This window comes from Novipirellula artificiosorum (assembly GCF_007860135.1).
GTDB lineage: Bacteria > Planctomycetota > Planctomycetia > Pirellulales > Pirellulaceae > Novipirellula_A > Novipirellula_A artificiosorum.
On record NZ_SJPV01000002.1, the window covers coordinates 382,069 to 584,166 of the forward strand.

The window sequence follows — 202,098 nt, forward strand, 5'->3', positions numbered from 1 at the left end:
TTACTTGAATCCTCCCGCCACCGCTGACCCACCGAGTCGAGCACCTCGCGAACGACGCGACGCGTGATCGACAACATCGGCCGGGTTAAAACCAGATCTTGCCCAAGCGAGCGATGAGGGGCGATACCCGCCAAACCGGCCGGCCCCGTACCGCGGAACAGATGGTGCAGTACGGTCTCGATGTTGTCGTCGGCCGTGTGCCCCAGAGCGACATAGCGAGCGCCAATTCGCTCGGCTTGCTGACGGAGGAACGACATTCGAAACCGCCTCAATGAATCCTCATCGGTCGAAGGATCTCCCACGACATTGTCCGTCAAAAAATCGACCCCCAATTCGTCGGCCAACTCACGAACGAAGGCCTGATCCCCATCCGATTCGTCCCCACGAATGCCATGATTCAGATGGGCTGCGACAATAAACCCCTGGCAAGCATCCGGGAGCCGATGTGAGCGGAGTTCGCACAACGCCCGCAGCAGGGCAACGCTGTCGGCACCGCCACTGCAACCCACCACCACCCCGACGCTTCCCCAACGAGAAACGGCCCATGCGCGTGAAATGGCGACGCAGAACGCGGCCCAGGAGTCATCTTCTGAGAGGGGGGGTGTCATCAAGTCGATCGGCAGGGCATGAGTAAAAACACGAGCAGTCGAGTGCACAAGATTACACATTGTGTCGCAAATTCAGACGCAACAGACAAGATTTCTCGATTCGTTGTTTCGCCACATTACGCCAGGTGTTAACCTGGGTTGTTCCACGCAAAAAAGGTTGAAAAACCGCGAATTTGTAGTGGATAACATCACAAACTGAGATTTCCAACCAATAATTCCTCTGAACAACAGAATCGTCTTCCCCGGCGGATTCTTTGACCAACAAATCGATCATGTGGACCTTTTTCATTCTGCTCGTCGCTCGGCTTGCCGCGCTTTGCTCGTTCGACCTGAACGCTCCCAAAGCCACTCGCGCCGAATCGCTGGCAAAACAAAAGATTGCTCGTGAAGGTAGATTCTGGTGTTCTCGTTTCCGAGGACATGACCATGATAGCCACTACCGAGACGACAATCCTGTATTGCGCGTTCTCTTTTCTCGTTGGAGCTGGGATCGTGCTGGGCATTGCCCAGCGATTGCAGGTCAATCGCCGCAAACAGCTTCAGCAGGAGGCCGACCGGCTTCTTGAAGCCGCCAAGGTTCAAGCCGAAACCTTACGCCAAAAGGCGATTGTAGACGGCAAGGAATCGGTCTTGGCGATCAAATCCGAAGCCGAAAAAGAGATTGCCGCTGAGCGAAAGGTGCTGCTCCAACGCGACGGGAAACTGGATCGTCGCGAAGAATCCCTCTCTCAACAGGAGGAGGGTTTGCGCAAACAGCAACGTGGGCTCGAGAACGCCCAAACGCGACTCGACACCCAATTGCGGGCGCTGACGGGGCAGCGAGCCGAGCTAGAACAAACGATCAAGCAGCAGCAGGTTGTGTTGGAGAAAGCCAGCGGCATGACGCGTGAGGAAGCGAGTGAAAAATTGCTTTCTTCGCTCCAGCAAGATCTGCAGCAAGAGATCGGTTCGGTCCTGCTGAAGCACCAAAAGCATCTCGGTGAAACGGTGAAAGCCCAAGGCCGTGAAATGCTACTGACGGCGATCCAGCGCTACGCATCGGCTCATACCGCCGAATCGACGACCAGCACGGTGGACGTTCCCAGCGATGACATGAAAGGCCGAATCATCGGCCGCGAAGGTCGTAACATTCGTGCCTTCGAGAAGGCAACCGGCGTCGACGTGATCATCGATGATACGCCCGGTGTGGTGATCGTTAGCGGGTTTGATCCGGTCCGTCGTGAGATCGCTCGACAATCGCTTCAGCGGTTGATCAGTGACGGACGCATCCATCCCTCACGAATCGAAGAAGTGGTCAAGGAAGCGACCGCGGAAATGGACGATCTGATCCTTCAAAAGGGGCGTGAGGCGGCCGATGAGGTGAATGTCAACGGTGTTCATGAACGGGTCTTGCAGATGCTCGGTCGTTTGCACTTCCGTACGTCGTATAGTCAGAACGTGCTGCGGCACAGTGTCGAAGTCGCCTTCCTGTCGGGATTGCTTGCCGAGATGCTCGGGATGGATGCCGATTTGGCACGTCGCTGCGGACTTTTGCATGACATTGGTAAAGCGGCCGACCATGAACTCGAAGGAGGCCATCCGAAGATTGGTGCGGACCTGCTTCGTCGCCATCACGAAGGTCCCGAAGTGGTCCACGCTGCCTTGGGTCATCACGACGAGATCGTCACCGAGCATCCTTACACCATGTTAGTGGCGACCGGTGACGCGTGTAGTGCGAGTCGTCCCGGTGCACGACGCGAATCGCTCGAGCGCTACATTAAGCGTATGGAAGAACTGGAGTCGATTGCAGAACGTTTCAGCGGAGTACGGCAGGCGTACGCCATCAGTGCTGGCCGCGAACTTCGAGTGATCGTCAACAGCGACAAAACAACGGACGAGCAAGCAGCGACGATTTGTCGTAACATCGCCAAGGCATTTGAACAAGAGCTAACCTACCCAGGCGAAATCAAGGTGACCGTCTTGAGAGAATCACGTTTTATCGAGACGGCCAAGTAGCGGCGGCAATCCCATGAGTATCGGTCAAGCGATTCCGATTGCCAGCTTGGAGGATCCTCGGATCTCGGTCTACGCGAATCTGCGGCATCGCGATGTGTCCGCCGACGGTGGCCGTTTTGTTGCCGAAGGACATTGGGTGGTCAAGCGATTGATCGCCAGTTCGTACACGATCGAATCGCTATTGGTGCAACAGGGCCTGGAATCGAAATACGCTGACGGTGTGCCTGAATCCGTCCCCATTTTCACGCTCTCTCGCGACCGTCTTGGCGCACTGGTTGGATTTGACTTCCATCGCGGCGTGCTGGCGTGTGGCTTGCGACCCCGCGTCCAATCGGCCCAGGACTTTCTCAACGCTCGCCCCAGGCCTCGACTTGCCGTGATGTTGCTGGGGGTCACCGAACTTGAAAATGTAGGCAGCATCTTGCGTTCCGCCGCAGCGTTTGGAATCGACCATATCCTGTTCGACGACGCGGCGGCGGACCCGCTCAGCCGCCGTGTCGTCCGGGTCAGCATGGCGACCGTCTTCAAACATCAGCTATTCTCCCTCGATCGCAGTGCCCCCGATTGGCTAACGCGGTTCCACGAAGCAGGCTTTCGCACCCTTGCAGCCACACTGGATCCCTCCGCGACTGCGGTCACCGATTTTGCATCGAGTCCTGTACCCCGTGTGTTGATGGTGGGCAACGAAGCGAAAGGGATCGATCCAAGTATTCAGGCCTTGGCAACCGATCGCATCACGATCCCGATGCAGCTCGGCACCGACAGCCTGAACGTCGCCGTCGCCTCCGCGATTTTGATGCACGCGCTCCGTGAGTGATGTCCAAGACAAACGACGCCGTTACCAGGAATTTCGTGCGATAGCTTGACGCGGATTGCGACGGTGAGAGGATCGTGCGGAAGTGACAACAGCCCGAGTTACTTCTTGCCTACCAGAGATAGATTCCGATCGCCAACAGCACGAGGATCGTTGCAAACGCATCACGCCGCGTGAATCGCCCACTGGCTCCGTTGAGCCGCAGAAAACCGAGCATCGCACCGGTGGGACATCCATAGTGGCAATAGGCCTTGGGGACAAAGAGCGATGCAACCAGCCCGATGACGGCGACGCTGATCGTTGCCCAACCTGCGATCCGAATCACGAAAGCATCGAACGGTTCGATGCCGACGAGCGGCACCGACCCGTGCAACATCGCCACCAAGATTACCAGCAGCAATAGCGCCGCGGGTAGGAACCGCAGTCCTTGATCGAGCCACCGCGGGACGCGAGTCTTCAACGGCACGCGCCGTGTCCAATCTTGCATGGCACCGAAAGGACACAGATGCGTGCAGTAGACCTGGCGTCCGGTAAAGAGGGGACACACCAATGCAGCAAGCGTCAACATCACCAACCCCGGTGCCGCTTTCCATGCGACGCCGTTTTGTGACCATCCAACCAGTTGAGCTTGGGAAAGCATGTCGGCGTTGATAAAGCCGAGATAAACCACCAAGACGATTTGCATGGCGACTCGTAAACGCCGGTTACCTCGCAGATGCGTTAGCGCCACGACGAGTGCCAGGGCGACCACGGTTGCCGTGCCATAGTCGCGAGCCGCGAAGGACCACAAGGACTTCGCCTTGAGCTTGGGCAACGGTTGCTCCCGCTCAATCTGCTGTGCCGTGTAGATCAACGCTTCGGCAACCGTCGTGCTCGTCTTCGTCGCGCCCGAGACACCTTCGATTCCCGCATCGACCATGTCAAGGGCCGCAACATCCGACAGCGTAAATCCTTTGAACAGGTTAAAGAAATAGCGGTCTTCCGTGACATAGCGGACATACGGTTGGTTATCAAAACTGCCGCGGATCGCCGCACCGACAACGCGGCCCTCCAAATCGAGAGCCACCAAGGTGTCGGTCGGCCCCTGGTAACCGATCATTTGATCGGCATGGGGCGAGGTACGAAAAACCCTTCCAAGTTCAACGTTTTCGGCATCCATCGCCACAAGCAAACTGGGTTTCCTCGCGTCGGGGACGAGGCCAACGACGTCCGAGAAGAACGCCGTGACTTCATCCAGTTTGATCGGATCCGCAAAGCGCGATGAAGGGTTGGAACCGCCCAACCGCAAACGAACCCCATCAATGATCGACATGCTCGTCAGTGTCGCTCCCGAAACCGCATCCACCTCGGCCACCGCCGCTTCTTGCCAATTCAATCCGTTGAGCGAAGTCATGAATCGTTGATTGTGAATGACGTCTTCGGTGTGTTCACGCGTATCGCCACTGCGTAGCAACGAAAGACCTCCAATACGATGGTCCGTATCAAAAGCAACCAGCATGTTCATGGGGCCTGAAAACCCAACCACGCTATCCGATTCCGGTGAGGTTTGAACGACGAATCCAAGCGATTCACCCTCTGCATCCAGCACCGTTTGCCCCCCATGATCGGGATCGTAGTCCCCCAATTTCGAAGCATTGGGGATCAAGGGCAACACTTGATCGATCACCAGCGACGGATTTTCCTCACCTCGCTGCTGCGCAACGAACCAGCGATGTTCCGCATGGATGACCGTGATGATCATCACAAACAGGCTGATTCGGTAGACATGCAATCGATAGCGGTGAAACCGACGGTCACGAGTGGAGCGTGACGGATTGGCAATAGGGAGTGAGGTCATGCAACGCAAGAATAGCGGAAAGGCACGATTGTACAACAAACTGCATAGCCAAGTCCAAGTTGAATTGATAAAGTGCCGCGCATCCCTTGTTGCCTGGTCACCGGGCATCGAACACAGAGCACGCAAGGAGCATCATGCCAAGCATTCAAGAACTCCTGACCCAAGGCTGGAACCTTCATCAAGGCGGCCGAATCGATGAAGCCATGCAGCTTTACCGTCATGTGCTTGCTCATGCTCCTCAAAACGCAAACGCGTTGGTGTATCTGGGGATCGCCTTGTTCGATCAGCGACGCTTTGACGATTCGGTCGCGGCATACCGCGAAGCGTTAGCCCTCCAGCCGCAATTCCCAATCGCATGGAACAATCTGGGCAATTCGCTGCGCATGTTGGGAAAAATCGATCAGGCAGAACAGGCGCTCGCAACCGCACTCGACCAGCAACCCGGCTATTTGTCCGCATTAAAGAACCGAGGGACGTTGTGGATTTGGAGCGGTGAAGTGGAGCGAGGACTGAAATGGTACGAAGAAGGGTTGAAGGTCGATCCGAATAACGCGGAACTTCACCGAAACCTCGGAGTCATTCATTTGCTACTGGGCCATTACGAGCTCGGATGGAACGAGTACCGATGGCGATGGGCCATGCCAGGCACGTATCGACCACAAGTCACCGCAGCGGTGTGGCAAGGTGAAGATCTCGCGGGGAAATCCATCTTGCTGTATCCCGAACAAGGCCGTGGCGACGCCATCCAGTTCATTCGAGTCGCAGCCGTGCTCAAGAAAGCGGGCGCCACGGTCTACGTGCAGTGTGACAGCAACATGCTGCCGCTGTTCTCAAGCGTTGCGGGAATCGACCTGCTGTTGCCCACCGGTTCCGTCGTTCCTCCCGTTGACTATCACGCTTCCTTGATCGATGTGGTCGACCGCTGGTTCGGGAAAACGGGGAACTTAGCGTACGCGACAGAGCTCTTTTCAGAGGGCCAGGGGTATCTACGGGTGTCCGATGTAGCGATCGATCATTGGAAACAATGGCTTGCCAGGCAAGTGCCCCACGGGCGTCGCATCGGAATCAACTGGCAAGGCAACCCCGAGCATCATGCCGACGTCTATCGGAGTATTCCGCTGCAAACGCTTGCGCCGCTGGAGTCGATCCCAAATGCTTCGCTGATCAGCTTGCAATTCGGGGATGGGATCGAGCAAATGGAATCGTGTTCCTTTGCCGATTCGATTCTCAGTTTGCCAAGCGACTTTGACACGGCCGGTGGCGCCTTTATGGACACGGCAGCCGTCCTTAGAAATCTGGACGTGGTCGTCACCAGCGACACCGCGATCGCACATCTGGCCGGTGCGATGGGTGTAAACGTCCTCTTGATGCTAGGCAAAGTTCCTGATTGGCGTTGGCTCACCGACGTCAATCAAACGCCTTGGTATCCGTCCATGACGCTGATTCGACAACAACAACTGGGGAATTGGTCCGATGTTGTGGCAGCGGCCTGCGAGCTCGTCTAGCTTAGGGAACTTTTCCATCGATCGATCTGCTTTTGCACCTGATCGGGTGCGGTAGATCCATAACTGACGAACGCCGCGACCGCGTTCTTGCTGCCCAGAATCTCGAACACCGATTCGTCAATTTCTGGTGCGTGCGACTGCAACACCTCCAGCGGCAGTTCGTTTAACGCGACCTCTTGGTTCATGGCTTCACCCACAATCGCACCGACCAAGTGATGGGCTCGCCGTTGCGGCATCCCCTTGCGGATCATCCACTCCATCAAGGTCGTTGCGTCGAGGTAGCCACGTTCCAATCCATTGGCAATCGATTCGCGACGTAGCGTGGATCCTTCGACGATGGGCGCAGCCAATTCAAGGGATGCGATGACGGTATCAAACGAATCAAAGAGCGGTGGTTTGTCTTCCTGCAAGTCACGGTTGTAGGCAAGCGGCAAATTCTTAACCAACAACATCAACGTTTGCAGATTGCCCATGACGCGTGCCGACTTGCCACGAGTCAGTTCCAAGGTGTCGGGATTGACCTTCTGCGGCATGATGCTGCTGCCCGTACAGAACGCTTGGGGCAACTTGATGAAGTCAAACTCCACCGTGCTCCAAAGAATCCATTCTTCGGCCCAACCACTTAAGTGCGAGGCGATCAGTGACAGGACGAACGCACTTTCGAGCATAAAGTCACGATCGCTGCTGGTGTCCAAACTGTTCGCCGTTGGCCGATCAAAACCAAGCGTCTCGGAAGTCTGGTCACGATCGATCGGCAACGTCGTACCGGCTACGGCGGCAACCCCCAGTGGGCATTCGTTCAAGCGGCGCCGACAATCACCAACACGGCCTCGATCACGCTGCAGCTTTTCGATGTATGCCAGCCAGTAGTGGGGTGCGAGGACCGGCTGGGCGCGTTGCAGATGGGTGTAGGCTGGCAAGATCACATCAAAATCTTGATCACAACGCGTCAAAAAGGCTCGTTGCAGCGTCAGCAGTCGCGAGTCCACCTGATCGAGTGCCTCGCGAACCCACATCCGCACGTCGGTGCTCACCTGATCATTTCGGCTTCGAGCGGTATGCAGCTTGCGTCCCACGTCGCCAACACGGTCAATCAGCGCTTGCTCGACATGCATATGGATATCTTCAAGCTCGAACGAAATCGGAAACGTGCCCGCATCGAGTTCTTGCTCGATTTCCTTTAAAGTGTCCCGAATCGTCTCGCATTCTTGATTTGTGAGCATTCCACGCTGGGTGAGCATGTCGGCGTGGGCGATGGAGCCGCGGATATCTTGGCGATACAGCCGGCGGTCGAAGCTGATGCTCTCGGCAAACGCTTCGAGTCGCTTATCGGTTTGGGCTTGAAAAACACCGCTACGTGACGGACTATCCACGGTATGACTATCCTTGTTGGAAGGCGAACAAAATGGGGCGATCAGGATCGGGCGCAAAACGACAAGCCGGGTCTCTCCTTGGAAGTCGCCAGCAATCCGGTTTGCGAGGGACCGTTGGCCCGCTCCGCTCCGTTTTTTGTTTCACGCGTGATACCAGGACCGCTATTATCGCGGAACGCCCGTTGATAGCGACCCCCGGCACGTTCCAATCCTCTCTCTCGATCTTTCACTCGCATCCCATGAACAACACGCTCTCTTTCTCGCCAAACACGCTGCTACTTACCGTCTGTTTTGGCCTGCTTACGACGTTGGCAGAGGCGGCCGAGGTGATGGTTTCGGCCGTATCGGGCAACCCGCTTGGCGTGGCGACGATCGAAATCCCTCTCGCCTCGCCGGTCCCTGTGGGCTCGCTGCCGCGGTTGAGAGCCACCGGCTCGGCGGGCCAGGTGCTGTACCCTGCCTCGAGCGAGGTCCGTATGCGTGTGACTCCCCCCTCTGAACGTCCGGTCCCGCAGCCGGGGCGCGGAAGGCTGCTGGGCCGCGTGGGAAGTCTGATTCGCGAACTCACCGGCGCCGACCAAGACAAGGAAGCGACAGTGGCCCGACGGGTTTCGTTCTTGTTTCCCTCGGACGAACCCTTCCTCGTGACGCTCGGTGATTCCGATGGACCGATTGGGCAATACAAACTGGTTCCCGAAAAGGAGCCGTTGCTGCATGACGAACGGCTTCGACAATGGTGGGCCGACTACACCACGGGAGTCAAAACGCAAATCGATTTGAGCGACTATCCACCTTGGGTTGAAACCTACCTGGTTGCGATGTTGTCAGGCCGATTGCGTTTACCGCTACCCGATTGGTACGAAACGCATCCTTCCAATGAAGACGCACTGGTTTCAACCTTGAAGCTGATCGCAGGTGCCGAGGACGAAAAAGAAGTCGTGTTTCGCCAGGCGGCTGCCGGCCGCATGTCAGCCGACCCCCTGGCCAGCACGAAAGTCACCCTGCCCGCAGCGCCCTCGTGGGCACCTTCCTTTCCACAGGGGAACCGGCCACCACAATCCCCCTCGATACCGGTCGAGCCGCTTGCCGGCAGTGTGCCACCGGAGTGCTTCTATCTTCGTTACGGCTCGTTTGAAAACTATCTCTGGTTCACCGATTTGTCAAACGAATACGGTGGAGATCTTTCACGAATGGCAACGCTCCGAGGCTTCCGCACTCAAGCGACCGAATCGCTCGAATCGCAGCTGAATCTCAAGATGACGCAGATGTCCCGCATGCTTGGCCCCACCATGATTGAAGACCAAGCGATCATCGGTCGTGATTTGTTCCTCAACGACGGTGCATCGATCGGCGTCCTTTTCCAGGTCAGCAATGTATTTCTGTTTCGCTCGTCGCTCCAAAACGATCGCAGCACACGAGCAGGTAGCGACGAAACGATCAAGCTAAGTGACACGCGGATTGGCGGCAAGTCGGTTTCGTTTTTGCGAAGTGCGGATAACCGAGTGCGATCGTTTCTGGTCGAAAACGGCAACATGATCTTGGTCACCAACAGCAAAACGCTCGTGCAACGATTCTTGGAAGTTGCTGCCGGGGCGCCGTCATTGGCTCAGTCACCCGAGTTTCAATTGACACGTCAATTGATGCCATTGGAGCGTGAGGATACGGTGTTCGCCTACCTGTCGCCTCGGATGATGCAAGGATTGGTATCGCCCGAATACTTGATCGAACTGCGCCGTCGACTTGCTTCGCAAGCCGAGATCACACTGGTGCACCTGGCACGCATGGCGTCGGCAGCCGAGGGGAACCCGATCCAATCGATCGATCAACTGGTTGCCGCAGGGTACCTGCCGGCGGATTTCAGCCAGCGCAGCGATGGCAGCGGTGTGGTCTCGCTTGGCGCTGGCTTGATCGACACACGCCGTGGAGCGCGAGGACGATTCCTGCCAATCGCCGACGTGAAGATGAAGTCGGTCACGGCGGAGGAAGCCGCCTGGTACGAGACGATCGCCGCGGCCTATTCGAACCGTTTTTCCCATATGGATCCGATCATGATCGGCGTACGTCGCGAGGGGGTGTCGGACGGCAAGGACGATACCCCGAAGCTGGAAAGGCTATCGATTCACGCCGAAGTGGCTCCGCTGACGCCGGCCCAGTACGGCAAATGGGCACAACAACTTGGCCCGCCCACTCGAGTGGCGATTCAATTCGCAGCGGACGACCTTGTCGCTGCTCAAGCACACGTTGCATCGGAGCTGCTAGGGCCCCCGACGCACTTGTTTGCCGCCATCAAGGATTCGTCGCCACCCGATCTCGAAGACTTTGATGGCTTGCTAAAATCGTATCGATCGCTGCGTCAGTTGCCGGGTTACCTCGGAGCGTGGCCCCTGCCAGGTGCACTCGATCGTTTGCCACTGGGTATCGGTCGAGGCACACCGGTCGGGCCCGGTATGACCCGGTTGATTGGCGGATTGTATCGCTACACGGGCGGCGGCTTTAGCGTGCTGTCGTTCTTCCCAGACATCTTGACGGCAAGCTTGCCCTATTGGGCATCGGTTGAAGTCGAAGACGCAGCTCAAGTTCGAGCTCGGATCGGAGACTTAGTGGGAAGCCAATTGGAAGGCTGGGTGACGGACCAATTGTACCATCGCAGCTCCCAGACCAGTGCCGCGGGAGCACAATTCTTGGGCATGCTTTCGCGACAATTGAAGGTCAACCCAGATCAGGCCATGGGATCGATCGCTGATATTTTTGGCACGGATTTGCAATGCACGCTCGGCGGCCGCTATCTGTATGACGCGGACGCATTCCATTGGAAGAGCACGGCATGGGCTGCCAATCGGCCGCCAATCGATCCGCCGCTTGGCTACACACCACCCCTGTTGCAGTGGTTTCGAGGTGGCCAAGCGACGTTAACGCAGTACGATGATCGAGTGGTGGTCGATGCCGTCGTGGATGCCCAGCGACAATAGCTCGACGTGAGTGGTTGCGAGCGACTACAATAAGCGGGGCTGTTCCTCCCTTCCAACCTGTTCGTATCCGGGCGACCGATTGTGGATAAACCTGGCTCAACCACTCAGCTCGTCGTCGCGTCGAAGGCGGGGGACAACGAGGCGTTTGGTGTTTTGCTTGAGCAGTATCGTGGTTTTCTGCTGATGCTCGCCCATCGCTACTTGTCTGAACGATTGCGACGGCGGATCGATCCATCCGACATCGTTCAGTTGACCTTTTTGGAAGCAAAGCGTGACTTGAGTTCGTTTCGCGGCGAGAGCCCTGCGGAATTTGCGGGCTGGCTACGCGGGATTTTGAAGAACAACGTCGCAACGGCGGTAACACGCCATGTGACAACACAAAAACGGTCACTCAAACGCGAGATCGAGGGCGACAAGCCGATCAAGGGCGATTCCGCCGGTGGCGGTTGGATCGCTCAATTGCCGGGAAGCACGACAAGCCCGAGCGGCGTCGCGATCCGGGGCGAAGCGACCTTTGCGCTGCTCGAAGCGCTGCATCAGTTACCTGAAACTCAAGCCGAGGCGATCCGGCTGCGTTACATGGAAGGCCTGTCGCTGGCAGAAATCGTCGAAAGGATGGGAAAAAGTGACACCGCAGTGGCCGGACTGCTGAAACGCGGACTGCAAAAAATGCGGACCATTTTGGATGCCGATATGAGCCCATGGCTGTGAAAGTTCCAATTTTTTTCGCCCCTCACCGCAGCTGAGTTGTGCCTGAGGTAAAACAAGGCCGTTCCGTAACGCCCCTCTCTTTCGAAGCCCGACACGTTCTGCATGGTTGAAAACGAAGCTCCCGACGAAGCGGATCCGCTTGACGCTGCCTTTGCCGCGTACTTGCGATCGTGTGATGACGGCGAAATGACAAGCCGTGACGATTTCTTGAAACAGTTTCCTGAGGTCGCCGATCAGTTGCGACAATTGATGGAAGCTGCCGATCTCGTTGGCAGGGTCGGCGCCGCAGCATCCTCTGCGAGTCATGCTTCCGAGGAATCGCTGCTTGCCGGCGGGGCGGAAACGATTGCCACTTCGGCTGCCGTCGGGGAACAATCCAACGTGGATCCCGCAGCGACACTGCCCATGGCACACCGCAAAAAGGGTGACCATGGACCAACGTTGCCGTTCAACCTAGGCGACTATGAACTGCTGGAAATCCTCGGCAAAGGTGGCATGGGCGTCGTCTACCTTGCCCGGCAAACGGAACTCGACCGCATGGTCGCTGTCAAAATGATCCGAGGCGGAATGCTTGCCGACGAATCCGATGTGCGCCGGTTCTATACCGAAGCTCAAGCGGCCGCCAAGTTGAGCCATCCGGGCATCGTACCGGTCTATCATTTTGGTCAACGCGCAGGACACCATTTTTTCTCGATGGCATTCATCCGTGGCACTGATTTACAGCGGCGGATTCAAGAGAGCCCGCTGGCCCCCAGGGATGCGGTCCGTTACGTCCGTGACGTTGCTCGTGCCATCCATCACGCCCATCAAAACGGAGTGTTGCATCGCGATTTGAAACCGGCCAACGTGATGATCGACGAGCACGACAGAATCCACGTGACCGATTTCGGCCTAGCCAAGCGGATGGATTCGGACAGCAGCGTGACGGGAACAGGCGCCGCCGTAGGAACACCGCACTACATGGCTCCTGAGCAAGCCGGTGGATTCAGCGACCAAGCGACCCGACACAGTGACGTGTATGCACTCGGAGCCATCCTGTTTGCATGCATCACCGGCCGCCCCCCCATCATGGCCGACACGGTGGTTCAAACGTTGCTGCAAGTGGTACACAACCCAGCACCGTCGCTTCGCTCGCTACGGGCCGATGTTTCGATGGACTTGGAAACGATTGTCGCGAAGTGCTTAGAGAAAGACCCAAAAAAACGCTACGATTCCGCATCCAAGTTGGCCGAGGATCTGGAGGCGCATTTAGAAGGTCGTCCCATTGCCGCGCGGCCACGATCGATGCCCGTTAAGCTCTGGCAGTGGCTCGAAGGCGTGCCATTGGTTGCGGCCCTTTCCGGACGACGGATGGTCCACACGTCGGTTTCGCACCGGCGATTTCAAGCCGCGATGCTGTTGCTGCTGTTACTGACTCCGTTCGCAGCAGCCGGAATCTCCGTGTTGTGGAACCGTAATCGCGATTCGATTCCAGCAACCGTCGCCATCGCCGGAGGGCTGGAAGACGGCGTTTACAATGAGGTTTCCGCCAAGATCGCAGAACGCTTGATTTCTCGCTATCACGTCACGACCGCGGTGACGGCCAGCAACGGATCGATCGACAATCGTGACCGTTTGTTGCATCACGAAGTTTCGTTGGCGCCGATGCAAGCGTCGGCTGTCAATGGTGATGAGCTGTGCGTCGTAGCTCCGCTGTTTTATGAAGCCGTCCATGTTCTTGCGAGACACGATTCAGAAATCACTTCGCTCACCGATTTACCCGGGCATCGCGTTGCGGTCGGCCCCGTGGGCAGCGGATCGCGTGCCACCGCAGAAATGCTGTTTGACTCGCTTGATTTGACTCCCGAGGTGTTGCCCCGAGAGGTGATCCCATGGCGCGAGCTTGCTTCAGACGACGCACCGGACGCTGCGGTGCTTTGCATCGGTCGCGGTAGCCCGCTGTTGGTGGGATTGCTGGAAAGCAACCGTTGGCAGTTGGTTCCGATTCCCTCCGCCATTTCGATTTCGCTCCAGCATCCTACGCTGCGACCGATGACGATTGAATCAGCCGATTACCCCCATTCCAACCTGCCAGCCGCAGGGATCGCGACCGTGGGAACGACCGCATTCTTGGCAGCGCGTCACGACACGCCCGCCGACCTAGTCACCGCAGCCCTTGAAATCCTTTACCAACCACCCGAATTATGCGTCGGTTTGATCTCACGCAAGCAGGCAGCCGAATGGCAAGGATTGGCATTGCACCGCGCGGCAAGAAAGTTCTACGCCGGCGATACAGAATAGCTTCTACCGATTCTGCTTCAGTCTCCTGATTGAGGAACACGACGGTACCGCTGCGAAACCACGATAAAAGCATAACCGTTAGCAGTCGGCACACTTTCAAAAACGGTCTTGGTGATTTCGTGCGCTGACTTGCGCCCGTGCGTGATCGCATAATCAAGCTCCGTCTTGGCAAGCGTTTCCTCAAGCGTGGCGGGAATGAACTTCAACACGTGCCGATCTTCCGAGTCGATACCAGCACGCAACAGCAACGCTTGATCGTATTGCATCAGTGGACTGGGCGTCGTCCAGCGAAAGTAGAGCCGTTTTTCACTTGCGCTGTCGAGAATTCGTTCCTTGACCGGGTCCCCGGAAAGTTGGCGTGCAACATCCACACCTTGAATCGACCCGCCAACGACACCGACTTCGATCCCAAAATGATCCAGCTGTTTCGCGTAGTCTTCGAGACGGTTTGCCGTGAACTGAAGATGCCAACGATCCGATCTTGAAACCGTTTCCTGTGCGAGAGTGGGACCCACACGAAGTGAAACGCCGGCTCTCAATCGCTCCGGAAATCCACCCTGGTGATCAACCGACACCGCGACCTTTCGGACCGCTCGGGTCACCGCACGAATCGATTCCTGGAGCGACGGAGCGATCAGTTCAGCAACCTCGACATCCGACGGCACCTCGAAGCCTGCATCGACACTCCGATCGTGTGGTAACGCGACCGATGAGACGGCAGCCGGGCTTGGCGGCACGGGAACGGGCGACGCCGCGCGACCCAGGACCCAGATCAGGAGCAAAACGCAAACCAAGGTGCCGGCAAACCAAACCAAGGCAAGCAAGAAGCTGGAAACCAAATCGAACCGACTCGTCGACAGCTTTGCGCGGACTGCAGTTCGCGACCACGGGGTTGCCGGAGACATCGTGCACCTCACTTGAATTAGGATAGACTCGCTCTGTTACACTTTACCAGGTCCCAGAGCGATTCGCTTTCACAACTTTCTTTCCTTTGGTTCTCGAGCAATTTCAACATGCCTTCCACCGCAAAGTACCTTTTGTTCTCGTTTCTTTCCACCGTCATTTGCCTGTCGAGCGGAAAAGCTGATGACGCCGCGGCCGAACCCGCGGCCGGCAAGCAGGTCGAACAGACCTTTTCCTGGAAGGACTCCGTTGGTGTCCCCTACTTGATCTACCTTCCCCGTGGCTATGCCGAGTCGACGGAGCCGTACCCGTTGATGCTGTTTCTGCACGGACGAGGCGAGAGCAACGGGCCACTCAGTCTGGTTGCAAAATGGGGGCCGCCGATGATGGCCGAACGAGGCGACGAGCTACCGTACATCTTGGTTTCGCCTCAGTGTCCCAAAGACGATTTTTGGAGCTCGCCGGTACAACAATCGCTGCTGGGAGAACTGCTCGATTCGATCACTTCGACGTATCGTATCGACCAGGATCGCGTCTATTTGACGGGATTGAGCATGGGCGGTTACGGGTCGTGGCGAATGGCAGCGGACCATCCGGATCGTTTTGCGGCCGTGGCTCCGATTTGCGGAGCCGGCAATCCCGAGGATGGAAGCAAGTTAGTGGACGTGCCGATTTGGGCGTTTCATGGCACCGACGATTCGGTCGTGCCATTCGAGAAGTCTCAAGAAATGGTCGATGCGATCAAAGCAGCGGGTGGAAAGAAGATTCGATTCACAACTCTGGAGCACATCAATCACAACAGCTGGTCGTCCGCCTACGCAACGCCTGAGCTTTACCAGTGGATGTTCAGCCACCAACGTGGCAAGTAAAAACTGGACAATTCACTAGACAGTGGGTGATAATGAAGGAAGCGACGATTCGTCTTGCCAACCACTCGACAGGAACTTATTCGATGAAGCTCACTCCTCTGCTCGTGCTGCTGCCCGCGTTAACGCTACTGCTTTCGGCAATCGGCCTCAGCGACCGCGACGTGGCGTTGGGAGACGAATCGGCATTGGAAACGGAGGCGGAGGAGAAGGCGGATACGGAGCCCTACAAGCCCAAAACGAAGGCGGAGCTACTTCGCTCGCTCAGTCGGATCCAGTTCAACGTCACGCAGAACGAGGCAACCGAAACGGCGTTTCGCAATCGATACTGGGACAACAAGAAAGAGGGGATGTACCACTGCGTCGTTTGCGACTTGCCGCTTTTCAGCAGCAAGACCAAGTTCAAGTCGGGTACGGGATGGCCGAGTTTCTATGCGCCGCTCAATGAGAAAAAGGTCGGTTTTCGGAACGATTGGCGGCTCGTCTACACTCGGGTCGAGGTACATTGTTCGCGGTGTGGAGCCCATCTGGGACACGTTTTTGATGACGGTCCGGCGCCCACGGGCAAACGATATTGCATGAACAGCGCCTCCCTCAACTTTATCGATCAGGCAAAGTTGGACGAAAAAAAGGATTCGGAGAAGACGCCAAGTGACAGCGACCCAAAAAACATCGTGAAATAGATCGCGGTTATTTTGAATTGCTGGTTCGGCTCATCCTTGTTGTATCGGTTGTGCGGCGACCCCGTAGCGCCACTCGTTTTTTTGTGTCCAAAGGTCGAATCCATACAACTGGAACGAGTGTGGCTTGGTTCGCACGCCGCTCCGAGATTCACCAAGCAGCAGCCAGATCGGTCGTAAATCGACACCGCTGCAATGACCCGGGAGAAACGTGGCATGGATGCGACGCAACAAGTAAACGAGATTGTCCTCCGATCGTACTCAAGACGCATGCGCTGGTTGGGCTGCGTCGCCGCAGTGGCAAGCTGTCTTTCTTGGGGCGGAAACGTCTTGGCAGACGAGTCGGATTTTGCACAGATGTTGAAGCAGACCGAACCGCGCAGCAGCTCGGTCGATTCGCTAAAACTGCTACGAGGCGATGACGCTCGAATCCTTGTCGTGCCGGTCGCCAACGACACCGCGATCCAGCTTCCGCCCTCTGCATTTCGTCAAACTAGCTTGGCTTCGATGATTGCGGAAGAGGATACTTTGGATTTGATCGGGACCGACGGAGATGAAACCGACGACCAAACGGAGGCAGACAAACCGCCCCTTGAGGACGAAAAGGATGAGAAACTGCCGCAACCGAAACGCAACCTGATGGACCAACGGGAATCGCAGGGACGCAAACCCGAGGTGGTCAACGGTCGGTTTGAGTTGCCAACGATTGCGGCCGCAACGACGGCAACAGCCGACATCGGGAACGGCCGCACGCCCGCTGGGTTTCGTGCCGACACAGCCGAGCCGCTGGCCCCGTTGGCCGAATCAGGAATCGAACGCGAAGGCAATTGGACTTGGGCGATGCGGACCTGGGCGGCTCCCAATACGTTTTCCTACCCTCGATACTTTGAAGATCGGATGCTAGAGCGACATGGTCACGAACGATGCCCTCACTGGACACCGATCCTTGCGGGCGTGCGATTCTTCGGCACCGTTCCGCTGCTGCCTTATTTGGCAACGGTCCAGCATCCGTGCGACTGCGAGTACACGCTGGGGTATTACCGAACCGGATCCTGTGTTCCGGCTTACTTGCAGCGTCCGCCCTACGAACGGAAAGCCGTCGTCGCCGAAGCCGTCGCGATCACTGCGGGTACGCTCATCATCCCGTAGTGCGACACAGCCGTCAGAGGGATCCAAGCAGGAACGTAGAACCGATGAATGGATCCGCTGCCTTACAGCGGTCGGTCGACATCGAGCAATCGCCGTGTTGACGAGAGCAGGATTTGTTAAAGTAGATAGACGATCGACTTGAACTTCCCTCGACTCTGCGAGTGTACCGGTGCGGCCATCGTTGCCAGATTATGGATGCTTTCCCCGTTGGCCCGAGAATGGTCAAGGTTTCATTCATCCCCAAGACGTTCAGATCGTGACGCGGCGTATCCCCAGCGAGCGGGTGTTTCGCCGCGAATCCTTTGACGGAACGTATTACCATTACCGATACGGGCAAGTTCGGTTCCGCTTGAAACCCTGTCTGTGGTTGCAGGTCGAATCGGATGGTCTTGATATCGGTGACCCCGTTGAGACGGTTGGAGTGGGGATGGAACGCGAGTTGTTCATCGGCGAAGTCTTTGGCATGTATTTTGTGCGCCGCAAAGGGTGCATTTTGTACCGACTTCGCCGCGGTGACGTCGTGGTGCCCAATCTTTTCACTGCGGACAGCATGCGATTGTTGCTCGACAAATCGCGAATTCGCCCTGGCGAGATCGCCCATCCCACCCCCAATGTCTATGATCGCAGCGAGCGAATGAAAGGGCTATTGTAGAGGGTGGGAAATTGCCGCTCTCAACGAGGGGGCTCTCAGCGAGCGGTAGCGTGCTACCGCCCGAAGAAAACTTACACCACCGTACCACGTTCGCATTGATTTCATCGTTCGCACTGATTTCATCGTTCGCACTGATTTCATCCAGGTTGGTACTCACAAGGGATTCATAGCGTCAATGTTGCTTCAAGAACCAGCGGAATCGCCCTACGATCTACGCTTCGAACTGTTCGGGTTCCCCATCCGCATCGCATGGACTTTTTGGCTTGGAGCAGCGATTTTTGGCTACAGTTTGGTCGATTTGGTTGACTATGCGTTTCAAGACGCTAGCCCAGGTCGAGCACCACTGCTATTGCTTTGGGCGCTCTGTTTGCTTGTCTCCATTCTGATCCATGAACTCGGCCATGCATTGGCATTTCGTCAATGCGGGGTCCATTCTGCGATCGTACTGTATCACTTCGGTGGCCTCGCGGTGCCGATCGGATCCACGGGCACCACGCGACCGTTTTCTCGCCTAACCGAGAAAGAAAACTTGTGGATCGCATTGGCGGGTCCCCTCGCGCAATTGGCGTCTGCGTTTGTCTTGGTAGGAATCGTCAAAGGATCGGGCTACCGCGTTGCGGCCTTCGAATTGATGCCCGTCGGTCTCGATCGATTCCCAGGGGTTCTCGACGGAAAACCGATCGAAAGTGCAGGACTATTTTCGCTGGTAACGTTTTATGTTTGGCCAAGTGTCGTGTGGGCGCTGCTAAATTTAGTTCCCGTTTGGCCACTCGATGGCGGACGCATCTCGAACTCGCTCGTGTTGATCTTCGGTGGTCGCCGTGAGCAAGCACTTTGGGTGAGTGTACTCGCAGCAGGACTGCTTGCCGTTTACGGTTTCAAGAACGGGCAGATGTTTATGGCGATCTTGTTTTTTTCGTTGGCTTACTCGAATTTTCAAATGCTACAGCAAAATGGAACGTGGCGTTACTGATGTAGCCAACGAACGTAATGGGATGGACAGAATCAACAAAGTTCGTTGCTCGTCTCTACGAAAATCAAACGAATTGAACACGAGATATTTGCGATGCATGGCAGTTTCAAAATGCAAGTTCGCATCACGCGTACTAAAAAAACTTTTGCTTTGCAAGCGTTTTTTTTACAAAAAGATGTTGCGAAATTCTGAGAAGCACGTACAGTTACGCGCAGTTTCTAAACGGTTGAAAGCAAAAGCAACGTTGAAGGACTTCAACAAAGCTTTGAGATTCAACTTCCATTGTGACGATTGGTGAGCCGTGGCCGGTGGCTTTTAAAAGGCGTCAAGCTTTGAAAAAGTCACAAGGACTCGCCAGCGTTTCCTTTCCTAGCGGAGGAAAACATGGCCAAGAAGAAAGCAACGAAGAAAAAAGTTACGAAGAAGGCAACCAAGAAGAAGGCTGCAAAAAAAGTAACGAAGAAGAAGGCTGCTAAGAAGAAGGCAACCAAGAAGAAGGCTGCTAAGAAAGCAACCAAGAAGAAGGCTGCTAAGAAAGCAACCAAGAAGAAGGCTACGAAGAAAAAAGCAACCAAGAAGAAGGCCGCTAAGAAGCGTCGTTAGTCTTCAGGTTTGTTCTTCTCTTCGGAGTCGATGCAAAGTTTTGAAAAAAGCCGCGTCAGAGTTCACTCTGATGCGGCTTTTTTGTTAGATCACCGTGATTCCGGGACAATCCGGCAACACAGAGTGCCATTTTGGCAGCAAGCCGTGCCGCTCGTGAGCCTCTTGGTCAAGCAAATGGGCACTACAACGTGGGAAGCGATGGTTTCGGTGGGTTATGGGCCGCGCGTGCTGCGATCGTTCGGACCAGTGCTTTTGCGATCGCTTCAATGGGCGCCCGCGCGGCGCTGTTGCCCGCAATCATTTCTGCCAGACGTCCTTCATCGCCGGCGGTACGGATCCCGATATCGATCGGTAAGCCGCCGAGATAGGGCACCTTGAGCTCTTCAGCTTTGTCTCGCGCTCCGCCACGTCCAAAGATGTCGTAGCTCTTGCCGCAATCGGGGCATTGAAAGCCACTCATGTTTTCCACCATGCCCAAGATTGGAATGTTCACTTTGCGAAACATACTAATCGCCTTGATCGCGTCCAGTAGCGCGACCTCTTGAGGAGTGCAAACCACAACCGATCCGGCCAACGGTAGTGCTTGAGAGAGCGTCAAGACAACGTCACCGGTCCCTGGAGGCAAATCGATCACCAAGTAATCGAGTTCACCCCATTGGGTGTCACTTAGAAACTGGTTGATCGATCCATGCAGCATGGGACCACGCCAAATCACAGCCTGATCGGGTTCAACCAAGAACCCCATCGACATGACGGGCATGGGAGGTAGCGAAGCCGGCTCTTTGAGCATGATCGGTTCGATCTTTTTCTCGGCGTTCACCGACGGCCGTCCAGAGAGACCAAGCAGATGCGGAATGCTTGGGCCGTACACATCCGCGTCCATCAACCCAACCGATGCGCCAAGTTGTCGCAGCGTCAGCGCAAGGGACGCCGCCACGGTGCTCTTACCAACACCTCCTTTGCCACTGCCCACCGCGATCACACTTTTGACCCGCAAACCCACTTGCCCCAAACGCGCGGGTGGGCGCGGGTGATCGACAAACGACACGTTCACGCGAGTCCCTGGGATGGATGCGGTCACCTTGGACTCGATCGCATCGGCCACTTCGTCCGCAATCGGACGCGAATGAGAGGTGATTGCGAGCGTGATCTTCGCAGTATCCCCCTCGATGCTGATTTCTTTGATTTGGCCCATCGAACCCATCGGGCGTCCCGTTTCCGGATCGGGATAGGATTCAATGGCAGCGTGGACGAGGTCTTTATTGAGATCTGGCATAGTACTTTTTGCGAAAGGAAAATGAGAATGCGTTAAGCCCCCACTCTAGCAGCGTTGGTCGCTCCACAGCGAAAGCAGTTCAATCAAATGCTCGGTCGCCTCAACCATCTCGTCAAGGCAGGCGAATTCTGTGACGCTATGGATGTTGTGCTGGCCACTGGAAAGATTAGGGGTGGGTAAACCCTTTTCCGTCAACTGGCTGCCATCGGTACCACCGCGAATGATCTCTTGGGTGCATGATCGCCCCAGGTTTTCAAACGCTTTTTCCGCTAAGCCAACCGACTGAGGCAGCGTTTCGAGTCCTTCGCGCAGGTTTCGGTATTGGCGTCGTACCGCAACATCAACTTGGACGCCTGGGGTCCCCTCGGCTGCCGCGTCGGCGGTTTGGCGAACGATCTCTGCAAGCGTGACCAGTTCGTCGGTATCAAAAGAACGCAGGATCAATTCCACGGTCGCTTCCCCGACGCCACCGCGAAGGGTGTGAGGATGAATGAAACCATCTCGCTCCGATGTGGTTTCCGGTGTCTGTTTTGTCCGAGGCAACTTGGCCACAAAGTCCGCAGCCGCTCGCATTGCATTGACCATCACCCCTTTGGCGATCGCCGGATGGATGTTGTGACCGGTAAAACGAACCGTCGCGGCATCCGCTGAGAAGGTTTCGACATCGATCACTCCTGCGCCGCCGCCGTCGAGGGTGTAGGCAACCATGGCATCAACTTTTTCGAGATCGATCTTGTCGGTTCCTCGGCCGATTTCTTCATCACATGTAAACAACAAACGGACATCGCCATGTTGTAACTGCGGATTTTCGATCAGCGTATGTGCCAACTCCATGATGATGGCAACGCCCGCTTTGTCATCACCGCCAAGCAAAGTCGTTCCGTCGCTGGTGACAAGCGTTTTGCCGATCAGTTTTTGGAGTGCGGGACAGCCGGCAACCGTAATGTCGTTACCGGAGGGTAAGCTGATGTCTCCACCGGCGTAGGCGTGAATCACTTGCGGGGAAACCTGATGCGAAGGAGCCTCGGGCGACGTATCGAGATGCGCCACGAAAGCGACCGTGGGAGTGTTTCCACCGTTGGTTGCCGGAACGGTTCCCCACACCAAAGCGTTATCATCGACATGGGCATCGGTAAGGGGCATCGCGGTTAGTTCCTCGGCCAACACCAGAGCCAAGTCACGTTGTTTTTCCGTGCTGGGATATCGATCGCTGTTGGGGTCCGCGGCGGTATCGATGCGGACGTAGCGGAGAAAGCGATCGAGTAGTCGTGAACGATTGATCGTGATTCGATTCATAGCGAGTTACAGCGTAGGCAAGGGGGGTAAGGATCGAACGAACAGGCTACAAGGGTGCGTGAGCGATCCGAATTTGATATCCTATCGGTCATCAGCTCGACAGCCTACCTCGGAAGCGAAAACGAGGTGGACTTCGAATCCCAATCGATCGCTAAGGTTTCCGATGGCCGAGAAAGTGTCTCATTTGATCTTCGACGTTGAGAGCATCGCGGACGGGGACCTCATTTCGGCGGTGCGCTATGGTGGCCAGGGTCTTACGGCCGAGCAAGCGATTGCCACCTATCAGGACGAGCTTGTCGAGCTCAACGGGACGACGTTCATCCCGCACACGTATCAGATTCCCATTTCCGTGGTGATTGCCAAGATCGCGTCCGATTTTCGCTTGATCGATATCGTCTCGCTCGATGAACCGGAATTTCGACCGCATGTGATCACCGAACATTTTTGGCGAGGTTGGGAATTGTATGGTAAGCCACAATGGGTAACCTTCAACGGGCGATCGTTTGACTTGCCGGTCATGGAATTGGCCGCCTTTCGGTTCGGCATTTCGATCGGGCCGTGGTTCAAGTCCGATGGTTATCGGTCGCCACGAAACCGGTTCAGCACCGATGCTCACTTGGATCTGCAGGAGTTGTTGACCAATTTTGGTGCGGCTCGCTGCAATGGTGGGCTCAACTTGGTTTCCAAATTGATCAACAAGCCGGGCAAGATGGACGTGACCGGCGACCAGGTGCAAAAACAAGCCGACGAGGGGCAATACAAGGCAATCAGCGATTATTGCCGCTGTGACGTCCTCGACACCTATTTTGTCTTTTTGCGAGCAATGGTGATGATGGGGAAAACGACGCTGGAAAAGGAGATCCAGCTGGTCGAACAGACGCGGCTTTGGATCGAGGAACGTGCCGAGTCCTGCGACGCCTACGCCGCCTATTTGAATGCCTGGACCGAGTGGAACAGCCCTTGGCCGCAAAAACAGGACCCGCCCGCGGAGGAGTCAAAGGATTCGGCTTAGGGCAGCGGGCCGAAATCTGTCTTTACCCTCGCGTCCCTTTCTCGGTAGGGTGCGTCTAACAAATCATCGTTTCGAGGAACGAACCGATTCTTGCTTCGGCAATTTTCGCCTCGATGTGGCATTCTCATGGATTGGTAAGCCTGTTGGCGGTCAATGGCTAGACACGAACGTCTTTGCCGGCCTTTTTCGCCCAATGTCCTGGTTTTCAGGACGGTGTTGTTCTGCTGCGCTCTCTTTTTCGGAATTGCCGGAGCCACGTGGGTCACGTGTGATGCGGCCGAGACGGCCGTGCAGCCCGGTTTGGACTTAACGCTCGAACTCCATTGGCTTGCTGCCTCGCCCCAGCGGTGGCGCGTGCACGTTGAAGCGGTCGATCCCCAACAACCCGCTATCCTCTCATCGCTCGAAAACCGTTGCGAGGATCCAAGAAGCTGCGGAAGTTTTCGGACCCCTACTGCGGCCAACGAGTGGTTCTTTGAGCCTCGCGAACCCTCGAATTCGGGCGCAGCACGGTTTCGAGTCCAGGCGTCTGACAACGCAGAGCTTGTGGTTCAGGTGAACGCGCTCGACGAGACGCCGTCGCCGGGATCCGTCGCCGTTTCGCAACCGCAAGGCACGCGAATCTCACTCAGACAACTGGCACTTCAGGAACATCACAACAGCGACGGACCGGCATGGACACTGCAGCGAGTGGCATCCGATGCGTTTCGCATTGAGGCGAGTACGAGTTCGCCAATCGTCGAAGCGGATTCTCCCATCACGATGTCGGTTCGCGCCCACCGGTTGGACTTACCGGCCTTAGGCTTGTCCCCCGATGCGCCGCCAAACTTGGTGTCCTCGCTGGTCCGGCTAAGCGATCGCCACGTGATGGCGTCCCACACCGTTCCCTTTCCAATCGACTCGTCTGGCAACAGTCCCTCCGTCGCGGTGTCCCATCGAACGCCGATCGAACCGGGGGTCTATGAAATCCGTTGCGAAATCGTACACGCGGATCGACTGTGGACGCGACTTCGGCGACGTGAAGACGCCATCTTACGAACCGGGAAGGCGATCGTTGTGTTGCCGGCGAAGATTTCGACGGGAGGTCGAGTTGATTTTTCCGTTTGGCCCACCCTTCAAACGATTCACCTATCCGATGCTTCACAGTGGTCCGTGCCGCAATTCTTCTCTTATCGATCGAACCCTCTGATTCCAACGCCTCGGATGCCTTCGCGAGTTGCGAGCGAGGCTCCACGGTTTCGCGAAATCACCCTCGGCGACAAGCAGATAAGCCTAATTTCGCCCAATGGCACCTTTGAAACCCCGTTGCCGAAACTGCGTGTCGGCTCGCCTCACCACATCACCGTTCGCTACCCAGCGAACCGACCGATCAACATTGGATTGCGATTGGGAAGATCGCAACCCGCCAACGCCGACACAGCGCGCCCGTTGCACTCGCTTGCGGACTTTGTGATTCAAGATCAGCGTCGCGCCGAAGATCGACATTCGGTCGACCCAGAAGGCTGGCGTCAGCAATCGGTACTGTACTACCCACAAGGGCAAGATCAGCTACAGATCATCAACCTTGACCCCGCGCGCGACGCAGCGATTGAATCGATTGAAATCAAAGGCGGTCCTACGGATTTGGTAGCGCCCGTTGAAGCCGTTGACCCAAGTGATTCGCGGTGTTCAGCGATCGCGATGGATGATTTTCGTTGGGTCGATAAGCTTTCGATGGACCAAGTGGACCGATATGCGAATTCCGAGTTCACCGAGGAGTCGATCACACTGCATCGACTCTATGTGGCCACCATGCGATTGAATGAATACGCCGCTGTACTTGGCGCCAACGCGGTGTTGATCCCTGCGAACCAAGCAGGACGCAGCTGGTTTCACTCGTCGCTGTTCTTGCCTGCCAAACGTTCTTGCGATATCGAACCGGAATGCCTTGACGTCTTGATGAGCTTGATGGACCGCTGTGACCGTAACGTCATGATCGCCATTGACCCCGTCATGACAATGTCCGATCTCGAACGAACGGATCTCGGTGATCCGCGCCCAGAGGGTTACCATTTTGTCGATCGTCGTGTCCGCGTGTCACTCGCCAAGTTGATCTCGGAGGTTGTTGCTGAAGCAAAGTTGCATCCTTGTTTTGGTGGCATTGCGCTGTCCTGCGGCGCGTCCGGTTACGCTCGACCGATCGATACCACGACGTTCCCCTGCGAGGCCGTTGGACGACAATTTGCCGCTGAGACCGGATCACCAATCGCCGTACCGGTCGACCTTGCAAACTGGATGAATCAACCGGTCTATGCCAAATTCCAACAATGGGCAAATCAATCTTCGCGGTTGTTCTACGAGACCCTAGCGAGCCAATGCGAAGGTCACGCGTTGTTGTTGGTCGATCTGCCACAATCCGCATTCGCTAACGATGCCGCCAGCGGTCTGGTCGGCCCCTCTTGGCCAGCCGCTTCAAGGGACCCTCCAATCATTCCGGTGGTGAGCCAACAATACGGGCCTAACCGATCGTTGTCCTTGCAAGTCGATGCACAATCGCGAGCGGGACAAGACCGGATCTCGCTTGAACCCCATGCCGGACGGATCGGCTTGGCGATTCTTCCCGATCCATCCGATGCACCCACAGCCGTGTCGGTCATCGGTCGTTCTCAGGTCGCAGCGCTTCAACAATCGATTGATCGATTGGATCCTGCTGTCATCCTATTGAATGGCCATTTGCTCGCTGGAAGTCTTCCTCTGGGACTGCGCCAGACACTCGCTGGATTTCGAGCACTGCCACGAACTCCGCTGCAAGAACTAGTGTCCGCGGATCCTTGCTCCGAAACCGTCCATGTCAAATGGGGCGTCGACAAGCAAAAATTGTCGCTATTGATCGCAAATGTGGCGCCGTGGCCGAATGATGTCGAATTGGCCTGCCGCACGCCAATCCATTGGATCATGGAAGGCAAAGAACCGGCATCGTTGATCCAAAATCCTGATCGAACGAGGACGAAGATCGAACTCGGTGCGGGGGAGATGGTCGTGTTGTACAGCGATTCGATTCAATCGCCCGATGCGTTATTCGCTTGGTCATCACACGTGCGTGGTGGGGATGCGGCGATCGACCGGATCAAGATGGATGTCACCACGGTCGTCGAAAAACTGGGGACGTTGTCGGACAGCGATCCCTACCCAGCGTTGTCCAACGGTAGCTTCGAGGTCAGCAGCGACGTGGGCATCACCGGATGGTTGCACGCGCAGTATCCGGAAGGCTGCGTCACAATCGACACGGCCGAATCCATCGAAGGCAAAAAGTCTGTCTGTCTGATCACCGATGGGCATGCCACGATGCAAACGTGGTTGGTCAGCGAGACCATTACTCCACCGGCGTCCGGACGACTTGCCGTATCGTTGGCATGTCGCGCAAAGTCCGCGGAAGTCAGCTCGCCTCACAGGGTTCGTGTTTCGGTTGAGGGAACGCAAGCGGGAACTCCGTTTCGATACAGTCAAGAAGTCGAGGTGCCACGCAATGGCCAATGGCAACCGCGAAAAATTCTCGCCGAAGCGGATCAGATTCAGCCCACGAGTACCGAGTCACTTCGAATCACCATCGATAGTTTGTCCCCCGGTCAACTCTGGATCGATGACGTTCGTTTGCACGATCGTTTCCCGACCGGGAAGGAAAGAACCGAGTTACAAAATCAGGCCTTCTTAGCCGTCCAGGGATTACAGCGAGGCAACTTAGAGCCATGCTCACGGTTGCTGAAAAATCGCTGGTCTCAGGTGCTACTTGATGCATCGAGCACACATACCAAGAGCACGAACGAGCAGTCGAAAAGCAAGGAATCGGAAGCACCCGGCGTTGCGGAACGCATTCGATCTTGGCTTCCCAGCCCGATGCGATTCTAGTCGGCCCGCTTCCGGTCGTTCGCCACATCTGCGTGTGGTTGCCTTCCACCTGCGGGAAGGGACACGAATTTTGTGCTAAGTGAATTTTGTGTCAAGAAACGGTCGATTCTCATGGTCGGACTCTGACAAATTCCGACCAAGAAGGTATTTTAGAGTTGGTTGCTTCCGATCCCGGTCTCCTTCCCCCCTCAGCCCACCCACCGACCATGTCCTTCCGCGTTCCCCTGCTCGTTTTCTGCCTCACCGTTTGTCTGCCCAGCCTCAGCGCATCCGCCCAGGATGCAAGCCCGATCCGAGCGCTGTTGGAAGAACAAAAAACAAGGGACACGTCGATCGACTCGGTCGATCGAATGCGTGACTCTCAGTCCGATGCCATCAAGAACCAAAAGGCTGCATGGGGACATTGGGGACATCTTCCAAATCGCTACAGCACATGGGTCAACCACAGCAATCGATTGATTCCAATGTATACGTTTGGCATCACATTGGATTCGCTGCGCGAAGAAGACAGCATTTATGCCGACGCGAAGAGACTCGAAACGTTGTACGGATCCATTCCTAGCCACACGCTCGACCCGTCGGCGACGCACTTTGACCAAACCGATGTCTATCGCTTACAGAAAATGGCAGCGGATGCAGGAAAGCAACAGATCATTGTGATGGTATTTGACGGAATGGATTGGCCTACCACCCGGGCTGCGGCGGTCTACCAATCCGGTAGGGTTGGCTACGACAGTGGACGTGGAACCGGGCTGCTGTTTCAAGACTACCTTGGTGCCACGACCGACTTCGGCGAATTTGTAACAAGTCCACGGCTTGATGGCTCCAAGTTCGATGTCAATTCGCAAGTCCTACTGAGTGGCCCCAAGAACGCGACTGGCGGCTACGATGTCAACCGTGGTGGCCGGTACCCTTGGCGTGAGCAAAGCCAACGCGATTACTTGATCGGCCTCGATCGAGAGCGGCCGCATACGGTTACGGATTCTGCCGCATCGGCCACCAGCTTGTTTTCCGGAATCAAAACCTACAATGGAGCCATCAATGTCGCAGCGGATGGAACGCAAGTCCTACCGATTGCTCGAACCTTGCAACAGAAAGGCTACCGTATCGGCGTCGTTTCCAGTGTGCCCGTAAGCCATGCGACCCCCGCTGCGACCTACGCCAACAACGTCACACGCGCTGACTACCAAGACCTGGCACGAGATCTGCTCGGTCTCGCTTCGGTCTCACATCGTGACGAATCGCTACGGGGAGTGGATGTGTTGATCGGCAGTGGATGGGGAGAAGGAACGGGCAAAGACAACGCTCAAGGCGATAACTTTGCTCAGGGCAACAAGTACCTGCACGAGCAAGACCTGCGCCGAGTCGACATCAAGAACGGTGGCAGCTACGTGGTCGCTCAACGTCGCGAGGGTGAGTGCGGTAAGGATTCGATTCTCCGTGCCGCAAAGCGAGCCGTCGACCAAGACGCACGCTTTGTTGGCTTTTATGGCACCAAGGGGGGGCACTTACCGTTCCAAACCGCGGATGGGCAATTCAACCCAACCTTTGACATCAAAGGGACCGAGACGTACAGCGAAGCGGACATCCATGAAAATCCAACGCTCGCAGACATGACCGAAGCCGCACTGACCGTACTCGAAAAATCACCGCAAGGTTTTTGGTTGATGATTGAAGCTGGAGACGTGGATTGGGCAAACCACGCCAACAACCTGGACAGCAGCATCGGCGCTGTTTTGAGTGGTGATGCGGCATTCAAACGCGTCGTCGAGTGGACCGAACGAAACAATGCCTGGGACGAAACCGCAATCATCGTCACGGCCGATCACGGTCACTTCCTCGTCATCGACGACGCCGAAGTCATCGCATCGGCTGGACGAGCCGAATGATGGGACACGAAGTCGCCATGTTACGAGTGGACCGTCAAGGTTAAAACTGCGAGTTGGGACGTAGTGGACTTCGCCAGAAGTCTTTAAGAACATTTGAGTTACGGATTTCTGGCGAAATCCACTACCCTAAAATTCAATGCTGACGGTCCACGAGGTTCAGCTTCGCATGTTGGGTTGAATCCAATTACTGGCGATTGACCCATGGGTTTTGTTCGCCATCGGCGGAAACGTTTTCGGTCACAAAGGACACGACCGTAGGAATCAGCTTTTCAGCTTCGTTCACCAATGCGGGACCGCTCAAGCTTGTCTTGAGCATTTCCTGTTTGAAACCAATCGCTTTTCCTTGCCCCATACGTTTTTTGTAACCTTCGATGCGTTTCGAAACACGATTGGCTTCCGCTGCATCGGGGCTGGTATCGCCCGCAACGACCAAGATCGGCAAACGAATCAAGTTGGGATCGGTCAGCGTTGAATCAATGGATAGCCCCTTCATCTGTTTCTCAGGCGAGATCAACACGAGGGCCTTAACATCTTGGCCCTGTTTTTTTCGTCCTACCGACGGCCACCGCCAATCACGGACGGTAAACAGCGACGCAAAAATACCGCCCTCACGGATTCCGACCAAGACCAAAGCGTTTAAATTGAGTTCGCCCTTGTTGTTCTTTTCTTTCAGGAACTGCTTCGCTTCTTCCAGATCGAAGGCAATAATCCTTTCGACATCACGCTTGCCCATTGTCGCAGGATTGAATTGCTGAATATTGCCGCGGATGTCGACGTAGTCTTTGCTGCCACCGTGGCCACGGTATTCCGGAACCAACACCGCACAGCCCGCTTCTTGCAACGCAAGTACCAATTTCAAGTACGGACTGCCTTGCCCTTGCCACTCGTGGATCAACAGCACCGGAATGGCATCCTTTTGCTTTTTCGAGGGAAAGTAGGCCGCGCGTAGAGAAATGCCATCTCGCGTCTTCAGCGTCATCGGCTCAACCGGCAAGGGCCCCTCTTTTTTCTTCGCGCCACGGTCTTGCCCGACCGCAAGGGAAGCCATGGCGATCGATATCAAACAGACATAGAAAACGACGACGAGAGGCCGCGGGTTGACAAAGCCGAAGGAGACAGGCGACCACTCGTTAACAAAATCGCGGGACGTCATCAAGAATCGACCTGACAACAGTCGCATGGACGGACTCGTTTGAACATCAGCGGCTGCCTTGATACGCATTGAAATCTCCTACTTGCTATTCTCACACAATTCCGTGAAACCTACCTCTAGATTAAACTCCCGTGATTGCGTGGTCAAACAGCGGGGCTATTCGGACCGCTTCATCAGGTTCGATAACGTATCGATCAAGCCGTCAAGCATGGCGTCCGTGTGGAGGGCCGAAAGGGAGATCCGCAGCCGTGAAGTGCCGGGGGGGACCGTCGGTGGTCGGATCGCGGGGACGAAATAGCCCGCCCTTGCGAGTCGAGCCGATACCTCCATCGTGTGGCGATCATCCCCAAGCACGATAGGAACGATCGGCACGGAGGCCTCGAGATCGCACGATGCTCGAAGCGACAGCCGGCGGCGTAGTTCGCGAGCGAGCCGCTGGACACGAACGCGACGATGCGACTCCCGCTCGAATGACTCGATCGCCGTCATCGAAGCCATCACCGCGGCGGGGGCAAGTGCCGTGCTGAAGATCAAGGAACGGCAACGGTTGATCAAATAGTCCACCACCAACTTGGGCCCTGCTACGAAACCGCCTTGGCAACCCACTGCCTTGCTGAGCGTGCCAATTCGAATCGCCACCCGATGCTTCACGCCCAACGCCTCGCAGACTCCACTGCCGGACCGCCCGAGCACGCCGGTGCCATGGGCTTCGTCGACAACCATGTGCGTTTCGAATCGATCGGCGACATCACACAGTTCGACAAGCGGCGCAATGTGGCCGTCCATGCTGAACACGCCATCGGTCACGATCCAAACACGATGGAACCGCTCACGCTGCTTTGCCAAAACGTCCGCGACGAAGTGAAAATCGCGGTGGGGGTACACGACGCACTCCGCGGCGGACAACCGGCATCCGTCAATTAACGAGGCATGATTGAGTTGGTCGCTAAGAATCAAGTCACCTGGCTCGGCCAAGGTCGCGATCGTTCCACTACAAGCCGCGTAGCCGCTTGGGAACAACACCGCAGCTTCGGTCGATTCGAGAACTGCCAGTCGTTGGGCGAGTTGTTCGTGCAATACCGTCCATCCGCACACCAAAGCACTGGAGGTGCTTCCGGTAGCGATTTCCGCAGTGGTAAGATTCGCCGCAAGTCCAAGGTAGTCGTTGCCGCCAAAGTTGATCAGTGAGTCGCAGCTAGCATCGAGCAAACTCGCCCCCATGACATTACGCGGTACCAATCGCCGCAGCCGATGCTGCTCAGCCAGTGCATCGAGGCGATCGGCAAGGTAGTCAAATGATTTCATGTCAGATGGATTGGAATCGTGTTGTTCAGAATCGAGCGGCTTACCGTGCAGGCTCGAGCGGTGGCTACGCCAGACTAGGGTACGCGGAACGGGGGAACAAGTCACGCAGATCCTCCCCACGGTTCCATTCAAAGTTTGCAGTACCCAGGCGGGTTTGGACGGGGCAACTCAGCGGTTAGACTCTGAGATTCAAGAACGAGGACCAGGACAAATTCATCACCACAAAAAGATCGTCATCATCGGTGCGGGGGCGGCAGGCTTGATCGCGGCGGCGGCAGCCGCCAAACGATCCGCCGAAGTCGTCTTGCTCGAAAAAAACAGCAAGACGGGCGCCAAGATCCTGATGTCCGGCGGCACGCGTTGCAACGTGACCCAAGACACCGACGCACGCGGTATCTTGACCGGATTTGGCCATGCAGCACGATTCTTGCAACGCAGTGTTGGGGCATTTCCACCACACGAAGTGGTGCGAATGTTCGCAGAACTCGGAGTGGCGACGAAGGTCGAATCAACGGGCAAGGTCTTTCCACAAAGCGACCGAGCGATCGAGGTCCGCGATGCCCTCGAGCGCCAAGCAGTCGACGCGGGCGTGAAGATCCTCCGCAAGCAATCGGTCCATCGACTCCTTCGCGAACCGTCGAATTGGTGGGTCGAAACCGAGCAGGACCGTTTTTCCGCCGATCGCGTGATCGTGACCTCAGGTGGCCGCAGTTGGCCCGCGTGTGGTACCACTGGCGATGCCTACGGCTGGCTGCAACAACTCGGTCACACCCTGATCGCGACGCGACCCGCCCTCGTTCCGCTGACCGGCGGCGATCGATGGACACACGAATTGTCGGGGATCACGTTAGACGACTGCATCGTAACGGCAAAGAACCATTCGGTCGATCAAAAGAAGCATCAGATGGCTCGCCGGGCCTCGTGGCTGTTCACTCATTTTGGCTTCTCGGGGCCTGCCGCAATGGATATCAGCCGCATTGTCACTCTGAACGAAGATCGCAAACGATTGCAAGTCACGCTCGACGTGCTGCCCGATCGTTCTGCCGAGTCGATCGAAACCACCCTGGTTGAGGCTGCCGCTGTGTCAGGAGCCCGCAAAATCTCCTCGCTGCTCAGCGATTGGCTGCCAAGTCGTTTTGCAACCGCCCTCGCCTTGGAAACCTGTGCGGACCCCGCGATCGCCGAACTGTCTCGATTGGGGCGGCGAACCGTTGTGTCCAGCCTGAAAGCGTTACCGCTACCTATCACCGGCACGCGTGGTTTTGCGAAAGCCGAAGTGACCGCTGGCGGCGTCTCGTTGAATGAAGTCAATCCACGAACGATGGAAAGCAAAATCGTTCCGGGGCTGTACATCGCCGGCGAAGTTCTCGACGTCGACGGCTGGATTGGTGGTTACAACTTCCAAGCGGCCTTTAGCACCGGCCGCGCGGCGGGAATCGCTGCGGCCAGTCCCTAATACAGCGACAGCTCAAGCATGCAGGTGAATGTCACCGCATCGTCCGTGCTCAGCGAGACGCTCTCGCCGGCAAGGTGTTCGATCACGGGCATGTCAGCGAAGTAGGTGACTCCGAAAATCAACCCCACGTCAATGTCACGAACGCGCCGGCGAGTTGTGAACGTCGTTTCAATGGTGTAAGTCGTTTGTTGAAGCTCATCGGAGAAGACCGCGGGAACGCTTCCCGGCAACGCATCGTAGTCCGTCTGCATGTCATAAACACCGACGTTGAAGTCCAACTTGGATGCATTCCCACGGACAAAGCCTTCCCAGCCACTAACGATCTTCACGCCCTGGAAATCGGTATCGAGTTCTTCTTTGAATAGCCGGCCCGGACCGTTCATCACATCAAAATCCTGGTCAAACGCCATCAAACTGTAGGCCAGCCCCGCGGACAAGCCACCGAATCGAGTCCGCCAAGTGTCACGAATCACGAGATCGCCGCCATAGTGATGAACGCTGCTGTCCAACCGTGGACTGATGCCCGTCAAAGCCACATTGGCTCCGTCGGCTGGATTTTCTATCCCGATGTCGCCTGGCTGCGTGTTGCTCGATGAATCGGCATAGGCATAAAACAGATTGGCTCCAAAACTGGTCCGGGTTCCCAGGGCGCGACGAACCGCGTCAATTCGGACAATGCCGCCGAATTCATCAAGATCATCAGCGAATGCAGAGCCGCCGCCGGCATTCGTGCCGAGCTTGTATTCAGGCAAATCAGCGACCCAGATCCCGCTGCTGGCAGTCAAGTCGAACGGCGATTGGCTGATGGTGCTTTGAGCGAAAGAATGACTCGAAGAAAGCACCACCAGCAAGGTTATCATCAGGGGGAGGGTGTAACGCATAGCTTAGTGTCGTCCAGTAAACAGAACTGCAGAGCAAACCGTGATGCGTTTCCTATCGAACCGCTCGCTAACTCATGTGAACCTTGTTGAGCCAAGAAATGCCAAGGCATGCTTCTGCAGCGGGGGTGATGCGAATTGTGTGGGAGCTATGCGGTAGGCGCATCCTCCGACCTGAGCCGATTGGGTAAACTGTGCCAGTCGGCTGAGCTTTCATGCCCTCCTTTCGTCTCGGAGATAGAAAATAGTGCCCTCTAGCGAACACGAGCCGTCGCGATTTGCGTTCGGCGAGAATTGGAAAGCGTTTCTCGGCTCCTTGGACGAACCCCGAATCGAACAAGCTCAGCGTTCGCTCAAAGAGCGACTGGGGTGCGCGTCGCTTTCCGGCCAACGATTTCTCGATCTTGGCAGCGGCAGCGGGCTGTTTTCCCTGGCAGCCCACCGATTGGGGGCAGAGGTCGTTTCGATCGACTACGACGAGGGATGTGTCGCTTGTACTCGAGAACTGAAAAAACGTTTCGGGAAAAGCGAATCGCAGTGGGTGTGCCATCAAGGATCGGCACTGGATCGAGAATGGATCGAATCGTTCGGCACTTTCGATGCCGTCTATTCCTGGGGCGTCTTGCATCACACGGGAAACATGAGCGAAGCGATCGCAATTGCGGCGGATCGAACGAAGCACCATGGCCAATACTTCATCGCGATCTACAACGATCAGGGAGGCGCCAGTCGCCGCTGGCTGGGAATCAAGCGAACCTACCATCGCTTGCCCTCGTGGGGGCGTCCCGCTTTTGTCGCAGGTGTCGCAGGGATGTATGAGTCCAAGTTTGCTCTGGCGAGGCTACTGCAAGGTCAAAACCCACTGCCTTTTCAAGATTGGAAAGCCAAACGCCGTGACCGCGGTATGTCGGTGTGGCACGACTGGGTCGATTGGGTCGGCGGTTTGCCCTTCGAAGTCGCGACGCCGGAACGAATCATCGTGCCGCTCAAACAGCGTGGTTTCGTTCTCGAGAATCTAAAAACCGTCGGCAACGGATGGGGCTGTAACGAGTATGTGTTCCGGCGAGTCGATTAGTTTCTCATTTGTCAATCGCTCTGCAGCCCACTTCTTCAAAAACACCGAGTCACTGAGGACACAGAGAACCTGCCCCGGATCACTCTGTGTCCTCGGTGCCTCTGTGTTTCTACCTTTGCGGAAGGATTCACCGAACTGCCGAAGATCGAAGGTCTTGGATCCGGCGCATGGCCTCGCGAGGCACGACCACGCTGACCACACAACCGAAGATCACTGCCGTGGCTGTGCTGAGCCATGCCATCGAACTGCCAGTGTGGGAACCAGCGACCATCAACAGAATCCAGGGACGGTTGCTCGACATCGTGGGAAATTTCACCATGGTGCAAACAGATCAACAGGGGCAACATCGTTTCGGATACACTCGTCAAACATGGATCAATTTAACGCTTTTGCAGAAACTCGCTGCGGGTATCCCTGGGCCTGGTGCAATCTGTTTCGCAACCCGTTTGGTGAGTTGACTCCCGCGGAACGAGCTTCCCTTGCGGTGGTGGAGATTGAACCCATCGTCCGCGCGGTCAACCGCCAAAGAGTAGCCGTTCAGCTGCTCGGTGATTGTGGGCGTGGCAAGACAACCCGATTGCTGGCGATTTTGAAGTTTCTTCCGAATTCGAGTTACGTCTATCTCGATGAAGATCTGCCGTGCGGCGCAATTCCCGAAGGCAACCCACTGTTGATCGACGAGGCGCAGCGGTTACCGCGATCTGTCGCCCGAATCGTCTTTGCAACGGGGCTGCCCTTGGTCTTGGCGACTCATCGTGATCTGTCGCGACGCCTGCGCACGTTTGGCTATCAGGTCATGACCTATCGCTTGGGAGATGACAATGATGCACAATTGGTCTACGAAGTGATGAACCGGCGAATCGAGGCATCGCGATTGGGTCCTGGCACGGTCCCAACGTTTACACTACAGGACGCCGCGAAATTGGTTGCGATTTTTGGCAGCAACCTGCGGTCCATCGAGGCCTTCTTGTACGACCAAGTTCAGAAGCAGGTACACAGCAATGGCGAAATGCGATTTATCGATTGAATTGGAACAAGACCCCGGTTTCCTACATCAGGGTGGCGAGACGCTTCGCGGCAAAGTCGTCGTCCGTGTCGACAGTGATGTCAAATGCAATGGGTTGGTTGTCGAGTCCGCTTGGCGAACCCATGGCCGAGGCAATGTGGCAAAAGGAACCTCGGAAAGCAAAACACTCTACGAAGGCGAGTGGACAGCCGGACAAGTGCAGGAATATCCGTTCGAGTTGCGGATCGCCGATTGGCCACCGAGTTATCACGGTCATTTTCTGAACGTCGACCACTACGTGGACGCGCGAGCCAAGATCCCATGGAGCATTGATCCAAAGGCGTCCGTTCCCTTTTTGATGCGTCCGACGTGCGGAACGGAAACGGCCACAGCCACCACGAAAACGACGCAAGTCAATGGGATCATCGGTGGATGCGTCGTGTTGGTGGCCATGTCGATTTTCGCATCGGTCTTCATGGTTGCAGCGGCAAGCATCATTCCACTGTTCTTTTTTGGTTTCATCGCGATGCTTGGGTTTGGTTTTTATGCGATCCGAGTTTGGTTGCCGAAGTACTTGCTCGGTGACGTCCTTTGCGATTTCGCCTCAACCACCGTGACGCCTGGCGATCAAGCGTCCGGCGAATTGATCGTCCGTCCGCGGAAAAACGTTGCGATCAATGGCATCACGATGAAGTTTTCCGCTCGTGAGGAATGCGTCAGCGGCAGCGGCAGCAATCGCAAGACGCATCGACACCCCTTCTATGAAACGACCGAGCATCTGCAAGCCTCGACAACGTTAGCGGCTGGCAAGGAGCATCGTTTCCCCCTATCGGTTTCCTTGCCGGGTGATGCACCGTATTCGATCGATGTGTCGGACAACAAGCTGATCTGGTCAACCGAGATCCGAATTGACATTCCACGTTGGCCCGATTGGCGTCAAGAAACCGCATTGCAAGTGCTGCCCTCCGGGGATCCAGCGGCACGACATTCCGGACCGCAACCCACCGCCCCCTCGCGATCCGAGACCGACTCGATCACGTTTGCCGAAACGGCGGCACATCTCTGGGCGGTGCGTGACGAGCCCACGCAACGGGGGATGCTGGTCGATGCAGTCACGGGGTTGTCCTTCCAGCTCGCCGCTCGAATCGAACGCCGACTCCTGTACACCGGCCACGAGGACCCTCATGTCTTCGCAGATGGCTATGCCGTCTGGGCTCACTGCGACGATCCGCCCTTGCCGTTGGTGTTGTATGTTCCTCATGCCCTGGCGGACGAATTCGAACAAATTGGCCGCGAATTGTGGCAAGGCCGTGGAACCCTCCTCGGCTGGGACGACCGGCACAATCGCTTGCAGATTCGCGTCGAAGTCTAGGTTCTCAATTCCCCGAGGGCAGTTTACACTGCCGCCTCGGTTATTCCTCTCCCGTTGTTCCTTCTCGAATGATCTCAACCATGGCTGCACCTCGTGTTCTGGTCCTCCGTGCTCCCGGCACCAACTGTGATGAAGAAACCGCTTTTGCCTTCGAGCAGGCCGGTGGTGTCGCTGAACGAGTCCATGTGAATCGTTTGATCGAGAACTCGGCGTTGCAAGACCGCTACCAAATCCTCTGTCTTCCGGGTGGTTTCAGCTATGGCGACGATATCGCCGCTGGCCGCATTCTGGCAACCAAATTGAGGCAACATCTATCGGACTTGGTCGATGCATTTGTCCATGGAAAGGGCGATCGATTGGTGCTCGGGATCTGCAATGGGATGCAGGTGCTGATGCGTTTGGGTGCGTTGACCGAAGGAATCGAGTCGGACAACCATGCCCCAGCAACGCTCGATTGGAACGACCATGGACGTTTCGAAGATCGTTGGGTCCATCTGGTCACGGACCAATCGCCTTGTGTCTTCTTGAAGGGGATCGAGCGGATGTACTTGCCCATGGCCCATGCTCAGGGCAAGTTCGTCGCCTCAAACCCAAGCGTGCTCGAGACGCTGCGAGCCCAAGGACGCTTGGCGCTTCGCTACGCCGACGGGGAATCCGGTCAGGTGGAAAACGAGACGTTACCCTTCCCCTTGAACCCAAACGGCGCCGACGCCAATACGGCGGGGGTATGCGATGCGTCCGGGCGAGTGTTCGGGTTGATGCCTCATCCCGAACGGCATATCGATCCGACGCAGCATCCATTCTGGACACGTCGTCAAAACCCGAACGAACAGGGCGATGGTATGGCGATGTTTGCCAACGCGATCAATTGGTTCAGCTGAACGCAGTCGTGCGGAGCACGCGGAACACAGTCGTGCGGGGCACGTGGAACACCGGCGTGCGGGGCACGTGGAACACCGGCGTGCGGGGCACGTGGAACGCGGATTACAGCTTCACCGCCCTACGGTGACAGCCGGCGTCGTTGCCAGGCGCCGTTCTCTTCAAGCCGGTATTCGATGCGGTCATGCAATCGGTATTCGCCACCTTGCCAGAATTCCATACGATGAGGCGTGACCCGGTAGCCGCCCCAAAAATCCGGCAAGGGAATTTCCCCACCCGCAAACTTGGCCTTCAATTCCTGCAACTTCGATTCCAGGATCTTTCGATTCGAAATCACCGAACTTTGCTGCGAAATCCAAGCGCCCAACTGGCTCCCCCGCGGCCGCACCATAAAGTACTTCATCGATTCTGCGGTCGAAACTCTGGCCGCGGTACCGTTGATTTCGACTTGACGTTGTAAGGGCAACCACTGAAACAGCAGCGTCACGTTGGGATTGGCAGTGATGTGCTGCGATTTGCGGCTGTTGTAGTTGGTGTAGAACACCATGCCACGCTCATCAAACATCTTCAGCAGCACGGTGCGCGCAGCAGGCCGGCTTTCGGCATCCACCGTGGCCAACGTCATTGCGTTCGGCTCAAGCAGCTCCGCCTGGATCGCTTGTTCAAACCAGTGTTCGAACTGTTTGAGCGGGTCGGGCTGGGTCGAATCGATATCGAGGACTTCGCTTGAGTACTCTTTCCTTAACGATGCAAGGTCCATGTGGGGTGAGTCTACCGTCCTTTTAAATCTGCAAACGAGGCTTCGAGCAACTCGGCTTGCTCCATCTTGTGAGCCGCCATGCTGCCGGTGCTCGGACTGGCCGACTCATCACGCGACACCAGCGACAGCTTGTAATTGGCGGCGAGCTGATCCCCATACTTCAATTTGATGTACGACCATGCCCCCATATTCGTCGGTTCGTCTTGCACCCAAAAGATCTCGGCTCCCTTGGGAAGACCATCAATCTCGCGAGCGATTTCCTCATAGCGAAGGGGGTAAAGTTGTTCGATCCGAATGATTCCGACATCATCAATTTCGCGATCTCGACGCCTCTCGAACAAATCGTAGTAGATCTTGCCGGAACACATCAAAAGGCGCTGGCAATCCTTTAAGTCAACCTGATCATCTGCGAGGATCTTTTGAAATTGCCCCTCGGCCAACTCCTCCAAAGAGCTAACCACCAACGGATGACGCAGCAAGCTTTTGGGCGTCAACATCACCAACGGTTTGCGCCATTTGCGGATCACTTGACGACGTAAACAGTGAAAATACTGTGCCGGAGTGGTGGGTTGCACGACCTGGATATTGTCCTCGGCACTCATCGCCAAGAACCGCTCCATCCGGGCACTGCAGTGCTCGGGACCTTGTCCTTCGAAGCCGTGGGGCAACAACATGACCAACCCGCTCAGACGACTCCATTTGTCTTCGGCGCTGGCGATGAATTGGTCGACGATCACTTGAGCACAATTCCAAAAGTCACCGAACTGGGCTTCCCAAGCGACCAAGCCGTTGGGACGGTCGAGTGAATAGCCATACTCGAACCCCAGCACACCTGCTTCGCTGAGCGGGCTGTTGTACAACTCGATGGAAGCCTGGTCCTCTCGCAAATGTGCCAGTGGCGTGTAGGTCTCGCCCGTCTTCGTATTGTGAAGCACCGCGTGACGTTGGCTGAACGTACCACGCTGGCAATCTTGACCGGTCATTCGGATCGAATGCCCCTGAACTAACAGGGTTGCAAACGCCGCTGCCTCGGCACTGGCCCAATCGAGCGGCCGAGTCCCTTCGGCCATTTCACGACGCAATGCCAGCGGACGCTTTAGTTTTTTGTTGGCGGCGAAACCATCCGGCAATCGTGTCACTGAATCGAGCAACTGAGAAAGCTGCTTGATGTCGTACGTTGTGTCGGTCACTTCGTGAGGTTCGGGGCCACCAAAATAGTCGGCCCAGTTCGCAGCAAGGGATTGCGTATCGGGAAAAAACGGTTCGTTCTTGCTCGCTTCGAATTCGTTCTCGAGCTTTTCCGTTCGTTCCTTTTGAATCTCCTCGGCTTCTTCTGCGGTGATTTTACCGAGCTCCAACAACCGATGAAGGTACTGTTCACGGACGCTCGCTCGGCGATCGATTTTGGCATACATCAAAGGCTGCGTGAACCGCGGCTCATCCCCTTCGTTGTGCCCCCAGCGCCGGTAGGCATAGAGATCGATGACCGCATCGCGATGAAATTCTTTGCGGAAATCCATGGCGACCGAGACGACCTGAGCGACCGCTTCGGGGTCTTCCCCGTTGACGTGAAAAATCGGAATTTGCAGCATCTTGGCGACGTCCGTCGCATACGTGCTGCTGCGACCTTGTTTCGGTTCGGTGGTAAAGCCGACTTGGTTGTTGATAACGATGTGCAGCGTGCCGCCGGTGCGATAACCTTCAAGCTCGCTCAGATTGAGCGTCTCCTGCACAACCCCTTCCCCCGCGAACGCCGCATCGCCATGGATCAAGAACGTCATCGCTTCTTGGCGTGTTTCATCGTGGCGATGATCTTGTTTGCACCGGCATCGTCCCATCGCGACGGTGTTGACAAACTCCAAATGGCTGGGATTGAAGCAAAGCGAGATATGAATGGTAGCGCCAGCAGCCGTGATCCAATCGCTGCTGTATCCCAAGTGGTAGCGCACGTCGCCGCCACCACGGCTCAATTCGGGACTGGGGTCATCAAAAGACCAGAAAATGTTCATCGCCCGTTTTTTGAGAATGTTCGCCATCACGTTCAAACGCCCGCGATGCGCCATCCCCATCACGACCTCTTTGACTTGATGTTGCCCCGCTTTTTCCAGAGCCAAATCCAACAGCGGGATCAGCGTTTCGGCACCTTCGAGCGAAAAGGTCTTGGCACCAACAAATTTCCGCCTGACGAATTCTTCAAAGATCGATGCGTCGGCCAAGCGAGCATAGATGCGTCGTTGAACTTGATGGGAAAGTTCGAGCCGATTTTGGCTCGTTTCCATCCTTCGCTGCAGCCAATCGCGTATGTTGCGATTGTCAATGTGCATGAATTGGGCACCGATACTACGGCAGTAGGTGTTTTGCAGCTTCGTGAGAATCACATTCAGCGTGCTGCCGGTCACGTTCTCCAACGCGCTGCTGTCCAGCGGGCGTGTCAAGTCTTGGTCCGACAACCCATACAGCTGCGGGCTCAATTCGGGCGTGTCCGGGTGAAACATGTCAAGCGGGTCCAGCTGTGCGACCAGGTGCCCTCGGACGCGGTATTCGCGGACGAGCTGATTGACGCGGTCTTGAACCCGCGACATCCACAAAGCCTGATCGGTCGACTCGTCACCGCTGGAACCGTGCCGATGATTTCCACTCGGCGAAAGAGACCCACTGATTGGATCGGCAGAGCCTCCGCCCCCGACCGGCTGGCGGATGCGAGTCGTAGTGCGAGGGGGCGCGACAAGAAACTGTTCAAAATATTGACGCCAAGATTCCGACACGTTGGACGGATCCCGAAGGTACTGGACATACAGGTCATCAATGTAGTCCAAGCTGTAGCTGTTCATAGCTGTCAATCAGCCGTTGGGTTGCAGAGGGCGTGGAAGTAGTGCTCAGCAGCCGTAACAGTGCTGCCGAGGGCCGAATCCGAACGAGTTTGGTTCCCACCATCCTAATTCAAGCGATCCTCGTCGCGGACCAGAGAGGAATCTAAAACATCGGTGGCCCGCTTCCTAGTGCGGAAAACGTTGTCGGTGTGTGGAAAGCCCCAATTTGTGGCTCTTGCCCGTCGTGGCTATGGTAACTTCCTCTGGGCTGATAGATTCGTCGCTCAAATTTCACCCTTTCCCCGGCGCGAGCTCACCCGCGACCGTCCCTAGAGAATCTGTTCATTAGCATGGCTGTACTGCTACAACTTCGCGAAGCTTACAAACGATTCGGGGACCAAATCGTCCTTGATAACGCGGACCTCTCGCTGGTCGACGATGTGAAAGTCGGTTTCATTGGGCGAAACGGAGCCGGCAAATCGACTCTCTTGCGCGTGCTGCTTGGCGAAGACGAACTGGAACAGGGCGAAATCATCCAACATCCGAGCTTACGGATCGGATACTTGCGACAACACGACCCGTTCGTTCCCGGCGAATCGGCGCTCGACTTCTTGATGCGCGACTCCGAACAGCCCGAGTGGCGATGTGGCGAAGTGGCGGGACAATTTGAACTCAAGGGCGAATACCTCGAAGGCCCGGTCAAGTCGCTTTCGGGTGGCTGGCAAACGCGAGTCAAACTGGCGGCCCTGCTGCTACACGATCCCAATCTGTTGATGCTCGACGAGCCGACGAACTTCCTCGACTTGCGAACCCAGATTCTGCTCGAGCACTTCCTGCGTGAGTTCCGGCAAGCCGCCTTGATCGTCAGCCACGACCGAGCGTTCTTGAAAGCGACGTGTTCGCAAACCCTCGAACTGTCACGTGGCAAACTGACCATGTTCCCAGGAAAAATCGGCCCCTTTCTCGAATACCGCGAAGAACGCCGCGAACACGATCGCCGCGTCAACGCAACGGTTGCCGCCAAACAAAAACAATTGCAACGGTTTATCGAAAAGAACCGCGCCAATGCCTCAACGGCAAGCCAAGCTCGAAGTAAAGCTAAGCAGCTTGAACGGCTACAGACGACAGAAATTCAAACCGATGAACCGACCGTCTACATGCGGGCGCCACGAGTCGAACCGCGGCAAGGCACCGTGTTCCGCTGCAACGAACTTGCGATCGGCTACCCCAAAAACCGAGTCGCCGACGACATCACACTCGAGCTTGAACATGGTCAACGGGCGGCGATCGTCGGTGACAATGGACAAGGTAAAACAACGCTCTTGAGAACCATTGTCGATTCGCTGGAACCACTCGATGGCGAGATGAAATGGGGCTACGGCGTCGAGATCGGGACGTACGCACAACACGTGTACACAAGCCTCGATGAACGGCATACCGTGATCGAGCACCTGGAATATCATAGCAATACCGATACGACGCGCCAGGAACTCCTGGCGATGGCCGGTTCCCTGCTATTTCGCGACGATCAAATCAACAAAAAGGTGAAGGTACTCAGCGGTGGCGAACGAGCCCGCTTGTGCATGGCCGGGCTACTGCTCGGCAATGCCAACGTGCTCGTGCTCGACGAACCGGGCAACCACTTGGATGTTGAAACCGTCGAAGCCCTCGCCGAAGCCCTGCAAAGCTACAAGGGAACCGTGATCTTCACCAGCCATGACCGTTATTTCATGCGCCGCATCGCCACCTGCGTGATCGAAGTCCGTGACGGGAGCGTCAAAAACTACTTTGGTGATTATGACACCTATCTTGAATCGGTCGAAAAGGAAGTCGATGATGGAGAACGAGACCGAGCGGCTCAATCGGGTGGCAAACCGGGATCCTCCAAGTCGTCCTCATCCAAGACCTCGGCCGAAGACTACCGCAAGAACGTTCGCGATCAACGCAAGACCGAGAAAGAAATCAAGAACCTCGAAAAAAAAATCGCCCGCCTCGATGATGATAAACGGGGCCTAAACAATCAAATGCTCACCGAAACCGATCCTGACGCAGCCATGAAACTGCACGAGCAAATCAAGTCGCTCGAAGAAGAATTGGCAACGGCCGAAGAACGATGGTTGGAACTCAGTAGCGACGAATGAAGGCCGCGTGTGTCGCGGTTCATGCTCGAGACAGGGTTGGCAATTCGAAAAAACGCGGCGATCTTGGCGAGAACTTATGCGGATTGTAGCGGTGGTCGTAGCCGTTATGACGAAATGGCCGGTCGCAGGACTCCTATTTACTGTGACGGTTGACCCTGATTTGCCGAAGTTGACGAATAGCGTCACAGGTTCACGTTCCCGCTAGCAAGGCTGCCATCCGATGCCCACGATCCCGCCAACGAGACGATGGACCGCAATGGGATGGGCTAGCTTCAAGATGCTCGTGGTGGGATCCTTCCTGCTCGCCAGCTCGTGGTTGTCCGCTGCGGACATCACGGTCACAACGACCGCAGATTCCGGTCCTGGATCCTTCCGGCAAGCGATTGCCGATTCCGTGCGAGGCGATCGCATCGTGTTCGATTCGGGGCTGACGGCTCAGACGATCTCGCTGCTGTCGCCCATTTCACCCTTTATCGAAAACTTGACAATCGACAGTACCGCCGCCCCTGCATTGACCATTGCCGGAGCGACACTCTCCCCGGTTGGAAGCGGGCGGTTGACGCTGCTTGGCGATACGACCTACACCGCGACGACGATCACGGTGGCAACGGTGATCGGTCCCGCAGCCGATGTGACGATCGTGGGGAATGTCACAGGAAACATGACAGTCAATGGCGAAGTGCAACTCGGTGCAGGATCCACACTCAGCGGCGACCTCGACGTCAGCAGCAGCGGAATTGCCGTTATCGATGGGACCATCACCGGCGACGTCGATGTCGACGGCAATCTTCAGCTCGATGCCGCGGGAGTGATCACAGGCACGACCACCATCGGTTCCAATGCCCAGGCTACGATCGCTGGAACCCTGAACGGCAACGCCAATGTGGATAGCGCAGCGAACGCCACGATCGACGGAATCGTCAATGGAAACCTCAGCGTCGATGGCAATCTGGTGCTCAATACAACAGGGACCGTTAGCGGCAACGCCCTGATCGAGACGGGCGCCGCAGTCCAGATCGATGGCACGATCAGCGGAACAACCAACGTCGATAGCGGCGCCACCTTGGTGGGGAGCGGCAACCTGACCGGCAACACCAGCAATCGAGGCATGCTGGACGCCGGGGAGCAGGGGGTTGTCGGCACTTTGAATTTTGGGAACGACTTGACCAACAATAGTGGGACGGTTGTCGTGGACATCGATGACGTGACCAACGACCAGTACCTCGTTGCCGGCGATGTGACGCTCAATGGCGGCACAGTGGACGTCAACGTGATCAGTACGTTCACCCCCGGAACTCCGTATACGTTCCTGACCGCGGGTGGCACGATCACGGGATCCTTTACCGAGGCCGTTGATGATTACCCGTTCTTTGACAGCGTCCTCAACCAAACAGCGACATCGGTAAGTGTTACCTTGACCGATGCGGCTGCTTCGTTCGCCGCGATTGGCGAAAGCTGTAATCAGACGACGATTGGCGGCTACCTCGACGCGCAACGCCCGGGTGCCTCGGGGGACTTAGCGGATGTGATCGATGCATTGAGATTCTCGACCACGGGATCCATCCAAGCAGGCCTCGATCAACTTGGCGGACAAATTTACCCGACACTGGTTTCCGCTCAGCTTCAACACACCAGCTTCAGCATGGCGATGCTGCGTGACCAATTGCTGCTCGATAGCCTTCGCCACTCACCGAATCAGACCCGTGGATGGATCCGAGGATACGGCATCGGCGGCGATGCCGACACGGATGACTGCGGTACCCGTGGCTTCAACTATCGCCTCGGAGGAACCGAGATCGCCGTGCAGCGAGCGTTTTCAAGCGGGCTCGACCTCGGTGTGTTTACGAACCTCGCCTGGTCGGACGTCGCCACCGATGGGATTTCCCAAGACGCCGACGTCGACAGCTATCAATTTGGCGGCTCGGCGCAGTATTCCGGAACGGCCGGCTACCTGCTCGGGATCGCGGGTGCTGGCTATCAACGCTACGACGTTCGCCGCACGCTCTCCCTTTCCGGCAGCGACATCCATCGTGTAGCCGCGAGCCAATTCGACGGCTCGCAAGTCTTCGGCATGTTGGAATACGGCAAGATCTTCCAATCGGGAATCACCTCCTGGATGCCTCATTTTGCCATGCAGTACGCCGCAGTCGATCAAGACAACATCCATGAAACGGGAGCCTCGTCGGTCAATCTGATTGGCAACGCGATCGATGCCGATTCCCTTCGCAGCGTCCTCGGCTTGTCGGTGCAACAAGCGGGCCCAACCAGCATTGGACCGGCCATCACCAAACTGCGTCTCGGCTGGATGCACGAGTACACCGATACGCACGAGAACTTCGTCGCTGCCTTCGAAGAACCGACGATCGATTCCACCAGCATGACCGTTCGCGGGCTGGATCTTGGCCGCGACTGGGCGGTCGTGGGAGTCAATCTGCAGTGGTCCTTTTTGCAACACGCCACCGCACTGTTCGGCTACCAAGGCCAAGTCAATGACATTCAATCCCTGCACACCGGGGCGGCGGGATTGGAAGCCCGTTGGTAGCGGTTAAAACAGCCGGTTCATTCCGTTCAGCGCGGCAACCCGGTAGGCTTCGGCCATCGTCGGGTAGTTGAACGTCGTTTCGGTAAAGTACTCGAGCGTGTTGTGGCCCGCAGGCTGATTCATGATTGCTTGGCCAATGTGTACGATCTCGGAAGCATTGGCTCCGAAGCAATGCACACCGAGAATTTCCAGCGTATCACGATGGAACAGGATCTTCAGCATGCCGGTGGTTTCGCCGGTGATCTGTGCCCGTGCCAAGGAGCGGAACAAGCTATGTCCGACTTCATAGGGAATCTTGGCAGCCGTTAGCTCGCGTTCCGTCTTGCCAACCGAACTGATTTCGGGAGAGGTGTAGATTCCCGTTGGGATGTCGTTGATACGAAGGTTGCCATCAACTTTGCCAAGCAGGTGCATCGCTGCGGCGCGTCCTTGCGTGTAGGCAGCACTGGCCAACGAGGGGAAACCGATGACATCCCCCACCGCATAGATGTGAGGGATCGATGTTTGAAATTGCTCATCGACAACCAACTGCCCGCGACTGTTGGCTTCCAGCGGAATGGTCTCGAGGCCCAGGTTGTCCGTATTTCCCGTGCGTCCATTTGCCCACAATAACGCGTCGGTTTTGACACGTTTGCCGCTGACCAAATGCAACACGACACCATCGTCGGTTCCTTCGATCTTCTCCATCGTTTCGTTGTGGCGAATGATGACGCCTTGATCGCGCAGGTGGTACGCCAGTGCATCGACGATTTCGTCATCGAGAAATTCCAACAGCTTTTCACGCGTGTTGATCAAGTTGACCTTGATGCCCATGTTGCGAAACATCGATGCATACTCGGTACCAACGACTCCTGCCCCATAGACCGCCATCGTTGTCGGTTTGTGAGCCATGTTCAACACGGAATCACTGTCGTAGATGCGTGGATGGTCAAAATCAACGTCCGGTGGATGCCAGGGCCGCGATCCCGTCGCGATCACGAAATGCTTTGCTCGAATCGGCTCGCAGCCATCGATCGAGACCGTATGCTCATCAAGAAATCGAGCATTGCCGCGCAGCACGGGGACGTTGTTGCGTTCATAAAACGATTGCCGCATCGACACCTGCTGGCTGATGATCGCTTGAGTTCCCCGCTGCATTTGCTCGAGCGTCGGGCTGACATGAACCCCCATTTCTCGAAAGGTTGGGTTTCGCAGTGCCTTCATGGTCGACGTGATCGTGTAACGCAGTGCCTTGCTGGGGATGGTCCCCCAATGGGTACACCCGCCGCCAATTTGCGTATATCTTTCAGCGACCGCGACACGAATCCCGCCCTTGGTGGCTTGCATGGCGGCCCCTTCACCGCCTGGGCCGGAACCGAGGACCAACAGATCGTAGTCGAATTTTGAATGGTTCATGAGCTGGGTGTCTGTTTTGCTAAGTGAGTTTTTGGGAACGTTTTTACGATGTTGATTGCCTGCGTCCAAACCGATATTGGCTTCGCCAACCGATCCGAGAACCAAAATCGCATCGGCGATGCGCTGGGGGAAGCAAGCAAACGTGGCGCGGAATTGGTGGTGATGCCCGAGTGTATGCTCTCAGGCTATGCCTACGAAAGCCGTGACCATGCCATGGAACAAGCGATCACGCTCGATCACCCCGTTTTCGGGGAGATCGCACAAGTCTGCGCAGCACGGCGACTCCACGTGACCTTTGGGTTTCTGGAAACCGATGGACAGCGTCTTTTCAATGCATCGGTCCTGGTTGGCCCCGCCGGGATTGCGGGACACTACCGCAAAATCCATCTGCCCCATCTGGGTGTGGATCGGTTCGTCGACCGCGGCGATATCCCCTATCAAGCCTTTCCCGCCGGAGAGGCCAAAGTGGGATTGGCGATTTGCTACGACAGTTCTTTCCCAGAGCCGATGCGAGTGCTGGGCCTCGGGGGTGCCGAGATCATTGCCCTCGGCACGAACTGGCCCACCGCAGCCGAACGAACGGCACAAATCGTGCCGCCAGCGCGGAGCATGGAAAATCACTTATTTTTCGTCGCCGCAAATCGCATCGGCAGCGAGGGAGGGTTCGAGTTCTGCGGTCGCAGCTCGATCTGTGGGCCCGATGGCGTCGTGTTAGCGCAAAGCCACGATAATGCGCCAGTCATTCTCTACGCCGACGTGAACCTTACCGAGGCTCGCAACAAACGAATTGAACGGACACCGGGAACCCACGTCATCGATCGGTTCAAAGACCGCTGCCCTGAATTCTACGGCAGAATCACCGAATCAGAATGACGGCGAAACCGCTTTTTGCCGGCTGCGGTGTTGGGCGAGCGCAGGCTGCCACAGCGACTTGCGGCGGAGTGACGTACGTTGGATTTTTCTCACACCCGTCGGCCTGTTCGTCGTATACTGCTATTTCGTAACCGTTTCTCACTTTTGTCTTCCACAACCCAAGGATTTTCCAAATGCTACGTTCTCTGCTTTCCGTTGCTCTGCTGATCGGGTCCATTTCGGTCGCCTCGGCTCATTGTCAAGTTCCCTGCGGCATCTATGGCGATCAAATGCGTTTCGAACAAATGCTCGAAGACGAGCATACGATTTCGAAAGCGCAACTCGAAGTCAACAAGATGACCCAATCCGAATTTGATGCCCAATCGATCAATCAGGCTGGCCGTTGGGTGATCACCAAGGAAGAACACGCGTCGCGGATTCAAGAAACGATCGCGTCCTACTTCATGGCCCAGCGGATCAAGATGGACGATCCCAGTTACGGGAAGAAATTGATGGCAGCTCACGCCGTCATGGTCGCTGCGATGAAGGCAAAGCAATCAGCGGACCCCGCGACCGCAAAAGCGCTAGAAGACACGATTCTCGACTTCTATCGGGCCTATGAAGGCAAAGAGCCTACCTTTGAGCACTCGCACTAAGGCGGAAGATCACGCCTCCGCACTGACGGCGGACACGTTGGCATGTTTCCCGTAGGCATCGCCTGCGGAGCAACGGCCAATGATTCCAGGGTGTCGGCAAACCGGCTGCGTCTGCGCAACGTCAAGCGAAGAGCTGCAGAGCTTCGCGGGGTTGCATCGGCCTCGTGAGGTCGCGGGTCGGGCCCGTCGGTGTGCCACAGCATCCTTTGCTAGCTGGCGCCCTCACGTCGCATCGTCAATTCACGTGTGATGTCGCCGTGGATGAAGTTGATCGGGACAAAACTGTTGCCGCTCAGCGGGACGTTGACCCGGACAGTGATTTCACGGGTATCACGATCGATGGTACTGGGGGTCACTTGGACATTGACGTTCGTGACACCCAGCGAACTCATGATCGCCTCTGCTGTCTGCTGGGCATCCGCAGCAGTAGAACCGGGAATGATCCCCGTCCGTGCGGCCTCGTAGACGGCATTGTCGGCAGTGTGCCGAATCATCGAAGCGCGACAAAACTCAAATGCGGCAAAGAAGAACAGGAACAGCAGCGGCACAACGATGGCAAATTCTACCATCACGGCTCCCTGTCGCTTTGCCGTTTGTCGATACTTCACTCGGATCGGCTGACCAGATTTCATGTTGTCTATTCCGTCATCATGGTAGAAAGCGTCAAAGCAATTTCACGATAGATCTCACGAAGTTCCGCACCACTTGCGGCATGATAATGCTTGCCACCTCCGATCGTGGCGACTTCTCGCATCCTGACGATATCGGCACCCGCACCAAATGTAATCGTGTGAATGGTGACTCCGTCGGCTGCAATGCGTGTGGCCGACGTCCGTGGCTCAGCGCCTCGGTTGTGTTGACCGTCGGTCATCACGATCATCGTGCGTTCCACGAAGTTCGAATCGCGACTGTTGTTCATGATGGCTTCACCGGCATCCATCCCTCGCGAAATGCTGGTCCATCCTCCGACAGGCATCGACCCCATGGCCGATGAAATCTGTGACAAGTTCGGTGTCAATTGAACATCTTGGGTTGACTGGTCGTTGTAAGACGCGAGCCCAACCTGCTCGTCCACCGAAGTGTCGTTGAGCGTCGCGACAAAAATGTCGATGGCTGCGCGCAGGTCGCTAATTTTCTGGCCGGCCATCGATCCGCTGCGGTCCACCACCAACACGACGTCGCGTTCGATGTAGGTGGCGGTGGCGTGAGATTGCGGTTCGAAGAAAGAAAAACCGACCATGTTGCCGAAGAATAACGGCACGGCCCCCGACGGCGAATCGACGGTTCGTTTCCCGTTCACTTTTACGCTATTGAGCGGCGTTTGATTCGAAACGAAATCGAACTTCCCCGAAAGCGACTCTTCGCTATGGCCAAATTCAAACTCGCCCGCGTCAATGATCAGCGGCTGATTGTTGACGGTATTGAGCGCAGCGATTTGTTGGCCACGCTGAACTGCTAGATCACGATCGAGCGTCATCGACAATTCCAATGCCGCGGCTTTGCTGGCAGCATCCGTCGCGCTACGAAGCTCCGTTCGCGATAGGTGCATTTGCGCGATATCCACGGAAAACGTGACGGCCATCATGAAGCCGATGAGCATGAACACGATCAACACCAACATCGCTCCGCGGCGACGCATGGGGTTTGTCCGTTGCATTTTGTGTTTCATGTGATTCATTCTTTTACCATCACCACACGGGCTCGGAGGATTCGATTCGTAATGAACTGCCCTGCCAATGGGCTATTGGTTTGTGTTGGCGCGGCCACTTCGACCGCCACTTCCGATCCCCGCGCGGCGGCTTCGGGCGTGCCCGACGGGAACGAGACCTCGAAATCAACGACGTTTCTGGCGTTGAGAATATTCTCCGATCGTGCGGTGGTGGCAGCACTTGTTGATTGACTCAGGGACGCTTCTCGCGCCCCCTCGTAGGCTGCAACACTGAGCGATTGTTTCAAAAAGATAAAGCTACTTGCTTCGATCGATCCGAAGACTAAAAGCACGATGACCGGCAAACAAACGGCGAATTCGACTGCGGCGACCCCGCGTCGCTGGTTTCGGCAAGAGGGGTTCGCACGGGACGACTTCGCTTCGACGAAGCGTTTTGGATTCTTGGTTGTCACGATCAACGGATTATGCCTCTGAGCCTGTGTCGGTTGACTTATCGTCGGCGTGTGTGTCTGCTCCACACCGCTGAACAACCGCGTTGAAATCAGCTGCCATTTCTTGCCAGAAATCATTGCCACGGAATGACAACGGGGCGACACGACGACCCGTACTGACTTCCGCCAAGGCTCCGCGTAGCCGCAGAATCGGACCCGCGAAACGATTGGTCAGCTTCAACGTATCCCACACGAATGCAGGAATCAGGGCCATCGTGATCACGAAAAACGGGAAGAATCGCCGCATCGTGTCACCGACGGTGGTTCCCCAATCTGCATCGGGTTGCTCGAACAGACGAATCCAAATCGTCAAGGCGATTGCGTTACAGATAAAAAAGACGATCCAGTGAACGGTGATCTTACGAATCAATCCGCCTTGCACTTCTCGGTCGACAAGTTTCCGGTTGCGACGAGCTTTACTTTCAGACATGACTTGGTTCTATCTCAATGGTGGCCGTGACTTTGATACTGTTTCATCGGAACAGTCGAGAGTCCATTGATTCTCATTCAGAGCCTAGTTCACGCATCAAGCATGCCTTCGGGCCGAGACGAAGAATTCCATCAGCTTCCCCTTGCATCGATTCACGTGGGTACGGTTGTGGCTGCTGGGGCGATTGCACCCGCTTCGCAGATTAATCGCATTACAACGAGTTCATGGCTTAGGGCAGCCGGAACATGTTGGCCTTCCGCTTGGGACATTTCGCATGCGGTCGCATCGCGCTGTGGAGTTGCTACAATTTGCGGAGCCTTCGATAGGGCCGCTGCTACTGTTTTCATTCCGTGCGAACGTTTTGCGATGCATCAATGCGCTCACCATCATCATGACGCCCACAACTACGGCCCGGCGTTCGCCATCGGCGTCGGATTGAATGTCGCGTTCGTTTTGATCGAAGCGAGTTTTGGCTTCTGGACGGATTCGCTTGCGCTGCTCGCTGATGCCGGGCACAACCTGAGTGACGTCCTGGGGTTGTTGTTAGCATGGGGGGGATACGCGCTGGCCAAGGTAGCGCCAAGCGGCAGACGAACATACGGTTGGCGCAGCTCAACGATTCTGGCTGCATTGATGAACGCCTTGTTGCTGCTGGTTGCGATTGGTGGCATCACCTGGGAAGCCGTCCACCGCTTGCGAGACCCCACGGACGTCGTCGCACCAACGATCGTCTTGGTTGCTTTAATCGGCGTCCTGATCAACGCCGCCACGGCCATGCTGTTCATGCGCGGCCGCCATGGCGACTTGAACATCCGCGGTGCTTACCTTCACATGGCCGCCGACGCTTTGTTGTCCTTGGGCGTTGCCGTGGCCGGCGGTATCATCATCTGGACCCACTGGAACTGGATCGACCCGATGACCAGCCTTGTGATCGCCGGAGTGATCTTCTTTGCAACGCTAGGACTGCTTCGGGAATCCATCAACTTGCTGTTGCAAGCGGTCCCATCGCGAATTGACCTCGATCGAGTGTCCGACTATTTATCGGGGTTGCCAAACGTTCGCGGCGTCCACGACTTGCATGTCTGGGCGATGAGCACGACCGAAGTCGCATTGACGGCACACCTGGTTAAACCGAATGCAGATAACGAGGACGAAATGCTCCGTCAAATTGCGGAAGCCTTGCATCAAGATTTCAACATTGGCCATGTGACGATTCAATTTGAACGCAGTGTCGATCAGACCCAATGCCGACAAGCCGAGTCGGGATCGCTCTGACCGCTTGCTCCAAACCATCAAGCATTTTTCCCTAACGAGCCTCGCGATGCGAATCATTGATCTTAGCTTGCCCATCGACAGCGACATGCCCGGTGTCCGTCTCTCACCCGCAAAACGAATCGCCACCGATGGATGGAATGCGACAACGATGGAGCTCTATTCCCACTGTGGCACGCATATGGATGCGCCGTGCCACTTTTTGCCGGAGGGACGTCACATCGATGCCCAAGATTTGTCGGTCGCCCTGGGGCCCGCACGGGTTGTCAACCTGACCCCTACGCAACCCAAACAACTGCTTCAAGTCGAGGATTTCGCTGCGGTGGATGACGAGGTCACGCCTGGATGCCGATTGCTGCTAAGGACCGATTGGTCAAAACGTTATGGATCGCCAGAATACCGAAATGATTTGCCGCGAATCTCGAAAAGCCTGGCTGATTGGCTTGTCCAACGACAAGTTGCATTGCTCGGTGTGGAACCTCCGTCGGTCGCGGACGTGAACAACATGGATGAAGTCACCGAAATTCACCAGATCCTCTTTCGAGGCAACGTTTTGATTGTGGAAGGGCTGACCAACCTGGACCAAATCTCGCAAGACATCGTCGATTTCATCGCGCTCCCCTTAAAAGTCGTCGGCGGTGACGGCACTCCGGTACGCGCGGTTGCGATTGAGCAGCACTGACGGTCACTTTCACGTCCATGGAAATGGATCACGCAGGCCTTGCAGCGGCGATTTGGGCTAACTTAGCCCCCAAAACGACATGCCGGCGACGACCAAGGAGACGATCACGAGCGCAAACGTGCAAAGCTGTCGCAGCCGAACGGCGATTCCTTGGTGAAGCGATACCCATTGTGGAGGAAGTTCAATCGCCAACACACCACTCGAAACCGGGTCGCTCGAAGGATTCGCCGTGCTCTTGGCTTGCCGGTGAAGGAGCTTTCTTGCCGGAAAGAGGACGCTCCAAACCGCAAACAGCACCGCAAGCGAGATTCCGGCCGCTCCAGCGATCACGAAATTCCGCAGCGGGTGTGGAGGCTCGATCCGCTGTCCGAGAGAAAAAATGGGCTCGGACGATCTTGTTGATTTCCGTTGCTTTACCGGTGTCGTGCGATAGGAGACCTGAACCAAGTTGCTGTCCTTTTCCGCGAGAGCCGCAACCCGGTGATCCTGAGCGTAGAATCGCGACACTTCTTCTTGCCATCGAGCGATCAGTTCTTCGGTAGAGGGCATCGCCGCTTCGCCACAACGGATCCGAACCACTTCAGGGTGGCTCACTGGCAGCGCATAACGCGCCACCTTGCCGTCGGCATGTTGCACGATCACCTCTTGCTGGGGCTCCGGTTTTGGAAGCAGATTCAGTGACAAGACGATCGTCGAGAGCGCAACGAGCACCAAATCGGTAATGGCGACGTTTCGGTAACCACGGTTTGTCATGCGTCAGGGTCGTCTCGTAGGATGAGGGCTCGAAGGATCGGTGCTTGACTTCCCGCGCACGCCGTCTTCTGCTTATCGGCAAGCCGGGGGGGCGAAATCCATTGAATTGTTCCGGTTGTGAGTGCAACAAACGTGTTTCATGTCAAAATCTGTGGCGTACGACTCAAGTCAGACATCGACGCCGTCCGAAGAGCCGGCGCCGACGCGATCGGGCTGAACTTTTATCCAAAAAGCATCCGCTACCTCGATCCGTCGGCCCCATCAACCCTTGATCTGTCTCAATATGCGAAACAGCAGGGGCTTCATCGTGTGGGGGTTTTCGTGAACGAATCCGCAGCGAACATTAGGACGATCGTAACCGCGGATTTGATCGATCGCGTGCAGTTGCATGGTGACGAATCGTTGGCCGATGCAACTGCCATCGCGGTCTCACCGTTGCCGCTATTGCGGGCCATTAAGCTGCCGGTCGGAGCGTTAACGGTGCCTGTAATTGCCGCTGCGGTCGATCCGTGGGTGGATGCGGGCTATGGGGTCTTGCTCGATGCCGATGGCGGATCCGCTCATGGCGGTAGTGGCCAGCGGCTCGATTGGTCCTCGATTGGCCGCTGGTCAAATGACAGGCGGCAAGTTGATTGGGGGCTCGCGGGGGGGCTTCGTCCTGACAACGTCGCCGAGGCGATTCGAACCACCCATGCGAAAGCGGTTGATGTGGCGAGCGGTGTCGAATCGCCGAGGGGTCAGAAATCAGCACGTTTGATCGAGCAGTTCTGCTTGGCCGCCTCCTTCTCGTAGCACAGCGCCACAATGAGCGAGCTGCCGCTCGGATCACGTTCGCCCGCTCCCCTAGGGTGGCTCGAATCGTATCAGCGGGATCATTCATGGAGGGGGGGGGATTCACCGAGAAGTGTTGAAAAACGCTGTGAGTGGGTGCTGCGAGCGAAAAAAAACGCGACATTTTGCCCCTGCCAAAATCGAAAGGACCGTTTATCATGCGGGAACAAATGCGGTCACTGCTGTGGCGAACGGCGGCCTCAAGCTGTTTTTCGATGCTTTCTACTTAGAAGTTCGATCCTGCCAACGTCGTACCGCACCACCGAAATTGTGAGTACGTTCGGGGGATTGCGAACCAGCGGGAGTCCCCGTGCTCGGTCCGCAACCCCTCTGACGTGCTTACTCCAATGTTCCCTTCTCTTCCTTTTGGAGTGTATTTGTGTCACAAGTCGAAACCAACCGACTTCCTTACAAGGTTAAGGACATCAAGCTTGCGGAATATGGCCGCAAGGAAATCCAGCTTGCCGAAAACGAAATGCCGGGGTTGATGGCCCTTCGCAAGAAGTATGGTCAATCAAAACCCCTTGCCGGTGCTCGGATCGCCGGTTGCCTCCACATGACGATCCAAACCGCCGTGCTGATCGAAACGCTGATCGAACTTGGCGCCGAAGTCACGTGGAGTAGTTGCAACATTTTCAGCACCCAAGATCATGCTGCAGCGGCAATCGCCGCTGCGGGCATCCCCGTTTATGCCTGGAAAGGGATGAACGAGCAGGAGTTTGATTGGTGCATCGAGCAAACGTTGCACTTCCCTTCGGGTGAACCTTTGAACATGATCCTCGATGATGGCGGTGACCTGACCGCGATGGTCCATGACAAATTCCCCGAGTTGCTGGCGAATATCAAAGGAATCAGCGAAGAAACCACGGCGGGGATTCATCGCTTGGAAGTCTTGAACCGCAGTGGTCGCCTGCAGGTACCGGCGTTCAACGTGAATGACTCGGCGACCAAGAGCAAGTTCGATAACTTGTACGGGTGTCGCGAGTCGTTGGCCGATGGTGTCAAACGAGCGACCGACGTGATGTTGGCGGGCAAAGTGGCTGTCGTCTGCGGCTATGGCGATGTTGGCAAGGGATGCGCCCACAGCCTGCAACGCTACGGTTGCCGGGTGATCGTCACCGAAATCGATCCGATCAACGCGCTTCAAGCGGCGATGGAAGGATTTGAAGTCACGACGATGGAAGAAGCCTGCAAGGAAGGTCGATTGTACGTCACCACGACTGGCAACAAGGACATTATCCTTGGTCAGCATATGGTCGAAATGGCTGACGATGCGATCCTATGCAACATCGGACATTTTGATACCGAAATCGATATTGCTTGGTTGGAATCCGAAGTCGTAGCGGGTCGAGCCAGCAAGGACGAGATCAAACCAGCGGACATCGGTGCCGTGGATCGCTACACGTTCAAGGACACGGGTCGCAGCGTGATCATTTTGGCAAAAGGTCGATTGGTCAATCTAGGTTGTGCGACCGGCCACCCCAGTTTCGTGATGAGCACCTCGTTCACCAATCAAGTTCTCGCTCAGATGGAACTTTGGAACAACGAGGGCGAGTATCAGACGCAAGTCTACATGCTGCCCAAGCGATTGGACGAAGAAGTCGCCCGACTGCACCTCGGTCAACTTGGTGTCAAACTCACGACCTTGACAGCGGACCAAGCGGAATACATGGGTGTCCCCGTCGAAGGCCCTTACAAGCCGGACCATTATCGGTATTAGGCCTATCGCCTCCGCTTTTTCGAACTGCAACAACCCGGTCATCGATGGTGGCCGGGTTTTTTTACAGGACGCCACCGCGTTCCTACCGCCGCCGGGTGTTTGCCCACTGCACGTTCGCGCAAGAATCATTTAGCATCTAACTTTTCGGATGCCCACACTCTCCTCTCACTTCCTAGACCATGCCACAAACTGCCCCTTTTGCTGCCGTCCGCTACAACCTCGACCATGTTGGATCGATCTCGGATGTGATCGCGCCGCCCTACGATGTGATCGATCCTGAACTGCAGGACCAACTCTACAAACGGCATGCTGCCAACGTGATTCGCATCATTCTCAACCGGCAAGAACCTGGCGATGCGGGCGACGAGAAGTACGAACGTGCCGCCAAGTTTGTCGAACAGTGGAAAAGCGAAGGGGTACTCAAACAAGATGAGTCTCCGGCTTACTACGTTTATCATCAACAATTCACCGTTGACGGCCAGACCTTCAATCGCCGTGGTTTCATGGCTCGAGTCCGTTTGCAACCGTTCGGTGAGGGCAATATCTACCCTCACGAAGAAACGCACCCCAAGGCGAAGGTCGATCGACTCAAATTGACCAAGGCCACGAAACAGAACAATAGCCAGATTTTCGGTCTTTATCCCGATCCTGAAAACGCCGTGATCTCGCTGCTGGACGAAGCGACCAAGGGCGTCACCCCGATCGAAGCAACCGACCATTTGGGGGTCAAGCATGTCTTATGGCCCGTGACCGACGAAGCGGTGATCGCCAAGGCCAGTGAAGCGATGAAGGACAAACCGATGTTCGTCGCCGATGGGCATCATCGTTACGAAACAGCATGCAATTACAAGCAATTCTTGACGGAACAATCCGGGCCACTGGGCGACGATCATCCGGCGAACTTCGTCATGACCATGCTGGTTGGAATGAGTGATCCCGGCATGATCGTGCTTCCCACCCATCGGTTATTGCGGGGTACGGCCAAGTTCTCGTCTGCGCGGCTTGTCGCTCGGTTGGCCGGAATGTTTGATTGTGAAGTCGTTGCCGGCGGATTGGATGCGGCCAACGCCGTTTGGTCCATGATGGAATCCGCAGATGAGCAGGGGCTGATCGGGCTTTACGCGGTCGAAGACGAGACGTGGGTTCTTGCGAAGGCGTCCGAGGGAGCGTTTGCCAAGATGAAGGAATTGGCCGCAGACAAGAGCGAAGATTGGCGCCAACTTGGGGTCAGCCTGTTGCATCGATTGGTCATTGATGACTTGTTAGAGTGCCAAGGTCATCCGAAGCCGACGTACGTGCATGATGTTGCCGAATTGATCGAGGGAATGAAGGGCGAAGGAAGTCAAGCCGAATCCGACAGTGATGAACCGTACACGTTGGCTGCCCTGGTCATGCCTGCCAAGCTGGAACATGTCGAGGCGATCAGCCTGCACAAGGAGCGGATGCCGGCGAAAAGCACCTACTTTTATCCCAAGTTGTTAAGCGGCTTAACGTTCAACCCGTTGGCCTAGCTGCACCGGGGAAATTCGGGGATTGGGTCCGAAAACACTGACCTTGCCACCGTGCTGATTTTGGGGCTACAAGGGGGATCATCGTTTTGATCCCGCTTGTGCGCAGAGCCCCTTTCCACCAGCGAAGAGCAAGGAATGCAGTCGCCTGAGATATTTCGACTTGTCGTCATTGGCCGGCCCTTTCGTGTGCTTGTCGCTTTGATTGCCTTGGTCCTCGGGATCCGATCGGTCAACGCACAGATACCCACGCGCGCAGAGATCGACAAAGCTCAGAGCATCGACTTGCCAGAGGATCCGGCTGCGGTTTTAGCCGTTGTGGGTCAATCGCCAATCTTTCTGGGGGAAATATCGCCCAAGGTCCAAGCGCGGATTGACGAAGTGCTCAGCAAAGCGGGCCAAGAAGTCCCGGAGGATCAGCTCAAATTCGCTCGCATCAACCTGACGCGAGGGATGCTCAACCAAGCGATTCAGAACAAGATGTTGCGAGAGAGTTTCCTACTTGACCAAGTGGGGACTCAGAACGCCGACAAACGGGCCGAGGCCGATGCGACATTGGCTGCCCGAGCTCGGCAAATGTTTTATGAATCCGAGTTGCCCCAGCTGAAGAAGCAATACGAAGTCGAGGACCTCACGGAACTCGACGATTTGCTGCGAGAAAAGGGCAGTTCGCTGTCCGCTCGCCAGCGAGATTTTGCCGATGCCATGCTGGGACATCTGTACATTCGCAGCAAAGTCGAGCAGGAACCGACGGTGTCCTTGTCCGAGATCATTCAGCATTACCGCAATCATCGCGACGAATACGAACAAGCGGCGGCTGCGAAATGGGAACAATTGTCGGTGATGAAAGCCAACTTCCCCAGCACGGAGGCGGCGGAAATCGCCATCAAGGAAATGGGACGCGAAGCCTATTACGGTGGCAGCATGCAAGCGGTTGCACGCGAGAAGAGCCAAGAACCGTTTGGCCGTTCAGGCGGGGTTCACGATTGGACCACCAAAGGATCGCTGGCGTCGGAAAAGTTGGATCAACAGATCTTTTCCCTGCGGCTCAACGAGATGAGCGAAGTCATCACCGACGACGAAGGCATGCACATCGTTCGCGTGCTCGAACGAAGAGATGCGGGGTTCACACCGCTCAGTGAAGTTCAAGACGAGATTCGTGCTAAGATTCGAGAACAAAAAATTGCCGAGTCGCAAAAGCAGGTGATGCAAGAAATGCAGCAGCGGATTCCGGTGTGGTCGCTGTTCCCCGAGGACATCCCAGGGGCAGAGCCATTGCCGAAGAGCATCTCGTCGCGTCAATCGAATCGAAAACCAAGTGCGGGGCGGTTCTAAGTGGGTGGCAATTCGGAAACACGATTCGATCGAAGGTTCCCGGCAGCATCCATTGCCAAGCGTCTCTGGAATGCACCAACCACTCCGCAGGTCAGCCGTGGTGGCCGATGGATAGGTCCCGCGACAAGTTGCCTTCTTGTTTTCAGTTGTCTGCTTGCCGGTTGTGGACAACTTGCTTATCGACTGACCAACCATCCTCCTGAAACCTTCGTTCCCAACCCACTGGATTTGCCACCGGCGCCGGATGACTTTGTTTGGTCGCAGGTGGTCGATGCGATGGACGACTATTTCCGAATTGCCCGAGAGCAGCCCGTGCAAAACTCAAACGGCATGATCTTGGATGGCCGATTAGAAACGGTCTATCAGATCGGCAGTTCGTTGGCGCAGCCTTGGAAGAAGGATAGCACGCCCGGATTCGAACGGATGCAATCCAGTTTGCAGTCGATTCGACGCCGGGCGATTGTAACAGTCCGTCCCCAGGGAGCGGCATATTCAATCGAAGTGGTGGTTCAGAAGGATTTGGAAGACACCGATCGAACACAGTTTGCCACCGAGTCCGCTGTTTCACGCCGCCATGATGGGACGATCATCCGCGAAAAAGATCGTTACGACGACACCCCTCAAACGCTTGGCTGGATCCCGCTTGGTCGTGATGCTTCCCTCGAACAGGCAATCTTGGCTGACATTTTTGGTCGTATCACTCAGGCAGACGGTGGCGGGTATTTCCAGCATCATTAATCCTGGATTGCACGTTCAACTAGGTTGGAATTGACATAACCCGTATTTCTTGCCGGATTCTAGGCCCCAGCAACAATAGTCTTTTTTGGAAACTAATCTTCTGGCACCACCGCGCCGATATCCATGCTGCCAAGCGATTGAACATCCGGGTTGATTGGCCGCGTGAAACACTGGATGTGAACTCCTCCAAGTGGTATGTAGATGATCTGTATTGCGCCTCCTCGAATCGACTTTGAGGCACTTTGTGCCAACGTCGAACAACGATTGTGCGAATTGGGTCACTTGGAGCCGAAAGAATTCCCGATGACCCAGCGAGAGGTGGTTCGGGGTGGCAAATTGTGTGGGATCTATTTTTGTCTTCACGGGCCGCGAAGTGTCAAGTTGACGGCGATCTGCGATTTCACCAAGCACTCGGTAATCTATTATGGAAGCGACGGCATCCGCCGCGAAAATGCCGCGATCTCGGCGAGGGAAGCGAATCGGTTGAGAACCGAACTGATGGCGGCATAAAACTTACGGCTGCTGCGGGCAACCTTTGCCCACTGGAGTTCAGGCACTTTCACGGCGACCACGCTCGCTCGCTCGACGATTCACGGCCACGAAAAGGGCGAACGGGCCTCTCGCCTGAACTCCAGCTTTCCGTGGCGGCTGCGACAACAAAACGCACCGCGTCGCCGCCCTTGTTCCGGTTGTAGCGATCCGGGCAATTCTTAGGTCCCATTCTGGTGACAAAGCACACAAAAGCGGTCGCGGCAAGATAGTTTTTTGAAAAGAATCCGTCCTCCATTGGATTCTTGACCTAGGTTTCTAGTAGAGCCGGGGCCTGACTCTTCAAACAACGATCTTATCCATGTTAGCTCTAAAAAAAACACACAACCGAAAACCGAAACGCCGCGATCGACGCGCCGTCGCCACCGTTGAACTTGCGATCTGCCTACCGGTGTTGATCATTCTCACGCTTGGCACCATCGACCTCTGTTCGATGCTGTTCCTGCGTGAATCGGTCACCATCGCAGCCTACGAAGGCGCTCGCCAGGGCGTGGGCCGTGGGCACACCAATGCAGACGCCACCACGCGTGTCCTCGAATTCTTGGATCAACGCAACATCCAGCACCAAGGTGCCGGATCGGTACAAATCGATGCCCCTGGATTCGATGGAGCCGAAACGCTCGAAAACGTGCGGATGACCGTCACGGTTCCGTGCGCGGGGAACTTGTTAATCCCATCGAAGATGTTTGGCGACTTGATGATGTCGGCGGACGTGACGATGCGTAAAGAATACAAAAACCTACCGAACTAGTTTTTGACAACCGATTTTACTTCCCCCTAACGCCGACGTGGCTACCATGCAATTCCATCGCCGATCACGCCTCAAAAAGAAGCGACCTCACCGCGATTCGCGCCAACAACGTGAGGGTGCGACCATGGTCGAATTCGCGATTATCGCAAACGTCTTGTTCATGATCATCCTCACCTGCATGGAATTTGCACGCATGAACATGGCCAGAAACCTGGCTCAAGACGCTGCCTACTTCGCAGCGCGTGTCGCCATGGTGCCAGGAGCAACCAGTGCGGACGCCGTGACCGAAGTCGATCGAATCATGGGGTCGCTATTGAACGAAGGCGGATATAGCGCAACGGTGAGCGACGTCAACTTTGATGCGGAGACCATTTCGGTCACGGTCAGTGTTGACCTCAAGAAGATCGCGCTATTTGCACCGATGTTTCTTCCCGAAACCCTGATGGAAACGACCGCCGTGATGCGGACCGAACGTTATGAAGGATTCTACGAACAATAGTAACTCAACCGTACCCAACGACAACTTGACTGACAACACGTTTTACCCTCATCTCTCTCTGGCGAACCTCACCATGTCTCTTCATCGAATCCACTCACACCAAGAGTGTGCCGAATCATTGAAACGTCCGAACAACCGATCGATGGACTCCCCACCGGCGCGTCCCCGGGATCCAAGGCACGGTAGCGTCCTGGCGCTGATGGCATTCTTGCTGCCAGTCCTGGCGTTGCTTGCCGCGTTTTGCATCAATACCGCTCAAATGCAATTGACGCAAACAGAATTGATGGTTGCAACGGACGCCGCGGCTCGGGCAGGTGGGCGCGCGTTTAGCGAGCACCAAACGACCGACGCGGCCGAGGTGGCCGCAATCGCGACCGCAGCGCTCAATGATGTCGATGGCGAACCCCTGCAAATTCGGTCCGGAGAAGCAGCGGGAGAGATCGAATTCGGGATCACCACTCAACCCGGTGGTTTGACCGGGCGTTACCTGTTCCAAAGGATGCCAATCGCGTCGATTACCAGTGGTGAGAACATCGCCAGTGCAGTTCGCGTCAATGGACGTCGAGACGACAGTTCGTTGTCGGGACGCGTGCCCCTGATCATTCCTGGGCTTTTCGATACCAACGATTTTGCCTCGCATCAACAATCGGTCGCGATGCAAGTCGACCGCGACATCTCGTTGATTCTCGACCGCAGCGGTTCGATGGTTCCCGAGCTCGATTTTGACTGGCCGTCCGGAAAATCGCCTTGGTACACGTCGACCAAGAATGCGGGAGTTGCCGCTGGCATGCTGACATCGTCCTACAGCTATTATAGTGGCACCTCGTACTACTACGCACCCGGCGTGAATTCAATGACCTACCAGCAGTGGGTCTGGAACGAGCACTATGGATTGGAAGATTGTCCGAGTCAGCCGTGGCAGGACCTCGTGGAGGCCGTCGATGCCTTCTTGAATGTGTTGGACACCACGGTCCAAGAAGAGCAAGTCTCGGTGGCGAGCTACTCGGAGTGGGCGACCACCGACATCGGCTTGACCAAGGATTTTTCTGTTGTCAGATCAACGATTCGCTCCTTAAACCCAGGCGGATGGACAGCGATTGGCCGTGGCATGGAAAAGGGGATGCCAACACTACTCAGCAGTGATGCCCGTCCTTATGCAGCCAAAACGATGGTCGTGATGACCGACGGTGTCGAAAACCGAGGCCCGGATTCGCTGCCAACCGCTCAAGGGTTTGTTCAAAACTGTCCGTTGACGATTCATACCGTTACTTTCGGCGACGGTGCCGACCAGAATGCTATGCGAGCCGTCGCACTGGCTGGCGGTGGCAAACACTACCACGCTGCCAACGGAGAACAATTGAAACAAATCTTCGAAGAGATTGCGAACAACTTGCCGACCATTTTGACGGAGTAAAGAACCTGGCCAGATCAGAGAGATGCAACACCCGATGCGTAGGCAACCGATCGAATGTCGATCTGCTGCCTCGCCGTCGGGTTGCATACGTTTTTCGTAGCGCCAGACTTTGAAGAAGCGAACGGGGAAAAAGAACAAGTGATGACGAAAACCAAGAATCCCACTGACGAAACCCATCGAGCAACATCACCACGCTCGTTGCGACATCCTGCGAAGCAACCATCACGATTTTGGATGCTGTTGTCGGTAGCGCTGTCGCTGTGCATTTTGGCCTGGGCATTCTCGTTGCCGCTTCGTCATGGCACGATGCCGACCCAAGCGACCACCACGCCGGTATCCGCGTCCGCGTCTCGTCAGATGCAATTGGAACACCGCCGCCAAGAAGCCGAGCGATATCGTGAGTACGCAAGGGCCTTGGACCGTGATTTGTTGGACGCCCAACGCCAAAAAGACACCCAATGGAAAACGCAGTGGCTGCCGGGAGAAAAAGAAGTCTCCTCCTATTGGTCCAATTATCGTCAGCGATTGACCGACGAGATCGAACAATTGCGAGACGTTGAACCTGGAACCCTCCAATACGAGCGGCGGCAACATTTGATCACGGAACTCAGCGCTCCCCGGTAGCGCGGGCTGGCGAGCCACGCAGTTTGGTCGTCAAAAAGGGAAAGCACCCTTATCCAATCCCGAAAACGACAAGGTGCTCTTCAGTGACTATCATGGAGGGGGCACCCCAAAGATCCTCCTTCCATCCACCCAGACTCGTATCCATGTTCTCCAGACATCTCCTGTTTTTTGCCACGCTCGTCGGCGTGATGCTCGCCTCGGTTGGTTTTGGCAGCCGTGCCGACTTGATGGCCCAAGAAGATCTTTTTGGTCCCATGCCAGCGGGCGATCTGTTTGACGACGCCTCCACCAACCCGCCCACCGCCGAAACGGAGGGTGCCGAGGAGGAACCGGACCCGTTTACTCACCAATTGATGGTTCGAGCCCGCAGGGGCAACCTGGAATTGGCGGAATCGATTGCTTCACTGATCCGGATCGGTAGCTGGTCGGAAGCCAACACGTTACTGGGTGAAGTGGTCAATCGAGAGATTGACGAGGAGTTGCTGGCCGAGATGTCTCGTCGTATCGAGCCGGCTCTACAACTTCGCGCCGCTCGGCATGAAGGGACCGACGAGCGAGCAAGAGAGGGCATCGAAAAACTCCGTACGGCTGCCAAGCAAGATGCCGCGTCGCGTTCGCTGCTCACTCAGGCTGCCAATGACCTTGACCATCCGGCCGTGGATCAACGAATCGAAGCGATGCGACGGTTATTGCGTGGCGGCAATGCAGCGATCCAAGTACTGGTAAAAAGCCTGGTTTCAGAACAACCGGCTGCACCTCGAGACGATCTGTTGCGAACCATGCTGCGTTTAGGGGATGGAGGTGAACGGGCGCTGCGTCAGTTGGCACTTTACGGGTCCCCATCGGTCCGACTTCGCGCCTTGACGATGCTCGTTCGTATCGACAAGAACGCTTCGATGGACGAACTTCTTACCTCGCTTTATGGGGAAGACTCCAGCGAAGGTGAGGTCCAATTTGCGACGGCAACGTTGGCTTCGGCGCTGCGCACAATTCCGGATCGTTCCGGCTGCACCGCATACCTGAGAAAGAAACTCAAGAATCGTATTGAAGTCGCAAACCGCACTCGCAATGATTTGGAAGCACGAACGCTGTGGAGCGTCAATCACAACCGAGATGGCGTTGATTTTCAATTCACACAACAAATGATGGTTGCGTATCGGGATGTTGTGGATGCATCAGCGCGGCTGCGTCGCATCGGATCGTTAACGACGCAGGTGGCGAACGAAGTCCTTGCGGCAGAGCTGGGGTACCGCGTGATGATTGACCCCGACTGGGGAGACGACGACCAAATCAAGGCGTTCCGCGAATCGTTTTCCGCTGTGATCGAAAACGGATCGTTGGTTGGCGCTTTGACCACTGCAATCGAAAACAGCGACAATCCGGCTGCCGTCGGTTTGGCTCGCTTGATCGGAGCGGTTTCGGATCCGCTTCAGCAATCCGAATGGCTGACGTTGGCATCACCCGAGATTTCGCCGTTGGTGCGAGCCGCAATCTCGGCGTCACCGCGTGTTCGGTTTGAAACGGCATCGGCGATCGCTACGTTTGATTTCCACAACGACTATCCCGGCAGCACGTTCGTGAGGCAGACGTTTGCGGAAATGGCATCGCTGTCGGATTCACCCACTGCGATCGTCGTCGAAACGCGCCCCGATGTGCTCTTGATACAAGGCAGGATCTTGCATGATCTCGGCTACGAGGTTCGAGAGGCCAAGGGGGTTGCGGATGCGGAACGTGCCGTCAACGCAGGGGGTGATTTGCGAATGTTGGTTTCCAAAACGGACCTCGCCGATGCCGCCGGAATCGAATTGGTCGATCGTGTCCGCCGCAGCTCGCGTGGTGAGCAGCTTCCCATCGTCTTCTACGGTGACATCCCCGCGACGACCGATTCGCTGCGCTGGGCCGCTCCGGTCCTGTTCATGGATCACGCGCCGGGATCGCCCGCAGCCTATCACGATTTGCTACATGAACTGGAAAGCCGACGCCGGTTGCCAGAATTGTCGCCGCTTGACCGAGAACTGTATCGGCAAATTGGGGCGGAAGCCATTCAGTCTCGGCAATAGGGCGGACCGCCGGACGGCGTTCTCGTTGGAAGCCGATAGCGAACGTGGGTACCCCTGCAAGCCAATTAAGACTATTTTCTTTGATGGAGTGCGATCAACGTTTCTGACAATGTCGACGGATTGGAACCAGCAAGCTGTCTTTTATGGCGATTCTTGGTATATCTTCAAACGGCCCTGGGGAACCGCCGATTGCGGGCATCATTGGTAATTCGCCAGCGATGCAGGAGGTCTATCGAATCACGCGGCGCGTCGCCGGAAGCAATGCTTCGGTCCTCGTACTCGGTGAGACAGGCGTCGGCAAAGAACTGATCGCAAGTGCAGTTCACCGACTCAGCCATCGCAGCGGTGGCCCGTTTGTGCGTGTGAACTGTGGTGCACTGAGCGAGAGCTTGCTCGAAAGCGAGCTGTTTGGTCATGTTCGTGGCGCCTTCACCGGGGCTGTCGCGAATCGCGCCGGGCGGTTCGAAGCAGCCCAAGGCGGAACGATCTTCCTCGATGAAATCAACAGCACGACGTTGACCTTGCAAGTCAAGCTGCTGCGCGTGCTTCAGGAGAAGGAATTCGAACGTGTCGGCGACACCACAACGCTCAATACCGATGTGCGGATTATCGCCGCAAGCAACCGTGACTTGATGAACGAAGTCCGCGAAGAGAGGTTTCGCGAAGACCTCTATTGGCGGCTGAACGTGGTTCCGATCGAGATCCCACCGCTACGTCGTCGCCGCGAAGACATCCCCGCGCTCGTTTCTTTTTTTCTCGAATACTACAACGAAATCAACGACCGCTATGTTGTCCATATCGCCCCCGGCACGATCGAGGCGTTGCAAGACTACCATTGGCCGGGCAACGTACGTGAATTACAAAACTATATCGAACGATCCGTTGTGATGGCGGAAACCGACGAGTTGACACCGAGTCTACTACCGATCTGTGTGACTAACAACGATGTTCCCGCCGGCACCGAAAAGCCAGCCGGTGATATCGAGTCGCTGACGCGAGCAGTGGTCATGCAAGGACTCGGTGAAGCGAACCTTGACGAAGGAGGTGTGCATGGGTTGGTCGTCGATCGTGTGGAAAAGGAGTTGATCGCTCAAGTGTTGTCGACTTGCGGCGGCGTGCAGACCAAAGCGGCTGCCATGCTGGGAATCAACCGCAATACGCTGCACAAAAAAATCAAGGATTACGGACTCGACGATTCCGGTGACTAGCCATCATTGCCCCAAGCCGCCGATTCTCATCGCATCGATGGCGGATCGTCATTCCAGCGATTCAGCAGCCCACCATAGGCATCAATCCGCCGATCCCGCAAAAAGGGCCAATGCGTTCTCACTACGTCGATCTCGCCCAATGCACAGTCGGCAAGCAGGATTCCTTCGAATTCATCGCCCCTGGCCACCACTTCGCCGCGTGGCGATACGATGATGCTCGAGCCCCAAAACTCCAATCGCTGTTCCCTTCCCACTCGGTTCGGCGCTCCGAGCCAGAGACCGTTGGCAATGGCGTGAGCACGCATCGTGGTCTGCCAAGCATCGCGTTGCCCCGCACCAAACTCCTCCTTTTCTTCATCAATCCAGCCGATCGCCGTGGGGTACAAAAGGATCTCGGCTCCCGAAAGGGCAAACAGTCGTGCGGCCTCGGGATACCATTGGTCCCAACAGATGCCAACGCCCAACTTGGCAAACTGGGTCTGGATCGGTCGGAACCCTAGATCCCCCGGCGTGAAATAGAATTTCTCGTAGAACAGAGGATCATCAGGAATATGCATCTTTCGATAGGCCCCCGCCATGCTTCCGTCGGCATCCATCACGACGACCGTGTTGTGATACAGTCCCGGAGCTCGACGTTCAAACATCGGCACGACAATGACGACACCAAGTTCCGCCGCCAATTTTGACATCGCGTCGGTCGATTCCCCCGGGATCGATTCGGCCAGATCAAACATCCGATGATCTTCGCTCTGACACGGGTAGGGCCCGTTGAACAATTCCTGAAGGCAGATAATTTGTGCTCCCTGACTCGCGGCATCACGAATCCACTGCGAAGCGTTCTCGATCATCGCCGACTTCGAGCCAGCATCCTTCATCTGTACCAGTCCAAGTTTTACGCTGCGGGTCACCAGAACCATATCCAACAAGAGGGAAAACGGGAATGAATCAGCTCAGCCAAGATGGTACCGACCGCGCCACCCCTCGGCGGCTGTTTATCACCGGTACCGATACCGATGTCGGTAAAACCTTTATCGGCTGTTTGCTGGCCGAACACTTTCGACATTCTGGCATGCAAGTGGGTGTCTACAAGCCGGTAGCCAGCGATTGCCGTGACGAAGGCGAAGAAAGAGTGGCCGAGGATGCCAAGCGGTTGTGGAATGCAGCGGGAAAACCGCGAACACTCGACGAGGTGTGTCCGCAGAAATTTATTGCGCCCGTCGCACCGCCTCAGGCTGCGCGGGCAGAGGGCCGCACCGTTGACCGAGAATTATTGGTCAACGGCGCAGCAAATTGGAACCTCAACTTTGACATTTCGATCATCGAGGGAGCCGGTGGGCTTTTTAGCCCACTGGCCGACGGCTTTCTCAATGCCGATTTGGTCAAGCGACTCGATCCGATCGATGTGGTCGTCGTCGCAGCAAACCGGCTCGGGACCATCCATCAAACGCTTGCCACCTGCAGGGCGGCAAGATCACTGGGGATCACCCCCAAAGGCATCATTTTGAGCGACGTGACCGAAACACTCGATCGGTCGGCGGAGCAAAACGCTCGCGAAATCGAGAACTACTGCGACACCCCCGTTGTGGGTCGAGTCCGATTCGGTGCAAACGCAGCCGACGTGCAATCGTGGGCCCATCGCTTGTTGGCCGTACCCTTCGGCTAGCGCATTTTCAACGGCAACGCGTTGTTTTTGCTGATCGAATCATTCCGCCTCGGTCCAATCAATCAATCGATCATCGTAGACAACCGCAACCTGTTTCCCCGGAGGCGTGACGAGGAAATTCTCTTCGTCCCAGGGGCCGTTTAAGAATCGATCCACCAGCACGGTGTCACCCTGAACCACCTGCAACGGGCATCCCTGTTTCGCCGCCTCTTCGCGGGCGTGCTGGATCAATGCGGGCTCCTCGGGACATCCCGTGGTCACATAGACGCGCTGCGCGTATTGCCGAGGTTTCAGTTGGTCGTACAAATAGCGACCGTTGTCCTCGCCATACTTTTCGATCAACGCCGTTAAATCGCGATTGAGTCCGAGTTGGGAACCGAGCACGGTCTTATCGGGACCCAACGTGCCTTCGTCCATGCCGTCGACCCATCCGGCGGTCAAGAAATACGAATCGGGCTGTGCTTCGAAGAACGCCATGTAGCGTTGACGGCTGCCAAACAAGAACGAAATGCAATCGTGCGAGCGGGGGATGACCATGGGCAGACGGCGCGCAACCAGACCGCGAATGCCGAAATTGCATAAACCATAACCGACCAGTACCGTGTCAAAATCCTCCTCGTCGATGGCGTCAAGGGCGGCTTGAATCCCCATCCGTGCATCCTCGGCACTACCGCAGTGCAAACCGAGCGGCAGGTACTCCACGACAACCTCGCCCGTCACGCGTGCGAGTGCCTGTTCGACCTCTCGTTCAAAAATCTTGCAAGAAAGAAGAATGCGTCGGTTGTTGGCAGCGTTCACGTTGATTCGCTCGCGTGCTTGCGGTGGGGATGTCAATGGATCGAAGGAGGCGGAACGGTTCGGCTAGGTGGCGTGGCGAGGCCGGAGTCAGAATCGACCGCCAGCACTTCACTCCCACACCCGTTTTTATCCGACTTGAGCGAAGCTTGCCATCGGCAAGCCGATCGGTCATAGTTTGCGAGTTCCTGATCCCCTGTTTCCGATTCAACCGCCTCTGCGAAGAGAGAAGATTGTCCAGCCTTTACCCACGGGACCTCCACACGCATGGCTGATGTCATCCCGCTGCATCGATTAGCGTTTGCGCTGGTGCCGGTGTTCATGGTGCTGGTCCTGATGTTTCGCTGGTCGCTCGGTGCCGGTTCGGCGCTAGTAGGGTTAGCGCGGATGATTCTGCAATTGCTGCTGGTAGGCTATTTGCTCGGGTACGTATTTACGACCGAAACGCCCTGGATTGTGCTGGCGATCATGATGGTCATGTTATTAGCGGCCAGCTGGATCGCGCTTCGATCGATCAAACAAGACCGGGCACGGAACTTTCCCTTTGCTGTCCTCTCGGTCGCGGTGGGTGGCGGGATCACCCTGTTGATGATGACGCAAGCAGTGCTGGGACTCGATCCGTGGTACTTGCCTCGCGTGTTCATCCCGTTGGCAGGGATGACGTTTTCGGGCTGCATGAACGCCGTCAGTCTGGCTGCGGAACGCTACTACACCGAAGTCGGTCGAGGCCAGTTGCACCACGAAGCGAGAGTTCATGCGATGAAAGCCGCATTCATCCCGATTACCAATATGTTGTTTGCGGTCGGAATCGTATCGATCCCTGGAATGATGACCGGGCAAGTCTTAGCGGGGGTGTCGCCGTTGATTGCGGCTCGCTACCAAGTCATGGTGATGTGTATGATGTTTAGTTCCGCTGGCTTGGCAGCAGCCATGTTCTTGTGGTTGATTGGCCGTGCGGAATCAAGCCAGATGCAAACCCATCCAATCGTCACGAAGGAAGGTCCGTAGCAACATGCGAAACTCGCTCCGTTTTTTCACCCTCTTGCTCGCCCTGGCTTTGCCGTTTGCCCACGCCGAGGATTGGCCTCAATGGCGTGGGGCCAACCGTGACGCGGTGCTGCATGAAACCGGTTTGCGGAAGGAGTTGCCCGAAGGCTCGATTCCTCGGCTTTGGACTCAGCCCATTGGTGCCGGATACAGTGGGCCGACGGTGGCCGATGGCCGTGTCTATGTGACCGATCATGGTATCGGGGACGAAACAAGCGAAGTCGAACGCGTGCTTTGCTTCGATGCCAAAACGGGCGATGCCCTGTGGCAACATGTTTACCCGACGCTTTACACGGTTTCCTACACCGCGGGGCCGCGAGCGAGTGTGACCGTCGATCAGGGGCAAGCCTTCGCGGTCGGCGCGATGGGACAATTTTGCTGTCTTGATGCCAAAACGGGTGATCGGATCTGGCAGCGGGATTTGGCAAAGGATTTCGAAGCGGAGGTTCCGGTTTGGGGGATCACCGCAGCGCCGCTGATTTACGACGACACGGTCATTCAAATCGCCGCCGGAAAAGGTGCAGCGTGCGTGGTCGCGCTTGATCGTCACAGCGGCGAAGAACGTTGGCGGGCGCTCGATGAACGCGCTGGTTACAGCGCCCCGATTCTGATCCAACAAGGCAATCAAGACGTGCTGGTTTGCTGGACTGGGGAATCGGTCAGTGGGTTGGATCCCAACACGGGCGAAGTGTTTTGGGGCATCCCCATGCTGCCTAAAAACATGCCGATTGGTGTGCCCACCCCCGTGGTTCAAGACAACAAACTGTTCGTCTCGTCGTTCTATGACGGGTCGTTGTTGATCGAGTTTGATCGAGACAAGCCTTCGGCAAAAAAACGGTGGCACCGAGTGGGCCGCGACGAAAAAAACACCGATGCTCTGCACTGCATGATCAGCAATCCCATCTTAAAGGGGGATTACATCTACGGCGTCGACAGCTACGGCGAACTACGCTGTTTGAAGATGTCAAACGGGGATCGTGTCTGGGAGGACTTGACCGCCGTCAACCGCAACCGCTGGGGGACGATTCACATCATCCGCCATGGCGATTCCGAGATCATGCTGAACGAACAAGGGGAACTGATTTTTGCCACGCTTTCGCCTGATGGATTTCACGAGCATTCCCGTGCGCAACTCCTCTCGCCAACTCGCATTCAATTGAGCCGGCGTGACGGCGTCTGTTGGTCCGCGCCCGCGATTGCGGACGGCCACATTTTCGTTCGCAACGATGAACAGTTAGTCTGTGCTTCGTTACTCGAATAGGGTTAAGCGTTCAGTCCATTCGGACGCCAACGGTCAGCAAGATGTTGGCGTAACGTTGTTGGTCGGCCGTTTGGATCGTCAGCACGTGATCGTCCGTGCTGACGGCTTCGTAGAACGCCCATTTGTCGATCGGAACCAATTCCAAGTCGAGCTTTTCGTTCTGCATGGTCTTCCGGTAGTCTTCCCATACCGGCGGGTCCCCATCGAGAGCGTAGGGGCCACTGGTTTCGGTTTGCATCGTCTGGATCGCTTCCACGGGGATCGCCGACAACAGTGCCTCGAGGACTTGATTGCATGTGGGCACGCCCGGCATCAGGTTCAAACTGATCAGTTCCGCTCGGGGCCCGCGTTTGCTGGACGACGGGTAATTTCCATCCGCAATTAAGATTGTGCTGTGATGACCTGCGGCTGCGATCGCGGCGGAAATTTGGGGATGGAGCAATTTGTGTCGAAGCATGTCAGTACCAAGGGGAAAACGAACAAACCGCCACGGGTGGTTGTAAGAACCACTGTGCGGGTAAGATCAAACGGGACGGCCCCGCTCGACAGGCCGCTATTATGCCATAAACAAAACCCGCTGTAACGGAGCATGCGTGTTCGAACGCCGACTAAAATTGGGGACTTTCTTTGGGATCGGTCTGTATGTCCATTGGACGTTCGCACTGTTGATCGGGTTTGTCGCCTTGAGTGAGCAAGACGACGGGTCTGCGGCAATCGCTTTCCACATTTTACTGCTATTGGGCGTTTTTTTGTGTGTGACGCTCCATGAATACGGTCATGCCTTGGCCGCCCGACGGTTTGGAATTCCAACCATCGATATCACGTTGCTGCCGATCGGCGGGGTCGCTCGATTGCAGCGCATGCCTCGCATCGCCTGGCAAGAATTGGTGGTCGCCGTCGCGGGCCCGGCCGTCAACGTGGTCATCGCCGCGGGGCTTCTCGTCGGGCTGCTGGCCGTCGGTGGCGGGGGCGTTTTGAAATCGATTGCCGGGCTGTCGAGTGAAATGTCGGTGATGGGCTTTGCCATCACGATGTTGGCGATCAACATGATGCTGGTCCTGTTCAACATGATTCCCGCATTTCCGATGGACGGTGGGCGAGTGCTGCGGAGCCTCTTGGCCATGTTCACCGACTATCGGACGGCAACCTTTTTTGCGTCCCGCATCGGTTTGGGTTGTGCACTGCTGATGGCAGGCGTCGCGATCTACTTCCGTACCCCCATCCCCGTTCTGATTTCGATCTTCATTGCCTATGCTGGCATGGCTGAGGCCCGCCAGGTGGACATGATGGAGTCGGTGCGTGGCTTGCGAGTCGGTGATTGCATGGTCCAGTATCCCACCGCGATTGCAATGGATACGCCACTGGACGAGGTCGCGGAACGTTGGCAAGCCGTCCCGTCGAGCAGTTTGCCGGTCTTGGCGTTTAGCGGATTGGTCGTTGGCGTGCTAAACTTGAAGGACGTCATTGCAGCGATCGACGCAGGAACCGCCATCAACACCACCGCGGGGCAATTGGCGGACCACAACGTCCCGTTTGTCCGAGCCGACAGCGAACTGCAAAATGTCTTACTCGATACCGGTGGCCGCCACCGGCAAATGCCGGTCGTCGACGAGGCGGGCCGGTTGCTGGGCTTGTTGGACCTCGATTCGATGCTTGCTCGAGGGTCAATTGCCAGGCACCTTGCACAATTGCCACAGGCGGTTGATCGATTTGACGCGGTTTCCTAGAAACGCCGACACCTTGAATTTCCTCGATGGAAAGCAAACAGCCGAATTTTCGAAGCAACCCGCTGAAACCGTCAGCAAGAAGAACAGGGTTCGATGAATCAGAAACCTCGTAGCCCGGAATTTTCGCCTGGCGTGAAATCTCCGCCGGTTTCTGCAAAGCCACGCCACGTTGCCACGGGCTATGCGATTGATGATGCCATGCGCATCGATCGTTTTCGGCTCAGCAAGCTTCGCAAACGACTAAGCGGGGAAGAATTTGCGAAGCAACTTGCGGAATCGGTGGATCGCTGCAACGCTAGAAAACGAGCGACTCCACGAATCGAATATCCCTGTGAGCTGCCGATCACGTCGCATCGCGACGAGCTGTTGGCACTGCTGAAAGAGCATCAAGTGATCATCGTGTGCGGTGAAACGGGCAGCGGCAAGAGCACGCAATTACCAAAGGTGCTGCTCGAAGCGGGGTTTGGCCGCGACGCGATGATTGGGCACACGCAGCCACGGCGATTGGCTGCGCGAAGTATTGCGGCACGATTGGCCGAAGAACTCGCTTGCGGCATCGGCAAAACGGTCGGTTTTCAAATCCGATTTGGCGATCAAACCGGGCCCGAAACGTTGATCAAACTGATGACCGACGGCATTTTGCTTGCGGAAACTCAATCGGACCGGTTCCTGGATGCCTACGATGCGATCATCATCGACGAAGCGCACGAGCGGTCGTTGAACATTGATTTTCTGCTTGGCTATTTACGTCGACTGCAATCGAAGCGATCCGATTTCAAGCTCATCATCACGTCGGCGACGATCGACGCCAAACGATTTGCCGAGCACTTTGCAAGCGAAACGGGACCGGCACCCATCGTCAACGTCGAAGGCCGGGGCTATCCGGTTGAAATGCGATATTTACCTTGGGAGGATCTCAGTGACGATGAAGGCCGCGATGGTGATCTGGCCCAACATGTGATCGCTGGCTTGGAATCGTTATCGCGAAGCCGAGCGGGCGACACGTTGGTCTTCTTGCCCACCGAACGCGATATCCGTGAAGTGACTCATCAAGTCGCGGGCCATTACAAACGTTTGGGTTTGAGTGGTCGAGTCGACTTGCTGCCGCTTTACGCTCGCTTGCCGACAAAGGAACAGCAGCGGATTTTCCATCCGGACCAGGGCAAACGACGGATCATCTTTGCCACCAACGTCGCAGAAAGCTCGCTAACGGTTCCGGGAATCCACTCGGTCATTGATTCGGGGACGGCTCGAATCAGCCGTTACAGCCCACGCAGCAAAGTACAACGGTTACCGATCGAACCGGTCAGCCGTGCCAGTGCGGACCAGCGTGCGGGACGATGTGGGCGAATCGGCCCCGGCATTTGCGTCCGACTCTATTCGGCCGACGACTACGATTCACGGGATGCATTCACCACGCCCGAGATTCGTCGCACCAACTTGGCATCGGTGATTTTGAAAACCAAAACGCTACGGCTTGGCCGGCTCGAAGATTTTCCCCTGATCGATCCTCCGCGCCCCGAATCGATTCGCGAAGGTTTGCGAACGCTGCGAGAATTGAGCGCAATCGATGAGCGTCACGAATTGACCGCCATCGGTCATCAACTGGGCCGATTGCCCGTTGACCCACGAGTGGGACGGATGATTTTGGCGGCCCAAGAGCACGGCGTGTTGGCGGAAGTCTTGCCGATTGCCGCCGCACTCGAAATCCAAGATCCCCGCGACCGACCGCAGGACAAACAGCAAGCGGCCGACCAGGCACACGCCTCGTTTGCCGATCCCAACAGCGATTTCTTGTCTTACTTGGCTCTTTGGCGTTACTACGAACAAGCTCGTTCCGAGCATTCTCGCAGTAAACTGACGCGAGTGCTGCGGCAGCAATTCCTATCGCCCAATCGGATGCGGGAATGGTCCGACGTGTATCGGCAGCTCAAGGAAATGGCCGCGACCTCTTTGGCCGACCCCAAGGCAAAGCAGCGCAAATCCGGCCGCAAGAAAATTGGAGCGATTCGCTATAGTGACGATCCATCGCAATTGGTCGACGAGAATCGAAGCGACGCGATTCATCAAGCACTGCTGACCGGATTGCTGTCGAGTGTCGCGATGGCGAAAGACAAGAAAGAGTACACCGGCGCGGGCGGATTGAGTTTGGTCCTCTGGCCCGGCAGCGGCGTGTTCGCCAATCCGCCGAAGTGGATTGTGGCCGCCGAGTTGGTCGAAACAACTCGCCAGTACGCTCGAACCGTTGCCAGAATCCAACCGCAATGGATCGAGGCCATTGGCAGCCACTTGATCAAACGATCCCACAGCGATCCGCATTGGAGTGCCAAGACGAGTGGAGCGTATTGTTTCCAGCGAGTGTCGTTGTTTGGCTTGCCCGTCGTCGCTCGTCGCCGCGTTCCCCTTTCCCCCATTGACCCCGCGACGGCTCGCGAGCTGCTGATCGAACATGGACTGGTTCAGCAACAAATGAGAACGACGGCACGATTCCTACGCCACAACCGTGATTTGGAAGCTTCCCTCGCATCGCTCGCTGCCAAGACCCGTCGGCGTGACTTGGTCGTCGATCCCTACTTGATCGAACGATTTTACCAATCGCAATTACCAGAACAGGTCTACGACCGCGCCAGTTTAGAAAAGTATGACCGTACGCTTGAGGTCCCAGCATGGAGCAAACGGCTTCGTGACGCGGCCGACTTGTCGGCTTGGCTGCAATCGCCGCCGCAGCTGGACGACGCTGCAACTTGCTACATGAAGCCGGGGGACTTGATTGAAGCCGCCAGTGAAACGATCACGAAAGAAGCGTTTCCGGATGAATTGGAAATCGGCAGTTCACGTTTGCCGCTGAGCTATCGGTTCGAACCCGGTTCCGCCCAAGACGGGATCCATTTGCGGATCCACGAAGCTGCGATCTCACAGGTCAGCGACGACCGATTGGGATGGCTGGTTCCTGGGCTGCTTGAAACGAAGCTGATCGCGATGATCAAATCGTTGCCGAAACGAATTCGCCGCAACCTGGTGCCTGCGGCCGAGGTGGCTGCGAGAATCGGCGATGAATTGCGAGCCGACTTTGGGAAGGTTCCCTTCATGCCATCGGTCTGCGCCGCCATGTCGCGGCATGCCGAAATGCCGGTCACGCAAAACGATTTCCAACCCGAAAAGCTGGACGACTATTTGCAGTTCTTGGTCACGGTGGTCAACGATGAAGGGAAAACGATCGCCAGCGGCCGCGAAGTCGAACCGCTGAAAGAGAAACTCGGCAGCCGTTCGTTGGAACCGACCACGACGGAATCTGAGAACATCGATGAATCCTGGGCTCGCGAATCGATGACGACCTTTGACATCGATCAATTACCACGGGAAGTCGTCCGCAACCGTGGCGGGGTGAAGGTGGCACAATACCCAGCGATCGTGGACCTTGGGGACAAAGTAACCATTCGATTGTTGGCAGACGAAGCCTCTGCCGAATCAGCTTCTCGGCAAGGCACGATGCGGCTGTTTTCGATGCTCCAACGGAAAGAGCTTCGTGGACAGGTGCGTTGGCTGCCATCGCTGGAACAAGTAAAGATCAAGCTCAATGGAGTCATTTCCGCGTCGGCGATGGAACGGCAGTTGATCGATTTGTTGGCAAGAATCGCCTTTGTCGAAAACGAAGCGGTGGTTCGAAGTCAAGCAGACTTTGAGACAAGACAAAGTGAACGGGGTCGACGCATTGCCGAGGCGACGCAGGAAATTGCCGGCTGGTTGCCCGCGATGGCAGACGCCTATTTTTCGGCGCGTCGCGAAATCGAATCGCTGGGCAGCAACCGGTTCGATGATGTTCGCGCGGACGTGACCCAACAAGTGGAGTGGTTGACCGCGGAGGGTTTCTTGTCGAACACGCCCTGGACCTGGCTGAAACACTACCCACGCTACTTCAGTGCCATCGCCTATCGGCTCGATAAAGTCCGGAGCGGCGCAGCAACACGTGATCGCGAGGCCATGGACACGCTGGCAGCACTGCATCGAAAATGGACTCAATCGCTACGCGAAAGCCAGCGTGATCCGCTGCAACAAGCCACGACCGAAGTGCGCTGGATGATGGAAGAACTGCGAGTCAGCCTGTTTGCCCAGCCGCTCGGCACCTCGGTCAAAGTGTCGGCTCAACGATGCGAGAAAATGCTCTCGTGATCATTGCGTTTCGTCAGACTTGAAAAATGTCTTGAGCTCCTTGATTCGCTCGTCGTTCCAACCCTCGGGCTGCGTCACGGCGATCCATGCATCGATGTAGCTTGATGGACTGTAGTTGTGTCCATACCCGATTGGCACACTGGTGGCCATCGGCAAATCAAATGCGACTTGCAGGAAGGTGATGATGGGATACCAACGCAACGAGGGCGACACGTCGGGACCGCGGGGTTCCTTGAGCCAAGCCGGCGGATGCCATGCTAAGTTGGGCGAGAACCAAACCATCGGGTCGCTGGCGTGTTGAATGTAGACATTGCGAATCGGCCCCCATCGTTTGTCATCGTCGAGTGCGTTTTCTTGTCCGGTGAATCGCACCATCGCCTGGTCACGAAACGTCGGTAACCACTCCGGGCTGCCGGGATTTCGGTTGCGAACAATCGCTGCCCATTGGCGACTTGGAAACGGCGGCCCGCTCCACACCGCACCTTGGATGGGATCTTCAAACGTCGTCAAGAGATCGGGCGTCGCTTCGGAACCGAGCGACCCCAGACTGAGTCCTTGGACGTAAAGCCTCGGGCGTTCCGTCTTAGGCAGCGTTTTCCAATACCCGTAGACTTCGTCGAACAACGCCTGTGCCGACCGCATGCTGCGACTCGGGTCAATCAGAATCGTGATCCAACTGGGCAAGTAGGAATACTGGGTCGTCACGATCGCCGTATCGCCGCCGTGAAGGTATTCGACCGTATCGACCGCGCCGGGGTCCAACCATCCGGTGCCCGTGGGGGTTGCGATGATCAGCGTCGATCGCTCAAAGCCACGCACTCGCTTCAATTCCTCGAGCGCAAGCTTGGCGCGTGCTTCAACGGTTTCTTCGCTTCGCATGCCAACGTAGACCCGAATCGGATCGATCGCGACGCGCCCCGTCTGTGCAGAGATCGACTTTTGGGTCGGTCCGGCCGCGATGAAGTCCTTGCCGCGGCGGCCAATCGTTTCCCAATCGATCAGCGAATCGGGGCCTCCCGAGGCGATCGCAGCGGTGGGCTGCTCAATCCCTTCGTCGATCAATTCATCGGCATGAGAAAAAAAACCGTCCGCTGCATCGAGCAGTGCTCGAGCGACGACGCCGTTGGCGATAAACAATGTCAAAGCGACGACCAACACGGTGCTGATGGCTGCGGAGATGCGACGGGGCAAGAAGCGGTTCAATTGTCGAGAGATCACCGCACCCAAACGGATCAACCCTCGCGTGAGCACGATGATGACCAAAGCGACCAACACGGCGATCCCAACACAGTAGATCGGTTCTGCCGAGGGAACCGGTTCCATTTCCATCCGCACGCGTATCGAATTCTGCCACTGGGTCGCCTGCCAAGTAAACAACAAACTGACGAGCAGAACAACGATCACGGTCAAACGTTTGGACAACGTTTCCAGCTTCGCTTTTGGCTGCGGCAACTCAAGAAATAACCACCCCCAAAGCAGCAGCAAGCCAACCATGTATCCGATGGCCAATGCAAAACCCGAAAGCACTCCTTGGACGGCAAAATGCCGCGGCAATAGCGAGGGGGTTAGCGAGGCTGCGAAGAACAGGACAGCGAAGACCAATCCAATGAACGAGAATGAATTCCAGTAGCGGGCAATCAAGATTTTCAACGAGAAGTTCCTGGAACGGGGGTGTCTGCGAGGGCACTTCGCCGACCGGCGGCGGCAGTCATCGCGATCGCAATGAAGTAACCAGCGAAAACGGAAAAATACAAGGCGGTGAGTAACACAACACGATTCGGATTTCCGACGATGCCGGAAAGAGATAACTGAGCGTACGCCAATGCCGCTGCCCCGGGGATCGTCAACAACCCCGCCAAGCCAAGCCGATAAAAGCCATTTGAGAGCTTTCGACTAAGCATGGCTCGGCACACCAGGCTCGACACGATTGGCAATCCGGCGCAAATTCCAGCGAGCCCCAGCCAATAAGGTACCGCATCGATCGGGGGTTCGTACCACCCCGCAAACCGAATCAGCAAGGCAAAGGCGGCCGTAGCAAGGACGATATCCGCAATCGAGAACTGCCGGCGACTCCGCTGAAAACGATCACGCGGGTCGTTAAAATGGGGGACTCCAAGCCATGCGAAAAGGATGTTTTGACCCAAAACCAATCCAATCCCGTTGATCAGCGCGGATTGAAAACGAATATCGGCGAGAGCGATTGTTTCCGTCAAGGCAAACAACAGGATCGCGATCGCTTGGACTGCGAAGCGAAGCCAGGGGGTTTTGGCTGCCGACGCGGCCCAACCTATCCCACAGAGAGTACCAAGGCACATGCCGTAGTACAGGTAGCGCACGACAGCAAGCGCTTCATACCACTTGGCCAAGGGGTTCGGCGAGAGTGCATGGAGCTTTCTCAGCTCGAGGAACCAAACCACCATCGCAATGCTCCAGAGCATTAAGATAGGTAATGCCCTTCGATTGAGCCTCGGGATCAAGTAGTTTGTTTGGTTCATGAACAAGGGGCTGAGAACTCGATTGATGAGCGATCTGAAAACATGGATGGTACCACCGAACCAATCATTGCGGTAATCGGACACCCGATTGCCGGAAATCCGTCGCAATTTGCGTTGGAACGAGCCCTCGCTTCGATGCGGCGAGATTGGCGGGTGCTTTCGTTCGATGTCAAGCCGAACGATTTAGCCGTTGCCTTGTTGGGTCTGGAAGTGCTGGGGGTCCAGGGTGTTTTGCTCGATCGCGCCCTGGCTCGCGAAGCGTCCCGGGGTAGCGAATTGACCGCTGCCGAACTGCAAACCGAAACCACCTTCGATTGTTTCTATCGCGACGGAGAGAAACGTGATGGATTGATCGGGTTTGACGCTCAAAAGGCCTGGATGACCGGTCAAATCGAGGATCACCTCGAAAACAACAAAGACGTGGCCTCCTGTGCCGTTTGTGTGATTGGTCAAATCGACTGCGACCTCAACACATGGTTGCCGGAAGTTTGCCGCGAACGGGTGACGTATCTGCTCCGCGATGACGCAGAACAATTCGAGAGTGAGACGATTGCCAACGCGGGAATCGTCTTGATTGGCAAGCAAGCCCTTGAGACCGCTATCATGGATTGGGACGATTGGATGCTGGCAAATGCGAGTGCGTTGGTGATCGATTTCACCGACGGCTACCCACTGACCGAAAGACTTGCCCAATCGGGCCGCAGGGTGATCACGCCCGAACAGCGTCACGTCGGCACGCTATGCCAAGCAATGCAGAAATGGCTAATCGACTCTCCACCAACCGATGTCATTCACGATGCGATTGAAGAGTACATGGCGGTCTAGCGAAAGAAAGGCTCTGCAATGAATACACCTGAACACTCCCGGTCGCCGGAACCGTCAAGCGCCACCGATCCGCCGCCTGCCGATCCGCCGCCTGCCGATCCGCCGCCTGCCGAGCCCATGTCGGGCGAGCCCCTCTGTAGCGAGCCCGTGTGTAGCGAGCGACTCGAATCGTTGATCCTGCGCGACGACCGCATCGTCGAAACGGTTGCCAAGTTGCAAGTTCGTATCCACGAGCGTTTCCCCAACAGCGGGTTGAGTCGACTCTGCGGGCACCTGCATCAGGTTGCTTGCCAGGCCGCAGAACGTTCGGTTTGGATCGGAAGGCCCATTCTTTGGATCCGCGCGGTCGGATACCTCTTAGCGTTCTCGTTGCTCGCCCTTCTGATCGCGTTCGGTCGGATGGCAGTTCGTTTGGACACGCATGCGCTGACCTCGCTGGAATTCATTCAAACCTTCGAACCGGCCGTCAACGGTCTCGTGTTTGTCTGCATCGCCATCTATTTTTTGATTAGCTTAGAAAAACGAATCAAACGACGTCGAGCGTTGGCCGCCGTGCATGAGCTTCGTTCGCTTGCTCACATCATCGACATGCATCAATTAACTAAGGATCCCGAACGAATCCTGGGAAATTGGCAAGCCACCGACAATTCACCGAAGGCCAGCATGACCCCATTCCAGCTCGGTCGCTATCTTGATTACTGCAGTGAAATGCTGTCGTTAATCGGAAAAATCGCGGCTCTATATGTCGAGCGATTTGACGATGGCGTATCGGTCGCAGCCGTCACCGAAATCGAACAGCTCAGCGCGGGGTTGAGCCGGAAAATATGGCAAAAAATCATCATTTTGAATCAATCACGAGAGCGTTTTTGACCCGCCGAGGACGAGGCCAAACGATTTGCGAGCGGAAGGGCACTCGCCAACGGCATCCTTGGTGAAATTTCATCAAAACCTTTGCTGAGCGGCTTCGGCTGCACAAGATAGTATTCATGATAGAAAGAACGCTCCTGTTGAGATCCAAACCGAGAGAATCCGTTGGCCTTTGAACCGTTTTTTGTCGAATGTCTGACCTGTGGCAGCCGGTTGCGCGTGTCCGATCCTGGATTGGTCGGAACGATCGCGACGTGTCCCAAGTGCAGCTCGATGGTCGCAATCGAACCACCTACCCCGACGTTGCCCGCCAACCAACGCCCGGCGGGCGGCCAGGTGGCGGTCGGTAATGCCAACGTCGATAGCGAACAGATCACTCGCGATGCGTTGTCGGCAAACGAGATGGGTTCCGCGACCGAAACGCATCCGCCGCTCGTTCCATCGGACGGTTTTCTTGGCTCGGATTCGGTCGCACCTGACACGATCCACGATTCGACGCCACCGATCGATCCCGACGCTTGGCAAAGTGCTCGGACTCGACAGTCACGCCAAGTCGCTTTGGTCGTCGCGGTATCGATGGCAAGTTTGATCACCGCGATCGCTGTGTTTGTCTGGTTTGTCCGTTCAAGAAATCGTCCCGAAAATCTGGCCCCGGTCGAAGCTTCGACGACGGCGCCTTTGACCGATCAGGCAGCGGTGGATGCAACGGCGTTACCGTCAACCGAACCAACACAGACGCCACCGCCAGAGAACAATCCCAATCTACCGCCGCAGTCCCCCGTGACGGCTGAGGATTCGTTGTTGGAACCGGCTGTGACGTCGGCCCCGGTGGATTCCCCCAAAGTCGATTCCGCCGTCATCCCTGCCGACTTGATGCCGGTCGATCCACTCGCCATGGACTCGCCCAAAGCATCCCCGCCAACACCGATCATCCCCCCCCTTTCCGATGGCGTTGCTCCGGCCGATTCGAACGCGGACGTTGACGGTCCGGACACCGATGACGCGAGCTTGCAAGCGTTGCCGCCCGGGCTTGCGAAATACACGATCCTGCTGGATCTTGGCGGCGAGGCCAATGAAGTGAAACCGACGATCGATGCACCACCGGTGCTCGACCTCGCCAAATGGGATGCCGCTGCCGAGGAGTCACTCGATCCGATGATGATCGCAACGCCACCGCCGATCATCGATCCAAAGTCAGCTTTGGCGATCGAGTTTGCTTTCGATTCCAAGGGGTACCCCCTCGGCGACTTGGTCTTGCTGCTCAGTCAAATCACAGGCGTCCCGATCCAAATCGATTGGGTGTCGTTTGAGATTGCTGGCTTTGATATCCAAAACCGAATCCTCACGCCGCGAGGAATTTTGTCAGCGAAAAAACACCTCGAAGCGATCTGCGAAGCGTGTGCCGGCGAGATCCAAATCGAAGAATCCTTGCTGATCCTGACATTGCGTGATGCCGCGTTCACCGAAACGATCGATCGCATTTCCGACGTCGAGGACTTTGCTGACGCTCAGGCGTCGGCCATCGAAACGCTGGACGCCTTTCTGAACGTTTCGAGTGATCAAGACGATCAAGCCAAGGCTGCGACCGTTCCCCTCGGAAGCACGCGATCCGAGCAGCAGTTGTCGCTGTTGGCCATCGATTCCCTGCGGCGGATGCGAGGAATCGAACCGAAAATCGCCAGTCCGTTTTTTGATCACTGGGCTCACGCGATCGGTTCGCCCAACACGGATTGGGCGAAGCTGGAAGGCGGCGATTCAGGCCCCCCCTTTGATACTCCGATCACCATCGCCGGATTGCTTCGGCAAGTTTCGCGTCGCAACGGTGCGACCTGTGTGGTGAACTGGTTTGACGCCAATCGTCGCCGCATGTCACCCGAGCAATTGACCCTGCCCTACACCAAGGACGATGCGGGTGAGATGTTGCGACGAACGTTGTTACCGTTCGAGGTCCAAGTCCGGCGTGTCGATGCGGGTCATTGGTGGGTCGGAACCGAAGCATCCTACGACCGATTGAGCGTGATTGCATGGTCGCGACCGCTCGGAGATCACCGAGACGCCTTCCTGCAACATATCGGTCAAACGATGGGCGGTGCGTCGAGCGACGTGTTCCGGGTCGTCTACGATGCCCAAAGCGATCGTGCGTTGATGATGATGCCCAGGTACATCGCACGCCAATTGCCGAAAACCACGGAGAGCATTTGGGCCCAGTGATTTGTATTCAAGAGCCCCTTCGGGCCATTTGGCTATTGGGTACCTGACCCCCTTTTCCGATTAGCTCCAAGATCCTTTGCAAAAACGCTGCTAAGCGGCGGCTTGCTGCTGGTCGGCGATGGGCAAACGGATGATGAACGCCGTACCGCGTCCGAGAGTGCTTTCGACTCGAATCCGTCCTTTGTGGGAATCAATGACTTCTTTACAAGCCGCCAATCCCAACCCGGTGCCCCCTTTACCCGACTCGTCGGGACCTGATTTGGTGGTGTAGAACGAATCGAAGATCTGGGGCAACTGGTCTTTGGGGATGCCACTTCCCGAGTCGCGAACCGTCAACTCCACCCAACCCTCGTCAGCAGAACGCGTCAGTTTGATCAAAATCGTCCCACCCTCGGACATCGCTTGCCGAGCGTTGATCAACAGGTTCAGCAGGACCCGTTGAATTTGATTTCCGTTGGCCATCGCCGCTGGCACTTCCGCCCCCAATTCCGTTTCCACATGAATGCGATACTTGCGCATTTCTCGCTCGAGTAGGACAAGCGAATCCTCGATGATCGATTTCAGATCCGTCGGTTCAAACGACTCGCTGCGGTTGCGTGCTTGCGCCAAGATGGTACCGGTGATCTTGGCAGCCCGTTCGGTCGCCTGCAAAATCTTGCTCAATGCCTTGTCCCGTGTTGCGTCGTCACGGTTGCGAATCCCCAATTTGGCGTAATTCAAAACCGTCATCAACACGTTGTTGAACTCGTGTGTCGCAGTCCCCATCAATTCGCCAAGTGTGGCGAGTGATTGCATTTTGCGAAGTTCGGCACGCAAGTACTGGATTTCGGCTTGCGCGTCGGGAGTTTGCGAATCGGACAGTTGCGGTGACATGTTTTGTCGTATGGGTCGTTTGGGGCGGCGGAAGGAAGGCACATTAGCAAACATCAGTACTTGATCTATCGTCGCAATCGTTTGATTTGCTACACTTCGGACGATCGTTCCCGCATAGTTTGCCACCGTCGCCAAGCCCGATCCAAATGGGTCTCCTTAGGCAACTTGTGCCAATTAGGGACGATTTGCTGCGCAGCCAAGGAGGGATACCGTGACACGCTTTTCAACGCATTCGGCCTACCGTGAAGAAAACGTCATCGAGCGATTGAAGCGTCGCACCAATGACGCGCGCACGTTGGGGTTTCAGGTACGAACGGAATACCTCGACGGGGAACAGGCGACTTGGTGCATGATTGGCAAGCAAAAGACGATCTTTATGGATCTTTCGCAAACCGCTGCCGAACAGCTTCGCCAACTGGACGAGTCCTTGGCGGAATACCGAAGTTCTCTCGCCGCGTCTGAAAAAAGACCACGTCAGGCTGCATAGCCGTGCCGGGTCTTCTACACTGGTGAGGGTCATCGTTGGAGTTCAGCCTTCAGGCTGCTGCAAAAACACGCGGAAGCGTGAACGCCATCGAGCGCGGTACCCACTCGAGGCAACTGTAGCGTGTTTTCTCGCCGAATGAAGCTATCTGCCGCCCAAGGTTTCTGCTACCGCTTCGGAACGGGGATCAAGGCAGGTGCGGACCTGTTGGCATTGCTGAAAAGCGAAGCCGGCTATGGCAGCGACCGCCAACGCAGCGCCATGTTGGCCCTTCGTGAAGGAGCCAAGTCAGGTGAACTGCTGAGCAAATCGATGGAGCGGCAGAAACCGTTCTTTCCGCCGCTGATGATTGCGATGACCCGTGTGGGCGAGGCGACCGGGCGATTGGAGCGGACGCTGTTGTCACTGGGCGAGCTTTACCAGCATCGCATTCAGCTTCGCCGAAAATTCCTCACCTCGATCGCGTGGCCGGGGATTCAACTGTTCCTTGGGCTGATGGTCCTCTCGCTGCTGATCTGGTTGCTCGGAGCAATCACGCCGCCAACCGGTGGCAAGATGTTCGACGTGCTCGGGTTTGGACTCTACGGCACATCGGGCGTTCTAGTACTGTGGGGCTACGTGTCCCTCTTTGCCACGCTCTTTGGCGGGCTGATCTGGGCCTATTTCCGAAATCTCGGCGGCGTGCAAAACGTCGTGCCGATTTTGTACATGATCCCCATGATCGGACCGGCGATCCAAACGATTACGTTGTCTCAGTTTTGCTGGACCCTCTCGCTTGCCCTCGACGCCGGACTCGACCCCATTCGCTCGATCGAGTTGGCGCTCGATAGCACCGACAGCGACTACTACCGAAACCGTGCCAAAGATGCGAAACAGGCGATCGAAGCGGGTGCGTCGCTCGCCGGTGCTTTGAAGGCAACCGATCTGTTTCCCGAAGAGTTTCTGACAAGGGTTGAAATTTCGGAAATTTCTGGGACCGATGCCGAATCGATCGACATGCTCGCAACCGAGTATGACGGCAAAGCGAAAACCGCTGTCGGCACGATCTCGGCCATCGCAACCGGATTGATCTGGCTGTTCGTCGCAGGGCTGCTCATCTTTTTGATCCTCCGCATGGCCATGAATATCTTTGGCGGGTATGCCGAGGCTATCGAGCCGATCTAAACGGCTGAGCAGTGCGGTGCCCGCAAGGCCCCCCCCTCGATTGCCACCCTGATCTTGCTTTTGGGTGACAGGTTTTGCTAATCGGCAAGGGTGAACGTTTACGGCAATCCAGCATTGCCGCCGCATTTCGACCGCCTTGCATTTGATTTTGTGTGAATTCGGCCACTCTCGACCAACCGTTTCTTTTTTCCCCAAACCGTGTCTCGCCATCACCGATATCGGGTGGCGCCGACACTGCGTCGGTCGCCGCTGCGCCCGATTCGCTGGTCGATCAGACGCGACGAGAGATTGCCGAGATTGTCCGCGAAGTGGCCTTGGCCGTGCGAAGCGATCGGTCGCGTGGTCAGTTCTTGAGCATGTTGGTCGACCGGATCCTACGAGCGATGTCGGCCGAAGGCGTCGTGGTTTGGCAAGTGGAGGCAGCGGATCCCTGGTCGCTATCGGCAGCCCAGCGGATCGGCCAAATCACCGATCGATCCATCGCGTCACCCTCGCAGCCGACGCATGATCAAATGCTCTGCGAAGTGATCGCCGGTGGCCAACCGGTGGTCGTTCCGCCAACGCCGGGAGCCAGCGATACCGATCGCCCGGCGAACCCGACCCGCGTGGCTGCGGCGGTGGTCCCAATCCACAGCGATCCGTTGTCACCGCATGCCTCCTACGTCCTCGAGGTTTTCTTGGAACCCGATTGTGGATTGACGACCCAACGAGGCTACTTGCGTTTTGTTGCTCAAATGGCGGACTTGGCTGGCGAGTTTCTACGCAACGACCAATTGCGCCGGATGCAGCACAAGCAACAAATTGCCAAACAAATCGACACACTCATCGCGTCCCTCCACCTTGCCAAGAATCGGTTGCAAATCGAAGCCGTCGCGGTGGATGCAGTCGCCGATCTGTTCGGATTCGATCGAGTCGGCCTGTGCCATGTTCGTGGTGGCAATGGCAAAGTGGTCGCGGTCAGCCACGCCAGTACGATTGATCGACATGCCGCGGCGGCGAAACAGATCGAAGCCATCGTGGAAAACGAATATCAACCGAACTGCTGCTGTTGGCTGGAACCCGACGAATCGTCGGATGTGATGCTTCAGCCACGCGTCGTGGTCAGTTCCGAGGAACCCGATACCGTATCCCTTGTTGGATTGAGTCTGGCGGATTCCCCCACCGATTGCCAAGACCTCGGCGACGAACTGCAACGCATCGTCGATCATGCTGCGATTGCAATTCGCCACGCACGAGCCATTGAAGCGATCCCAGGTGGCAGGTGGATCGTATCGTTGTCGAGCCAAGCCTGCCGGCCGCGAGCAAGCCGCTGGGTTGGATTCCTGGCGATGGTGGCCGTGATGACCTTGTTGTTTGTGGTCGCGTTCTTTCCCGTTCCAATGATGGTTTCATCGCCCGCGACACTCCGTCCTGCCGACGTCCAGCGGCTGTTCGCCTCTCGTGCTGCGGTGGTCGATACCATTCATGTTGCTCATGGGGATTCGGTACGCCAAGGGCAGCCCTTGATGACGATGCGCGATCCGGCCTTGCGAGAACAGATCACCTCACTGCTTGGCCGCCGAGCCGTCCTGGCACAAAAACAATCCGCATTCACTGCGGAGCTCGTCGACACCGCTTCGCACCGCATCGATCGAAGTGAACAACTGCAAGGCGAACGAAGCCTGCTCGCGGAAGAGATGTATACCCTTGACGAGCAACTGGCGCTATTGGAACAAGTGGAGGCGTCGTTAGTGCTGCGAGCGGGACGCGACGGAATCGTGGATGCATGGCAGCTCGAACGGCGATTGTTGGGCAAGCCCGTTGAGCGAGGCGAGCGGCTGCTGGAAGTGATCGCTCGCGAAACCGACTGGTTGGTCGACGCGCGTGTGCCGTTGTCCAAAATGAACAGCATCCGCTCCGCATCCCAGGCAGGATCGCTGAGAGCCGCCGTGCTGATGGACAACACCGATGCAAACAGCGTACCGGCGTCGCTGGAAGCCGTCGGGCCGACATTGCAACATTCGACCGATGGGGCCGATTCCAAAGCGGTCGTGTTGAGGCTTGATCACGAAGGGATCAGCCGATTGACGACGCGTTTGTCTGCTGCGGAAATGCCCAGCAAGGGTCCGGTTTCTGGGGCGCCCGTTCGTGTCTTGTTCCGCTGTGACACCGCACCGCTGGTCAGCGTCCTCTTTCACGACGCCATCGAGTCGCTGCGAAATCACGCCAGCCTTTACCTATCGATCAACTCCTCCTCATCGGCTGACGTTCCATGACGCAGAATCGACTATCAAAACCCGCGTTCGTTCGCGCCATCGCGACAGGTGCTCTGTTTTTTATATTCACCACGGGGTCTGCAACCGTAGAGATCGCAGGCAGCCAAGAGCCACGAGCGATCGAAGTCACCGAGTGCGTGGTTCGATTTGCTGAGGAAGTCGACGTCCCGGCGCTCGAATCGGGGCGTGTTGCGGAGGTTGTTGCCAATCTGAATGAACCCATCGAATCCATGGCGTTAATCGCTCGGCTCGATGATCGCTCACTGAAAATCCGACGACATGCCTCTTCACTGAGACTCGAGGAGGCACGTGATGAAGCCAATGATGATCTTGAGCTTCGCTATGCGGAAACCGCCTTGGCGGTAGCGGAGGACGAACTCGATTCCAATCTATCGACCAACCGTGATGTCAGCGGATCCGTCTCGATGAGTCATCTGAGACGGTTGCGATTGGCAGTCAAACATGGCGAGTTGGAAGTTGCGTTGGCCAAGAAAGGACGTGGCGAAGCCCACGTGGAATTACAGCTGCGTGAAGCCGACTTGGCGATGCTGGACGATCAACTTGCAAACCTACAGATCACCAGTCCGTTGTCGGGGACCGTGATCGAAGTGACTCGTTCGGCGGGCGAATGGATTGAAAAGGGGCATTCTCTTGCGACGGTTGCGAGAATCGACCGGCTGCACGTTCACGCCTTGGTTCGAGAAGACCAATTGCCGCCACGAACCTGCAAAGGCTTGCCCGTCAGCGTTCATTGGACCGATTCGAGCTTGGGTTCCGAGCGGATGTTGCGGGGGCACGTTTTGTCAGCCGACCCCCAGGTCCTGCCCGGCGCCCGCTACCGCATCCACGCGGAAATCGTCAATCAACGCGACGCTGCGGATCCGACACGTTGGATCCTGGTCCCAGGCACCACCGTTCGAATGAAGGTCGAGCTTGTCAAACGCAACCCTTGATCAACGGAAGGGTCGCGGCAGGATGCGCAGCGATCTATGCACGGTCCCCATCGATGGCGAGCGTCGTGCTGCGCGAGTGGTGATCGATGAAGTCAGCGGACGTTTTTCACGAGTAACCGAAACGGTCTGGCAGCAACTGTTGCACGAGCAAACCGAAGACACGGCTTTGTGGGAGCAAGCTCACGCTGCCAATTGGACGCGGCAGCGATCGACAAGCCACGAGAATCGTTTCTCGCTTTTGGCGATCCGAATTCCCCTTGGGGATGTTTCGCGTATCGCCAAAGGCTTGGTCGGACTCAGCGGTATCCTGTTCTCGCCGATCGCGATCCTGTTCTGGTCTTTGGTGATCGTTTTGGCAGGGGTGCTCGCACTGTCGCGATCGGCGGAATGGGTTGCAACGCTACGTCTCATGCCGCTGTACCTAAAAACGACAAGCCCTTGGTTGATTTCCGGTACGGTGGTGGCCACGAAACTAGTTCACGAACTCTCGCATGCCACGATGTGTGAGCGAATGGGCGCCAACAGCAAGTCGATCGGTTTGTTTTTGTTCTGCGGCCTGCCGTGTCCGTATTGCGACGTGACCGACGTTTGGCGATTACCGTCGGCTGCACGCCGTGCGGCGGTGATGCTTGCGGGTATTTATGTCGAGTTGATCATCGCCTCACTGGCCACCTTGGTTTGGTGCATTTCAACGGACGCGGCCACGCGTCTGTACGCGATGAACTTGATGATTGTGTGTGGCATCAGCACGGTGTTGTTCAATGCCAATCCATTGATGCGGTACGACGGTTACTTTGTCCTTACCGATTGGCTCGGCAGCACGAACCTGCGCCGCGAAGCCGGCGAAGCATTCCGACGCAGCATTGTCGCGCCGGTCGCGGGCCGTGGCTATGGCCCAACCCGGCATTGGGGACTGCGAACGATCGGCTTATCGGTTTATCACCTTGCGTCAGCCTGTTACCGAGTCATGGTGATGGTGGCGATCGCTGTCTTTGCGATCAACATCGCCGCCGTATTCCAGATGCGATTTCTAGGGGTTTTTCTGGTCGCGATTGCGGCTGCTTCTTGGTTGGTCCAACGAGGGCAATTGATGATGGGGATTTTGCAAGGACGAGGGCCTTGGAGCAGCGTCACGTGGCACCGACGAGGATCGATTGCGGCGTGCATCCTCGGTTTGATCCTCGCCATCCTGCTGATCCCAACCCCACGGTATCGCCAAGCGACCGGATGGGTCGACGCAGCGGAAACGACAAGCATTTTCTTGCCCGCAGGGAGCCAGGTGCAATTGGTGGAAACGGAGTTTGGCCACGCCGTGCGGCAAGGCGACGTGATGGCCAGGTTGTCGGATCAATCCGAGCACTTGGAGCGATCACGTCTAAGCGGGGAATTGCACCTTGCAAAAATGCGCAGCGACTTCGCTCGCCGTGATTCGCTCGATCGGCCCGAGGTCGCGCAGCAATGGACCACGCTTTCCGCAGCCGAGCACGCCGTAGCATCGTTGCTAGAGAACGCCGAACAGCGATTGGATCGAACCCAAGTGCGAGCAAGTGAATCGGGGATCGTTTTGCCCGGCAGTGTCAAACTTGGGATCGCGAAATCTCGATTGACCCCTTGGCTAGCGCAAACGGCTGGAATGGTCGCCCATTGGCCCCAACCTTGGTGCCGGATCTGTCCCAACGGACGTCGTCATGCCGTGTTCCTGATCGACGCACAGGATCTCCCCTGGGTCACCGAGGGAACAAACATCCGCATCCGCGTTGAATCGGATTCACATCGGCCCAGTGCAAAAAGCAACGTGGAAACAAGGATCGAATCGATCTCATCCATCCAACCGGATGACCAATCCGTCACGCGTGAAGCGATTTATCAGGTTCTTTGCCCCTTGCCCGAGGTCGAACCCGGCGAGATGCTCGATAGTGTCGGCACTCCTTGCACCGGAGTCGTTCGGCTTCCCTCGCGTGCGATCGGGGCCGAGTTGATTCAATGGATCGGTGAGTGGGTCCATGGACAAAGCTAGTGCCGAAATGCCAGCGATAGCGCAGCGGATGAATGTAACCTGGGTCCGTTGCCCGCATCCGGCCACGCTGCCGCCAGATCAGTTGCAAGAGGCGTGTGAGCTGCGGACCCAGCGGCGCAGCGGCCCCGGGGGCCAACATCGCAACAAGACCAGCAGCGGCGTCTTTCTGACGCATCGTGCCACGGGCACCGTTGCCGAAGCGACCGAGCGCCGCAGTCAGGCTCAAAATCGGGTCGTCGCCTTGGAACGACTGCGTTACGCGCTGGCTGTGCAGCAACGAACCCTTTCCGTCTTCGATCAGGCTTCCGAGTCCGAAGAGAAGGTTGTTCGTGAGCGTTACCACCAAAACCTCAACCGAATGAATGACCGCAACACCGATAAACCTGCCTTGCTCGCGCTGCTGCTGAATGATCTGCACGCCGCCGGCGGACAACCGAGTTTGGTGGCCCAGCGATGGGAGTGCAGCACCACGGCGATCGTCCGCCTGATCCGGAGCGTCCCGGCCGCATTTGTCCTCGTCAATCAAATCCGAGCCCATCACGGACGGATGCCGCTGAAATAGATTCTCCAAGTTAACCAAGATGTGGGCTTTGGAAACGAATAGGCTAGACTGAGCTTTGCCCCTATCCCCATGCCCGCATTTCGCGAGAGCCATCGTGGAAAATCCTCACAGCCCCACCATCGCTCTTGATCCACCGCGTGGCGATGAACAACAGTGGGTCGTCGCGCGAATCATTGACGAAGAGCCGATTGAGGCCCAGTTGGCCGAGCTGCCATCCGAACCCTTGGGTCATCAACCGCCACGATCTCGCGTCCGGCGTGTAGGCTCGTGGATGGTTTGGTTTGTCAAAGGCTCGTTTTCGGTGCTGTCCCTGGTGGTTTTGTTGGCCGTGTTGACCGCCATCCCGCTGCTGCAGCTGATCGCATTTGGCTACTTGCTTGACGTCGCAGGACGGCTCGTCAACGGCGCTCGTTTGTCGCAGTCGCTGCCCGGTTTGCCACAAGTCGGCCGAATGGGCCTGGCGGCGACCGCAATCTTGCTGGCCTCGTTGCCGACACAGCTTCTCGTTCATTGGGGGGCCGTCGCAGAATGGATCGACCCAGGATCCTCGCAAGCGACCATGATCCGTTGGCTGGCGATCAGCGGCTGCTTTGCCGCAATGGGCTATTTGATGTGGGCATGGGTACGCGGTGGACGACTCCATCATTACCTCTGGCCCCAACCGATTCGTTTGCTCAAAGAAGGGTGGCGGCGGCGAACATGGCAAGCGGCAGCGGATCGATTGTGGGAGTTCACCGCGTCGTTGGAAGTGCCAAGACTGTTTTGGCTCGGCCTACGTGGAGCCGTGGGCACCTTGATTTGGTTGGTCCCAGCGATGGTGTTGATCGCGGCGAATCGCAACGGGGAATCTGAGGCAGCGGGGGTGGTCGGCTTGGTCTGTATCGCGACCTTGGGGGTTGCCTTGATGTACTTGCCAATGTTGCAAGCACATTTTGCGGCTGAAAACCGGTTGTCAGCCCTGTTCGAAGTCCGCACGATTCGCCGCGATTTCCGCCGCGCGCCGTGGGCCTGGTTTTTGGCGATGGTGATTGGATTGGTGTTGATGCCGATCCCGCTCTATCTACTTAAGATCGAAGCCACACCGCGTGAGGTGCTCTGGCTGCCTTGTCTCGTCTTCGTCGCATTCATCTTGCCAGCACGGATCGCCGAAGGATTGGCGCTGCGACGAGCGCGGCGTGCGAACGAACCCCAAGGCATTTGGCCCGGAATTTCACGCTGGACCGTTCGCTTGTTGATGCCAGCCGTCGTCGGCGTCTATCTCGTCTTTGTCCAAGTTTCTCAGTACACCTCCTGGGATGGGCTGCAAACCTGGATCCAACAACATGCGATTTTGGTTCCCGTGCCGTTTGTGGGCGTTTGATTGGTGGGGGGCGATTTTTTCGCTACAATCCGATCACACTCGCTGCTGATCGCACCCACTCACTGTTCCTGGCTCCCATCACATGCCGCCTCGTAACCTGAACGTCATCTTTCTCGCTTGCTGTATCTCGTTTTTATGCTACGTCACCCATCGCCGTGCCAAGACGGCGATCATGGTGGGGAATGCCTATGACTTGATCAACACTTACTACGTGGACCCCGTCGATGAAAAGTCGCTGATGATCGCTGCGATGGATGGGATGACATCGACGCTGGACCAACATAGCGAGTACATTCCGGCGGGCCTGTACGAGTCCTTCCAAAACAGCATCAGCCAGGAATTCGCTGGGATTGGGATCTATGTCGAACAACCCAAGAAAAACGAACCGGTACGAGTGATCACACCGTTGGTCGGCTCGCCGGCACTTCGTGCTGGCATGCTGCCTGGGGACCAGATCATCAAAATTGACGGGCAGGATGTGTCTCGGATGGACCTGTCGGAAGTCAGTGATCGGCTGAAGGGTCCCATCAATACGGTGGTCAGCGTCGTCGTCCGTCGAGACGACGAGGAACCGATCGCGATGTCGATTCAGCGAGCGACGATTGAGCTCGAATCGATCATCGGTGACCATCGCGATGAAGAAAACGCGTGGGTTTATCGCTTGAGTGATGACCCAACGATCGCGTATGTGCGGTTGACCAGTTTTGGTGAAAAGACGGTCGACGAACTGCGTTCGGTGTTGACAGGATTGGACAACGATTACCGCGGACTGATCGTCGACGTTCGTGGGAACAGCGGCGGTTTGCTTTTTGCCGCGATTGAAATCAGTGACATGTTTCTCGATCGAGGCCGAATCGTCTCGACGCGAATTCGGGGAGACCGCATCGAGGACGAATCCGATGCAACGCCCGGCACCTTGGTGGATCTTGATCGGCCGGTTGCCGTGCTGATTGACGAGAACTCGGCAAGCGCGAGCGAGATTTTGGCTGCTGCATTGCAAGACAATGCCCGAGCCGTGGTCGTGGGCAAGCGAAGCTATGGCAAAGGGACCGTTCAGAACATTTTCCCGCTGCAGTATGGCCGCAGCGCCTTGCGACTCACCGTGGCTCGGTATTATCGGCCCAATGGAAAGAACATCCATCGGCCTAAAGCCGCAGCGTCGGAAAACTCGCGTCTACCGACACCCCATGATGGCGGAGTGGAAGAGATTCCGGCAACCGACGAGGCAACGAAAGAGGCAATCGAGGAGCTCGAATGGGGCGTCAGCCCCAACGAAGGCATGGTGGTCGAGATCGACGATGCCACGCGTCGAGCATTGATGCAACGTTGGCAAGAGGCGTCCTACCCGAGCTTGCGTGGCAATGACGAGTCCGCAGCCGACGGAGACGAGATCCCGAACCTCATCGAGATTGATCCGCAACTGCGGCGGGCGGTTGAAGCGATTGAGGATGCATCGTCCGGCATTTCCGCCGCCCAACCTTCGGCGACTGCGGCATAGCAGACGTGTAGGCCTGCAAAACGTCGATGCCTGCAAAAACGTCAGCAGCGAGCCGGTAAAATCGATAAATTTGCCTGCAGCCGCTCGGTTTCCTCCCATCGTTCCCATTTCATGGTGCAACGGGACAAGAAAACGTTTGCCCGATCCGCGTGGTACAATTAAAGTTTGAAGAACAAAGGTCGGTATTCCTGCTCTTTTTCTGCATCCCAACACCACCCGTTCTGCATCCCAACACCACACGACTCTCGACTTTCCCTCCGGAAAGGGGCCTTAGCACGATGAAAAAATCCTTGTTGATCGCGGCTTCTGTTGCCGTCTGTTCACTCTCGTTGACCCTGGCGGCAACTTCCACTTCGGCCCAATCGGCCGTTTTGGCAGAAATGTACGGGCGCGGCGTCCACGCTTACTATGCCGGACGGTACCAAGATGCCAACGAATACCTGTCGATGGCAATCAACAATGGCTCGAAAGATCCACGTGCCTACTACTTCCGAGGTTTGGTTGCGAACGCCGAAGGACGCCAATATGAAGCCGACAACGATTGGCGTCAGGGCGCTCAATTGGAAGTGGCCACTGGCACGAGCGCCGAAGTGGGACGGTCGCTGGCTCGCTTCCAAGGTCCCGATCGGCTGAAATTGGAGCAATTCCGGCAAAAAGCAAGACTCGAGGCTTTGGCACTGGCTGCGGCCCGATCGCAGCAACGCTATGGTGAAATTGACGCGGCGAGTGCCGCGGCGACGCCGCAAGTTGCACCGAAAACGGCACCCCCCAAAGCCATCACACCGCCCCCCATCCCGAGCGAGATCGAAAACCCGTTTGCGGATGACTCCGATACCGCCTCTGGCGATGCAAAACTTGAATCCAACGACGCCTTCGCCGATGCGATGGAAGCGGAACCGGATGCAGGAGCCCCCGTTGCGAGCGGCGATGCTTCGGCCGCCAGCGGCAGCGACACGGGCGCCGCAGCAGACGATCCGTTCAACACCGATTCCGCCGATCCGTTCGCTGGCGGTGGCGACGATCCGTTCGGTGGCCTCTAAGTCGCCACCCCCCGGTCTTTGCCGATCTCCTTTCAACGCCGAGCGCTTCTTCGCTCGGCGTTTTTCGTTGTTGTCAACGATCCCTCACGGTAAGCTCCGGCCTTGTTTCGGCCCTAAACTCCTTCCCTGTTTCCGCTCTGAACGTGGAGCTGACGTGCCCAACCCACCTGTATCACGACGGCGCGGACGTTCCACACTCGCCCTCGGCTGACCCAACCCACCCCGTTGTGGTAAAAAGAGTTCCGTTCGTTGGCCCACCGTGTCGACTTCCCCCTTCCTTTCTCGATCGATCGTTGCTTTTATGAAGTATTTGGTTTTTGGTCTTATCCTGCTACTGGTGGTTTTGCACCAGGACGTTTGGAACTGGGATAACGATCGCTTGGTACTTGGCTTTGTCCCCTATACGCTTGCCTACCATGGCTGCATCTCAATCGCCGCGAGCGTTGTTTGGTTCCTCGCGGCTCGGTTCGCATGGCCCGACCATTTGGAAGACGAATCGCCAGCTGCGGACCGCAGCACCGCGTCGTCCGAGTCCCATGGAGGTGCAGCATGAGTCCAGGGATGATCAAAGTTCTCATCATCAGCATCTACCTCGGGTTGCTGCTGTTTCTCGGCGTCTTCTCATCGCGGTTGTTTAAGGGAACCTCCAAAGACTATTTGCTAGCCAGTCATTCGATTGGCCCGTTCTTGCTCCTGATGAGCCTGTTCGGGACGACGATGACCGGTTTTGCGCTCGTTGGATCCACCGGCGAGGCATTCGCCGAAGGGGTCGGTGTTTACGGGATGCTGGCGTCTTCATCGGGCATCATCCACTCGCTCTGCTTTTTTGTTCTCGGAGTTAAACTCTGGTCGTGGGGAAAAAAGTATGGCTACACGACGCAAGCCGACTTTTTCCGGGATCGGCTCGAAAGTGACAAGATCGGCTTGGTCTTGGTGCCGATCCTGGTTGGATTGGTCGTTCCCTATCTGCTTGTCGGAGTCATCTCGGCTGGCAAGGCAATCCAAGGCGCCACGAGCGGTGACTTTCCAGGGCTCACGGAATCGGGCGCGATTCCGCCATGGTTGACCGAACTGGTCATTTGCGTGGTCGTCTTGGTCTACGTATTTTTCGGAGGAATGCGAGGAACGGCATGGGCGAACACCTTTCAAACGTTAGTGTTCATGATTCTGGGGGTCGTCGCGTTCTATCTGATCGCCACCAGCTTGGCGGAAAAATCGGTGTCCGAGGGCCGAGCGCACACCCTTGTCGATGGCGAGCGTGTGGTTCGAACCGATCCGCCTACGGGGTTGTGGGATTCGCTGCACATTGTCAGCCAAGAGATCCCCAAAGCTCGCCGCGTGCGAGCCGAAGTTCAATTGGAAGATCAAATCGAATCGGTCGAAGCACCTCCGCAGTTCCGTACTCGAGAACGGCTCGATCCATGGATGTTTTTTACTTACATGTTGATCCCGTTTTCCGTCGGCATGTTCCCGCATCTGTTCCAGCACTGGCTGACCGCAAAGAATGGCAATGCGTTCAAGCTACCGGTCGTGGCTCATCCGATCTTTATCCTGATCGTCTGGATTCCCTGCGTTTTGATTGGCGTTTGGGCCACCACTGGATTGATCAACATCCCGCCACCGATCGCGAGCGACCCGAACAAGGTCCTCGGCTTCATGGTCAAGAACCTGTCGGGTGATGTGCTCGGCGGTTTTCTGCTGGCAGGGATCTTGGCAGCAATCATGTCCAGCCTGGACAGTCAGTTCTTGTGTATCGGTACCATGTTTACCAAAGACATCGTCGTCCATTACGGTGGCGAAGATCGATTTACCGACCGCCAGATCATTTTGATCTCGCGTGGCTTCATCATCGCCGTCGTGGCCATCACCTATTTCCTCAGTTTGACGGATATCGCACAAACGCGAGTCTTCCAATTGGGGATTTGGTGCTTCAGTGGCTTCAGCAGTCTGTTTCCGCTGGCGCTGTTGGCCGTTTATTGGCGAGGGCTATCAAAATGGGGCGCTTACGCAGGGGTTTTAACCGCCGCCGGTGTTTGGTTTTGGCTGTTCCGAGCTTCGGAGTTTGGTGCGATTGACAACTGGTCGGTCAATTTCACGCTGGGTGACAGGACGATCCATACGATGCCGGTGGCGACCATGTTCTTGGCATCGACGGTTGCCACCGTCGTTGTTTCGCTGGTCACACCCAAGCCGAGTGATGCGACACTGGCGAAGTTTTTTCCTGAGAAGAGCTAACTGGTTTGCATGGATACTTGGGAGGCATGGTTGACGGTCATCGTTGCGGGTTTGCTGCTGGCCAGTTTGGCGTTGCGGATCGCTTCCACCGACTTGTTGGCGTTGTCGTTTTTGGGCGTGCTGATGCTCGTCCAGAGGTTGACGCTTTCGCCCAACCTGCCGACACCCGAAGAAGCGGTTTCCGGATTCGGCAACCAAGGCCTGATCACGGTCGCACTGCTGTTTGCAGCGGTCGCGGGATTGGAATTCACCGGAGGTACGGAACTAGCAACAAGCTGGCTCTTGAAAAAAGCGAAGCACTTGCTTGACGCCCAAGTAAGGCTGCTGGTCCCGGTCGCGGGACTCAGCGCGTTTCTGAATAACACACCCGTTGTTGCGGCCTTGTTGCCGGTCGTGGGCGACCTTAGCAAACGACTTTCTCTTAGCAGCAGCCGACTGCTGATGCCACTTTCCTATGCTGCCATTCTCGGTGGCATGTGCACGGTGATGGGCACCAGTACCAATCTGATTGTGCGTGACAAGTATGCAGCGACCAGCGGAACCGTGATCGGTTTCTTTGATCCGGCTTGGGTCGGCGTGCCTGCAACCATCGTGGGTTTGATCTACATCCTCGCTTGCTCGCGTTGGTTGATTCCCGAACGTAAACCGGCCGTTAGTGTCTCGGAAGACCCTCGACAATACACGGTGGAGATGCAGGTAGAGCCAATGGGACCCTTGGTCGGTCAATCGATCGAAGAAGCCGGACTGCGGCATTTACCCGGTCTGTATGTCGCCGAAATCCAACGAGAAGATGGCGTGATCGCGGCGGCGAAACCCAACGAACTGCTGCGGCCCAACGATGCGTTGATTTTGGTCGGCGAACTGGACAGTGTGGTTGATTTACGCAAAATCCGTGGGCTGACCGTTCCCGATGATCAAGCACGAAAACTGCAAGTCCCCGCATGGCAACGGACGCTCGTCGAAGCGGTGGTCAGTTCGCGATGCGCGCTGCTTGGCAAAACCATTCGCGAAGGCAAGTTCCGTTCTCATTACAATGCCGCCGTCGTCGCCGTTGCCCGCGGGGGTCGCCGGTTGTCGGGCAAGATCGGTGACGTGCAATTGGAAGGTGGGGATGTGTTGCTGCTCGAAGCATCGCCATCCTTCTTACATCGCCGCCGCGAATCACGGGATTTCTATCTCGTCAGCGCGGTTGAAAATGGTGCCGTACGGCGCCCCGAGTTGGCTTGGCTTTCCCTTGCGATCATGTTGGTGATGGTCATCGCCGCGTCGTTGACTCGCGTTTCCATCATGACCTCCGCGCTGCTCGCGGCCGTTGCGATGATCAGCTTTCGTTGCTGCACAGCCTCCGAAGCCCGACGCAGTATCGATTGGTCGATCTTGATCGTGATCGGGGCGGCCATCGGCATTGGCGACGCACTCGAAAAAAGCGGTGCAGCCAAAGCAATCGCAGGAGGAATCGTTGAACTCGCGAGCGGCAACCCCCTGGCGACGCTCGCAGCGGTCCTGCTAGCGACCATGATTTGCACCGAACTGATCACCAACAACGCCGCCGCGATTTTGATGTTAACGATCGGCCGGGAAACCGCTCACGGCCTGGGCGCGAACGAAATGCCCTTTGTGATCGCGGTGATGATTGCTGCATCCGCTAGCTTCTTGACTCCCTTCGGCTACCAGACGAACTTGATGGTGTATGGAATTGGAGGTTATCGGTTTTCCGACTACCTCCGCTTCGGGTTTCCATTGAGCTTGATCGTGTTTGCCGTTTCGATGGCAATCATCCCGAGCGTTTTCCCTCTTTTTTGAGAGAAGCCTCCGAGATTCTACCCCGCATCTGTGCGTAAATGCACGTTTTGTTCATTTGAACGGGTGTGCGCATTCGAGACCTCCCCCAAATGGGTGATAAGTTGCAACGGTATTGTCAGTTTCTCGGTCCAAAGCACTGATTCTGTTCACAGACGCTGGCGATTCCGATGAACCCGATACCTTTGTTTGAGGACAAAGAATGGAATCGCCATAATGAATCACAAGGATAGAACTATGCCAATCGCCCGAAACGCGGCTGATTGCGGCATCTCGCCACCAATCAAGCAAACACGCGGACTCCGTTACATCAGTCGTCGCTTTAAGGTCGGTTCATGGTCACTCGCGGCCCTATTGGCGATCAGCAGCCAGAGCGCGGTGAACGGCCAGAACGCGCCCTGCCCCTGCGGCCCCAATCAATATCCCGGCTCTGCCCAATACGGCGGCTCGGCCCAATACGGCGGCTCGGGCCACTACGGTCACGGCCAATACCAAGGCTCGACCCCCTATCACGGCCAAGGCCAATACCAAGGCTCGTCCCCCTATTACGGCCAAGGACAATACAATCCTTCAAACCAATACTACAACAATGGGCAACCCATCGGTCCTGGCCAAGTGATGCAAGGCCGCGCCATTGCCGGTGGCCAAGCCAATGCGGGGCAAGCTAACGTCTCAGGACAACAAGCACCAAGCCAAGCAGCGGGCGACACCCAAACTCGCGGACGCGCCGCCGGTTCGGCAGCCGCCAACGATGCCGCAGCAGCTCGCAGCACGGGGACCAGCAACCATCAATTGTCAGGCCCTGCTGTGAACTCGGCACCGCAAACCGAAGGCTACGTCGGACCGATGCCCAGCGGCGGAAATTGGCAAGCACCGGCGACTTGGTCCGATGATTCCGCTGGAATGGTCTCCGGCGGTCCGGTTTACAGCGGTATGGTTTCCGGCGGTCCGGTTTACAGCAGCACCGTTGTCTCGAATGCAGCATGTGCACCGGCGTGTGCACCGGCGCCAAAACCGACCGGGCTGTATGGTGGCTTCGAAGCGTTGCTGCTGCGACCGACGTTCGACAACAACGTGGCCTACGTGATCGACCCACCGGCGGGAAACACCCTGCAAACCTATGACTACGATTATGAATTCGCACCACGAGCATTCCTTGGTTGGCAAGACCAATGTGGTGGCTACGGATTCCGTACCACGTTCATGCAACTTGACACCGACGCGGGGCCGTACTCGGCGACGTCGACCGAATTGTTTGAACCGATTTTTGTGGGGGTACAAGGTGCTTCGGGGAATCTTTTCCGGGAAGCACGAGCCGAAGGGGACAGCGCCGGTGCGGATGAAACCTTAACGGCCTCTCACGAACTCGATTTGCTCGCACTTGACTTTGAGCTGACACAAGCCTTCAGTGTCCGACGGTTCCAATTGCTGGCAGGTGTCGGTTTGCGATACGCGAGCATCGACCAACTGATGCGAGCGGACGCCTACGACGTATCCAATGCTGTCCTCGCGTCGGTCGAAAACGACTTGCAAGTCGAAGGCGTCGGTCCTACGGTTTCGCTACAAGCCTTACGTCCGCTTGGCACGACGCGTTTCTCGCTGTTCACCGGTTTGCGTGGCTCCCTGCTGATGGCGGAAACGAATCAGCAGATCTACAACCAGTACTACGGTGACTGGGACAACAACGGTGCGACGCCGGATACGCTCGGCGAATTGACCGACCGTGCAACGCAGGACGAGATCATCACGGCTTTGGAAATGCAACTCGGTCTGCAATACCAATTGCCTCTGAGCCGGCGCTGCCAGTTGGTCCTACGGAGTGCCTACGAAACGCAGACGTGGTTTGATGTCGGCGGCCCCGTCGATTCTCACAGCACCTTAAGTCTTGACGGCGTTTCGTTCACCGCAGGCTTGATGTTCTAATCACCACACGCTGGTTTGCAACGCTCTCGACGCGGCGAATCCGCGGCTCCGTCCGTTTCCTTCGAATCCGCCAGACAAGGAAGCAACTGAGCCGTGGATTTTTTTGCGCGTCCATCACTCTCCACCCGCCCGCAGCTCCATCACTCGGATCGGATGCTCGGGATCGTCTTCCATTTCCACTCGGTGCTCGGTGTAGTGCCAACCCTTGTCTTGAATCCAGCCACGGAACTCGTTGGCAATGATTCGATACGGATCGCTTAAGAACACTTGGCCTGCCTGGGCCAAATGGTCACGAAGACAATGATCCAATTCCGGCCATAGCGATCTGAGGTAGGTCACGTCGCTACCAAGAATGATGGGAAAGCTTGGCCCCGCGATCCGGTCAATGCCAAATCGGAGCCGCTCGACCTGACACCGATCCCGAAAATCCCAAACACTCATTCTCACCAGCATCAGCGGGTCATCGACCCCATCGGTCAAGGTCACGTTTGCGCCTCGTCGGATCGCTGCGATGCCTGCGTGTCCGGTCCCACATCCGAGTTCGAGCACCGAAACCTGCTTAAGCTTGACCTGTTCAAGAAATCGATCCAATCCCGCGGCAGCCCTCCAGGTTGTCGCCCAGAACGGATCGATGACACCTTGCTCGCCCGCGTCTTGACGCTCGCACGCTTCGATCAACATCCCTTCGGGATCGGACGCAACCGCCAATCGAAAAGGCTCTCCCGCGATCAGGATCTCGTCCCATTGCCATCGAAACCGCTCGCTCACCCTTGCTGCAAGTTGTTCGAATGATTCGGTCGTGTCCATATTCACTATCAGTTACCGGGCCAATTCCTGAGGGGGTGCAACCCTTCGCTTGCAGTGTCGTCGCACTACGTGCCTTCGCGAAGTTGATCGAAATATTGCTGTGCGTGTTCGCGTTCGGTTCGAGGCAACGTTTGATTCTCCGACGGATCACTCTCTTTCGACAGCGCGGCTTCAATCGATTGCTTCACATCCTCTTGAGTGATCCCCTTTCGGTTGGGGCCATCGGCAAACCCAGCGATGATCGCTTTGCCCTTCTTCACATTTCCACGAACCTGAGTGTCATACGTGTTCGTATCGGTCTCGGATTCCGGTCGATCTCCTTCGCCTGTTCCTCTTCCCAATCCGTTACCCGGTCGGTCGCCGAAACCACTTCCCTGGCAACTCTGGCATCCCATGCCACCACAGTTCTCACAACGCATTTGGTTCTTCGATTGCGACAATTCATCCAGCGCCGATTGCAAGTCTTCGAGTTCCGACATCTCCTGCTGCATTTCACCGAGTTGGTCCGCCATCTGTTCAAGTGCATCGGCGGCTTGAGAACCATCACCATTTTGCATCGCCTGGGATGCTTGCCCCATCGCTTCGGCCATCTGCTGCATCTTTTGCATTTGACCGTCCTTCTGACTCAATTCGTTCAGCTTCTGCTGCATCTTCGCGGCATCGTCGCCACGTCCTTCTTTGCGTGCTTGCTCGATCTTTTGCTGAAGCTCCTTCTTCGCTTCCTGATGCTGCTGAACCGCCTTTTCCATCTGTTGCTTCATCTGCTCGACTTGCTTCTTGAGCTGCTGTTTCTCTTGCTCGGTCAATTTGCCATCACGAATTTTCTCCGCCAGCTGTTTGACCATCTCCTCCGCTTTTCCAAATTCCCCTTTCTCGATCGACTTCGCAACCTTTTCAGCAGGTCCCGACTCCAATCCCTTCATTTGCGACATCGCACGGCGCATGCTCTCTGGCGACCCCAATTGTTCACGTCGCTGTTGAAGTTCTTTCTTCAAATCGTTTAGAGCGATCATCGCTTCCTTGCGATCCATATTCTTGTGCGTGACGATTCTGTCGAGATCCGACTCCATCTTTTCAAACATCGCCTCCGCTTCTTTCAAGCCTTCGGCTTCTGCCTTGCGTCGCTGCTGCTGGATCCGTTTCTTCAGCTGCGATGTTGCCGTTTGGACCTGCTTGATTTCAGCCAAGTCAGTCTTGACGACACCCTCGGCGCTTGAGTTCTTTGCCGGTTCCACCAATAGCAAGACGACCGCCAACACCGGGATCATCGCAAGGGGCAACCACCCCAACTTGCTGGGTTTGAGCGAAAACCGATCGGCAACCTCGATCTTTGCGGCGCGAATTTCTGCATCATGAGCAAGGGCGACCCCAAAGTGGATTTCTCGCGACCTCTCATTCAGACTGAGCGAACTACTGAGTCGTTCGCTGAGCCCAAACCGGCGGTCCACTTCCGTGGCAACCGACTCGATCGACGGTGCCGTCCCGAGCGCATAGATTGCCGCCGCAACAAAGGCTGCAATGATCGAGCCGATCAACCACGCATGGGTCCAGACGCGAAAATCGACGTCCATCGAACGAATCGCCGGCACGGCAATGGCCACGATCGCGATCAGCGTGGCGGCAAACAGGGTCCAACATAAAGATCGGCCGAATTGTGCAAGCATCAACCGGCGACGAGCACTGCGGACGCGTGATTCAACTTTGTTCATGATCAGCCCAATGGCGTAGGAAAATCGACTCTCGTCGGTTCAGCTATCTGGTTAGTATAGAGCGAGTCGCCGATCCTGGATGGCGGGTTGTTGGTTTTTCGCGGAATTTGCGGTTAGCCGACCCGTGCCACGGATGCCGACACCTGCCCCCTTTTCCGTTCTCTGACAAGTAAAATGCCCGATCTCCCTGATCCCGATGTGCACCCCCATACGGACGTGGTCCTCTATGACGGCGAGTGTTCGTTTTGTTGCTCGCAAGTCGCCAATCTACGACGTCTGGATCGATGGGGGGCGAAGCTCTCTTACCTGTCCCTCCATGATCCACGTGTTAGCGAGCGGTACCCCGATTTGTCCTCTGAGGACCTGATGCGCCAGATGTATGTCATCGACACTCGCGATCGCCGACATGGCGGCGCCGACGCGGTACGTTACTTGACCCGTCGCCTACCGATGCTTTGGCCCGCAGCACCGATCTTGCACCTGCCGTGTACCGCTCGGCTGTGGCGATGGCTCTACGACCAATTTGCCCTACGACGCTACCGAATCTCCGGCAAGATCTGCGATAACGGTCGCTGCAAGATCGACCGGTAACACCGAGCACAACGTCAGCGAATTTCCTTCACTCGGATATCCTTGAAGCGAATTCGGAGCTGTTGGCCAGGGTGAATCTGTAGCCCGATGTGTCCGCGCATTCCCACCTCGTGTTGGCGATGAGCCGCGTCATCGAGTCGACCGGCTCCGTCATAATCTGCGACGGTCACTCCATTGATGATCGTCTTGATCTTCGTTCCTTGACACAAGATGTGAACATCATTCCAAGACTCCCCTGAATCGCTTTGGAACCACTTCCAACCTGTGGGAGCATGATGCGATTTGGCGTTCGCAGCACGACCGACGTCCGGCCACAACCAAATCTTTGCCTCACGGGTTTCATCATAAAGGAAACCGGTCCGCCAAGGCCCTGGCGGATGGATGTCAACCTGAGGGCCATCGAGCCACGACGCCTCGTCATCGTAACGACTACGAACCTGAACCCCACTGTTTCCAGTCGTTCCAGCAAAGGTCTGCACCTTCATTCTTAATTCAAAGTCGTCGTACTCTTCGTCATGCAACAACCAAATGTAGTTATGTTTTCGGTTGGCGAACGTTTCCGCTTCAATCGCGCCGTCAACGACCTTCCAATAGCCATGCTTGTCGCGATCTTCCGGCCTGGATTTCACTGTCCAACCATCCAAGTTCTTTCCATTGAAAAGGCTTCTCCACTGCGGTTCGGCCAATGAACCAGCCATTTCCTCGCAAGTCGCCGCCGCCGCGGACCGATCCTCTACCGTGATCATCAGCCCGTTCATCTGCTTGGTGGACACCTCACCGCACTGCGCATTCCACGCCGCGACAAAAACCGCCGCAAACATGGCGGCTCGGATCCCAAAGCATCGGGATAAGACGCCAGAAGTACGAAAACAAAACATGAAGACACCTGGTCATTGCGAGCGGAACGAGCGAGGATGATCGACTCTATCTCGATGGGGCCACCTTCGGCCACCCCGTCACACCCTTCGTCCAATCCACACGTTTCAAGAATTGATGCAACTTTACTTAATTCGTCACGCCGAAAGCGAGAATAATGCGAAGCCAATATATCAACGAATCGAAGACCCGCCTATCACCGCGCGGGGCCGGTTGCAATCACAACATCTGGCCAATTGGACCGAGTCGCTGAAGATCGACACGCTGATCACCAGTCCCTTTTTGCGTTCGCTGCAAACGACTCGGTCGATCGTCGATCGCACTCCGCAAAAAGTCCACGTCTGGCACAACGTGTTTGAGCGTGGCGGGTGCTTTCGGGGCCACGGTCCCAATGCGACCGAGGGAGGCATTGGACTCGGGCCTGCAGGCATTTCAAAGCATGCCACGGCTGTTGCCAACGACTGCATCATCGACGAGACCATTCTTGAATCGGGATGGTGGGGAGGCCGCAACCGTGAAACCGATGACGAGGCGGAAGTTCGCGCCATCGTGGTGATGGATCGATTCGTCGATACCTTTGGAGCAAGGGACTGCACCGTCGTGGCAGTGATTCATGCCGACTTCAAAAGGTGCCTGCTGCGTCAAATGATCTCAGCGGGGACCGACGTCGATTCTCTCGGCCCGATGGTCAATACCGGAGTCACCAAGCTCCGCTACAACGGTCAACACTGGCAGCTGGACACGCTCAATTCCATCAGCCATCTACCGTCGCGGTTGATCACGGGCGTTGAGACTTGATGACCAAGGCCTCCCCGAAGACGCGTTTACCGAGGGGACGGGCTCATTGAGGGGGAACGAGTGCGGGTTGGCTCCGAGACGACTCGAGGATGCTCGGACCGTACGTCGTCCCATCCGCCGTGGGGACTCGATAGCTTTCCGAAACGGGTGATGGAAAAAACTCGGCGTTCGGCGCGACGACTTGGCCATGACCGACCGGGGCGACTTGCATCGCATGGATCACGTTCTCGGAGACACCCTGCTCGTGCATGCCGATGATGTCTCGCACACTCAGCGGACGGGTCACTCCGTAATTTCGCAGCGAGTCGACAATGGTCGAATCCGCGATGCCATGACGCACCATCGAAACAACATCCAGTGGCGATAGCGGACCCGCGATGAAGTCGCCATGAAACGCCCCCCCTTGAACGGCTGGGCGGCTGGTCTGCCACGTCGGCTGGGGTGCAACCGGTACGCCATGCAAATGGCCCTCATACGGGTAACTTGGTGACCGATAAACCTGCTGCGACCCAGGTGTCGGGTAGTACTGCGGCGCGTGGTAGCGACGATGTTCTATCCGGTGGTCCTTTTCGTTTCCAATGGAACCTCCCGCGATCGCGCCGACCGCACCACCAATCAGCGCACCTGCAGTCTCGTTGTTCCCCTTGTCCCCAATGGCAACGCCAATGGCGGCACCAGCCAATCCACCAAGAATCGCTCCACGGCGTTGATATCGATGGTTTTGAGCATGGGCGTGGTTGACCATGCCAACAACAACCAGAACACAAATCAGAGTCTGCTTTAACACGGTTCAAACACCTTCATAAAGTGGACGGTCGCGACGGAAAATAACATGCTACGGATTCGACGCACGGATGGCTTCGATCGTCTTGCCGTCTTGAACCAAAATGCTCGGCCCATAGACTTTGTTCAGTTGCTCATCCGACATCGCCAAACTGGCTGCATGCAGGCCTCGCACACTCTGCTGCGAGTTGCGTTGGTAACTTGATCTCACCGAACTTGCCGACCGCGGAGTGGCAGATCGGAAGAACGGGAAAGGACCACCGGCCATAGCGGAAGTACTGAGAGCGAATACAGCAAAGGACAATGCAGCGAAGCGTTTCATGGCCGAAATCCAGTTCTAAGGTGGGGAATGCAAGCGGCAGACTTTGCCTCACCACCGCCCCCGCGCTGGCACCAAACGACACAAAGCCTCGATACGTCAAACTTTGCACATCAGGTAAGAAACAACGAATGAATTCAGGGTGCCGATTTGCACGAATTCCGCTGTTGGACTTCGAGTTTGACGAGTGTGACGGTGGCAGGGGTTACTTCGGGCGTCGATTTCGGCGCAGCTGACCGCATGCGGCATCAATCTCGCTGCCTTTGCGCTGCCGAAACATGACGTTGATGCCACCGTTGATCAAGATCTCTTTGAAGCGGCTGATCGACGAAGCCGAGGGCGTTTTGTAGGGCAACCCCGAAACCAGATTGTAAGGAATCACGTTCAGCATCACGGTCCGCCGGCGAAGCAGAGAAGCAAGCTGCATCGCACACTCGTCCGAATCGTTCACTCCACCCAGCAGCACGTACTCGAACGTCAACCGACGTCCATTGGCGGCAAAGTACCGGTCCGACGCATCGAGAATCGCATCGATTCCGATCTTTTTGTTCACCGGAACGAGTTGGCTGCGCAGGGCGTCATTAGGCGCATGTAAACTGACTGCCAGATTGTAAGGCACACCCGCCTGGGACAGCCGATCGATCGCGGCCGGTAAGCCCACCGTGCTGATCGTGACTCGTCTCGGGCTAATGCCAAGCCCCTCCGCACTGCGGGCAACCTCGAGCGCCGAGAGCACGCTGTCAAGATTGGCAAGCGGTTCGCCCATCCCCATCATCACGATGTGGCTGAGCCGCTGGTCCGATTCCAACCGCGCCTGCAACCGCAACATTTGTTCCAGGATTTCGCCACGAGTCAAATTACGATCGACTCCATCAAGCCCACTGGCACAAAAGACACACCCCATTGCACAGCCCACTTGGCTGCTGACACAGATGCTTCGCCGACTGCCATCGCGGAGCAGCACACATTCCACTTCGCCACCATCGGACAATCGAATCAACAACTTGTCCGTTCCGTCCGGCGAACAGACTCCATCGGCCTGTTCACAGCGATAGACCACGAACGCCAGCGCCAAATCCTCGCGAAGTTGCTTGGGCAAGTCGGTCATTTCGGCAAACTCCGTCGCTCGCCGCTGGTAGACCCAATGCAGGACCTGTTTCGCCCGAAACGCAGGCTGCCCCTTCTCGACCATCCAATGCTTCAGCGTTTGCAGATCCCAATCAAGCAAATGCTGGCGTGAGTCCGCCGATCCTGAGGCCGAAAGCGAAGGGACAGGCTGAGGCGAAGAGAAAACTGGAAGATCCAAAGCAAGCCCGCCGAACAAGAAGAAAGAGTTGATCCAAACCATTCTAGCGGACGGCAAACGTTTGCAGAGGGCCGCTAGGGTGTTTTCAGAACAAGCGAAAGAATAGGATAGACAGGGGTGGCGAAAGCCTTAGCCTGGATGATGAACAGATCCCGTTGGAGTTCAAGCTTGATCCGTTTGAGCGAATGAAGACCGCTCGAAGGCAATCCCACTCGATTAGCCGTCCCCCGCGTCACTCTGGAATCAAATCAATAGATGGATACTGAAAAAACCTTACAGCGTTTTCTGGATCTGGCAGAGATCCCCGGTCGCAGTGGCGAAGAATGGGCCGTGGCAACGCGGCTGATCGAAATGCTGAAAGAGGCCGGGCTTTCGGATTCGCAGATCCGATTTGACGGCGCCGAAGCGAGGACCCACTTGGCTGGCAATTGCGGCAACCTACTCGTTACTTTGCCAGGAAAGGGCCAAGGCCCCGTGACGATGTTGTCCGCCCACATGGACACCGTCCCGATCTGCGTTGGCAGCCAACCCGTCGTCGATGGCGATCAAGTGCGTAGCAGCGCCAAGACGGGGCTCGGTGCCGACGACCGCAGCGGGTGTGCCGCGATTTTGACCGCTGCAATCGAGCGAATTCAAAGGGGAGACCCAAACTTCCCGCCCGCCGTGATCGCCTTCTTTATCCAAGAAGAGATCGGTTTGCACGGCGCCCGAAATCTGGACGTTTCGCTGATCGGACATGTGGATCGCGCGTTCAATTTTGACGGTGGCGCCCCCGACAAGGTTCGGATTGGAGCGATCGGAGGCGAACGCATGTCGATTCGCATCTTTGGCACTCCTGCACACGCCGGCGTGGCGCCCGAACAGGGCGCCAGCGCCATCGTCATGGCGGCCAAGGCAATCGCGGATCTCGATGCTCGCGGTTGGCTTGGCAACGTACAACAGGACTCAGGCGTTGGGACGGCGAATGTTGGTATCATCAACGGTGGCGATGCAACCAATGTCATCACGCCGGAGGTGACACTCCGCGCTGAAGCCCGCAGCCATGATGCGGCGATGCGAACGCGAATCGTCAAAGAGATCCAAACGGCATTCACCCTCGCTGCTCAAAGCGTCACAACCGATACCGGCTTGGCAGGTCGTATCGAGTTTGAATCGCAAGTCGATTACGAAGCTTTTCGGCTGCCAGACGACCACCCCTCGATTCAGGCAGCCGGTGACGCGATCAAACAGGTTGGCCGAGAGCCGGTCTGCGATATCGCCAACGGTGGACTCGATGCGAATTGGTTGTTCCGACATGGTATCGAATCCGTCACGCTTGGATGTGGGCAACAGAACATCCATACCGTGGACGAAAGGCTGAGTATCCCGGAATACCTCGATGCATGCCGTATCGCAACGTGGCTGATCACCGAAGGAGCGTCAGGTGAAAGATGACGATGAATTGTGCATTTGTTTTCACGTCTCCCGTCGCAAGGTCGTCCAGTACATTCGCGTCGAAAAACCGTCTCGGGTGAGCCAATTATCGCAGTGCTTTGGCGCGGGCACCGGTTGCGGGTGGTGTCGTCCCTACCTAAAGCAATTGATGCAGCAGGAGCGTCCTGAATCGCTTGAGCTGCCCAATGCGGAAGCCTATGCGAGTCGTCGCATCGAATACCGACAACAACATCCGTAGGGTGGCGTGGAAAACCGCATTGCCCCCATCAGGCTGACTCATGCAGTTGCCCGACGAACTGGCTCACTCACGTCAAGAATCATTTGTGCCGTCACCTGGTTCGCAGCTTCTCGAGCGCCGGCAGCAAGTGAATCGGCTGCCAACCTCATGATCGACTTGACACGTCCTTGACCGATTTCATGAATCCGCCCGATTGCCGCAGTGGAAAAAATGTCCGATCGACCGTCGACTCGTAACAGGGACTGCTCGATAAACTGGCGAGTGTCGTCGAGATCAAACGCTGCGTGACGAACCTCCGGAACCCCGAGATCAACGTGCTGTTGGAACCGGACGCTGTGACGAGGCCGAGCTGCGATGACCGCCGAAAAGGTAGGCAGGTGAGAAAAACGCTCCATCACTCGCAGCACCCCGCTGCTGTATCCGTCGGAAAGCCAGACCGTTTGAATACCGTCTTGACCGGCCCGCTCAACGAAGGACTCGAACGTTTGAGTGAGGTCCTTTCCCACCGTGCCATGCCCTAAACCCTCGATCAGCTCGCGAAGAATGGGGTCGGGATGAATCGCCGTCACGCATTGGGTGATCAGAAACTGCGTCGCCAGATCCCCGAGCCCCTGAAACTGTGCCAACCGCTCAAGCAGGGTGCTGGTGCCACAACCGGAATGGCTGACCAAGGAAATGCATCGAGTTCGCTTGGCGAGCAGCGATGCGAGCCGTGCCAGCGAGGACTTTTGTGCCCCTCCCAAGAAGCACCCAGTTGCTCTGCAGGGGGAAAACGGGGTGTCGGACAAACGCCAATAACGATTCGATTCAACCAATGTGCGTCCTACTTGTTTCTCGGCTTGTCCTCAGCAGGTATCATCGGCATTCGTCGACTCGGTACTCCATCAGCCCCGCGCTTCAGCCATTCCAAATCTGCCTCTCGCCCAACGCCTAAGATGACTCGTCGTTATTATTGCCCCAGCTTACCGCAGTTTGGCGGCAACGTTGTGTTGCAGGGCCATGAAGCTCAGCATGCGATTCGCGTGATGCGAGTGAAACCTGACGATGCGATCACGCTGTTTGACGGCCAGGGACGTGAAACCGAAGCGGTCATCACGGCAGTCAGTCGTCGTGAGTGCGATTGCCAATCTGAACCGCTTGTTGCCATCAATCGTGAACCGAGCGTCAAAATGCAGCTCGCAATTGCATTTCCCAAGCCAGATCGATGCCGTGAACTTGTGGAACGTTTAACGGAGATCGGGGTTCATTCGATCACACCGATTGTATCGAACCGCACTCAGCGACCGCCTTCGCCTACCTTGATCGATAAAATGGAACGGGTCGTGATCGAAGCGTGTAAGCAATCGGGACGCAATCGATTGATGCGAATCAACCCAACGCTAACCGCACTCGAATTCTTCTCCAGCACAAACGAGGAATACCACCTAAGACTGATGGCGCATCCAACGTCCAACGCGAATCACGAGCAACTCCTTGGCCGAGAATCGGTCATCGCCGCCGTCGGCCCCGAAGGCGGATGGACTGACGAAGAAGTTGCCGTGGCGCTCGCGCAGGGCTATTCCCCCATCACGCTGGGAGCTCGGATTCTTCGAATTGAAACCGCAGCCGTCGTCATCGCAGCAAGGTGGTTGAACTAGTCATGCGAATTGCCTTGATCATTACCGAACTGAACCCGGGTGGTGCCGAACGCTGCCTGACCGAACTGGCCATCGGCTTGACCGAAAGTGGCGACGACGTTCGTGTCTATTCGATCGGCAGCCGACCCGATCCACAAAAATGCATCTTGATTGACCGGCTTGCAAAACATCGTGTGCCGATCGAGTACGGTGGCGCCGATTCCACGTTCCAAGTTTTCAAAGCTCAACGTTCGTTACGGAAATCGCTGCACTCCTTTCATCCTGCGCTCGCGCAAACCTTTCTGTACCATGCGAATGTGGTCGGGACCTGGGCGGCAAGAGCGGCGGGCGTTGCCGTTCGTGTGGGTGGAATACGCGTGGCCGAAGCGAGACCGCTTCGCTGTCGCTTGGAACGGTTTGCGGTCAAACAGATGCAACAGATTGTCTGTGTCAGCGAAGACGTCCGGCGTTTTGCGGCCAGCCAACTCGCAGCGGATCAGGGCCGTTTGTCGGTGATCCCCAATGCTGTCGATACCACCCGGTTTTCAACCACTGCCCCAGCGAATTGGCGAGATCATGGATGGCCCGAGGATAGCATTGTCACTCTTTTTGTCGGCCGGATGCATGCGCAAAAAGGATTGGAAACCATCCGCCAACAAATCGATCGACTTGCTCCGGCCGGTTCCAATCGCCGGGTGCTGCTGATCGGCGAAGGGCCTCTCGAAAACGAAATGGATGCTTGGATTCGCTCGGTTGGCGCCGATCGCATTCAGCGTCTGGGATGGACAACCGATGTGGCCCCGTTCATCAAGGCCTCGCGATTGCTGTTGCTACCGAGCCACTACGAGGGCATGCCAAACGTCGTGATGGAAGCGATGGCGTCCGGGCGACCGGTGGTATGCAGCAGCGTCGAAGGCACCCGCGAATTATTGGCTCATGCTCCGGACGGCCAGTGCTTTGATCCCGGCGACTCGGGCGCGATGGCTAATGCGGTCGAACGTTTCCTGAACGACCGCAATTTGAGTGAGCAGATCGGTTTTCAAAATCAAACGCGAATGCGGAACGATTTTGCCATTCCAACCATGATCGATCGCTACAGGTCGCTCTATCGCTCGCTAACCGGTGAGGGTGCGATTCGCAGCGTCTCAGGATAGCTTAACACCAATTGCTTGATCGCCACACGTGCAAAACCTTCGGGCATCAAGCGACCGAAGGCAAAATCAACCAGACGTTGATTCATGCCAGAGGTGTACGGCTGCAGTTGCAACTGCAAATCGCCCTTCAAATCGGCGTCCATGTCCAACACCAAGGTCGGCTGGTCGGCATCAAACGACAAATCATCCAGGTCGATGTAGCGGCGCTGCGAAGCGACTCGTGTCTTGAACCAAACCCGCCGCTCGCCGGGCTGATAAACAATGTTCCACTGAGTTAACCCTTGCTGCCATACCGATCGCAATGAATCAAACGCGTAATCAATTCGCTCGGTCGTGGTTGCTCGTTCAGGCAGGTTACCGACGCGGTTGACCGCCTTGCAGTAACGATGTTCGCTATTCGAATTCACTTGCCCACTGGTGTAGGCTTGGCAAGAAACCTGCCATGTCGAATTGGCGAGCGCGCAGGGGCTCGTTTCTGTGCCGTGCTGGACAACGGGTTTGCCATCGAGGAATTCGATGACCGCTACATCACCACTCACGTCCGTGACAAAATAGTGTACCCGTTCAACCGATGGCAACATCGGCAGGGGGTAGACATGCTCAAGACTGGCCACGACCTGCTTCACCGAGGATGCCGTATCGAGTTGGTACTGCACCCACTGGATCACGTTCACGCTGGATCCTTTTCGCGTTGGAGCGGGAAAGCTTGCTTCGCCGAGCTGCAGCAAATCGACCGTCAAGCCGGCTTCATTCATCCCCGCGAACGGGATCTCGCGACCGAACTGCACAAACGACACACTCCCGTGCTTCGATACCCATGTTGTCGGTTGGACAGCCGAAATGGCCGTCTTCTCGATGCCTCGATGATTGACGACCATCAAGCCTTCGCCAAACGGCCAATCATGATTGCGAGCAACCAACGCCTCGCCGTCGACGTAGAATCGCATCACCGTGCATGCGTTCGCCGTCTCAGCCGAACCGAAAACGGTCACGCTGACGAGAAGCACTGCGATCCGAAAGAAGGTTGAGGTGGAACGATTCATGGTCACCTTTGTTGGAAAGGATACCACTTACGGTATCTGTTCTTCGTAGAGCCGCCTCATTATTCTGACAGCCTCAAGGATTCCTGGCAACAATGACCCGTTCCTACCCCTGACAGCGTCTGTTCACGATGACCACGAAAACCCAACCTGGCTTTGATCCTGACTCGGCAGCGAAGAGCATTGCCGACGAATTGGGCTTACCACTTCGACAAGTTCAGTCGGCAATCGAGTTGCTCGATGCAGGAAATACCATTCCCTTTATCGCTCGCTATCGCAAGGAAGCAACCGGCGGTCTCAATGAAATCGACTTGCGAGCGATCGAAGATGCACTGGAAAAAGCAACCACGCTGGCGGCTCGCAAGGTCACGGTGCTCAAGTCGATCTCGGAACAGGGTTTGCTGACCCCCGAATTGCAAGCAAAAGTCGAGGCCTGCACGGACCTTCGTACCCTCGAAGCCATCTACTTACCTTTCAAACCCAAGCGGCGGACGCGAGCGACGATCGCGCGAGAACGTGGACTGCAGCCCCTTGCCGATTTGCTCCTCCAACAGCAACCTCTGATCCAATCGAAGCAAGAAACGCTGGCCCCGTTTGTCGACAAGAATAAGGAGGTTCCCGATACGGAAACGGCCCTTCAAGGTGCCCTCGATATCCTTGCCGAACAATGGGCCGAAGATGTCGAGACTCGTTCCTGGATGACACACCAAGCTTATTCCGAAGGTAAGATCAGCTCACAAGTGAAGCGTGGCAAAAAGGACCAAGCGAGCAAGTTTGAGCTGTACCTTGACCACCACGAGGCGGTGAAGAAAATCCCATCGCATCGGCTCTTGGCGATGCTTCGCGGTGCGAGTGAAGGGATCCTGCGAGTCGGCGTCGAGTTGGATCCATCACAAGTGGTGTCGCAGCTGAAAGCCAAGTTGCTTACGAACCGCCAATTCGAGTTTTATCAGGAGCTCAACTCGACGGTCGACGACTGCTACCAGCGGCTCTTGATGCCAGCGACCGAATCGTCTGTTCTGCAAACGTTGAAGGAAAAAGCGGACGAAGAAGCGATTGCGGTGTTTGGCAAGAACCTCCACGAGCTACTGATGTCGGCACCGGCGGGACCTCGAGTCACGATGGGCATCGACCCCGGCTTTCGTACCGGATGCAAGGTGGCCATCGTTGATGGCACGGGAAAATTCTTGACGAACACGACCATCTATCCAACGCCGCCGAAAAGTGACACGGTCACAGCCGGGAAAGAATTGCTCGAATTGATCAAGCAACACAACGTCGAATTGGTTGCCATCGGCAATGGGACGGCTTCGCGAGAAACCGATGCGTTTGTGGCAGATCTTGTCCGCCAGCACAAGCTTGAGGTCACCCGAGTGATGGTCAGCGAATCGGGCGCTTCGATCTATTCCGCCAGCGAACTGGCCGCGAAGGAGTTCCCCGATTTAGACATTACCGTGCGTGGTGCCATCAGCATCGCGCGTCGATTGCAAGACCCGCTGGCGGAATTGGTCAAGACCGATCCAAAATCGATCGGTGTCGGACAATACCAACACGACGTCAACCAGACACAGCTACGCAAATGCCTCGAACGTACGGTCGAATCGTGCGTCAACCACGTGGGTGTGGATTTGAATATGGCAAGTGTACCGCTGCTATCCCATGTGGCCGGCATTGGTCCGAAACTCGCCGAGCGAATTGTTGAATTCCGCAATGAACATGGTCGTTTTTCAAGTCGCAAAGAACTCACCAAAGTTCCCAAGCTTGGTAAGAAAGCGTTTGAACAAGCCGCTGGTTTCTTACGGATACGTGATGGTGACCAACCCTTGGACAATTCCGCCGTCCATCCGGAAAGCTACACATTGGTTAGCCGGATGGCCAAAAAGCTCGGCGCCGATTCCAAGTCGTTAGTCGGCAACGCCACGCTCAGCCAGAAATTGAAAGCCGAAGAGTTTGTCGACGATCAATTCGGCATTCCAACGATTGTCGACATCATCGCGGAACTCGCCAAACCGGGGCGCGACCCACGAAGCGAATTCCGTGCGGTCAAGTTTGACGACAACGTCAACTCGATGGAAGATCTCCGTACCGGCATGGTACTCGAAGGGGTCATCACCAACGTGACTCACTTCGGAGCGTTCGTTGACATTGGCGTCCACCAAGACGGACTGATTCATGTTTCGCAATTAGCCAACCACTTCGTCAAGGATCCCAATGAAGTGGTCTCCGTTGGCGATTGTGTCAAAGTCAAAGTGATGGAAATCGACCTACCACGCAAACGCATTTCGGTCACGCGAAAGTTCTAGCCACGCCCTCGCTCGAGTAGGACCATCATGATCAAAGCGAGTAATGAGCGGAGCTCGTCGTCCTCGGGCATCTCGTTGAGTTTCTCTAAGATAAACTTGCCCTCGAAAACGGCCGGCTTTTTAGTCAACCGCAGCAACTCGGTGCCGTCCGGCCGGCGCACGATGTAGCTGGGGTTGAGCAGCAACGCTGCGACGAATCCGATGACCGGGATTTCACCAAGAATGCTTTCCAACACCTTCTTCATGGGGCTCTCTTCGCTGATCGTCATGTCGACCGCGTTGTCTTGCATGATGTCGTAATGGGCTGACCACAACGACCGCATCCCTTTGCGGCGAACTGCGCCCCAATCGTTTCCTTGAGCATCCGTGAAATGATAATTGGCCGAAAAGTCAATCACTCGGTCCGATGCAATCTGAAAGATCTCACGACTCTGGTTCTCATCGCTGTAGATCTGAACCTTCTCTTTCAACTTGAACATCTTTTGTTTGATGAACATCAAGACGTTTCCCGAGCCATCGGTGGCTGTGATCCGCTGGCCAAAGGTCAATAGCTTGAAACGAAGTTCGATGGGGTACTGCATGAGGAGACGACCGAGATGTGAGAGGTGCATAAAAAAAGCCGCGTTACCCAAGAAGGCGACGCGGCTAAGTGTAGCCGATGCACAGAGCAACAGGTTGTTAGCTCTTTTGTGGCGCTTGTTGCTGCTGAAGGCCGGGGCGAACTCGCTTGTTGATATCGGTTTCCAAAACGCCGAACACCGACTCGTGACGAGCGACCGACATTTGCAAAGCAGCCAGCAAACGTTTCGCAGTGAAAAAGTTCACGATGATACGTTGCTTGACTTGGATCGGATCCTTCGGGACGCCAATCGGTTGTGGGTTCAAGCCGAAATCGACGATCAATTCTTCCGGCGATCCAGTGACACGACAAAAATTAGCGTAGGTCGCCATCGCGTTGTCATCATTCACTTGAACCTGAACCGGTTGCTGTGGTGGAGTCTGCGCGGCTTCGGCGGGACTCGCAGCCACTTCGGGCTTTGCTGCGTCGGTCGTCTTGGTGTCGTCTGCCATCTGTAAATTCTCTCCGAAAAAATGAGAAGGTTCGAAATACTCTCGAGCTTAAAAAGGTTCGAAAGCGAGGGTGGGGCTAAAGGAAACGTGTCTCTACGAGTGCCGCCCGAATTGCACGATCATTCCAGACAGCTTGAGGTGTCCATTAAGGTATCAATCCTAACAATCACTCGAGCCGCTGCAACGTGAGACAGCGATGTTCAATACAAAAATTCTGCGGTTGATTCCTGCAAATGTTAAACGACGAAAGATGCGCAGTTTAGAACTCGAAATTCAACGTCTTGGCAATCACTCGCCATAACCTTTGCCCCAACGACATGGGGTCAACATGGACTTTGGCGCTGCCACGATAACCGGGCCGGAACGGCAACGTACTTGGGTCCAACGGCACTCGAGCTTGGTAGGAAACACTTCTTGGTTTGATCGCTCCGGTTCGTGGATCAATTTCAGTTTGCAAGTCGCCACCGGTTTGGCTGGCCATCGAAGTGGACGCTGATTTCAGGGGTTCATTGGACTTCTCTAAGATCACGCCACTAAACGTCTCCAACCGCCTCGAATCGAGTTTCATATCAACCGTCTGGCCTTCGCGAACCAACTGGACGTCGCCCTGATCGATCACCAGCACCGCTTCAAATTCATCGGGGTTGCCTATTTCGCAAATCAAATCGTCTGCCGTCAACATCGCTCCACGGTTTTCTTCATCGAGGGGTGTACCGGACCATCCGGGCAACCGTCCATCACCAGCGTCTTGTGGTTTCTTGAGCGGTGGTGGCATCACAAATCCCGTTTGCTTGGCTTTGACGACCAAACGATCCAGTTCGTCTTGTGTCTTCGCCTTTAGATCTCGGATGGAATCAAGAAGTTCCACCTGAGTTTCAATTTGTGGGATCACTGCTTTATCTTCATTACTCCGTATCGACATGTAATCCAGTTTCACCATGGCGACTTGCTCTTCGCCCTTCAAATCCGCCAAGCGGATCTCGAGATCCGGATTCACGAGCTCGGCGATTTTTTCGTCCTCTTGGACGTAGGTCCCAGGCTCGACGGTCCATTCAATTTGGCCAGGCGAACCGGCGTAAACCGCACCTGCTTTGCTCGGCCGGATCTCGAATGCACAATCAATGTGGTGAGGGAAAGGGATGTAGACGACACCGGCCAGGATGGCTCCCGCAATCGCCAGCGTTGCCAGAAGGCGGCCTCGTTTCACTTTTGATAATCTCCCAGGAGTACGACAGAATTTCCATGTTTGGATGATCGGCTGAGCGACCAAGCCAAAGAATCCAACGACCGCTACCATGCGGCCGATCGCTTGAAGCCCATACGGTTCAAGCACTTTGATCACGAACCAACAAATCGAAAACACCACGACCCAGCGATAAATCACACTGGCGACCGTGAACATACCGAACCACAATTTGCCTCGCGTGGGCATGAACGGATCGTCTTGAAGCTCCAAACCAAGACAGGTTTCTTGGAACCATCGCTTCAACACTTCGGTGCTCTTTTGCCGAAGGTTGGGAATCTCGAGTGCATCCATCAGGATGTAATACCCGTCAAAACGCAGCAGCGGGTTCCCGTTGACCAACAGCGTGCTGACAACGTTCAAAAACATCATGTTCAAGCACAGGTCATTGATCGTGGTTCCTTGTTCAGAAAACCACCAGACAAAGGCAGCAATGGATGCCAAAATCATTTCGACGTAGATGCCGCCGGCACCAATCCAGACCCGCTTCCATTTGTTGGGCAGCATCCATGAATCGGAAACATTGCAATACAAGCAAGGCGTGAAGACCAGCAACATGAAGCCGATCTCGTGGCACTCGCCACCAAATTTCTTGCAACTCAGCCCGTGCCCGAATTCATGCAGCACCTTCACGATCGCCATCGTCACCGCCAAGATCAACCAGCGATCGGCTGCAAAGAATTGTTGGAACGTGGGTAGTTTCGCATAGACCGTATCGTATTGGCTGGCAAGCAGCAGCGAAGCCGAGATGCACAGCCCAATGAAGAACAACAAGGCCGGTATGGTAAACAACCATCCGAACCAAGGCAAAATCGCGTTGAGGACCTTTTCGGGGTCAACGCCACGCATCCGCAGGGCGAAAACATTGGACACCTTGCCCAACATCTCCTTGTTCTTCTTCGTCCGGCCACGTTCGCGAAGCGCTTTGCCTTGGCCTGGCGAGTTGCTGATCACTAAACCGCTACGGTGCAGCATGCCAATGAATTGTTGCAAGTCACCGAACGTAATCTTCTGGGGTGCAAACCGTTGTTCGAATCCGTCTTTGATCTGCTGCAGACTGACGTGCCCATCGAGCATGTTGAGAATGTAGTACTCCTCGTCATGAAAACGAAAATACTGCAGCCCGACCGGTTCCTTGACGACCCAGTAACCGGTGCCTTGATAGCGATGCCGGCTGGCCGTTAGGTCCGGTCGTTTGCGCACCGTCAGCGCACGCGATGAACTGCTAACGAGTGATTCAGCAAGACTAGGCATAAAACAGAGGAAGACGTTAGAGTACAGCCTTGCGGCTGCTACGGGAAAGTAAACGTTCAGCCTCGCGGCTGCGAGGGTTTTCAAATCATCGAATGATTCGCTGACAACTTAAAGCTGGAACCACAACGTTCGATTACCGGTTTGGCTTGACGATGATCTCGGCTCGCATTCCGGGTTTGACGATCCAATCTTCGCCCTGTTGTTGGTTCTCAATCTCGACCCAAACGCGGTACTGATGCCGCAAATCCATCTCGCTACTAACAAAATCAATGGTGCCTTGGAACGACAGAGCTTTCTTGGTGTCCGTTTCCGCACTGACAAACACCTCTACGGGCATCCCCCTTCGGACTTCGGGGTAACGCAATCCGTTGATCACGCCTTGAACCCGCAACTTGTCGAGTTGGACCAAGGTCGCGATCGGGGTGCCCGCTTGCACCCAGCTGCCGAGTTGGGCGATTCGTGTTTCGATAAAGCCCCCGAACGGCGCGGTAATTTGACGTTTCTTCAGTTCCGCTTCCGCCATCTCCCGCTCGGTTTTCTTGACGAGGTATTGGACTTTCGCAATGTCCATATCCTGTTGAGAAAGCTCGATCTTCAACTTGCCACGGTTGGCTTCCAACCGTTTCTTTTCGAGTTCCCAGTAGGGAATCGCTCCCTCGGCTCGCAAATTCTCAAACGCTTTCAATTCGGCGCTCGCCAATTTCTCGCTGTTGCGGGCGTCCCGCATCTGAACATCGTTCAACGCTTTGATCTCGGCCTCTTTCTCTTCCGCTTTCTTCAGCTCAACGGCTAATCGTGCCTGGGAATCGTCAATGACCGCCATCAGATCCCCCGCCGCAACGGTCGCTCCTTCCTTGAACTTCAACTCCATCAATTTGCCATCCACCTCCGCAGGGACATTGACGGTATTGATGACGATGACGATGCAGTTCTCTGCGCGGATTTCGCCCGGCTTGATCGGCTCGGCCGAGAGGTCAGCAGACGGAACGCTTGAGAGACCAGGGGAAGGCTGGATCTGCTGAGCCATCGCAAGCGAAGTCATGACGACCATCGCCAGCGTGCTGAGAGCAAATGATTTCATCGAAAAGGACTCCGGTATTTTGGAAATGATGTGCTTGGAAGTAGAGAAGTGGAGGAGGAAACTCAGTGCGTCCATCAGAAAAAGAACTTGCAGCACCATTCATAGATCTCGTGGAAGAACACAAACCCACTGGCTCGGCGTCCGCAATAAACTTTGGCGATCACCTTGGCACCGGGGCGAGGCAGCAATTCGCGAAGCTCCGCCTGTTCCGGATACGCTTCCATCAAAATCACCGCACCATGCTCTTCGTTCGGTTCGGCTCGAGCGGAAATATCCGCTACCGGCAATTTCGCGGCCAATGTCACATCGGGGTCGGTCTTCAGAATGTAACTGACATCCAACTCCGTCGCTTTCTGTTGGATCACGTACTCGTCAAGGTGCCCTTCACGTTTCTCAGGAAGTTCCAACTTCAAATACAAGGGTTCGCTCAAATCGGCCACCTCGAGCAAGACTTGCCCCGTAGAAATCGGGCGACTGCGAAGCATCTTTTCTACATCCCACGAGGTGACGACCCCATCGATGGGAGACCTCACAATGAGTTGTTGCTCGCGTTCCCGCAACAGTTCTCGTTTGGCCTTCAATACCGTCTGTTTGGTTTCAAGTTCATTGAGTTCTCCCTGCAATGCTCGCATGTCAGCCGGCTCAAGCTTTCGCGACTGTGTCAATTGGCCAAGCACCCGGGCTTTCTCTGCAAGCGTCGTTTGAGCCTGACCCTCCAGATCTGCGACTTGAATCTCCAAGTCTCGGTTGCGTAGCACCAGCAGGGTTTCGCCAGCTTTGACGGGACGGTTGTGATCCGCAATCACTTCGATCACCTCGCCATCGATCGGAGCAAAAATTTCGCGGCGAACCACGGGCGTCAATGTACCATCGGCCTCCAAGTTGAAATCTTTCTTGAAAAAGATCAGCCCGAGAACCACCGCGGTGATCAGGCCCAGAACTCCAATCGTCTTCGGCAACGTTCTCGCTCGGAGCACCCATGTCGCTCGACCCAAGGCGCGCCAAACGGGCATCAGGAATAGATTGCTGTGAGTCATTGAATTCGCGATCGCCCGGGTACCATGTTCGTACACCAAGTCACAGCGAGCATGAAAAACATCTGCAGGAAGGTTGCTCTCGATCTGCTCCACGATCAATGCACCGATGACTTCGCCGCGATGAGCGTTGTCGCGGTCAATCTCTCCCGCAGCTCCGGTGTCTTGTTCTGCACCCAATTTCCGCTGTGGCTCGCGAAGCGGCAACACGGCAATGTTTCGACCATACGATTGATCGACGTAGTCTTCGAGCGCCTCTTCGATTTGCGGCGGCAAATCCTCCGTCGACCCATCGTGCCAAAGCGGTTCACCTGCCGCACAGACCCGCGTCGCTAACTTGTTCAGTGCCGTCACGATGTTCGATCGGTTTTCGATCGTGTCTTGGCCACTGATCGCCTTGACCGTGCATTTGCGGCCCTTCTTGATCGCAACGCTCACTCGGTCGCAACCGATCAAGCGCCGGCCCTCATTGGCAACGATGTGAGCCGTTTCCATTAAATCGAGCGATTCGTGTGAGGCACGAGCGAAGGAGTCTGCCTGTTGCCAGAGCGTCTGTCGGTCGCCCAGCTTTTGCAGTTTTTGGCCCCGCAGCCAATCCGCGGCCAGTTCACACATCTGCTGCAAGAAACGCAGGTAACCTCGCTGGGTGTCCGGCGCCGTGTCGGGCCGCTGGAACACTTCGATCAATCCGTCTTGCTGCTCGTCGTGCTTGAGAGCCCCGAGGACCAACAAGTAACGTGTCGGATTGCCTTCGGCTTCGCCGTCGGTCGTTCCGGAATAGGGGGGGACGATTAATGATTGGCCGGTATTTGCGACCCGTTGGATCAACCGAGTGTGGCGGGTCGCATCATCACTGTCGTCCGCCAAAATCGAAGGCTCGGCGTTGATTTGGTACTGCAGTCGCAGTTGACGATCTTCGTCCAACAGCCAAATCGCACCACCGGCAGCGGCCAAAGCGGTGATGATCCGCGACAAAAGCTCGGGATAAAACTCATCCGCCGTGGCACCCGATTTGGCGAGTGCAGCGATTTCGTTGACCAAAGCTCGGATTTGTGCCTTGGTATCTTCAACGGTTTGCTGGTTGACCGACATTGGCGTTCTTTGAAGCTAACGAGGGGATGTTGGGTGACGACAGGTTGTTCGACAGTAGTAAATCCTGCCTCTCGCCGCCATGTTGACTCGGGCGGTTCAGAGAGAAACATCGCATCCTTCGCTGGACTTTACCGCTTAAACCGAATGGCCGGTTGTGCTGTTCGGGGGGGAAGCGGCCGCAAACTGTGCTTTCCTGTCTGGACAGTTTATACAATTTGTATAAACTCGTCTAGAGAGCTGAGAAAATTCGCTCCGCAAATTCCCAGATGTGGACATCGTTCCACCTCGCCATGTCAATGCAGGGCCTTCCTGGGCGTCGCGTCACCGACGGCAACTCAGCAAGGCCAACGCACTCGAAAAGGTTTTGATGATTGATCCCGGTTCCACTCGCCCGAAGCCCACTCGCGCCGAACAGGAGTGCGAACCGGCAGAGCCAGGTGGCTTGGCGATCGTTGAATTGGAGCGAGAGCTTCACCGACTTCAGCGGTCGATCCGATTGACAATCCAAAGCCATCTGCAGACGCTGGCGGGCCAATCGTTCGGGTCGCTCTCGCAAAACCAGCAAATGGTCGCATCGATCCATTCGCTATTGGATAGCCATGGGTTTCGCGTGCAGTGCAGTGAGTGTGGCCACCCAGCGATCTTGCGTGTCTCGCCCAGAACGGGGATCGAACAGGGAGCATTCGTGTTCGATCACACGATTGAGCGCCGCCGCACGTTTCACGGCGGGCGAGCGGTGATGCCGGAAATCCGCTTGGTGGCCAAGCCGACGCGAAAAAAAGCACGCGACGGTAAGAAAGCGGCGGGCTGATGGATCGGTGGACTGTTTTCGTGCTATGATCCCCGCATGAATAGTCCCCCCCCCGAACCGGCCGCAAATCCTCAGGCAAGCGCTCCGTCGATCGCAGACGCAGCGATCATGCTCCGCAGTGCAATTGGGCAGATTCGATTCGCTCGCGACTACACCCTCGAACTTCTCGAAAACACACCACGCGAGTTTTGGTACACGATTCCCGCGGGACTGCCCACCCATGTCGCCTGGCAAGTTGGCCATTTAACCGTCAGCCAATATGGACTGCTGATGTTTCGAATGCGTGGCCGCGACCCCGACGACTTGGATTTGATTCCTGGAAAATTCCGTAAGGCCTATGGCCGTGAGTCGACACCGAATCCCAACCCTTCGGCCCAGAGTACACCCGACGAATTGTTGGAGCGATTGGCGAAGGTCCATCAGCAGTCGCTGCAGGTACTCGCAGGACTCGATCCCGCCGTGCTGCTTCAACCGGTGGACATGCCCTATGCCGCATTTCCCTTCAAGCTCGGAGCGATTCTGTTTTGCCCCATCCACGAAGGAATTCACGCAGGCCAACTCGGTGTCCTGCGTCGAGCCCATGGTCTGCCGCCGGTTCGTTAAGGCGAGCAAAATGGGCTGGGAGATGAAGATGCATTCCGCAGTTTTCCATTCCGTTTTTTGAATCCAAACGAAAGCGAGCTGCCCAGGTGATATGACCTGTGCTTTTTTCGTCCGCCCAGGGGCTGAACTGAAGCCCCCCTTTTTTTGCAAGCAATACCGAATCGGAGACCACTGTGTCGCAGCCGCCTGATGTCGAAACCATCAATGAATCCATTTACGACCATCCCAAGTACTACGACTTGGTCTTCGGCGCGGACTGCGCCGCCGAGGTCAGCTTCATTCAAGCGTGTGGCGAGCAGTGGATGGACCGCCCACCCAAGCGACTGTTTGAGCCGGCCTGTGGAACGGGGCGTTTGATCCATTCGCTTGCGAAGAAGGGATACCAAGTCGACGGTTTGGACTTGAATCCGAAAGCGGTGACATTTTGCAACGATCGGTTGCGTCGCCACGGGTTTCATGAGTCCGCATTTGTTGGTGACATGGCCGATTTCAGCGTGCCGTGGAAATGCGACTTGGCCTTCAATACGATTAACAGCTTTCGGCATCTTTGCAGCGAACGGGAAGCTCGCGGTCACTTGCAATGCTTAGGCAAAGTCGTCCGACCCGGCGGACTTTACTTGCTGGGTGTCCATTTGACGCCCACCGCAGTCGAGCCGAGCGAAACCGAATCATGGTCAGCCCGTCGCGGTCATCTTTCCATCAACACCCATATGTGGACCGAGGACCGCAACACAAAGACTCGTCTGGAGCGTTTTGGGATTCGCTTTGACGTCCACCGACCGACCGGCAGCGTCCGGATTGTTGATGAGTTGGTGCTGAGGAGCTACACACCCAAGCAAATGAACCGCTTGATTGCCTCCGCCGAGTGTTGGGAAGCGATCGCCACGTATGACTTTGGTTACGACATGACCGACCCGATTGATGTGGATGCGACGACGGAAGATGTGGTCTACATCCTACGCCGCAAGAAATAGAGACTCCAGCGGGGGGGATGTCTAGTCGCCCAAGTGTCTTCTAAGCGTCTTTGGGGCGTGATCGTCCAGACGTACCCAGAAAAAACGCGCCGAGGGTAGAAAAAAAAGAGATCGCCGCAGCGATCGCCGCATTTCGCCCCCAGCCCCTCTTTTCCAGCTCCTGCAACTTGTAGGGATAGGGGTTGGGAAGATCGAGTCCGAGGTCTTCCATTTGTTCATATTCGCGAATCAGCTCAGCCGCTTTCAGCTTCGGGTACTTTTCGTGAACCTCCGCTAAATGCGTTTCGGTTGAGTAGGGAACGTCGACCAAAGCCCAGCGAATGCCGCAGTATCCGGCGGTCAACAACGCTGCGGTCGCGATCAGCCCCAAAACCACCATTCCCATCCGGGGTGCCAATCCGGTTTCGTCATAGTGCGTGGCGATGCCAACGTCGGCCGCGTCGGTGTTGACCTCGGGCAATTGCCTCAGCTCTCCGAGCTTGGGGATCTGTACCGATTGGTGGCATGATGGACAGGTCCGCTGCTCACCCGCTCGAGAGGGAGAGACATCAAGGACAGCATCGCAGTGGGGACAGGGAAGTTGGTACATTGGAATCAAATGATGAAGTTTTGAAGAGGAAGTGGGTGGACCAAAGTGGGCGGGTGACTAGAATCAATCTGTGCAAACGGCGCCACCGCCAACCCAATGCCGCTCCCGCCAGTCGGGTAGGAAATCGGGGAATCTGCTTCGAGAATTCGTTTGAAGTTTCGAGGCTTTTTTCATCGTTTCGACCCCCTGAGCCGGACATCTCGCCTGATGACCCGCGGCACCAACAGCGAACTGTTTCGTTCGCGATTCGTGAACCGAAGGATTCGGGCCTCACAACCAAGAGTGGTCATTTTGCCGAATGCTGCCACGATGGCAAGTCAGAGCCCGTAGGTGAACATTCTACCAAGGCTTCCGCATCGTTCGGACCGGGGGAAACTCTTGATTACGGCATCACCAGTGTGTTGGTTCACAGTTGGTGCTTTCTCGCAATCAAATCATCGGTGCGACCGGTATGGCTGCCTTGTAGGGCGTAATCTACCACCAACACAAATAATCCGCCCATGTAGAAACTCTTTCCAATTAGACTGCACTACCGAGAATGAGTTTCGCCATGGTGTAGAGTTAGTGAGCCAACACGATCATTACACCGTTTGATTTTTGTTTGACGTTTTCACTTTCGCTGCATTATTTATTTAAGACCCAAACCAGTCCGCCAGGAGTTCCACGTTGTTCGATACATTATTGGACGAATTTGATGACGTTGCCGTCCAAAGCACGGAGGCCGTGACAGGCGGTTTTCGCAAACTGCCCGTTGAAGACAACGACGACAACGATGCCGCCGTCGCAATGGCTTCGGCTGCCGATGGCGAGGTCCAACTTGATAGCCCCGATGAGTTGCTCGCTGGTGATGAAGCCGAAACATGGTCCGACGATCCGGTCCGAATGTACTTGACCCAGATGGGCGAAATCCCCCTGCTGACACGGAAGCAGGAGATTGAATTGGCCAAACGCATCGAAGAAACGCGGCGCCGATTCCGCACCAAGCTGTTGGAAAACCACTACGTCCTCGTCGAAGCTTACAAGACGCTCAAGAAGGTTTACCGAGGCCAATTGCCGTTCGACCGAACCGTTCAGGTTTCGGTGACCGATTGCCTCGAGAAAGAACAGATTGTCGGTCGTTTGCCACACAACCTGCGGACACTTCAAACCTTGCTGCGCCGCAACCGCCACGATTGGAAGGTCGCGTTGAGCAAAAGCGCGTCTCAACGACGGCGTGCCGAAGCGTGGCGAGCGCTCGCCCGACGGCGGCGCCGAGCGGTGCGGTTGATCGAAGAACTCGGCTTGCGAACCCAGCGAATCGAAACACGCATTGACTTGCTCGAAAAATTTTCGCTTCGCTTAAACGAAATCGACCTGCTTGTCTCCGATCAAAAACGAACCAAGCATGGTCGTGAAGTCCGCGAACGGTTGCTTCACGAACGCCGCCAAATCCTGACCGCATGCCAAGAAACGCCAACGTCGCTTCGCAATCGCGTCGTGATGCTCAACAAAGTTTATGCCGAGTACCAACAAGCGAAACGTGAACTGAGTGAAGGCAACCTGCGTTTGGTCGTTTCCATCGCCAAAAAGTATCGCAACCGCGGGTTGTCCTTCTTGGATCTGATTCAAGAAGGCAACGCCGGCTTGATGCGAGCGGTTGACAAGTTTGAGTACCGCCGTGGCTTTAAATTCTGCACCTATGCAACATGGTGGATTCGCCAAGCGATCACGCGTGCCGTTGCCGATCAGAGCCGGACCATTCGAATTCCCGTTCACATGGTCGAAACGATGAGCCGTGTTCGCAACGTGGCTCGTCAATTGTTGCAAGAACTCGGTCGCGAGCCGACGATTGAAGAAACCGCTCGCCGCGCCGACGTAACCGTCGAAGAAGCACGCCGCGTGTTGACGATGAGTCGTTTCCCAATCTCGCTCGATCGTCCCGTTGGCAACAGCGAAGACAGTCAGTTTGGCGATTTGCTGCCAGATGGAGCAGCCGAGAGCCCCCAAATTGGTGCGACTCAGGAAATGCTTCGCGACCGAATCACCAATGTGCTGAAGTCACTCTCTTACCGCGAACGTGAAATCATCAAATTGCGGTATGGACTTGGCGATGGATACAGCTACACGCTCGAAGAAGTTGGCCACATCTTTAAGGTGACTCGAGAGCGGATTCGGCAAATTGAAGCCAAGGCGGTTCGAAAACTGCAACAGCCCAGCCGCAGCCAAGACCTCGTCGGCTTCCTCGATTAGTTTGTCCTCTCAAACACGTGATTGACCCGATGGCGACATGCTTGACAGAGTGTGTCGCCATTTTCGTTGGATCTAGCCCGATCCAGCAAGGACCCAGCACGCAATCGGCTAAAGCCTACCACTCCAACGAATAGTCCGGGCTTGCGCTGCTTCAATGTCGAACGCTGCCAAGCGCCCGGAGCAGTGCCATCGCGGCTTCGGTTTCTTCACTAATGATGTGATTGGCCCCGGCCCGGCGCATTTTTTCAGACGTCGATTGGTAGCGGCAACGGACGATCGTTGTACAGTGTCGATTCAGTTTTCGAATCGCTCGCACCACGCGGATCGCGGCTTCGTCTTTGGCAACACAAACCACCACCAAAACAGAATCACCGACGCCGGCGAGTCGCAAAATTTCGAGATCCGTCGCATCCCCAGCGACCGTGCGAAATCCCTCTTGAGCGAACCGATGCAAATTGAGGGGACTCAAGTCGATCAAGCAAACGTCTTTTCCCATCGTCTCTAACTGAGATGCCACACGCCTGCCGATCGGCCCCGCTCCAATCACGGTCGCACGATCACTTTGTTCGCTCGCTGCCGAGGCGACGGTGATCGTCTCTTCGCCATAGGGTTCGCCTTGTCCCCACCTCAATCCCCATTTCATCAACGGTGGAGTCAACACCAGCGATCCGATCGCGATCGTGACAACACGTTGATAGTCGGTCTCATTGAGAACCCCCGATTCCACTCCAAGCAAAACCAGCACAAAGGCAAATTCGCCCACATGTGCTAAACCCATTCCCATCCCCACTGATCGCCGCCACGACAACCCCGTCAACCTTAAGGCAATTGCACCGGCCACGGCTTTGACCAAGAGGATCCCCACGAAAAAGGCCCCCATCTGCAGTGGTTGCTCCCAAAACAAATGCGGACGAAAAATGAGTCCAAGCCCGACAAAGAAGACAGCAGCAAAAGTCTCTCGAAAGGGCAGCACGAGTGCATCGATTTGTTTCGTCCACCGGTTGCCGTTGAAAATAAGGCCTGCGGCAAAGGCACCGACCGCCGGCGGCAAGCCAACCCGATAGGCCGCCAACGTTACGCCGCCAAGTGACACAATCGTGAACAGGATCACCAATTCGGGGCTTCGATAACCCGAAAAGAGGGGAATCAACCACTTCGACAATAACATTCGCAGGACGAAGACGCCGAAGACGAAAAACAATGAGGTCAAAGTGAGAATCAAATATTCCCTGACACCAATCGTCTGTCCGGCTTCGCCCGTCAGCAAAGGGACCAACAGCAACAGTGGCACCAGCGCCGCATCTTGAAAGAGCAGAATCCCGATTGCGCGCCGACCATGCGGAGTCTGAGATTGCCCCCATTCCGAAAGCGCCTTAAAGACGAGGACCGTGGAACTAAAAGCGACTGCCGATCCAATCAAGAGCGAGGATTGCCAACTCATCAGCATCCACCGCAGCACCAAAACCACCGGTCCTGCCACCAAGCACATCTGGACAACGCCACCGATCAACAGATTTCGACCGAGTCGTTTCAGATCATCAAGCGAGAACTCCAACCCGATCGAAAACAGCAGCAGAAACACCCCGGCTTCCGCAAAGTGTTCCAATTGATGCTGCTCGTCCAGGACCCATCCGAATGCGCCGCGACCCACAACCGCACCGACGACCAAGTAACCAATCAAGACGGACGTTCGCAGCCAACGACAAACCAATCCCGCCAGCAGACCAGCGGTCAAGATGATCAGTAAGTCTTGGATCAGGGATTGAGTCATTTCGTTGTGCCAAGGGGCAAGGTCTTTGTATCCGGCTCACCACTCCACGGACAGTTCCGCCACCTCGTTTACGTCACACCAAGCCCTCGAAAAAAGAGCCTTCGTTGACCGTTGGGCGTTCAGGACGGCCCTTGTGGATGTAAGTCAACTCCATATTACCGAGCCCAAGCAAGTGCAAGATCGTTGCGTGCAGATCGTGTACATGAAGCCGATCCGAGACGGCATGCAGCCCCAAATCATCGGTTTCTCCGATCGTTTGGCCTCCTTGAACGCCTCCTCCTGCCATCCACATCGTAAACCCGCTGGGGTTGTGATCGCGACCGTTCCCTCGTTCGGACATGGGCGTCCGCCCAAATTCGCCGCCCCATACGACCAAAGTCTCGTCCAACATTCCACGCTGCTTGAGATCCTTCAATAGCGCGGAGACCGGCAAATCCATCGCCCGACATAGGTTGCTGTGGTTGCGTTCGATATCGGCATGCGAATCCCATTTGCTGCCGGCCCCATGATAGAGCTGAATGAATCGTACGTCTTGTTCGGCCATTCGGCGAGCCAATAAACATAAACGCCCAAACGAATCGGTCTCGCGCGTTCCAATGCCATACAGTTTCTTTGTAGCCGCTGACTCCCTCGACAGATCAATCAAATCGGGTGCTTCGGACTGCATACGAAAAGCCAACTCGTAGCTGGCAATCCGTGCCTCCAATTCGGTTTGCTCAGGATGTTGGTTTGCGAAGTTGCGATTGAGCCGATTGAGGAAACCAAGCTTGGCAAGCTGTTGGCTCTGCTCGGTCCCCTCGGGAGGATTCAAGTAAGGAATCGGTTGGTTGCCTTCTCGCAATCGCGTGCCTTGATAGACCGCTGGCATGAATCCCGCGCCCCAATTGCGAGGCCCATTGACCACTTGCGATGCATTGTCTTGCATCACCACAAAGGCGGGTAAGTTCTCGTTTTCGCTTCCAAGCCCGTAACTCACCCAACTACCCAACGAGGGACGTCCGCTAAGGATCGAGCAGGTGTTCATTTGGCAAACCCCGGCCGAATGATTGATGCCATTGGCCCAACAAGATCGGATGACGGCGATATCGTCGATACACTCCGCCGTTTGCGGCAACCAATCCGAGACCCAAATCCCCGATTCACCGTGCTGTTTCCACTTCCGTTTCGATGCCAAGAGCGGCGACTTGGTTTCGCCAAAGGCGGTGACCACGGCTCCGAAACTGTCCGGGATCGTCTGGCCCGCCAACGCTTGCAGCAACGGTTTGCGGTCAAACAAGTCGAGATGACTGGGACCGCCCTCCATGAATAAAAAAATGACGCGTTTGGCCGTCGCCGCAAAGTGGGGATCTTTTGCTGCCAATGGGTTCGGGACCTGGACGGAACCATGGATCGGTCGAACGGAGTGGGCTTCGCCGCGAGCATCGGACATCAAACCGGCCAAAGCGACCGCACCAAATCCGGCACCGCTGTGCGATAAGAATTCACGTCGCGTGCGAGGCGTCGTTGTATGCGGAAGCGAGGAGAGGGGCACACCCAATCGGCTTGGTTTAGTGGACATACAAAAACTCATTCGAATTCAAGAGTGCATGACAGAAGTCGACCAGGGCGGTTTCGGAAGGATCCAACTGAATGATCGCGTTGCCTTTGGCTTCAAGATCAGGTCCAGACTCGAGACGGTTTCGCAGCACACCTGGGTCGGTTTCAAACTGCCAATACCCGATCATTCCCTGGACGTCGCGTTCTGCCGTGTACAGCAATTGATCCACCGTCAAAGCGGAAGGAAGCAAACGCACATCATCAATCAAACCATCAAAGGCCCTCCGGTTTCCGCCGTCGACGCCTCCGATCGTAAAGGATTGTTGATTAGCAAACCCACCCCTGGCATCGTGTGGCGTTTCCAAAGTAAGCAGGGGTTGATCATCATTGGACAGATCTTTCAAATGGAAGGTCACAACACCCGGTTCCCCTGATTTCGCCAATCGCACACACGCCGCAGCGTAATACGGCTTGTTCATTTCGACGTGATGATCTGAAAAAATTGCTTGCTCCGAAATCTTTCCATCGCCTCGATCACCAACAATTTGTAGCACGAGCGTCTGAGGCTTTCGCCTGGATCCGTGCCCGGTCACTCCAAAACCCCAGCCGGGACTTCTTGAGCTGCCGTTCCATTTTGCGGCAAGCGTGCGGACCGCAGCATGGTCATCGATCGATCGAAGCTGAAAAAACATTTCAATGGTAAAATCCGTCAGATCCATCCTTTCGGTTTCCACAGCCGCCAATTGCAAATCGAGTTGATCGACTTTGAACTGCACGGCCTGTCCTTCCCGATAAGGTAGCTTTGCCGTTTCGATCACCGTTGGCGAAGCGTCCGCTTGAATCTTTTTCAACTGCGTTGTCTGGGAGCGGACAAACCGAAGGGCCTGTTCCGCTTCCGCCTCCGTTGGCGCCCGCCCGTAAACTCGCCACCAAGCCCGTGAAATGCGATTGCACAACTCGTCCGAATCGATTGAAACCGCCGCGGCTAATCTCCGAGCGTGCCCCAACACGAGATCGCTATTGATCATCAGTAGCGATTGGACCGGCGTGGTGGTGGTATTTCGTGAAGGAGTGCTCGAAAAGAAAAGTGGCAAGTCAAAGCTGCCGAGCAGTTCATCGGACGAGTTTCGCATCACACGAGTAAAAATGCTCCGTTTGGGAAGATCCGACAACACGCCCGGACCGCCGGCTTGATCGCTGTATTGGTCTGAAACGACCAGCATCGCGTCGCGAATCTGTTCTGCGGATAATCGTCGTGTGTCCGATCGCCAATAGTATTGATTCGAAGGATCGATCAATTGATAGGCACGCTGCTGCGGATGCTGAGTCGATTGGCGGTACGTTGCGGACGTCAAGATCATTCGGTGCAGCGTCTTGAGACTCCACTTCGAAGCGATGAATTGGTTGGCGATCCAATCCAGCAATTTGGGATGAGAAGGTGCCTCTCCCAAACGGCCCAAGTCGCTGGTGTTTGCGGCGAGCCCACGACCAAAATGAGTTTGCCAGATTCGGTTGACCATCACTCGCGACGTCAGTGGGTTCGCCGGATCGGTCAGCCACCGAGCCAGTGCCGCACGTCGACCGGTCGATTGGCCAAGCGGTCGAATCACCATTGGTTTTTGATCCAGTACACTTGGGAATCCCGGTTCCAGAGGGGCACCAGGTCGTTTCGGAAGGGTCGTAGGTGGGGCGACCGGACCGACGTCACGCACGCTCATGGCAACCGGTAGATCCGCTGGCTTTTCCGCATCTGCTTTTTCCAGATCGCGTTGCAGTTGCAATCGCCGCTCCTTATCGTCTGCTTCCATCTCACTTTCGAGTGTCTTGTACTCGGCCTCCACCTGCAGCATGACCAAATCAGCCAACTGCTGCTGTAAGGGCGTCCGCTCTGCGGCGGGCATTCTGGCGATCAGCTGCATGTCCTCTGGGAACCGATTGATCGCTCGGTCTCTCAGTGTCGCCCGATACGGTGCTTCCAATTCTTCGACTTCCGCTAAGATCGGTGTGACCTTGGATTCCCACGCCTTTTTCAATCCATGGTGTTTCTTGATTTCATCGCGAGTTGCCAACGTGATGTCTTTGGGCTGAATCGGAGCAAAGAAGGCTCGGAGCCGGAAATAGTCTTTTTGCAGGAGCGGATCAAACTTGTGGTTGTGGCACTTAGCGCATTGCAACCCAAGCCCCATGAAGACGTCCGCCGTCGTATCGGTGATGTCATCAAGAATCGTGTTCCATTGGCCTGATGCGTCTCGGATATTCCATTCGTAGACCCAGTGACGCAAATAGCCCAACGCAACTTGCGCATCGAGATCCTCCGGAAACAACTCGTCACCCGCTATCTGTTCCTGGATGAACCGATCGTAGGGTTTGTCCGCGTTGAAGGATGCAATCACGTAGTCGCGGTACCGCCACGCGTTCGGCCGGTAACCATCAGCGCGATAGCCATCCGAATCAGCATAGCGAACCAGATCAAGCCATTTCCGAGCGGCATGTTGGCCATGCTCTGGTGCATCGAGAAGTGTATCAACGAGGTCTTCGTACGCGGTCGGCGATGTGTCACGCACAAAGGCTCTGACCTGATCCGGGGTAGGAGGCAAGCCGATCACATCGAAGTACAAGCGTCGGACCAACGTTGTTGGGTCGGCTTGGGGCGATGGACTCAGGCCTGCCGAACGCATCTGGGCGAGAATAAAACCGTCGATCTCGTTTCTCGGCCAATCGGAATCTCCGAAGTTTGGCACGTCGGGGGCCTGCACTGCCTGAAAGGCCCACCACGCTCGATCTTCAAGCGAAAACAACTCGGACGATTCACGAGGCTGCACGGTTCGATCACTATCGGGCCAGGGCGCTCCGATCGAGATCCACTTCGTCAGGATCGCAGCTTGTTCCGCCGGCAGTGGACCAGAGGGCGGCATTTCAAACGACTCATAGCGGATCGCTTCGACCAGTAGACTCTCGCCCGGCTTGCCTACAACCAGCGCCGGCCCTGTTTCGCCTCCACGTAAGATCGCTGACATCGAGTCCAGTCGCAGGTCTCCTTTTTGGTCCTTTTCGCCGTGGCAATCCCAACACTGATCCGCGAGCAGAGGGCGCACTTCCGATTCAAAAAAACGGATCGCGTCGTCGTTGACTCGCGCATCGGCATGGGACACGGCCGGCCAGAGGAAAACGATCAGCAGCGAGTAAACGACGACTTTCATCATAGCAGCGTTTGCGAGCGAGCAGAATGAACGAGAAGGTCAGCTTCTCAATGTAGCGGATGCCGAATCAGATTTCATCTGATCGCGCACGTTCCTTCCAGACTAGCTACAATCGTGTTCGCTGAAGCGAGTCCCAGCCTATGGCTTCTTTCTCTCCCCTCCCACGAACGGCCCCTCCTGATCATGAAAACCATCCCTTGGCATCGTTTGGTACTGCGGTTGACGTTCTTGTCGGTTCAAGTCGCGGTGATTCATGGTGGCACAACCATAGCCTCTGCTGCCAATGATTCACCGAGTCGACCGAACATCGTCTTCATCCTTGCAGATGATGCTGGGTTTAGTGACGTTGGATGTTACGGTGGCGAGATCGCGACACCGCATCTGGATGCCTTGGCCGCTGGCGGGTTGCGTTTTACTCAGTTCTACAACACGGCACGATGTTGGCCGACGCGAGCGGCACTGATGACCGGCTATTACGCCCAGCAAGTTCGCCGCGACAAGCTGCCAGATCTGGGTGGCGGAAACCGTGGCAAGCGTCAACCCTGGGCCAGGCTGCTGCCCGATTTCCTGCGCCCGCATGGCTATCGCAACTATCACAGTGGCAAATGGCACATCGACGGTAAGGTCCTCGATGCGGGCTTCGACCGTTCGTTCCGAGTTGAGAATCAAGGCAACTTCTTTTCCAACCAAGGAAACCTTGTCGATGGCGTCAAGGTGAAGGTCCCCGAGGACGAAGTGAGTTTCTACACGACCACCGCGACGGCAGACCACGCAATCGAGTGCTTGAAAGAACACTCGCAAAACCACACAGATGCTCCCTTCTTTCATTACATTGCGTTCATCTCGCCACACTTCCCACTGCATGCGATGCCCGACGACATCGCTCGCTACCGAGATAAGTATCTTGACGGCTGGGATAGGATGCGAGAACAAAGGTTTGCCAAGCAACGAGAATTGAGTCTGCTCAACACAACGTTGTCGGCACTTGAGCCTGATCTGGGACCGCCCTATCCGTTCCCGGAAGCGATGAAACAATTGGGGCCGGGCGAAGTCAATCGGCCGCTGCCGTGGGAGAGCTTGACGAAACCCCAGCAGCGTTTTCAAGCGACCAAGATGGCAATTCATGCCGCCATGGTGGATCGGATGGATCAAGAGATCGGCCGCGTGGTTGAGCAGCTGCGATCGATGAACGCTTTGGAAAACACCCTGATCTTCTATGCATCGGATAATGGAGCGAGTGCGGAGATCATGGTTCGCCATGGAGGCCATGATCCCCGTGCCGAACCCGGCAGCGCGGCAACGTATCTGTGCCTTGGCCCTGGTTTTTCCAGTGCATGCAACACGCCGTTTCGTCGCCACAAGACGTGGGTGCATGAAGGTGGCATCAGCACTCCGTTGATTGTCCATTGGCCAGCCGGAATCAAGGCCGCGGGTCAGCTGCGTCACACGCCAGCCCACGTCATCGATATCGTTCCGACGATTCTCGAAGCAGTTGGAATCGAGAAGCCAGCAAGCTGGGACGGACAATCGATCCCCGAGGCGCCAGGGAAAAGCCTGCTGCCAGCGTTTGCCGAGGACCGCACCATCAATCGGGAATACTTGTGGTGGCTGCACGACGGCCACCGAGCGGTTCGCGACGGCGATTGGAAATTGGTCGCTGCGAACGGCGATCCCTGGGAACTGTACGACCTAAGAACCGATCGCGCCGAGGCAAACAACTTAGCGGACCAGATGCCAGATGAGGTCACACGGCTCGAAGCATTGTGGACTGCGCAACTTGACGCGTCGATTGAACTTGCCGAGGCGGACCAATGAGGTCAAACGTGGAGGTCGGAACAAGTCAACCGCAACCGATTTGACAGCAGCCCAAATACCTACATCCCAGCTAAACCGTTCGTATTCCGTCCTGTTTGTGAGCCGACGGACGTGCGATTTATTGCTTGCGGATATTCGCTTTTCCCACCTATCGTAGCCTCGTCCACTTCTATGAAATGTTTGCTGCTGTCAAGTGACTGTTGTGTTGGGGTGGTTGTTGATTGAGTTTGCGTTTAAACGATCCGGTTCCCCATTCTTCTATCCGAGCTCTGATGGCCCAAGTGCAGGAAGCGTGCCAGCGTTGACGGGACCACCGCCTGCACCGGAGCCGCCCCATTCAGCGTCACCCCATTGTCCACGTGTTCGCAGTCACCACGCACTGCACCGGAGCACTTCGATTAAGTTCAACGTCCAGGATCACCGGGCACGCGCGTGTGACGCTGATTTAGATTTCGCACCGATCGCGTGCTCCGGTGCATGCGTTTGTTCGTCTATTGGTCTTTCGGAAGCAAGTGCAGCGCATCAACGATCACAAAACCTATGGTTTGCCTGTTATTGATCGTGATGATTGTTTCGACTCCGCTCTCCAGTTGTACATTGCCCACGCTTCTGAAATGTTGCCCCCTGGGCAGCGGCTGTGTTTGATCTACGATGAATTCTTTCTTGTTGTGGCCACTGGTAATAATCACGGGAACGTTCTTGGCGCGTGCCTCGTGTGCCGAATAGGCCATCAATAATTGGTATTCACCGGACGTTGGCACATTGAAACGAAAGGTCGCGGACGATTTTCCGTCGCCTTTTTCTTTGGAATCCCTCTCGCCGCAAAAAATGTATCCGCCTTCAATGTGAGGTTTGAAATTCGTTGATCGAGACCAGTTGCCGGTCAGCTTTGCATCTAAATCGTCTAGCACGATTCCCGGTAGCGTCCGGGCGGCGATGGATCCGTTCGCCGATGGCAGGTCGGAAACTTTCGGCAATTCGAGAACCTGCTTTTGAGCCAGCAGTCGCTCACGAAGTGTTTCGTACTTCAATTCCTGTACGGCCACGTCCTGATCGGCAGCCAGCGCCGCGGCAATTCCGGCCCCTTGCCCGATAACCATCCACGCGCCTTCGATCCGCAACGACGAGATGCCCACGTGCGTGCTTGATAGTGCGACTGGCACGAGCAGGTTGTCGCACTGCCCAGGTTTCGGCAGGATCGAGCGGTAAGGCACGTGGTAAGCATATCCCTGTCCCGGAATTCTCCTCACGGGAAAAATCGTTCCCTCGTTGATCACACCGCCGCCGTTGAGCGCGATGCGCTGGCAGTCGTGCGAGTCGATCGGGAAAGACGAAATCGCGATCGGGTCGTCTTTTTTCGGCGACTCAAGAATGTCCTTCTGGCGGATGACATACAGGCCCTTCATACGCCGTGATTCGCGGACGTAGAGCGCCGGTGAGAAATGGTCGTAGCTGGCGAACTCGTCGTTGCACAGGCCGAGCTTCGCGAAACGGTTGCGGATCGCGGCGGGCACCGCCGGGTCGGTCGTCAGGAAGTGGAAGAACTCAAGAGTGTACTGCTTGTGTGCTTCCCAGATCTTCTTTCGCCCCGATTCGTCCGCCGAGTGCCAGTTGTTCCCGCCGCCGATCAAGCCGATTGAGAACTGTCCGCCGATGGAATTGTTGCCGTCGAGCTTGTTGCCGGGTAGCGGGTAGAGGTCGAAGCCAACACGTTGCTCGCCCGCCCTGAGCGCGCGGCGGACGATCTCGAAACGGGCCGGGGCGTAGTTTGCCGGCTTGGGCATCGGTACGCAATTTTTTGAGTCGGCGGTTAGACAAAGCCGGAAACTGTAGGTCATGACGTTCTTGTCACCCGCTTCCTCAGCACCACCATCACCGGTTGTGACCAGCGGCAGCAGCTTGCCTTCATCGTCGAAGCCGCTGATGTTCATCTTCTGTTTCGGGTACTGCTTGCCGGCCAGCGACTCACTGTATTCCTCGCGCCCCTCGCGCCCGATCGTCCAATCGACTCCCGCGGCCGCCATCAGGTCGCCTTCGTACGTGCCGTCGACAAAGACCCTGGCAGTGAACGTGCCGTCCTTCGTGATCAGCGACGTGATCCGCGGGCCGTCTTTCGTGACCGACTTCAAATAGCGCTCGGTCAGCACCGTGACACCGGCCTCGTCGAGCATCTGCATCGTCACCCGCATCGCGACATGCGGCTCAAAGGTCCACCGTGACTGGTCTTTCTTCGCTGGGTTGTACGGAGCCTTGAGGCCGCGATCGGTGTAGTCCTTGACCACACGCGTGTGCCACTCGTCGAACAGTCCCATCAGCGTGCTGCGGACCATTTGGTTCGAGTCACAGTGACTCAGCCCGCCCGTGTTCAACCCGCCGACATGATCTGTCGGTTCCAGCAGAATGACCGAAGCTCCCTCGCGCGCGGCGGCAATCGCGGCACAAAAGCCGCCCGGCGTCGAGCCGTAGACGATAACGTCGGCCCTCTCATCGGCCATCCCATTCTGCCCGATGGTCGCCAGCAAAACCGATGTAATTACAACGTGTCGGATCAAGGGTGCCAAAAGCAATTGCATGTTACTTCCGTTGTGCGTGCAGTGAAGATTCTTGGCGAACGGCCGACGATATGCGGGCGGCGGCGAGAGACTCAACCACTGTGAGAACGACGACCACCGCCGCTCCGTCATCATCGCATGGTTCGCCGTGGATTATAGCAATAATTGCCCTGTGGCTGAAACAATTCCGCCGAGAGTGTAGAATATGGCTAAGCAACAATTTTGGAGCCGAAAATGTCAACGATCAGCGTGAATGTGCCAGACCAAATCATGTCAGCAATCGCCGAGCGAGCTAGAAACAGTGGCTATGCGGACGTTAACGAATACGTGTCGCAGTACGTCTTGCGACTGTCGGAACGTCAGAGTGAAGTAGAGGCCTTGGCAATCGAAGGTTTGCAAAGCGGTCCGAGTGAACCATGGGACAGGACGGAAATCGAAGGCATACGGGCAGACCTGAAGTCAAAGTACGGAAGTTGAATGCCCGAGCGTAGAACGCCGCATCGCAGGCGGCTTGCCATCGACGACATCGCGGGGCACTCAAGCCGCATTGCCGAGTCAAACCTCGATGCCGCACTGCGTTTTCTTGATGCGATTGAAACGACCGTCGAAATGCTGTGTCAGTTCCCGGAGGCTGGTGGTGCCGTGCCAACAACGCGTCCAGAGGCTTATGGGCTTCGTGCGAAGCTGGTAAACGGCTTCGGCAACTACGTCGTTCTCTACTTTGTGACGCCCGAAACGATCGACATTGCACGCGTCATCTGGGGTGGACAGGAGATCGACCAAATCGCGTTGCACTACAAGTGAAGCCTGAAACTTCATTCGGCGAACGGTAGCGATGTGCGGGCGGCGGCGATTGACTTGCAAGCAGACGAAAGCGGCGACCACCGCCGCTCCGTCACCATCGCATGGTTATCAGACTTACTACGCTGCGCTTCGGGGTGGCTGTGGAGGAACAGGTGCTTAGTTTTCTGTTGCAGCCGACGTTGCATTGCGTCAAAATCAAAAGACACGGGTCGGGTCGCGGAGGCCGTCTGCGGATTGGTGCTTTGAGCCCGCTGGTTATCTTGGCCCTGCTCGACTCTTGACGTTGGCATTGATGGCTGATGAGTTTGCCTCGCAAGCTCATGCGACCTCGTTGGAGAACCTAAACAGCAATATGTCGAGTACGCCCGATCCGTGCTTTTCGCCCCGGCTTGCCTGTTGCCGCCCTCCACAGGGGATGACTGCAACGCGAGCGAACTGAGGAGTGTTCATTATGTCGCGTAAGAAAAGCAAAAACAAGCTTGGCGTTAGTGGAAACAAAAAGTCGCTCGCCGTTCGGCAAAGACCATCCGTTGGCAAAAGGCCTCGGCGCGGCGGATTGCCCGTCGACAACGCGCCGCCGCCGATCGAATCGCTTAAACAGGTCAATCTCAATGCGGCTGGTATCGATATCGCATCGAATGTCCACTTCGTTGCGGTGCCCAAAGATCGTGACTCCGAAAACCCCGTCCGCAGCTTCGGTGCCTTCACGGCTGACTTGGAAGCCATTGCCGATTGGCTCGCTCAGTGCGGCATTGAAACCGTCGCCATGGAGTCTACCGGTGTTTACTGGATTCCGCTGTTTGAATTGCTCGACTCCCGAGGCTTTCAGGTCATCCTTGTCGAACCGAGCCAAATCAAAAAGTATCGACGCAAGACCGATGTTCTCGACTGCCAATGGATTCAGACGTTGCATACGTTCGGATTACTCACCGGATCGTTTCGACCTGCAGATCAAATCATCGTTTTGCGCAGCTATATGCGGCAGCGAGAGATGCTCGTCAAGAGCGCCGCGCAACATATTCAGCACATGCAAAAGGCGATGGAACAAATGAACCTGAAACTCAGCGAAGTAGTCAGCGACATTCTCGGCGTGACAGGCATGTCGATCATCGATGCGATTTTGGCTGGCCAGCGTGATCCCGAAAAGCTTGCCAAATTGCGCAATGAAAAGTGCAAGAACGATGAAGCGACGATTGCCCTTGCGTTGCATGGCAACTGGCGAGAAGAGCATCTGTTCTCGCTGCGGCAAGCCTTGGACTTGTACCGTTACTATCACAAGAAAATCGTTGAAGTAGATGATCAGATTGAGGTTTACATGTCGCAGTTTGAGGACAGGTCGGGCGGCGAACCACTGGCCAAACCACCGAGAGCAAAACAGCGAAGCAAGACCGCCAACGAACCGAAGTTCGACACCCGTCGTTTACTCTATGAGATGCTCGGTGTGGACCTCACGACGATTGACGGAATGGGGCCCCACTCGGTGCTGCAGATCGTCTCGGAGATCGGTATCAACGTGGATGCGTTTCCGACTGAAAAACACTTCGTCAGTTGGTTGAGCTTGTGCCCGGAGGCCAACAAGTCAGGTGGGAAGAAGCAGAAGAAGGGCAAGAGCCCAACACATCGAAGTAGCAATCGTGTAGCCCAGACGCTACGAGTGTGTGCACAAACATTGATTCAATCGAAGTGTGCCTTGGGTGCATTCGGTCGGCGTCTACGAGGGCGAGACGGTGCCGCAAGTGCGATTACGGCGATCGCTCGGAAACTGGCAATCATTGTGTACACGATGATCAAGACAGGCCGAGCGTATATGGATATTGGAGCCGATGCCTACAACGGTCGCTTCAAAGAAAAACTGGTCGCGACACTTCGCCGCCGAGCATGTGACCTGGGCTACGATCTGATGGCCTCCGACGCTGCCTAACGTAATGTAAAAATGGAGTCAAAGCACCAAATCGGGCTAGTCTTGTGCGCCGACAACGGTAAATCACTGCAACTCGATGCACCAGTGTTTTCAAAATGAAACAACAAGCGGAAATATCCATCGCGAAAAGCAATCACTCACCCTTCCGATGCGGGGTCGGTGAGAGGTGTTCCTGGAGATCCCCAAACGCGAAATTGTCTCTTTAGACGATTTGACGGATGAGGACGAACAACTTGTCGGTCGCTGCGTTTTGGTCGCCACCAAGGTAGCCGAAGCCGAACGGCTTTCCAAAGGCTACCGGATCGTCGTCAACTGCGGCGACGAGGGAGGCCAAGAAGTGCCTCATTTGCACTTTCATCTCCTTGGCGGCCGTCAAATGGCGTGGCCACCGGGTTGATGCCCCGATCCTGGTTACGACTCCGTCTGGATGCGAAACTTCAAATCCGTCACTTTGGACTGCGGGTGCTGTTTGACGATTTTCTTTAAGATCGACCGTTTTTGAAAATTCAGTTCCTGCAACGTGACCGAATCCGTCGCGTAAATGTCCAACACCCCTCGGCGGATATTTCCCACCCGAACACTCGATCGAATGCTCTCTTCAATCGATGCCACGATGGTGGCTTCGATTTCGTTGACCACCGCGACCTGAGCGTAACCTCGTCGTGATATCAACTGATTGACCAGCGATCCCAAACGTCGTACACGAGGCCTTTCCTCATCCGCTCCTTGGTACGCGACTCGCTCTTGTCTGCGCTTGTCCGATTGCCGAGCCATTTCGCTGTTACCTTCGTTCGAACGGGTGCCTACGGTGGATTGATCGATCGATTCTATCCTGTTCGCTTCCGATCGGCCAACGGCTTGCATCGTTTGAGAAAAAACAGACTACTGGACCGTCAAGGTTAAAACTGCGAGTAGCGACGTCGTGGACTTCACCAGAAGTCCCTAAGAACATTTGAGTTACGGATTTCTGGCGACATCGACTACCCTAAAATCTTATGCTGACGGTCCACTCCAATGAATCATCCGGGCTAGCGGTCTCGAGCCATCGGCATGATCACGTAGCTGTAGCCGTCATCGGTGCTTAGCAGCGCTGGGCTTGAAGACGATTCGACTTCGATGACAAAACTCGATTCACTGTCGAGCACTTTGCAGAAATCGGCCACGTAACGATTGTCCATCGTCAACGTGATCGTTTCCCCGTCGTAGGCGATCGGTAATTCGACTTGCGATTCCCCGATCTCCGCCGTACTGGCCTCGAGTTTAAGCGTCCCATCCCCAAAGGTAAAATCGATGCCACGACTCTCGTGATCCGTCACAATGGCTGCTTGGCGAAGTGCTGCAAACAACGGTCCCACCGTCATGTCGATCTGCACCGCCTTTTCCCGTTGCGGGAAAACTTGTCGCCAACTGGGATAGCGACCTTCGACCAAGCGGGAATAGATCACCGCTCGAGGCGTTCTTAGCAGCAGATCGTTTGCTCGGGCCGACACATCAACGGTGTCATCTTTGTCACTCAGCGCTCGTTCCATCAACTGAATTGCCCGCGTCGGCACGATCGTACTGGCACCGCTCGTTTGATGGCCTCCTTGTGGTTCCCCGGTCCCCTCCATCTTTGCCAATCGCCGACCGTCGGTACCAACCGCGATGATGCTGCTACCTTCCATTTCGAGCAAAACTCCGCCGAGTGCGTAACGGCTGCTTTCCGCATCGGTAGCGAACACCGTCCTTTTGACCATTTCTCGGAACAACCGCGTCGACAAGACGTGATACTTGTCTTCGTTGAATTCCGCGACGCTTGGGAATTCGTCTGGATTGCTGCCCGGCAATCGATACTTGCTGCGGCTACCGGTAACGCGAATCCCGCTGTCGTCACTTTCAATCGTCAGCTTCTCATCGTTGCTCTCGCGAAGAATCGCCATCGTCCGCTGAACCGGCAACAACGCGGCCCCTTCGTTTTCGACTTCCACCCCCTCGCTGACCTCCAAGCGAATACCAACGTCCAAATCAGTGGCGGTCAATGTGATCCGACTTCCCGTGGCGGTGACCTTGACGTTCTGCAAAATCTCTTTGGGCGACCGAGTCGGAGCAATGCTGGCGGCAAGTGCGAAGGCGGAGGTAAGCGATTCGCGAAGGCAAGTGATTTTCATGACAAAGGCGGACGATCGACTAGGTGCAAAAACAGTTCCAGATTTTCGATGACCATGTTGTACCGCGTAGCTCGCTGATGTGTAGTGGTGAAACGGTCGAGTGATTTAACATTCAGAGAGCATTGTCAAGAGAATATAAAGTATTTAAATATCGTCGTCGTCGTAATACAGACATCGGAGCTGTTCAAAAGACGGAAAAAGACGTTGTAAGTTGAAAGCCATTCACGGTTTAGCAAGATGGCTAGTTAGTGGAAAAGGTGTTGGACGTAGGTCGACTGAGGGTGGAGAATCGTTAGCAAGTCGAACAGACAAGAACAGCGACAGCGAACGGTGCGGGAGGCGTCAACGACGGAGCAGACGTAGGGCGGACAGGGAACGGACAGGTTATCCACGGCTAGAAAGAGCAAAAAAAGTAGCGGCAGGGTCAAAGGAGGGTGTAACGAACACGCGCCGAGGAGACTAACGGGACAACGGCAATTTCCGGTTCCTACAAGCACGAAGCGTTAGGGAGCGAATCACAGATGTCAAAACCCACTCGCTTGCGCTTCGTGGTTGTCTTTGCAACGTGTCCGCAGCAACGTGGCGCTGTTCAGCTAAGCAGACAGCTTTTCGGTCAGTTCGTCAGCGGCTAGACGTAAATCGGCGTCGCGGAGCAGCAACTCATCGGTTTTTCGGATCGCATGCAGGACGGTGGTGTGATCACGACCACCAAAATACTCGCCAATGTCGTTCATGCTGAGGGAGGTCAAGCGACGAGCAAGCAGCATGGCCAACGACCGTGCACGAACCCAGTGCTGCTTGCGGGAACTACTTCGCAAATCACTGGCTCGATGACGGAAATGTCGGGCTACGGTGTTCGTAATTTTGGCAATCGAAATGGGCTGACCAGACGATACAGACTGGATCGCGGCCTCGACCGCTTCACAACACGGCGGTCGGTTTTTCATCCGGCACCACAAATCGATCTGTTTCATCACAGCAGCAAGAGCTCGAACCGGTGCCGTTTTGTCGAGGCCCTCCTCAAGCATTCCATACATCGATGCATCAAGGTCGAGACCATGCTGCATCGCCAATTCACGAAGCACAATGGGGCGAGTAGAGGGTCCAGGGCAGTGGATGGGGACGGTTAAACCGGGTATCGAGCGACTGACAAGACTTGGTCGCAAACCTCGAACCTCGGTGGGCAAACGTCGGCAAGTCAACAAGGTTGGCAATCGGGCTTCAACGCGAGCGTCAATGCGTAGGGCGAGTTCATCTTGAGCGGCATGCTTGGTCGTGATCAACTGCAAATCATCAAGGATCAGCACGGGAGCCTGTTCGATTTCTTCGCGTAGCGACGCAAGCACATCGGCGGCGACGGCATCGGCGTAGCGACGAGCAAAATCGATCGCTGGACAATGGACAACACTGTTGACATCCGTCCATCCCAGCTGATTGGCGTAGCGGACCGCCAAATGCAATGCCAATGACGTCTTTCCACTTCCGGTCGGGCCGACGAACAAAACGGGATTGCCCAATTCGAACAAGGAAGCTTCCTGACGAGCCACATAGGCAGCAAGTCGATTCTCTGGACCGGCAAGAAAATAGGGCAAAACCAATGGACTGGCGGTGCCGGTCGCACTACGGCGACGAGCCTTGAGCAGCGGGCGCTCCAGCGGAAATGCGACCACTTCGCTATTGGCGTCGAGGCGACCCGTGACGGGGACGGTCGTAAGTGTGGAAGCTGTCACAGTCAATCATCGAGGACGATGGGTGATCGAATCGGTCGCATTCTAACCAAGTTCCAAGTGAATAACGAGGGGAAAAATAGTTAGTTTTCCACAGCTTTGTTTCTTCCTAAATGCTTATAGCATCGAGAGATACGGTCGATAGAATCCACGATCTCTTCACGACGGGAAAATCGACTGAGGCTGAATCGCAGCGCCGATTGCACCAAGCTGGACGACAATTTCATCGCTTGCAGCACGTGACTCGGAGGACTACTTCCGCTACTGCATGCCGCCCCGCTGCTGCAAGCAACCTTGGCAAAGTCGAGAGACATCAACATCGATTGGCGATCGGCATTGGGAAAAGAGACGCACGAGGTGTTGGGCAACCGCTCGACCGAAGCGCCGTGGACGACCAGATCCGGGAAGAGGCTCAAGAGCGACCCTTCCAGCTCATCCCGGAGCATCATCATGGAGTCGGAATTTTGGCGGAGGGAGTCGACCGCCAGTTGTAGTGCGGCAGCCATCCCCGAAATCAAAGCGACCGGTTCGGTACCGGGTCGCGTTTCGAGTTGTTGCGGGCCGCCGTGAAAAAGGGGGCGCAATTTAACACCGCTACCGAGCCACAGGCCGCCGATTCCGACGGGACCGTGGAATTTGTGAGCCGATAACGTCACCGCCGCCGCATCCAATCGTCGCAGTGAAAATGGCACTTTGCCAATCGATTGCGTCGCGTCCACGTGCAACAAGACGCCGGCGCGGCGACAAACAACAGCGGCTTCCTCGATGGGTTGTAAGACGCCCGTTTCATTGTTCGCCGACATCAGCGACACCAAGCCACACGGCGAACGGCACGATTGGATCTGTTCGGCTAATTCGTCGATCCTTGCCACACCGTTGGAATCGACCTCCATCCAACGGATCTCACGCCCGGTCGAAGCGAGCTGTTCGGCCACCGAGATAACGCTGGGGTGCTCAATGCGACTGAGGATGATCGCCGAATGGGGGTCGCCAAGGCCGGCGAGCGCTAAGTTATTGGATTCAGTTCCACCGCTGGTGAAGAGAAAGCGGGGCCCCCCTGGTCGATCGAGTGTTGTATCAACAGCCTGAGAAATCACATCGAAGGCTTCATCGATATGCAACTGAGCTGCCCGCCCCATTGCGTGCTGGCTTGAAGCGTTGGCGGGGCCAAGGGCAAGAACCTCGGCGATCACGTTGGCGACGCGCGCGTCAATGGCGGTGGTCGCGTTGTTGTCGAGGTAAATCACAGGTTATTCAGTTCAACATCGTTTGGGAAATCTTGGCGGGCTTCGAGCAAGATTCCATTGGCCAGTTCATCACGGTCGGCAGCTCGCAGATCCAGGATCAGATCGCGGTACTGCAAACGAAGCGAATCGTCGACCTTCTGCGACATCGCTTCGGCGCTTTGATCGGTTTGAGCCAATTCGAAGAGTGGTGGCATGAGTAAGTACATTTCTCGCCCGGCCAGCCGCTGAATCCGCGGCCAAAACAGCTTGGCATGTTTGGGATGGTCGATACACCATTGGCGCCAGTACTCGCCACCCTCGTGCTTCAGCGTCAATTGATCGACCAGTATTTTGGCGTCGGCAGGAGTCTGCCCGGTAAAACCACGTGATAGGTCGACCAAATGCCAAATCTCCGCGTGTTGGGTAGGAGCGTTGATGAGTGAATTTTGGCGAAGGTAGGTCGCGGTCTTCGTTGTCACACGGGTCCGGCGAATGGGGGTGATTTGAAGGTGGATCAGCGGGATTTCGTAAAAACGAAACTCTCGCATCGCAAAGGTCACTGGCGAAAACTCACGGCCGGCGACGGCACCCTGCACGCGAATCAGCAGGAACAGCACGATCGAGACAAAGATGGCACTGAGAACGATGACCCATCGTCGCAGCACCCCTCTCTGATTCTTCGTATTTCGAGATGGCGACGGAGAGGTGGACAAGGGAGTGCCAGGAGGAAGAAGCGGAAAAAAAAGTAAAGAAAGCAAGCGTTTCGATCGATCCCCCGATTGTACTCGATTACCAAGAGAGACTAGAAAGCCTAAAATCCAACTTAGCTTGCACTTAAATTTAGGCGGAACAGCAGCTTCGATGCTAACAAGAGCCCAACGCGATGAAGCCTAGCGGTTCGTTTGTCCCGATCGGCAGTCGTTCTCTGACAGCGATGGGCCCAACCCAAGTGTCCCAGTTCGGGTGGCAGAATTCAACGTCTGCTTGGCGTTCCAAGCCGCCGAGGCGACCCTATGGGGTGCTTTCGGGGCACAACGAGCCATCAACGGACATTCCTGCGGATGCCGAACCGACGTCAGGTGACGATCCCCAAAAAAAGCGGAAACGAGTTGAAGCGGTTTTATTTCTTGCAAAAGTGCCTTTATCGCCCAGAAAACTGTCCCAACTGGCTCACTTGGCGGATGCGACTGAGGCTCGTACACTTGTCCGCGAACTCAATACATCATACGAAAGTCATGGTCGAGCGATTCGGGTGGAACAGATTGCGGGCGGATATCGGATGATGACCCGTGTCGCATTGTCCCCTTGGTTGATTCGGCTTGGACATTTGCCTCCAGCGGTCCGCCTGTCAACGCCGATGATGGAAACGCTAGCGGTAGTCGCCTATCGCCAAAACGTTTCTCGAGCCGACGTCGAAGCCATTCGAGGGGTCGCTTGTGGGGAATTGTTGCGGCAGTTGATGGAGCGAGATTTAGTACGAATAGCAGGACGAAGCGAGGAATTAGGCCGACCGTACTTGTACGGGACCACCAAACACTTCTTGCACGTTTTTGGCTTGGCCAGCACCGAGGGGTTGCCGCCGATTCAATGGCAGATGCTGCGAGAAACGCTGAACGATCCCGCATCCGATGAACGATCAGAAACCACACCCGAAGATTTGTCCCCTAACGATAGTTTTCCATCCAAGAAGGAGTCAGTCGTGAGCACCGCTGTCGCATCGGTTCTCTCCGAACCCCAATCCGATCTCTGGATCGTCGACCCAGTCCTAGAGAGCCCTCGAGGCTACGAGGGACATCCCCAACAAGAGGATCCTCGCGCCGTAATCGAAGATGAAGAAGATGAGTTGTACGGCGATGATGATGATGATGACGACGACCTCGTCGATGACGATGAGGATGATGACGACGACTGGGACGACGACGACGATGATGACCTCGACGAAGAGGATGACGAGGATGATCTTGATAAAGAAGATCTCGACGAGGAGGACGTCGACGACGATTTAGAAGGCGACGACGAGGAGGATGTCGACGACGATTGGGAAGAAGTCGATGACGATGACGACGACGATTGGGACGACGACGACGACGACGAGGATGACGATTGGGAAGAAGACGCAGCCGATGACGATGAGGATTGGACTTAGAACCTATCCGAAAAGGGGTCTGACCCTTTGTCGACCGACGTTTCGATTGCTCAAGAACTCGTTGTTTTCCAATGGAATCGCTACCGATACGCTCAGACCAAGAGAGGGTCAGACCCCTTCATGCTCTCGTAACCACCAGGAGTCGAGATGGCCGACGCAGAGCTTCTCAGTCTCTCAGGTCTTGCCTCGTTGCGCGAGCACGCGGTCGCTTGGGATGACCTCTGGTCCCGCAGCGTAACGGCATCACCCACCTGCCGAGCGGAATTGATGGTGCTTTGGGTCGAACGTTTCGCCTTGAATTCGGAGTTTCGCGCCTTGGTGGTTCAGCGGCAAGGACGTTGGGTCGCAGCGTTGCCGTTGGTCTCTCGACGATTATCGCGAATCGGTGCCGCAGCCGGTTTGCCAGTCAACGACTGGTCCCAATGCGGCGATTTGTTGCTCGATGAATCGGCCGATGTGGAAGAAACCCTGAGATGTTTGGCCAGCGGATTCGGGCAGCTGCCTTGGTCGCTGCTGTGGCTCGATGGAGCACGGATCGAGACGTTTCGTTGGCAAAGGCTACAGCACGTTCTCGAAAAGAGTGGCTGTAAGGTTGTTAGTGAGTCACGATTCAACGTCGGGTGGCTCGAATTGAAACCTCGGTTTGACGAACAGCAAAAGTGTTGGTCAAAAGGCTTTCGAAAAGACCTGCGACGTTCCCAGCGTCGCCTAGCCGAACAGGGTCATCTTGAACTGAAGCTACATACGGACATGGGTGCATCCGATCTTGAAGGGCTGTTTGACCGCGTGTTGCAGGTCGATCAACAAAGTTGGAAGGCAAAATCGGGGACGGCGATCCAGGATTCAGAGGGCCTGGCTGATTTTTACCTCAGCCAGGCGCGTCAGCTTGCAGCGCACCGCGAATTGGTCCTTGCGTTCTTGGAACTCGAAGATCAGCCGATCGCCTTTGAAATCGGTTGGTTGGCTAAATCCGTTTACCATTCGTTCAAAGTGGGTTTTGACCAGCGTTTTGCCAAATATTCGCCTGGCCAGTTGATGATGTCCTTGCTGATCGAGGAAATGATTCGAGCCAGCCATGCGACGGCGATTGATTGCATTGGGCCGCTAAGCGAGGCAACCGAGCGTTTTCTTCCCGGATCGTACACGATTGGCCGAATGCTGATCGCCAACCCCGCGAGCTGGACCGGACGTGGCATGCTCTCACTTTACGGGAACCTGATGCCACTGTTGCGACGGGTGCGGGATTCATAGCGACGAGCAGGTCGTAGGTGGCCATGGAGAAGGCGAATTGGTTTGCTGAGGCCTTTTTCGACAAATGGCTGGATTCGAATGAAGAATCGACGGTAATCCGGTCGATCCCTACAATCGGAACCATACGATCATTCCGTACAACCGCACGCTTTGATGTCTCGGAAATCCTCCTGTCTTTGGAGCGATGCACCGACGGCATTCCTTCGGGAGACCTTCTCGTGAAACGCTCAACGAAAACACGCCGAGCTCTGTTCTTGTCGATTCTGGCCGGATCGACGATCACCTTTTCCACAGGATGCTCAAGCAGTGGCTTTTCTCTTGCTTCGATGAATCCATTTTCACGGCCACCGCTGACGGCGGAACCGGAAACACCGGCCAATCCCTCGGTGACCGAATCGATCGCTTCGACCACCAACAGTGCGACCAAGTCGATCGGTGCGGTGGGGGTCTCGGCCAAGAACGCCATCGGCAAAACCACGAGCGCGGTGGCGGGCGTTTTTCGACGTGACACGGACGACGGGGCGGACGAGTTCTCCCAGACCGATCCGTTGACGTTGACGGACGAACCGGTCGAAGTGAGTCCCGAAGTGTTTGTCGCCAATGGCCAGCTTTGGGAATCGACTGGTAATTTTCCTAAGGCGATGGAGAGTTACACCAAGGCGCTCGAGAAGAAACCGAACGACGCAGCCGCATTGACGAGTGTTGCACGGCTCCATTTCCAACAAGGGAACCACGCCAAGGCGGTCGAGTATTTCCAGCGAGCGGTCAAAGAAACTCCGACCGATGCGGCGCTCTACAACGATCTCGGTTTGACGCTCAGCAAAACGGGTGATCATGCGCAAGCTTCCCAGATGCTCGGGAAGGCTCTGGAGTTGGCTCCGGGAACTTCGCGTTACGCAAACAACCTTGCGAGTGTCCGTTTTGAAGCGGGTGACAAGCAAGGGGCGTTGAGTGTGCTGCAACAAAACAACAAGCCGGCGGTCGCCCATTTCAACATGGCCTATTTGCACTACAGCCAGGGGCAAATGGCGGATTCGCGAAATCACCTCACCGAGGCGATGAAGTACGAAACGCAAGCCTCGAGTGATGCAGCGGTACGGCGGGCGGTCGATCGAGCCCGTGAAATGCTGACGCAGATCGATGCGAGCGGCAAGGGAGTTTCCGATATCGCTCAAGCGCCAACCTCGGTACCAGCTGCCGCGGCATCGGCACCGAATCGCTATGCCGCGGTTCCGGCTACCAGTGTGACCACCGCAGCGGCTCGTCAATCGACGTCACAAACGCCAGCGGAAACGGCCAGCTATCGCCCCGACTCGACCCCCTGGGCACCCGCCATGGCGTCAATCACGCAACCGAGTTCCGCTCCGGCAGCCGGATCCTGTGAAGGTGGCAGTTGTTCGGCTCCGGCAACGGCGACCATGCAACCGGCAGCAAGTTCGCCCACCGTGACGGTAGCGGGAACTCCCAATTGGGGTTCAGGAAGTTGGTCCACGACAGCCAAGCCAGCCACGACCGGCCCGACGGTACCAACCCAGCCGACGGCTCCAGCAGCGGCAACGACGCCGGTTCAGCCGGCGGGTGCTGCTGCACCGGCTAATGCTTATGGGTTGCCCCAAGGGCTGACGATGCCAGGCATGTAGCGGAAGCGGCAGAGACTCCCAAAACGAACGCCTATGCTTCGGCTTCTTCGTCGGGATAGGGGATCGGTTGATCATGAAGCTCTGCTAACGCATTGGACGCGGCACGTTGTTCCGCGTCCTTTTTATTGTTTCCCCAGGCGGCGACAAAATGTCGATCGCCGATCACCGCAGCGATCAAGAAGGCCTTGCGGTGATCGGGGCCAATTTCTCGAACAAGCCGATACACCGGTGTATTGGCAAGTTCGCGTTGAGCGTATTGCTGAAGCACACTCTTGTAATTACTTGATCCTTGGCTTTCGACCGCGATGCGAACTTCGTCAGCAAGCCATGTCTTGAGGCGTTCGCAAACCACCTCACTACCACCGTCCAAGTAGATCGCAGCGACGACCGATTCAAAAACATCGCTCACCAACGATTTTGGAAAACTGCGGTTTCGCGTTACGCCCCGTCCGACAATCAAGCAGCGATCGAGGCCGAGTTTGCAGGCAATCTTTCCACACGCTCGGCGGCTGACGACGTAAGATTTGATCTTCGTCAGATCGCCTTCGTTGTATTCCGGGTATTCTTCATACAACCACTGGCAAACGGTCAGGCCGAGGACGGCATCACCAAGAAACTCGAGTCGTTCGTTGCTATCAAGCCGATGAGACGCGCCCGAAGCGTGCGTCAAAGCTGAAAGGAGTAAAGAAGGGTCTCGAAATCTGTACCCAATAATTTGCTGACACTGCTCGATTTTCGATTCTTGATCACCGCCATCGATACCATCGATGGCGTCAACCAAATTGACCTTCGCAGCATCGGAAGCAACGCTGAAATCCGATGAATCCACTGAGCTCTCGTTCTTGTCGTGTGACCTGAGTCGGAAACAAAGCCACGACCATCCCGGCGAAGGTTGCGTCAAAACGCAACCTGCCTCCGGATGGAAAATGCCATGACCTGTCTTGGGAAAAGCCGATTGTCACACGCCGGCGATCGGGTTTCGATGCGAGGGACTCCGAAAGGTCTAACCCGACCGCCCTAACCCGACCGCCGGTGTGCGACGACGCCTTTAGTGTACCGAGCGTTGGCAGCGTTGACCAGATTGATTGCTGGGCTTGTCTCCTCGGAATCCTGTCCAAACCGAGCACGGACCTGTGGCTACCGGTGCGAATCCAGAGGCGGTATATTCAAGACGGGCCACGACAGCCTTCTTGCATTCGCGTGTTGCATCCCTATCCACGCTACGGCATCAAGGGGCATCTCCCCATCAAATGCACGTCCAGAGTCCAAAAACGAAAACGGGTTTTGTAATGGACCATCCTCACCGCCAAGCGAATCGTCCCGCCCCACGCTCCTTGTTGCGGATTCGTACGGCTGGGCAGACCGACGTTGGCAGGGTTCGTGAGCAGAATCAAGATCAGTTCCTGATTGGCAAGATCTGCCGTGCCCTGCAGGTGCTCTCGACCAGCTTGCAGACGCCAGCGGATGCAGCCTTTGTTGGCAGGGGTTCCGCGGACGTGATGTTGGTGGCAGACGGGATGGGAGGACACGCGGGGGGCGAAAAAGCGAGTCAATTGGCTGTGGAGTACCTCGCCCGGCATTTGATTCGCGAGCCTGCCCCGGTTGCGATGCCGGGTGACGTGCCAGAAACCCGTCTGATCCAAGGGCTTGTCTCTTTGCTGCGCAGCGCCCATGCCGAGATTTTACGAGTATCCCAATCGCGCACGGAACACCATGGCATGGGTACAACGCTCACGATGGCGCATCTCGTGTTGCCACGAATGATCGTGTTGCATGCAGGCGATAGTCGCTGTTATCTGATTCGCGAGGGGATCGCCCAGCAATTGACCACCGACCACACCTTGGCTCGCAAAATGGTCGAAGCTGGAGAAATGAAACCGGAGGACGAAGCCACCAGCCGTTGGAGTAATGTGTTGTGGAATGTTCTCGGGGGTCAAATCGAAGGAGACTTGGTGGCCGAGGTTCACACCGTCGATTTGCAGGAGGGCGACGCGGTCGTCCTCTGTAGCGATGGATTGCATCGCCATGTCGATGCGGAGTTGTTGGCCATGACCGTGGCCGAGGGCGATGATCCGGAATCGATTTGCAGCGAGTTGATTCGTATCACCAATCAAGCGGGCGGTGAAGACAACGTCACCGTCGTCGTTGCGGTCGTTGAGAGAATCCAAACGGGCACCGGACAAACGACACGGATCGATGATACCTTGGCCGATGAGGATAGTTTCGACTCGCTGTTTTGTGAAAACGGGTCCCTCACCTCGTGGAATGAGATGGATAGTACTCTGGATGAAACCCAGCCGGAATGACGATAGAAACGGACTCGCTGCGAGCACCGGTCGGCATGGTTGCCGCAACGGCGAGTGGTATGGCCGCGGCGATCCTGTATACCTGTTCGAACATTGCGCTTCGACAAAGCGTTGGACTGGATCCCTTCTTGGTCGCGGCAATGAAAGCGCTGCCGACGATTGTTGTGCTGGGGCCGTTTGTCTTGTTCATGCGCATGACGGGGCAAACGATCGCCACAAGCTTGCGGATGCTGCCTCGCTTTGCCGCGGCGGCGCTCGTGACGCAAGTGATTGGAAACGGGGCCTTTCAATTTGCCCTCGGGTCGATCGGCCTGGCAGCGACGGTCCCGATCACGCTCGGAGTGCTGATCATTGGTGGGGCGGTGTTTGGCCGGATCTTGCTCGGCGAGCCCGTGCGGATGAGGACCATCGTGGCCATGGTCGTGTTGATCATCGCGGTGATCGTGCTGTCCCTTCCCGATGCGACGGAAGCGCCCGCACAATCAGCCGAGGCGTTGCCCGTCTGGGGCGGTGTTCTCTGCGCCGCGGGATCGGGGCTGTCCTACGCCTTCTTCGGCGTGGTGTTGCGGCAAACCCTCAATGGAGGGATCTCGGCCCCAGCAACGATGCTGGTCAGCGGCGTGGTCGGTGCGATTTCCCTTTGGTCGACAACGTTTCTTCGAATTGAGTTCGCATCCTTGGGAGACATCACTTCAAATCAGTGGGTCTTTCTTGTGCTTGGCGGTGTCTTTAACTTTTCGGCTTTCGTGGCGTTGTCGGTCGCGCTCAAAGCGTTGCCGGTGGTCGCGGTCAACCTGATCAATGCGTCCCAAGTCGCGATGGCCGCAACGGCTGGCGTGATCCTGTTTTCGGAACCGGTCACCCTGCCGCTGCTGGTTGGAATCGCGTTGACCTTCGCTGGCTTGATGGTGCTGGCGAGTGGTAGGCGAGGAAAAAACGGTGCGAGTGAAACACCTTGACCGATTTTTAGATAGACTAAGAGCCCTCCACATTCCACCCTCCGCTTCCGAAGGACCCACCTTGCCATGTTAACACGAAGAAACGTCTTGAAAGCAGCAGCCGCCGGCGCGGTTGCTTCGGCCGTTGGCCTGCCTGCCCGAAGTCAAACGCCTGCTGATGCTCGCAAGATCAAGTTTAGTGTGACCGGTGGGTTCGGTCGCTCGATGCCGATGGACGAGTTCCTCAGCGCCGTGAAATCGCTTGGGATTGAAGCGATCGACTTAGTCAAACCGGACGATTGGAAAACCGTCCAAGATCATGGGCTTGCCGTTTCGCTCGGTAGTGGTCCTGGGATGGGGATTAAAAATGGGTTCAATCGACCCGAGTACCATGACGCGCTGGTGGCGGACTACGAAAAGATGATTCCGATCGCCGCCGATGCGGGGGTGACAAGTCTGATCTGTTTCTCTGGCAATCGAAATGGCATGGACGATCAAACGGGGCTCGACAACAGTGCTGAGGGGCTGAAGCGACTGATGCCACTGTGTGAGCAAAAGGGAGTGACGTTGGTCATGGAACTCCTCAACAGCAAGGTCAATCATCCAGGCTACATGGCCGACCATACCGCGTGGGGAGCCGAGCTTTGCAAAAAAGTAGGTTCGGACCGCTTCAAGCTGCTTCATGACATCTATCACATGCAGATCATGGAGGGGGATTTGATTCGCACGATCCGAGACAACATCGACGTGATCGCTCACTTCCACGTCGCCGGAAACCCCGGACGACATGATCCTGACGACACCCAAGAAATCTACTATCCCGCGGTCATGCGAGCGATTGTGGAAACGGGTTACGACGGCTACGTCGCCTTCGAATACAGTCCGGCAAAGAAGAATCCGACAACCGCCGAGCGTCTGGAATCGCTCAAGAATGCGATTGCGGTTTGCAACGTCTAACTCCTGCTTGAATCAAAGATCGGCTCCCTTATGTATCCAATCAAGACCTTGTTCCCCATCCTCGTTTTTTTCTCAACCCTCGCGGTTCTGCCCGCCGAGGCAGAAGACGTCGCATCCGCTGGGTCAGCGACTCTCGGCAAGTTGCGCTGGCAGACCGCTGACGGGCAATCGGTCGCACTGGTCGGCGATCACGGTCCGGTATGGCAATTCCATTATGGCCCCGAGATACCGAAGCCCTTCTTTCATCCCGTTGCGCTACACGGCGATCATGTGATCACCGCAAACAGTCCTCCCGATCATCGCTGGCATCATGGTTTGTGGTTTTCATGGAAATACATCAACGAAGTGAACTACTGGGAACCGGCCGATCGTGAAGCCAAGACCTATGCGGGGCGCACGTTGTGGAAGGGGGCAAAGATTGAAACTCGCGAAGACTTTTCCGCGAACATTCGAATGGATTTACAGTACAAAGGTACCGACGATGTTTTGGTCATGACCGAACAGCGGACGATTGAGATCGCGGCGCCCGATCCGAACGGTCTTCTGCAAATGGACTGGAAATGTGTGTTCACCGCCGCCGGCAAGGATGTCACACTCGATCGCACCCCCTTTTCGACTACGGGGAACGGACAACCGTGGGGTGGGTACGCCGGACTCTCGTGCCGATTCACGCTCGACTTCGAAGACCGGCAAGCGTGTACGGCGGACGAAGTGGCAACGTACAGCGAGGATCGATCAAGGCCCTTGTCCATCGCAGCAGAGTACAACGGAAAAGTGGAGGGCGTTGAACTCGGGATGGCGATGCTGAACCATCAGGACAATCTGCGAGATCCGACCTACTGGTACATCATCCGCTCGAAAGTGATGAGCTACATCAATGCAGCGCTGCTGACCTACGAACCTTTGGTGATCCCCGCTGGCGAATCGCTCACCTTGAAGTATCGCGTGATCGTTCATCCCGGACGCTGGGACGGAAAAAAGCTGAAGGAAGAATCCGAGACATACAACGAATCGGATTCCTAACATCGTTATCCGCGCCCGTCAGGTCGTTCAGAAGCGAGTTATGCAAAGAACCCCTGCCCGCGCAGCGGGAGGGGTCGAGCGCAGCGAGGGGGAGGGTCGTCACTCGATGCAGCAACACCAGCCCTCTCCCTCGCTTAGGCTCTCCCCGCGAGCGCGGGGCGAGGGGAGCCAGAATCCATGAGAGCGACTTGTTTCCATACCAATGCCCTCTGGGTGAGCGACGCTAAACTGCACGACCTCTGATAAGTGAGGGGGTAGGGTGAACCACCTTCCCGAACGGTGTCAGCGACCAAGGGGGAATCTGCAAGCCTGGAATGTGCGATTGCGTGGCAACGACCGCGCGAATACGCACGCTTCGATAGGGCGTCGCACCGTTGTGAGGTGGGCGCAGCATGACAGAGTGTCGCGGCTTGGTTCTGATTATTTCCGACGGGAAGATCGAAAACAGGGTGTTTCCTTTTCCTTTCTTCCCATTCAACAAAAACCCGTGGGAAGGGACGGGACTTTTTTGATGTGATGTGATGTGATGTGATGTGGGCACCGCATTTGCTCTCGTTTGTGATCCATTGGGCTTCATGACCTGAGAGACGTGGCAACAGCTGGGAAAGACGCATTGGGAACGAGAATGAATCAGTTGAAGCTCGGTATGGAACCCAAGGTGCAGCGGCCAGATTGTTGTTTGGTGACTTGCAGTCGACGCGCCTGGACGCTACTGGAGTTATTAGTTGTCTTGGCCATCATCAGCATCTTGTTAGCACTTGCCACGCCTGCGGTGCAGCGGACCCGCGAGACAATGCGTCAAACCCAGTGTCGTAACCACTTGCGTCAGATCGGGATCGGTGTCCACCATCATTTTGCCGATAGCAATGTCGTCCCACACAACGGAGGCATCGAGGACGCTGCGCAGTCATCGACTCCAACGGGTCAGATCTCGATCTCGACCACTGATTTGGAGTTGCAGCGGACGTTTTGGTGGGGGATCGGTGATCCAAAGCAGCCGATTACAACCCAGCCGGGTTCTTGGGCCTTTATGCTCCTTCCCTATCTTGAACAGACGGTTGCCTACGAGACGGTGGCAGTCGATCATGTTTGCCCTACCTACGTTTGCCCCTCGCGGGGCCGCGTCATGACCGGTCAACCCATGGACGATGCCTACGGCACCTACGTCGCTGGTGGTCTTGCGTGGGGCCGGACGGATTACGCAGCCAGTGCGTTTGTCGCCCCGAACCAACCCGAGATCGTCTTGACCAGCAACGTCAGTGATGGATTGTCCAATACGGTGTTTGCGGGTGAAAAGAGTACCGATCCGCTGATCCAAAACGGTTTTAGTTGGTACTTTGACGAAGGCTACATGACCGGCGGATCGGCGGGAACCAGCCGAACCGGACTGCGAGTTCTTAACGATCGCCCCGGAGTTGGATTCAAAGACAACTGGGGATCGGCTCACCCGGGATTAGCCCAGTTTCTTAAACTGGACGGTTCGGTCGTTGTGGTTAGCGTTGACGTCGACTCGCGAGTCTTTGTGAAGTCGCTTTTGTTCCGGGATGGGGGCATCTAGCGCGCCCATTCACAATTTCTTTTGGAGTACGATGAGATGTCGAAGAAACTTGCTAGCTGGTTTATCGGTGGTTCCCTGTGTTTGTATGGATTGTCCCCCGGCCATACCGCTCCGCACAATGTGGGTGGTGGTGTAGCCTCCTGTTCCAGAGGAACTCGCGCGGTCATATGTAAAGACAATTCGGTATGTAGTTCAATGGAATATTACGTTTGCAATCACTCCGACGTTCTACCCGAGCCAGATCTTTGTGAGGAAGGCGGTATGGAAGACGATCCATGTTATCATAGTTATTATGAGTGTGGCGACCATTCGAACGCAGACGTCTCGTATGATGATCCCTATTGTGAATAGTGACGCATGGTTTGATGGTAGTACTCTTTGAGATGGAAGTACTTGCGCGAGCGCAGAGTTGGCACGGCCTTTTCCGAGCGTCGTTGCTGCGGGCCTGAACAGCGCGGTTCGTAGCACCTACAGGCGTCGGAACGCTCGCAATCCATCGTCTAGTTATGGCAATACGAAATCACAGTTTTACCAAGTTGGTCAGTTTTGTCTGCGACTCTAAAGTATTTTCGACGCGCCGTCGGTAACCGTTGTTTCGATCATGGATACATGGTATCGACGGCCTGGCTTTCTCAAGAGAGTTCTTTCGACGGAATAATGTATGATGTCTCACTCGATGTGCTTATTACGTGTGCGATTATTGGTTTCGAAAGCGGATTGTGACGGTGTGACAGCAGCCTTGATCCGCGGTGTGCTTTGCGCATGCGTTCTGCTCGTTGGGTTCCAGAATTCCTTGTGTGGTGCGGAGGCGGATCTTTCAGCATGGAATGAGACTCTTGAATCAGAACGGTTTGCGAATTGTCAGGTCAAGGTTTTTTGCCGTACTTGGAATGTTACCGGCACTTCAGTCAGTTCGATTTATCGTTTACCCGATACACCGCCACGTGCGTACGCCACGATTGAGGTCGTCCGCAGTGGAACCGACTATTGGATACGGAATACCACCGGCCTTATCTGGGATGAGGAGTCCATGGAGTTTCCCGGTCAAAGGGCAGTCAACGCCAACTTGTTTAACGACCAAAAACTTCACCTGCAAAGCGCCGGTCCGATCGATACGGTAAGTATCGAGTCCCTAAGTGTTTCCGGTAAACTCGAACGCACCGCGTCCGACTTGCTGATGATTCCGGAATACTTACTTCCAGCTCGAATCTTCTTTGGTTTTGACTATTCGCCCTCGAAGCCGCTTCAGACTATAGTTGAAATGTACGAAGCCTCCTTGAACGATCGTCTGGATTCGACGAGTCGTCGGGTGAGTGTCCTTGAATCGTCGACCCGGCCGGGACTGCCGAGCAAAATCGACCGTGAATTTGCAAGTCTGCCCTACGACGACGAGGGACTGGTGCTGGGGCCGCGCAACGTGAGCAACATCAACCGGACGGTTGCGTTCGATTTCCAGTGGGACGTCGTCGATGGATTGACCGTTCCAAAGCACTACATCCTGGTTGAGTCACTGGGAAGTGGCGAGGCCGTGTTGATCCATGACTTTCAATTGCTTGATGCGTCGTTCAGCGATAGTCCAGCCGACTATCCGGTTCGTCCGTTGATCGAAATTCCCGATGGATATCGCATTTCTGTGTCCGATGTTCCAGTCAGTTGCGAGTGGCGAGACGGCCGGATTCAAATGACAGAGGGGTCAAACTTAAATCAATCGGCGACAGCAAAGTTTGTCTACGAGGTCCAAACGCAGTGGACAAAAGTGTTTTCCATTGTTGCGCTGGCCGCAATCGCAGGTGCCCTCTTCCTTATCGTTCGATCCCTGCGAAGGTCAGGAAAGGACTGCTAGATGAACATGTTAATGAAAATTGGCTTTCTGGCACTGCTCAGTACGGAGGTGCCAGTTGTAGGTGCGACCGTTGAACACGTTTCTGACTTTATGCGATTGCCCAAGAGCGGTGTTCAATATCATGTCGCTCAACCTAGAGATCCGATTTGCGGACTGCTGTGTGTGAGAGCCTCAATTTCGGCGCTCGGAAAGAACGCACCAGGGTTCGAAACACTTGTTCGGAAGCGATACCTGAGCAGCGAGTCTGGCAGTACCGTCGATGACCTCTGCAATGCGATATCCGATCACGACCTTACCCCGCATCCGTTTTCTAGTTTATCAACTAGGGCACTTTCGGGCGTCAAGCGACCCGTTATTCTGCATGTGCGAAACAAGTTGGATCGCACAAAGTTCGGGCATTGGGTTCTTTATGAGGGTTTTACGGGGAAGGGCTTTGTAATCCAGGATTTCCCCAGTGAACCGGTCGTTATGCATCACGCCGAACTCGCCTCAATATGGGACGGGACGGGAATCGTCGTCGAAGACGCGGGTGAAGCAGCATCGGGTTCGTATCGGTTTAGCATCGCATGGATCAGTAGCTATGCGATTGTACTCGCAATCGTCGTTATCTGTTTTTTGCTTTCAACGATACTCGTTCGGATAGCACGGTTGGCCGATAGAAGCAGCACGGCGAAACACCTTACCGAGAGTGGGCTAATATTTGTGATGCTCGTGTTTTCATTTCATGTGCTACGCTCTGACGGTTTCTTTCGTCGTTCGAGGTCTTATCAGAGATACTGGCAATGCACGAACGTCTTGCGGCACCTGAACTATCATACTCCGAGTTCGTCTCCTATCGCTCGCCCAACAATGTGCTTGTTGATTGCCGAATGCCAGAGAGTTTCAAACGTGGCCATATTCGTAATGCGTTGAATATTCCATTGCATGCGAGTCATGTAGACCGGGAAGCGATCCTCGGTGAACCGGTACAATTGCGAGACAGTTCTATTGTCGTGTATTGTCAGTCAGAGGGGTGTCCCTACTCGGACATTGTTGCGCATCAACTTTGCGAAGATGGTTTCGAGAATATCTTGATCTACCGTGGCGGTTGGCGAGACTGGATTGAAAATGAATAATTCTAGGATTCTCTCCCAGGTATTGGACGTAGCGTCGCTGCTACAGATTCTCGCGGTTCTTCTTGCAGTTCCACTCTTGGTCTCTGCGTTCATTCACCTAACGCAGCCCTACCTATTTCTCGACCATCTTCTTCGCTACGAAATTCTCGCGGGCCATTGGGCGGGTCTGGTTGTGATTTGCCTTCCGCCGTTTCAGATCCTTCTTGCCATGTCCTTGTTGGGGGAATCCCCTCACCGTATCAGTCTGTTGTTGACAGGTGCGTTATACATGGCTTTTGCGTCCGCTCAAGGATATGCTCTTTGGGCCAATACCGCTGTTCATTGCGGCTGTTTTGGAAGCGGTGGTAGTCCGATCTCGCTGAGCTCCGTTGTTTCCGTGCTTTTCGCCGCTGTTGTATCATTCTTGCTGGGCACATTGTTCTTTTACCGAATATCGCCGGTATCAGCTACCGTTCATGAGACGAGATCCGTTGCGTAGCCAACTCGTTTTCCCTCTCGCTGCTGTCCTGCTCTTCTGGACCTACATGACTGTATCGGTGGCGATTCAATCGGGGCCGAATATCGATGAGCGAGCGCACCTGGGCGCGGGGCTCTTTTTTTGGGAAACCGGTCGGCTCGATGCATATCTCGTCAATCCACCGACATCGCGGATTCTTTGCACGGCGCCGATTGCCTTGTTTCGCCAGCCGATTGATGCGGATTGGGTCAACATCGATGACGACTATTTTGCAGAGCTTGGCCGCAGGCCGGAGTTCGCGTTAGGCGGCAGTTATGCCGAACATGTTGGAAACCATCGGATTCAGAAGGACTTGTTTGGTGGTCGTTTGATCACGATTGGTCTGTCCATCGCCATCGTGATTGGGATTGGGGTTTGGACCTCAAAGTTAGTTGGGATCGGCGCTGCCGTCGTCGCGATGTTGCTTTGGCTCTGCTCACCAACGGTGATGAACTATTCCGCTACCATTGGACCGGACATTTGGGGCGCCGCAGGAGGGCTAATCGCGGCCATCGGTTATGCTCGCTATCGATGCCATCGAAATTTTGGATCGGCCGCCTTGTTAGGTTTGGCAGTGGCGGCTGCTATTTTGACCAAGTACACATGGGTTTTTCTGCCTTTGCTGCTTGTTGTTTTGGAAGTCGCCGTGTGGGTACGAAGGCGACCTGATGAAGAGTCGAGATCCACGTGGCGGTTCCGCTTGGCAGAGATGTTCTTGGCAATCATCGTTTGTCTTGTTGCACTCCACGTCATGTTTGGCTTCCGAGATGGGATGGACCGGATCGATTCCGTCGCTTATTGCAGCCGGCTGGGTCAGACCGTTGAAGAGTGGTTGGGACCTTTCCCGTCACCGATTCCGGTAGAGATCATTCGCGGGATCGATTTGCAGCGAGTTGATTTTGAAAACGGTAAGCCGTCTTATCTTTTTGGCGAGCATTCCGATCATGGTTGGTGGTATTGGCATCTCGTCGCGCTGGCGGTCAAAGAGCCGATTGGTTGGCTGCTGCTCGTTGGATCAGGAATCGCTGCGCTATTGGTAGGCGGTTTCCGTCAGAGCACCTCTTCGAGTCAGACTCATCATCCCGATCGATGGATTGTGTTTCTGTTCGCGGCTTATGTAGTTGTTTTGGTGTGCTGTCAGACGGGGTTCACACGCTATCTGCGATACCTGCTGCCCGCCTATCCGTTTTTGTGTATCCTCGGTGGGCTTGGAGCGGATGGCTTGTGGCGGCATCGAGTTGGAAGGTTGGTCGTGTCCGCATGCCTTTTCTGGGCAGTGGCGGCGAACGTTTGGATCCATCCGCTGCCCCATGCCTATTTCAATGAGTTATGTGGCGGACCAAAATACGGTCGTCGTGTGCTGCTGGGTCCATCGATCGAATGGGGCGAAGATCATTGGCGCGTGCAGCAATGGCTGGAACAGCACGAGGCTCTCGATTATCGATTGATCGGCACCTATTCGCCACTCGATCTTCCGCTGCGTCTGTTGAAGCCTGCGCAATCCGAACACGATTTGCGCCATCCGGCCGCTGGCACGTACGTTTGGTCTGTGAACGAATTGTACAGCGAATCCCATCGGGATTCTCCATTTCGTTCCATGCGACCGAGCGGACGCATCGGCTACTCGTACCTCATTTATGAGCTACCCGAGCAGTTTGAGAAAGGAGAACGGGATATCCAAGGTCCTTGCCCGCGCTCGACTGCCACACCCAATCGACTTTGAAAGAGCCATCGCAAAGTAAATCAACGTCGGTGAATCCTGAGTGTCAGGACTCACCATTGACCTTCCTGTGAAGAACGATCCACAGCCAGCTTTTCGTAGCCAACGCCAACTGGTTTGACGCGGGACGAAGTCGGCGAGCGACAGAGGCTTGGTACGAGATCGATCGCGACTTGCGAGAAGATGCCAATGATCAACTGGTCACTCAAGACGACGATTTGCTCTGCTTGAAAGAGAAAGCACGAAGCAAAGGGGAAAAGGTTCCTTTCACTTCACTTCCTCCCAGCAGATTTTCTGCTCCAGCCGCTTGTTTGTCCCGTGCTCGATGTGATCGAGATCACCGAATCAGACTCATGTAGAAGCTAAACATTTGTTCGTCGTCGGTCGCGGCTTGGTTGACCGGAAACGCGAAGTCGAACGCCAACGGTGCGGGGCCAAGCATCGGGATTGCGACGCGAAGTCCGACACCGGGCGAAACACGAAAGGTGTCTTTATGCAGCTCGGCGTCAGGTTCCACCGTCCCAAAGTCGACAAACGCGACACCCTTGAATGCATCGTCGGCGGTGATCGGGAACATGTATTCCACCGTGTTGAGGAACTTAAACCGGCCGCCGACCGAGACGCCGTTTTCAACGGGCCCTGCACCACGGAAATCGAACCCGCGGATGGTAGCGTAACCGCCCGCAAAGAAGTTCTCGAAGATCGGTGTTTCGTCGCCGCTGTAACCCACTTGAGTCGAGTAGGAAATCGTTTGACGTCCACTGCCATCGGCGCGCTGGGCCAACAACCAATACTTGCGATACTCGAGCTCAAACCTGGCGTAGTTGAAATCACCAAACGCTTCTTCGAAGCTGAACTCAAAATAGTGCCCTTCACTCGATTGGATGGGGCTGTTTCGCGTATCGTGTTTTAAGGACAGCGTTCCGCTGTAGAGTTCGTTGTCACCCAGCACGGCATCGAGCTGGGGAATACCAAGCACGCGCGGGTTGGAAACATTGACGTTTTGACCACTCAAGCCAAGTGAAATTGACAAGTCGGGGGTGATCCGGTAGCCAAAGCTCAACCGGCCACCGAGTCGTTCTTCATCCCAATCGGTAAAACGCCGATCAACGAGAAATCCGCTGACCGACATGCTGACGGGTTTGTAACCGAAAAGGTTTGGATCGGCAAAGTTGATGGTGTAACGATCGAAATCGCTACCGGGTGCCGCTTCGATTCGAAAGGTTTGACCGGCACCACGAAAGGCGGTTCCGCTGAACAGGTCTTGGAACGATCGGGGCCAACGGGTGATGTCAAAGTTGCGTTCGTCGAGCGTGATTTGGCCCGTCACGCCCGCATCGCTGTTGACGGCACCCCCGAGCATGATACGGCCCGTGCGCGCGGGATAGCCGTTGATGATCAAATCCGCTTCACGAACCGTCGGCAGCGGGACGTACGAAGTGGGTGGCGCCAGCGGATCGCTGTAGACGGTCCCGGGAGAAGTCAAACCGGGATAGGCGGTCGTTGGGGGCAACGCAGGGGTGCCACCCGGAGTGATCGGCGTGCCATAACTTTGGCCCGGGCTGTAGGTCACCGGCGGTGGCGTCGTGGTTGTCGCAGGAGGGTAGGCCGGGGGCGCCGTCGCCGGCACGCCATAGGCGCTGCCCCCATACGTCATCGGTGGTGTTTGCGGCGGAGCTGCCAACGATGGGGGAGTCGTGTAACTCGAAGGCGGCACGGAGGAGGTCGGCGGAACGTACGTGGTGGGTGGAACGTATGGGGGCGTGGTCGGGTATTGACGGGCGACGTACCGATCGCTGTTTGAGGACGCATCGCTCGTCACTGAATCGAACGGGGTCGCCGAGGGGTTCGAAACGAGTTGCGTGGCGGTCGTGTCTTCGGTCGCGACATTCGATCCGAATGGGCCGCCAGTCGTTTGACCGGGCGCGGTCAGCAGACGCGTGCAGCCGCTGGACATCGCGGAGAGCGCGACGACCAGCATCGTTGTCGCGAAACGTGCATCGGACAGAGGATTCAGATTTCTCATGCAAGCGTCTTCATCGGAAGATTGCGAAGTAAAACTAGTATTCATCACGAGGCACCACCTTGATGTCTGGCGCGTCAGCGACCTGAGGATTCGTTTCGAGCAGGTTGCTGTTTTCGATCCGGCGGCGATTCATTTCAAGCGATCGCCGATCGATCCAATCCCCCTCGCGAAGATCAACCATGTTCAACATCGTCGTTTCTCGCATCAGGTGGGGCTCGCCTTCGATGTTGACCAAGATCCGTCCGACTTTCCAACGGTCGCCCTCGAGAATCTCGTAGACCAAATCGACGGTATTGGCTTCATCACGCATCACCGTTTTGGGTTCGACTTCGGCATAAATGAATCCCATCTCGCCATACCCATAGGTGATTTCGCCGATATCACGACGCATCAAGGTGCCGTCAAACATGTCCCCGGCGTGAAGATTCAGCCGAGCTCGTAGGGATTCCTCGGTGATGAATTGGTTGCCAATGATCTTGACGTCGTTGACGGTAAACCGCGGTCCTTCGTTGATCACAAACGTGACCGTGATCCATTTGCCCGATTCGTCATAACGGATCCGACGACCCACCGTAGCCGTCAGAAAACCCAGGTTGTGGTAGTAGCTGGCCAAGGTGTTCACGTCATCGTCGATCATTCGCATGTCGGCGGTGTTGCCGATATGGCGAAGCAGACCGACCGCCGGGCCACGGCTCTTGATGATTTTTTTCAGTCTTGCTTCGCTGACGATCGTGGCCCCTTTAATGACGATGTCTTCGATCCGCTCTTTGGGACCTTCGTTGATGCGAAAAATGACCACGCCGGGGTCGTCCTCGTAGCCAATCGACGATTCAATCGCGACTTGGTTGAATCCTTCTTCTTGGTAGTAATCAATCAGTCGACGACGGGCCGATTCGATCGAGAATTCGCTCAGCGGGTCCGCTTCATTGACGCCCGCGCGACCTTGGAGTTCGCGATTGTTGAGCGCACGGTTGCCATGCATGACCACCTTGGTGATCACGGGCCGTTCATGCACTGCGAACGTGATGCTGACCCCGCCCGGCTGTTCATCGAGGTCGAACGTCACATGGTCGAAGGATCCCATATCGGTCAAACGACGGACATCACCGAGCACGGTTTCATAGTCGTAGAAACGGTCTTTGCGAGTTTGCAGTTTTTGCATGATCAGATGCGAGCTGACGACCCGGTTGCCGACCACCTTCACATCCAAAACGACCGAGTCCCCTTTTTCACGCCGAATAGCCAACCCATCCCTGCTGCGAACGTGATCCAAGAATTTTGGTTTTGCATCGGGCATCGGCCCACTTTGGCCGCCTCCGCCCCCGCCACCAAAGCCGCCACCACCACCCATTTGGGCTTCGGCGGTTCCTGCGACGAACAAGGCACTCAGGATGACGGGCAGCCAACACCTCCCACGCCATCGGTCGATCCCGGCGAGGATCGATCGGCTTTGTGAGCGGCAGCGGTTGTGGAAGATGGGTCGAGTCATACAGTCGGCATACCGAATAAAGATCACGGTCAAATCCTTTGAAGACCGGTCCGTGCAAGGAAAACGCACAGATCGCTCGGATCGGTGCTGCAACCATGCTGGCGCAGTACCGAGATTGGTAACTACCAACGAGAAAGCGGCGACCACAAGGCAGATTTCCGGGCAAATCGCCACGAGAAACGGAAATCGAGTAAAGTTCGGCTCGTGAAACGAAAGAAAAGCAGTTTCACGGGGACGGAAGTCTCACGGGGACGAGCGCGATGCCGCCATCAATTCCAGGCCAACGCGTCGCCACGATCCATGCCCACACTAACGGCCGAGACCGGCAATTCGAGCCAATCGGTGATCAACATCCGCTGAATCACCGGTTCTTCGAGGTATTTTCGAACGATGTCCATCAAGCGGTCGCGAATCTCGTTTTGCTCGGGGTCTTTTAACCAGGTCGGGTCGACTTGGCGGAGCAGCAACTCGCTTTCTTCGTGGATCTCCATCTTCCGTTGCATCATCCGTTCTTCACAAAGTTGGCGCCTTGCGGGATCCACTACGGCAAACAGCTGAAATTGGTAGACTTTTGACTTGTCGGAAACCGGTTGGAATCGGTACCGGCCCAGCTCGATGGTGTTTGATTCCAAGTTCTGTAGCCGAGCGACGCGGCTGCGGACATATCCGATGACCGCCGCGTGAACGACCACCATCATCAAGATCAACGCTGCTGCCCAGTATCGACGAACGAAACTCACGGCCTATTCTCTTGCTTTGCGAGTAGGAATCAAAAACAATCGTTTGGCCTTCATCGATCAGGAATCCGCGCAGGATGGCTGTGGCATGAGGCTCATAACGGTTAAGGCGGTCCTGCGGCACTCGATCGCGGCAAACGAGACCAAGATCCACGGGATCATTGAAACGATAGCTTACAAAACGAAGACTTTGGCCGTTTTCGAATAAGATAATCCTCCCCTTTTGCCCCTTCTGGAAGTATTGTGCCTGACGAGTTCCAAACATGTCCTGAATTGACGACGGTGATGGTCTGTGCCAGTCCAAGGGCAGGTAGCGGAAAAAAACGAGAGCAGATCCCGAAACTGACCGAGCGGCTTGAGCGCGCCGGTTTTACCGTCAAGCTTACCGATTCGATCGATGCCATCCGAAAACAGATCGCGGCGTCCGTTGACGCCGACGAGAGATCGTTGGTGGTGGTCGCAGCCGGGGGCGATGGCACCGTGAGTTTGGTCGCCGAGTTGACTCCGCCCGAATTCCCGATTGTTCCGATGCCGCTCGGCACCGAGAATTTACTCGCTCGGCACTACGGGTTCTCGGCCAATGCGGAGGACGTGTTCCAATGCATCACCCGTGGCACCGACCACACCATCGATGCAGGCCGAGCCAACGGCAAACTGTTCTTGGTGATGGCATCGTGTGGGTTTGATGCCGAAGTGGTCCGTGATGTGCATTTGCGCCGAAGGGGGCACATCCACCGACTCAGCTATCTGCGGCCGATCCTGCGAGCGGTGCGCAAGTATCGCTTTCCGCAGTTGCATATCGAACTCGCAATCAACGGCACCACGATGGCAAGCCAAAAGGCCCACTGGGCGATGACCTTCAATTTACCTTGTTACGCGGCGAATTTGAGGATCGAACCCTCAGCGATCGCCGATGATGGCAAACTTGACTTGATCACCTTTGCGAAAGGGACGCGCGCGAGCGGATTGGCCTACGTTGCCAGTGTCATGGTTGGGCGTCATCTGCGCCGTGAAGACGTCGTCCGGACTCGAGCGACTCAAATCACCATCCGCTCGGACCGGCGTGTGCCCTATCAACTTGACGGCGACTATGTCGGCCGTCTACCACTGATGATTGAAACGTTGCCCCGCCGCGTGCGGTTGCGGATGCCCCCTAAGCAGCCTTCAACTCGCGATGTTGCTGAGCGTAAGCGATCCATTCGGTAATCTCTTCGAGATCGGGGAGCTTTCCACCGCGAACGATTCGCCTGCCTTCGCGACTTCGACTGATCGGATCAATTCGGCGGAACAGATCACCGGCGTTCTCTGCCGCGACGTCCTCGGCGGTCGTGACCTCGGCCGCAACCAAAAGTTGAGCGTCGTGGCCTCGTAGCATTGGAATGCGACAAACCAGCGTGGCTTGCTGTTGCCAAGCAAGGACGGTGGCACCGTCGATGCGACGATTCTTTAGTTTTGCCGCAACCGATTCCGCGTTTGCCTTGACCAGATCATCGACGGTGTAGATCCCAAGCACATGCAGCCGTTCGGCCATGCGTGGGCCAATCGATGGAGCGTCGACAACGGGGCTGTCCCGTTGCAGATAGAAACGTAGCTCGCCTTCGGAATCACGCGCGGGTTGAGCCGTTCGCTCCGATCGTTCGTAGGAACGTCGATCACGGGCCGAGCGATCACGGGCCGAGCGATCACGGGCCGAGCGATCACGGGCCGAGCGATCGTGGTGATCTCGTTCGGTTTGATGGTCGCGCTCCGAAGCTTCGTCGTTCATTCGTACCACATCCCGATCTCGCCGAGTTCGATTGATGGAACGATTTGTTCGACTTGATCGGCGGCGACGTGATCGTCCACTGCCTGAACCCGAGCCGTTGCCCGATCCCGAGCCACTGCCTGAACCCGAGCCGTTGCCCGATCCTAAACCGCTGCCTGAACCCGAGCTGCTACGTGAGGTCGAGCCCCTTTGTTTTCTAACGCCCACCCCCCCTTCGACGACCGAACCGTTTCGGCCCGTTGATCGCCGACGCGGGCGGTCGTCACGTTCGTCGACGACGCCGCGAATACCATAGCGAACGGACCCGCCATCGGCATCGTAGTCGTAACGATCGCGATCGAAGGCGTTGTCGAGATTGCGGCCCACGCGGGCTCGTCGTCGAAGCGTACGACCATCGACATAACGAGACGAGTTTTCGATCCCCCAACTGTTCGCTGCGGCGATCCAGCTGGTGATCCGTGAAAGCTCTCTGCTGCTACCGCTTAGGAGTACCTTTTGGCCTTGTTCGGTCGCTAGGAAATCTTCGACGCTTTGAAGCAAATCGGTCGGATGGGTCGAAGCAAGTTGCGCTGGATCGGTGACGCCACAGCCAACCAAGACGCGAGCATCAAAGCCGCGAAGTTTGGGGACTCGGCATACCAACCGGCATTCGCTTTGCCAGCGGCGGATCGTTTTCGCATCCACGTTGGCAAGCCCAAGGGCATCCGCAAGTCGGTTGGGATCTTGTTGCATCAGATGCGTCACATGGGTGACGCTTAATCCACGCAACCTTGCCGCGGCAACCGAGTCAATCGAAGGCGCTTGATCGATGGGACTATCAACGGTCAAAAAAAATGCAGGCTCCGCCGTCTCCGCTCGTTGGACGCGGCAAAGCTCACCACCAGCAACAAACGGTCGAGCTGGACCGTGGTCCTGTGCACTCCGAACGACCGATTCCCCCTCGGCGGAGGTTGGTGAGGTTGTATAGGCATCGGCGTAGTAATGGCCGTCTCGATAGTGCGACGCATTGACGGGCCGAGTGGAGGTCGGACGTGCCGCCCTGTCCGTTCTGTGTTCAGGAACCTCATGCCGCGGGACGTCGCAAGGGTCATACATCCCGTACGCTTCACGCCAAGCCATGTCGAAGTCGCGGTTGACGTCGACTGCGACATCCCTTCGTGACCGAGCATACCGAGGCGATTCCCCAACGACTTCATCGCCATACAAATGTGGATGGGGACCCACATAGCTTTCCGGCGTATATTGGGGACGCCACAAAGGACGATGCGGGTGCACGATTCGCTCGGGATGCAACGTAAAGGATCGACCGCCAACCCGAGCCGTTTGGTCTGCCAACACGGTGTCACTGGTCAGCAACAACACCTGACGCCCTGATTGAGCGTAGTCCCGCAAGGCCGAGGCAATCGGATGATTGAAACGCCCATCTTGGCAAGGGTGGAAAAATGCGGAGTCAACCGAAGATTCGCGTAGGGGGCGGTTGCCGTGATCCGCGTCGCAGCCGGTCAATTCTCGGGCGGTTTCGATCACCAAGGGAAGGGTTTTGCCAAGACGAGCGAGCAGTTCCCCGGCGGCCATGCGAACGGCAATCACCGCCAACGCACGATCCGCAGCAGGGCATTGGTTTTCATCACGGCCATCAATCGTAACGAGACGAACCGAAGTCATCTCGGTGTGAGGGCTGCGGAGCGGTGCATCGGGCCAATCGACGCGGCGTAGCCGACCGCCCGACAATCGGACCAACCAGCTGCTTGCGGCATCGGATACCGGCGATCCCGTGTAACGCGGTGTCCGGACGGTTCGCAGTTGCTCACGCAGCTGCGATGCGCGCGATCGTAACCATTGCACCCGCGACAGTTGAGCCAATTTTTGCTCGATCCCGTGAAGTTCGGCTGTCAACGTTTCACGATCGACATTTTCGTGGCCGTAAGGGACCGAGACCGTCTCGACGACGGGCAATTGTCGCATCGCTCGACGGACTCGCGTGGCTTCGGCAAAACAGGCTTCCAACTCAGCCGTTGTCTGGTGAAGCTCGGAAACCCGTTCAGCACGCTCGTTTCCATAACGCTCACGAAGCCATTGCTGATGCGATGCCCAATCGCGAGTTTGGTTTCTTTCCGCCGGAGTGTAGTGACCGAGTAGCGATTCTCGGTGCCTCATCAATTGATCCATTGCGGCAACCAGCCACTGCTCACTGCGGCTGAGTTCCCGCAGCTCTTCGGTCGACTTCGATGCGACCGTTTGCCGATTTCGTACAAATTGCGAAGCTTGACGCAAATCGCTACGAATCGCCCGCAGCGTCTCTTCGAGGGTGGTATTGCCAAAAGCGTCGGACTGGGGCAACGCGTGATACCAATCGTGATTGAGATCCCCCGCGACGGCGTACCGCTGTAGCAACCAATCGATTTGTCGGGTTGCCGAGTCAACGCGCGACTCCAAATCGGTGTGGTAGACTCGATCAGAATAGAAGTCCTTCCAACCGCGCGATGGATCATGGCGATCGATCGCATGAAGGAATCCATCCAAATCGTGGCGACGCCATCGTGACGAATCGATCGGACTCTCGGTGAACGGATAGGCATCGGTGGCGGACGCGACGCCGCGATCGTGCATCGCCAAGATCGCTTCGCGAAGTCCACGAACTTCCAACAGCGCTCGGCGCCATCGAATCATTTGTGCATCAAGGTCATCGAGTTGACGTCGAAGCTTTTCATCTTGGACGGCACCCTCGTATCGATAGCTTTCCGCAGCGCCGGTTGATCGGCTGCGGTACGACGGTGTTGTTGACGCGCTCCGCAGCTGAGAGTCGAGATCCGCGATCCATCGACGCAGCTCGCCTTCTCGAGATCGAAGTTGCATCGCACGCTCATGCAATTGTTGAAGTCGAGTGCGATCCACATCCGAAGTGTAGGTTTCGACGGGACCACGACGTGGATGGCGATAAGTCGCCAGCCGACGGGTCACTTCGTCGCGACGTGCGACCAGCGACGCATGACGGGGAAGCCCCGGTTCGATGCGAGCCAATTCACTTTCGACTTCCGCCAATTGGCGTCGCCGAGTGCGGTGTTCGCCATCGTCAAGTTGCTGCGGATCGTCGGTGTATCCATCTCGTACGAAATAGCGACCTGACCCATCCATCGACACCGAACGATAGGTCTCGGGAGCATCCAGCCCGCTGCGGATACAAGCCGAAACGACGCGAGCGACGTTGGTGATTGATGTATCGGTGATCACGCCATCGATAATCGACTCCGGCAACTGAATCGAATCAGCGGCTCGTGACGCTGCCGTTTGTGTATCGAGGGTTCCGATCCAGCAGTGGTTTAGCGCTCCGATCTCATCGGCGGTTGTTCCGCGTGATTCAAACTTGACGCTCCGCCGCCCGTGCGCGGTGCCATCTTGTTCGCGGCGGCAATGCACCAGCCCGTTCCGGTCGGCCCAAACGACTCGTCCGGACGAGGAGCTCATCATGCCAAGGGGATAATCGCGGTCGGCCAGTGAATCGCGGATGAACCGAGCGATCGCGGTTTTTCCAGAGCCCTCCGGTCCGCAAACCACATTCAGATGTTCGGCAAAGGGTCCAAGCTCCACTCGGTAAAGCGAACCGTGAGCATCAATGTCAATACGTTCGAGTAACATGGTCTGGCTCCTCCATGGCCACGCGGGGTCAATCAATAAGACCGATTTTCAGCAAATGGGCATTCTCCTACGCCCTCGATTTGCACCCGATCGTGATGACCGGTTCGTCCATTCCTTCTGCGGGAAGTGAACGAACCTTAATCGAAAGGGTGATTTTTTGGAAAGAGAGAAATTGTGAAACTCGCAGGTGAAATTCTAATTTCTCGTATTTTGGGCCCATGATCGCTTTTTGATCGTTTTTTTGCCCCTCTTCAGGCGTGAGACAAGATTGAGGTGGCGTTAAAGTCAACCCAATTTGTACTTTCGGATCAAGCGGCAGGTCTCCGACGGTCGAAAACGATTGAGCGAGAGCACGTTTGCCTCCCCCAAAATCGCACCCACGCTTCTTTGTGACAGTAGGACAGGTTTGATGCGCACGGTAGCCCTAACTCTCTTATTCTCCGCAGCAATCACAATGATTTCTGCGTCGACCGCGACCGCTGATATCCAGTGGCAAGAAAACTTACGAGCCGCTCATTCCGCTGCTCAAGCCGAGAACAAATTGCTGCTATTGCATTTCTACAGTGATGACTGTGTTTGGTGCGATCGGCTTGAAGCGGGGTCGTTCCAGTCGCCCGACGTGGCTGAGGCGATCGGCAAGGATTTTGTTGCGGTGAAGGTTCATGCAAACAAGAATCCCCAACTACTGAAGATGTTCAAAGTCACCGCGTTTCCAACGGACGTGATTGTGACCACCGAAGGCAAAACGCTTTCGCACAGCGTCAGCCCCCAAGCACCGGCACGCTACGTGGCCATGCTCAAGGCAACGGTGCCCAGCATCGCGCCGGCGGGTCAGCAAAATCCCACGGGACCGATGGTAGCTCAACAGCCGGTGCAGCAAACGGCTCCCGCTGCGTCCGCACCGGGTCGCTTTGAGATGCCGACCAACCCTCCCGGCGGTGTACAGGGCCATCTCACCGGTTCACGGGTCGATCGCACGATGCCCGCGATGCCAGAGTTTGATTCAACGATGGCCTCTGTCCAACCAGCCACAACGGGAGCGACGTCGGAGCAAGCGATTGCCGGTGGGGAGAACAAGGTTTCTGCATCACCGGACGGTGATGCATCGATCGTGAGCGGTGGTGAAACGAAACACTCGGAATTGGCCATGGAAGGTTTTTGTGCTGTCACGGTGATCAACGAAGATCGCTGGGTCGAGGGCAAACCCGAATTCGGCGTGGTGCACCTGGGAAAACTGTATTTGTTCGCTGGCAAGGAGGCGATGCAGGCCTTTTTATCCGATCCGGTCACCTACACGCCCGTGCTCAACGAAATTGATGTCGTTCGCTTTTTCGAAGAACACTTGATCGTTCCGGGCAAGCGTGAATGGGGCCTGAAGGATCCCACTCACAACCGCATGTTCTTCTTTGCGGACGAAGCCGCGATGAACCATTTTTGGAACGAACACCAACGCTACACCGACGCCGCGATCGACGTGATGAACAAGGCGGTGAAGGACGCGAATCCTGGGACCTAGTGGACCGTCAGCCTAAATTCTAGGGTAGTGGATTTCGCCAGAAATCCGTAACTCAAAGGTTCTTTGGGACTTCTGGCGAAGTCCACTACGTGCCAACTCGCAGTTTTAACCTTGACGGTCCACTCGTCTCTAGCGACGCATTGAATGGCTTCCCGCTGGTTCCGCGTAAGAGGGGCGAACGCCGCTGAGAATCGCAATGCCAGCCATCAGGGACGCGATCGCGACCGCCAACCAAACGCCACGAGCGGCAGGTTTGCCAAAGCGATCGCTTACCGCCAAAATCGTTCGCAATCGATAAGGACTCGACCACGGTCCAATGGCGATCGTGAACGACAACACGGCGAAGACAACCGCAACCGCGCCGACCAACGTGTCATCGTATCTCAACGTTGGCCTCCGTTACGCATCGGTTTGTCGTAGACGACGTTCGAGCACACGAATTTGCACCCGAGCGTTTTCGACGTCTGGACAAATCCCCACACAGCGACGAAGTGCAGCAATCGCACCTTCGTAATCTCGTTGCATCATGCGGCAACGGGCGAGACCCTGCCATGCCAAGTAATGATAGCGGCATTGCCACAAACAGGCCCGAAACGCCGACTCGGCTTGTCGAAAATTGTCCAAGCCCTGCCAACAAATCGCCAATTGATGGTGGGCCTCACTGTACCGTGGTGCCTGATCCACCAAAATCATGGTCGGCGCCAATGCCGCAGCATACTCGCCACCATCATTTAAATGCATCACTTGCAACAATTGTTGGTGATGCCGTGGCGCTGCATCACGGACCAACAAGGCCCGGAACGAGTCATCACCCGCCAATCGGACTCCGCGGTCTGGGTCCGCAAGCGATTGGCCAAGGGACTCAATGCTACTGTGGTCGCCAAGCATTCCCAACGACAACGCCGCAGCACGCCGCATTTCCACATCACTGCGACGAAGCAAACTGGTCAAAGTCGCCGCGGAATAGTATTCATCGACCTCCGCAGCGAACTGGGGCGAGTTGGCGGTGGTCAGGTAACGCCGATAGGCGACCGTCAATCGTGTTGTCCGTACTAAAGGAGAGGTCACACTAGGAAGTCCGTCAAAAGTTCAAGTGAATCAATGATCTCGGTCGCGAGCATGTTACGCAATGAAAATGACTCGGCAAGTTTCATGTATAATTGTTTCCGTTGGTTGCGAGTCTAATTGCCGAAAATGCGAACGACAACCAAGCAAATCAAGACTTCTGGGGTTCCCAAGCTTTTCGTGTGGACACTGGACACTGTGAATCCACCCCGTGAATCATTCCCGCCTAAGAACGGATGCGAAATGTCCCTCAAACGCCAGCGTAGCGGTGTGGCTGCCCCGGACATCCGCTTTGCTCGTCGCTTCTTCGCCGCCAGGATCTTTGCTCTCGCTGTCGTGAGCTTGATGACCTGTTCATTTGAATCCTATTTTGTCGCGGCTGGCGAACCGGTTTCGTTAAAGGATCCCATGATTCGTCAACTCGCAGCGCCGACCAGTGCCGTCGTCGACGGCAAGCCCTTTCGCGAGGCGGTGGCGGAGCTCGCCGGCCGGTCCGACCTTTCGGTTTGGGTGGATCGGGCAGTTGACCCCTCCGTCCGGATCCATGCCGGGCAAGTGGGACCGACGGTGTACTTGGCGCTGAAGCAATTGGCCGCGACAGGCCAATGTGTCGTGATGCCGATTGACAATGTCGTTCTAATTGGTCGAGCCACGTGGGTCGATGCAACGACCGCCTCATTGATGTCGCTCCGGGCAGTGACTCGAAAACGAAGATCACCCCCACTTCAAGACCTCGCTTGGCCCGAAGCAACGACGCCGACCGAAGCGCTCAAGATTGTGTTTGATCGGGGAAAGATCTCGGCGGCAACGATTCCAATGCCGCACGATCTTTGGCCCGCCAAGCAGTGGTCGTCGATCGACCCTGGCGTCGCCACTTGCTTGTTGCTGGCTCAGTTCGAACGCACACTTGATCCGGAGGCATTCCCGAAACGGTTGGTCGTGATCCCGATGGATCGCACCCGGCAGTACAAGGTTCGCTACGATGTCGCGGAAGGACGCTCCGAGATGGTCGCCGCAATACGCCGGGTGGATCGAGAGATGAGTGTCCGTACCGTAGAAGCAGGTTTTGAGATCACCGCGACGGCGTCCGCTCATCGCGCGGCAATCGATACGTTCCTGACCGAGCTTGCCGATGACCTCGGGGGGCCTGGTGATATCGATACGCCCAACGTGACGCTCAATCTTGCAAACATGCCCGCTGATCAGGTGTTCCATCATCTAGCGGGCACTGCCGGTCGTGACTGCGTGATCGCAGCAGACGCGGCAACGTTATGCAAGCAGCTCGTCTTCTACCAAGCCGAGAAGGTTACGCTGCGGCAAGTGACCGATAAGGTTGCCGAACAAGTAGGGGTGAAAGTGGTTTGGACCGACGAACAGCTATTGATCGACTTGCCGGTGAAGTAGAGCTAGACTACAACCCGCTTCGGTTGACTCAATCCTTCCCACGTTCCCTTGTTCGAGTGGGACGCACCCCCAACCCAAGCTGCGTCGAACGACCCGACGGAATAGACCTCCTTTTGCAAGGTGAATCGAGATGAAAACGATCGCGCTGAAAAGCGGCTGCGAAGTCCCTTCGGTTGGACTCGGACTTTGGAAGATTGATCCTTCCGAAACCGCGCAAGTGGTTTGCTCGGCGATTGAATGTGGGTATCGACATTTCGATGCAGCTAGTGATTATGGAAACGAGGCGGAAGCAGGAGATGGTTTTCACAAAGCGATAGCCGACGGATCGATCCGCCGCGAAGACCTCTGGATCACGTCGAAGCTATGGAACACCTACCATCGTCCCGAGCATGTCCGGCCTGCGCTCGAACGATCGCTCTCCGATCTCAAGCTGGACTATCTCGATTTGTACCTGATGCACTTTCCGATTGCCCTCGCGTTTGTACCGTTTGAAGAGCGTTACCCGCCCGGGTGGTTAGCCGACCCGAATTCGCAAGCCGCCAAGATGCAGCCCGACCGTGTTCCACTGATTGACACGTGGCAAGCGATGGTGGATTTAGTCGGCGCAGGTTTGGTTCGTGAAATCGGAGTTTGCAACTTTGGTGTTTCGCTGCTTCGCGATTTGATGAACGCATCGGCGACACCACCGGCAATGCTTCAAGTCGAACTGCACCCTTACTTGACTCAAGACAAGCTCGTGCGATTCTGCCGCGAATCCGAAATCGCGGTGACAGGTTTTTCCCCTCTCGGAGCGCAATCCTATTTCTCGCTCAACATGGCCGATGCGGAGGAAGCCGTGATCGAGCAACCCGCAATCAGGGAAATCGCCTTGCGACATCATCGCAGTGCCGCCCAGATCGTGCTCCGCTGGGGCGTGCAGCGGGGCACGGCAATTGTGCCAAAGACCACGAAGATTGATCGCTTGAAAGAAAACCTTTCGCTGTTCGATTTCGAACTGAGCGGCGAAGAAATGTCTGTGATCGATCGGCTCAACCAAAACCGACGTTTCAACGACCCAGGCGATTTCGGCGAAGCCGCCTTCCATACGTTCTTTCCGATTTACGAATAACCGAAAATCCGGTGATAGCTCCACATGCAGACCAGGTAGGCGCCGTAAATCAAAGCAGCGGTGTAGAGGGTGACGAGGATCGACCAAAAGTAGCGTTCAGGGTTTGAAAATTTCTTGTTCATCCACAACAGTGGAATTCCGAGCACCCCGGTGACTAAGAAAAGCATCGCGAAGACGGCCCCGCGGCTCTCGGCCCAGCTTTCGCGTTTTGAGTCTTGCCGATTGGGGCGACCCTCGCCACGCGGCGAGTCGGCCAGACGGGCCTCGATCGGTGCGGCGTTACGGTCGTGTGGGTTCATGGTGCATGCGTCGGTTTGGGTGGCGAATTGCTCTGAGCCAATCGCTGTTGAGCTTGAACGACTAACGGCTGAACTTTCTCGTTGTTGCCGTACAACTCGATGACGCTATACCAAATTCGTCGTGCGGCAACGACATTGCCGCTTCGCAACTCGCGCTCCGCTTCGTTTAGCTTTGCTCCGATCATCGTCGCAGCCTCATCTTGCCCCATCGATCGAGTTTCGATCTGAGCAAGACGCTGGCGAGCGAGATTCACATAGGGCCGGTACTTCTCGTCGTCCAATAAGGTTTCCATGCTGCGGTATTGGTCCATTGCGGTTGCGGTGTCACCGAATCGTTCGTATTCCTTCGCTTCCGCAAGTAATCGTTCCCCCTCGTTCCGAAGTGGCAGATTGCGTTTGAGCTTGACCGACAAGGCGTGGTCCGCTTGTAGCATGTCGATCCGATCAATTTGTTCTTGTGCCCAATCGGCGTGTTCGCCATCAGGGAATCGAGAAAGCATCGGCACCAAGTAATGGTTCTTGGCCTGATTGAGCGAGGTCTGGGTCTCTTGGTCGAGCAGCGTTTCGGCGTTGTCTCGCATTTGTGTTTCACTCAGCGGCCACGCCATCCACCCCAGCATCGCGATGATGACCACCATCGAGCCAATCAAGAACCAGGGTTTGTCATGCCATGCGGTCGCATCGGGGGTCTCTGGCTCTTGAACGAAATGTCGACCGAGCAGCGATCGGGCCTCGTCGCGATCCTTCTGGTCCGTCACGCTCAACGGGCTGAACCCGCTCGACGCATGTTCGGCAACGCCAGTTCGCGACATCGATCGGCGCCGCACTTCGGCCAAAGCCAATTGAACCGCAGCCGCACCAAAGGGGCGTTTCCTTGGGTCCTTTTCAAGCAGTTGCGAGATCAGCTTGTCGAACCAGACGGGGCAATCCATCGCTAAGGATGCCGCGGAGACCGGCTTCTCGTTCAAGACGTTCTCCGTGACTTGTTCCACCGTATCGCCCGCGACGACCGGCCGTCCGGTCAAGGCAAAGTACAACGTTGCACCAAAGGAATACAAATCCGATCGAATCGAAAGGGAGTGGGGATCTTGAATCCATTCAGGAGGTCGAAAGGAAAGCTCGTTCGTCGTCGGTGGACGCGAGGAGTTGAAACGGCTCCCATATCGATCGACACGTATGTCAACCAAGACAGGACTCAACCCAGCAATCATGATTTTGTCGGGCTGGATCGCTCCGTGAATCAATTCCTGCTCGTGGAGGTACTGCAATCCGTCGATCAGCGGCTCGGCCAACTCGAGCACCGATTCCCATGGCAAGCGATTTCGCCGCTCCAATTGAGCTGCAAGCGTTTCTCCTTCGATTAATTCATAGGCCAAATAGGCATCGTTGGATTCAAAGCCGCCTCCATAGCACTTGACGATCGAGGGATGAGCGAGTTTTTTGAGCGTTTCCCATTCCGAGGCGAAATCGGTGCGGGCTTCTGGCGTCGCTCCGAATGGTGACGAAAAAACCTTGACGGCAACGGCTTTCTTCAAACGCACGTGAATCGCCCGCCAGACGCAGCTTTGCGACGGAGAATCGCCCAGTTTTGATTCGATGGCCAAAGGGCCGAGACGACTGCGTGGCATGGATGAAAAGGACGCAATGGGAAAGAAAAGAGGGGACAATGCCCGTATCGAACGCAACGGACAAGCCCCTGCGTCTATAAAGTATAGCTGGTTTCTCTGGTCCCAGCAGTCTGCATGGGAATGCCGATCAAACGACTCATGAACTGGTCAAGGGTATACAGCTCAGCCCGCTTGTAGCCGAATCGTTGGAACGATCCGTGTTGTCGGTTGTCTAACTTCCTGAAAATGTCTCTGGCAAACTTGGGCTCGGGTGTCGAGCACCCGATATAACTAAGGGGCCGAGCGATCAGGTTAGCGTTACTACTGGAGATTAATGTGGGGCCCCTGCCAAAGAGGGAGGCAAGTGATTTGGATTCTGCTCAAGAACAAACCAAGGCGTTTTCGATAGCAAAGGACGCGATGGGGTACATCGCCAAATTTCGCACACCGCCGACTCCGGATGTGTATGAGGTTTGGTATCGGTACGCCGAGGGGGCCGACCCGGCGCTTCGTGAACAGCTTTCGTACGCGGTCAATGATGCCGAGAACGCGAGTTATCAGCAACTCCAGCAACTCCACCAGCAGTTTTACTCGGGCGGCGATCTGACGGAGATCAACCAGCAGACCGGGGACGAATTGGCGAAGGCGATGGGCGGTTTCCAGCGCATGATCAAGGAGCAGCTCTCCGCGGGAAGCGAGTTCGAGTCCTCGGTGAGTTCCGCAAATGATCGATTGGTTGGCGACAATCCCACAGTCGAGGACTTAGAAGTTTCCATCGCAGCGGTGCTTTCGAGTAACCAACGCATGCAATCTCAGTTGCAGAACATGACGTTGCGATTGGAGGAAACGCGGAGCCAAGTGACCAAGCTGAGAGAGAACTTTATTGAATCCCAGCAAAAGCTCATGACCGATCCGTTGACCGGGGTCGGCAACCGCTTGTTTTTTGACACGATGGTGACGAATGCGATTGATCATCCCGAGCGAAGCGAGCGATACTTTTTTTTGTTGCTCGTGGACCTCGATGAATTCAAAACCATCAATGACACGTTTGGTCATTCAACGGGTGACAATGTCTTACGTTTCGCGGCCTCCAATATGGAACGGATTGCAGAAGACGCATCGATCGCACGTTACGGCGGAGACGAATTCGCTGTCTTTCTCAACACGGAGCAGGTTGAAGAGGGGGTTGATATCGCCGATGCGATTTGCCAGTTCTTCGCCAAGAATAAGCTGACACTCAATAACACGGGTGAATCGATCGGCCAATTGACCACGTCGATCGGCGGCGCTCTGTTGCGGGCAGGTGACGACCGTGATAGCTGGTTTGAACGGGCCGACAAACTGTTGTACAACGCAAAAAAGGCGGGACGCAATCGGACCATGGTGGAACGAAAGATTAGTTGACGATTTGCGGCAGCGCCGCACGAGAATAAAAAAAGCCACCTCGGTGAAAGGTGGCTTCGTTCCGCAAGCGATCAAGTCGATGCTTACTTGATTTCACGGATCTTGATGTCTTTGAATTCGGTCCACATCGGTTTGCCGGCATGAAGTTGTAACGCGATGACGCCTTTCAACAGAGCAAGTTCAGGTGCGTTGTCGGTAAAATCGAGGACCAACTTCCCGTTGAGGTAGTGTTGGATCCGGTTCCCCTTGGCGATGATGATCACATCGTTCCAATCGTCAACCTTCATCAGTTGTTTGAAGCCGGCTTGATCGATCAGGGAATCATCGAGCACTTTCTTTCCATCGGGATTCCAAACCGCTTTTTCAGCGACCATGCAGATGCGGCCACGTTTGCCTTTTTCGTCGTAGATAAAGCTGGAAACGTTGGGGAAGTCTTCTTCGTTACGAATTTCGTGTTGGTAACCTTTGACAACCCAGTCGTTGGATGCGTTTTCAAGATGCGTGGAACGGTATTGGACGCCTGAGTTGTTGGTGGCATTGCAACGAAACGACAGATGCAGTTCGAAATCACCAAAGTCACCCTTCTGGCAAATCAAGAACGTATTGCCCTTGGCGGCATTCTCGGGTGTGGTTTCGCCGTGAATGATGCCATCCTTGACGGACCATAATCGAGGATCACCGTCCCATCCCGATAGATCCGTGCCATTAAAAAGACTTTGGAACTCCGTGGAGTCAGGGGGTGCAAGTTTGAGTCCCTCGTCAGCTAGCACAACGGTGGCAAACAGACCAAGGGGTAAGATCAGTGATAAACGAAACATTCTGATGGCTCCAGAGACGGAAGTTGGGGGGGACAAAGGAAGGATCGACATTATGGTATGGCTGCAAGCAAAGATCAATCCGCAATCGGTTGTCAGCAAACCGCTTCTTTTTGGTGTATCATTTCGGAAGACTTGAACCATTCGAAGGGCTGCTACGATGGGCCGATGGCCACCATCCCCAGCCCACCGCAAAGGCATTTGGGCTCCGAGCCTGCCCCATCCTTCCCAGAGAACAAGATGATCCACAGCTTAAAGATCTGCTTCCTCGTTTGTCTGTCGTCGCTTGCGGTGGTAGCGCGAGCCGAGCAACCGCCTAACATTCTTTTCATCATGTCCGATGATCACACGGCACAGGCCATTGGCGCTTACGCGACCTTATTGAAAGATCTGAATCCGACCCCCACGATCGATACCTTGGCGGCCGAAGGGATCTGCTTCGACAATGCATTTTGCACCAACGCGATTTGCACGCCATCGCGGGCCTGCATCATCACCGGCAACTACAATCACAACAACGGTGTGTTTGACTTGCGGGGCAATATCGAACCGCAAAACCAAACCTTGCCCATTTTGATGCGGCAGGCGGGTTACCAAACCGCCATGATTGGGAAGTGGCATTTGGTCAAAGAGCCGAACTTTGATTACTACAAAGTGCTGCCGGGACAAGGTAAGTATTTTGATACCGAGTTCCGAGTGCAGGGAGACAAGCCGTGGCCGAAGAACGTGGTCACTTACAAAGGATCTCATTCGTCCGATGTGATCACAGACTCAACACTCGATTGGTTCAAGAACAAGCGAGATCCGGACAAGCCATTCTTTGTTTGTCACCAATACAAAGCGCCGCATGACTATTTTGAAAACGCGCCTCGCTACGACAGCTACCTCGCAGATGTCGAGATTCCCGAGCCAGATTCGCTATGGAACAAACCCTCTGGGTGGGGTTCCCTTGCAACACGCGGTCACAACGATGAACTGGTGCCGCACATTGGTACTTCGATCGGGCGCCGTAACCCGCGGCGTTCCTACGCAGCGGATCTCCCTCAGTTTTTTCCGAAGGAATTCAAGTGGGATTATAACGATCCCAATTTGTCGAATGATGAGATCAAGCACTTGGCCTATCAAGCCTACCTCAAGAAATACTTGCGCTGCGTGAAGGGAGTCGATGACAACTTGAAACGTTTGTTCGACTACTTGAAAGCAGAAGACTTGTTTGACCGTACCGTGATCATCTACACGGGCGACCAAGGTTTTTGGCTGGGAGAGAAGGACTATCAGGACAAGCGTTGGGCTTACGATCCGTCCGAGCGAATGCCATTCATCGTCCGCTATCCCAAGACGATTCCAGCGGGCATTCGCAGTGACGCGATTGTTGAAAACATCGATTATCCCGCGTTGATGTTGGACTTTGCTGGCGTGGATCAACCGGACCCGATGCAAGGGAAGTCGTTTCGATCGATTTGCGAAACCGGAAAAGAACCGGCCGATTGGAAGCAGTCGACCTACTATCGGTATTGGATGCACATGGCCCATCACGACAACCCTGGCGAGATGGCGATTCGGACGAAAGACTACAAACTGATTTACTTCTACGGATGCGATTATGAGGGCCAGGACCAAACGCCTCCTGGTTGGGAATTGTACGATCTCAACAAAGATCCGAACGAAGGGGTCAACGTTTACGATGATCCCGCCTACGTGACGATCCGTGATGAGTTGAAGACGTTGTTGGCCCAGCGTCGAGAGCAGATTGGCGACGATGGATCTCACTTCCCCGAGTGCGAGAAAATCGTGCAGCAGTTTTGGGATTACGACGAAGCGGATCGAAAAGCAGCGATCGAAATCTCGAAGCAGTTTCGGTTTCGTCGGGAAGCCTTCCTAGCGAAACCGAAAAAATAGTGCCATCACGCACGACCGCCGACGGGATGCAAACGGGCGGCACTCCAAACGGCTTCAAGCCGTGGATCGGTTCTCGTATCACAACGGGGCGGTGGAGAGGTTATGCGACCTTGGCGGCGATTTGTCGATGCATTTCCAATTCGTCGATGGCTTCGCAAACATGATCGACGCCGATCGCTCGCATCGCGGCATTATCGGCTCGGCGACGATGGCGCCGTGAACCCTGTTCGTATGCTTTTTGCAGCGAGATTTGTCCGTACGGGCCACTGTCACCGGGCCGGGTCGCGCCGTAGAGCCCAATGGTGGGCACGCCGACGGCGACGGCCATGTGCAACGGGCCGGTGTCGCCGCTGATGAACAATTCCGAGGTGCTGATCAGTGCGGCTAAGTGATGCAAATCCGTATCGGGTGCTAACAGTGCCGCTCCGTCGGCATCGGCTACGATGCGGTTGGCGGTTTCTTTTTCGCTAGGAGTTCCCCAAACGATGGCGCTTTTGAATTCATAGCGGTCGCGTAGGTACTTCGCAGTCGATGCAAACCGGTCGGCCTCCCAAAGTTTGGATGGCCAAGTGCCGCCGGGGTTGAGAACCGCCAATCGTGGATGCTTCAAGGTTCTTCGCCAACGGTTGGCCCACAACATCGAGGCATCCGGGATCGGCAAATCCCAGCGAACCTGCGGCGCGTGGACCCCCAAAGGGGAAAGCAGTTCGAGCGATCGATCTGTGACATGGTGAAAGGCAGGAGCGACACGGACATTGTTAAAGAAACGGCTAAGTTCACTGCCGTGGGCACCGGCGAAACCGATCCGCTGCGATGCGCCGGAGAGCCAACCGGCCAATGCCGATTTGGTTTTTCCTTGGCAATCGATCGCAATATCGAACTGGTGCGGGCGAAGCAGCGAGCGAACGTTGCGAATGCGTTGGGGCGACGTGTACCATTTGCGTTTCAGTTCAATGACGGCATCGAGCGCTCGATGCCGGCGGACCATCGGCGCTGACTTCTTCTCAACCGCCCATCCGAGGTAAGCATTCGGAAATTCATGGCGCAGCGCCGCGGCAACCGGCAGGGTTAAGATCGCATCGCCAATCGCACTGAGCCGACTGATCAGAATCCGTGGCCCGTCACGGTTCTCCGTTGAATTCTTCTGCATACCTGCGCTCCTTCGCTTGCTCGATCACTAGGCGGCATCGTTCCAGTAGGTTTTGAGCCAAGTCGCTGGACGTGTTGATTTGAAAGGCCCTGCGGAATAGCCAGCGATCGCTTGGTCAGGCAGTGGATAGCCGTGGAACGCCAGCACTCGCATATCACTCGGTTGATAAGGGTCACGAATCAAGTTCAACGGGAATTTGGGTCGACAACTTCGCTTGAAGCTACAAACCCACTCGCTCGGCCAAAACGCTAAATCATCCAACAGTGTCCGGCTGACGTACTGCTGCTCGATCCGAAACTGCTCGAGCACTTCGGTTTGGTGCGCACAAAAGTGATGGTAGACTCGGGCGTGTTGTTCGGGATCGAAGCGGAATACCGAGGTGTTCCCCACACGGCCATCGCGGCCTGGTATCCATGCTCGGCGTTTTTCGAGCCAATCATGAATCACGCAGAAGGATCCGCTGCGGTAGGTGAAAAAATCATCCAGTGATCCGGTGATAACGACGTCAAGATCCAAGAACAGGGTGTCGCCTTGTAAATTCGCTAAATTGGGCTGAAAGAGTCCCACTTTACGCCAGGTTTCGCCACCCTTACGAGCGTCGAACGCATTTTCGTCGAAGGGGGTTACCGGTAACGGATGAATGTCGACTTGCGGGTCAATCCCGGTGGCATTGTCGGTCAGGCAAACGAAGCGAAACGGCAACGATAGGTGTTCGCGAACCCCGCTCAGCAACCGGTTGACGTACTCACTGCCGTACTTACTTCCCCATTTGATACACAGAACGTTTGCTACCATTACAGGCTCCTTCCCGTCTTCACCGAGTGATTGCGCATCCTAGTTCTCAGGATTCGAAGCTACGAAATATCGGGAAACGGGGAAAGAGGAATCCGATCACTTTGGAGGGGCGGGGTGCAGCCGGTTTTCCTCCCCTTCGGATCTCGGCGGCCAAATGCTGAACAAACGAGCCTCAATGTTGCTACAATTTTTCTCGATTGACACGACCGCCTACTTCCCCCGAGTTCACAACGATGACGACTTCTCGATTACCTCTAGCCCGCGTTTTGACGATGTTATTGCTCAGTTTCACCACAGGGTTGCCAGCTCAGGTTTCTGGTGACGAAGGGATGTATTTGTTTAATGAGTTGCCTGCTGAACTTCTGCAAGAACGCCATGATTTCGAAGCGACGGCCGAATGGGCGGATGCACTGCGATTGTCGTCGGTTCGTTTTAACGTGGGAGGGTCCGGATCGTTCATTTCCAGCGACGGGTTGGTGTTGACCAATCATCATGTTGCCAGTGACACACTTCACAAATTGAGCACGCCAGATCGTAATCTGATCGAAGACGGGTACCTCGCCAAATCCTTGCAAGATGAATTGAAGGCACCCGATTTGGAACTGAATCAATTGGTAGCGATTCTGAACGTCACCGAGCGAGTCAATGCGGGCGTTTCGACCGATGCGGTCAGCGAAGAGGCGGTGAAGCAACGACGCGCCGTGATCGCGGAAATCGAGAAGGAATCATTTGATGAGACGGGGTTGCGTAGCGACGTGGTGACGTTATTTGGAGGTGCCCAATATCATCTGTATCGGTACAAGAAGTACACCGATGTCCGATTGGTTTGGGCTCCAGAGACGGAAGCGGCTTTTTTTGGTGGCGATGCGGATAACTTTGAATACCCACGCTTCAACCTCGACGCGACCATCATGCGAGTCTACGAAGAGGGGAAACCCGCGAAACTCGACCACTTTCTGCGCTGGAATCGGAATCCACTTTCCGAGGGGGAGTTGGTCTTTGTCAGCGGCAATCCGGGTCGCACACAGCGGATCTTTACCGTGGCAGCACTCAAGTTTTTGCGTGATGACCGAATTCCGTATGTCCTCGACTACTTGCGACGGAAAGAAATTTTGATGCAACAGTTCGGGTTGGAGGGGACGGAGCAGGCACGGCGGGCGCGGGACGAATTATTTGGAATCCAAAATGCTCGCAAGGCGTACACGGGTATGCTCGCCGGTTTGCAGGACCCGCAGACGTTTGTCGCCAAACGGGGCCGAGAAGACCGGCTGCTCAGCGAGCTGAAGAAAGATACCGAGCTGGCGGACTTGGCGATGGCGTGGTCCGCCATCGAAGCGATTCAAGACGACAAACGAGCCATGCTCGACCAGACCGTCAGTCTGCGCAGCACGTTCGCCGAGTTGGCGATGCAAATCGTCCTGCTTGCGAGTGAGGAGTTGAAACCGAATGCAGAGCGGCTTCGCGGGTTTACCGATTCGTCACGTGAATCACTGATGCAAGAATTGCTCAGCACGGCGCCGATCTACCGAGATTTGGAACAAGTCAAATTGGCCGATGAAATATCGCGTCTCGCGATTCACCGAGGTGTCGAGGACAATCTGGTTCAAGAGATTTTGGCCGGCAAGGGGCCGCGCGAACGCGCCGCGGCTTTGATCGAAGGGACGCGGCTCGATGATGTCGAAGTGCGCAAAGAACTGATTGAGGGTGGCCACAATGCGGTATTCAGTTCGCAGGATCCCATCATGATCTTGGCCCGGACGCTGGAACCCGAATACCGAATCATCCGCGAAAAGAACGAACAAATTGAAGAGCGGGAACGGCAAGCCTATGCGAAGGTTTCCCAAGCGATCACCGCACTGGAAGGGACGAGCGGCTACCCCGATGCCACGTTCACGTTGCGTTTGGCTTTTGGAACCGTCAAAGGTTATAGCGAAGACGGAAAATGGATCGATCCGACAACCAACTTCGCTGGAGCGTACCAGCATGCCGAATCACACAAGGGGCAAATCGACTTCGATCTGCCGCAGTCATGGATGAAGGCCAAGGACCAAGTTGATTTGCAGGCGCAATTGAATTTTGTTTGCACCGCCGACATCATCGGTGGTAACAGCGGTTCGCCGGTCGTCAGCCGTGACGGAGAGTTAGTCGGTTTGATCTTTGATGGGAACATTCAAAGTTTAACCAGCGACTACCTCTACAGCGATGAGCAGGCCCGAGCCGTCAGCGTCTCGGGTGTCGGCATCCTCGAAGCATTACGGTCAATCTACGATGCCAAAGCGTTAGCGGATTCGATCGGGAAATAGTCGGACCAAGGGTGGCATCGTGAGCCGACTATTCGAGTTCTTCAAGGCTTTCACGTTCCTCTTGGTTGGCGGTCCAGTAGAACACCGTTCCAACGATCGCCATCGTGACCTTAACGATTTCAAAGATCAAGGCGATCAAGCTGCCCGAGGCGGCCGTTTTCGTTGCAGGGATCGTTCGGTAGAGCCATTCGATCACTACTTCGTAGACGCCCAGCCCGGCCGGTGTGATCGGCACGGCCGCAGCGAGCATTCCGATCGGGACAATCACGAAGTGTTCCAACAGCGTTGGCGGATGGACGTACAGACTGCGAGCGATCAAGTACATGCTGATCACCAAAAGTGAGTGAACCCCGAGGCTCATCGCAACGGCGACAAAGAAGGCGATCGGATGCCGATGAAACATTCGCAGCGGAGCACCGACTTTCGCAACCCACGGGCCGATCCAACGGAGACGGCTGGCCAACTGCACCAGTTGGTCGACCGTTTTGCCACCGAAGACCAATACCGCCAACACCACGGTTCCGATGCTGACGAGGATTCCTGTGGCGAGCTTGATCTGATCGAGCCGATCGCGGTTCTCGTCGCTCGAACCGGAGGGATCGGCAACGAGCAACGCCAGCGCAACGAGCAGCAATAGCCCGTACAGTCCCACCCCTCGATCGACAAACACCGACGCGACCGCTTCGATACGCTTGCCGGGCCGGCGCTTGGCTAAGAAAATCGCTTTGAAGAGATCGCCGCCCACGCTGCCAGCGGAAACAAAGTTGAACAGAAAGCAAATGGAGCTGATCCGAAACGCTTCGACCATCGACAACGAGATGCCTTGGCAGCGGACCAGTATGCACCAGCGAGCAAACGAGAGGCTTACGGCGGCAAGTGCGACCAACAACGCGGCGGCCAACAGACCATAGTTCTTGGGCTGTGCAGAAAGTAGCGCCCAATTGATATGGAAAAACGCCAGCCAGAGGATAATGGCAGCAGGGATCGCAAACTTGATTGCGGTCCATCCGATGGTTTTCCAAGTGGGGTGCATGGGCGGAAAGGATAGTGGTCAGCCCCCGTCTGTCCAAGCGGCATCCATTTGCAGTCCTGAGTGGTATGATGCAAGGGTCCTCTTCCCGAACAGGTAATTATGGATCATGAACGACAAGCGAAGCGAAGCAGAAAAACAAAAAAACGCTGAAATCGAGCGGGAAATCCTCGCACAGCGCGGCTACTCGCTGGCGGACGCGATCGGTCGCATGGGGGGGGAGCGTATGCTCAAGGGCACCTCCCCGGTGACCCGAAAACGTCAGGCGGAGCTAGAAATTGAGCGATATCTCGAACAGCATCTGGTCGATACCGAAGGTGCACTGGAAATTGTACTGCTGCGCCGATTCCGAACGAGCGAGACGGTATTGAAACAAGGTTACGAGAAACCGGTGGAGGCGTTCGCCGCACTGATATCGGGGCTGGTCGAGAATACCGAACGACTGCACGGGTTGGTCGACGACGTCGATGCCGAGTGGGGACGGATGTATTTGGAGCGTCCTCACTTTGAAAGGCCCGGTCAGCCGGCAGACGCCGAGGACCCCTACACCTTCGATTCGGTCCGCGTGAAACTGCGTCGTTTGCTTGAGACCATGGGATCGTAGCCGTAACCGCTCTTTACGGTTCCCGGGTTGCCTTGCTACTAGGGTATCACTGAGGGGTCTGAAAGCCACGGAAGAATAGGGCAACGGATGGAACGACTGTACGATCGAAACAGAACGCTCTTGCTGCTGGCAACGATCTTGATGATCGTGCTGCAGAGGTTTGCTGCTGCCCAAGATTACGATCCGATGATTGTCAGCGACGCGGTGGAACAAGAAGTCTATCAAAACACCGAACTGCGATTTGGCGAAGAACCGGTCGAGAGATTCCGCAAGAGCTTCTATCAAGGGACCGAGCTTGTTGGAGGATACCTCGCGGACCTTGGCGACAAGGCGGGTGGGTTGGACGTCTCGTTTGAAGAAGCTCGAGTCAGCCTCGGTGTTCCGCTTGGCAGCATGGACAACCTGCTGGCGATTCGGCCCTATTTCCGTGCCGATCATTTGAACGGCCCTACGACCATCGACGTTCCCGAAACGCTTTACGACACCGGTGTCTCACTGTTTAATCGAAGGGTATGGTCCGATCGTTTTTCGACGACCGTGATGATCACCCCCTCGGTACGAAGTGATTTCACGACCAGTAAGAAAGCCTTTCGCTTGTTTGGATTGGGGTTGGTCAATTGGCAAAAGCGTCCTGATTTGAGCTTGTCGTTGGGGGTCGTCTACCTCGGACGATCCGACTTGCCTCTGTTACCCGCCTTTGGTGCGACGTGGACGCCGAATCCTTGGTGGAAGTTTGACGCGATGCTACCGCGGCCGCGGATTGCGCGACGGCTTTGGAAACAGGGTGGTCAGGCGGAGGCCTGGGCTTACATCGGGGGAACGCTTGGCGGCAACACCTGGGCGGTGACACGTGACAGCGGTGCCGACGATGAGTTGACGCTCAGCGATCTGCGATTACTCGCGGGCTACGAACAAATCCGGGCTGGCAATCGTGGATTGTTCGTCGAGGGGGGGTATAGCTTCAATCGATCGATCGAGTACGAGCAAACCGAGGACGACATCGATCTGGACGACGCACTGTTTGTGCAGGCCGGTTGGCAGTTCTAGCCCGGATGATTCACGCAAACACACATAAGTTCAACGTACAACCTATCATATAACGAATTGCGTCGACTGCTCGAAAGACAGGCTTTTTTTCGACGATCCCTCGCTCACGCTCTGTGAGTGATACCCAAGTCAAACGACGCCGAGGAACGTCAACCAAATGACTGACGGATTGTTCAAGAATTATCTCCCGATGAAGCCAAAAGCGACCAAGACTCCAAAGCCAATGACGACAACGCCAACTACTTGATAGAAACGATGTGCGCTTTCGCCCCATAGTAGTTTCGAACGCGCAGCCATTAACCAATAGACCATGAACTCGCTCTTTCGAAGACCACAAACCAACATGAAGAAACCCGCTGCTGCGGTCAAACCTCCCCAAAGCACATGCATCTTCTCTCCCTAATTGGACTGCGCCATTTTGTCGGCGATATTCAGTTATTTTCCGAATCAATCTCGGACTGAGTGGCGCTGTCCAGTTAGGGTCCCATTGCCCCGAAAGCGGTTGCGTCTTGGAGCGATGTCCCAGCTGGCACGAGTGAGGCGACGGACGCGTGCATTGCATCCGGATTCTTGTAGTTGTGGGTGGTCCGAGTTGCGCTCCTGACGCAGCCAGCGGTCACCGCCGCAACAAGCACCAAAAGGTCACAGTGAATTCAACGAATCCGTTTGTTCAAGGAGTGCTCCATCACTTGCTCGAATGAACGGCCAGGATCGCGCTGACCGCGGCGTTGCCGGCCCATTGCTCAAGAGACATTCGAGGGCTCGTCGGTTTACCAACCAGATCGCCGTGACACCGAACGCGAGTATTGAGGCAGCGAACCGGACAATGCGCAGCCTTAGAGCAGCATGTGTTTCCACATTCTTTACACTCGATTCAGGCCATGGATTTAAGCAAAAATTTGTTTGAGGGGCGGATTGCATTTCAGTCGGCGAACGGTAGCCGACACTCAGGACGGACGAAGGACTTTCTGCCCTCCAAAACCGCGCAAGCCGTCCTTCGGTGCAGTACGCCCAATCTGGGCGCGATCTTGTGGGGTGTGGTTCCTTTGGGAAGCCAGTCCCCTGTACGAAAACGGAACTTGAACGAAGGACAGTATTCCAACAGCGGAAATAGTGAGTATCGCAAACGCTGACGGTTCAGGCACCGCCGTTACCGACAAATTCACACCGACAAAGTCGCCGTCTGCGGAAGTCCTTGCAATTTGAAGCTCGACTACGTCGCCCGCAGATACGGAGAGGTTTGATAAAGCAATAGAACCACCAGAACCGTCTTGAAATGAGAACGGGTTTGCGCGGGAAAAGGCGTCGCCAGATTCAAGGTGCCCATAGCTCAGTATGTTTCCGTTCAGAAGTAAAGTCCAATCGTTTCCTCGGCCTATATCGCGTCCCATCCAGGCATTTCCATCAAGATTGACGATAGTATTAAATGTACTTGTCCATGCGATGTTTGCGGTAGATGAACTGGGCCCACTTCCTGGGTCTGACGAATGGACGACGATGTCGCCGGTCTGCCAGTCGAAGATGTCGGTAGTGGACCGAAAAATGGCAGGAATGAAATCGGCTTCGCCGCTGCTTGGTGCCCATGCAGGTTGTGTCGACACTGCGCCAAGCGGCGTCCAATTGTTTACGAGAGGTAATGCGTTAGTCCCTTCGCGATAGGCCCAAACTCCATGTGCGGCGAGGTTTGGATTGGACGTGTCGCTCCAATCACTGCTCAAGTCAGCAATGATTCCACCAAAACTCTTCGAAGGAATTGAGAATATACCAGTCAAAATCACAGCAATCACAATCGATGATAGTTTCATGATGCACCTTCAAAGGGTTTGGAAACGGAACGGAACTGATCAGCGGAGACGCACAAACGACTTGCAAGCAGACGAGAGAATGGACCACTCGTTCCCCCGTGCATTTCATGGCTCCTCAATCCTCAATTGTACGCGATGCAAGTGATCGTGACACAAGAAAATCTTGCCAGAGGCATCGTATAGTCTTTCGTCGTCATCGCGAACTTGATGCGAGACACTCGGAATATTCCTTCGCAGAACGGGGCCGCCCCTACCGTCCCTTCGACCCATTGCAGGGTGCGGGCCGAAGCGACGGCGAGGCGGAAGGGGCTCAATCGAACCATTTTTCAAGAAAGGAAATGCATTGGGCTGGCAAAGTGATTCTTGGTATTGGCGACTAAACCCTCCAGTAACCAAGTGCCAACTCGATGCAACTAAAGACTATCTTCAATCGCGTATGGAAGGTAGCTCTCGCACCTGAAAGCTTGCATGCTGTATGCCGTCGCCCACGTTGAAGGATTTCCCATGTGACTGGTTCGAAGTCCCCCAAGTCCTTGGCAAGTCAGGGTGGGCGTTTGGCGAATCGATCTGGACCTCATCCAGATCAAGTGACGAGTTTGATCTCTTCACTTGAAGAGTTCATTGGTGTTGCAGCGAAAGGATCGGTAGAATGCCGACTTTCACTTACTCAATTCACCGGAGACTTGTTCCATGAAGACCATGATCAACCAGGCAATGCTGTCGCTGCTGCTTACAACCATTCTGGTAGTCGTTGCGGCGGCTGCCGAGTCCAGTGAACCATTGCCGCAAGCCCCCGAAGGTGAAATGTTCAAGTTGGTGTGGCAAGACGAATTCGATGGTGAAAAACTGGACGAAACAAAGTGGGAAGTGCCACAAAACAAGCGTCGTGATGGATGGTGGTCACGCAAGGCAGTTTCAGTGAATGACGGTCACTTGTCGATCAGCACGCTCAAGGATGGCGACCGGTATCTCGATGCTTGCGTTCGCACAAGAGGAAGGTTTGAACACGCCCATGGCTATTATGTGGCTAGGATCAAGCTTCAGGAAAAACCCGGTCACTGGTCGGCATTCTGGCTGTACAACTCCGGTGTTAACAAGATCGGGGATCAAGGACGAGATGGAACGGAAATCGACATCATGGAAAAACCATGGCTCGATGATCGGGTCACACAAAACCTCCACTGGGACGGCTACGGCGAGCACCATCAAAGCAAAGGCACTACGGTGACAATCCCAGGGGTCATGGAAGGCTGGCACACGTTCGCGCTGTTGTGGACGCCCGAGGAATACGTGTTTTATGTTGACGGGAAGGAAACATGGAGAACGGATGCTGGTGGCGTTTGTCAAGTTCCGCTTTACATCAAGCTCAGTGACGAAATCGGCGATTGGGCGGGGGACATTAAAGAAGTGGAACTGCCAGATCGTTTTTTGGTGGACTACGTTCGTGTTTATGACTTGGTGAAAAAATGAGTAGGAAGATCAGGCGATCAAAATGGATCGTCAGCCGTATCACTTGTGCGGTGCAAATCCCGAAGATTCTGACCATCTGCTTTGCCATCGTGTTGGCCTCCTGCCATGTATCATCGGAGGAAACCACGTCCACCGTGGAAATCAACGTTTCAATTGATGAAGGGAATGGCGTATCAGCGAGCACATCATTGGCCTGCGGGAAGCTGCAGAGCAGGTGGGTTTTCCCAACTTGATGTTTGCAAACAATGAGTAGGTGCTAAGTCAGAAGCTTGAAGGCTTTGACAAGTTCACGACCTTCCGTCTCGAAGGACGGATGCCAAAGTCTTAAACAAACGCTCCGCGCGAATCGGCTTGGACACGTAATCGTCCATGCCTGCCTCCAAGCAACGTTCGCGGTCTCCTTTCATCGCATGAGCTGTCATTGCGATAATGGGGACGTGCTTGCCTGTCCGTTTCTCGTTGGCGCGGATGGCGGCTGTCGCCTCCAACCCATCCATTTCCGGCATTTCCACATCCATAAAGACAACATCAAACTCATGTGATGCCGATTTTTCAACGGCTTCCTTCCCGTTGTTGGCAACCACTACGGTGTGCCCGTTTTTCTCCATCAGGATAACCGCCAGCTTCTGGTTCACCAAACCATCCTCAGCCAGCAGAACCTTTAGCGGCGGCAAGGCAGACGCTTGCTCACCCAAAGTTGGCTCCGCCTGGTCATCGGCCGGGACTGAAACTCCTAGGGACATCCCAATTGCGTTGAAGAGTTCCGACTGTTTCACCGGCTTTATCAGGTGCTCGGCAACGTGGAGCGAGTCACATCGTTTCCTGTTAGCCGGACTCGTTCCCGAGGTGAGGAGGATGATCGTGGTGGCTTCTAATTTTGGATCTTGCCGAATCCACTCCGTCATCGTCACGCCATCAACCTCAGGCATGTTGACGTCGGAAACCACGAGCGGCACCTTCGTCCCCGTCTCGTACGCGTGCCGCAGGACATTGATTGCTTCGTCGGCACTTCGGGCGGTGACCGGCTGCATTCCCCAGTTCCGTGTCATCTCTTCCAGAATCAGCCGGTTCGTTGAGTTGTCGTCCACAATCAGAACGCGAGTTCCCCGCAGAACTTCGGGCCGGATTCGTGACAGATCGGTGGGCGTGTCACTTGCTAACTTGAAACGGACAGTGAAGTGAAATACGCTTCCTTCGCCAGCATCGCTTTCTACCCAGATTCGCCCCTCCATCAGACTGACCAAGCGAGACGAAATCGAGAGTCCAAGGCCGGTTCCTCCATGCTTGCGCGTGGTGGATACGTCGGCCTGCGTGAAAGCTTTGAATATGGAAGCTAACTTGTCTTCGGGGATACCGATGCCCGTGTCGCGAACCGAGAAGCGAAGCACGGCTTCGTTGTCTGTATGGGACTCGCATTCCGCTTCCAGTACGACTTCACCATGATCCGTGAACTTGATTGCATTGCCGACCAGATTGACGATAATCTGGCCGAGCCGAGCGGGGTCTCCCAACAGAATGTCAGGTGTATCGGGATGAATCCGACAAGCAAGCTCCAGCCCCTTATCGTTTGCTCGTAGGCCCAGTGATTTCATCACATCACCGACGCGTTCCCGCAGGCTGAACACCCTCTCCTCCAGATCAAGTTTACCCGCCTCGATTTTTGAGAAGTCGAGAATGTCATTGATCACCGTCAGCAACGAATCGCCTGATTCCTGGACCATCTTCAAATACTCACGCTGCGACGGAGCGAGGTCGGAGTCCAAGACCAGATCGGTCATACCAATAATGGCGTTCATGGGAGTACGAATCTCGTGACTCATATTGGCCAGGAAGTCACTTTTGGCCCGGTTGGCGACCTCTGCCGCTTCTTTCGCCTGCTCCAAGTCAACGTTTGCACTCGCCAGTTGCTCCGTCCGCTCTTCCAGTGACGCCGTTCGTTGTTTGACCAATGCTTCCAGTTCGTCTCCTTGAATCGTCAATTGCACGTTTTGCAGCGCCAATCGCGAGAGCTGTCTGGCAAAGAGAAAGAGACTATTCGCGACACGCTTGAACTGGTCCAAGGGCATCCGTGTGACTTCGCTGAGCGCACATCCGAACTCCTTTTCATCAGCACCGATTTGCCTTGCATAGGCCATCATGCTTTCGGTGTCGGCCGTCTCGGTAAGCACTTGGCCAATCATCCAGTTGGCAATGTGTTGATCGCCCACACAAATGCTGGCTCCAGCATCCCAGAGCCCACCGCTTAAGCAAGGCTGGAAGATGGGGCCATTCGGATCGGGCCTTCCCAACACAGCGTCCGAGTGCATGCAGTTCTCTAGCCCTTTTTCCGTGCATCGGATGACCTTTTCACAAAGGCGGCAGAAGTTGCTGGGACGCGTTATCGGACGACCGTCCACATCGGTGATGATCGAGGCAACGCCGGTGGATTCGGCAAATGCGTCTTGGATCTTCTGAATCTCTTCGACATCGAATAGATCGGAGAATGTCAGGTCGGGAAATCGCGTAGGCTGCGACACGACTGCGGTCTCCCTTGGTGTCAAATCGGGTTCACTAGGCTTCGACGTCGTATGGTGCGTCCAGTCAGGCGCGGTGAAGACCGTTTCCCATTCGCACAGGTCCTTTCTTGGACCACCCCACCTCGGCTTCTGAACACCAGCTTCACTTAAAGTCCCGGCGGGGCCGCATAACAACCCCTTCGTTAACTATATCCCCATCCCCGCGAGGCTGCAATCAGCCTCCGACAAACTCCCGATGCCCGATTGATCAAAAGAAAACAGCGCAGTGAATCAGGGCCGGCGCGATGGGATCAGTCGATTCGAACGGCCCAGACGCGGAACGTTAGATCGTTTGCTTTCGTGCCTTCCAAAACGCGACCGTTTCCAGAAAGCCTGACGCGGTCGGCGGGGATCTTACTCCAATTGAACAGGTACTCGTTCTTACTGCCGTCAACCAACTTCCACGTACAGTTTCCGTTTGTCTTTCCATCGGAAAGATTGCGCACGTCGACGCCGTTATTCCAACGCCAAGTTCCCACAATGCCATGGGTCGACAAGTCTGACGTGACGCCAAACGACAGGGGTGGCAAGATTCGCTTTGAACTCAGTTGCGTGATGCGCTCGCGCACAGCAACCGCTTCGTCTAACTTACCTTGTTCGGTGAGTAGCTTTTGTTGCTTTGTCAGCTTCTTGGTGATCGCTTTGCGAAGGGACTCGCGATCAGCCTGATAGGCCTCGTTCAGGCTGGCGATCGATTCACGATACGATCGATCCAGCGTTCGAATGCTGATTTCGTGTCGGTCAAGTTCGGTAGCCACGATCGACTCGGATGATTCCTTCTTTTCCACTTCCGCAGAATTGCCGCTCGTGAATGGCGACGCGACGATGGCAATGAAGATGACGTTCAGGGGAAAAAGTTGGTGTCTCATGGCAGCTCTTGTAAAAAACCTGTGGTGAAGTAAAGGCACTCGTTTGCTGAGGAACCTGATCATTGTGACCCTGAGTTCCTATTGAATCCAGTCGATATGGTTTAATCCCTCGAATTTATGCGTCATCCGCTCGTTCTGTCCTCGCTTAGCGTTAGTCTTCCGCGATGAACTGCCACGAGTCGTTCATGATCGAATGACTCCACAAGTTGAAGGGAAGATTCGACGGACCGTGTCGAACAAATCCAGTATGACCGCCTGGGCTATCGTCCGTCCACAGGCAGATGACGCCATTGCCGTACGTTTCGGCTTTGCAGATGCGTATGGGTCCGATCCAGCACGGAGTGTCGACGCTGCGCCCTGATTCGACATCATCTGCGAGTTGATCAAACGATGATCTGGAAAACGCGAATGCCGTTCGGAGTGGCATGTTGTATAAGATCGTCGACAACAGTATCGCGAACGCGGTAATTGCGTAGAACAGTTGGCGCAACGATCGTGTTGCAATGGCCACGGAAAGCGTGATAAGGATGAGCGGGAGGCAAACCACTGCTAACAGCGTGCCATCCAAGGGCCAGAGCGAAGCGAGTACGCCAATCATTGGCGGAATGCCAACGGGTACATTCGGTTTGACGCGAAAGTGAATCATCGATTTGCGAGGTTAGCGTTTCAAATCAGGCCCTTTGGCAGGCGGAATCATGAGCTGTTCGAGTTCAATCTGGTTCGACTCCAGGTTGACAATAATACGAAACTTATTACCTATCACCGAATGAACGATCCGGCTCCCACCTTGCGTAACTTTTCTGCGATCTCCTCGCCTCTTCGCAGATTTGCAATTCGTTTTCTGCAAATCTCAATCTTATCTTGTTTGGATGACGCGAGTTCCTCCTTTGCTTTCAATAAACCGTCAAGTGCAGGAGCAACGTGTTTGGCGTGTAGCGATCCATCTTCGTTTTGCCGAACGACGGCATCGTACCGTTGTTTCAATGCGTCATGCCGCTGCTGGAGCAACTGCTGGATCCTTGCAGCGTCCGAGTTTTCATTGTTCTGTTGAGCATCGGATTCATTCAGTGCGATCCACGCAACGATCAGCCAGCGGCATCGGCAGATCAACGATTTCAAAACGCCCGATTTCGCCGCTCGGGTGCATCGTTAGGTGCGCCGCAATCAACATTCTCTGCTTAGTTTTCGCAGTAGTCTATTCGCTTTGCGTTCGAACGAGCCGTAAATCGATTCGTCTGCATCATACCATTCTTGGTGCTCGCCGACATATTCAATTGTCTCGATAGCTTTTCGCAGCAGCACAGGATCCGTCGACAAGTCATCAAGGCGATGATCGATCAGCCCAAAAACACATGATGCCCCATCAGAATCGCCCTTCGCCGCATCAGATGCCAAATAATCAAGGAAAGCAGGGAGGTAGTAGCGGAAGCATATCGCAGGCATGAACATCAGGTCTTCTTCGCGGTTGATCGCATCTTCGACGATCATACGAAGTGCATCAGCCAATGTTGCACCGCTGAACCGCGCATACGCGGCCTTGGCATCAAGGCACCACGGTTCGCTACGCCAGTCATCTTCGCTAGGAGGCGTGTTCATTTCTCAGTCGGGGAACGAAATGCGATCTATCCGATGGTCAGGCGTTAAAAAAGCTCAACTTGCTAGTTGAGCTTGCCGCCTGACTTTCGGATAGATCGTGCGTTGAGCTTTGTCGCCGCAAGGGGATCCAGTCGGACGGGAC

Annotated in this window: 163 protein-coding genes and 2 pseudogenes (1 of these 165 only partly in view); 98 read left to right on the forward strand and 67 right to left on the reverse strand. The window is 55.8% G+C overall.

Annotation, left to right across the window (positions count from 1 at the left end):
• Positions 1–608 carry the 5' portion of a tRNA lysidine(34) synthetase TilS gene (tilS, locus tag Poly41_RS07220; protein ID WP_197231137.1) on the reverse strand. The gene continues 424 nt to the left of window position 1, outside the view, so only the first 608 of its 1,032 coding nucleotides appear in the window; the start codon lies at positions 606–608; its stop codon lies beyond the left edge, outside the window.
• A gap of 426 nt (positions 609–1,034) precedes the next feature.
• Between tilS and rny the strand changes: the two genes are divergently transcribed.
• Together rny and Poly41_RS07230 are read left to right on the forward strand one after the other, a co-directional pair.
• Positions 1,035–2,603, forward strand: a complete 1,569-nt coding sequence (gene rny, locus Poly41_RS07225; protein ID WP_146525250.1) for a ribonuclease Y — start codon at positions 1,035–1,037, stop codon at positions 2,601–2,603.
• Positions 2,604–2,616: 13 nt separating this feature from the next.
• Positions 2,617–3,420, forward strand: coding sequence for a TrmH family RNA methyltransferase (locus tag Poly41_RS07230; protein ID WP_146525251.1), 804 nt, complete (start codon positions 2,617–2,619; stop codon positions 3,418–3,420).
• A gap of 109 nt (positions 3,421–3,529) precedes the next feature.
• Here Poly41_RS07230 and Poly41_RS07235 read toward each other — a convergent pair whose 3' ends face one another.
• Positions 3,530–5,254, reverse strand: coding sequence for an FMN-binding protein (locus Poly41_RS07235; RefSeq protein ID WP_197231138.1), 1,725 nt, complete (start codon positions 5,252–5,254; stop codon positions 3,530–3,532).
• Positions 5,255–5,388: 134 nt separating this feature from the next.
• On the opposite strand from Poly41_RS07235, the gene Poly41_RS07240 reads away from it, so the two are divergent.
• Positions 5,389–6,759 (forward strand): tetratricopeptide repeat protein, encoded by a 1,371-nt coding sequence (locus Poly41_RS07240; protein ID WP_146525253.1) that lies wholly within the window; start codon positions 5,389–5,391, stop codon positions 6,757–6,759.
• Here Poly41_RS07240 and argH read toward each other — a convergent pair.
• Positions 6,756–8,132, reverse strand: coding sequence for an argininosuccinate lyase (gene argH / locus Poly41_RS07245; protein WP_146525254.1), 1,377 nt, complete (start codon positions 8,130–8,132; stop codon positions 6,756–6,758). The genes Poly41_RS07240 and argH overlap by 4 nt on opposite strands.
• Positions 8,133–8,371: 239 nt before the next feature.
• Between argH and Poly41_RS07250 the strand changes: the two genes are divergently transcribed.
• The 3 genes from Poly41_RS07250 (at position 8,372) to Poly41_RS07260 (ending at position 14,092) form a co-directional block, all read left to right on the forward strand.
• Complete coding sequence (locus Poly41_RS07250) at positions 8,372–11,101, forward strand: hypothetical protein (protein WP_146525255.1); 2,730 nt, start codon at positions 8,372–8,374, stop codon at positions 11,099–11,101.
• Positions 11,102–11,182: 81 nt separating this feature from the next.
• Positions 11,183–11,812, forward strand: a complete 630-nt coding sequence (locus Poly41_RS07255) for a sigma-70 family RNA polymerase sigma factor (protein WP_146525256.1) — start codon at positions 11,183–11,185, stop codon at positions 11,810–11,812.
• Between the two features lie 102 nt (positions 11,813–11,914).
• Positions 11,915–14,092: a serine/threonine-protein kinase gene (locus Poly41_RS07260; protein WP_146525257.1), complete on the forward strand. Its 2,178-nt coding sequence runs from the start codon at positions 11,915–11,917 to the stop codon at positions 14,090–14,092.
• A gap of 17 nt (positions 14,093–14,109) precedes the next feature.
• Here the strand turns inward: Poly41_RS07260 and Poly41_RS07265 are convergent, their stop codons facing one another.
• Entirely contained in the window at positions 14,110–14,997 is an 888-nt protein-coding gene (locus tag Poly41_RS07265) for a hypothetical protein (RefSeq protein WP_146525258.1), read from the reverse strand.
• A 108-nt stretch (positions 14,998–15,105) separates the two neighbouring features.
• Between Poly41_RS07265 and Poly41_RS07270 the strand changes: the two genes are divergently transcribed.
• The 6 genes from Poly41_RS07270 (at position 15,106) to Poly41_RS07295 (ending at position 19,918) form a co-directional block, all read left to right on the forward strand.
• Positions 15,106–15,864 (forward strand): carboxylesterase family protein, encoded by a 759-nt coding sequence (locus Poly41_RS07270; protein WP_146525259.1) that lies wholly within the window; start codon positions 15,106–15,108, stop codon positions 15,862–15,864.
• Positions 15,865–15,947: 83 nt separating this feature from the next.
• Entirely contained in the window at positions 15,948–16,544 is a 597-nt protein-coding gene (gene msrB, locus Poly41_RS07275; protein ID WP_146525260.1) for a peptide-methionine (R)-S-oxide reductase MsrB, read from the forward strand.
• 192 nt (positions 16,545–16,736) lie between these two features.
• On the forward strand, positions 16,737–17,690 hold the full coding sequence (locus tag Poly41_RS07280) for a hypothetical protein (RefSeq protein ID WP_146525261.1): 954 nt from the start codon (positions 16,737–16,739) through the stop codon (positions 17,688–17,690).
• 169 nt (positions 17,691–17,859) lie between these two features.
• On the forward strand, positions 17,860–18,342 hold the full coding sequence (locus Poly41_RS07285) for a hypothetical protein (RefSeq protein ID WP_146525262.1): 483 nt from the start codon (positions 17,860–17,862) through the stop codon (positions 18,340–18,342).
• A 175-nt stretch (positions 18,343–18,517) separates the two neighbouring features.
• A complete protein-coding gene (locus tag Poly41_RS07290) occupies positions 18,518–19,315 on the forward strand; it encodes a site-2 protease family protein (RefSeq protein ID WP_146525263.1) in 798 nt (265 codons plus the stop codon).
• A 384-nt stretch (positions 19,316–19,699) separates the two neighbouring features.
• Positions 19,700–19,918 carry a hypothetical protein gene (locus tag Poly41_RS07295; RefSeq protein WP_146525264.1) on the forward strand — a complete coding sequence of 73 codons (219 nt, stop codon included), beginning with the start codon at positions 19,700–19,702 and terminating at the stop codon, positions 19,916–19,918.
• Between the two features lie 181 nt (positions 19,919–20,099).
• On the opposite strand, the gene Poly41_RS07300 is transcribed toward Poly41_RS07295, so the two are convergent.
• Entirely contained in the window at positions 20,100–21,194 is a 1,095-nt protein-coding gene (locus tag Poly41_RS07300; protein ID WP_146525265.1) for an Mrp/NBP35 family ATP-binding protein, read from the reverse strand.
• 45 nt (positions 21,195–21,239) lie between these two features.
• Complete coding sequence (pepT, locus tag Poly41_RS07305) at positions 21,240–22,490, reverse strand: peptidase T (protein ID WP_146525266.1); 1,251 nt, start codon at positions 22,488–22,490, stop codon at positions 21,240–21,242.
• Between the two features lie 163 nt (positions 22,491–22,653).
• Between pepT and Poly41_RS07310 the strand changes: the two genes are divergently transcribed.
• The 3 genes from Poly41_RS07310 to Poly41_RS07320 all read left to right on the forward strand — a co-directional run bounded on the left by Poly41_RS07310 (position 22,654) and on the right by Poly41_RS07320 (position 29,276).
• Positions 22,654–23,502 carry a 3'-5' exonuclease gene (locus tag Poly41_RS07310; RefSeq protein ID WP_146525267.1) on the forward strand — a complete coding sequence of 283 codons (849 nt, stop codon included), beginning with the start codon at positions 22,654–22,656 and terminating at the stop codon, positions 23,500–23,502.
• Between the two features lie 153 nt (positions 23,503–23,655).
• A complete protein-coding gene (locus Poly41_RS07315) occupies positions 23,656–27,387 on the forward strand; it encodes a hypothetical protein (protein WP_146525268.1) in 3,732 nt (1,243 codons plus the stop codon).
• Between the two features lie 206 nt (positions 27,388–27,593).
• Complete coding sequence (locus Poly41_RS07320) at positions 27,594–29,276, forward strand: alkaline phosphatase (RefSeq protein WP_146525269.1); 1,683 nt, start codon at positions 27,594–27,596, stop codon at positions 29,274–29,276.
• Between the two features lie 184 nt (positions 29,277–29,460).
• On the opposite strand, the gene Poly41_RS07325 is transcribed toward Poly41_RS07320, so the two are convergent.
• Together Poly41_RS07325 and Poly41_RS07330 are read right to left on the reverse strand one after the other, a co-directional pair.
• Positions 29,461–30,498 (reverse strand): alpha/beta hydrolase, encoded by a 1,038-nt coding sequence (locus Poly41_RS07325; protein WP_231615483.1) that lies wholly within the window; start codon positions 30,496–30,498, stop codon positions 29,461–29,463.
• Positions 30,499–30,585: 87 nt separating this feature from the next.
• Entirely contained in the window at positions 30,586–31,734 is a 1,149-nt protein-coding gene (locus Poly41_RS07330) for an aminotransferase class I/II-fold pyridoxal phosphate-dependent enzyme (protein WP_146525270.1), read from the reverse strand.
• A gap of 154 nt (positions 31,735–31,888) precedes the next feature.
• Between Poly41_RS07330 and Poly41_RS07335 the strand changes: the two genes are divergently transcribed.
• Entirely contained in the window at positions 31,889–33,190 is a 1,302-nt protein-coding gene (locus Poly41_RS07335; protein WP_315853728.1) for a BaiN/RdsA family NAD(P)/FAD-dependent oxidoreductase, read from the forward strand.
• On the opposite strand, the gene Poly41_RS07340 is transcribed toward Poly41_RS07335, so the two are convergent.
• A complete protein-coding gene (locus tag Poly41_RS07340) occupies positions 33,187–34,050 on the reverse strand; it encodes a hypothetical protein (RefSeq protein ID WP_146525272.1) in 864 nt (287 codons plus the stop codon). The two genes, Poly41_RS07335 and Poly41_RS07340, sit on opposite strands and share 4 nt — an antisense overlap.
• Before the next feature lie 262 nt (positions 34,051–34,312).
• Here Poly41_RS07340 and Poly41_RS07345 point away from each other — a divergent pair, with 262 nt between their 5' ends.
• A complete protein-coding gene (locus Poly41_RS07345) occupies positions 34,313–35,143 on the forward strand; it encodes a class I SAM-dependent methyltransferase (RefSeq protein ID WP_146525273.1) in 831 nt (276 codons plus the stop codon).
• A 127-nt stretch (positions 35,144–35,270) separates the two neighbouring features.
• Here Poly41_RS07345 and Poly41_RS33875 read toward each other — a convergent pair whose 3' ends face one another.
• Entirely contained in the window at positions 35,271–35,462 is a 192-nt protein-coding gene (locus tag Poly41_RS33875; RefSeq protein WP_197231139.1) for a hypothetical protein, read from the reverse strand.
• A 51-nt stretch (positions 35,463–35,513) separates the two neighbouring features.
• Between Poly41_RS33875 and Poly41_RS07350 the strand changes: the two genes are divergently transcribed.
• The 3 genes from Poly41_RS07350 (at position 35,514) to Poly41_RS07360 (ending at position 38,402) form a co-directional block, all read left to right on the forward strand.
• Positions 35,514–36,170 (forward strand): hypothetical protein, encoded by a 657-nt coding sequence (locus Poly41_RS07350; RefSeq protein ID WP_146525274.1) that lies wholly within the window; start codon positions 35,514–35,516, stop codon positions 36,168–36,170.
• Positions 36,145–37,521 (forward strand): sporulation protein, encoded by a 1,377-nt coding sequence (locus Poly41_RS07355; protein WP_146525275.1) that lies wholly within the window; start codon positions 36,145–36,147, stop codon positions 37,519–37,521. The genes Poly41_RS07350 and Poly41_RS07355 overlap by 26 nt, the downstream gene beginning before the upstream one ends.
• Positions 37,522–37,601: 80 nt before the next feature.
• Positions 37,602–38,402 carry a phosphoribosylformylglycinamidine synthase subunit PurQ gene (locus tag Poly41_RS07360; RefSeq protein ID WP_146525276.1) on the forward strand — a complete coding sequence of 267 codons (801 nt, stop codon included), beginning with the start codon at positions 37,602–37,604 and terminating at the stop codon, positions 38,400–38,402.
• A gap of 119 nt (positions 38,403–38,521) precedes the next feature.
• Here Poly41_RS07360 and pdxH read toward each other — a convergent pair whose 3' ends face one another.
• Together pdxH and Poly41_RS07370 are read right to left on the reverse strand one after the other, a co-directional pair.
• A complete protein-coding gene (gene pdxH, locus Poly41_RS07365; protein WP_146525277.1) occupies positions 38,522–39,160 on the reverse strand; it encodes a pyridoxamine 5'-phosphate oxidase in 639 nt (212 codons plus the stop codon).
• A gap of 11 nt (positions 39,161–39,171) precedes the next feature.
• Positions 39,172–41,991 carry a 2-oxoglutarate dehydrogenase E1 component gene (locus Poly41_RS07370; protein WP_146525278.1) on the reverse strand — a complete coding sequence of 940 codons (2,820 nt, stop codon included), beginning with the start codon at positions 41,989–41,991 and terminating at the stop codon, positions 39,172–39,174.
• A 329-nt stretch (positions 41,992–42,320) separates the two neighbouring features.
• Here Poly41_RS07370 and Poly41_RS07375 point away from each other — a divergent pair, with 329 nt between their 5' ends.
• A complete protein-coding gene (locus tag Poly41_RS07375; RefSeq protein ID WP_146525279.1) occupies positions 42,321–44,111 on the forward strand; it encodes an ABC-F family ATP-binding cassette domain-containing protein in 1,791 nt (596 codons plus the stop codon).
• Positions 44,112–44,331: 220 nt separating this feature from the next.
• Positions 44,332–46,653 carry an autotransporter outer membrane beta-barrel domain-containing protein gene (locus tag Poly41_RS07380; RefSeq protein WP_146525280.1) on the forward strand — a complete coding sequence of 774 codons (2,322 nt, stop codon included), beginning with the start codon at positions 44,332–44,334 and terminating at the stop codon, positions 46,651–46,653.
• A gap of 3 nt (positions 46,654–46,656) precedes the next feature.
• Here Poly41_RS07380 and sthA read toward each other — a convergent pair whose 3' ends face one another.
• Positions 46,657–48,048, reverse strand: a complete 1,392-nt coding sequence (gene sthA, locus Poly41_RS07385) for a Si-specific NAD(P)(+) transhydrogenase (RefSeq protein WP_146525281.1) — start codon at positions 48,046–48,048, stop codon at positions 46,657–46,659.
• Between the two features lie 48 nt (positions 48,049–48,096).
• On the opposite strand from sthA, the gene Poly41_RS07390 reads away from it, so the two are divergent.
• Both Poly41_RS07390 and Poly41_RS07395 read left to right on the forward strand, forming a co-directional pair.
• On the forward strand, positions 48,097–48,921 hold the full coding sequence (locus tag Poly41_RS07390; protein ID WP_146525282.1) for a carbon-nitrogen hydrolase family protein: 825 nt from the start codon (positions 48,097–48,099) through the stop codon (positions 48,919–48,921).
• Positions 48,922–49,094: 173 nt separating this feature from the next.
• Positions 49,095–49,556, forward strand: a complete 462-nt coding sequence (locus Poly41_RS07395; protein WP_146525283.1) for a superoxide dismutase [Ni] — start codon at positions 49,095–49,097, stop codon at positions 49,554–49,556.
• 209 nt (positions 49,557–49,765) lie between these two features.
• Here the strand turns inward: Poly41_RS07395 and Poly41_RS07400 are convergent, their stop codons facing one another.
• From Poly41_RS07400 to Poly41_RS07415, 4 genes are read right to left on the reverse strand one after another with little or no spacing between them, the layout of a single operon-like run.
• The gene (locus tag Poly41_RS07400; RefSeq protein WP_146525284.1) at positions 49,766–50,188 is read right to left on the reverse strand and encodes a TadE/TadG family type IV pilus assembly protein; all 423 of its coding nucleotides are present in this window, start codon (positions 50,186–50,188) and stop codon (positions 49,766–49,768) included.
• Positions 50,189–50,193: 5 nt separating this feature from the next.
• Positions 50,194–51,225, reverse strand: coding sequence for a vWA domain-containing protein (locus tag Poly41_RS07405; RefSeq protein ID WP_231615484.1), 1,032 nt, complete (start codon positions 51,223–51,225; stop codon positions 50,194–50,196).
• 5 nt (positions 51,226–51,230) lie between these two features.
• On the reverse strand, positions 51,231–51,677 hold the full coding sequence (locus Poly41_RS07410; protein WP_231615485.1) for a TadE/TadG family type IV pilus assembly protein: 447 nt from the start codon (positions 51,675–51,677) through the stop codon (positions 51,231–51,233).
• A 10-nt stretch (positions 51,678–51,687) separates the two neighbouring features.
• Complete coding sequence (locus Poly41_RS07415; RefSeq protein ID WP_146525286.1) at positions 51,688–52,146, reverse strand: hypothetical protein; 459 nt, start codon at positions 52,144–52,146, stop codon at positions 51,688–51,690.
• Positions 52,147–52,512: 366 nt separating this feature from the next.
• Here Poly41_RS07415 and Poly41_RS07420 point away from each other — a divergent pair, with 366 nt between their 5' ends.
• Positions 52,513–53,421 (forward strand): cation diffusion facilitator family transporter, encoded by a 909-nt coding sequence (locus Poly41_RS07420; RefSeq protein WP_146525287.1) that lies wholly within the window; start codon positions 52,513–52,515, stop codon positions 53,419–53,421.
• A 46-nt stretch (positions 53,422–53,467) separates the two neighbouring features.
• Positions 53,468–54,100: a cyclase family protein gene (locus Poly41_RS07425; RefSeq protein ID WP_146525288.1), complete on the forward strand. Its 633-nt coding sequence runs from the start codon at positions 53,468–53,470 to the stop codon at positions 54,098–54,100.
• A 57-nt stretch (positions 54,101–54,157) separates the two neighbouring features.
• On the opposite strand, the gene Poly41_RS07430 is transcribed toward Poly41_RS07425, so the two are convergent.
• On the reverse strand, positions 54,158–54,853 hold the full coding sequence (locus tag Poly41_RS07430; protein ID WP_146525289.1) for a hypothetical protein: 696 nt from the start codon (positions 54,851–54,853) through the stop codon (positions 54,158–54,160).
• A gap of 117 nt (positions 54,854–54,970) precedes the next feature.
• On the opposite strand from Poly41_RS07430, the gene Poly41_RS07435 reads away from it, so the two are divergent.
• From Poly41_RS07435 to Poly41_RS07490, 12 genes are all read left to right on the forward strand, one after another.
• Positions 54,971–55,645, forward strand: coding sequence for a phosphoribosylanthranilate isomerase (locus Poly41_RS07435; RefSeq protein ID WP_231615486.1), 675 nt, complete (start codon positions 54,971–54,973; stop codon positions 55,643–55,645).
• A gap of 418 nt (positions 55,646–56,063) precedes the next feature.
• Entirely contained in the window at positions 56,064–57,404 is a 1,341-nt protein-coding gene (ahcY, locus tag Poly41_RS07440; protein ID WP_146525290.1) for an adenosylhomocysteinase, read from the forward strand.
• A gap of 179 nt (positions 57,405–57,583) precedes the next feature.
• Complete coding sequence (locus tag Poly41_RS07445; RefSeq protein WP_146525291.1) at positions 57,584–58,915, forward strand: DUF1015 domain-containing protein; 1,332 nt, start codon at positions 57,584–57,586, stop codon at positions 58,913–58,915.
• A gap of 135 nt (positions 58,916–59,050) precedes the next feature.
• A complete protein-coding gene (locus tag Poly41_RS07450) occupies positions 59,051–60,247 on the forward strand; it encodes a peptidylprolyl isomerase (RefSeq protein WP_231615487.1) in 1,197 nt (398 codons plus the stop codon).
• Entirely contained in the window at positions 60,248–60,985 is a 738-nt protein-coding gene (locus Poly41_RS07455) for a hypothetical protein (RefSeq protein WP_231615488.1), read from the forward strand.
• A gap of 201 nt (positions 60,986–61,186) precedes the next feature.
• On the forward strand, positions 61,187–61,495 hold the full coding sequence (locus tag Poly41_RS07460; RefSeq protein ID WP_146525292.1) for a hypothetical protein: 309 nt from the start codon (positions 61,187–61,189) through the stop codon (positions 61,493–61,495).
• Positions 61,496–61,835: 340 nt separating this feature from the next.
• Positions 61,836–62,285 (forward strand): TadE/TadG family type IV pilus assembly protein, encoded by a 450-nt coding sequence (locus Poly41_RS07465; protein WP_146525293.1) that lies wholly within the window; start codon positions 61,836–61,838, stop codon positions 62,283–62,285.
• A 124-nt stretch (positions 62,286–62,409) separates the two neighbouring features.
• A complete protein-coding gene (locus tag Poly41_RS07470; RefSeq protein ID WP_231615489.1) occupies positions 62,410–62,784 on the forward strand; it encodes a TadE/TadG family type IV pilus assembly protein in 375 nt (124 codons plus the stop codon).
• Positions 62,785–62,857: 73 nt separating this feature from the next.
• Positions 62,858–64,198 (forward strand): vWA domain-containing protein, encoded by a 1,341-nt coding sequence (locus tag Poly41_RS07475; RefSeq protein WP_231615490.1) that lies wholly within the window; start codon positions 62,858–62,860, stop codon positions 64,196–64,198.
• A gap of 54 nt (positions 64,199–64,252) precedes the next feature.
• Positions 64,253–64,822, forward strand: a complete 570-nt coding sequence (locus Poly41_RS07480) for a hypothetical protein (RefSeq protein WP_146525295.1) — start codon at positions 64,253–64,255, stop codon at positions 64,820–64,822.
• Positions 64,823–64,965: 143 nt separating this feature from the next.
• On the forward strand, positions 64,966–66,882 hold the full coding sequence (locus Poly41_RS07485) for a response regulator (protein WP_146525296.1): 1,917 nt from the start codon (positions 64,966–64,968) through the stop codon (positions 66,880–66,882).
• Between the two features lie 143 nt (positions 66,883–67,025).
• Positions 67,026–68,090: a sigma-54 interaction domain-containing protein gene (locus Poly41_RS07490; RefSeq protein ID WP_146525297.1), complete on the forward strand. Its 1,065-nt coding sequence runs from the start codon at positions 67,026–67,028 to the stop codon at positions 68,088–68,090.
• Positions 68,091–68,116: 26 nt separating this feature from the next.
• Here the strand turns inward: Poly41_RS07490 and Poly41_RS07495 are convergent, their stop codons facing one another.
• On the reverse strand, positions 68,117–68,998 hold the full coding sequence (locus tag Poly41_RS07495; RefSeq protein WP_261344888.1) for a carbon-nitrogen hydrolase: 882 nt from the start codon (positions 68,996–68,998) through the stop codon (positions 68,117–68,119).
• A gap of 32 nt (positions 68,999–69,030) precedes the next feature.
• Between Poly41_RS07495 and bioD the strand changes: the two genes are divergently transcribed.
• Entirely contained in the window at positions 69,031–69,753 is a 723-nt protein-coding gene (bioD, locus tag Poly41_RS07500) for a dethiobiotin synthase (RefSeq protein WP_146525298.1), read from the forward strand.
• Positions 69,754–69,792: 39 nt separating this feature from the next.
• Here the strand turns inward: bioD and Poly41_RS07505 are convergent, their stop codons facing one another.
• Positions 69,793–70,551, reverse strand: coding sequence for a DUF1638 domain-containing protein (locus Poly41_RS07505; protein WP_146525299.1), 759 nt, complete (start codon positions 70,549–70,551; stop codon positions 69,793–69,795).
• A 264-nt stretch (positions 70,552–70,815) separates the two neighbouring features.
• Between Poly41_RS07505 and Poly41_RS07510 the strand changes: the two genes are divergently transcribed.
• Both Poly41_RS07510 and Poly41_RS07515 read left to right on the forward strand, forming a co-directional pair.
• The gene (locus Poly41_RS07510) at positions 70,816–71,556 is read left to right on the forward strand and encodes an ABC transporter permease (RefSeq protein ID WP_146525300.1); all 741 of its coding nucleotides are present in this window, start codon (positions 70,816–70,818) and stop codon (positions 71,554–71,556) included.
• 4 nt (positions 71,557–71,560) lie between these two features.
• A complete protein-coding gene (locus Poly41_RS07515; protein WP_146525301.1) occupies positions 71,561–72,856 on the forward strand; it encodes an outer membrane protein assembly factor BamB family protein in 1,296 nt (431 codons plus the stop codon).
• A gap of 10 nt (positions 72,857–72,866) precedes the next feature.
• Here the strand turns inward: Poly41_RS07515 and Poly41_RS07520 are convergent, their stop codons facing one another.
• Positions 72,867–73,313, reverse strand: a complete 447-nt coding sequence (locus tag Poly41_RS07520; protein WP_146525302.1) for an RbsD/FucU family protein — start codon at positions 73,311–73,313, stop codon at positions 72,867–72,869.
• 136 nt (positions 73,314–73,449) lie between these two features.
• On the opposite strand from Poly41_RS07520, the gene Poly41_RS07525 reads away from it, so the two are divergent.
• Positions 73,450–74,583, forward strand: coding sequence for a site-2 protease family protein (locus Poly41_RS07525; RefSeq protein ID WP_146525303.1), 1,134 nt, complete (start codon positions 73,450–73,452; stop codon positions 74,581–74,583).
• Between the two features lie 93 nt (positions 74,584–74,676).
• A complete protein-coding gene (gene hrpA / locus Poly41_RS07530; protein ID WP_231615491.1) occupies positions 74,677–78,753 on the forward strand; it encodes an ATP-dependent RNA helicase HrpA in 4,077 nt (1,358 codons plus the stop codon).
• Here the strand turns inward: hrpA and Poly41_RS07535 are convergent, their stop codons facing one another.
• Both Poly41_RS07535 and Poly41_RS07540 read right to left on the reverse strand, forming a co-directional pair.
• Positions 78,754–80,403 carry an alpha/beta hydrolase gene (locus tag Poly41_RS07535; protein ID WP_231615492.1) on the reverse strand — a complete coding sequence of 550 codons (1,650 nt, stop codon included), beginning with the start codon at positions 80,401–80,403 and terminating at the stop codon, positions 78,754–78,756.
• Positions 80,400–81,191, reverse strand: coding sequence for a hypothetical protein (locus Poly41_RS07540; RefSeq protein ID WP_146525304.1), 792 nt, complete (start codon positions 81,189–81,191; stop codon positions 80,400–80,402). Before Poly41_RS07540 ends, Poly41_RS07535 begins: the two co-directional genes overlap by 4 nt.
• Before the next feature lie 99 nt (positions 81,192–81,290).
• On the opposite strand from Poly41_RS07540, the gene Poly41_RS07545 reads away from it, so the two are divergent.
• The 3 genes from Poly41_RS07545 to Poly41_RS07555 all read left to right on the forward strand — a co-directional run bounded on the left by Poly41_RS07545 (position 81,291) and on the right by Poly41_RS07555 (position 85,151).
• Positions 81,291–82,073: a hypothetical protein gene (locus Poly41_RS07545; RefSeq protein ID WP_146525305.1), complete on the forward strand. Its 783-nt coding sequence runs from the start codon at positions 81,291–81,293 to the stop codon at positions 82,071–82,073.
• Positions 82,074–82,091: 18 nt separating this feature from the next.
• Complete coding sequence (locus tag Poly41_RS07550) at positions 82,092–82,943, forward strand: hypothetical protein (RefSeq protein WP_231615493.1); 852 nt, start codon at positions 82,092–82,094, stop codon at positions 82,941–82,943.
• 162 nt (positions 82,944–83,105) lie between these two features.
• The gene (locus tag Poly41_RS07555) at positions 83,106–85,151 is read left to right on the forward strand and encodes a hypothetical protein (RefSeq protein ID WP_146525306.1); all 2,046 of its coding nucleotides are present in this window, start codon (positions 83,106–83,108) and stop codon (positions 85,149–85,151) included.
• 90 nt (positions 85,152–85,241) lie between these two features.
• Here Poly41_RS07555 and Poly41_RS07560 read toward each other — a convergent pair whose 3' ends face one another.
• A complete protein-coding gene (locus tag Poly41_RS07560; protein WP_146525307.1) occupies positions 85,242–86,024 on the reverse strand; it encodes a sensor histidine kinase in 783 nt (260 codons plus the stop codon).
• A 211-nt stretch (positions 86,025–86,235) separates the two neighbouring features.
• Between Poly41_RS07560 and Poly41_RS07565 the strand changes: the two genes are divergently transcribed.
• The 13 genes from Poly41_RS07565 to Poly41_RS07625 all read left to right on the forward strand — a co-directional run bounded on the left by Poly41_RS07565 (position 86,236) and on the right by Poly41_RS07625 (position 103,315).
• A complete protein-coding gene (locus Poly41_RS07565; protein WP_146525308.1) occupies positions 86,236–86,511 on the forward strand; it encodes a hypothetical protein in 276 nt (91 codons plus the stop codon).
• A 120-nt stretch (positions 86,512–86,631) separates the two neighbouring features.
• On the forward strand, positions 86,632–87,672 hold the full coding sequence (locus tag Poly41_RS07570; protein WP_231615494.1) for a type II secretion system F family protein: 1,041 nt from the start codon (positions 86,632–86,634) through the stop codon (positions 87,670–87,672).
• A 152-nt stretch (positions 87,673–87,824) separates the two neighbouring features.
• On the forward strand, positions 87,825–89,927 hold the full coding sequence (locus Poly41_RS07575; RefSeq protein ID WP_146525310.1) for an HlyD family efflux transporter periplasmic adaptor subunit: 2,103 nt from the start codon (positions 87,825–87,827) through the stop codon (positions 89,925–89,927).
• Positions 89,924–90,880, forward strand: a complete 957-nt coding sequence (locus Poly41_RS07580; RefSeq protein WP_146525311.1) for an HlyD family secretion protein — start codon at positions 89,924–89,926, stop codon at positions 90,878–90,880. Before Poly41_RS07575 ends, Poly41_RS07580 begins: the two co-directional genes overlap by 4 nt.
• The gene (locus Poly41_RS07585; protein ID WP_146525312.1) at positions 90,861–92,897 is read left to right on the forward strand and encodes a hypothetical protein; all 2,037 of its coding nucleotides are present in this window, start codon (positions 90,861–90,863) and stop codon (positions 92,895–92,897) included. Before Poly41_RS07580 ends, Poly41_RS07585 begins: the two co-directional genes overlap by 20 nt.
• Complete coding sequence (locus Poly41_RS07590) at positions 92,884–93,459, forward strand: peptide chain release factor family protein (protein WP_231615495.1); 576 nt, start codon at positions 92,884–92,886, stop codon at positions 93,457–93,459. Before Poly41_RS07585 ends, Poly41_RS07590 begins: the two co-directional genes overlap by 14 nt.
• 94 nt (positions 93,460–93,553) lie before the next feature.
• Positions 93,554–94,819 carry a DUF4013 domain-containing protein gene (locus Poly41_RS07595; RefSeq protein WP_231615496.1) on the forward strand — a complete coding sequence of 422 codons (1,266 nt, stop codon included), beginning with the start codon at positions 93,554–93,556 and terminating at the stop codon, positions 94,817–94,819.
• A gap of 82 nt (positions 94,820–94,901) precedes the next feature.
• Positions 94,902–96,317, forward strand: a complete 1,416-nt coding sequence (locus Poly41_RS07600) for a S41 family peptidase (protein WP_146525313.1) — start codon at positions 94,902–94,904, stop codon at positions 96,315–96,317.
• 278 nt (positions 96,318–96,595) lie between these two features.
• On the forward strand, positions 96,596–97,357 hold the full coding sequence (locus Poly41_RS07605) for a hypothetical protein (RefSeq protein WP_146525314.1): 762 nt from the start codon (positions 96,596–96,598) through the stop codon (positions 97,355–97,357).
• Positions 97,358–97,658: 301 nt separating this feature from the next.
• Positions 97,659–97,910, forward strand: coding sequence for a DUF3311 domain-containing protein (locus Poly41_RS07610; RefSeq protein ID WP_146525315.1), 252 nt, complete (start codon positions 97,659–97,661; stop codon positions 97,908–97,910).
• A gap of 8 nt (positions 97,911–97,918) precedes the next feature.
• The gene (locus Poly41_RS07615) at positions 97,919–99,592 is read left to right on the forward strand and encodes a sodium:solute symporter family protein (RefSeq protein ID WP_146525316.1); all 1,674 of its coding nucleotides are present in this window, start codon (positions 97,919–97,921) and stop codon (positions 99,590–99,592) included.
• Positions 99,593–99,601: 9 nt separating this feature from the next.
• Positions 99,602–101,395, forward strand: coding sequence for an SLC13 family permease (locus tag Poly41_RS07620; protein WP_146525317.1), 1,794 nt, complete (start codon positions 99,602–99,604; stop codon positions 101,393–101,395).
• Between the two features lie 234 nt (positions 101,396–101,629).
• Positions 101,630–103,315: an Lpg1974 family pore-forming outer membrane protein gene (locus Poly41_RS07625; RefSeq protein WP_146525318.1), complete on the forward strand. Its 1,686-nt coding sequence runs from the start codon at positions 101,630–101,632 to the stop codon at positions 103,313–103,315.
• Positions 103,316–103,429: 114 nt separating this feature from the next.
• Here Poly41_RS07625 and Poly41_RS07630 read toward each other — a convergent pair whose 3' ends face one another.
• Complete coding sequence (locus tag Poly41_RS07630; RefSeq protein WP_146525319.1) at positions 103,430–104,122, reverse strand: class I SAM-dependent methyltransferase; 693 nt, start codon at positions 104,120–104,122, stop codon at positions 103,430–103,432.
• 65 nt (positions 104,123–104,187) lie between these two features.
• Positions 104,188–105,831: a hypothetical protein gene (locus Poly41_RS07635; protein WP_146525320.1), complete on the reverse strand. Its 1,644-nt coding sequence runs from the start codon at positions 105,829–105,831 to the stop codon at positions 104,188–104,190.
• A gap of 174 nt (positions 105,832–106,005) precedes the next feature.
• Between Poly41_RS07635 and Poly41_RS07640 the strand changes: the two genes are divergently transcribed.
• On the forward strand, positions 106,006–106,422 hold the full coding sequence (locus Poly41_RS07640; RefSeq protein ID WP_146525321.1) for a thiol-disulfide oxidoreductase DCC family protein: 417 nt from the start codon (positions 106,006–106,008) through the stop codon (positions 106,420–106,422).
• 14 nt (positions 106,423–106,436) lie between these two features.
• Here the strand turns inward: Poly41_RS07640 and Poly41_RS07645 are convergent, their stop codons facing one another.
• Positions 106,437–107,300, reverse strand: coding sequence for a 3-keto-disaccharide hydrolase (locus tag Poly41_RS07645; RefSeq protein ID WP_146525322.1), 864 nt, complete (start codon positions 107,298–107,300; stop codon positions 106,437–106,439).
• A gap of 115 nt (positions 107,301–107,415) precedes the next feature.
• On the opposite strand from Poly41_RS07645, the gene Poly41_RS07650 reads away from it, so the two are divergent.
• A complete protein-coding gene (locus Poly41_RS07650; RefSeq protein WP_146525323.1) occupies positions 107,416–108,096 on the forward strand; it encodes a histidine phosphatase family protein in 681 nt (226 codons plus the stop codon).
• Between the two features lie 43 nt (positions 108,097–108,139).
• On the opposite strand, the gene Poly41_RS07655 is transcribed toward Poly41_RS07650, so the two are convergent.
• The 3 genes from Poly41_RS07655 to rlmN all read right to left on the reverse strand — a co-directional run bounded on the left by Poly41_RS07655 (position 108,140) and on the right by rlmN (position 110,504).
• Positions 108,140–108,883 carry a glycine zipper domain-containing protein gene (locus Poly41_RS07655; protein WP_146525324.1) on the reverse strand — a complete coding sequence of 248 codons (744 nt, stop codon included), beginning with the start codon at positions 108,881–108,883 and terminating at the stop codon, positions 108,140–108,142.
• 48 nt (positions 108,884–108,931) lie between these two features.
• Positions 108,932–109,201, reverse strand: a complete 270-nt coding sequence (locus Poly41_RS07660) for a hypothetical protein (RefSeq protein WP_146525325.1) — start codon at positions 109,199–109,201, stop codon at positions 108,932–108,934.
• Positions 109,202–109,403: 202 nt separating this feature from the next.
• Positions 109,404–110,504, reverse strand: a complete 1,101-nt coding sequence (rlmN, locus tag Poly41_RS07665; RefSeq protein ID WP_261344889.1) for a 23S rRNA (adenine(2503)-C(2))-methyltransferase RlmN — start codon at positions 110,502–110,504, stop codon at positions 109,404–109,406.
• A 255-nt stretch (positions 110,505–110,759) separates the two neighbouring features.
• On the opposite strand from rlmN, the gene Poly41_RS07670 reads away from it, so the two are divergent.
• Positions 110,760–111,938, forward strand: a complete 1,179-nt coding sequence (locus Poly41_RS07670) for a M20/M25/M40 family metallo-hydrolase (protein ID WP_146525327.1) — start codon at positions 110,760–110,762, stop codon at positions 111,936–111,938.
• A complete protein-coding gene (locus tag Poly41_RS07675; RefSeq protein ID WP_146525328.1) occupies positions 111,928–112,176 on the forward strand; it encodes a (2Fe-2S)-binding protein in 249 nt (82 codons plus the stop codon). Before Poly41_RS07670 ends, Poly41_RS07675 begins: the two co-directional genes overlap by 11 nt.
• A gap of 38 nt (positions 112,177–112,214) precedes the next feature.
• Here Poly41_RS07675 and Poly41_RS07680 read toward each other — a convergent pair whose 3' ends face one another.
• Entirely contained in the window at positions 112,215–112,991 is a 777-nt protein-coding gene (locus Poly41_RS07680; RefSeq protein ID WP_146525329.1) for a hypothetical protein, read from the reverse strand.
• Positions 112,992–113,111: 120 nt separating this feature from the next.
• Between Poly41_RS07680 and Poly41_RS07685 the strand changes: the two genes are divergently transcribed.
• Positions 113,112–113,813, forward strand: a complete 702-nt coding sequence (locus tag Poly41_RS07685) for an RsmE family RNA methyltransferase (protein ID WP_146525330.1) — start codon at positions 113,112–113,114, stop codon at positions 113,811–113,813.
• A 2-nt stretch (positions 113,814–113,815) separates the two neighbouring features.
• Positions 113,816–114,946 (forward strand): glycosyltransferase, encoded by a 1,131-nt coding sequence (locus Poly41_RS07690; protein WP_146525331.1) that lies wholly within the window; start codon positions 113,816–113,818, stop codon positions 114,944–114,946.
• Here Poly41_RS07690 and Poly41_RS07695 read toward each other — a convergent pair.
• The gene (locus Poly41_RS07695; protein ID WP_146525332.1) at positions 114,898–115,989 is read right to left on the reverse strand and encodes a linear amide C-N hydrolase; all 1,092 of its coding nucleotides are present in this window, start codon (positions 115,987–115,989) and stop codon (positions 114,898–114,900) included. The two genes, Poly41_RS07690 and Poly41_RS07695, sit on opposite strands and share 49 nt — an antisense overlap.
• Positions 115,990–116,117: 128 nt before the next feature.
• Between Poly41_RS07695 and Poly41_RS07700 the strand changes: the two genes are divergently transcribed.
• Entirely contained in the window at positions 116,118–118,289 is a 2,172-nt protein-coding gene (locus Poly41_RS07700; protein ID WP_146525333.1) for a Tex family protein, read from the forward strand.
• Here the strand turns inward: Poly41_RS07700 and Poly41_RS07705 are convergent.
• From Poly41_RS07705 to Poly41_RS07725, 5 genes are all read right to left on the reverse strand, one after another.
• Positions 118,286–118,870 (reverse strand): LURP-one-related/scramblase family protein, encoded by a 585-nt coding sequence (locus tag Poly41_RS07705; RefSeq protein WP_231615497.1) that lies wholly within the window; start codon positions 118,868–118,870, stop codon positions 118,286–118,288. The genes Poly41_RS07700 and Poly41_RS07705 overlap by 4 nt on opposite strands.
• Before the next feature lie 97 nt (positions 118,871–118,967).
• On the reverse strand, positions 118,968–119,360 hold the full coding sequence (locus tag Poly41_RS07710; RefSeq protein ID WP_146525335.1) for a DUF3467 domain-containing protein: 393 nt from the start codon (positions 119,358–119,360) through the stop codon (positions 118,968–118,970).
• Between the two features lie 259 nt (positions 119,361–119,619).
• Positions 119,620–121,857, reverse strand: a complete 2,238-nt coding sequence (locus Poly41_RS07715) for a hemolysin D (RefSeq protein WP_315853729.1) — start codon at positions 121,855–121,857, stop codon at positions 119,620–119,622.
• Positions 121,858–121,990: 133 nt separating this feature from the next.
• Positions 121,991–122,938 carry an efflux RND transporter periplasmic adaptor subunit gene (locus Poly41_RS07720; protein ID WP_231615498.1) on the reverse strand — a complete coding sequence of 316 codons (948 nt, stop codon included), beginning with the start codon at positions 122,936–122,938 and terminating at the stop codon, positions 121,991–121,993.
• Between the two features lie 74 nt (positions 122,939–123,012).
• Entirely contained in the window at positions 123,013–125,064 is a 2,052-nt protein-coding gene (locus tag Poly41_RS07725) for a biotin/lipoyl-binding protein (RefSeq protein WP_146525336.1), read from the reverse strand.
• Between the two features lie 367 nt (positions 125,065–125,431).
• Here Poly41_RS07725 and Poly41_RS07730 point away from each other — a divergent pair, with 367 nt between their 5' ends.
• The 3 genes from Poly41_RS07730 (at position 125,432) to Poly41_RS07740 (ending at position 127,452) form a co-directional block, all read left to right on the forward strand.
• Positions 125,432–125,875 (forward strand): hypothetical protein, encoded by a 444-nt coding sequence (locus Poly41_RS07730; RefSeq protein ID WP_231615499.1) that lies wholly within the window; start codon positions 125,432–125,434, stop codon positions 125,873–125,875.
• A gap of 36 nt (positions 125,876–125,911) precedes the next feature.
• Positions 125,912–126,478, forward strand: coding sequence for a DinB family protein (locus Poly41_RS07735; RefSeq protein WP_231615500.1), 567 nt, complete (start codon positions 125,912–125,914; stop codon positions 126,476–126,478).
• A 173-nt stretch (positions 126,479–126,651) separates the two neighbouring features.
• Positions 126,652–127,452, forward strand: coding sequence for a class I SAM-dependent methyltransferase (locus Poly41_RS07740; protein ID WP_146525337.1), 801 nt, complete (start codon positions 126,652–126,654; stop codon positions 127,450–127,452).
• 40 nt (positions 127,453–127,492) lie between these two features.
• Here Poly41_RS07740 and Poly41_RS07745 read toward each other — a convergent pair whose 3' ends face one another.
• Positions 127,493–128,041 carry a hypothetical protein gene (locus Poly41_RS07745; RefSeq protein ID WP_146525338.1) on the reverse strand — a complete coding sequence of 183 codons (549 nt, stop codon included), beginning with the start codon at positions 128,039–128,041 and terminating at the stop codon, positions 127,493–127,495.
• 666 nt (positions 128,042–128,707) lie between these two features.
• Here Poly41_RS07745 and Poly41_RS07750 point away from each other — a divergent pair.
• Complete coding sequence (locus Poly41_RS07750; protein WP_146525339.1) at positions 128,708–130,270, forward strand: sigma-70 family RNA polymerase sigma factor; 1,563 nt, start codon at positions 128,708–128,710, stop codon at positions 130,268–130,270.
• A 151-nt stretch (positions 130,271–130,421) separates the two neighbouring features.
• Here Poly41_RS07750 and Poly41_RS07755 read toward each other — a convergent pair whose 3' ends face one another.
• The 3 genes from Poly41_RS07755 to Poly41_RS07765 form a co-directional block, all read right to left on the reverse strand.
• Positions 130,422–132,041 carry a cation:proton antiporter gene (locus tag Poly41_RS07755; RefSeq protein WP_146525340.1) on the reverse strand — a complete coding sequence of 540 codons (1,620 nt, stop codon included), beginning with the start codon at positions 132,039–132,041 and terminating at the stop codon, positions 130,422–130,424.
• 73 nt (positions 132,042–132,114) lie between these two features.
• On the reverse strand, positions 132,115–133,599 hold the full coding sequence (locus Poly41_RS07760; RefSeq protein WP_146525341.1) for a DUF1501 domain-containing protein: 1,485 nt from the start codon (positions 133,597–133,599) through the stop codon (positions 132,115–132,117).
• On the reverse strand, positions 133,589–136,780 hold the full coding sequence (locus tag Poly41_RS07765; protein WP_197231142.1) for a DUF1549 domain-containing protein: 3,192 nt from the start codon (positions 136,778–136,780) through the stop codon (positions 133,589–133,591). Before Poly41_RS07765 ends, Poly41_RS07760 begins: the two co-directional genes overlap by 11 nt.
• 180 nt (positions 136,781–136,960) lie before the next feature.
• Between Poly41_RS07765 and Poly41_RS07770 the strand changes: the two genes are divergently transcribed.
• A complete protein-coding gene (locus Poly41_RS07770) occupies positions 136,961–138,592 on the forward strand; it encodes an arylsulfatase (RefSeq protein ID WP_146525342.1) in 1,632 nt (543 codons plus the stop codon).
• A gap of 491 nt (positions 138,593–139,083) precedes the next feature.
• Here Poly41_RS07770 and Poly41_RS07775 read toward each other — a convergent pair whose 3' ends face one another.
• Positions 139,084–141,165, reverse strand: coding sequence for an FAD-dependent oxidoreductase (locus tag Poly41_RS07775; protein ID WP_146525343.1), 2,082 nt, complete (start codon positions 141,163–141,165; stop codon positions 139,084–139,086).
• A 213-nt stretch (positions 141,166–141,378) separates the two neighbouring features.
• Here Poly41_RS07775 and Poly41_RS07780 point away from each other — a divergent pair, with 213 nt between their 5' ends.
• The 4 genes and pseudogenes from Poly41_RS07780 to Poly41_RS07795 form a co-directional block, all read left to right on the forward strand.
• Positions 141,379–141,621, forward strand: a complete 243-nt coding sequence (locus Poly41_RS07780) for a ribbon-helix-helix domain-containing protein (protein WP_146525344.1) — start codon at positions 141,379–141,381, stop codon at positions 141,619–141,621.
• Positions 141,622–141,948: a type II toxin-antitoxin system RelE/ParE family toxin gene (locus Poly41_RS07785; RefSeq protein WP_146525345.1), complete on the forward strand. Its 327-nt coding sequence runs from the start codon at positions 141,622–141,624 to the stop codon at positions 141,946–141,948. It begins immediately after the preceding gene.
• Between the two features lie 451 nt (positions 141,949–142,399).
• Complete coding sequence (locus Poly41_RS07790; protein WP_231615501.1) at positions 142,400–143,869, forward strand: IS110 family RNA-guided transposase; 1,470 nt, start codon at positions 142,400–142,402, stop codon at positions 143,867–143,869.
• A 172-nt stretch (positions 143,870–144,041) separates the two neighbouring features.
• Positions 144,042–144,266, forward strand: a pseudogene (locus Poly41_RS07795) (HIT domain-containing protein); the annotation flags it as partial.
• Between the two features lie 14 nt (positions 144,267–144,280).
• Here the strand turns inward: Poly41_RS07795 and Poly41_RS07800 are convergent.
• From Poly41_RS07800 to Poly41_RS07820, 5 genes are all read right to left on the reverse strand, one after another.
• Complete coding sequence (locus Poly41_RS07800; protein WP_146525347.1) at positions 144,281–144,643, reverse strand: DUF721 domain-containing protein; 363 nt, start codon at positions 144,641–144,643, stop codon at positions 144,281–144,283.
• 254 nt (positions 144,644–144,897) lie between these two features.
• The gene (dnaN, locus tag Poly41_RS07805; protein ID WP_146525348.1) at positions 144,898–146,016 is read right to left on the reverse strand and encodes a DNA polymerase III subunit beta; all 1,119 of its coding nucleotides are present in this window, start codon (positions 146,014–146,016) and stop codon (positions 144,898–144,900) included.
• 593 nt (positions 146,017–146,609) lie between these two features.
• A complete protein-coding gene (locus Poly41_RS07810) occupies positions 146,610–147,746 on the reverse strand; it encodes a DnaA/Hda family protein (RefSeq protein ID WP_231615502.1) in 1,137 nt (378 codons plus the stop codon).
• A gap of 80 nt (positions 147,747–147,826) precedes the next feature.
• Entirely contained in the window at positions 147,827–148,990 is a 1,164-nt protein-coding gene (locus tag Poly41_RS07815; protein ID WP_146525349.1) for a cysteine desulfurase family protein, read from the reverse strand.
• On the reverse strand, positions 148,987–149,634 hold the full coding sequence (locus tag Poly41_RS07820; protein WP_146525350.1) for a hypothetical protein: 648 nt from the start codon (positions 149,632–149,634) through the stop codon (positions 148,987–148,989). The genes Poly41_RS07815 and Poly41_RS07820 overlap by 4 nt, the downstream gene beginning before the upstream one ends.
• Positions 149,635–149,852: 218 nt before the next feature.
• On the opposite strand from Poly41_RS07820, the gene scpB reads away from it, so the two are divergent.
• The 3 genes from scpB (at position 149,853) to Poly41_RS07835 (ending at position 154,006) form a co-directional block, all read left to right on the forward strand.
• A complete protein-coding gene (gene scpB, locus Poly41_RS07825) occupies positions 149,853–151,115 on the forward strand; it encodes an SMC-Scp complex subunit ScpB (protein ID WP_231615503.1) in 1,263 nt (420 codons plus the stop codon).
• Between the two features lie 147 nt (positions 151,116–151,262).
• A complete protein-coding gene (locus tag Poly41_RS07830) occupies positions 151,263–152,366 on the forward strand; it encodes a GNAT family N-acetyltransferase (protein WP_146525351.1) in 1,104 nt (367 codons plus the stop codon).
• A 218-nt stretch (positions 152,367–152,584) separates the two neighbouring features.
• Positions 152,585–154,006 carry a tetratricopeptide repeat protein gene (locus tag Poly41_RS07835; RefSeq protein ID WP_197231143.1) on the forward strand — a complete coding sequence of 474 codons (1,422 nt, stop codon included), beginning with the start codon at positions 152,585–152,587 and terminating at the stop codon, positions 154,004–154,006.
• 31 nt (positions 154,007–154,037) lie between these two features.
• On the opposite strand, the gene rnc is transcribed toward Poly41_RS07835, so the two are convergent.
• Positions 154,038–154,835 (reverse strand): ribonuclease III, encoded by a 798-nt coding sequence (gene rnc / locus Poly41_RS07840; protein WP_146525353.1) that lies wholly within the window; start codon positions 154,833–154,835, stop codon positions 154,038–154,040.
• A 460-nt stretch (positions 154,836–155,295) separates the two neighbouring features.
• Between rnc and Poly41_RS07845 the strand changes: the two genes are divergently transcribed.
• The 10 genes and pseudogenes from Poly41_RS07845 (at position 155,296) to Poly41_RS07885 (ending at position 165,965) form a co-directional block, all read left to right on the forward strand.
• Positions 155,296–156,312, forward strand: a complete 1,017-nt coding sequence (locus Poly41_RS07845; RefSeq protein ID WP_146525354.1) for a PP2C family protein-serine/threonine phosphatase — start codon at positions 155,296–155,298, stop codon at positions 156,310–156,312.
• Positions 156,309–157,271, forward strand: a complete 963-nt coding sequence (locus tag Poly41_RS07850) for a DMT family transporter (protein ID WP_146525355.1) — start codon at positions 156,309–156,311, stop codon at positions 157,269–157,271. The genes Poly41_RS07845 and Poly41_RS07850 overlap by 4 nt, the downstream gene beginning before the upstream one ends.
• A 66-nt stretch (positions 157,272–157,337) precedes the next feature.
• Complete coding sequence (locus tag Poly41_RS07855) at positions 157,338–158,207, forward strand: hydroxypyruvate isomerase family protein (RefSeq protein ID WP_146525356.1); 870 nt, start codon at positions 157,338–157,340, stop codon at positions 158,205–158,207.
• 30 nt (positions 158,208–158,237) lie between these two features.
• The gene (locus Poly41_RS07860) at positions 158,238–159,230 is read left to right on the forward strand and encodes a DUF6807 family protein (RefSeq protein ID WP_146525357.1); all 993 of its coding nucleotides are present in this window, start codon (positions 158,238–158,240) and stop codon (positions 159,228–159,230) included.
• Positions 159,231–159,855: 625 nt separating this feature from the next.
• Positions 159,856–160,788, forward strand: a complete 933-nt coding sequence (locus Poly41_RS07865) for a DUF1559 family PulG-like putative transporter (RefSeq protein WP_146525358.1) — start codon at positions 159,856–159,858, stop codon at positions 160,786–160,788.
• Between the two features lie 661 nt (positions 160,789–161,449).
• Entirely contained in the window at positions 161,450–162,631 is a 1,182-nt protein-coding gene (locus Poly41_RS07870) for a hypothetical protein (RefSeq protein ID WP_146525359.1), read from the forward strand.
• Between the two features lie 90 nt (positions 162,632–162,721).
• Positions 162,722–163,144: pseudogene (locus tag Poly41_RS35620) on the forward strand (cysteine peptidase family C39 domain-containing protein); the annotation flags it as partial.
• Between the two features lie 269 nt (positions 163,145–163,413).
• Positions 163,414–163,746, forward strand: a complete 333-nt coding sequence (locus Poly41_RS07880) for a rhodanese-like domain-containing protein (RefSeq protein WP_146525361.1) — start codon at positions 163,414–163,416, stop codon at positions 163,744–163,746.
• Positions 163,739–164,224, forward strand: coding sequence for a MauE/DoxX family redox-associated membrane protein (locus tag Poly41_RS35625; RefSeq protein WP_390621407.1), 486 nt, complete (start codon positions 163,739–163,741; stop codon positions 164,222–164,224). Before Poly41_RS07880 ends, Poly41_RS35625 begins: the two co-directional genes overlap by 8 nt.
• The gene (locus Poly41_RS07885; RefSeq protein ID WP_146525362.1) at positions 164,202–165,965 is read left to right on the forward strand and encodes a glycosyltransferase family 39 protein; all 1,764 of its coding nucleotides are present in this window, start codon (positions 164,202–164,204) and stop codon (positions 165,963–165,965) included. The genes Poly41_RS35625 and Poly41_RS07885 overlap by 23 nt, the downstream gene beginning before the upstream one ends.
• Positions 165,966–166,299: 334 nt before the next feature.
• On the opposite strand, the gene Poly41_RS07890 is transcribed toward Poly41_RS07885, so the two are convergent.
• From Poly41_RS07890 to Poly41_RS07900, 3 genes are all read right to left on the reverse strand, one after another.
• Complete coding sequence (locus tag Poly41_RS07890; RefSeq protein WP_231615504.1) at positions 166,300–167,988, reverse strand: BamA/OMP85 family outer membrane protein; 1,689 nt, start codon at positions 167,986–167,988, stop codon at positions 166,300–166,302.
• Between the two features lie 34 nt (positions 167,989–168,022).
• Positions 168,023–169,504, reverse strand: a complete 1,482-nt coding sequence (locus tag Poly41_RS07895) for a BamA/OMP85 family outer membrane protein (RefSeq protein WP_231615505.1) — start codon at positions 169,502–169,504, stop codon at positions 168,023–168,025.
• 242 nt (positions 169,505–169,746) lie between these two features.
• Positions 169,747–170,217 carry a hypothetical protein gene (locus Poly41_RS07900; RefSeq protein WP_231615506.1) on the reverse strand — a complete coding sequence of 157 codons (471 nt, stop codon included), beginning with the start codon at positions 170,215–170,217 and terminating at the stop codon, positions 169,747–169,749.
• A 240-nt stretch (positions 170,218–170,457) separates the two neighbouring features.
• On the opposite strand from Poly41_RS07900, the gene Poly41_RS07905 reads away from it, so the two are divergent.
• On the forward strand, positions 170,458–171,420 hold the full coding sequence (locus tag Poly41_RS07905) for a diacylglycerol/lipid kinase family protein (protein ID WP_231615507.1): 963 nt from the start codon (positions 170,458–170,460) through the stop codon (positions 171,418–171,420).
• Here the strand turns inward: Poly41_RS07905 and Poly41_RS07910 are convergent.
• Positions 171,368–175,615 (reverse strand): DUF4332 domain-containing protein, encoded by a 4,248-nt coding sequence (locus Poly41_RS07910; RefSeq protein WP_146525363.1) that lies wholly within the window; start codon positions 175,613–175,615, stop codon positions 171,368–171,370. The genes Poly41_RS07905 and Poly41_RS07910 overlap by 53 nt on opposite strands.
• 454 nt (positions 175,616–176,069) lie before the next feature.
• Here Poly41_RS07910 and Poly41_RS07915 point away from each other — a divergent pair, with 454 nt between their 5' ends.
• A complete protein-coding gene (locus Poly41_RS07915; RefSeq protein ID WP_231615508.1) occupies positions 176,070–177,131 on the forward strand; it encodes a thioredoxin family protein in 1,062 nt (353 codons plus the stop codon).
• A 129-nt stretch (positions 177,132–177,260) separates the two neighbouring features.
• Here Poly41_RS07915 and Poly41_RS07920 read toward each other — a convergent pair whose 3' ends face one another.
• Positions 177,261–177,518, reverse strand: a complete 258-nt coding sequence (locus Poly41_RS07920) for a hypothetical protein (protein ID WP_146525365.1) — start codon at positions 177,516–177,518, stop codon at positions 177,261–177,263.
• Between the two features lie 12 nt (positions 177,519–177,530).
• Positions 177,531–178,199: a HEAT repeat domain-containing protein gene (locus Poly41_RS07925; RefSeq protein WP_146525366.1), complete on the reverse strand. Its 669-nt coding sequence runs from the start codon at positions 178,197–178,199 to the stop codon at positions 177,531–177,533.
• A 240-nt stretch (positions 178,200–178,439) separates the two neighbouring features.
• On the opposite strand from Poly41_RS07925, the gene Poly41_RS07930 reads away from it, so the two are divergent.
• Together Poly41_RS07930 and Poly41_RS07935 are read left to right on the forward strand one after the other, a co-directional pair.
• Complete coding sequence (locus Poly41_RS07930; protein WP_146525367.1) at positions 178,440–179,600, forward strand: hypothetical protein; 1,161 nt, start codon at positions 178,440–178,442, stop codon at positions 179,598–179,600.
• Positions 179,601–179,730: 130 nt separating this feature from the next.
• The gene (locus Poly41_RS07935) at positions 179,731–180,708 is read left to right on the forward strand and encodes an aldo/keto reductase (protein ID WP_146525368.1); all 978 of its coding nucleotides are present in this window, start codon (positions 179,731–179,733) and stop codon (positions 180,706–180,708) included.
• Here Poly41_RS07935 and Poly41_RS07940 read toward each other — a convergent pair.
• Entirely contained in the window at positions 180,699–181,007 is a 309-nt protein-coding gene (locus tag Poly41_RS07940) for a hypothetical protein (protein ID WP_146525369.1), read from the reverse strand. The two genes, Poly41_RS07935 and Poly41_RS07940, sit on opposite strands and share 10 nt — an antisense overlap.
• A complete protein-coding gene (locus Poly41_RS07945; RefSeq protein WP_146525370.1) occupies positions 181,004–182,635 on the reverse strand; it encodes a serine/threonine protein kinase in 1,632 nt (543 codons plus the stop codon). The genes Poly41_RS07940 and Poly41_RS07945 overlap by 4 nt, the downstream gene beginning before the upstream one ends.
• Positions 182,636–182,983: 348 nt before the next feature.
• Between Poly41_RS07945 and Poly41_RS07950 the strand changes: the two genes are divergently transcribed.
• Positions 182,984–184,018, forward strand: coding sequence for a GGDEF domain-containing protein (locus Poly41_RS07950; RefSeq protein WP_146525371.1), 1,035 nt, complete (start codon positions 182,984–182,986; stop codon positions 184,016–184,018).
• An 83-nt stretch (positions 184,019–184,101) separates the two neighbouring features.
• Here Poly41_RS07950 and Poly41_RS07955 read toward each other — a convergent pair whose 3' ends face one another.
• Positions 184,102–184,836 (reverse strand): 3-keto-disaccharide hydrolase, encoded by a 735-nt coding sequence (locus tag Poly41_RS07955; protein ID WP_146525372.1) that lies wholly within the window; start codon positions 184,834–184,836, stop codon positions 184,102–184,104.
• 237 nt (positions 184,837–185,073) lie between these two features.
• On the opposite strand from Poly41_RS07955, the gene Poly41_RS07960 reads away from it, so the two are divergent.
• Entirely contained in the window at positions 185,074–186,732 is a 1,659-nt protein-coding gene (locus Poly41_RS07960) for a sulfatase family protein (protein WP_146525373.1), read from the forward strand.
• A 100-nt stretch (positions 186,733–186,832) separates the two neighbouring features.
• Here the strand turns inward: Poly41_RS07960 and Poly41_RS07965 are convergent, their stop codons facing one another.
• Both Poly41_RS07965 and Poly41_RS07970 read right to left on the reverse strand, forming a co-directional pair.
• The gene (locus Poly41_RS07965; protein ID WP_146525374.1) at positions 186,833–187,882 is read right to left on the reverse strand and encodes a glycosyltransferase family 9 protein; all 1,050 of its coding nucleotides are present in this window, start codon (positions 187,880–187,882) and stop codon (positions 186,833–186,835) included.
• A gap of 27 nt (positions 187,883–187,909) precedes the next feature.
• On the reverse strand, positions 187,910–188,677 hold the full coding sequence (locus Poly41_RS07970; RefSeq protein ID WP_146525375.1) for a glycosyl transferase: 768 nt from the start codon (positions 188,675–188,677) through the stop codon (positions 187,910–187,912).
• Positions 188,678–188,949: 272 nt separating this feature from the next.
• Here Poly41_RS07970 and Poly41_RS07975 point away from each other — a divergent pair, with 272 nt between their 5' ends.
• Entirely contained in the window at positions 188,950–190,980 is a 2,031-nt protein-coding gene (locus Poly41_RS07975; protein ID WP_146525765.1) for a S46 family peptidase, read from the forward strand.
• A gap of 28 nt (positions 190,981–191,008) precedes the next feature.
• Here Poly41_RS07975 and Poly41_RS07980 read toward each other — a convergent pair whose 3' ends face one another.
• Positions 191,009–192,013, reverse strand: a complete 1,005-nt coding sequence (locus Poly41_RS07980) for a lysylphosphatidylglycerol synthase transmembrane domain-containing protein (protein WP_146525376.1) — start codon at positions 192,011–192,013, stop codon at positions 191,009–191,011.
• Between the two features lie 106 nt (positions 192,014–192,119).
• Between Poly41_RS07980 and Poly41_RS07985 the strand changes: the two genes are divergently transcribed.
• Entirely contained in the window at positions 192,120–192,614 is a 495-nt protein-coding gene (locus Poly41_RS07985) for a hypothetical protein (RefSeq protein WP_146525377.1), read from the forward strand.
• Between the two features lie 87 nt (positions 192,615–192,701).
• A complete protein-coding gene (locus tag Poly41_RS07990; RefSeq protein WP_197231147.1) occupies positions 192,702–193,661 on the forward strand; it encodes a DUF6268 family outer membrane beta-barrel protein in 960 nt (319 codons plus the stop codon).
• Positions 193,662–193,841: 180 nt separating this feature from the next.
• Here the strand turns inward: Poly41_RS07990 and Poly41_RS07995 are convergent, their stop codons facing one another.
• Both Poly41_RS07995 and Poly41_RS08000 read right to left on the reverse strand, forming a co-directional pair.
• Complete coding sequence (locus Poly41_RS07995) at positions 193,842–194,051, reverse strand: hypothetical protein (RefSeq protein WP_146525378.1); 210 nt, start codon at positions 194,049–194,051, stop codon at positions 193,842–193,844.
• 557 nt (positions 194,052–194,608) lie between these two features.
• A complete protein-coding gene (locus tag Poly41_RS08000) occupies positions 194,609–195,466 on the reverse strand; it encodes a hypothetical protein (RefSeq protein WP_146525379.1) in 858 nt (285 codons plus the stop codon).
• 690 nt (positions 195,467–196,156) lie between these two features.
• On the opposite strand from Poly41_RS08000, the gene Poly41_RS08005 reads away from it, so the two are divergent.
• Positions 196,157–196,936, forward strand: coding sequence for a glycoside hydrolase family 16 protein (locus tag Poly41_RS08005; protein ID WP_146525380.1), 780 nt, complete (start codon positions 196,157–196,159; stop codon positions 196,934–196,936).
• A gap of 287 nt (positions 196,937–197,223) precedes the next feature.
• On the opposite strand, the gene Poly41_RS08010 is transcribed toward Poly41_RS08005, so the two are convergent.
• From Poly41_RS08010 to Poly41_RS08030, 5 genes are all read right to left on the reverse strand, one after another.
• Positions 197,224–199,452, reverse strand: coding sequence for a PocR ligand-binding domain-containing protein (locus tag Poly41_RS08010; protein WP_197231148.1), 2,229 nt, complete (start codon positions 199,450–199,452; stop codon positions 197,224–197,226).
• 290 nt (positions 199,453–199,742) lie between these two features.
• Positions 199,743–200,360, reverse strand: a complete 618-nt coding sequence (locus Poly41_RS08015; RefSeq protein ID WP_146525382.1) for a hypothetical protein — start codon at positions 200,358–200,360, stop codon at positions 199,743–199,745.
• Positions 200,361–200,511: 151 nt separating this feature from the next.
• Entirely contained in the window at positions 200,512–201,006 is a 495-nt protein-coding gene (locus Poly41_RS08020; RefSeq protein ID WP_146525383.1) for a hypothetical protein, read from the reverse strand.
• 113 nt (positions 201,007–201,119) lie between these two features.
• Positions 201,120–201,479 carry a hypothetical protein gene (locus tag Poly41_RS08025; protein WP_146525384.1) on the reverse strand — a complete coding sequence of 120 codons (360 nt, stop codon included), beginning with the start codon at positions 201,477–201,479 and terminating at the stop codon, positions 201,120–201,122.
• A 45-nt stretch (positions 201,480–201,524) separates the two neighbouring features.
• Positions 201,525–201,956: a hypothetical protein gene (locus tag Poly41_RS08030; RefSeq protein WP_146525385.1), complete on the reverse strand. Its 432-nt coding sequence runs from the start codon at positions 201,954–201,956 to the stop codon at positions 201,525–201,527.
• Between the last annotated feature and the right edge of the window lie 142 nt (positions 201,957–202,098).

Excerpts from the sequence above, each read along its gene's own strand:
- Poly41_RS07705 (WP_231615497.1), bottom strand. The coding sequence starts at position 118,870 with ATGCAGTACCCCATCGAACTTCGTTTCAAGCTATTGACCTTTGGCCAG.
- Poly41_RS07770 (WP_146525342.1), top strand. The coding sequence starts at position 136,961 with ATGAAAACCATCCCTTGGCATCGTTTGGTACTGCGGTTGACGTTCTTG.
- Poly41_RS07605 (WP_146525314.1), top strand. The coding sequence starts at position 96,596 with ATGAAAAAATCCTTGTTGATCGCGGCTTCTGTTGCCGTCTGTTCACTC.
- Poly41_RS07945 (WP_146525370.1), bottom strand. The coding sequence starts at position 182,635 with ATGCCACGCAGTCGTCTCGGCCCTTTGGCCATCGAATCAAAACTGGGC.
- bioD (WP_146525298.1), top strand. The coding sequence starts at position 69,031 with ATGAATCAGCTCAGCCAAGATGGTACCGACCGCGCCACCCCTCGGCGG.
- Poly41_RS07470 (WP_231615489.1), top strand. The coding sequence starts at position 62,410 with ATGGTCGAATTCGCGATTATCGCAAACGTCTTGTTCATGATCATCCTC.
- Poly41_RS07295 (WP_146525264.1), top strand. The coding sequence starts at position 19,700 with ATGGCCAAGAAGAAAGCAACGAAGAAAAAAGTTACGAAGAAGGCAACC.
- Poly41_RS07235 (WP_197231138.1), bottom strand. The coding sequence starts at position 5,254 with ATGACCTCACTCCCTATTGCCAATCCGTCACGCTCCACTCGTGACCGT.
- Poly41_RS07445 (WP_146525291.1), top strand. The coding sequence starts at position 57,584 with ATGCCACAAACTGCCCCTTTTGCTGCCGTCCGCTACAACCTCGACCAT.
- Poly41_RS07760 (WP_146525341.1), bottom strand. The coding sequence starts at position 133,599 with ATGTCCACTAAACCAAGCCGATTGGGTGTGCCCCTCTCCTCGCTTCCG.
- Poly41_RS07625 (WP_146525318.1), top strand. The coding sequence starts at position 101,630 with ATGCCAATCGCCCGAAACGCGGCTGATTGCGGCATCTCGCCACCAATC.
- Poly41_RS07965 (WP_146525374.1), bottom strand. The coding sequence starts at position 187,882 with ATGCAGAAGAATTCAACGGAGAACCGTGACGGGCCACGGATTCTGATC.
- Poly41_RS07540 (WP_146525304.1), bottom strand. The coding sequence starts at position 81,191 with ATGCTCTGGAGCATTGCGATGGTGGTTTGGTTCCTCGAGCTGAGAAAG.
- Poly41_RS07250 (WP_146525255.1), top strand. The coding sequence starts at position 8,372 with ATGAACAACACGCTCTCTTTCTCGCCAAACACGCTGCTACTTACCGTC.
- Poly41_RS07490 (WP_146525297.1), top strand. The coding sequence starts at position 67,026 with ATGGCGATTCTTGGTATATCTTCAAACGGCCCTGGGGAACCGCCGATT.
- Poly41_RS07510 (WP_146525300.1), top strand. The coding sequence starts at position 70,816 with ATGGCTGATGTCATCCCGCTGCATCGATTAGCGTTTGCGCTGGTGCCG.
- Poly41_RS07765 (WP_197231142.1), bottom strand. The coding sequence starts at position 136,780 with ATGATGAAAGTCGTCGTTTACTCGCTGCTGATCGTTTTCCTCTGGCCG.
- Poly41_RS07670 (WP_146525327.1), top strand. The coding sequence starts at position 110,760 with ATGGATACTGAAAAAACCTTACAGCGTTTTCTGGATCTGGCAGAGATC.
- Poly41_RS07715 (WP_315853729.1), bottom strand. The coding sequence starts at position 121,857 with ATGCCTAGTCTTGCTGAATCACTCGTTAGCAGTTCATCGCGTGCGCTG.
- Poly41_RS07610 (WP_146525315.1), top strand. The coding sequence starts at position 97,659 with ATGAAGTATTTGGTTTTTGGTCTTATCCTGCTACTGGTGGTTTTGCAC.
- Poly41_RS07420 (WP_146525287.1), top strand. The coding sequence starts at position 52,513 with ATGCATCAATGCGCTCACCATCATCATGACGCCCACAACTACGGCCCG.
- msrB (WP_146525260.1), top strand. The coding sequence starts at position 15,948 with ATGAAGCTCACTCCTCTGCTCGTGCTGCTGCCCGCGTTAACGCTACTG.
- Poly41_RS07955 (WP_146525372.1), bottom strand. The coding sequence starts at position 184,836 with ATGTTTCGTTTATCACTGATCTTACCCCTTGGTCTGTTTGCCACCGTT.
- Poly41_RS07635 (WP_146525320.1), bottom strand. The coding sequence starts at position 105,831 with ATGAACAAAGTTGAATCACGCGTCCGCAGTGCTCGTCGCCGGTTGATG.
- Poly41_RS07880 (WP_146525361.1), top strand. The coding sequence starts at position 163,414 with ATGCACGAACGTCTTGCGGCACCTGAACTATCATACTCCGAGTTCGTC.
- Poly41_RS07260 (WP_146525257.1), top strand. The coding sequence starts at position 11,915 with ATGGTTGAAAACGAAGCTCCCGACGAAGCGGATCCGCTTGACGCTGCC.
- Poly41_RS35625 (WP_390621407.1), top strand. The coding sequence starts at position 163,739 with ATGAATAATTCTAGGATTCTCTCCCAGGTATTGGACGTAGCGTCGCTG.
- Poly41_RS07685 (WP_146525330.1), top strand. The coding sequence starts at position 113,112 with ATGACTCGTCGTTATTATTGCCCCAGCTTACCGCAGTTTGGCGGCAAC.
- scpB (WP_231615503.1), top strand. The coding sequence starts at position 149,853 with ATGAAGCCTAGCGGTTCGTTTGTCCCGATCGGCAGTCGTTCTCTGACA.
- Poly41_RS07690 (WP_146525331.1), top strand. The coding sequence starts at position 113,816 with ATGCGAATTGCCTTGATCATTACCGAACTGAACCCGGGTGGTGCCGAA.
- Poly41_RS07735 (WP_231615500.1), top strand. The coding sequence starts at position 125,912 with ATGAATAGTCCCCCCCCCGAACCGGCCGCAAATCCTCAGGCAAGCGCT.
- Poly41_RS07745 (WP_146525338.1), bottom strand. The coding sequence starts at position 128,041 with ATGTACCAACTTCCCTGTCCCCACTGCGATGCTGTCCTTGATGTCTCT.
- Poly41_RS08000 (WP_146525379.1), bottom strand. The coding sequence starts at position 195,466 with ATGAAACTATCATCGATTGTGATTGCTGTGATTTTGACTGGTATATTC.
- Poly41_RS07415 (WP_146525286.1), bottom strand. The coding sequence starts at position 52,146 with ATGTCTGAAAGTAAAGCTCGTCGCAACCGGAAACTTGTCGACCGAGAA.
- Poly41_RS08015 (WP_146525382.1), bottom strand. The coding sequence starts at position 200,360 with ATGAGACACCAACTTTTTCCCCTGAACGTCATCTTCATTGCCATCGTC.
- Poly41_RS07860 (WP_146525357.1), top strand. The coding sequence starts at position 158,238 with ATGTATCCAATCAAGACCTTGTTCCCCATCCTCGTTTTTTTCTCAACC.
- Poly41_RS07550 (WP_231615493.1), top strand. The coding sequence starts at position 82,092 with ATGAATACACCTGAACACTCCCGGTCGCCGGAACCGTCAAGCGCCACC.
- Poly41_RS08005 (WP_146525380.1), top strand. The coding sequence starts at position 196,157 with ATGAAGACCATGATCAACCAGGCAATGCTGTCGCTGCTGCTTACAACC.
- Poly41_RS07265 (WP_146525258.1), bottom strand. The coding sequence starts at position 14,997 with ATGTCTCCGGCAACCCCGTGGTCGCGAACTGCAGTCCGCGCAAAGCTG.
- Poly41_RS07355 (WP_146525275.1), top strand. The coding sequence starts at position 36,145 with ATGGCGAAATGCGATTTATCGATTGAATTGGAACAAGACCCCGGTTTC.
- pdxH (WP_146525277.1), bottom strand. The coding sequence starts at position 39,160 with ATGGACCTTGCATCGTTAAGGAAAGAGTACTCAAGCGAAGTCCTCGAT.
- Poly41_RS07405 (WP_231615484.1), bottom strand. The coding sequence starts at position 51,225 with ATGAAACACAAAATGCAACGGACAAACCCCATGCGTCGCCGCGGAGCG.
- Poly41_RS07560 (WP_146525307.1), bottom strand. The coding sequence starts at position 86,024 with ATGTCACCGCAACTGTCCGATTCGCAAACTCCCGACGCGCAAGCCGAA.
- Poly41_RS07915 (WP_231615508.1), top strand. The coding sequence starts at position 176,070 with ATGATTTCTGCGTCGACCGCGACCGCTGATATCCAGTGGCAAGAAAAC.
- Poly41_RS07330 (WP_146525270.1), bottom strand. The coding sequence starts at position 31,734 with ATGAAATCATTTGACTACCTTGCCGATCGCCTCGATGCACTGGCTGAG.
- Poly41_RS07315 (WP_146525268.1), top strand. The coding sequence starts at position 23,656 with ATGGCTAGACACGAACGTCTTTGCCGGCCTTTTTCGCCCAATGTCCTG.
- Poly41_RS07325 (WP_231615483.1), bottom strand. The coding sequence starts at position 30,498 with ATGCGTATCAAGGCAGCCGCTGATGTTCAAACGAGTCCGTCCATGCGA.
- Poly41_RS07280 (WP_146525261.1), top strand. The coding sequence starts at position 16,737 with ATGACCCGGGAGAAACGTGGCATGGATGCGACGCAACAAGTAAACGAG.
- Poly41_RS07290 (WP_146525263.1), top strand. The coding sequence starts at position 18,518 with ATGTTGCTTCAAGAACCAGCGGAATCGCCCTACGATCTACGCTTCGAA.
- Poly41_RS07590 (WP_231615495.1), top strand. The coding sequence starts at position 92,884 with ATGGACAAAGCTAGTGCCGAAATGCCAGCGATAGCGCAGCGGATGAAT.
- Poly41_RS07970 (WP_146525375.1), bottom strand. The coding sequence starts at position 188,677 with ATGGTAGCAAACGTTCTGTGTATCAAATGGGGAAGTAAGTACGGCAGT.
- Poly41_RS07755 (WP_146525340.1), bottom strand. The coding sequence starts at position 132,041 with ATGACTCAATCCCTGATCCAAGACTTACTGATCATCTTGACCGCTGGT.
- Poly41_RS07910 (WP_146525363.1), bottom strand. The coding sequence starts at position 175,615 with ATGTTACTCGAACGTATTGACATTGATGCTCACGGTTCGCTTTACCGA.
- Poly41_RS07700 (WP_146525333.1), top strand. The coding sequence starts at position 116,118 with ATGACCACGAAAACCCAACCTGGCTTTGATCCTGACTCGGCAGCGAAG.
- Poly41_RS07695 (WP_146525332.1), bottom strand. The coding sequence starts at position 115,989 with ATGAATCGTTCCACCTCAACCTTCTTTCGGATCGCAGTGCTTCTCGTC.
- Poly41_RS07645 (WP_146525322.1), bottom strand. The coding sequence starts at position 107,300 with ATGTTTTGTTTTCGTACTTCTGGCGTCTTATCCCGATGCTTTGGGATC.
- Poly41_RS07870 (WP_146525359.1), top strand. The coding sequence starts at position 161,450 with ATGATGTCTCACTCGATGTGCTTATTACGTGTGCGATTATTGGTTTCG.
- Poly41_RS07720 (WP_231615498.1), bottom strand. The coding sequence starts at position 122,938 with ATGAAATCATTTGCTCTCAGCACGCTGGCGATGGTCGTCATGACTTCG.
- dnaN (WP_146525348.1), bottom strand. The coding sequence starts at position 146,016 with ATGAAAATCACTTGCCTTCGCGAATCGCTTACCTCCGCCTTCGCACTT.
- Poly41_RS07580 (WP_146525311.1), top strand. The coding sequence starts at position 89,924 with ATGACGCAGAATCGACTATCAAAACCCGCGTTCGTTCGCGCCATCGCG.
- Poly41_RS07885 (WP_146525362.1), top strand. The coding sequence starts at position 164,202 with ATGAGACGAGATCCGTTGCGTAGCCAACTCGTTTTCCCTCTCGCTGCT.
- Poly41_RS07935 (WP_146525368.1), top strand. The coding sequence starts at position 179,731 with ATGAAAACGATCGCGCTGAAAAGCGGCTGCGAAGTCCCTTCGGTTGGA.
- Poly41_RS07995 (WP_146525378.1), bottom strand. The coding sequence starts at position 194,051 with ATGCATGTGCTTTGGGGAGGTTTGACCGCAGCAGCGGGTTTCTTCATG.
- Poly41_RS07460 (WP_146525292.1), top strand. The coding sequence starts at position 61,187 with ATGATCTGTATTGCGCCTCCTCGAATCGACTTTGAGGCACTTTGTGCC.
- Poly41_RS07930 (WP_146525367.1), top strand. The coding sequence starts at position 178,440 with ATGTCCCTCAAACGCCAGCGTAGCGGTGTGGCTGCCCCGGACATCCGC.
- Poly41_RS07775 (WP_146525343.1), bottom strand. The coding sequence starts at position 141,165 with ATGCAATTGCTTTTGGCACCCTTGATCCGACACGTTGTAATTACATCG.
- Poly41_RS07630 (WP_146525319.1), bottom strand. The coding sequence starts at position 104,122 with ATGGACACGACCGAATCATTCGAACAACTTGCAGCAAGGGTGAGCGAG.
- Poly41_RS08020 (WP_146525383.1), bottom strand. The coding sequence starts at position 201,006 with ATGATTCACTTTCGCGTCAAACCGAATGTACCCGTTGGCATTCCGCCA.
- Poly41_RS33875 (WP_197231139.1), bottom strand. The coding sequence starts at position 35,462 with ATGGTGAAATTTCCCACGATGTCGAGCAACCGTCCCTGGATTCTGTTG.
- Poly41_RS07340 (WP_146525272.1), bottom strand. The coding sequence starts at position 34,050 with ATGATAACCTTGCTGGTGGTGCTTTCTTCGAGTCATTCTTTCGCTCAA.
- Poly41_RS07710 (WP_146525335.1), bottom strand. The coding sequence starts at position 119,360 with ATGGCAGACGACACCAAGACGACCGACGCAGCAAAGCCCGAAGTGGCT.
- Poly41_RS07990 (WP_197231147.1), top strand. The coding sequence starts at position 192,702 with ATGGAACGACTGTACGATCGAAACAGAACGCTCTTGCTGCTGGCAACG.
- Poly41_RS07300 (WP_146525265.1), bottom strand. The coding sequence starts at position 21,194 with ATGCCAGATCTCAATAAAGACCTCGTCCACGCTGCCATTGAATCCTAT.
- Poly41_RS07800 (WP_146525347.1), bottom strand. The coding sequence starts at position 144,643 with ATGGCTCGGCAATCGGACAAGCGCAGACAAGAGCGAGTCGCGTACCAA.
- Poly41_RS07520 (WP_146525302.1), bottom strand. The coding sequence starts at position 73,313 with ATGCTTCGACACAAATTGCTCCATCCCCAAATTTCCGCCGCGATCGCA.
- Poly41_RS07230 (WP_146525251.1), top strand. The coding sequence starts at position 2,617 with ATGAGTATCGGTCAAGCGATTCCGATTGCCAGCTTGGAGGATCCTCGG.
- Poly41_RS07780 (WP_146525344.1), top strand. The coding sequence starts at position 141,379 with ATGTCAACGATCAGCGTGAATGTGCCAGACCAAATCATGTCAGCAATC.
- Poly41_RS08030 (WP_146525385.1), bottom strand. The coding sequence starts at position 201,956 with ATGAACACGCCTCCTAGCGAAGATGACTGGCGTAGCGAACCGTGGTGC.
- Poly41_RS07790 (WP_231615501.1), top strand. The coding sequence starts at position 142,400 with ATGTCGCGTAAGAAAAGCAAAAACAAGCTTGGCGTTAGTGGAAACAAA.
- Poly41_RS07985 (WP_146525377.1), top strand. The coding sequence starts at position 192,120 with ATGAACGACAAGCGAAGCGAAGCAGAAAAACAAAAAAACGCTGAAATC.
- Poly41_RS07475 (WP_231615490.1), top strand. The coding sequence starts at position 62,858 with ATGTCTCTTCATCGAATCCACTCACACCAAGAGTGTGCCGAATCATTG.
- Poly41_RS07465 (WP_146525293.1), top strand. The coding sequence starts at position 61,836 with ATGTTAGCTCTAAAAAAAACACACAACCGAAAACCGAAACGCCGCGAT.
- sthA (WP_146525281.1), bottom strand. The coding sequence starts at position 48,048 with ATGAACCATTCAAAATTCGACTACGATCTGTTGGTCCTCGGTTCCGGC.
- Poly41_RS07845 (WP_146525354.1), top strand. The coding sequence starts at position 155,296 with ATGGACCATCCTCACCGCCAAGCGAATCGTCCCGCCCCACGCTCCTTG.
- Poly41_RS07600 (WP_146525313.1), top strand. The coding sequence starts at position 94,902 with ATGCCGCCTCGTAACCTGAACGTCATCTTTCTCGCTTGCTGTATCTCG.
- Poly41_RS07830 (WP_146525351.1), top strand. The coding sequence starts at position 151,263 with ATGGCCGACGCAGAGCTTCTCAGTCTCTCAGGTCTTGCCTCGTTGCGC.
- Poly41_RS07320 (WP_146525269.1), top strand. The coding sequence starts at position 27,594 with ATGTCCTTCCGCGTTCCCCTGCTCGTTTTCTGCCTCACCGTTTGTCTG.
- Poly41_RS07940 (WP_146525369.1), bottom strand. The coding sequence starts at position 181,007 with ATGAACCCACACGACCGTAACGCCGCACCGATCGAGGCCCGTCTGGCC.
- Poly41_RS07485 (WP_146525296.1), top strand. The coding sequence starts at position 64,966 with ATGTTCTCCAGACATCTCCTGTTTTTTGCCACGCTCGTCGGCGTGATG.
- Poly41_RS07850 (WP_146525355.1), top strand. The coding sequence starts at position 156,309 with ATGACGATAGAAACGGACTCGCTGCGAGCACCGGTCGGCATGGTTGCC.
- Poly41_RS07640 (WP_146525321.1), top strand. The coding sequence starts at position 106,006 with ATGCCCGATCTCCCTGATCCCGATGTGCACCCCCATACGGACGTGGTC.
- Poly41_RS07620 (WP_146525317.1), top strand. The coding sequence starts at position 99,602 with ATGGATACTTGGGAGGCATGGTTGACGGTCATCGTTGCGGGTTTGCTG.
- Poly41_RS07380 (WP_146525280.1), top strand. The coding sequence starts at position 44,332 with ATGCCCACGATCCCGCCAACGAGACGATGGACCGCAATGGGATGGGCT.
- Poly41_RS07660 (WP_146525325.1), bottom strand. The coding sequence starts at position 109,201 with ATGAAACGCTTCGCTGCATTGTCCTTTGCTGTATTCGCTCTCAGTACT.
- Poly41_RS07730 (WP_231615499.1), top strand. The coding sequence starts at position 125,432 with ATGATTGATCCCGGTTCCACTCGCCCGAAGCCCACTCGCGCCGAACAG.
- Poly41_RS07515 (WP_146525301.1), top strand. The coding sequence starts at position 71,561 with ATGCGAAACTCGCTCCGTTTTTTCACCCTCTTGCTCGCCCTGGCTTTG.
- Poly41_RS07360 (WP_146525276.1), top strand. The coding sequence starts at position 37,602 with ATGGCTGCACCTCGTGTTCTGGTCCTCCGTGCTCCCGGCACCAACTGT.
- rny (WP_146525250.1), top strand. The coding sequence starts at position 1,035 with ATGATAGCCACTACCGAGACGACAATCCTGTATTGCGCGTTCTCTTTT.
- Poly41_RS07430 (WP_146525289.1), bottom strand. The coding sequence starts at position 54,853 with ATGACAAACCGTGGTTACCGAAACGTCGCCATTACCGATTTGGTGCTC.
- Poly41_RS07785 (WP_146525345.1), top strand. The coding sequence starts at position 141,622 with ATGCCCGAGCGTAGAACGCCGCATCGCAGGCGGCTTGCCATCGACGAC.
- Poly41_RS07855 (WP_146525356.1), top strand. The coding sequence starts at position 157,338 with ATGTTAACACGAAGAAACGTCTTGAAAGCAGCAGCCGCCGGCGCGGTT.
- Poly41_RS07370 (WP_146525278.1), bottom strand. The coding sequence starts at position 41,991 with ATGAACAGCTACAGCTTGGACTACATTGATGACCTGTATGTCCAGTAC.
- Poly41_RS07725 (WP_146525336.1), bottom strand. The coding sequence starts at position 125,064 with ATGTCGGTCAACCAGCAAACCGTTGAAGATACCAAGGCACAAATCCGA.
- Poly41_RS07545 (WP_146525305.1), top strand. The coding sequence starts at position 81,291 with ATGGATGGTACCACCGAACCAATCATTGCGGTAATCGGACACCCGATT.
- Poly41_RS07390 (WP_146525282.1), top strand. The coding sequence starts at position 48,097 with ATGTTGATTGCCTGCGTCCAAACCGATATTGGCTTCGCCAACCGATCC.
- Poly41_RS07865 (WP_146525358.1), top strand. The coding sequence starts at position 159,856 with ATGAATCAGTTGAAGCTCGGTATGGAACCCAAGGTGCAGCGGCCAGAT.
- Poly41_RS07450 (WP_231615487.1), top strand. The coding sequence starts at position 59,051 with ATGCAGTCGCCTGAGATATTTCGACTTGTCGTCATTGGCCGGCCCTTT.
- Poly41_RS07240 (WP_146525253.1), top strand. The coding sequence starts at position 5,389 with ATGCCAAGCATTCAAGAACTCCTGACCCAAGGCTGGAACCTTCATCAA.
- Poly41_RS07960 (WP_146525373.1), top strand. The coding sequence starts at position 185,074 with ATGATCCACAGCTTAAAGATCTGCTTCCTCGTTTGTCTGTCGTCGCTT.
- hrpA (WP_231615491.1), top strand. The coding sequence starts at position 74,677 with ATGAATCAGAAACCTCGTAGCCCGGAATTTTCGCCTGGCGTGAAATCT.
- Poly41_RS07890 (WP_231615504.1), bottom strand. The coding sequence starts at position 167,988 with ATGAGAAATCTGAATCCTCTGTCCGATGCACGTTTCGCGACAACGATG.
- Poly41_RS07650 (WP_146525323.1), top strand. The coding sequence starts at position 107,416 with ATGCAACTTTACTTAATTCGTCACGCCGAAAGCGAGAATAATGCGAAG.
- Poly41_RS07400 (WP_146525284.1), bottom strand. The coding sequence starts at position 50,188 with ATGAAATCTGGTCAGCCGATCCGAGTGAAGTATCGACAAACGGCAAAG.
- Poly41_RS07310 (WP_146525267.1), top strand. The coding sequence starts at position 22,654 with ATGGCCGAGAAAGTGTCTCATTTGATCTTCGACGTTGAGAGCATCGCG.
- Poly41_RS07395 (WP_146525283.1), top strand. The coding sequence starts at position 49,095 with ATGCTACGTTCTCTGCTTTCCGTTGCTCTGCTGATCGGGTCCATTTCG.
- Poly41_RS07615 (WP_146525316.1), top strand. The coding sequence starts at position 97,919 with ATGATCAAAGTTCTCATCATCAGCATCTACCTCGGGTTGCTGCTGTTT.
- Poly41_RS07425 (WP_146525288.1), top strand. The coding sequence starts at position 53,468 with ATGCGAATCATTGATCTTAGCTTGCCCATCGACAGCGACATGCCCGGT.
- Poly41_RS07270 (WP_146525259.1), top strand. The coding sequence starts at position 15,106 with ATGCCTTCCACCGCAAAGTACCTTTTGTTCTCGTTTCTTTCCACCGTC.
- Poly41_RS07375 (WP_146525279.1), top strand. The coding sequence starts at position 42,321 with ATGGCTGTACTGCTACAACTTCGCGAAGCTTACAAACGATTCGGGGAC.
- pepT (WP_146525266.1), bottom strand. The coding sequence starts at position 22,490 with ATGAATCGAATCACGATCAATCGTTCACGACTACTCGATCGCTTTCTC.
- Poly41_RS07480 (WP_146525295.1), top strand. The coding sequence starts at position 64,253 with ATGTCGATCTGCTGCCTCGCCGTCGGGTTGCATACGTTTTTCGTAGCG.
- Poly41_RS07980 (WP_146525376.1), bottom strand. The coding sequence starts at position 192,013 with ATGCACCCCACTTGGAAAACCATCGGATGGACCGCAATCAAGTTTGCG.
- Poly41_RS07975 (WP_146525765.1), top strand. The coding sequence starts at position 188,950 with ATGTTATTGCTCAGTTTCACCACAGGGTTGCCAGCTCAGGTTTCTGGT.
- Poly41_RS07350 (WP_146525274.1), top strand. The coding sequence starts at position 35,514 with ATGGATCAATTTAACGCTTTTGCAGAAACTCGCTGCGGGTATCCCTGG.